195 protein-coding genes and 3 pseudogenes (2 of these 198 only partly in view) are annotated in these 230686 nt (G+C 73.1%); 91 read left to right on the top strand and 107 right to left on the bottom strand.

All coding sequences use genetic code 11. From position 1 onward, the window contains the following. Positions 1-440: the start of an ATP-binding protein gene (locus ACZ4QV_RS21480; protein WP_467763258.1), read on the bottom strand. The gene continues 1897 nt to the left of window position 1, outside the view; 440 of the gene's 2337 nt are visible here — the first part of the coding sequence; it begins with the start codon at positions 438-440; its stop codon lies beyond the left edge, outside the window. 184 nt (positions 441-624) lie between these two features. Between ACZ4QV_RS21480 and ACZ4QV_RS21475 the strand changes: the two genes are divergently transcribed. After that, positions 625-852, top strand: coding sequence for a hypothetical protein (locus tag ACZ4QV_RS21475; RefSeq protein ID WP_361638042.1), 228 nt, complete (start codon positions 625-627; stop codon positions 850-852). A gap of 132 nt (positions 853-984) precedes the next feature. Here the strand turns inward: ACZ4QV_RS21475 and ACZ4QV_RS21470 are convergent, their stop codons facing one another. From ACZ4QV_RS21470 to ACZ4QV_RS21455, 4 genes are all read right to left on the bottom strand, one after another. After that, the gene (locus ACZ4QV_RS21470) at positions 985-1893 is read right to left on the bottom strand and encodes a glycoside hydrolase family 19 protein (RefSeq protein WP_467763257.1); all 909 of its coding nucleotides are present in this window, start codon (positions 1891-1893) and stop codon (positions 985-987) included. A 232-nt stretch (positions 1894-2125) separates the two neighbouring features. Beyond that, entirely contained in the window at positions 2126-2389 is a 264-nt protein-coding gene (locus ACZ4QV_RS21465; RefSeq protein WP_361150266.1) for a hypothetical protein, read from the bottom strand. 39 nt (positions 2390-2428) lie between these two features. Continuing rightward, entirely contained in the window at positions 2429-3127 is a 699-nt protein-coding gene (locus ACZ4QV_RS21460) for a TNT domain-containing protein (protein WP_361588542.1), read from the bottom strand. A gap of 204 nt (positions 3128-3331) precedes the next feature. Beyond that, positions 3332-5818, bottom strand: a complete 2487-nt coding sequence (locus tag ACZ4QV_RS21455; RefSeq protein ID WP_467763256.1) for a PP2C family protein-serine/threonine phosphatase — start codon at positions 5816-5818, stop codon at positions 3332-3334. A gap of 511 nt (positions 5819-6329) precedes the next feature. Between ACZ4QV_RS21455 and ACZ4QV_RS21450 the strand changes: the two genes are divergently transcribed. Continuing rightward, complete coding sequence (locus ACZ4QV_RS21450; RefSeq protein WP_361150275.1) at positions 6330-7382, top strand: NAD(P)-dependent alcohol dehydrogenase; 1053 nt, start codon at positions 6330-6332, stop codon at positions 7380-7382. A gap of 31 nt (positions 7383-7413) precedes the next feature. Beyond that, entirely contained in the window at positions 7414-8229 is an 816-nt protein-coding gene (locus ACZ4QV_RS21445) for a DeoR/GlpR family DNA-binding transcription regulator (protein ID WP_361150277.1), read from the top strand. Positions 8230-8283: 54 nt separating this feature from the next. Here ACZ4QV_RS21445 and ACZ4QV_RS21440 read toward each other — a convergent pair whose 3' ends face one another. Further along, positions 8284-8622: a hypothetical protein gene (locus ACZ4QV_RS21440; protein ID WP_361150279.1), complete on the bottom strand. Its 339-nt coding sequence runs from the start codon at positions 8620-8622 to the stop codon at positions 8284-8286. A gap of 218 nt (positions 8623-8840) precedes the next feature. On the opposite strand from ACZ4QV_RS21440, the gene ACZ4QV_RS21435 reads away from it, so the two are divergent. Both ACZ4QV_RS21435 and ACZ4QV_RS21430 read left to right on the top strand, forming a co-directional pair. After that, entirely contained in the window at positions 8841-8981 is a 141-nt protein-coding gene (locus tag ACZ4QV_RS21435; RefSeq protein WP_361150282.1) for a lasso RiPP family leader peptide-containing protein, read from the top strand. A gap of 6 nt (positions 8982-8987) precedes the next feature. Continuing rightward, positions 8988-10814, top strand: a complete 1827-nt coding sequence (locus ACZ4QV_RS21430) for an asparagine synthase-related protein (RefSeq protein WP_361150285.1) — start codon at positions 8988-8990, stop codon at positions 10812-10814. 39 nt (positions 10815-10853) lie between these two features. Here the strand turns inward: ACZ4QV_RS21430 and ACZ4QV_RS21425 are convergent, their stop codons facing one another. Beyond that, positions 10854-11765 carry a trypsin-like peptidase domain-containing protein gene (locus tag ACZ4QV_RS21425; RefSeq protein WP_361588537.1) on the bottom strand — a complete coding sequence of 304 codons (912 nt, stop codon included), beginning with the start codon at positions 11763-11765 and terminating at the stop codon, positions 10854-10856. Positions 11766-12327: 562 nt separating this feature from the next. Here ACZ4QV_RS21425 and ACZ4QV_RS21420 point away from each other — a divergent pair. From ACZ4QV_RS21420 to ACZ4QV_RS21410, 3 genes are all read left to right on the top strand, one after another. Then, positions 12328-13479, top strand: coding sequence for an acyltransferase family protein (locus ACZ4QV_RS21420; RefSeq protein WP_361615666.1), 1152 nt, complete (start codon positions 12328-12330; stop codon positions 13477-13479). Positions 13480-13688: 209 nt separating this feature from the next. Beyond that, a complete protein-coding gene (locus ACZ4QV_RS21415; RefSeq protein ID WP_361150292.1) occupies positions 13689-14015 on the top strand; it encodes a YkvA family protein in 327 nt (108 codons plus the stop codon). Positions 14016-14500: 485 nt separating this feature from the next. After that, a complete protein-coding gene (locus ACZ4QV_RS21410) occupies positions 14501-15373 on the top strand; it encodes a helix-turn-helix transcriptional regulator (RefSeq protein ID WP_467763255.1) in 873 nt (290 codons plus the stop codon). An 11-nt stretch (positions 15374-15384) separates the two neighbouring features. On the opposite strand, the gene ACZ4QV_RS21405 is transcribed toward ACZ4QV_RS21410, so the two are convergent. Beyond that, positions 15385-16458, bottom strand: a complete 1074-nt coding sequence (locus ACZ4QV_RS21405; protein ID WP_467763254.1) for a LacI family DNA-binding transcriptional regulator — start codon at positions 16456-16458, stop codon at positions 15385-15387. 158 nt (positions 16459-16616) lie between these two features. Between ACZ4QV_RS21405 and ACZ4QV_RS21400 the strand changes: the two genes are divergently transcribed. The 8 genes from ACZ4QV_RS21400 (at position 16617) to uriT (ending at position 26156) form a co-directional block, all read left to right on the top strand. Beyond that, positions 16617-17645 (top strand): SIS domain-containing protein, encoded by a 1029-nt coding sequence (locus tag ACZ4QV_RS21400; protein WP_361150299.1) that lies wholly within the window; start codon positions 16617-16619, stop codon positions 17643-17645. Between the two features lie 85 nt (positions 17646-17730). After that, positions 17731-18564 (top strand): PfkB family carbohydrate kinase, encoded by an 834-nt coding sequence (locus ACZ4QV_RS21395; protein WP_467763253.1) that lies wholly within the window; start codon positions 17731-17733, stop codon positions 18562-18564. A gap of 34 nt (positions 18565-18598) precedes the next feature. Then, entirely contained in the window at positions 18599-19939 is a 1341-nt protein-coding gene (locus tag ACZ4QV_RS21390; RefSeq protein WP_467763252.1) for an ABC transporter substrate-binding protein, read from the top strand. A gap of 46 nt (positions 19940-19985) precedes the next feature. Further along, the gene (locus ACZ4QV_RS21385; RefSeq protein WP_467763251.1) at positions 19986-20867 is read left to right on the top strand and encodes a carbohydrate ABC transporter permease; all 882 of its coding nucleotides are present in this window, start codon (positions 19986-19988) and stop codon (positions 20865-20867) included. Beyond that, positions 20864-21766, top strand: a complete 903-nt coding sequence (locus tag ACZ4QV_RS21380) for a carbohydrate ABC transporter permease (RefSeq protein ID WP_361150310.1) — start codon at positions 20864-20866, stop codon at positions 21764-21766. Before ACZ4QV_RS21385 ends, ACZ4QV_RS21380 begins: the two co-directional genes overlap by 4 nt. A gap of 72 nt (positions 21767-21838) precedes the next feature. Beyond that, positions 21839-23464 carry an ATP-dependent DNA ligase gene (locus ACZ4QV_RS21375; RefSeq protein WP_467763250.1) on the top strand — a complete coding sequence of 542 codons (1626 nt, stop codon included), beginning with the start codon at positions 21839-21841 and terminating at the stop codon, positions 23462-23464. Between the two features lie 308 nt (positions 23465-23772). Beyond that, complete coding sequence (uriH, locus tag ACZ4QV_RS21370; RefSeq protein WP_361150315.1) at positions 23773-24720, top strand: uridine-preferring nucleoside hydrolase UriH; 948 nt, start codon at positions 23773-23775, stop codon at positions 24718-24720. Beyond that, positions 24717-26156: a uridine transporter UriT gene (gene uriT, locus ACZ4QV_RS21365; protein ID WP_361150317.1), complete on the top strand. Its 1440-nt coding sequence runs from the start codon at positions 24717-24719 to the stop codon at positions 26154-26156. The genes uriH and uriT overlap by 4 nt, the downstream gene beginning before the upstream one ends. A gap of 285 nt (positions 26157-26441) precedes the next feature. On the opposite strand, the gene ACZ4QV_RS21360 is transcribed toward uriT, so the two are convergent. The 3 genes from ACZ4QV_RS21360 to ACZ4QV_RS21350 all read right to left on the bottom strand — a co-directional run bounded on the left by ACZ4QV_RS21360 (position 26442) and on the right by ACZ4QV_RS21350 (position 29884). Then, positions 26442-27158, bottom strand: coding sequence for an alpha/beta hydrolase (locus tag ACZ4QV_RS21360; protein ID WP_361150319.1), 717 nt, complete (start codon positions 27156-27158; stop codon positions 26442-26444). A 254-nt stretch (positions 27159-27412) separates the two neighbouring features. After that, complete coding sequence (locus ACZ4QV_RS21355) at positions 27413-28228, bottom strand: nucleotidyltransferase domain-containing protein (protein WP_361150322.1); 816 nt, start codon at positions 28226-28228, stop codon at positions 27413-27415. Positions 28229-28393: 165 nt separating this feature from the next. Further along, entirely contained in the window at positions 28394-29884 is a 1491-nt protein-coding gene (locus tag ACZ4QV_RS21350) for a selenium-binding protein SBP56-related protein (RefSeq protein WP_467763249.1), read from the bottom strand. 371 nt (positions 29885-30255) lie between these two features. On the opposite strand from ACZ4QV_RS21350, the gene ACZ4QV_RS21345 reads away from it, so the two are divergent. After that, positions 30256-30840: an AMIN-like domain-containing (lipo)protein gene (locus ACZ4QV_RS21345; RefSeq protein WP_467763248.1), complete on the top strand. Its 585-nt coding sequence runs from the start codon at positions 30256-30258 to the stop codon at positions 30838-30840. A gap of 233 nt (positions 30841-31073) precedes the next feature. Continuing rightward, positions 31074-31658 (top strand): dihydrofolate reductase family protein, encoded by a 585-nt coding sequence (locus ACZ4QV_RS21340; protein WP_361150333.1) that lies wholly within the window; start codon positions 31074-31076, stop codon positions 31656-31658. 79 nt (positions 31659-31737) lie between these two features. Here ACZ4QV_RS21340 and ACZ4QV_RS21335 read toward each other — a convergent pair whose 3' ends face one another. The 5 genes from ACZ4QV_RS21335 to ACZ4QV_RS21315 form a co-directional block, all read right to left on the bottom strand. After that, positions 31738-31896 carry a hypothetical protein gene (locus ACZ4QV_RS21335; RefSeq protein ID WP_170251971.1) on the bottom strand — a complete coding sequence of 53 codons (159 nt, stop codon included), beginning with the start codon at positions 31894-31896 and terminating at the stop codon, positions 31738-31740. A 121-nt stretch (positions 31897-32017) separates the two neighbouring features. Then, positions 32018-32983 (bottom strand): cytochrome c oxidase assembly protein, encoded by a 966-nt coding sequence (locus ACZ4QV_RS21330; RefSeq protein ID WP_361150336.1) that lies wholly within the window; start codon positions 32981-32983, stop codon positions 32018-32020. Positions 32984-33113: 130 nt separating this feature from the next. Beyond that, positions 33114-34139, bottom strand: coding sequence for a 6-phosphofructokinase (locus ACZ4QV_RS21325; protein ID WP_361150339.1), 1026 nt, complete (start codon positions 34137-34139; stop codon positions 33114-33116). 198 nt (positions 34140-34337) lie between these two features. Then, a complete protein-coding gene (locus ACZ4QV_RS21320; RefSeq protein ID WP_030018655.1) occupies positions 34338-35066 on the bottom strand; it encodes a type 1 glutamine amidotransferase in 729 nt (242 codons plus the stop codon). A gap of 37 nt (positions 35067-35103) precedes the next feature. After that, complete coding sequence (locus ACZ4QV_RS21315; RefSeq protein WP_030018654.1) at positions 35104-36342, bottom strand: MurT ligase domain-containing protein; 1239 nt, start codon at positions 36340-36342, stop codon at positions 35104-35106. 374 nt (positions 36343-36716) lie between these two features. Here ACZ4QV_RS21315 and def point away from each other — a divergent pair, with 374 nt between their 5' ends. Next, positions 36717-37277: a peptide deformylase gene (def, locus tag ACZ4QV_RS21310; RefSeq protein ID WP_467763247.1), complete on the top strand. Its 561-nt coding sequence runs from the start codon at positions 36717-36719 to the stop codon at positions 37275-37277. 21 nt (positions 37278-37298) lie between these two features. On the opposite strand, the gene ACZ4QV_RS21305 is transcribed toward def, so the two are convergent. Then, the gene (locus ACZ4QV_RS21305) at positions 37299-38027 is read right to left on the bottom strand and encodes a TetR/AcrR family transcriptional regulator (RefSeq protein ID WP_361150345.1); all 729 of its coding nucleotides are present in this window, start codon (positions 38025-38027) and stop codon (positions 37299-37301) included. A 186-nt stretch (positions 38028-38213) separates the two neighbouring features. Here ACZ4QV_RS21305 and ACZ4QV_RS21300 point away from each other — a divergent pair, with 186 nt between their 5' ends. Further along, positions 38214-39443, top strand: coding sequence for an acyl-CoA dehydrogenase family protein (locus ACZ4QV_RS21300; RefSeq protein ID WP_361150348.1), 1230 nt, complete (start codon positions 38214-38216; stop codon positions 39441-39443). A 429-nt stretch (positions 39444-39872) separates the two neighbouring features. Here the strand turns inward: ACZ4QV_RS21300 and ACZ4QV_RS21295 are convergent, their stop codons facing one another. Next, on the bottom strand, positions 39873-40307 hold the full coding sequence (locus ACZ4QV_RS21295) for an alpha/beta fold hydrolase (protein ID WP_361150350.1): 435 nt from the start codon (positions 40305-40307) through the stop codon (positions 39873-39875). 4 nt (positions 40308-40311) lie between these two features. Between ACZ4QV_RS21295 and ACZ4QV_RS21290 the strand changes: the two genes are divergently transcribed. Continuing rightward, positions 40312-40956: a hypothetical protein gene (locus ACZ4QV_RS21290; RefSeq protein ID WP_361588507.1), complete on the top strand. Its 645-nt coding sequence runs from the start codon at positions 40312-40314 to the stop codon at positions 40954-40956. 35 nt (positions 40957-40991) lie between these two features. Here ACZ4QV_RS21290 and ACZ4QV_RS21285 read toward each other — a convergent pair whose 3' ends face one another. Then, the gene (locus ACZ4QV_RS21285) at positions 40992-41153 is read right to left on the bottom strand and encodes a hypothetical protein (RefSeq protein ID WP_238783610.1); all 162 of its coding nucleotides are present in this window, start codon (positions 41151-41153) and stop codon (positions 40992-40994) included. 1438 nt (positions 41154-42591) lie between these two features. Between ACZ4QV_RS21285 and ACZ4QV_RS21280 the strand changes: the two genes are divergently transcribed. Continuing rightward, positions 42592-43170 carry an ATP-binding protein gene (locus tag ACZ4QV_RS21280; RefSeq protein ID WP_467763246.1) on the top strand — a complete coding sequence of 193 codons (579 nt, stop codon included), beginning with the start codon at positions 42592-42594 and terminating at the stop codon, positions 43168-43170. 199 nt (positions 43171-43369) lie between these two features. Here the strand turns inward: ACZ4QV_RS21280 and ACZ4QV_RS21275 are convergent. Next, positions 43370-43912 (bottom strand): annotated as a pseudogene (locus ACZ4QV_RS21275) (type 1 glutamine amidotransferase); the annotation flags it as partial. Between the two features lie 333 nt (positions 43913-44245). Here ACZ4QV_RS21275 and gcl point away from each other — a divergent pair. Beyond that, entirely contained in the window at positions 44246-46024 is a 1779-nt protein-coding gene (gcl, locus tag ACZ4QV_RS21270) for a glyoxylate carboligase (RefSeq protein ID WP_361150358.1), read from the top strand. Between the two features lie 64 nt (positions 46025-46088). On the opposite strand, the gene ACZ4QV_RS21265 is transcribed toward gcl, so the two are convergent. From ACZ4QV_RS21265 to ACZ4QV_RS21255, 3 genes are all read right to left on the bottom strand, one after another. Continuing rightward, positions 46089-46712: a GNAT family N-acetyltransferase gene (locus ACZ4QV_RS21265; protein WP_361588501.1), complete on the bottom strand. Its 624-nt coding sequence runs from the start codon at positions 46710-46712 to the stop codon at positions 46089-46091. A gap of 108 nt (positions 46713-46820) precedes the next feature. Beyond that, positions 46821-48374 carry an MFS transporter gene (locus tag ACZ4QV_RS21260; protein ID WP_361638065.1) on the bottom strand — a complete coding sequence of 518 codons (1554 nt, stop codon included), beginning with the start codon at positions 48372-48374 and terminating at the stop codon, positions 46821-46823. Continuing rightward, positions 48371-49168, bottom strand: coding sequence for a GntR family transcriptional regulator (locus tag ACZ4QV_RS21255; RefSeq protein ID WP_361638067.1), 798 nt, complete (start codon positions 49166-49168; stop codon positions 48371-48373). The genes ACZ4QV_RS21260 and ACZ4QV_RS21255 overlap by 4 nt, the downstream gene beginning before the upstream one ends. 274 nt (positions 49169-49442) lie before the next feature. On the opposite strand from ACZ4QV_RS21255, the gene ACZ4QV_RS21250 reads away from it, so the two are divergent. Then, complete coding sequence (locus ACZ4QV_RS21250; RefSeq protein WP_467763245.1) at positions 49443-51008, top strand: amidohydrolase family protein; 1566 nt, start codon at positions 49443-49445, stop codon at positions 51006-51008. A 333-nt stretch (positions 51009-51341) separates the two neighbouring features. On the opposite strand, the gene ACZ4QV_RS21245 is transcribed toward ACZ4QV_RS21250, so the two are convergent. The 3 genes from ACZ4QV_RS21245 to ACZ4QV_RS21235 form a co-directional block, all read right to left on the bottom strand. After that, positions 51342-53153 carry an ABC-ATPase domain-containing protein gene (locus ACZ4QV_RS21245; protein WP_361150367.1) on the bottom strand — a complete coding sequence of 604 codons (1812 nt, stop codon included), beginning with the start codon at positions 53151-53153 and terminating at the stop codon, positions 51342-51344. 239 nt (positions 53154-53392) lie between these two features. Continuing rightward, positions 53393-53617 (bottom strand): hypothetical protein, encoded by a 225-nt coding sequence (locus tag ACZ4QV_RS21240; RefSeq protein ID WP_361150369.1) that lies wholly within the window; start codon positions 53615-53617, stop codon positions 53393-53395. After that, a complete protein-coding gene (locus ACZ4QV_RS21235) occupies positions 53614-53808 on the bottom strand; it encodes a hypothetical protein (RefSeq protein ID WP_361150371.1) in 195 nt (64 codons plus the stop codon). Before ACZ4QV_RS21235 ends, ACZ4QV_RS21240 begins: the two co-directional genes overlap by 4 nt. Before the next feature lie 399 nt (positions 53809-54207). Here ACZ4QV_RS21235 and ACZ4QV_RS21230 point away from each other — a divergent pair, with 399 nt between their 5' ends. Further along, positions 54208-55071: a helix-turn-helix domain-containing protein gene (locus ACZ4QV_RS21230; protein ID WP_361150374.1), complete on the top strand. Its 864-nt coding sequence runs from the start codon at positions 54208-54210 to the stop codon at positions 55069-55071. Between the two features lie 99 nt (positions 55072-55170). Here ACZ4QV_RS21230 and ACZ4QV_RS21225 read toward each other — a convergent pair whose 3' ends face one another. Continuing rightward, a complete protein-coding gene (locus tag ACZ4QV_RS21225) occupies positions 55171-56148 on the bottom strand; it encodes a hypothetical protein (protein WP_361150377.1) in 978 nt (325 codons plus the stop codon). 355 nt (positions 56149-56503) lie between these two features. On the opposite strand from ACZ4QV_RS21225, the gene ACZ4QV_RS21220 reads away from it, so the two are divergent. After that, a complete protein-coding gene (locus ACZ4QV_RS21220) occupies positions 56504-57460 on the top strand; it encodes a threonine/serine dehydratase (protein WP_361615678.1) in 957 nt (318 codons plus the stop codon). A gap of 327 nt (positions 57461-57787) precedes the next feature. Beyond that, positions 57788-61987: an amino acid adenylation domain-containing protein gene (locus ACZ4QV_RS21215; protein WP_467763244.1), complete on the top strand. Its 4200-nt coding sequence runs from the start codon at positions 57788-57790 to the stop codon at positions 61985-61987. A 63-nt stretch (positions 61988-62050) separates the two neighbouring features. Here ACZ4QV_RS21215 and ACZ4QV_RS21210 read toward each other — a convergent pair whose 3' ends face one another. Beyond that, a complete protein-coding gene (locus ACZ4QV_RS21210) occupies positions 62051-63046 on the bottom strand; it encodes a helix-turn-helix transcriptional regulator (RefSeq protein WP_467763243.1) in 996 nt (331 codons plus the stop codon). Positions 63047-63169: 123 nt separating this feature from the next. Between ACZ4QV_RS21210 and ACZ4QV_RS21205 the strand changes: the two genes are divergently transcribed. From ACZ4QV_RS21205 to ACZ4QV_RS21180, 6 genes are all read left to right on the top strand, one after another. After that, entirely contained in the window at positions 63170-63598 is a 429-nt protein-coding gene (locus tag ACZ4QV_RS21205) for a DUF3224 domain-containing protein (RefSeq protein WP_361150387.1), read from the top strand. A gap of 144 nt (positions 63599-63742) precedes the next feature. After that, positions 63743-64357, top strand: a complete 615-nt coding sequence (locus tag ACZ4QV_RS21200) for a hypothetical protein (RefSeq protein WP_361150389.1) — start codon at positions 63743-63745, stop codon at positions 64355-64357. A gap of 279 nt (positions 64358-64636) precedes the next feature. Further along, positions 64637-68401 (top strand): nSTAND1 domain-containing NTPase, encoded by a 3765-nt coding sequence (locus ACZ4QV_RS21195; protein ID WP_467763242.1) that lies wholly within the window; start codon positions 64637-64639, stop codon positions 68399-68401. 141 nt (positions 68402-68542) lie between these two features. After that, positions 68543-72193, top strand: a complete 3651-nt coding sequence (locus tag ACZ4QV_RS21190) for a hypothetical protein (protein WP_467763241.1) — start codon at positions 68543-68545, stop codon at positions 72191-72193. Between the two features lie 3 nt (positions 72194-72196). Then, positions 72197-76423, top strand: a complete 4227-nt coding sequence (locus ACZ4QV_RS21185) for a hypothetical protein (protein WP_361638750.1) — start codon at positions 72197-72199, stop codon at positions 76421-76423. A gap of 267 nt (positions 76424-76690) precedes the next feature. Then, positions 76691-77515 carry a SigB/SigF/SigG family RNA polymerase sigma factor gene (locus ACZ4QV_RS21180; RefSeq protein ID WP_361588488.1) on the top strand — a complete coding sequence of 275 codons (825 nt, stop codon included), beginning with the start codon at positions 76691-76693 and terminating at the stop codon, positions 77513-77515. 105 nt (positions 77516-77620) lie between these two features. Here ACZ4QV_RS21180 and ACZ4QV_RS21175 read toward each other — a convergent pair whose 3' ends face one another. Both ACZ4QV_RS21175 and ACZ4QV_RS21170 read right to left on the bottom strand, forming a co-directional pair. Then, positions 77621-77881, bottom strand: coding sequence for a hypothetical protein (locus ACZ4QV_RS21175; protein WP_361150402.1), 261 nt, complete (start codon positions 77879-77881; stop codon positions 77621-77623). Between the two features lie 258 nt (positions 77882-78139). Then, the gene (locus tag ACZ4QV_RS21170) at positions 78140-78484 is read right to left on the bottom strand and encodes a trypco2 family protein (RefSeq protein WP_361150404.1); all 345 of its coding nucleotides are present in this window, start codon (positions 78482-78484) and stop codon (positions 78140-78142) included. A 167-nt stretch (positions 78485-78651) separates the two neighbouring features. On the opposite strand from ACZ4QV_RS21170, the gene ACZ4QV_RS21165 reads away from it, so the two are divergent. The 4 genes from ACZ4QV_RS21165 to ACZ4QV_RS21150 all read left to right on the top strand — a co-directional run bounded on the left by ACZ4QV_RS21165 (position 78652) and on the right by ACZ4QV_RS21150 (position 85856). After that, positions 78652-82527, top strand: a complete 3876-nt coding sequence (locus ACZ4QV_RS21165; protein ID WP_361588485.1) for a tetratricopeptide repeat protein — start codon at positions 78652-78654, stop codon at positions 82525-82527. Beyond that, positions 82524-83750 (top strand): death domain-containing protein, encoded by a 1227-nt coding sequence (locus tag ACZ4QV_RS21160; protein WP_361588483.1) that lies wholly within the window; start codon positions 82524-82526, stop codon positions 83748-83750. The genes ACZ4QV_RS21165 and ACZ4QV_RS21160 overlap by 4 nt, the downstream gene beginning before the upstream one ends. Next, positions 83747-85027, top strand: coding sequence for a hypothetical protein (locus ACZ4QV_RS21155; protein WP_361588481.1), 1281 nt, complete (start codon positions 83747-83749; stop codon positions 85025-85027). The genes ACZ4QV_RS21160 and ACZ4QV_RS21155 overlap by 4 nt, the downstream gene beginning before the upstream one ends. A gap of 199 nt (positions 85028-85226) precedes the next feature. Continuing rightward, complete coding sequence (locus ACZ4QV_RS21150) at positions 85227-85856, top strand: ScbR family autoregulator-binding transcription factor (RefSeq protein WP_361588479.1); 630 nt, start codon at positions 85227-85229, stop codon at positions 85854-85856. A 32-nt stretch (positions 85857-85888) separates the two neighbouring features. On the opposite strand, the gene ACZ4QV_RS21145 is transcribed toward ACZ4QV_RS21150, so the two are convergent. The 12 genes from ACZ4QV_RS21145 to ACZ4QV_RS21090 all read right to left on the bottom strand — a co-directional run bounded on the left by ACZ4QV_RS21145 (position 85889) and on the right by ACZ4QV_RS21090 (position 99399). Then, a complete protein-coding gene (locus ACZ4QV_RS21145; RefSeq protein ID WP_361150414.1) occupies positions 85889-86761 on the bottom strand; it encodes a carbohydrate ABC transporter permease in 873 nt (290 codons plus the stop codon). Further along, the gene (locus ACZ4QV_RS21140; RefSeq protein ID WP_361588477.1) at positions 86758-87783 is read right to left on the bottom strand and encodes a carbohydrate ABC transporter permease; all 1026 of its coding nucleotides are present in this window, start codon (positions 87781-87783) and stop codon (positions 86758-86760) included. Before ACZ4QV_RS21140 ends, ACZ4QV_RS21145 begins: the two co-directional genes overlap by 4 nt. 64 nt (positions 87784-87847) lie before the next feature. Next, a complete protein-coding gene (locus tag ACZ4QV_RS21135) occupies positions 87848-89167 on the bottom strand; it encodes an extracellular solute-binding protein (RefSeq protein WP_361150420.1) in 1320 nt (439 codons plus the stop codon). Further along, positions 89164-90147 (bottom strand): GNAT family N-acetyltransferase, encoded by a 984-nt coding sequence (locus ACZ4QV_RS21130; protein WP_467763240.1) that lies wholly within the window; start codon positions 90145-90147, stop codon positions 89164-89166. Before ACZ4QV_RS21130 ends, ACZ4QV_RS21135 begins: the two co-directional genes overlap by 4 nt. A gap of 202 nt (positions 90148-90349) precedes the next feature. Then, on the bottom strand, positions 90350-91342 hold the full coding sequence (locus tag ACZ4QV_RS21125; RefSeq protein ID WP_361150425.1) for a zinc-dependent alcohol dehydrogenase family protein: 993 nt from the start codon (positions 91340-91342) through the stop codon (positions 90350-90352). After that, positions 91339-92205 carry a carbohydrate ABC transporter permease gene (locus ACZ4QV_RS21120; protein ID WP_361150427.1) on the bottom strand — a complete coding sequence of 289 codons (867 nt, stop codon included), beginning with the start codon at positions 92203-92205 and terminating at the stop codon, positions 91339-91341. The genes ACZ4QV_RS21125 and ACZ4QV_RS21120 overlap by 4 nt, the downstream gene beginning before the upstream one ends. After that, positions 92202-93062 carry a carbohydrate ABC transporter permease gene (locus ACZ4QV_RS21115; RefSeq protein WP_361151069.1) on the bottom strand — a complete coding sequence of 287 codons (861 nt, stop codon included), beginning with the start codon at positions 93060-93062 and terminating at the stop codon, positions 92202-92204. The genes ACZ4QV_RS21120 and ACZ4QV_RS21115 overlap by 4 nt, the downstream gene beginning before the upstream one ends. A gap of 115 nt (positions 93063-93177) precedes the next feature. After that, the gene (locus ACZ4QV_RS21110; RefSeq protein WP_361588559.1) at positions 93178-94515 is read right to left on the bottom strand and encodes an ABC transporter substrate-binding protein; all 1338 of its coding nucleotides are present in this window, start codon (positions 94513-94515) and stop codon (positions 93178-93180) included. Between the two features lie 268 nt (positions 94516-94783). Beyond that, a complete protein-coding gene (locus ACZ4QV_RS21105) occupies positions 94784-95545 on the bottom strand; it encodes a DeoR/GlpR family DNA-binding transcription regulator (RefSeq protein ID WP_467763239.1) in 762 nt (253 codons plus the stop codon). A 326-nt stretch (positions 95546-95871) separates the two neighbouring features. Beyond that, complete coding sequence (locus tag ACZ4QV_RS21100; protein WP_361588473.1) at positions 95872-97155, bottom strand: hypothetical protein; 1284 nt, start codon at positions 97153-97155, stop codon at positions 95872-95874. A gap of 116 nt (positions 97156-97271) precedes the next feature. Next, positions 97272-98588, bottom strand: coding sequence for an erythromycin esterase family protein (locus tag ACZ4QV_RS21095; protein WP_467763238.1), 1317 nt, complete (start codon positions 98586-98588; stop codon positions 97272-97274). Between the two features lie 31 nt (positions 98589-98619). Continuing rightward, positions 98620-99399: an SDR family NAD(P)-dependent oxidoreductase gene (locus ACZ4QV_RS21090; protein ID WP_467763237.1), complete on the bottom strand. Its 780-nt coding sequence runs from the start codon at positions 99397-99399 to the stop codon at positions 98620-98622. Between the two features lie 538 nt (positions 99400-99937). On the opposite strand from ACZ4QV_RS21090, the gene ACZ4QV_RS21085 reads away from it, so the two are divergent. After that, positions 99938-100096 (top strand): hypothetical protein, encoded by a 159-nt coding sequence (locus ACZ4QV_RS21085; RefSeq protein ID WP_167745392.1) that lies wholly within the window; start codon positions 99938-99940, stop codon positions 100094-100096. Between the two features lie 40 nt (positions 100097-100136). Here the strand turns inward: ACZ4QV_RS21085 and ACZ4QV_RS21080 are convergent, their stop codons facing one another. Then, the gene (locus ACZ4QV_RS21080; RefSeq protein WP_361150438.1) at positions 100137-100484 is read right to left on the bottom strand and encodes a hypothetical protein; all 348 of its coding nucleotides are present in this window, start codon (positions 100482-100484) and stop codon (positions 100137-100139) included. A gap of 312 nt (positions 100485-100796) precedes the next feature. Here ACZ4QV_RS21080 and ACZ4QV_RS21075 point away from each other — a divergent pair, with 312 nt between their 5' ends. Next, positions 100797-102776, top strand: a complete 1980-nt coding sequence (locus ACZ4QV_RS21075) for a sigma-54-dependent Fis family transcriptional regulator (RefSeq protein WP_361150440.1) — start codon at positions 100797-100799, stop codon at positions 102774-102776. A 70-nt stretch (positions 102777-102846) separates the two neighbouring features. On the opposite strand, the gene ACZ4QV_RS21070 is transcribed toward ACZ4QV_RS21075, so the two are convergent. The 4 genes from ACZ4QV_RS21070 to ACZ4QV_RS21055 form a co-directional block, all read right to left on the bottom strand. Next, positions 102847-104409 carry a peptide ligase PGM1-related protein gene (locus ACZ4QV_RS21070; RefSeq protein ID WP_467763236.1) on the bottom strand — a complete coding sequence of 521 codons (1563 nt, stop codon included), beginning with the start codon at positions 104407-104409 and terminating at the stop codon, positions 102847-102849. A 130-nt stretch (positions 104410-104539) separates the two neighbouring features. After that, on the bottom strand, positions 104540-106159 hold the full coding sequence (locus ACZ4QV_RS21065; protein WP_467763235.1) for a GMC family oxidoreductase: 1620 nt from the start codon (positions 106157-106159) through the stop codon (positions 104540-104542). Between the two features lie 131 nt (positions 106160-106290). Beyond that, the gene (locus tag ACZ4QV_RS21060) at positions 106291-107202 is read right to left on the bottom strand and encodes an ANTAR domain-containing protein (protein WP_467763234.1); all 912 of its coding nucleotides are present in this window, start codon (positions 107200-107202) and stop codon (positions 106291-106293) included. Positions 107203-107373: 171 nt separating this feature from the next. Further along, positions 107374-110184, bottom strand: a complete 2811-nt coding sequence (locus ACZ4QV_RS21055; RefSeq protein WP_467763233.1) for a helix-turn-helix transcriptional regulator — start codon at positions 110182-110184, stop codon at positions 107374-107376. A 196-nt stretch (positions 110185-110380) separates the two neighbouring features. On the opposite strand from ACZ4QV_RS21055, the gene ACZ4QV_RS21050 reads away from it, so the two are divergent. The 4 genes from ACZ4QV_RS21050 (at position 110381) to shc (ending at position 114698) form a co-directional block, all read left to right on the top strand. After that, a complete protein-coding gene (locus tag ACZ4QV_RS21050) occupies positions 110381-111142 on the top strand; it encodes a hypothetical protein (RefSeq protein WP_361639941.1) in 762 nt (253 codons plus the stop codon). Positions 111143-111166: 24 nt separating this feature from the next. Then, the gene (locus tag ACZ4QV_RS21045) at positions 111167-112177 is read left to right on the top strand and encodes a CD225/dispanin family protein (RefSeq protein WP_361639943.1); all 1011 of its coding nucleotides are present in this window, start codon (positions 111167-111169) and stop codon (positions 112175-112177) included. A 2-nt stretch (positions 112178-112179) separates the two neighbouring features. Beyond that, entirely contained in the window at positions 112180-112554 is a 375-nt protein-coding gene (locus ACZ4QV_RS21040) for a DUF2752 domain-containing protein (protein ID WP_361588812.1), read from the top strand. A 149-nt stretch (positions 112555-112703) separates the two neighbouring features. Continuing rightward, positions 112704-114698, top strand: a complete 1995-nt coding sequence (shc, locus tag ACZ4QV_RS21035; RefSeq protein ID WP_361150461.1) for a squalene--hopene cyclase — start codon at positions 112704-112706, stop codon at positions 114696-114698. Here the strand turns inward: shc and ACZ4QV_RS21030 are convergent. The 5 genes from ACZ4QV_RS21030 to ACZ4QV_RS21010 form a co-directional block, all read right to left on the bottom strand. Continuing rightward, a complete protein-coding gene (locus ACZ4QV_RS21030) occupies positions 114695-115543 on the bottom strand; it encodes a hypothetical protein (protein WP_361639945.1) in 849 nt (282 codons plus the stop codon). The genes shc and ACZ4QV_RS21030 overlap by 4 nt on opposite strands. Then, a complete protein-coding gene (locus ACZ4QV_RS21025; RefSeq protein WP_361150465.1) occupies positions 115540-116175 on the bottom strand; it encodes an ABC transporter ATP-binding protein in 636 nt (211 codons plus the stop codon). The genes ACZ4QV_RS21030 and ACZ4QV_RS21025 overlap by 4 nt, the downstream gene beginning before the upstream one ends. 13 nt (positions 116176-116188) lie before the next feature. Next, on the bottom strand, positions 116189-117088 hold the full coding sequence (locus ACZ4QV_RS21020) for a UbiA family prenyltransferase (RefSeq protein WP_361588806.1): 900 nt from the start codon (positions 117086-117088) through the stop codon (positions 116189-116191). A gap of 79 nt (positions 117089-117167) precedes the next feature. After that, positions 117168-118235 (bottom strand): polyprenyl synthetase family protein, encoded by a 1068-nt coding sequence (locus ACZ4QV_RS21015; protein ID WP_361150470.1) that lies wholly within the window; start codon positions 118233-118235, stop codon positions 117168-117170. Positions 118236-118543: 308 nt separating this feature from the next. Beyond that, positions 118544-119620, bottom strand: coding sequence for a type I phosphomannose isomerase catalytic subunit (locus tag ACZ4QV_RS21010; protein WP_361615705.1), 1077 nt, complete (start codon positions 119618-119620; stop codon positions 118544-118546). Positions 119621-119872: 252 nt separating this feature from the next. On the opposite strand from ACZ4QV_RS21010, the gene ACZ4QV_RS21005 reads away from it, so the two are divergent. Next, positions 119873-120046 (top strand): CsbD family protein, encoded by a 174-nt coding sequence (locus tag ACZ4QV_RS21005; protein WP_361150475.1) that lies wholly within the window; start codon positions 119873-119875, stop codon positions 120044-120046. Between the two features lie 113 nt (positions 120047-120159). Here the strand turns inward: ACZ4QV_RS21005 and ACZ4QV_RS21000 are convergent, their stop codons facing one another. The 3 genes from ACZ4QV_RS21000 to ACZ4QV_RS20990 are packed head-to-tail and all read right to left on the bottom strand — an operon-like array spanning position 120160 to position 121082. Beyond that, on the bottom strand, positions 120160-120432 hold the full coding sequence (locus ACZ4QV_RS21000) for a hypothetical protein (protein ID WP_467763232.1): 273 nt from the start codon (positions 120430-120432) through the stop codon (positions 120160-120162). Between the two features lie 45 nt (positions 120433-120477). Next, positions 120478-120690: a hypothetical protein gene (locus ACZ4QV_RS20995; RefSeq protein ID WP_361883602.1), complete on the bottom strand. Its 213-nt coding sequence runs from the start codon at positions 120688-120690 to the stop codon at positions 120478-120480. A 5-nt stretch (positions 120691-120695) separates the two neighbouring features. After that, positions 120696-121082 (bottom strand): VOC family protein, encoded by a 387-nt coding sequence (locus ACZ4QV_RS20990; protein ID WP_361150483.1) that lies wholly within the window; start codon positions 121080-121082, stop codon positions 120696-120698. A gap of 355 nt (positions 121083-121437) precedes the next feature. On the opposite strand from ACZ4QV_RS20990, the gene ACZ4QV_RS20985 reads away from it, so the two are divergent. Then, positions 121438-122112, top strand: coding sequence for a hypothetical protein (locus ACZ4QV_RS20985; RefSeq protein WP_467763231.1), 675 nt, complete (start codon positions 121438-121440; stop codon positions 122110-122112). A 106-nt stretch (positions 122113-122218) separates the two neighbouring features. Here the strand turns inward: ACZ4QV_RS20985 and ACZ4QV_RS20980 are convergent, their stop codons facing one another. Then, a complete protein-coding gene (locus ACZ4QV_RS20980; protein WP_361150489.1) occupies positions 122219-122635 on the bottom strand; it encodes an SRPBCC family protein in 417 nt (138 codons plus the stop codon). 255 nt (positions 122636-122890) lie between these two features. Here ACZ4QV_RS20980 and ACZ4QV_RS20975 point away from each other — a divergent pair, with 255 nt between their 5' ends. Continuing rightward, positions 122891-123424, top strand: a complete 534-nt coding sequence (locus tag ACZ4QV_RS20975; protein WP_361150492.1) for a 2,4'-dihydroxyacetophenone dioxygenase family protein — start codon at positions 122891-122893, stop codon at positions 123422-123424. Positions 123425-123542: 118 nt separating this feature from the next. Then, positions 123543-124553, top strand: a complete 1011-nt coding sequence (locus tag ACZ4QV_RS20970; RefSeq protein ID WP_467763230.1) for a helix-turn-helix domain-containing protein — start codon at positions 123543-123545, stop codon at positions 124551-124553. Between the two features lie 94 nt (positions 124554-124647). Here ACZ4QV_RS20970 and ACZ4QV_RS20965 read toward each other — a convergent pair whose 3' ends face one another. The 3 genes from ACZ4QV_RS20965 to ACZ4QV_RS20955 all read right to left on the bottom strand — a co-directional run bounded on the left by ACZ4QV_RS20965 (position 124648) and on the right by ACZ4QV_RS20955 (position 128334). Next, complete coding sequence (locus ACZ4QV_RS20965) at positions 124648-126024, bottom strand: hypothetical protein (RefSeq protein WP_361150497.1); 1377 nt, start codon at positions 126022-126024, stop codon at positions 124648-124650. Positions 126025-126507: 483 nt separating this feature from the next. Beyond that, the gene (locus ACZ4QV_RS20960; RefSeq protein ID WP_467763229.1) at positions 126508-127212 is read right to left on the bottom strand and encodes a ribonuclease H family protein; all 705 of its coding nucleotides are present in this window, start codon (positions 127210-127212) and stop codon (positions 126508-126510) included. A gap of 114 nt (positions 127213-127326) precedes the next feature. Next, positions 127327-128334: an esterase/lipase family protein gene (locus ACZ4QV_RS20955; RefSeq protein ID WP_361616545.1), complete on the bottom strand. Its 1008-nt coding sequence runs from the start codon at positions 128332-128334 to the stop codon at positions 127327-127329. Positions 128335-128704: 370 nt separating this feature from the next. On the opposite strand from ACZ4QV_RS20955, the gene ACZ4QV_RS20950 reads away from it, so the two are divergent. Beyond that, positions 128705-129910, top strand: a complete 1206-nt coding sequence (locus tag ACZ4QV_RS20950) for a PucR-like N-terminal domain-containing protein (RefSeq protein WP_361150504.1) — start codon at positions 128705-128707, stop codon at positions 129908-129910. Between the two features lie 71 nt (positions 129911-129981). Here the strand turns inward: ACZ4QV_RS20950 and ACZ4QV_RS20945 are convergent, their stop codons facing one another. From ACZ4QV_RS20945 to ACZ4QV_RS20925, 5 genes are all read right to left on the bottom strand, one after another. Continuing rightward, on the bottom strand, positions 129982-130311 hold the full coding sequence (locus tag ACZ4QV_RS20945; protein WP_361150507.1) for a DUF3140 domain-containing protein: 330 nt from the start codon (positions 130309-130311) through the stop codon (positions 129982-129984). A 73-nt stretch (positions 130312-130384) separates the two neighbouring features. After that, on the bottom strand, positions 130385-131350 hold the full coding sequence (locus ACZ4QV_RS20940; RefSeq protein WP_361150509.1) for an endonuclease/exonuclease/phosphatase family protein: 966 nt from the start codon (positions 131348-131350) through the stop codon (positions 130385-130387). Beyond that, positions 131347-131595 carry a hypothetical protein gene (locus ACZ4QV_RS20935; protein WP_361150511.1) on the bottom strand — a complete coding sequence of 83 codons (249 nt, stop codon included), beginning with the start codon at positions 131593-131595 and terminating at the stop codon, positions 131347-131349. The genes ACZ4QV_RS20940 and ACZ4QV_RS20935 overlap by 4 nt, the downstream gene beginning before the upstream one ends. A 95-nt stretch (positions 131596-131690) precedes the next feature. Next, entirely contained in the window at positions 131691-133001 is a 1311-nt protein-coding gene (locus ACZ4QV_RS20930) for an ABC transporter ATP-binding protein (RefSeq protein ID WP_361150513.1), read from the bottom strand. A 103-nt stretch (positions 133002-133104) separates the two neighbouring features. Then, positions 133105-134838, bottom strand: coding sequence for an ABC transporter permease (locus ACZ4QV_RS20925; protein WP_467763228.1), 1734 nt, complete (start codon positions 134836-134838; stop codon positions 133105-133107). Positions 134839-135350: 512 nt separating this feature from the next. Between ACZ4QV_RS20925 and ACZ4QV_RS20920 the strand changes: the two genes are divergently transcribed. Beyond that, complete coding sequence (locus ACZ4QV_RS20920) at positions 135351-135533, top strand: hypothetical protein (RefSeq protein WP_361150518.1); 183 nt, start codon at positions 135351-135353, stop codon at positions 135531-135533. 96 nt (positions 135534-135629) lie between these two features. On the opposite strand, the gene ACZ4QV_RS20915 is transcribed toward ACZ4QV_RS20920, so the two are convergent. The 3 genes from ACZ4QV_RS20915 to ACZ4QV_RS20905 form a co-directional block, all read right to left on the bottom strand. Continuing rightward, the gene (locus ACZ4QV_RS20915; protein ID WP_361588774.1) at positions 135630-136685 is read right to left on the bottom strand and encodes a chitinase; all 1056 of its coding nucleotides are present in this window, start codon (positions 136683-136685) and stop codon (positions 135630-135632) included. Positions 136686-136920: 235 nt separating this feature from the next. Further along, the gene (locus tag ACZ4QV_RS20910; protein ID WP_361588772.1) at positions 136921-138255 is read right to left on the bottom strand and encodes an MFS transporter; all 1335 of its coding nucleotides are present in this window, start codon (positions 138253-138255) and stop codon (positions 136921-136923) included. After that, on the bottom strand, positions 138252-138881 hold the full coding sequence (locus tag ACZ4QV_RS20905) for an ArsR/SmtB family transcription factor (protein ID WP_361588770.1): 630 nt from the start codon (positions 138879-138881) through the stop codon (positions 138252-138254). The genes ACZ4QV_RS20910 and ACZ4QV_RS20905 overlap by 4 nt, the downstream gene beginning before the upstream one ends. Before the next feature lie 261 nt (positions 138882-139142). On the opposite strand from ACZ4QV_RS20905, the gene ACZ4QV_RS20900 reads away from it, so the two are divergent. Together ACZ4QV_RS20900 and ACZ4QV_RS20895 are read left to right on the top strand one after the other, a co-directional pair. Beyond that, the gene (locus ACZ4QV_RS20900; RefSeq protein ID WP_361588826.1) at positions 139143-141509 is read left to right on the top strand and encodes a HelD family protein; all 2367 of its coding nucleotides are present in this window, start codon (positions 139143-139145) and stop codon (positions 141507-141509) included. 164 nt (positions 141510-141673) lie between these two features. Then, positions 141674-142660: an alpha/beta fold hydrolase gene (locus tag ACZ4QV_RS20895; RefSeq protein ID WP_361588768.1), complete on the top strand. Its 987-nt coding sequence runs from the start codon at positions 141674-141676 to the stop codon at positions 142658-142660. A 30-nt stretch (positions 142661-142690) separates the two neighbouring features. Here ACZ4QV_RS20895 and ACZ4QV_RS20890 read toward each other — a convergent pair whose 3' ends face one another. The 4 genes from ACZ4QV_RS20890 to ACZ4QV_RS20875 all read right to left on the bottom strand — a co-directional run bounded on the left by ACZ4QV_RS20890 (position 142691) and on the right by ACZ4QV_RS20875 (position 146755). Continuing rightward, positions 142691-143485 carry an SDR family oxidoreductase gene (locus ACZ4QV_RS20890; protein ID WP_361588766.1) on the bottom strand — a complete coding sequence of 265 codons (795 nt, stop codon included), beginning with the start codon at positions 143483-143485 and terminating at the stop codon, positions 142691-142693. 142 nt (positions 143486-143627) lie between these two features. Further along, positions 143628-144428, bottom strand: coding sequence for a carbohydrate ABC transporter permease (locus tag ACZ4QV_RS20885; RefSeq protein WP_361151076.1), 801 nt, complete (start codon positions 144426-144428; stop codon positions 143628-143630). Positions 144429-144449: 21 nt separating this feature from the next. Continuing rightward, positions 144450-145409, bottom strand: a complete 960-nt coding sequence (locus ACZ4QV_RS20880; protein ID WP_467763227.1) for a carbohydrate ABC transporter permease — start codon at positions 145407-145409, stop codon at positions 144450-144452. Continuing rightward, complete coding sequence (locus ACZ4QV_RS20875; RefSeq protein WP_361150532.1) at positions 145406-146755, bottom strand: ABC transporter substrate-binding protein; 1350 nt, start codon at positions 146753-146755, stop codon at positions 145406-145408. The genes ACZ4QV_RS20880 and ACZ4QV_RS20875 overlap by 4 nt, the downstream gene beginning before the upstream one ends. 276 nt (positions 146756-147031) lie before the next feature. Here ACZ4QV_RS20875 and ACZ4QV_RS20870 point away from each other — a divergent pair, with 276 nt between their 5' ends. The 4 genes from ACZ4QV_RS20870 to ACZ4QV_RS20855 all read left to right on the top strand — a co-directional run bounded on the left by ACZ4QV_RS20870 (position 147032) and on the right by ACZ4QV_RS20855 (position 149893). Continuing rightward, a complete protein-coding gene (locus tag ACZ4QV_RS20870) occupies positions 147032-147748 on the top strand; it encodes a class I SAM-dependent methyltransferase (RefSeq protein ID WP_467763226.1) in 717 nt (238 codons plus the stop codon). A gap of 693 nt (positions 147749-148441) precedes the next feature. Next, positions 148442-149134, top strand: a complete 693-nt coding sequence (locus ACZ4QV_RS20865) for a hypothetical protein (protein WP_467763225.1) — start codon at positions 148442-148444, stop codon at positions 149132-149134. A gap of 31 nt (positions 149135-149165) precedes the next feature. Further along, positions 149166-149663 (top strand): DUF2975 domain-containing protein, encoded by a 498-nt coding sequence (locus tag ACZ4QV_RS20860; RefSeq protein WP_467763224.1) that lies wholly within the window; start codon positions 149166-149168, stop codon positions 149661-149663. Further along, positions 149663-149893: a helix-turn-helix domain-containing protein gene (locus tag ACZ4QV_RS20855; RefSeq protein ID WP_361150540.1), complete on the top strand. Its 231-nt coding sequence runs from the start codon at positions 149663-149665 to the stop codon at positions 149891-149893. Before ACZ4QV_RS20860 ends, ACZ4QV_RS20855 begins: the two co-directional genes overlap by 1 nt. 94 nt (positions 149894-149987) lie before the next feature. Here ACZ4QV_RS20855 and ACZ4QV_RS20850 read toward each other — a convergent pair whose 3' ends face one another. Then, a complete protein-coding gene (locus ACZ4QV_RS20850; RefSeq protein ID WP_361616537.1) occupies positions 149988-151298 on the bottom strand; it encodes a phytase in 1311 nt (436 codons plus the stop codon). 362 nt (positions 151299-151660) lie between these two features. On the opposite strand from ACZ4QV_RS20850, the gene ACZ4QV_RS20845 reads away from it, so the two are divergent. Continuing rightward, positions 151661-151897 carry a hypothetical protein gene (locus ACZ4QV_RS20845; RefSeq protein ID WP_361150545.1) on the top strand — a complete coding sequence of 79 codons (237 nt, stop codon included), beginning with the start codon at positions 151661-151663 and terminating at the stop codon, positions 151895-151897. Positions 151898-152018: 121 nt separating this feature from the next. Here ACZ4QV_RS20845 and ACZ4QV_RS20840 read toward each other — a convergent pair whose 3' ends face one another. Beyond that, the gene (locus tag ACZ4QV_RS20840) at positions 152019-153200 is read right to left on the bottom strand and encodes a PP2C family protein-serine/threonine phosphatase (RefSeq protein ID WP_361150547.1); all 1182 of its coding nucleotides are present in this window, start codon (positions 153198-153200) and stop codon (positions 152019-152021) included. 81 nt (positions 153201-153281) lie between these two features. Between ACZ4QV_RS20840 and ACZ4QV_RS20835 the strand changes: the two genes are divergently transcribed. Beyond that, entirely contained in the window at positions 153282-153824 is a 543-nt protein-coding gene (locus tag ACZ4QV_RS20835; RefSeq protein WP_031000248.1) for a MarR family winged helix-turn-helix transcriptional regulator, read from the top strand. A 184-nt stretch (positions 153825-154008) separates the two neighbouring features. Then, the gene (locus tag ACZ4QV_RS20830; protein WP_467763223.1) at positions 154009-154425 is read left to right on the top strand and encodes an STAS domain-containing protein; all 417 of its coding nucleotides are present in this window, start codon (positions 154009-154011) and stop codon (positions 154423-154425) included. A 74-nt stretch (positions 154426-154499) separates the two neighbouring features. Here ACZ4QV_RS20830 and ACZ4QV_RS20825 read toward each other — a convergent pair whose 3' ends face one another. Then, complete coding sequence (locus ACZ4QV_RS20825) at positions 154500-154925, bottom strand: SRPBCC family protein (protein ID WP_361150550.1); 426 nt, start codon at positions 154923-154925, stop codon at positions 154500-154502. 322 nt (positions 154926-155247) lie between these two features. On the opposite strand from ACZ4QV_RS20825, the gene ACZ4QV_RS20820 reads away from it, so the two are divergent. Next, positions 155248-155685, top strand: a complete 438-nt coding sequence (locus ACZ4QV_RS20820; protein WP_361150552.1) for an ATP-binding protein — start codon at positions 155248-155250, stop codon at positions 155683-155685. On the opposite strand, the pseudogene ACZ4QV_RS20815 reads toward ACZ4QV_RS20820, so the two are convergent. The 5 genes and pseudogenes from ACZ4QV_RS20815 to ACZ4QV_RS20795 form a co-directional block, all read right to left on the bottom strand. Further along, a pseudogene (locus tag ACZ4QV_RS20815) lies at positions 155677-156837 on the bottom strand (PP2C family protein-serine/threonine phosphatase); the annotation flags it as partial. The gene ACZ4QV_RS20820 and the pseudogene ACZ4QV_RS20815 overlap by 9 nt on opposite strands. Positions 156838-157409: 572 nt before the next feature. Then, entirely contained in the window at positions 157410-158411 is a 1002-nt protein-coding gene (locus ACZ4QV_RS20810) for a SpoIIE family protein phosphatase (protein WP_361616534.1), read from the bottom strand. An 11-nt stretch (positions 158412-158422) separates the two neighbouring features. Beyond that, positions 158423-158911 carry an ATP-binding protein gene (locus ACZ4QV_RS20805; RefSeq protein WP_361150557.1) on the bottom strand — a complete coding sequence of 163 codons (489 nt, stop codon included), beginning with the start codon at positions 158909-158911 and terminating at the stop codon, positions 158423-158425. After that, on the bottom strand, positions 158895-159305 hold the full coding sequence (locus ACZ4QV_RS20800) for an STAS domain-containing protein (protein ID WP_361150559.1): 411 nt from the start codon (positions 159303-159305) through the stop codon (positions 158895-158897). Before ACZ4QV_RS20800 ends, ACZ4QV_RS20805 begins: the two co-directional genes overlap by 17 nt. Further along, positions 159302-160186, bottom strand: coding sequence for an STAS domain-containing protein (locus ACZ4QV_RS20795; RefSeq protein ID WP_361588749.1), 885 nt, complete (start codon positions 160184-160186; stop codon positions 159302-159304). Before ACZ4QV_RS20795 ends, ACZ4QV_RS20800 begins: the two co-directional genes overlap by 4 nt. Positions 160187-160470: 284 nt before the next feature. On the opposite strand from ACZ4QV_RS20795, the gene ACZ4QV_RS20790 reads away from it, so the two are divergent. Next, positions 160471-161346 (top strand): RNA polymerase sigma factor SigF, encoded by an 876-nt coding sequence (locus ACZ4QV_RS20790; protein ID WP_361637777.1) that lies wholly within the window; start codon positions 160471-160473, stop codon positions 161344-161346. 174 nt (positions 161347-161520) lie between these two features. On the opposite strand, the gene narI is transcribed toward ACZ4QV_RS20790, so the two are convergent. The 9 genes from narI to ACZ4QV_RS20745 form a co-directional block, all read right to left on the bottom strand. After that, positions 161521-162231: a respiratory nitrate reductase subunit gamma gene (gene narI / locus ACZ4QV_RS20785; RefSeq protein ID WP_361150564.1), complete on the bottom strand. Its 711-nt coding sequence runs from the start codon at positions 162229-162231 to the stop codon at positions 161521-161523. Then, positions 162228-162842, bottom strand: a complete 615-nt coding sequence (gene narJ / locus ACZ4QV_RS20780; protein ID WP_361150566.1) for a nitrate reductase molybdenum cofactor assembly chaperone — start codon at positions 162840-162842, stop codon at positions 162228-162230. Before narJ ends, narI begins: the two co-directional genes overlap by 4 nt. Further along, positions 162839-164440, bottom strand: coding sequence for a nitrate reductase subunit beta (narH, locus tag ACZ4QV_RS20775; RefSeq protein ID WP_467763222.1), 1602 nt, complete (start codon positions 164438-164440; stop codon positions 162839-162841). The genes narJ and narH overlap by 4 nt, the downstream gene beginning before the upstream one ends. Next, positions 164440-168183, bottom strand: coding sequence for a nitrate reductase subunit alpha (locus tag ACZ4QV_RS20770; protein ID WP_467763221.1), 3744 nt, complete (start codon positions 168181-168183; stop codon positions 164440-164442). The genes narH and ACZ4QV_RS20770 overlap by 1 nt, the downstream gene beginning before the upstream one ends. Positions 168184-168908: 725 nt before the next feature. Then, a complete protein-coding gene (locus ACZ4QV_RS20765; protein ID WP_467763220.1) occupies positions 168909-169541 on the bottom strand; it encodes an acetoacetate decarboxylase family protein in 633 nt (210 codons plus the stop codon). Between the two features lie 120 nt (positions 169542-169661). Further along, positions 169662-170762, bottom strand: coding sequence for an aminotransferase-like domain-containing protein (locus ACZ4QV_RS20760; protein ID WP_361637754.1), 1101 nt, complete (start codon positions 170760-170762; stop codon positions 169662-169664). A 173-nt stretch (positions 170763-170935) separates the two neighbouring features. After that, entirely contained in the window at positions 170936-172096 is a 1161-nt protein-coding gene (locus ACZ4QV_RS20755; protein WP_361150578.1) for an alpha-hydroxy acid oxidase, read from the bottom strand. Between the two features lie 83 nt (positions 172097-172179). Beyond that, complete coding sequence (locus tag ACZ4QV_RS20750) at positions 172180-172947, bottom strand: TSUP family transporter (RefSeq protein ID WP_361150581.1); 768 nt, start codon at positions 172945-172947, stop codon at positions 172180-172182. Between the two features lie 86 nt (positions 172948-173033). Further along, positions 173034-174023, bottom strand: coding sequence for a TauD/TfdA family dioxygenase (locus tag ACZ4QV_RS20745; RefSeq protein ID WP_361150584.1), 990 nt, complete (start codon positions 174021-174023; stop codon positions 173034-173036). Positions 174024-174719: 696 nt separating this feature from the next. Between ACZ4QV_RS20745 and ACZ4QV_RS20740 the strand changes: the two genes are divergently transcribed. Then, on the top strand, positions 174720-175109 hold the full coding sequence (locus ACZ4QV_RS20740; protein ID WP_361150587.1) for an STAS domain-containing protein: 390 nt from the start codon (positions 174720-174722) through the stop codon (positions 175107-175109). A gap of 182 nt (positions 175110-175291) precedes the next feature. Further along, entirely contained in the window at positions 175292-176263 is a 972-nt protein-coding gene (locus ACZ4QV_RS20735; RefSeq protein WP_467763219.1) for a DUF5995 family protein, read from the top strand. On the opposite strand, the gene ACZ4QV_RS20730 is transcribed toward ACZ4QV_RS20735, so the two are convergent. From ACZ4QV_RS20730 to ACZ4QV_RS20710, 5 genes are all read right to left on the bottom strand, one after another. Beyond that, positions 176218-176748, bottom strand: coding sequence for a hypothetical protein (locus tag ACZ4QV_RS20730; protein ID WP_361150593.1), 531 nt, complete (start codon positions 176746-176748; stop codon positions 176218-176220). The two genes, ACZ4QV_RS20735 and ACZ4QV_RS20730, sit on opposite strands and share 46 nt — an antisense overlap. Then, a complete protein-coding gene (locus ACZ4QV_RS20725; protein ID WP_361150596.1) occupies positions 176729-178039 on the bottom strand; it encodes a phenylacetate--CoA ligase family protein in 1311 nt (436 codons plus the stop codon). Before ACZ4QV_RS20725 ends, ACZ4QV_RS20730 begins: the two co-directional genes overlap by 20 nt. Further along, positions 178036-179430, bottom strand: coding sequence for an FAD-dependent monooxygenase (locus ACZ4QV_RS20720; protein ID WP_361588732.1), 1395 nt, complete (start codon positions 179428-179430; stop codon positions 178036-178038). The genes ACZ4QV_RS20725 and ACZ4QV_RS20720 overlap by 4 nt, the downstream gene beginning before the upstream one ends. Before the next feature lie 403 nt (positions 179431-179833). After that, a complete protein-coding gene (locus tag ACZ4QV_RS20715) occupies positions 179834-182596 on the bottom strand; it encodes an AfsR/SARP family transcriptional regulator (protein WP_361588730.1) in 2763 nt (920 codons plus the stop codon). Between the two features lie 120 nt (positions 182597-182716). Further along, positions 182717-183595 carry a LysR family transcriptional regulator gene (locus ACZ4QV_RS20710; RefSeq protein ID WP_361150603.1) on the bottom strand — a complete coding sequence of 293 codons (879 nt, stop codon included), beginning with the start codon at positions 183593-183595 and terminating at the stop codon, positions 182717-182719. Between the two features lie 178 nt (positions 183596-183773). Between ACZ4QV_RS20710 and ACZ4QV_RS20705 the strand changes: the two genes are divergently transcribed. From ACZ4QV_RS20705 to ACZ4QV_RS20695, 3 genes are all read left to right on the top strand, one after another. Then, positions 183774-184727 (top strand): MBL fold metallo-hydrolase, encoded by a 954-nt coding sequence (locus ACZ4QV_RS20705; protein ID WP_361150605.1) that lies wholly within the window; start codon positions 183774-183776, stop codon positions 184725-184727. A 235-nt stretch (positions 184728-184962) separates the two neighbouring features. Next, entirely contained in the window at positions 184963-185871 is a 909-nt protein-coding gene (locus ACZ4QV_RS20700) for an ATP-grasp domain-containing protein (protein WP_361150608.1), read from the top strand. After that, a complete protein-coding gene (locus ACZ4QV_RS20695) occupies positions 185868-186671 on the top strand; it encodes an ATP-grasp domain-containing protein (RefSeq protein WP_467763218.1) in 804 nt (267 codons plus the stop codon). The genes ACZ4QV_RS20700 and ACZ4QV_RS20695 overlap by 4 nt, the downstream gene beginning before the upstream one ends. A gap of 188 nt (positions 186672-186859) precedes the next feature. Here ACZ4QV_RS20695 and ACZ4QV_RS20690 read toward each other — a convergent pair. After that, a pseudogene (locus ACZ4QV_RS20690) lies at positions 186860-187544 on the bottom strand (phosphotransferase); the annotation flags it as partial. A gap of 78 nt (positions 187545-187622) precedes the next feature. Here ACZ4QV_RS20690 and ACZ4QV_RS20685 point away from each other — a divergent pair. The 4 genes from ACZ4QV_RS20685 (at position 187623) to ACZ4QV_RS20670 (ending at position 191039) form a co-directional block, all read left to right on the top strand. Beyond that, complete coding sequence (locus ACZ4QV_RS20685) at positions 187623-188096, top strand: MarR family winged helix-turn-helix transcriptional regulator (RefSeq protein WP_361150613.1); 474 nt, start codon at positions 187623-187625, stop codon at positions 188094-188096. 89 nt (positions 188097-188185) lie between these two features. Further along, on the top strand, positions 188186-188962 hold the full coding sequence (locus ACZ4QV_RS20680) for an alpha/beta fold hydrolase (protein WP_361616523.1): 777 nt from the start codon (positions 188186-188188) through the stop codon (positions 188960-188962). 112 nt (positions 188963-189074) lie between these two features. Beyond that, positions 189075-189788 (top strand): TetR/AcrR family transcriptional regulator, encoded by a 714-nt coding sequence (locus tag ACZ4QV_RS20675; RefSeq protein WP_361588722.1) that lies wholly within the window; start codon positions 189075-189077, stop codon positions 189786-189788. A gap of 105 nt (positions 189789-189893) precedes the next feature. Next, on the top strand, positions 189894-191039 hold the full coding sequence (locus ACZ4QV_RS20670) for an FAD-dependent oxidoreductase (protein ID WP_467763217.1): 1146 nt from the start codon (positions 189894-189896) through the stop codon (positions 191037-191039). 9 nt (positions 191040-191048) lie between these two features. Here the strand turns inward: ACZ4QV_RS20670 and ACZ4QV_RS20665 are convergent, their stop codons facing one another. Continuing rightward, positions 191049-192236, bottom strand: coding sequence for a GDSL-type esterase/lipase family protein (locus ACZ4QV_RS20665; RefSeq protein WP_361637745.1), 1188 nt, complete (start codon positions 192234-192236; stop codon positions 191049-191051). A gap of 92 nt (positions 192237-192328) precedes the next feature. Further along, positions 192329-192910 (bottom strand): TetR/AcrR family transcriptional regulator, encoded by a 582-nt coding sequence (locus ACZ4QV_RS20660; RefSeq protein WP_467763216.1) that lies wholly within the window; start codon positions 192908-192910, stop codon positions 192329-192331. 331 nt (positions 192911-193241) lie between these two features. On the opposite strand from ACZ4QV_RS20660, the gene ACZ4QV_RS20655 reads away from it, so the two are divergent. The 4 genes from ACZ4QV_RS20655 (at position 193242) to ACZ4QV_RS20640 (ending at position 198185) form a co-directional block, all read left to right on the top strand. Continuing rightward, positions 193242-194465 (top strand): TerD family protein, encoded by a 1224-nt coding sequence (locus ACZ4QV_RS20655; protein ID WP_467763215.1) that lies wholly within the window; start codon positions 193242-193244, stop codon positions 194463-194465. A 109-nt stretch (positions 194466-194574) separates the two neighbouring features. Continuing rightward, positions 194575-196119: an amidase family protein gene (locus ACZ4QV_RS20650; RefSeq protein ID WP_467763214.1), complete on the top strand. Its 1545-nt coding sequence runs from the start codon at positions 194575-194577 to the stop codon at positions 196117-196119. Positions 196120-196217: 98 nt separating this feature from the next. Next, positions 196218-197018, top strand: coding sequence for a 3-hydroxybutyrate dehydrogenase (locus tag ACZ4QV_RS20645; RefSeq protein ID WP_361150631.1), 801 nt, complete (start codon positions 196218-196220; stop codon positions 197016-197018). 264 nt (positions 197019-197282) lie between these two features. Next, complete coding sequence (locus ACZ4QV_RS20640) at positions 197283-198185, top strand: proline iminopeptidase-family hydrolase (RefSeq protein ID WP_361150633.1); 903 nt, start codon at positions 197283-197285, stop codon at positions 198183-198185. Here ACZ4QV_RS20640 and ACZ4QV_RS20635 read toward each other — a convergent pair. The 3 genes from ACZ4QV_RS20635 to ACZ4QV_RS20625 form a co-directional block, all read right to left on the bottom strand. Then, positions 198182-198694 (bottom strand): DUF3515 family protein, encoded by a 513-nt coding sequence (locus ACZ4QV_RS20635; RefSeq protein ID WP_467763213.1) that lies wholly within the window; start codon positions 198692-198694, stop codon positions 198182-198184. The two genes, ACZ4QV_RS20640 and ACZ4QV_RS20635, sit on opposite strands and share 4 nt — an antisense overlap. Positions 198695-198816: 122 nt before the next feature. Then, entirely contained in the window at positions 198817-200391 is a 1575-nt protein-coding gene (locus ACZ4QV_RS20630; protein WP_467763212.1) for an amidase family protein, read from the bottom strand. A 104-nt stretch (positions 200392-200495) separates the two neighbouring features. Beyond that, positions 200496-201011 (bottom strand): MarR family winged helix-turn-helix transcriptional regulator, encoded by a 516-nt coding sequence (locus tag ACZ4QV_RS20625; RefSeq protein ID WP_361150640.1) that lies wholly within the window; start codon positions 201009-201011, stop codon positions 200496-200498. A gap of 216 nt (positions 201012-201227) precedes the next feature. On the opposite strand from ACZ4QV_RS20625, the gene otr(B) reads away from it, so the two are divergent. Both otr(B) and ACZ4QV_RS20615 read left to right on the top strand, forming a co-directional pair. Beyond that, on the top strand, positions 201228-202880 hold the full coding sequence (otr(B), locus tag ACZ4QV_RS20620) for an oxytetracycline resistance efflux MFS transporter OtrB (protein ID WP_467763211.1): 1653 nt from the start codon (positions 201228-201230) through the stop codon (positions 202878-202880). A gap of 135 nt (positions 202881-203015) precedes the next feature. Next, positions 203016-203546, top strand: coding sequence for a DoxX family protein (locus ACZ4QV_RS20615; protein ID WP_467763210.1), 531 nt, complete (start codon positions 203016-203018; stop codon positions 203544-203546). 149 nt (positions 203547-203695) lie between these two features. Here the strand turns inward: ACZ4QV_RS20615 and ACZ4QV_RS20610 are convergent, their stop codons facing one another. Beyond that, on the bottom strand, positions 203696-205048 hold the full coding sequence (locus tag ACZ4QV_RS20610) for a DUF4334 domain-containing protein (RefSeq protein ID WP_467763209.1): 1353 nt from the start codon (positions 205046-205048) through the stop codon (positions 203696-203698). Positions 205049-205383: 335 nt separating this feature from the next. Here ACZ4QV_RS20610 and ACZ4QV_RS20605 point away from each other — a divergent pair, with 335 nt between their 5' ends. The 4 genes from ACZ4QV_RS20605 to ACZ4QV_RS20590 all read left to right on the top strand — a co-directional run bounded on the left by ACZ4QV_RS20605 (position 205384) and on the right by ACZ4QV_RS20590 (position 209695). Then, a complete protein-coding gene (locus ACZ4QV_RS20605; protein WP_467763208.1) occupies positions 205384-206952 on the top strand; it encodes a prenyltransferase/squalene oxidase repeat-containing protein in 1569 nt (522 codons plus the stop codon). Next, positions 206949-208343: a cytochrome P450 gene (locus tag ACZ4QV_RS20600; RefSeq protein ID WP_467763207.1), complete on the top strand. Its 1395-nt coding sequence runs from the start codon at positions 206949-206951 to the stop codon at positions 208341-208343. Before ACZ4QV_RS20605 ends, ACZ4QV_RS20600 begins: the two co-directional genes overlap by 4 nt. 29 nt (positions 208344-208372) lie before the next feature. Then, entirely contained in the window at positions 208373-209158 is a 786-nt protein-coding gene (locus tag ACZ4QV_RS20595; RefSeq protein WP_361150654.1) for an SDR family NAD(P)-dependent oxidoreductase, read from the top strand. Between the two features lie 132 nt (positions 209159-209290). After that, the gene (locus ACZ4QV_RS20590) at positions 209291-209695 is read left to right on the top strand and encodes a class I SAM-dependent methyltransferase (RefSeq protein WP_361588695.1); all 405 of its coding nucleotides are present in this window, start codon (positions 209291-209293) and stop codon (positions 209693-209695) included. Between the two features lie 145 nt (positions 209696-209840). On the opposite strand, the gene ACZ4QV_RS20585 is transcribed toward ACZ4QV_RS20590, so the two are convergent. From ACZ4QV_RS20585 to ACZ4QV_RS20565, 5 genes are all read right to left on the bottom strand, one after another. Continuing rightward, on the bottom strand, positions 209841-210050 hold the full coding sequence (locus ACZ4QV_RS20585) for a hypothetical protein (protein ID WP_361150659.1): 210 nt from the start codon (positions 210048-210050) through the stop codon (positions 209841-209843). Between the two features lie 183 nt (positions 210051-210233). Further along, positions 210234-210947: a GAF and ANTAR domain-containing protein gene (locus tag ACZ4QV_RS20580; protein ID WP_361150662.1), complete on the bottom strand. Its 714-nt coding sequence runs from the start codon at positions 210945-210947 to the stop codon at positions 210234-210236. Positions 210948-211027: 80 nt separating this feature from the next. Beyond that, on the bottom strand, positions 211028-211759 hold the full coding sequence (locus tag ACZ4QV_RS20575) for an ANTAR domain-containing protein (protein WP_361588692.1): 732 nt from the start codon (positions 211757-211759) through the stop codon (positions 211028-211030). Positions 211760-212113: 354 nt separating this feature from the next. After that, positions 212114-213268 (bottom strand): FecCD family ABC transporter permease, encoded by a 1155-nt coding sequence (locus tag ACZ4QV_RS20570; RefSeq protein WP_467763206.1) that lies wholly within the window; start codon positions 213266-213268, stop codon positions 212114-212116. Next, positions 213265-214353 (bottom strand): FecCD family ABC transporter permease, encoded by a 1089-nt coding sequence (locus ACZ4QV_RS20565; protein WP_361150670.1) that lies wholly within the window; start codon positions 214351-214353, stop codon positions 213265-213267. Before ACZ4QV_RS20565 ends, ACZ4QV_RS20570 begins: the two co-directional genes overlap by 4 nt. A gap of 142 nt (positions 214354-214495) precedes the next feature. On the opposite strand from ACZ4QV_RS20565, the gene ACZ4QV_RS20560 reads away from it, so the two are divergent. The 4 genes from ACZ4QV_RS20560 (at position 214496) to ACZ4QV_RS20545 (ending at position 221105) form a co-directional block, all read left to right on the top strand. After that, positions 214496-215470 carry an ABC transporter substrate-binding protein gene (locus ACZ4QV_RS20560; RefSeq protein WP_467763205.1) on the top strand — a complete coding sequence of 325 codons (975 nt, stop codon included), beginning with the start codon at positions 214496-214498 and terminating at the stop codon, positions 215468-215470. 198 nt (positions 215471-215668) lie between these two features. Next, positions 215669-215899, top strand: a complete 231-nt coding sequence (locus tag ACZ4QV_RS20555; RefSeq protein ID WP_030018483.1) for a phosphopantetheine-binding protein — start codon at positions 215669-215671, stop codon at positions 215897-215899. Then, entirely contained in the window at positions 215896-219840 is a 3945-nt protein-coding gene (locus ACZ4QV_RS20550) for an amino acid adenylation domain-containing protein (protein ID WP_361588685.1), read from the top strand. The genes ACZ4QV_RS20555 and ACZ4QV_RS20550 overlap by 4 nt, the downstream gene beginning before the upstream one ends. A 179-nt stretch (positions 219841-220019) precedes the next feature. Continuing rightward, a complete protein-coding gene (locus tag ACZ4QV_RS20545; protein ID WP_361150677.1) occupies positions 220020-221105 on the top strand; it encodes a YncE family protein in 1086 nt (361 codons plus the stop codon). A gap of 127 nt (positions 221106-221232) precedes the next feature. Here the strand turns inward: ACZ4QV_RS20545 and fes are convergent, their stop codons facing one another. Further along, positions 221233-222543, bottom strand: coding sequence for an enterochelin esterase (gene fes / locus ACZ4QV_RS20540; protein WP_361150680.1), 1311 nt, complete (start codon positions 222541-222543; stop codon positions 221233-221235). 278 nt (positions 222544-222821) lie between these two features. Between fes and ACZ4QV_RS20535 the strand changes: the two genes are divergently transcribed. Further along, positions 222822-223292: a cation:proton antiporter regulatory subunit gene (locus ACZ4QV_RS20535; RefSeq protein ID WP_361589008.1), complete on the top strand. Its 471-nt coding sequence runs from the start codon at positions 222822-222824 to the stop codon at positions 223290-223292. Between the two features lie 2 nt (positions 223293-223294). Beyond that, complete coding sequence (locus tag ACZ4QV_RS20530; RefSeq protein ID WP_361589010.1) at positions 223295-224560, top strand: cation:proton antiporter; 1266 nt, start codon at positions 223295-223297, stop codon at positions 224558-224560. 71 nt (positions 224561-224631) lie between these two features. Here ACZ4QV_RS20530 and ACZ4QV_RS20525 read toward each other — a convergent pair whose 3' ends face one another. Continuing rightward, entirely contained in the window at positions 224632-224874 is a 243-nt protein-coding gene (locus ACZ4QV_RS20525) for a hypothetical protein (protein ID WP_361150686.1), read from the bottom strand. A 370-nt stretch (positions 224875-225244) separates the two neighbouring features. Between ACZ4QV_RS20525 and ACZ4QV_RS20520 the strand changes: the two genes are divergently transcribed. The 6 genes from ACZ4QV_RS20520 to ACZ4QV_RS20495 form a co-directional block, all read left to right on the top strand. After that, positions 225245-225811 carry a DUF2690 domain-containing protein gene (locus ACZ4QV_RS20520; protein WP_361589013.1) on the top strand — a complete coding sequence of 189 codons (567 nt, stop codon included), beginning with the start codon at positions 225245-225247 and terminating at the stop codon, positions 225809-225811. A 77-nt stretch (positions 225812-225888) separates the two neighbouring features. Next, positions 225889-227181, top strand: coding sequence for an acyl-CoA thioesterase/bile acid-CoA:amino acid N-acyltransferase family protein (locus ACZ4QV_RS20515; protein WP_361589016.1), 1293 nt, complete (start codon positions 225889-225891; stop codon positions 227179-227181). A 162-nt stretch (positions 227182-227343) separates the two neighbouring features. Further along, positions 227344-228090 (top strand): ANTAR domain-containing protein, encoded by a 747-nt coding sequence (locus ACZ4QV_RS20510; RefSeq protein WP_361619643.1) that lies wholly within the window; start codon positions 227344-227346, stop codon positions 228088-228090. A gap of 91 nt (positions 228091-228181) precedes the next feature. Beyond that, positions 228182-228940, top strand: a complete 759-nt coding sequence (locus ACZ4QV_RS20505) for an ANTAR domain-containing protein (RefSeq protein ID WP_361619641.1) — start codon at positions 228182-228184, stop codon at positions 228938-228940. Between the two features lie 144 nt (positions 228941-229084). Beyond that, a complete protein-coding gene (locus ACZ4QV_RS20500) occupies positions 229085-229219 on the top strand; it encodes a hypothetical protein (RefSeq protein ID WP_361589024.1) in 135 nt (44 codons plus the stop codon). 83 nt (positions 229220-229302) lie between these two features. Then, on the top strand, positions 229303-230686 hold the 5' portion of the coding sequence (locus ACZ4QV_RS20495) for a M48 family metallopeptidase (protein ID WP_361619639.1). The gene runs 269 nt beyond the window's last position; 1384 of the gene's 1653 nt are visible here — the first part of the coding sequence; the start codon lies at positions 229303-229305; its stop codon lies off the right edge, out of view.

The raw sequence follows: 230686 nt of genomic DNA, 5'->3' as shown, positions 1-230686 counted from the left end.
TGGCCGTCGGGGAACCGGTCGAGGTGCCGGTGCGCCCAGTGCAGCGCCAGCCAGGTCTTCCCGATGCCCCCGGCGCCGCCGAGCGCCGAGATCGTGACCGTGGCGCCGGCCTCCGTCGCGTCGTCCAGCGCGGCCGTGAGCGCGGCCAGTTCCGCGGCCCGGCCGGTGAAAACCCGCGGCGCGGCGGGCAACTGGTGCGGCACCACCGGGCGCGCGCGCCCGGCGTGCAGGTGCACCCCGCCGTGCACCACCCCGGCCTGCACGACGTGGCCCTCGACCGGCGCTGACACCTCGTTGCGCACGTCCGCTCCGAGCAGCTCGCGGCCCTGGCTGTTCCGTTCCGTCGTCACCGCCTCCAACTCCCGCTCCGACCTCCGGACCCGGCGGTCCGGCTCGTCGAGTGTCCCGCGCCAGCGGAACCGGTGACGGGAGCCGGGCACAGCTCCACTCCCGCGAGTGAAGATCGGTTCGGCGGACGGTCGGGCCGGGCTGCCCGCCGGACGAAATCCGGCCGAAAGCGCCTCAGCCCCGCGTGAGCCGCGCCACCTCGGCGCCGTACTGCATCGCCTTGGCTGACAACGGTCCACCATGGCGATCTCCCGTACCCCGGGAGGACAATGCAGCATGACCGAACGGCGTGGTACGCCTTGGTACGGCGGGCTGCTGCCCGGCTCCGACAAGTCGCTGTCCCCGGTCCGCGAAGCGCGCCTCCGGGAAGAGGGCGAGGCAATGGTCCGAGAAGGCGCCCTTGCCGTCGAAGAGACGCGGGCGGTGATGGGCGATCTCCTGGTGGAGCTCGGTCGCCTGAGCCCTCTGGTCGCCTTGATGGACGTGGATGACCGGGACGGCTAGAAACGTGACGCCCGGTTGCCGGGCAGGTGCTGCTGAGGCCGGCCCCGGATCGACGTCACACCGCCGAGGTGCGCGATCCGGGGCCGGCTCCCTTGTGCGGACTCGGCCGCTCAGCCCGCCGGAGGCGGGAGGTCAGCAGGTCAGGTTGCCGCCCGTGGACGTGCCCAGGATCTGGGTGAACTTCTTGAAGCTGTCGACCCGGCTCTGGACCTGGCCGGGGTTGTTGCCGTTGCACTCCAGGCTGCCGTTGATGCTGCGGATCGTCTCGCCGAAGCCGCGGTCGTTGACGATCGCGTCGTGCGGCGTCATCGTGCCCGGGCCGCGCTGGGTGTTCCAGTACCAGAGGCCGGTCTTCCAGGCGACGGCCGAGTCCGTCTGGACCAGGTTCGGGTTGCGCAGCAGGTCGATGCCGAGCGCGTCGCCCGCCGCCTTGTAGTTGAAGTTCCAGCTGAGCTGGATCGGCCCGCGACCGTAGTAGGCCGCCTGGCCTGCCGGACAGCCGTAGGGCTGGTTGCGGTCGCAGTAGTGCGGGTAGTTGGCGGTGTTCTGCTCCACGACGTGGACCAGGCCACCCGTCTCGTGGCTGACGTTGGCGAGGAAGGCGGCGGCCTCGCGCTTCTTGATGGTGTCACTGCCCGTGTTGGCGAACCCGGGGTAGGCGCTCAGGGCGGCCTTCAGACCGTTGTACGTGTAGAACGGGTTTCTGTTCGGGAACATCTGGTTGAACTGCGCCTCGCTCACCACGAAGCCGGACGGGTTGGTGCCGCCACCGCAGTTGTACGGCTCCCAGAACCAGGTGCTGATGACCGGGTCGTAGCCCGGGTTGTCGTGGGTGGCGCGGTAGTACTGACCGTTCGTGTACTTGACGATGTCTCCGGTGCGGTACGCCTTGCCGGCGGTCCAGATGGAGAAGTTGCAGCTCGCGGCGGGTGCCGCGGGGCCGGAGGAGGGGGCTGCGGTGGCCGTGGGCGCAGCGACGGTGAGAGTCGCGGCACAGGCGGCGGCGGAGAGCACGGCGGCTATACGCTGCTTGAGCAACATGTGATCACTCCTCGGTGCGGCAGGGCCGCGTTCGGTCGGCGCCGGACGGTCCGGCGCACGACGTGGACCACGGACCGCGCTCTGATTCGCAAGCGCGATCACAGGTCGGTTGGTACTCAACTCGCTTGGTCTGTACCAGTCAAGATGGCAGAGGTCCAGATTCCGGATCGGACAGCAAGCGGTCACCGGCTCGGGCGAAACGGGCAGGACGGGCGCCCGACCGGTGGCGCGGTCAGGTGAGCAGACGGAACAATTCGGCGCAGGCCGCCGCTTCGGTCGGGTGGCGGCTGATGACGTGATGGGCTCCGCGTTCGTACGCTCCGGTCTCCCACGCGCCGTCCGGTGCCTGGCGCAGGAACAGGAAGTCCGGGGGCGTGGGCACCGGTTCGTGTACGCCTTCGATGCGGTAGTGGCCGTCGGCGACCCCTGCCGCGCGCAGCGCGGTGCGCACCGCCTGCCGGTCCGGGGGAGAGCCCTTGCCCAAGGAGTCAGTCATGCTGGGCACTTCACCACGGTGTTCCTGCCGCCCTGGCGTTCAGGTGGCGGCCCGGGTGAGGAAGCCGTGCTCGACGAGCCACTTCACGTTCAGCCGCTGCCCCTGACCGGGGTCCAGGAACACCGCGTCCAGTTTGATCTGCTGTCCGCCGCCGGGCTGCTCGAACCACGGAGCGATGCTGCCCTGCCACACCCAGAACGGCTTCGCGACCTTGTAGACGTGGTAGTCGCAAGGCGCCGCGGGCTCGCGCGTGTTGAGGTTCTGCGGCGGCAGGGAGCGCTCGGCGTACGCGTCGCCCGCCGGTGCCAGGAAACCGCCGAACTCGGAGCCGAACCGGTCCAGCCGCTGGCCCGGGCGCAGCTTCGCGGGTTCCTTGTCGACCGTGCCGTTGACCTCGCCGAAGCCGTCGTTGGGCGGGTACTTCCAGCCGCCCGTGTCCGCCGGCCCTTCCCAGTACTTCTTCAAGAAGGCCGGGGCCGGGAGCTTCCCGGTCCTCCGGTAGCCCTTGAGCAGCGGGCCCACGGGAGCCTGCTGCTTGCCGGGCAGCCACTTCGGCCCGAGCCGGGCGTCGCCGTGGTACGTCCCCGTGCAGGGCTCGGGCCGGTGCCGTGACGCCGCGACCGTTGTCGTGGCGGCCCGGTCGTCCGGCTGTGGCGCGGCGCTCGCGGCGGGCGCCGCCAGCAGACCGGCGGCGAGGCCGAGAGCGGCGCACAGGGTGCGTATGCGGTTCGGGTTCATGCGGGGGTTCCTTCACGCGCTGATGATCCACCAGGACGGTCCGCAGAGTAGACGTACCGTCTCGGCAGGTGTCATGGGCGCGTCGCCTTCCGGCCAGGGGCGGGTTCCGCCGCGGTTACCGGCCCGCTCCGTCGCCATGTCGTGTTCCGCCCCGCGGCCGTGGTCGTGGCCGTCCGCGTGGCTCTCGGCGGCGGCCATCGTCCCTCAGCTCCCCACGTGCAGCACGATGACGCAGGTGTCGTCCTCCGGATTGGTGTGCAGGACGGACAGCAGGGTTTCCAAATGCTCCTCAGGGCTGCCGGCGGCACCTCGGCGCGCGGTGGCCAGCAGCAGGTCCTCGCGGTCGCCGGCCCGGTCGGCGCGGCGCTCCACCAAGCCGTCCGTGTAGAGGATCAGGCGATCGCCGGGGGCCAGGGTGAGCGTCTTGCAGACATAGCCGGGATCGAGGCTGGCACCGAGGGTGGTTCCGTCGGCGTTGACCAGTTCGGTGGCCCGTCCGCCGCGTACGAGCACGGGCGGCGGGTGACCGGCGCGGGCCCAGGACAGCGTTCGCCGTACCGGGTCGAAGTGACCGACGGCGGCGGTCGCCGCCAGCGACTCGTCGTGGCCGTGGAAGGCGACGAGGTTGAGGCATTCGAGGACGCGCGCCGCGTCGGCACCGGTGTACGCGATCCCGAGCAGCGCGTTGCGCAACTGCGCCATCCCGGCGGCGGCCTGGAGCCCGTGCCCGAGCACGTCGCCGATGGCGATCAGCACCCGGCCGTCGGGCAGCGGCGTGGCCTCGAACCAGTCACCGCCCACGCGGGCGCAGTTCTCGGCGGGCTGGTAGCGGATGGCCGCCCGCAGGCCCGGCAGGGCGGTGTGGGCCCGCGGCAGCAGGGCCAGTTGCAGTTCCTCCGCCATCCGTAGCTGCCGGCGTTCGGCCTCCCGCCGGGAGGCGTCCAGCGCCGCCTCCACCCGCCGGACGCGGGAGACGTCCTGGACGACCCCGCGCAGCGCCACCGGGTTGCCGAGACTGTCGCGGACCAGCTCGGCGTTGACGCTCACGTGGCGCAGCCTGCCGGCCGCACGCGTACGGACCTCGAACCACACCGGGCCGTGGTCGCGGGAGAGCGACTGCACGGCCCGGACGACGGCGGGCAGGTCGTCCTCGACGACGTACCCGGAGAGCGCGCCGAGCGACAACGGGCCGCTGCCCGGGGTCAGGCCGAAGATGTCGTACATCCGCCGCGACCAGGTGGCCTCGCCGGTGGCCAGGTTCCACTCCGCCCAGCCGAGGTCGGCCAGCCGCTCGGCGTCGTCGACACGGGCCGTCAGCCGTGCCTGCTCGTCGTGGAACTGCCAGCTCACCAGCAGTCCGCCGCCCACCCGCCGGGCACGCACGCTCAGCAGGGCCGGATGCAGGACGCCCCGCCGCGGCTCCTCGTAAGGGAACGGGTCACGGTCCAGCGGCTCTCCGGTCTCCAGGACCGTCACACAGGCGTCGAAGATGCCCGAGGGGAGCATGCCGGGAAAGACGTCGAGCAGGCGGCTGCCGGTGATCTGCTCGGGGGTACGGCCCAGGAGGCCGGTGGCGTGCGCGTTGCAGCGGTCGACGGTGAACTCGACCACCCGGCCGAGCGGGCCGCGTACCGGGAAGAGCAGCGCCGCCGGTACGGGGACGGCGTCGAGGGCCGCGCCCAGCCAGGCCGCCCGCACGTCGTCGTCCGGCAGCCCCAGGGCGGCCAGTCCGCGCAGCCGCTGCCCGGCGCAGTCGGTCAGCGCCTCCAGCCGCGCCCGGGCCGCGAGGGCCGGTGGCGCGGAGCCCGGCCGGATGATGCTGACGACGCAGACCAGGGCGTTGGTATTGGCGCTGGTGCTGGTGCCCGTTCCTGTGGCGGTGGCAGTGTCGGTGTCGGATTTCCGGTCTTCGGCGGCGGGGCGGGGCGCGTCCGGCGCGTCGCTCCTGGCCGAGATCCAGGTCAGCGCCCGGCCGCCGGCTTCGTCGTCGAGCCACACCTGTTGGTCCGTCCCGGCCGAGCGGGCCAGCGCGAGGATGTGGCACAGGGGCACCTGCGACCAGTCACCGTCGGCCCGCGCGGCCGGGCCGGCGGCTCCGCTCATCCGGAGCACGCCTTCCATGTCGAGGACGGCCAGCAGTGCCGCCGTGGCGCCCGAGGGTTCGGCCCGTTCGTAGAGCCGCTGCGCCAGTTCGACCGGACTGGCGGCGGTGGTCAGTTCCACGGCGCCGTCGAGCGGGCCGGGGCCGGGGCTGCCGGGGCCGAGATCGGGATCGGAGCCGAGATCGGGGTCGGCGGCGTGCGGGACCGTTTCGGCGCGGACGTCGGCCCTGGACGGCCGCAGGGCGCGGAGCTCCTCGCCGCCGGTCAGGCTTCCGGCGCCGCGCACCGTTCCGGCGGAGGCCGGTGAGCCGGTCCCCGAGGCACCGGGAACGGCTCCGGCACCGGAGCGCTCCGGGACGGGCGCATGCAGACCGGGAACGCCCATCCCGGCGACGCCCGCCTCCGCGACCACCGGGACACGAGCGGCCCCTTCCCGCGCCCCCGCCTCGCGTACCACCTCTCCGGCCGCGGGAGCCCCCAGCAGCCCGAGCAGCCCGCTCGCGCAGGTACGGGCCTGCGTCGCGTCGCACCCGAGATGTCCGACGAGGAGTTCCGCGAGGCGCGCGGCACTCGGCGCGGCCCCGGGCACCGGCCCGCTCCCCCGTGGGGGACCGCCTTCCTCCGGCCGGGAACCGGCAACGCCGCTGTCGCACCGGACCATGGCACCTCGTCGCCTCTTCGAAGGCACCCGCGCCCGCCCCGCGGTTGCCGCGGACGACGCACGGAAGGCGCACGCACGCGACCGGCCGGAGGAGCCTGCCTCATGACGGCTGATATCTAACAGCGCCCACCCGATCACCGTGAGAAGTGGCCGGTAATGGCCCATGCCTTTGCCGTACTGCCTCCGAGAGCAAGAAGGCGATCGGTCACTGACCGATACCGACCGGTCCGCCACGACGCCGGTAGCGGCTACCGGGACGCCGGGTACCTGGGGCGGCAGCCCGGGAGCGGGGGACGAGGCACCGGGTGCGAGCCGGTTCACACGCCCCCCGCCCGCGCCTCTTCACGCATTTTGTGTTAACAATGCAGAAGACTTCTGCTAAGAATGCTGTCACCATCATCCGCGCGATGCCGTCCGCCGACCCCCGAGGAACGCGCCCATGCCCGCTCCGCTGCCCACCCACGTACCCGCGACCATGCGCGCCGCCGTACTGCACGCGCCGAAGGACCTGCGGATCGAGGAGCGGCCCGTGCCGGTCCCCGGGCCGGGGCAGGTGCTGGTCCGCGTCGAAGCCGTCGGCATCTGCGGCTCCGACGTGCACTACTACGAGCACGGACGGATCGGTGACTTCGTCGTCCGCGCCCCGATGGTGCTCGGCCACGAACCCGGCGGCACCGTCGTCGCCCTCGGCCCCGGCGCCGCCCTGCGCCGGCCGGGACAGCGGGTGTCGCTCGAACCCGGCATCCCGTGCGGCACCTGTACGCAGTGCCGCCACGGCCGCTACAACCTGTGCCCCGAGGTGTCCTTCTACGCGACGCCGCCGGTCGACGGCGCCCTGTGCGAGTACGTCGTCATCGACGAGCACTTCGCCCACCCGGTCCCGGAGACGCTGACCGCCGAGACCGCGGCCCTGCTGGAGCCGCTCTCCGTCGGCGTGTGGGCGGCGCGCAAGGGGCGGGTCGGCACCGGTTCGCGGGTGCTGGTCACCGGTGCCGGGCCGATCGGTCTGATCGCCGTGCAGACGGCCCGCGCCTTCGGTGCCACCGAGGTCGTCGTCACCGACATCGCACCCGAACGCCTCGACCTGGCCCGTGAGTTGGGTGCCACCGGCACCGTCGACGTACGGTCCGCCCGGCTCGCCGACACCGGGTACGTCCCCGACGTGCTCCTGGAGTGCTCCGGTGTCCCGGCCGTCGCCGACGAGGGGATCCGGACCGTCGGCCGGGCCGGCCGCGCGGTGCTGGTGGGGATGGGCGGGGACACCGTGCCGCTGCCCCTCGCCCATGTGCAGAACTTCGAGATCGAGGTCACCGGCACCTTCCGGTACGCCAACACCTGGCCCGCCGCCATCGCCCTGGCCGCCTCGGGCGACGTGAAGCTGGACCGGCTGGTCTCCCACCGGTACGGCCTGGAGCAGGCGGAACAGGCCCTCACCGCGGCCGCCCGTGACCGTACGACGATCAAGCCCGTGGTGTGTCCGCTGCCGAGCTGACCGCCGCGGGCGCGGAGGGAAGGAACGCCGGATGCCCGCCAAGGCACGGCTGTCGCAGGCCGCCGTCGAACAGCGGCGGCAGGACGTCCTGCGGTACGTCGCCGACCACGGCGCCCTGCGCATCGACGCGCTCGCCGACCGCTTCGGCGTCAGCCTGATGACGATGCACCGCGACCTGGACGACCTCGCCGGACGCCTGCTGCTCCGTAAGGAGCGGGGCCGGGCCGTCGCCTTCCCCGCGCTGACCATGGAGACCGCCACCCGCTTCCGGGAGAGCGTCGGCCTGGCGGCCAAGACGGCGCTGTGCGCGGCGGTGGCCGACCAAATCACGCCGGGCAGCACCCTGCTGATGGACGACTCCACCACGCTCTATCCGCTGGCCGGGATGCTGGCCCGGCGGGGCCTGGACCGGGCCGCGCGGCTCACCGTGGTCACCAACTCCGTCGGCCTGGCGCAGCGCCTGGGCGGGGAACCCGGCGTGGACGTCACGCTGCTCGGCGGCCGGTACCAGAGCGAGTTCAACTCCTGTACCGGCCCGGAGGTCACCCGTGACCTCGCCCGGCTCCACGCCGACCTGGTGCTGATGTCCGCCACCGCCGTCCTCGACGGGCGTCTGTTCCATCCGCTGCGGGAGTACGTCGAGGTCAAGGAAGCCATGCTGGCGGCCGCCGGCCGAGCCGCCCTGGTGGTGGACAGTTCCAAGATGGGCAAGCGGGCCACGTACGAGTACGGCACCGCCGCCCGCTACGGAACGGTCGTCACCGACAGCGCGGCCCCCGCCGCGGAACTCGCGGCCCTGCGGGCCACCGGTGCCGCCGTCCAGGTCGTCGAACCCGGCCCGGAGTGACACCGGGCCCGGCCGGACGCGCCGGACGCGCCGGACGCGTCGAACTCAGAGGACTCAGCTGCCGTCCGGGGGGAGAGCGGCGACCGTGTCGAGGAGGCGGTTGACGTCGGCCAGGGCCTCCCGGCCGGTGTCGGAGTCACGCTGAGCGGGGTCGTCCAGGACGTCGGCGGTACAGGCCAGGAGCTGGTACATGGCGCCGATGGGCTTCAGCCCCCAGGAAGCGCTGAGCAGGATGTGGGTGATGACGGGGGCGGTGAGCCGGCCGCCGTTGTCGTCCCGGGCGAGCACCAGGGCCAGGGCCAGGTTGCGGTCGGCGTCGTCCGGCTGCCACGGCCCGCCGAGGTCGCGGGCGAGGGTGGTGGCCTGGGACCGGATGTCGGATGCCGCGTTCATGGTCCGACGGTGCCACACCGCACCCCGCTTCCGGCGGGGGCGCCACCGGGCCCGGCGCGCGCGTTTCGCATGCGCCCCCGGCTGCGTCACTCCGCCGGGTGAAGACGGCCGCCGTCCGGCGTACGGTGCTGCGGTGTTGGGCAGTCCCTGGGCGCGCAGGGCCCGGCGGTCCCGAAGCGGTCGGGAAGCCGGAGCCGCCGCGCGGAGAGGGGAGCACTGTGGAAGCGGACACCGGGTACGAGCCGCCCGTGGTGACGGAGCTCGGCGACTTCGCCGAGCTGACGCTCGGTTCGAACGTCGGCGTGTTCTTCGAGGGCGGCTACGCGCCCTGGTACTGGCAGATTCCGCCGACGGGCTGACCGGTCTTGACCGACGACGTGTGGTTCGCGGTCCTCCCCGACGGCGAGAACGGACTGGCCGCGGCGAGCGTGCTGCGGTCCGGCGCGACCGAGGTGGTCTCCCACCACTCCGGCCGCCCGTGGCTGGTGGGCAGTTGGCCCGCCGGCCAGTTCACGGCCGCCGCGGTGGGGACGGCACGGATGGCGGTGATCGGGCGGTGCCCGGTCACCGCCGACGCGCTGACGGACCGGCTGCGCCGGGTCCGGGACATCACCGGCGCCGAGGGCGCGCTCGCCGGGCTGACGGGAAGCTTCCACGCGGTGCTCTCCGCGGGCGGCCGGGTCCGGGTACGCGGCAGCGCCTCGGCCGTCCGCCGGGTCTTCCACGCCCGGGTCGGCGGGGTGACGGTGGCGGCGAGCCGGGCCGACATCCTGGCGTCGGCATGCGGCGCGCCCGTGGACGAACGGCAGTTGGCGCTCCGCCTGCTGGCGTCTCCGCCTCCGTACCCGCTCGCCGACGGCGGCTGCCTGTGGCGCGGGGTCCGCTCCGTACCCGATGGCCACGGCCTGCTGCTGGAGGCGGACGGACGGGCCACCGCCCGGCGGTGGTGGACCCCGCCGGACCCCGAACTCCCGCTCACGCGGGGAGCGGAAGCGGTACGGCAGGCACTGACCGCCGCGGTGGACTCCTGCACCGCTGCACACAAGACCGTCAGCTCGGACCTCTCCGGCGGGATGGACTCCACGAGCCTGTGCTTCCTCGCCGCGCGCGGCCCCGCCCGGCTGGTCACCTTCCGTTGGGAGAGCGTCGATCCGGCGAATGACGACGCCGCCTGGGCCGCGCGGGCGACCGCCCGGCTCCCCGGCGCCGAGCACGTACTGCCCGGCCGCGCCGGCGCGCCCCTGTGGTTCAGCGGCATGGGCAGCCTGGACGGGGCCGGGGACGAACCGGGCGTCTGGGTCAGGGACAGCGCCAAACTCACCACACTCGCCGGGCTGATGACCGCGCGCGGGTCGGCGCTGCACCTCTCGGGCGGCGGCGGGGACGAACTGTTCGCCGCCCTTCCGCCGTACTTGCACGACGCCCTGCGCAGCCACCCGAGGACCGTACCGGGACGTGTACGCAGACAGCGGGCGGCCCGGCCCCAGCCCCTGCTGCCGCTGCTGCGCGGGCTGGCGGACCGCAGCACCTTCAGCCGATGGCTGGCCGCCTGGGCCGACCACCTCGTCCCCGACCCGGCGAAGCCGCCGCCCGCGCGCTTCACGTCCGGCACGGCCTGGGGGACGTTCTCGGCCATGCCGCCGTGGGCCACTCCGGCAGCGGTCGGCGCGGCCCGGTCCGTCCTGCGCGAAGCGGCCGCAGGCGCCCCCGAGGCGCTCGCGACGCAGCGGGGCCAGCACGCCGCGCTGGCCGGGGTGCAGATGTGCGGCCGCGCGTTCCGGCAGGTCGACCAGGCCGCGACCGGACTGGGACTCCCGTACGCCGCGCCCTTCCTGGACGACAACGTGATCGAGGCCGCGCTGTCCGTACGGACCGCCGACCGCGGCGCCCCCGACCGCTACAAGCCGGTCCTCGCCACCGCCATGCGGGGCATCGTCCCCGACGATCTGCTGGCGCGGTCCACGAAGGGCGAGTACACCGCCGACTTCTACTTCGCCCTGCGCCGCAACCGTGCCGCCCTCGCCGAGCTGTTCAACGAGTCGCGGCTGGCCCGCGCCGGGCTCCTGGACACCGCGGCCCTCGCGGCCGGCCTGGCCCGGCCGCACCTGCCGCCGGACGTGATGCGCGCCCTGGACAACACCCTGGCCTGCGAGGTCTGGCTGCGTCACGCGATCAGACCGCCCGGCGGGTGACCGCACCGGCGGGCACCCGAGGCACCCGCCGGTCCGGGGTCACGGCTTGGGCAGGACGCAGCCCGGCCGTCCGAGGTCGAGCTTGTTGCCGGTGCCGAAGCACTTGGGTATCTCGTACGTCTCCTGGGCGTAGCCGATGCCCCGGCGAACGCTCACCTGGCCGTTGGCGTCCACCTCGCACGGGTTGTTCATCGTGCAGCGCTGCCCGCTCTCATTGATCGTGTTGTTGACGGCCGCCACCTTGCCGGAGGCGACGTCGACCACCGGCGACCCGGAGGTGCCGCCGATGACCTTGCACGGGGCGGTGTAGCGGACCGAGTCCTTCCAGGTCCAGTCGCCCTCCTTCAGCCGGTACGCGAAACCGTCCACGTTGCAGTTGTAGGTCTTCTTCCAGTAACCGGAGACGACGCTGATCGCGGCGCCCTTCACGGGGTGCGTGGTGGCCATGTCCAGCGCCTTGATGCCGAAGCGCTGCTTGATCTGGGCGTAGGTGGAGGAGAGTTCGTAGATCGAGACGTCGGTGTCGGTCATCGTGCCGTATGCGATCTTGGTGGCGCGTACCGTGCCGAGGTTGCCGGCCGAGGCGCTGAGCACGGTGAAACTGCGGCTGGACGGGCGGTCGACGACGACCTCGCCCGCACCGGGCATCCCGGTCTCCAGACAGTGGCCGTTGGACATGACCAGGGCCGGGTCGTTGTCCGCAGAGGTGGGCATCCGCACGATCGACCCCGAGCAGTTGCTGAGGGCCACCGTGCCGGCGAAGGACACCGCCCGGGGAGCCGCCGCATCGGCTCCGGTGAGCGTGACGTCCGTCGTGCGCTGGAGCGAAGGCGTCGCCGTGTGCCCGGCGGCGTCCGAGGGCGTGGCAGCACCGGCGGTTCCGGCGGTGCCCACGAGGGCGGCGGTACCCAGGACGGCCGTGGCCAGGGCACCGACGAGAGGGCTTCTCATGTGGGGGTCCTCTCAGAATCCGTGGCCGAAGTTCCTTCGGCTTTGACGTGCGCATTGTTGGGGCAACGGAGGCTGCTGGCAACAACTTCGCCGTAACCGGCGGAAAGTTGTTCGGATCTGCCGGGACGGGCGGGACGGCCGGGAGCGGGGCGAGAGCCGGGGTCCGTACACCGGCGTACGCGCCGCCACTGCGACTCCCGTCGGTCCGCCCCGGGCTCCCTCGCCTGCGGACCGAAACGGGACCGAACCCCCGAACCCGATGCTTCCCGAATCCGAACGGTTGGCTCCCGACGCGCATTCTCATGCGTTTCTCACAAACGCGGGCCGCTTCGCCCTGGTACACCTAGGCGATACCCGGTTGACCTGCACCACAGCCGAAGTTCAGGAAGTCCGCCGACGTTGTGGACATGGGGCAGGTGAGGTGTCGTACGCTAAACTCCGCGATCCGTTCGCGCATTTTCCGCTGTTTACCGTAAAACTCGGACAGATTGCCGCCGCACCGTCGTTAAGGACCCGGATGCTTTACGCCGCGCCCCCTCACCCTCCCGGCCCGCAGGGAGAGGTGCGGCGGCCCAGACTGCGTGTCCTCGACGGGCTGCGACTGCTGGCCGCCCTGATGGTCCTGGCGTATCACTACATCACGCTGCGCGACGGCTGGGGCGAGGACCCGCAGGCATTCTCCCCGCTCGTCCACCACCTCTCGGAGTACGGGTGGCTGGGCGTCGAAGTCTTCTTTCTGATCAGCGGTTTCGTCATCTGCATGAGCGCATGGGGGCGTTCTCTCGGCGATTTCGTGACATCCCGCGTCTCCCGCCTCTATCCGGCCTATTGGGTCGCCGTGCTGCTGACGGCGGCGGTCCTGACGGTGTGGCCGAACGTCCGCAGCGCGGACAACTGGGAGACGGTGCTGACGAACCTCACCATGCTGCAGCAGGGGCTCGGCGTGCCCGACGTGGACGACGCGTACTGGACGCTGTTCATCGAGCTGAAGTTCTACCTGCTCTTCGCGGTGGTGGTCTTCCGCGGGGTCACCTACCGCCGTTGTGTGCTCTTCTGCGGTCTGTGGACCGTGGCCGGGGTGGTGGCGCTGAAGTCCAACAGCGACCTGCTCTCGGTGTGGGCGATCGCGCCGTACTCCCCGTACTTCATCGCGGGCATCGCCTTCTACCTCATGCACCGCTTCCGGCCCACCGTCCTGCTGTGGGCGATCGTGGCGGTCTCCTTCCTGCTGGCCCAGCACTATCTGCGCGGCCGACTGGTGATGAATCTCGGCGCGAAAGCGGACCTGGCGCAGGGGTGGCCGGTACGGCTGGCCGTCCTGGCGGCCTTCGCGCTGATGGCCGCCATCGCGCTCGGGTGGTTCGACAAACTCCAGTGGCGCTGGCTGTCCACGGCCGGATCGCTCACGTATCCGCTCTATCTCCTCCACATGTACGTGGGTTTCACCCTGATCGACCTGTTGCGCGACCGTGTCCCCGCCCCGGCCCTGCTGTCGGGCATCGTCGTCCTCATGCTGGCTCTTTCCTGGCTGGTGCACCGCTACGTGGAACGGCCGCTGGGCCGGAAACTCCGGACGTCCATGCAGAAAAGCGTGGAGGAAATGCGGTTCCACTCACGGGCGGCGAAAATGACCGGCGCCTCCGTGCCGCCGGCGGAGAAAAGCAGGGAAATCGTGCGCGAGGAACGGAAACCGGACGCGGAATTGCTGCGCTGACGGTCCGGGGTGACCGTGCCGACCCGCGCGGAACTCCCGCCTCGTCCACCCCGTACGTTCTCCCCTGCACCTTTTCGCCTATCCCGTTTCCTCTACGCCGTTTCGTTTCCTTTCCTGTCGCCGCTCGTTGAAGCGGGTGCCGACGGCGCCGGACGAAGAATGCCGGTGCCGACGGGCATTCCCCACGCGACGGAGGGAAGACGTCAGGGATGAGCGGTGAGATGTGGGCGATCGTGGTGATCCTGGCGGTTCTGCTAGCGGCGATGGTCGGCGCGGCGATCGTGCTCCTGGTCAAGGTGGTCCGCGCGCGCCACGCCCTGCGTGACGCGGGTGTCCCCCTGGAGAACAAACTCGCGTACTGGGGTGCGCTGCTCTATGTGATCTCCCCGGTCGACCTGCTGCCGGACCCGGTGCTGCTCGACGACATCGGTGTGCTGCTGCTGGCCCTCCGGTCGTTGCAGGCGGCGGCCGACGCGTCGGGTGTGGGCAAGAGGAAGCGGTCCACGGCGGCGCCTGAGGTGGAAGCGGAAGCCTGAGGCACGGCGAGCAGTCGGCGCCGCCTCGTGGACGTCCTGCGGACCCCGATGCGCCGGGTCGTCCAGCAGCTCCTGGATCATCGGGGTGGCGATCATTCCGCGGTGCACCGAGCTGCCCCGTACCCCCTGCTGCGCGTACTCGACTCCCGGCCGGCCCACGATGCCCGCGGGGTTCGCGGCGCCCGCGGGGTGCACGATGCCCGCGAGGTGCACGAGTACGTACAGGGCGCCGAACCGGCCCGTACGTCCCGGATCGCCTCGCCCGACTCCCGCGTCGAGGCGCCGCCGAGCCGGGCTACGACGACCTCGGCGCCGTCCGCCCCGAGCCGATGGGCCGGCTTCCGCAGGGGCTCCCCGGCGACATCGGTGATCATCAGCCGGGCGACGGCCCCCGGCCCCTGGACGACGGCCGCCGGCCAGGGCCTCCGCTGCCTGGGTGCGGCACACCCGGGCAGCATGCCGGACCTCCGCCTAGCCTTGCCTGCATGGACGACAACCACCTGGGAGATTTCCTGCGCGCACGCCGCGCCGGCCTGCGGCCGGAGGACGTCGGCATGGCGAGTTACGGAACCCGCAGGGTCGCCGGACTGCGCCGCGAAGAGGTCGCCGTCCTGTCCGGGATGAACGCCGATTACTACACCCGCCTGGAACAAGGGCGCGAGCGCAACTCCTCACCGCAGGTGCTCGACGCTCTCAGCCGCGCGCTGCGCCTCGAAGGCGACGCCCGGACACACTTGTACAGGCTGGCCGGGGCGGCCCCGGCCGACCGACCTTCTCCGTACCCCGACCGACACGTCACGCCTGCACTGCGCCAGTTGATGGACGGATATCCCAACACCCCCGCCTTCGTCCTCAGCCCCGCCCTGGACCTCCTCGCCGCCAACGCCCTGGCCGAGGCCCTCTTCACTCCGTTCCGGCCGGCGGACAACCTGGCCCGTATGGTCTTCGCCGACCCCGCGGGCCGGAGCTTCTACGCGGACTGGAACGGGGCGGCCGAGGCCACCGTCGCCAACCTGCGCCAGGCGACCGGCCACGACCCGGACCATCCGCGGCTGCGCGAACTCGTCCGTACCCTCACCGGCCACAGCCCGGACTTCGCCCGCCTGTGGAGCGCCCACGCCGTACGCGGCAAGACCCAGGACGCCAAGCGTCTCCTGCACCCGGACGTCGGCCCCCTCACCCTGACCTACCAGGCATTCGACGTCCGCCACGCCCCGGGCCAGCAACTCGTCATCTACCATGCCGAACCGCACACCCCGAGCGCCCAGGCACTCAGCCTCCTGGGCACCCTCCACGCCACTCGCCGGGACGCCGAGACCGGCCACCGTGCCGAGCCCGGCGGTCACACCCGCTCCTGACCTGTCGTGCTTCACGCCCTCTTCCTCGCCCGCGCCACCGACTCCCGCTCGATGAACTCCGTGGGCAGCGTGGTGTGTTCGGGGTGGTGCGTGCCGCCCTGGACGCGGGCGATCAGGGCGTGTACGGCCTGGGCGCCGAGTTCCTGGACGGGCTGGGAGACGACGCTGACGCGGGGGCGTACGGCGCGGGCCCAGTCGGCGTCGTCGAAGGTGATCACGGAGAGGTCTTCGGGGACGCGCAGGCTCAGTTCGCGTGCGGCGGACAGCACGCCGAGCGCGATCTGGCTGTCCGTGGCGAAGACCGCGGTGGGCGGTTCGGGGGAGTCCAGCAGGTCGCGGGCGAGGAGGGCCGGGTCCTGGCCGTGGAAGGCGCCGGTGCGCAGGTAGGTCCCGGTGTCGTCGATACCGGCTTCGCGGAGGGCGGCGCGGTAGCCGGCTATGCGCGCGAGGCCGGTGGAGCCGGGGTCCACCGGGTCGTCGGTGGGGTCGTTGCCGACCAGGCTGACCAGGGCGATCCGCCGGTGCCCCACGGCGAGCAGTCGGCGTACGGCGTCCTGTGCCGCGCCGTGGTTGTCGACGGTGACGGAGTCCAGGTCGAGGCGGGGTACGCGCCGGTCGAGGAGGACGACGGGGCAGCCGCCGGTGTGCGCGGCCGTGAGGTGGGCGGTGTCCGTGGTGGAGGCGGGGGAGACGATCAGGCCGTCGACGTGCCGGTCGCGCAGGGTCTTCACGGCTGCCCGTTCGGCTGCCGGGTCCTCGTCGGTGTTGGCCAGCAGGACCTGGTAGCCGGCGGCGCGGGCGGCGTCGGTGATGCCGCGGGTGACGCCGGCGAAGAACGGGTTCTGGATGTCGGCGACGACCGCGCCCAGCGTGTGCGTACGGCCGGTGATCATGGACCGGGCGAGCTGGTTGGGGCGGTAGCCGAGTTTCCGCGCGGCGGCCCGTACGCGTTCGCGCGCATCGGGGCTGACGGAGCCGTAGTCGGCGAGGGCCCGGGAGGCGGTGGACCGGGAGACGCCCGCCTCGCGGGCGACGTCGGGGATGGTGGCGGGCCGGTTCCGGCCGCTGCGTCGGTTCGTCGTCATGGCCTCGCCAGGCTATCGGCTGTGCAGGGGTATTGACGCTCCGCGAAGGACGGTGGGAAGGTTCCCGGCATTCCCGCTGGGAACGTTCCCACACCCACGCCGCGGGGCATCCCCGGTCTGTTGTGGGAACGTTCCCAACCTGCTCGGAGAGGATCCACGTGACCACCGCGACCCTGCCCCTCAAGCCCATCACCGAGGACTTCAAGGAGGCCGTGGCCTTCGCCCTGAGCCAGCACGGGACGGCCCGCGCCTTCGTGGACGAGGTCGTCGCAGCCGGTCTGCGCAACGTCTTCCTGGTCGGCTGCGGAGGCTCGCTCACCGCCTCCTACCCGGTGCACTTCCTCCTGGAGACCCGCGCCGGATTCCCCGTCTTCCACATGAACAGCGACGAGTTCAACCTGCGCAAGCCCGCGCTGCTCGGCGAGGGCTCCCTCGTCCTGGTCTCCTCGCACACCGGCACCACCAAGGAGACCGTCGCCGCCGCCCACCACGCCCGCTCCACCGGCGCCAGGGTCGCCGCACTCACCCGCGACGCCGACAGCCCCCTGGCGCAGGCCGCCGACATCGCCTTCACGTACCGCAGCGAGGACACCGTCGTCGCCCCCAAGGGCGTCCTCTTCGGCCAGCTCGCGTACGCACTGCTGGAGAAGACCGGGGTGGGAGGGGACCACGCGGCCATCCGCACGGCGTACGAGGCACTGCCCGACGCCCTCTACACCGCCCAGGAGGAGGGCGAGGCGCTCGCCCACTCCATCGCCACCGCACTGGCCGACGAGCCGGTGACGTACGTGCTCTCCGCGGGCCCCAACTATGGCGCGGGCTACGGCTTCACCATGTGCTACCTGATGGAGATGCAGTGGAAGCACGGCGGCAGCTACCACGCCGGTGAGTTCTTCCACGGCGCCTTCGAGGTCGTCACCGAGGACCAGCCGGTGATCCTCTTCCTCGGCGAGGACGCCACCCGCCCGATGGCCGAACGCACCAAGGCGTTCCTCGACAAATACACCCGCAAGGCCCACTACGTCGACTCCAGGCTCTTCTCGCTGCCCGGCGTGCCGGAGGCGGTACGCGGCGACATCACGCCCATCGCGCTGGACGTCTTCGGCACCCGGCTGGCCCGGCACTACGAGTCCGTGCGCGGCCACGACCTCGACAAGCGCCGCTACATGTTCCAGGTCGAGTACTGAGCCCGCGCCGCCGCGGCCGCCCGGCCCGGAGCGCGTCGGCGCGCCGGGCCGGGCCCCACCGGAGCCAACTGGAGGAACGAGCGGTATGCGCATCTGCGGACTCGGCGACAACGTCGTCGATCGCTACCCCCGGCGCGGACTGATGTACCCGGGCGGCAACGCACTCAACGTCGCGGTGCACGCGGCACGTTGCGGCGCGGAGGCCGCGTACCTCGGCGTCACCGGCAGCGACGCGGCCGGCCGGCACGTACGGGCGGCGCTGGCGGCCGAGGGCGTATCGACGGAACGGTCCCGTATCGCCGAAGGACCCAACGCCTACGCCACCGTCCACCTCGACCGCGACGGCAACCGCACCTTCGGCGACTGCGACGAGACGGTCTCCCTCTTCACCCCGGACGACGCCGACCTGCGCTGGCTGCGCGGCTTCGACCTGGTGCACACCGGTGACTGCAGCGGCATGGAGGAGCAGTTGCCGCGGCTGGCCGCCGCCTGCCCGGTCAGCTTCGACTTCTCGGACCGGCCGTGGAGTTATGCCGAACCGCTGCTGCCCTTTGTGCACAGCGCCGTCCTCTCGCGGCCCGACGCGGACGACGCGGAGGCCGTCGGGCTGCCGGCCGCCGCGCACCGCCTCGGTGCGAAGCTGGCCGTGGTGACGCGCGGTGCCCGAGGCGCGTACCTGTCGTACGAGGGCACCACGCACCACCAGCCCGTGGTGCCCGTCCGCGCCACCGACACCCTCGGCGCCGGCGACTCCTTCATCGCCGCCCTGCACCTCGCCCTCCACCGGGTCCGCCCCCTCGCCGACGCGGCCGGGTACGCCGCCACGTACGCGGCGGCCGTGTGCACGTTGCCCGGCGCCTTCGGCCGGCCCCTCGCCCTCGACGGCGCGGGCCCCCGCGACCCCTCCCGATGTCCCTGACCGATCGTCCGAACTCCCCGCCAGGAGAGAGCCGATGCGCCGCACTCCCGCCACCGTCGCCGGCCGCCTGCTCGTCGCCCTGCTGACCCTGCTGGTCAGCGGGTGCGGGCAGGCCCCCGTCCGCGTCACCCCGAACGATTTCGCCCTCGACGGGCCGCCGCGCGGGCATCTCACCGTCCTGGAGAAGTGGGCCGATCCGGAGTACGCCCCGTACTTCGAGGCGGCGGCCCGCGCGTACGAGCGCCGGAACCCGGGCGTCAGCATCGACCTCCAGGCCGTCGGCGACCAGCCGTACAAGGACCGCATCGCGGTGCTGGCCGCGTCCCGGGAGATGCCCGACATCTACTTCGCCTGGCCCGGCCGGTACGCGCGCAAGTTCGCCGACGGCAAGCTCGCCGCCGACCTGTCGGAGCCCCTCAAGGACACCGCGTGGGGGCGGTCGTTCGAGGCGGACGCGCTGGACGCGTTCACCTTCGGCGGACGCCCGTACGGGGTGCCGCTGGACATGGACGCCAAGGTTTTCGCGTACAGCAAAAAGATCTTCGCGCAGGCCGGCGTCGCCCGGGAGCCGCGCACCTTTCCCGAACTGCTGACGGCCTGCGACCGCATCTCCGCGGCCGGCCGCACCCCGCTCGCCTTCGGCAACCAGTACGGCTGGCCCGCCGGGCACCTGCTCACCCAGTTCAACGCGATGGAGGTACCGCCCGCCGTCCTGGCCAGGGACTACGACGGCGCCGGAGGTACGGAAGCCTTCAGCCACCCCGGCTACGAGCGTGCCTTCGACGACCTCGCCCAGCTCAAGAAGCACTGCATGGAGCCGTCCGGTACGAGCATGAGCCACGAGTCCGCGCAGACCCGGCTGCTGTACGGCAAGGCGGCGATGCAGTACCTGGAGACCCTGGAATTCTCCTACCTGAGCGCCGAGGGCGGCGCCCCGGAGAAGTTCGCGGCGGGCTGGGACTTCTTCACCATGCCCGCCGTGCCGGGCGCGGCGGGCTCGGCCGGTGCCGTCGCCGGAGGAGCGGACGGACTGCTCGTCGCCAACTCCTCCCCGAACAAGGCGCTCGCCGTCGACTTCCTGAAATTCCTCACCGGCCCGGACCAGGCCCGCGCGATGGTGCGCGACCTGGGCTGGCTCAGCGCGGTCAAGGGCACGGCGGACGCCGCCCGCCTGAAGGGGCTGCCCGAGGCGCAGCGCACCCTCACCACCAAGGACATGGCGCTCTGGCTCGACACCCGCGCCGACGACAAGATCGTCAACCCGTACCTTTCGGCGGCCGAAGCCGTCCTCGGGGGCCGCAGCAGTGCCGCGCAGGCGGTGCGTCAGGTACGCGAGGGCGCGCGGCAGGCCCACCGGTTCCGCGTCCGCGACTGACCCCCGACTCCGTACGCCCCGACGTCCCGAAGGAGGTGCCACCGTCATGCAGCGACGCCGATTCCGCCACGCCCTGTACGCCGCTCCCGCCCTCGCCCTGATCGCCCTGTTCGTCTACTACCCGATCGTCGAGAACATCCGGCTCAGCCTCTTCAAGTTCAGCGTCTTCCAGCCCGGCATGCGCTACGTCGGCCTGGAGAACTACCGGCAGGCCCTCCAGGACCCCGTCTTCTGGAAAGCACTCGCCAACAACCTCGGTTACGCCGTCACGTCGGTGATTTTCCAGGTGGGGGCGGCGCTGGTGCTGGCCGCGATCCTGGAAGGGCTGATCGGGCGGCGGCTGCGCGGGCTGCTGCGCACCGTCTACTTCATCCCCGCCGCCGTCTCCATGACAGTCGCCGGCCTGCTCTTCCAATTCCTCTACCAGCCGGACGCGGGCCTGATCAACAGCGCGCTGGAGAGCCTGGGACTCGGCCGGTTCGCGCACGACTGGCTGGGCGACCCGGCCACCTCCATCTGGGGCGTCGTCGCCATGAGCCAATGGCAGTCCTTCGGCTACACCACGATGCTGCTGACCGTCGCCGTCCAGCGGATTCCGCGGGAGCTGTACGAGGCGGCGACCGTGGACGGCGCGGGCCGCGTCCGCACCTTCTTCGCCGTCACCGTCCCGATGGTCCGCGAGATGACGACCCTCCTCGTCATCCTCACCGTCTCCGGCGCGTTCCTCGTGTTCAACGAGGTGATGGTGATGACCGGCGGCGGCCCCTCCAACTCCAGCCAGACACTGGGCACCTGGCTGTACGCCGGCGCCTTCACCGGGGACGACATGGGGTACGCCGCGGCCATCGGCACCGTCATGTTCGCCCTCACCTTCGCGGCCGGTGCCGTCCAGCTCCTCCACTCGCGCCGGAAGGCGGTAGCGGCATGACCCTGACCCTGCACGAGCCCGCACCACCGGCACCGGCCCCGCCGGCCGTGCCCGGCGAACGCCGCGGCAGGTCCGCCCGTTCCGGCTCGGTCGTGCTGCGGGTCCTCACGTACTGCGGACTCGCCGCGCTCGCCGTCGCGGTCGTCTACCCGCTGTGCTGGATGGCCCTGTCCGGCCTCAAGACGAACGGGGAGATCTTCTCCGACCCGTGGGGGCTGCCCGCGCACCCCGACTGGGGGACGTACGCCGACGCGTGGCACCAGGGGGTGCTGGGCTATCTGCTCAACAGCGCGCTGGTCACCGCCGCAAGCGTCCTGGCCGTCGTCCTGATCAGCGCCTGGGCGGCGTACGGGCTGACCCGGCTCGCCATGCCCTGCTCCCAGCCGGCGCTGCTGCTCGTCCTCGGCGCCATGATGCTCTCGCCGACCGTGGCGCTGGTCCCGCTGACGCAGCTCCTCCAGGCGCTGCACATCTACGACACGTACGGGGCGCTGATCGTCCTGTACACCGCGTTCAAGGTGCCCTTCACCACCTTCCTGATCCGCGCCTACCTGCTGGGCCAGCCGGTGGAGGTGGAGGAGGCCGCGCTGATCGACGGGGCGAGCCGCCGGCAGACCTTCTGGCGGGTCGTCGTCCCGATGGCCCGGCCGATCCTGGTCTCCGCGGCGCTCCTCCAGGCGCTCTTCTCCTGGAACGAGTACGCCTTCGCGCTCGTCTTCATCACCGACGACCACCTCAAGACGCTGCCCGTGGGCCTCGCCGACATGGCCGGGCGCCTCAACTCCGACTGGCCGATGCTCTTCGCGGGCCTGACCATCGCCGCGCTGCCGATGATCGTGATCTTCCTGGTCGCCCAGCGGCACTTCGTACGCGGGCTGTCCGAGGGAATCGGCAAGTGAACGGGGGAGGCGCGGCGGGCCGCCGGCGCCGGTGATCGTGCGGGGGAGGCGGTGCCGTTGCAGGATGGCTGCATGCTGCTGGCTCGTCTCGCCCATGTGTCCGGGGAGGTCGCCGCCACCTCGGCGCGGTCCCAGAAGATCAAACTGCTGGCCGAACTGTTCCGCCAGGCCGCGCCCGACGACGCGCCGGTGGCCATCGCCTACCTGGCCGGCCGGTTGCCGCAAGGCCGTATCGGAGTCGGCTGGAGCGTCCTGCGGGACCCCGTGCCGGCCGCGGACACCCCCACGCTGACCGTGCTCGGCACCGACGCGGCCCTGACCGCGCTGGCCGCCGTCGCGGGGCCCGGTTCCCAGGCCGAGCGGCGCCGCCTCGTACAGGAGCTGCTGGGGGCGGCGACCGCGGAGGAGCAACGTTTCCTCACGGGGCTGCTGACCGGCGAGGTACGGCAGGGCGCGCTGGACGCCGTCGCCGCCGAGGCGATCGCCGCGGCGGCCGAGGTGCCCGTCGCGGACGTACGGCGGGCCGTGATGCTGGCCGGATCACTGGAGGAGGTCGCCCGCGGCCTGCTCGCCGAGGGGGCCTCGGCGCTGGGCGCGTTCCGGCTGACCGTGGGCCGTCCCGTCGGGCCCATGCTGGCGCACGGCGCGAAGTCCCTGGCCGAGGCGGTCGACAAGGCCGGACGGTGCGCCGTCGAGGAAAAACTGGACGGCATCCGGGTGCAGGTGCACCGCGACGGCACGGACGTACGGATCTACACCCGCACCCTCGACGATGTCACCGAGCGGCTGCCCGAGATCACCGAGGCCGCGCTCGCCCTGGAAGCACCCTGCTTCGTCCTGGACGGTGAGGTGATCGCGCTCGGCGACGACGGGCGCCCGCTGCCGTTCCAGCAGATCGCCGGCCGCTTCGGCTCGCGGGTGGACGTGGCCGCCGCACGGGCCGCGCTGCCGCTGTCCCCGGTCTTCTTCGACGTCCTCGCCGTGGACGGCCACGACCTCCTGGACCTGCCCGGCGACCGGCGGCACGCGGAACTGGTCCGGCTGGTCCCCGAGGAGCGCCGGGTGCGCCGGACGGTGGTCGAGGACCCGGCCGACACCGCGGCGCGCCGGGCCGCCGAGGACTTCTGGGCCGAGACGCTGCGCCGCGGCCACGAAGGGGTCATGGTCAAGGCCCTCGACGCGCCCTACAGCGCGGGCCGCCGGGGTGCCGCCTGGCTGAAGGTCAAGCCGGTGCACACGCTCGACCTGGTGGTGCTGGCCGCCGAATGGGGCCACGGCCGCCGTACCGGCAAGCTCTCCAACCTCCATCTCGGCGCGCGCGGCCCGGACGGCACGTTCGTCATGCTCGGCAAGACCTTCAAGGGCCTCACCGACGCCATGCTGGCCTGGCAGACGGAGCGCCTGCGCGAGCTGGCAGTGGACGAGAGCGGATATGTCGTGACCGTACGCCCCGAGCTGGTCGTCGAGATCGCGTACGACGGGCTGCAGACCTCGACCCGCTACCCGGCGGGCGTGACGCTGCGGTTCGCCCGGGTGCTGCGCTATCGCGAGGACAAGACGGCCGCCGAGGCGGACACGGTCGAGACGGTACTCGCCGCGCACGAGCGGCCGGGGCCGGACCACGAGCGGCCGGGGCCGGCCGCGGCCGGCGGGCCGGACGGGCCGGACGCCTCCGGGGAGCCGGGGCGCGACGACTGACCCCTGCGTCCCGCGAGCCCGTCCGACCCCGTGACGCCCCGGATGCCCGTCCCGCCCGAATGCTCTGGCACTATGACGGGACAGGGCCCCGATCGCTGGTCAGGGCTCTGGATGGCGGCAGCGCCGTCGTGAAATCGATTACCCGCACCGTGTCGAAGGGGAGGTGCCCGGCAGCACCAGCCGTGGTCGGCCCCGTCCGCCGGGCCCGGTGCGCCGCCGTCCGTCCGCGCTCTTCCGGTACCAGCCCTCACAGCTGTGCACCAAGAGATCCACTTCAACACCTTCAGCTGAGCAAAGGGGCTCTTCCGTTGGCCAGAAAGATCATTCTCGACTGCGACCCCGGGCACGACGACGCCATCGCCATGCTCCTGGCGTACGGCAATCCCGACATCGACCTGGTCGCCGTGACCACCGTGGTCGGCAACCAGACCCTGGAGAAGGTCACCCGCAACGCGCTGTCCGTGGCCCGCATCGCCGGTATCACCGGCGTGCCCTTCGCGGCCGGCAGCCCGCGGCCCCTCGTCCGGACCATCGAGAACGCGCCCGAGATCCACGGCGACACCGGACTGGACGGCCCGGACCTGCCCGAGCCGAACGTCGAGCTCGACCGCCGGCACGCCGTCGACCTCATCATCGACACGGTGATGTCGCACGAACCGGGCGAAATCACCATCGTTCCCACCGCCGGCCTGACCAACATCGCGCTCGCCGTGCGCAAGGAGCCCCGGATCGCCGAGCGCGTCCGTGAGGTCGTCCTGATGGGCGGCGGCTTCCACGAGGGCAACTGGAGCGCGGTCGCCGAGTTCAACATCGTCATCGACCCGCACGCCGCGCACATCGTCTTCAACGAGCGCTGGCCGGTGACCATGGTCGGCCTGGACCTCACCCACCAGGCGCTGGCGACCCCCGAGGTCACCAAGAAGATCACCGACGTCGGCACCAAGCCCGCCAAGTTCGTCCTGGAACTGCTGGACTTCTTCCGCGACGCCTACCGGGAGAACCAGGGCTTCGAGTACCCGCCGGTGCACGACCCGTGCGCCGTCGCGTACGTCATCGACCCGGACGTGATGACCGTGCGCAAGGCGCCGGTGGACATCGAGCTGACCGGCGGCCTCACCATGGGCATGACCGTCACCGACTTCCGCTGGCCGATCCCCGAGGACTGCCGCACCCAGGTCGCCGTCAAGCTCGACCACGAGCGGTTCTGGAACCTCGTGGTGGACGCCCTGGAGCGCATCGGCGACGTCGAGGCATGAGCGCGCCGCACACCGCCCGGCCCGCCGAAACGACGGGCCCAGGGCGCTCCGTACGGGTCGGCGTGCTGGTCACGGCGCTGCTGACGGCCTGTGTCGCCTTCCAGCTCAACGCCAGCATGCTCAGCCCCGCGCTGAAGAGCATCGAGGACAGCCTCGGCGCCACCTCGGCCGAGATCGGGCTCACCCAGACCGCGTTCTTCACCTCGGCGGCGCTGTTCTCGCTGTTCCTGCCGCGGCTCGGCGACATCGTCGGCCGTCGCAAGGTGCTCGCCGGGATGATGGCCCTGATGGTCGTCGGCTGCATCGTGGCGGCGCTGGCGCAGAGCGTGCCGATGCTGTTCGTCGGCCGCGTCATCCAGGGCGTGTCCGGGCCGACCGTCCCGCTGTGTCTGATCATGCTGCGGGTCGAGGTCACCGAGCCCAAGCGGTACGGCACGCTGCTCGGCGTGATCACCGCGGTCAACGGCGGCATCGCGGGCATCGACTCGCTCGCCGGCGGCTACCTCGCCGACCGGCACGGCTTCGCCGCGGTCTTCTGGGCCATGGCCGTCGTCGCCGCGATCGCCGCCGCCCTCGTCGCGGTCATGGCGCCGGAGTCGAAGGCTCCCGACAGCCACCGGATGGACTGGCCGGGCGTCCTGCTGCTCGTCGTGTCGGTCGGCTCGCTGCTCGTCGCGCTCAACGAGGCGGGCAAGCTGGCCGCCGCGAACTGGCCGCTCATCGCGGTCCTGGTGGTCGTGGCGGCGGTCGCGTTCTGGCTGTTCTGGCGCACCGAGGACCGCTCAGGACACCCCCTGGTCGCCACCCGGCACCTGCGGCAGCGCTCGACCTGGGCGACGCTGCTGACCACGATGCTGACGATGACGGGCGTCTTCGCCGTCATGAACGGGCTCATCCCCGCCTTCGCGCAGGATGCGCAGGCCGGGCTCGGCATGTCGGCCGAACAGTCCGCCTGGTGGACGCTCACGCCGTACGCCATCGCGGGCCTGGCCATGGGCCCGATCGCCGGCCGGCTCGCGGCGACGTACGGGTACGGGCGCATCCTGCGACTGGGCCTCGTCGGCGCGGCGGCGACCGTCGTCCTGATGATCGTCACGCTCTCCGCCCACTCCAAGGGGCTGCTGCTGGCCGCCTCCATCCTGGTGGGCATCACCTACGCGGGCGTGGCGAACATCGTGCTCAACGGGCTCGGCATCGTGCTTTCGCCCAAGGAGAATCCGGGCTTCCTGCCCGGCCTGAACGCCGGCGCCTTCAACCTCGGCTCCGGCCTCAGCTTCGCGGCCCTGTACGCGGTCAAGACCGCCGTACCGGCCGACGACCCGTCGTCCGCCTCCGGCTACACGGCCGGAATGATCGCGGGAGTCGTCATCATGGCCGTCGCCCTCGTGGCGTCGTTCCTGATCCCGAAGCCGGTGGAAGCCGAAGCACATGAGTGAACGCCGCTGAGCGGCACCGGACGGCCCGGGCTCTCCACGCAGGGGAGGCCGGGCCGTCGTACATGGCCGGAGACCCGCAGCGCGCGGACCGGCGGCGGACGCTCGTGATGGGGAGTTCGGCCGGCGCGGTCGCAAGGCGTTGACGGCCCCGAGGATTTCCTCCGACCGCTCACGGCGCTCCTCCCTGGTCAGCTTCGCGCTGCGCCGCAGATCTCGTAGCCGGTGCCTCGTGAGCCGGAGCGCGGCATCCGTGCCCCGGACCCGTTGAGCACCGTGCCACGGACCTCAGGCGCGCTGCCCTGGAACGGTGGCGGCGATCCGCCCGAGCAGGGCGGCCAGCTCGGCCGGCGCCGCCAGGAAGGGGGAGTGGCCGGTGCCGAGACGTTCGACGCGGGTGGCGTTCGCGGACATCTTCGTCTGCATCGCGGGCTGGAGCGCCCGGTCGCCCTCGCAGATCACGTAGGTGGACGGCACGGTCCGCCACGCCGCGCGGGTCACCGGCTCCTGGAAGGACCGCCGGCTCTGCTCGACGAGCCGTCCGACGGCCTGCGCGGCCACGTCGTCCGGCACGTCCCCGTACAGCGACGCACGCGGGTCCTCGAAGATGGAGGGCTGGACGCCGTCGAGGTCAACGCCCTTGGCGGCGTCCCGGCCGTGCAGGCTGCCGAGCGACTCGCCCTCCGACGGCATGTACGCCGTGAGGTAGACGAGGTGGGTGATGTGCGCATGGCCGACGGCGGCCTCGGTGACGGGGATGCCGCCGTAGGAGTGGCCGACGACGACCACCGGGCCTTCGATCCCGCGCAGCCGCGCCGATATCGCTTCGGCGTCGTCGTACACACCGGCGGTGGGCGTGCCCTGCGGGCCCGAGCTGGGCAGGTCGACGGTGTGGGACTCGAAGCCGTCGGCGGTGAGGGCGTCCTGCAGGGCGGACCAGCACGTGGACCGGTGCCAGGCGCCGTGGACGAGGAGGAAGGACGGGCGGGTTGCGGTGGTGGACATGGGGCGGGGCTCCTGGTGGTCGGACGGAAGAGGACGGCCGAAGGCCGGAGGGTGCGGGGGCGGCCGACGCGGCGGACGTACGGCGTGCGCGGTCGTGGGCCGGCCGGCCGGTGCAGGAACTCCCGTCCCGGCGCAGCCCTTCGCACGATCATGGAACACGACGGGCGACGCTCCGCGCCAGCGCCTTTCGGCTGCTCGGATCCGACATCGGGCCCGTCCCGACCACCCTTTTCGACACACCGGCCGACATCGGTTCAGCGTTCCGCCGTCGCGTCCTCGACCACCATGGCGACGAAGTCCGTGGCGGCTCTGCGGCGGGCGAAGGGGCTGCGCAGGGGGCGGGAGGGAGTGGCCGGGGGCGCGGTGACGGAGCCGTGCAGGCGCAGGGCCTCCTCGATCACTGGGTGCCACTCCGGGGCGAACGTCTCCAGGGCGTAGCGGCCTGCGGCACTCTTCGAAACGATCTCCCCGGTGGCCGCCGTGTGATGGAGACGGCTGACTCCGAGCACTCCCCAGGCCGTCGCCCAACCGCCCAGTGCGGCCAGCCCCGTCAGGGACAGCGGTGCGCGGTGCGCGGTGTGCCAGCGCCGCCAGTAGCCGCCGAGGTTGCCCAGCGTCCAGTCGTACAGGGCGGCCCGGTCCGCACCGACCTCGAAACCGCCGGGCACCGGACCGCGTACCGGTACGGCGTGCTTCGTGAGGACGGCCCAGGTCACCGGGTTGACCTCGAAGGCGTCGTCCGTACGGAACTTCCCCCGCAGCGTGTACGGAACGGCGGGGCAGGAGGCGTACCCGGCGGCGAGATCCTGCCAGGTGACGTGGACACCGTCGAAGTACGGGCGCGGGTGCTGGGCGCGCGTCTCGGCGTGCGCCTGCCGCAGGGCCACGACGTCCTCCGCCGTGAGACGCCGGGCGGTGACGGCGACGAAGTCGACGTCGCTGCGCCCCGGCCGGAAGTCGCCCAGGGCGATCGACCCGGTCAGATACAGCCCTTCGACCAGGCCGGGACGCGACCGGTCCGCGCTCGCGAGGAAGGCGCGCACCACGGCCTCCACCGAAGGATGCGCCACACGTCTCCGTGCGCTGCCCGATTCACCGTGCATGGTCCGTGTCCTCCCGTCCGCCGGCCGACGCGGCGGTGGTTCCGGTCGAGTACCCCGTGTCCCGTGTCACGCGTGTGACGGGCGAACGGTTCCGGTACGGAATCCGTCCGCCCGCCCACCGGCCGGCCGCGGTCAGCGGTAGCAGTACGAGTCGGACGACGCGTCACCGCCCTGCAAGCGCGTCTGGTGGACGCGCAGCCCGCGGAAGTCCTCGCCGTGCGGGAAGAAACGGGGGTCGGGGGCGAGGCCGCCGTGTTCCGGGTCGGCGTCGAGTTTGGCGAGCCAGGGGTGGAAGCCGTCGGGGTAGAACTGGTCGTCCCAGGCGCCGTAGAGGCTGTTGGTGAGGTACACCCGGCGCCCGTCGCGGCTGAGTTCGACCATCTGCGGGCCGCCGGTCAGCGGCAGGCCCGGCGCGGCCGGGTGCGGCTGCCGGGCGGTGATGCCGCCGAGCCGTACGGACGCGGTCCTGCGCGGACGGGCGGGGTCGCTCACGTCGTACTGGTGGAGTTCGCCGGTGCCCCACGCCGACACGTACAGCCAGCGGTCGTCCACCGACAGGTTGATGTCGGTGACCAGCGGCGGCACCGCGCCGAACGGCTTGAGGACCGGCGGCAGCGCGTCCTTCTCGGCGGGCTCCGCCGGGATGGTGATGACCTTTCGCGCCGTGAACCGGCCGTCGTCCTCGCGGTGCCACAGCCACACGGACGCCGACAGGTCCGCCACGCTCACCACCACGCCCGCGAAGCCCCACGTCGCCGCCGGGTCGTGCGCGGGCCGCAGTTCCAGCACCATCTGGTGTTCGTCGCCCAGGTCGACGCGTTGCAGGTGGCGGCCGGAGTCCAGCTCCCAGAAGTGCAGCGCGTGGCCGTACGCGCGGCCGAGCAGCAGCTCGGGATCGACACCGTTCTCGACCATCGACGGGGTGCCCCACTCGCTGGTCACCGCGATGTTGTGCTGGAGGTGCCACCACACGTCGTAGGCCAGGCGCTGCGGGCCGCGGTCCGTCTCCCAGGCGCGCAGGACGTCGAAGGTCTCGTGGTCGAGCAGCGCGACGCCGCCGGGACCGTCGTCGCCGTGCGCGCCGCCGAGGCAGGAGAGCAGGACGCCGCCGGGCCCGCAGTGGAGGGTGTGCGGCCGTGAATAACCCGCGGCGTCGGCCAGTTCGGCGGGTTCGATCACCTTCACGAGGCGGGGGCGGGCCGGGTCTGGACGGGTGTCGAACACGTGCAGCCGGGAGGAGCGGAGTCCCGGCACCAGTAAGTAGCGCCGCTCGGGCTGGTGGTGTCCCTCGTGGGCGAGGGCGCTGGAGCACGCGTTCCAACCGAAGTGGTGGAGTTCGTCGCCGAGCCCGGGTACGTCGGCATGGTGCAGCACCCGTCCGTACGAACTCGACGCGGGGTCGGTGTCCACGACGATCAGCGCGTCCGGGCGCCGGGCGGAGCGGTCGAAGCCGACGAGGTAGGCGAGCTTCTCCGGGGGAGCGGCGACGGCCTCGGAGGGTGTGCGGTAGAGGGTGGGGTCGGGGTGGCCCGAGGGGTGCGCGCCGGTCGTGCGGCGGGTGTGGTCGGTGCCTTCGGGGTGAGCGGTGCGGGAGGTCCGACCGGCATGGTCAGAAGTAGTCATCTTGGGGCTCTCCTCGGCTCCGTGGCCGGTTCCCCGGCCCTGCCTGGCCGATCGGGCCGGAAACCGCGCCGGACTGTCCGTAACAGGCGGCCGTATCGGCATGCGTGCGCACCGGCGCCGGCGGGACGGCACGCCCGGGTCCGGCTCCGCGATGGCAGCGAGCCTCGCACAGGGCCTGCGTGCCGCCAAGGGCACACCGGCCGCGGACGGGCGGGCGGTGGCCGGAAGTCGCCGACCGGATGTCCGATTGTCAGACCCGTACGCGATGATCGCCTGTACGGACCGGCCGGATCCGACCGGCCGGACCGCGCAGTGAACGGGCCGCCGAAGTCCGGCGGTTGCCGTCCGAGCAACGAGATACGGGGTAATTGATGCGACGTTTGGGCACTGTGCTGACCGCGGTGGTGCTGGCGGGCGCGGCGGTGTCGGCGACGGCTGTGTCGGCGACGGCCGCCCCGGTGACGGGGGCCGCACCGGCCGCCGCGCCGTCGGCCACGTGCGACACCGGCGGCTGGGGGAGCGCCCTGAAGTCCGCCGACGCGCACGACCACAAGCCGCTGAAGCAGATCAGGGCCGGGCAGCACGCCTGCTACGACCGGCTGGTCTTCGAGGTGCCGACCGCGGGCGGCAAGCCGGTCGGCCACCGGGTCGGTTACGTGAAGGAGCTGCACCAGGACGGTTCCGGCGACCTCATCGAGGTCGGCGGCGGAGCCGTCCTGGAGATCCGGGTGGCGGCGCCGAGCTACGACCCGGAGACGGGCAGGTCGACGTACCCGGGCGAGGCCGGCAAGCCGCTCCCGGGAGTTGACGTCAAGGGCTACCGCACCTTCAAGGACACCCGGTTCGGGGCCAGCTTCGAGGGGGACACGCAGATAGGTCTGGGGGTCGCCAAGCGGCTCCCGTTCCGCGTGATCCAGCAGAAGAACCAGCTCATCGTGGATGTCGCCCACTCCTGAGCGGCGGTCGGCGCGGGATCGCCCCGCCGGTGGTCCGCGCCTGAAGGCCGGCCGGTCGACCGTACGACCGGTTGGCCGGCGGTCCGCTTGCCCACGAGAAAGGGGTTGCGTAACCACTACGCTTGGAGCACTCTATGTGAAGTGGTTATGGCGTGTCGGCATGTCCGTGCGTCCCCACGGCCGACCCTGACCGCGACGCGCCCACCGCGTCGCCGGCGGAAAAGAGGACCACCTTGCGCAAGCTCACCTACTTCGTCGCCTGCTCGATCGACGGCTTCATCGGCGATCCGCACGGCGACGCGTCGTCGATGATGCGGTACGTGGACGCGGAGTTCCTGGAGTTCCTCAAGACGGAATACCCGGAGACCGTCTCCGCCGAGGGCCGCGCCGCCCTGGGCTTCCACGGCGCCGAGAACCAGAAGTTCGACACGGTGATCCAGGGCCGCGGCAGCTATCAGGTGGGCCTGGACGCCGGCGTCACCAGCCCGTACGGCCACCTCCGCGAGTATGTGGCCTCCCGCAGCCTCGGCGCGTCGCCCGACCCGAACGTGCACCTGATCACCGACGACCTCGTCGGCGCCGTCCGGGCCCTCAAGGCCGAGGAGGGCGGCCTGGGCATCTGGCTCTGCGGCGGCTCGCAGCTCGCGGGTGACCTGCTCGACGAGGTCGACGAGCTGGTGATCAAGACCTATCCGCAGGTGTACGGCTCCGGCATGCCGATGTTCGGCACGGACTTCACGGTCACCGACTTCACCCTGGACGCCGTGCGCACCTTCGACAACGGCGTGCTCGTGCGGAAATACAGCCGCAAGCGCTGAGCCCCGGCATACGGGCCACGGGCCCACGCGCCCCGGCGTGGCGCATACCCGGCCCGGCGCCGCACGCGTCCGCCGGGCCTCAGGACGGCCGTGCCGTCACGATCCCGATCGTGACCAGGGCCAGCACCACCCAGGAGAACCAGAGCCAGCCACTGCCGCCCAGCGCCACGGTGTAGGCCGTCGCCACGACCAGCCCGCCCACCGTGATCGCCGCCATCGCCTTAGCAGATCCGGGCATCCCCGCAACCTCCTCACGGCGGCCCGGCGGCCCAACGCCACGGGCCGCGGCCTCAAGGACATCGTCCCCGGCCGCGGCCCGTACCGCCACCTGTCGTGCCTGACCTCCGGTCAGTAATCGGTCACCCCGCGCCGCCCCCTTGGCCACGGGCCTGGAGGGAGGCCAGATACGCGTTGTAGGCCGCCAGCTCCTGGTCGCCGTCCCGGGCCGCCGCGCGGTCCTTGCGCTGGTTCTGCCGCTCCTCGGACTTGTACCACTGGTAGAGGAGCGCGACGAGCACCAGCACGGACGGGATCTCGCTGAAGGCCCAGGCGATGCCGCCCGCCGCGCTCTGGTCGCCGAGGGCGTCGATCCCCAGCGAGGCCGGCGGGTTCTCGAACGTCTTGATCATCGTCTCGGTGCCCATCATCAGGGCGATGCCGAAGAACGCGTGGAAGGGCATCCCCGCGAACAGCTCCAGCATCCGCATGACGTAGCCCGGCCGGTGCGGCCCGGGGTCCACGCCCATGATCGGCCAGAAGAAGACCAGGCCCACCACCAGGAAGTGCACCATCATCGCGATGTGCCCGACCCGGTACTGCATCAGGAAGTCGAACAGCGGCGTGAAGTACAGCGCGTACAGGCTCGCGATGAACATCGGGATGGTGAACGCCGCATGGGTGATCACCCGCATGTACCGGCTGTGCAGCAGCGCCACCAGCAGCTCACGCGGCCCCTTGCGGCCCCGCCCGGCCGCCGGCAGCGCGCGCAGCGTCAGCGTCACCGGCGCGCCGAGCAGCAGCAGGATCGGCGACAGCATGCTGATCACCATGTGCTGCACCATGTGCACGCTGAACATGGCCATGCCGTAGTCGTTGAGCTTGGTGCACATCACCAGCGCCACGGTCAGCACACCGATGACCCAGGCGACCGTCCGGCCCACCGGCCAGTGATCGCCGCGCCGCCGCAGCCGCAGCACCGCCCAGCCGTACAGAATCAGCCCCACCAGGCAACCGACCAGGAAGAACGGGTCTCCGCCGAACTCCATGCCGCGCCCCAGCGTGAACGGCGGCAGATCCATGTCCATGCCGTGCCCGCCGTGATCCATCCGCTCGCTCCTGATTCGTACCGATACTCCGCGACCAGACTAGAACCGCCCCCGGCCGGAGCGTCGGCCGGGGGCGGCTGCACGGCCGCTTCGCACCCGTACGCGCCATCGCAGGCGCCGGCGGCACCGGCTACAGGACGCACTCCGTCTCGGCGTACCGGTCCCCGGGCACCGTCTTCAGCGTCTCCACCGCCTCGGCCAGCGGCACCAGCGTGATGTCCGTACCGCGCAGCGCCGTCATCATCCCGAACGCGCCGCGGTGCGCCGCCTCCACCGCGTGCCAGCCGAAGCGGGTCGCCAGCACCCGGTCGTACGCGGTCGGCGTGCCGCCCCGCTGCACATGGCCCAGGATCACCGCGCGGGCCTCCTTGCCGAGCCGCCGCTCCAGCTCCAGCGACAACTGCCGGGCGACCCCGGCGAACCGCTCGTGCCCGTACACGTCGGTGCCGCCCACGTCGAAGGCCATCGTCCCCTCGCGCGGCTTGGCGCCCTCGGCGACCACCACGATCGCGAACTTCTTGCCCGCCTCGAACCGCTCACCGACCTTGCGGGTCAGCTCCGCCACGTCGAAGGGGCGCTCCGGGACGACGACGGCGTGCGCGCCCGCCGCCATCCCGGAGTGCAGGGCGATCCAGCCCGTGTGCCGGCCCATGACCTCGACGATCAGGACCCGCTGGTGCGACTCGGCAGTGGTCTTCAGCCGGTCCAGGGCCTCGGTGGCCACCCCCACCGCCGTGTCGAAGCCGAAGGTGACATCGGTCGCGGCGATGTCGTTGTCGATGGTCTTGGGCACGCCGACGATCGGCAGCCCGGCGTCGGACAGCAGCCGGGCCGCCTTCAGCGTCCCCTCGCCGCCGATCGGGATGATCGCGTCCAGCCCCAGCTCGGCCACGTGGCCGCGGGCCCGTTCCACGCCGTCCCGCAGGTGCGCGGGCTGCACCCGGGACGAGCCCAGGATGGTGCCGCCGCGCGCCAGGATGCCGCCGACGGCGTCCAGGTCCAGCTTGCGGTAGTCGCACTCCAGAAGGCCCTTCCAGCCGTCCCGGAAACCGATCACCTCGTCTCCGTGATCGGCGGTGGCGCGGTGGACGACGGAGCGGATGACGGCGTTCAGACCGGGGCAGTCGCCGCCGGAGGTGAGCACACCAATACGCATGTTTCGCAGACCCTCTGCACATCGGAGCCCGCCCTCCGGACCACGGCCGGGCGCGGGCGCGGGCTCTCGACCGGACGCCCGGACCCCGTCGTCCGGCTGGATGGCGCTCACCCTACAAGCGCGAGGACCCTGGGGTACACGTACGCCCGCAGTGCGGACACTGCGGGCGTACCCGGTCGTACGGCGTGCGGCGAATCGTTACGCGGGCTGCGTGGCCGCGGCGATGCGCTCCTGCCGCAGCGCCTCGTACCAGCGGTCGTCGGCCGGCGGCAGCGCGTTGACGTCCAGCGCCAGCTTGATCAGCAGGTCGGCGATGTGCGGGTTGCGCGCCATGACCGGGCCGTGCATGTACGTACCGAAGACGGTGTCGTTGTACGCGCCCTCGTAGCCGTCGCCGACACCGTTGCCCTTGCCGAAGCGGACCCGGGCGAACGGGCGGGCCGTCTGCCCCAGGTGGGTCACGCCCTGGTGGTTCTCGAAGCCGGTCAGGGGCGGCAGGTTGAGCTGCGGGTCGATGTCGGCCAGGACGTCGCCGACGCACCGCTCGCCCTCGCCGCGGGTGCTCACCACGTCCAGCAGGCCCAGGCCCTGCTCCCGCTCCCCGAGGTCGTTGATGAACTCGTGGCCCAGGATCTGGTAGCCGGCGCACACCGAGAAGACGATCGCGCCGTTGGAGACCGCGCGGTTCAGACCGCCGTCGCGGCGCAGCCGCTCGGCCGCCAGCCGCTGCGGCCGGTCCTCGCCGCCGCCGATCAGGTAGATGTCGCCGGAGGTGGGGATCTGCTGGTCGGAGCGGACGTCGAGGCGCTGGACGTCCAGGCCGCGCTGGCGGGCCCGGCGCTCCACCACCAGGGCGTTGCCCTGGTCCCCGTACGTGCTCAGCAGGTCCGGGTAGATCCAGACCAACCGCAGGCTGTTGTCACTCATGCTCGCTCGTCCTTGTCGGGAAGGTCGCTGGTTCACGTCAGTTCCCCACTCGCCGGCGGAGGTCCTGGAAGGCGGTGTAGTTGGCGATGACCTCGATACGGCCCGGAGGAGCCGACTGCACCGCCTCGTCCACCGTGTCACACACCCGGAAGTCCAGGCCCGCGACCTCCAGGCGGACCGCCAGGTCCAGCTTGCGGTCGCCGATCACGAAGATCGGGTGACCGGCCAGCCGGGTGTAGTCGACGTCCCACAGCCAGGAGGTGTCCGTGCCGTCCGCGCCGCGTGCGTTCACCGACAGGATCACCGGTGTCGGCGGCGGGTCGATCAGCGAGAACGTCTCCAGCCAGCCCGCCGGGTTCTTCGCCAGCAGCAGACGCAGGTCGCGCTGCAGGAACGAGACCACGTCGTAGCGGCCCGCGACGGCCTGGACCGAGTACATCCGCTCCAGGGCGACCTGCGGCGGCACGCCGAACGCCGCGGCGACCGCCGCCGACGTCGTGGCGTTGGCCTTGTTCGCCCGGCCCGGCAACTGGAGCCGGATCGGCCAGGCGCTGCCGTGCGGGTCGAGTACGTGGTCACCGGAGAGCGCCCAGCTCGGCGTCGGCCGGCGGAAGCCGCACTCGCCGCAGAACCAGTCGTCGCCGGGGCGCTGCATCACACCGCCGCAGGACGGGCAGGACCAGGCGTCGTCCTTCCACTCCTGGCCCGCCGCGACCCACACCACGTTCGCCGACGACGAGGCGGCCCACACGATCAGCGGGTCGTCGCAGTTGGCGATGATCAGCGCCTTGGAGCCGGCCAGCCCCTCCCGCCAGTGCTCGGCGAGCATCCGGGTCTCCGCGGCGCGGTCGAGCTGGTCGCGCGAGAGGTTCAGCAGCGCTATGGCCTTGGGCGTCACGTCCCGCGCCACGCCCGCCAGGTACTTCTCGTCCACCTCGATGACGCCGAAGCGGGCGTCGGAGCCGCCGGCCAGCGCGGAGGTGATGCCCGCCGGCATGTTGGCGCCGAGCGCGTTCGAGACGACCGGGCCGCTGGCCCGCAGCGCCTCCGCGATCAGCCGCGTCGTGGTCGTCTTTCCGTTGGTCGCCGACACCAGCACCACGTCCAGGTGCCGGGCGAGCCGGGCCAGCAGGTCGGGGTCGAGCCGGAGCGCCACCTTGCCGCCGATCACCGATCCGCTGCCGCGGCCCGCCGCGCGCGACACCGCCGCCGCGGCCTTGCCCGCCGTCACGGCCAGCTTGGCCCGCGGCGACAGCGGCTCCGTGTTGCCTGCCATCGTCCTTGATCCTCCTTGCATCCGGCGCCCTCCCGCCTTAGGGCGTTTCTGATGGATCTCCGCGGCGTCGCGACTCCCGGCACGCACCCTCGCCGCACGGTGCGAAGGGACAGGTGGCTCCGCCACATGACCCTTCGCGCCGCACGCCGAGCGCACGCACCGGACGCCGCTCCTTCCCCACGGAGATCCATCAGAAACGCCCTAGGGCTGCCGGTGGAACGCCTCCTCCGGAGCCGATGACCGGCCGGAGGCTTCGGTCGGGGATCAGCCTATCGAGATCCGGCGGCGGCCCCGAATCCCGCTACCCGTGCCGCGACCTCCGCGGCCCGCGACGACCTGCGTCGTCACACGTGGCAGAACGTACGCTTACCCCCATGCGTTCCCGCTCGATCCCCGGCAGCTCCGGCCGCCCGCGCCCCCTGCGCCTGCTCGGCGACCCGGCCCTGACCGCGGTCTGCCGGGACGTCACCGACTTCGACGCCGGGCTCGCCACGCTCGTCGAGGACATGTTCGCGACGATGTACGCGGCCCAGGGCGTCGGCCTGGCGGCCAACCAGGTCGGCGTGCCGCTGCGGGTGTTCGTCTACGACTGCCCGGACGACGACGACCGGCGCCACCTCGGACACCTCGTCAATCCGCGCCTGGTGGAGGCCGACGGCGTCCTGGTGCGCGGCCCCGAGGGCTGTCTGTCCGTGCCCGGCATCGAGGCCGGCACCCCGCGGTACGACCACGCGGTGGTGGAGGGGTTCAGCGTGACGGGCGAGCCGCGCATTGTGTCCGGCACCGGCTTCTTCGCCCGCTGCCTCCAGCACGAGTGCGACCACCTTCAGGGCGGCCTCTACCTCGACCACCTCACCGGCCTGCGCCGCCGCCGGGCCCTGCGGGCCGCGTCCCGCGCGCCGTGGGCGGGGCGGGAGCGGGCCACGGGCTCCTGACCGATCCCGGACCCCGGTGTCTCAGAACCCGGGCCCGCCCAGCCGATCCCCGGCCGCCGCCAGCCGCCCCCACAGCAGGTCCGCCAGGTGCTGCACCAATTGCGCTCGCGAACAGGGGCGTTCGCGCAGCCACCAGTCGCCGGCCGCGTGCATCATGCCGACGATCCCGTGGCCCCACACCCGTGCCAGCTCCTCGCCGCCCGGGCCCAGGTCCAGCCGCTCGCCTATCACCTGTGCCAGTTCCTCGCCGAGCCGGCGCAGCAGCGGCGCGGAGTGCCGGCCGACGTCGAAGCCGGTGTCCTTGTCGGCGCCCGGTCCCTCGTCAGAGGGGTGCATCAGGAACCGGTAGACCTGCGGGCGGGCCTCGATCGCGGTCAGGTAGGTGTCGAGCGTCGCCTCGACGCGGTCCCGGCGCGGTACGGGTGAGTCCAGCGCCGCCCGCAGTCCGTCCAGCAGGGCGTCGGTGTGCCGTACGGCCAGGGCCCGGTAGAGGCCGCCCTTGTCGCCGAAGTGCCGGTACAGGATCGGCTTGGTGATGCCGGCCTCCGCCGCGATGGCGTTCATCGAGGCGTCCGGACCGTCGCGCAGTACCACCCGGTCCGCGGCCTCCAGCAGTTCGCGGCGCCGCCGCTCGGTGGCGGTCTGCTGCCGCCGTACCGTGTGCGGCGGGTCCGCCGCGGCGCCGTGCCGTGCCGCGGGCGGCTCCACCGCGGTGGCCTGCTGCCGGCCGTCGTGCTGGGTGTTTTCCATGTCCCACTCCCCGCCCTCGTGAATCCGTGACGCTCGCGCAACGTAACACCCGCACTGCGGGGTGATTGGGGGGCTGGGGGAGTTGACATCCCTTACTCGCGGGTAACACACTCGGGTTACCGCAAGTAATGTGAGGTAGGCGACACTGCTCGGGGTCCGCCCCGGGAGCGCACCGCTGGAGGGGTCATGGCCGAGTTCACCATGGAGCTGAGCGACGAGCAGAAGGAGGTCAGGGACTGGATCCACGGCTTCGCCGCCGACGTGATGCGCCCCGCGGCCGCCGAGTGGGACGAGCGCGAGGAGACCCCCTGGCCGGTGATCCAGGAAGCCGCCAAGATCGGCCTGTACTCGCTCGACTTCTACGCCCAGCAGTTCTTCGACCCGACCGGCCTGGGCATCCCCATGGCCATGGAGGAGCTGTTCTGGGGCGACGCCGGCATCGGCCTGTCGATCGTCGGCACCGGCCTGGCCGCCGTCGGCGTGCTGGCCAACGGCACCGAGGAGCAGATCGGCACCTGGATACCGCAGATGTACGGCGACGCCGCCGACGTGAAGGTGGCCGCCTTCTGCTCCTCCGAGCCCGACGCGGGCTCCGACGTCTCCGCGATGCGCACCCGCGCCGTCTACGACCAGGCCAAGGACGAGTGGGTGCTCAACGGCACCAAGACCTGGGCGACCAACGGCGGCATCGCCAACGTCCATGTCGTCGTCGCGGTCGTCGACCCGGACCTCGGCCCCAAGGGGCACGCCTCCTTCATCGTCCCGCCGCGGACTCCCGGCCTGTCCCAGGGCCAGAAGTTCAAGAAGCACGGCATCCGCGCCTCGCACACCGCCGAGGTCGTCCTGGAGGACGTACGCGTCCCCGGCCACTGCCTGCTCGGCGGCAAGGAGAAGCTGGACGAGCGCCTGGCCAGGGCCCGCGAGCGGGCCGGGAAACCGGGCGGCGAACGCGTGAAGAACGCCGCCATGGCCACCTTCGAGGCGTCCCGCCCGGCCGTCGGCGCCCAGGCCGTCGGCATCGCCCGCGCCGCGTACGAGGTCGCCCTCGACTACGCCAAGGAACGCGTCCAGTTCGGCCGCCCGATCATCGACAACCAGGGCATCGCCTTCCAGCTCGCCGACATGCGCACCCAGATCGACGCCGCCCGCCTCCTGGTCTGGCGCGCCTCCTGGATGGCCACCGCCGGCAAGCCGTTCACCTCGGCCGAGGGCTCCATGTCGAAACTGTTCGCCGGCGAGACCGCCAAGAAGGTGACGGCCCAGGCCATGCAGATCCTCGGCGGCAACGGCTACACGCGGGAGTACCCGGTCGAGCGGATGCACCGCGACAGTTCCATCTATACGATCTTTGAAGGGACGAGCGAGATCCAGCGCCTGGTCATCGCCCGGACGGTGGCGGGGGTGCCGATCCGCTAGCGGACGCCGCCCGCTGCTCCGTGACGCGGCCGAGGAAGGCGCGGACCCGGCCGCGCCGGTCCGCCCGGTGGGCGGCGCTCATGAGGTGCCCCGGGCCGGCCAGTTCGGAGAACGCGGCGCCGGGGATGCCGTCCGCCGGGCGGCGGGTGGTGGCAGGCAGCGCCGTACGATCCCCCGTAGAGACACCACGAGCGTGGGTACAGTGATCCGCGCCGGATCGCCGCGTACGTCCACTCGGCCCGCCAGGTCGAAATGGCCCAGCGCGGGCCCCCGGATCCGCCTGGATCTCCGCCACCTGAGCGTCGATCTCCGCCGCAGTCGGCTCGGCCAGCTCGGCCAGCTTCCTCTGCGATCAGCACGACAGACCGGCCAGCCGGGCCGCGGTGGTCAGCTCTCCGCTCCGGCCCAGGGTCCGGATGAGCTGGGTGGTCAGTCGCAGCACGGGATCGGTGGCGGCGAATCCGGCGGTGAGCGCGAGTGCCGTGATCCGGCGGGGTGCCGGGGCGCGGCCCGTACGGCCACCGCGCAGCCCAGTGACTCGCCGACGACGGGAAATGTGTCGTGCCCGGCGGTTGTCGCGGCGGAGACCGACTGGCCGGTCAGGCAGCCGAGTTGGAGCGGCCGGTCGGCTTCGGGGGTGCCGCCCGCGCCGGGGTGGTGCGGGCCGATGACCGCACGGTCCCGTGCCAGGTCGTCCAGTGCGAGGCCGTAATGGCCGAACACCCCCGCGCCCGCACCGTGCGCCAGCGCCGGCGCCGGGCCGTCGCCCTGGATGATGACCTCGCGGGAAGGCGCCGGGGCGACGGCAGTCGAGGAGGGCGGCAGGAGGCCCGTTTTCATGGGCCGGGATCGATCAGTGGCCATGCCCGTGACGCTAAGCTTTGACATCAGTGTCAGGGGCAACTGGCAACTGGCGTCGGGGCGCTCCGCGTCCGGGGAGGCGCCGTGGACGAGCAGCTCGCTGTCCTTCTGGCCGGTGGCCGGTGCGGTCCTGGGCGCCGCGGTCGGCGGTCTCGCCAGTTACCGGGCGGCAAAACACAGTGCGGACGTCGCGGCGCGGGCTCTCGCCGAGCAAGTCGTCGGCCAGGCCAGGCACGAGCAGGCGCAGTGGGTCCGCCAGGAACGCCGTCAGCTCTACGGCGAGATCAGCCGGACCTATGCCGATCTGGCCGCCGCGCTCGCCGCGCTGCACGGCGCGTTGGCCGACCGCAGACCCGTACAGGATGTGGTCGAGCGCGTGGAGGAGCGTCGGCTCCACCTGTCCGTCGCGGTGAGCCCCACCGCCATGCTGGGGCCCGAGCGGGTTCATGATGCCGCTCGGGCACTGGTCGGCGCGACCGACGCCTTCGTCGCGGCGTACCGCGAACTCGCGGAGCGCCGGCAGCCCTCCGGGCCGGTGGCACCCGACGCGGTACGGGAGCGCCTCGCCGACAGCAGGGCGGACGTGCACGCCCGCCTCAGCGACTTCTCCGCCGCCTGCCGCACCGTCCTGCTGCGCGACGGCGACGGTTGAACCGGCGACGGCTGAACCGCGGCGCTCCCGCCCGCTCAGGCAGCGGCGTCCTGCCGCGGCACCACCTTGAACACGTCGCCGTGCGCGGAGTACACCACGTGCACGTCCTCACCGGCGGCGCGCAGCACCTCCACCACCGCGTCCAGCATCGGCAGCGACCGGGCGCTGCCCGCGGGCAACTGGCGCGGTAACGACACGGCGGGCACGCGAAGCGGTTCCTGAACGACGTTCATGACATCAGCCCCATCTCGGCACGGAACATCCCCCGTCGGCACCACCGCGCCGTCGGCTCAGCCAGCTTGCGGCACGGCGATGAACAGAAGCTCAACGGCTCGTCCGGCGGCGTCAATCCGGCCCGGCCCGGCCGCACATGAGCCCGTCAGCAGCGGCGCTCCCACCAGGGCAGGTCCTCCGGCAGGTGCGGGTCGGGAAGCGTACGGGCGAGGAAGGTGTCGTCCAGGGGGTCGATGAGAGAGTGGAGTTGGCGCGCGCTGCGGCGGGGGGCGCAGCGCGAGTTCCAGCTCCGTGCGCCCGTGCCCGGCGTCGCAGCAGCAGGGGCAGCCGCACGGCGTCATGTCAGTCACATAACGGCGCGACAGTCGGACTTGCTGCCGCCGGCTCCGCAGGGCCTTGGCCACGGCTCCGGGCGTCAGTCGTGCCTGTTCGAACGCGCGGACATCGAGCCGGGCGACGGCGTCGAGACCGTCGACCACCGTGAAAGCGGCGGGCCGCCGTGGTGCCAGGCCGCCCCGGATCGGGGCGGGGCACCTACGCGGCATGGGCCTTCCACGCCGGGCGCAGACGGCGGCCTGCGGATACGTGGGGGGTGCATGGCGGGATCTTCGCACGGAGGCGGCGGCCGGGCACCCGAACTCCCGCCTGCCGCGTTCCCGGCCGCCGGCCGGCCCGGTCACGCGGTGGGGGCCACGTCCGGCTCCGGCGTCAGGGCCGCCGCGACTACGCTTCCGTACGCCTCCGAGGTGTCCAGCATGATGTCGTGCCCGCAGTCCGGCACCGCCGCCCCCCCGTATACCGGCCGCCACGAGCGCCTCCGCGCCTGGCAGCGGGCCGTCGTCCGCGGGCAGCAGGAACGTACGCGGCATCGGCAGCCTCACCAGCAGCTCCCGCACGACCGGCTCGCTGCCCCGGGCGAGGTGGACCGCGCTGCGGTGCAGCGCCTCCGGGCCGGCCAGCCGCACGGTCGACCACCAGTGCGCGCCCGCGGCGTCGTGTACGGGAAGCCGGTGGGCCGGTCGCTGCTGCTGATCCGAGCAGGTCCGGGAGCAGGGACCGGCGGCCCGCCAGGAGCGGGTGCGCGGCGGTCCCGGCGAAGTAGGCGGGCGAGGCGGCGCCGAGGCCGTGCAGGTGGACGCGGGCGGTCCGGCGCCCGGCAGTTCGGCCCAGCGGATGCGGTCGCCCTCGGGCGTCACCACGGCGTCGCGCATGGTCGTCCCTCCGACTCGTCGGACCCGGGCGGCGGGCCCGGGGCTGTTGCGGACCCGGGCGCGGGCCGGGGACGGTTGCGAACGCGAACCCGCCCAGGACGTGTCGCGGCGCGTCCAGGGCTCGGGCGCACCTTCTCAGGCCCGCAAATTCGCTGGCGGGGCGGGTTCCGTCGGCCCACCATGGGCGACGATGCAGCCCACGACGGAAATCCTGGTCCTGTGCGGCGCAGCCGGGGTCGGCAAGTCCACGACGGCGTACGAGGTGTCCCACCAGCTCGGCCGCGCCGACATCCCGCACGCCCTGCTCGACACCGACCAACTGGACCAGGTGCACCCCTGGCCGCCGCCCGGTCTCGGGCCGAACGAGCTGTCCCGCCGTAATCTCGCCGCGGTCTGGGCCAACCTGGCCGGGGTCGGCCACACCCGGCTGATCGTGACGGGTGTATTCGTCGCGCTGGAACGCGAGTTGGTGTGGATCGCCGATGCCGTACCGGACGCCGGCATCACGTCCGTACGGCTGACCGCGGATGTGCCCACTCTGGAACGCCGGGTCCGCCGCCGGGAGATCGGCTCCGGGACGGCGGACCAGCTCGCCCGTACGGTCCGCCAGCACGCGGCCCTCACGCGCCCGGAACCACCGGGCACGACGGTGATCGACACCACCGGGCGGTCCGTGGTCTCGGTGGCGTCCGAGGTGATCGGGGTGTGGCTCGGCGGGGGAGCGGGCCAGGGCGGGGCCGATGAGTGGCCCGGGGGCGCCGCCCCGTAAGGCCGTGGGGATCAGAGTCCCGCGCGCTCCATGAAGAGGGCCCGCAGGTGCGCCAGGCTCCGCTCGGCCAGGGGCGCAGGGCGGGGGCCGCGGCCAGGGCGTCGGCCCGCAGCCGGGCCGTGGCGTCGGGTCCGAGGGCGTCCGTGGCCTCGGTGGTGAAGGACGGTTCGGCGAGCCACTCCTCCAGGAGGCCGGGCGTGACCTCCAGGTGGAACTGGACGCCCCAGGCGGCCGGGCCGGCGCGGAACGCCTGGCACTCCGTGGTGCCGGTGCGGGCCAGGACGCGGGTGCCGGGGGCGGGCACGATGCGGTCGCCGTGCCAGTGGAGTACGGCCGGGGCGTCGGCCAGCGGGCCGACGAACGGGTCGGCGCGGTCCACGTCGTCCAGCGCGGACCAGCCGATCTCGCTGTCCCGGCCGAGCTCGGCGCCGGTCCGTACGGCCAGGCCGTGGGCGCGGGCGAGGAGCTGGGCACCGAGGCACACGCCCAGAGTCGGGGCGCCGGCCCGCAGCGCGTCGGCCAGGAGGTCCCGCTCCACCTTCAGTGCCGGGTGCTCCGTCGTGTCGTCGGCGTTCATGGGACCGCCCATGACGACCAGCCCGGCCAGGTCGGACAGCGGCGGCAGGCCGTCCGCCGAGGCGTCCGGCGTGTCGATCAGGTTGCGGATGTCGACGTACAGGCCGCTGCCGTCCAGGGCGTCCAGGATCAGGCCGGGCTTCTCGGCCTCTATGTGCTGGAGCATCAGGACGGCGCGCGGGGGCATGGTGCGGTCTCCTGGGCGGGCGGCAGTGCGGCAAGGGCGGTGTGCAGCTTGACGTGCCTGGTCACGGCCGTGCCGCGGCGCGATGGCCGTGCCCTTCGGGCCTGCCCGGGCTGGGCCTCCGCGTCCTCCGATGCGCCGGCCTGCCGGGCTCCTCTCTGTACGGCGGTCCCTTGACGGCGGGAACGGCGCGCTCTACTTTCATTCGTACTTCCGCAGAGTAAAACAAGTATTCCGTAATGCGGAAGAAGTGCAGCTCGCGCTTCCGCCCTCGGGCCGGAGCGCGATCCCGACAGCCCGACGCAGGAGTACTCGATGCCTCGAATGACCGCCGCCCGTGCGGCTGTGGAGATCCTCAAGCGCGAGGGCGTGACCAACGCGTTCGGTGTGCCGGGCGCGGCGATCAACCCGTTCTACGCGGCGCTGCGGGCCGGCGGCGGCATTCACCACACGCTCGCCCGCCACGTCGAGGGCGCCTCCCACATGGCCGAGGGCTACACCCGCGCCCGCCCCGGCAACATCGGCGTCTGCATCGGCACGTCCGGGCCCGCCGGCACCGACATGATCACCGGGCTGTACTCCGCGACCGGTGACTCGATCCCGATCCTGTGCATCACCGGTCAGGCACCCACCGCGGTGATCCACAAGGAGGACTTCCAGGCCGTCGACATCGCCTCGATCGCCGCCCCCGTCACCAAGGCCGCGACCACCGTCCTGGAGGCCGCCCAGGTCCCCGGCGTCTTCCAGCAGGCGTTCCACCTGATGCGCTCGGGCCGCCCCGGGCCGGTCCTGGTCGACCTGCCGATCGACGTCCAGCTCACGGAGATCGAGTTCGACCCGGAGACGTACGAGCCGCTGCCGGTGCACCGGCCGAAGGCGACGCGCAAGCAGGTCGAGAAGGCCCTCGCCATGCTGAACGCCGCCGAGCGCCCGCTGCTCGTCGCGGGCGGCGGCATCATCAACGCCGACGCCTCGGACCTGCTCGTCGAGTTCGCCGAACTGACCGGCGTCCCTGTGATCCCCACCCTGATGGGCTGGGGCACCCTCCCCGACGACCACCGGCTCCACGCCGGAATGGTGGGCCTGCAGACCTCGCACCGCTACGGCAACGCGACCTTCCTGGAGTCCGACTTCGTCCTCGGCATCGGCAATCGCTGGGCCAACCGGCACACCGGCACACTGGACGTCTACACCCGGGGCCGCACCTTCGTGCACGTCGACATCGAGCCCACCCAGATCGGCAAGATCTTCGCCCCGGACTACGGCATCGCCTCCGACGCCAAGGCCGCGCTGGAACTGTTCGTCGAGGTCGCCGAGGAGCTGAAGGCCGCGGGCGCACTGCCCGACCGCGGTGAGTGGGCCGCCTCGGCCCAGCAGCGCAAGGCCACGCTCCAGCGCCGTACGCACTTCGACAACGTGCCGCTCAAGCCGCAGCGCGTGTACGAGGAGATGAACCGTGCCTTCGGGCCCGAGACCCGGTACGTCACCACCATCGGCCTCTCGCAGATCGCCGGCGCCCAGATGCTGCACGTCTACAAGCCGCGCCACTGGATCAACTGCGGCCAGGCCGGGCCGCTGGGCTGGACCATCCCGGCCGCACTGGGTGTCGCCACCGCCGACCCCGACGGCAGCGTCGTCGCGCTCTCCGGCGACTACGACTTCCAGTTCATGCTGGAGGAACTGGCGGTCGGCGCCCAGCACCGCATCCCGTACGTGCACGTGCTGGTGAACAACTCCTACCTGGGCCTGATCCGCCAGGCCCAGCGCAACTTCGCCATGGACTACCAGGTCACCCTGGAGTTCGAGAACATCAACACCCCCGAACTCGGCGTCTACGGCGTGGACCACGTCAAGGTCGCCGAAGGGCTGGGCTGCAAGGCGATCCGCGTCACCGAGCCGGACCACCTGTTGCCCGCCTTCGAGGAGGCCAAGAAGCTGGCCGCCGAACACCGGGTGCCGGTGGTCGTCGAGGCGATCCTGGAGCGGGTCACCAACATCGCGATGAGCGGCACCGACATCGGCAGCGTCAACGAGTTCGAGGACCTGGCCACCGAGCCCGGCCACGCGCCGACCGCCGTCGTACCGATGAGCTGAGCCGCGCCGGGCGGGGGCCGGAGTCCCCGCCCGTTCCGCCTCCGTACCCCGGGGCGGCGGTGGTTCAGGCGTCCGCGGGCCAGGCGTCGGCCGCTACACGGGCGTGCAGATGCTCGTCGTGCCAGCCGTCGGCGTGCAGCAGCGCGCTGCGCATGGTGCCTTCCAGCCGGAAGCCCGCCCTGACCGCCACCCGGCAGGACGCCGGATTGGCGACGGAGTGGGTGAGCCGCAGCCGGTGCAGGCCGAGATCCTCCAGGGCCCATCGGCTGATCCGTAGGGTCGCCGACACCGCGAGCCCCCGCCCGCGCCCGGCCGGGAGCAGCCAGTAGAGGAACTCCGCGCCGCCGCCCCCGAGGTCGAGGTCCGCGAGTCCGGCCAGCCCCACCGCCGCACCGTCTTCCCTGCCCGCGACGGCCCAGATGGCGGCCTGCTCGTCGTGCCACCGCTGGTGCCAGCGTGCGATCTTGGTCCGCGCGCCCTCCGTCGAGACCTGCGTGGGCCGGTTCCACTGCTGGATGTCCGGGTCCTGGCAGGCGGCGACCAGCACGTCGGCGTCGGTGGGGCGCCACGGGCGCAACTCGGCGTCCGTGGTGAGGGTGAGGGTGGGCTGCTCGCTGTCCCGCATGCTGCCGGTGGGTACGACGGGGGGTATCGGGGAGGGGGCGGCGGGTGGCGTTGCGGAAGTCATGGGTGGATCTTGCCAGTGGGCCGTGGGCCGTGGGCCGTGGGCCGTGGGCCGTGGGCCGTGCGGGGCGGCGGTCCGGTGGACGTGCCTGGTCGTACGGCCGGGTGGTGATCAGGGGCGGGTACGGCGTCCCGGGTACCACGCGACCACCAGCGCCCCGCCCGCCACGACCACCGCGGCCAGGACGAGCATCGCGACGTCGAGCGAGCCGGTGAAGGCACCGAGCACCGCGTCCCGTAGGTCGCCGCCCGCCGGGCCGGGCGCGCCGCTCAGTCCCCGTTCCGCCGCCGCCACGGTCGTCGGCGGGTGCGGACCGCGCAGTACGGCGGGCAGGTGGGCGGTGAAGAAGGCGGTGACGATGCTGCCGCTGACCGCGATGCCCAGCGCGCTGCCCAACTCGCGGGCCAGGCTCTGCAATCCGGAGCCGGTTCCCGCCCGGTCCGGAGGGAGCGCCGACATCATGTCGTGCGAGAGCAGGGGGGTGGCCAGGCCGCAGCCGGCCGCGGTCAGTGTGGCACCGGCGGCGTAGAGGACGTACGGGGTGTGCGCGCTCACGGTCGACACGGTGGCCAGGCCCGCCGCCAGTACCAGCAGCCCCGCACCCACAGTGGCCCGGCCGCCCAGCCGCCGCTCCAGTGCCGCCGCGCAACGTGGGGCCACCAGCAGTGCGGCAGCCATCGGCAGCAGACGTATGCCGGCCCCCAGCGGCGAATGGCCTTGCGCGTACTGGAGGTACTGCCCGTTGATGTAGAACAGGCCGAACATGCCGACGAAGGCCAGCGCCAGACCGAGCGCTCCCGCCCGCACGGCCGGCAGGGCGAAGAGCCGCGGGTCCAGCATCGGGTGCGGGCGCCGGAGTTCGTACCGTACCCAGCAGGTCAGCAGTACGGCGGCGAGGAGGAAACCGCCCACGGTCCGTACGCTCAGCCAGCCCGACTCCGGCCCGGAGACGAGGCCCGCGAGCAGGGCCAGGAACCCGGCGGTCAGCAGACCCGCCGAGAGCGGGGAGACCGGGCGGTCGTGGCGTACGGCGGCCGGGGTGCAGACGGCGATCAGGACGAGGGCCAGGAGGGCCGGCGGGACGACACACAGGAACAGGGCCCGCCAGGAACCGGTCTGAAGGGCCGCGCCGCCCCCGACGTTGCCCAGGACCGCCGCCAGGCCCGTCATCGACGCCCACACCGCCACCAGCCGGGGCCGGCGCTCCGGCGCCGCGTCCGCGACCAGCAGGGCCAGCGTCGTCGGCAGTACGGCGGCGGCCCCGACCCCGCTGAGCATCCGGCCGGCGATCACCACCGCGATGCCGGGTGCGGCGGCACACAGCGCGGAACCCGCCGTGAACAGTGCCATCCCGCCCAGCAGGGTGCCCTTGCGGCCCAGTCGGTCCGCGAGTGCGCCCGCCGGGACGAGCAGGCAGGCGAAGAACACCACGTACCCGTCCACGACCCACACCACCGCCTCGGCGGAGGGGTGCAGCGCGCTGCGGGACAGCGACGGGATGGCGAGGTTGACGGCGGAGACCATGCCGACGACGAGGGTGACGCACAGACACAGCACGGCGACGGTGAGGCGGTTCGGGCCGGTGGGGGCGGGGTTCGGGAGGCGGGGAGGAGCGGTTTTGGCGGGGGTGGGGGTGGTGGGAGAGGTGGGTGTGGTGCGGGTCATCGGTCGTCACCTGTCGGGCTGTCGGATACGCCGGCGCTCCGGCCCAGTTCCGCGCGGAATGCCAGCCGGTCACCCCGGATGCGCAGGAATCCCAGGTCCACGGGGCGTCCGTCCGGCAGCCGGGTCAGCCGCTCGACCGTGAACACGACCTGCCCTGGCGGGGTTCCGAGCAGGGCCGAGGTGCCGGGATCCGCGTTGACCGCGTGCACGGTCACACTTGCCGAGCCCAGCGGGCCGCCGACCGACTCCTCGATCAGGCGGAACAGGTCCCGGCCGGCCAGGTCCGCGTCCAGCAGCGGCCGTCCGATGTCGGTGGTCAGGTAGGTCAGGTCCAGGGACAGCGGGTCGTCGCCGAGGCGGCGCAGCCGCTCGATGTAGACGACCTGTCCGTCGTCGGGGACGCACAGCTTGCGTGCCACTTCCCGGGGCGGCCGGATCACGTCGGCGACCCGCACCTCGTTGCTGACCCGCCCGTACGCCGACAGGGTCTCGGCCAGCCCGGTCAGCCGCTCCAGCGTGTGCTCGTACGTACGGCGCCGGATCACCGTGCCCACGCCCTGCCGCCGTTCCACCACGCCCTCGTCGCGCAGGACACCCAGCGCCTCGCGGACGGTGTTCCGTGAGGCGCCGTGGTCGGCGATCAGACTCCGCTCGTCCGGCAGGACACCGGAGGGAAAGGCGCCGGAAGCGATCTGCCGGCGCAGCACCTCCGCGACCTGCCGGGCCCGGTCCGCGCGGGAGCGGGTGCGCGGGCCTTGCGGGGTGGTGGTCGGGTCGGACGGCGACGCGGTCATGGGATCTCCGCAACTCGGCTCGGGGCACGCCGGGCGACTCGGTGCCGGGCGCCTGCCCAACCTAGGGTCCGTACGTTTCCCCGAAGTTACGCCACCCGTTCTGACCTGCGGCAACGCTGGGACGTGGGAGGTTGTGCGGCGTGTCGGACGGTTCCGCCACCCCGGGCGGCGTGTTGCGCTGCGATGAGGCATCTCCCGTATGCCGAAAGGGTTGTTCCGCGTTACGGGCTCCTTTATCGTCGGCCCGCCCGGCCGGGGCGGCGGGAAACCGACCATGGAGGAGAGCGCGTTGGCGAACCAGGCAAGGCGGGAGCGGTCCGGGGGCGAAGGCGCGGGGGAGAGCGAGCGGGAGGACGTGCGGGCGGCGGGCGAGGGGCCGCGCCGGGAGGAACGGGAGGCGGGGACGGGCCGCAGGTCTTTCCTGATGCATGCCGGACTGACCGGGGCGGGCGGTCTGCTGGCGGCGACCGCGGCGGCGGGCCCCGCGTCGGCGGCGGCCCCCGCGCTGCGCCCCGAGCAGTTCGAAGGCGATGAGCTCCTGCTCGTGCCGGAAGTGCTCCTGCTGCCCGGAGGGCCGGTGCGGGACCATGCCGTACGTGTGGCCGGCGGAGTCTTCCGGGAGGCCGGGCCGGCGCGCAAGCTGATCGGTGCCCATGGCCGCCTGACGCCGGTACACCTCGGACGCACGCTGCTGATGCCGGGTTTCGTGGACGCGCACCATCACCTGACGCAGAGTTTCGGCAAGGCGCAGGCGTTCGGGCAGCCGTCGGAGATCTTCAAAACGGTCTGGGAGCCCCTGGAACGCGCGCTCGACGAGGAGACTGCCTACCTGACGGCGAAACTGGCCGCGCTGGAAGCCCTGCGGGGCGGATTCACCACCGTCGCCGACGCCGGGACCCGCGCACCTGTCGACGTCGCGGTCCTGGCCCAGGCCACCCAGGAAGCCGGTGTCCGCTGCGTGCTGGGACAGGTGTGCTCGGACGGCAAGGGCGGCGAACGGCACCTCGCCCGCTGGGACGGCTCCCGGCTGGTCCACCCGTCCCTGGCGATCCCCGTGCCGGAGGACGCCGCCGACGCCGGGGTGCTGCGGCGCACGGCACGGCTGTGCGCCGAAGCGGGCGCCGTCTTCCAGGTGCACGTCAACGAGCACATCGCCTCCGTCGAACGCTCCCTCAAGAGCGTCGGCCGGCGCCCGGTGGAACACCTCCACCACGTCGGCGCCCTAGGACCGCACACACTCGGCGCCCACGCCACCCTGCTCACGCCCGGCGAACTCCGTCTGCTGGCCGACACGGGCACCGCCGTCAGCTACAACCCCGTCGCCAGCGCGTGGAAGGGCAACGGCGTCGCGCAGGCCGGGACGATGGCCGCCATGGGCGTGCGCTTCGGCACCGGCACGGACGGCACCCGCGGCGACGGATTCCGCCTGGTGGACGCCGCGGAGACCGCGCAGCGGCTGGCGTTCGGCCTGCAGAGCGGCGACTCGGTGTGCGGCGCCGGACGGCGGTGGCTGGAGCACGCGACCTCGCGCAGCGCCGACGCGCTCGGCCTCGGCCGGGTCACCGGCGAGATCGCGCCCGGCAAGGCGGCGGACTTCCTCGTCGTGGACCTCGACGTACCGGAGCTGACGCCGTCGTGGGACCTGAGCTGGGAACTGGTACGGCTCGCGAACCGCGACCAGATCCGCGCGGTCGTGGTCGGCGGCCGCCTGCGGCTGTGGGACGGCCGGCCGCTCCACTGGGACGGCCCCGCGCTGGTACGACGGGCCGCGGAGGCGGGGCGCGAGGTCGTGCGCCGGGCGGGCATCCGCCGCGTCGAACCGGTGCCTTCCGGTCCGTGACGCGAGCCACTGGAGCGTGTCGGGGCTGGTCCGCGTACGGACGGACGTACGCGTACGGACGGACGTACGCGTACGGACGTACGGGTGGGGACGCGTCGAAGCGGTGGCGTTTCGTCGTGTCGGCAACGTCTCGTCGAACCGGTCGCGTTTCGACGGGCCGTTACCGTCTCGTCGAACCGGTCGTGTCTCGTCGTGCCGGCTGCGTTTCGTCGGACCGACCGGGACCCGACGTACCGGTGGTGACTCGTCCGCGTACGTGCCAGTGGCATCTCGCGACGCACCTGACGCATCGAACGCATCTGACGCATCCCGTACGCGGACGAGTCCCGGCTCTCAGCCCTGCGCCGCCCCCGTCGGCCGGCCCAGGACCCGCAGGCCGCGCAGGCGGTTCAGGGCCGCGGCGACCTCGTGGCGACGCGGCAGCGCGAAGTCCTCGTCGCGGACGGCGAGGAGGCGGTGCGCGCCGTCCTCCAGGTCGCCGTCGAGCAGGTCGAGCGCCTCGGCCAGGGTGCGCTTCCCGTCCACGTACCCGCGCCGCACCATCAGTTCGAGGGCCAGGCCGATGCCCGCCACCTGGCGCGCGTCCGCGATCTGTTCGACGGCCCGCAGGTCGATGTCGTGCTCGCCGAAGGTCAGCCCGTCGTCGCCGCGCGCCCGGATGCGGGAGCGGCCGCGTACGGACGTGTCGAGCGAGCCGGGGTCCGGGCGGCGATGGGCGACACCGGGGAAGGCGTCCGCCTCGGCGGTCCGGCCGGTCGGTACCGCCGCCAGCCGGCGCGCCCGCTCGGTGACATCGGACGGCCGGTACGCGTCCATCATCACCACCTGGTCGGCGACCTCCATGTAGTCGCCGGAGCCGCCCATCACCAGCACGGTCGAGACCCCGTGGTCCCGGTGCAGGGACCGGACGAGGTCCACGAACGGCGTCAGTGGCTCCCGCTCCTTGGCGACCAGCGCCTGCATCCGCGCATCCCGGATCATCAGGTTGGTGGCCGCGGTGTCCTCGTCGATGAGCAGGGCCCGCGCGCCCGCCTCGACGGCCTCGCACAGGGAGGCGGCCTGCGACGTGGAGCCGGAGGCGTTGTCCGTACAGAAGTCGGTGGTGTCCGCGCCGCTCGGCAGGTGGTCCACAAAGGCGTGCACGTCCACCCGCTCGACCCGGCGGCCGTCCTCGGAGCGGATCTTGACGGTGTCGGGCCGGGCCGCCACCCGCTCGCGTCCGTCCCCCGGAACGTGGTCCCACACACCCGTCTCCAGGGCCCGCAGCAGCGTCGACTTGCCGTGGAAGCCGCCACCGACGATCAGGGTGACGCCTTCGCGTACGCCCATGCCGGTGACCGTCCCCGCGTGCGGCAGGTCGACCGAGACCCGCAGCTCCTCCGGAGAGGCGAACGGGACGACTCCGTCACCGGTCGCCGGGCGGTCGTCCACGCCGCTGCGCCGCGGCAGTACCGCGCCGTCGGCCACGAACGCGACCAGGCCGAGGCCGGGCAGCGCGGCGCGCAGCGCGGCCGAGTCCTCGACGGTGTCCGCGAAAGCCCGTACGTCGTCGGCGTCCAGCGCCGCGTACCGCAGCGCGCGCTCGGCGACCCTCGGCAGCAGACCGCACAGCACGTGCTCCGCCGCGTGCCCGTCGATGCGGCGGCCGTGCCCCGGCAGATCGACGCCCAGCCGCAGTGTCACCGAGCCGTCGCGCGCGTCCACCAGGCAGGAACTGCGCTCCAGCACCTCCTGGCCGCCGGCGTCCACCCGCAGCGCCCGGTGGTCCGCCGCCTCGGCGGCCCGCCGCGCCAGGTAGCTCGCCAGCGCCCGCCGCCGGACCGGCGACTCCCACAGATCGGCGGGGAACCCGGCCTCCTCGGCCGGCACGCGCAGCGCGACCCGTGCGGGCGGCGCGTACGGGTCGGACTGCCCGCGGATCACCTCCAGGGTGAAGCCGGGCATGGACCAGCCGCCGAGGAGCGCCTTGTACCTGCCGTACGAGGCGCCGTCCATCCGGCGCAGCTCCCCGGCCAGTCCGTCCCGGACCCCTTGCGGGCGGTCGGCCCGCGGCCGGTCCTGTGGCCGGCCGTGGCCACGGGGCTGCCCGCGGTCCCGGCCGTGTGCGCGTCCGCGGTCGTGGTCCCGGCCTTGAGGGCGTGGCACAGCGCCTGCACCTTTCTCGTCGTGTCGTACGGTCACCGGCGGTCCGCCGGCCCGACGGCCGACGATACCCAGACCGGCCCCGCACCGTCGCACGCGGACGCGTGACCGGTCACGGCGGGGCGCACCCCTCCGCAGCCGGTCACGGTCACCGGTCCCGCCTGCCCGTACCCGGGAAACCTGTCCGTATCCGGGGCAACCCGTCCGTATCCGGGGCGGCCCGTCAGTACCCGGCGGCCCCGTCAGTAGACGGTGAAGGGGAAGGGCTGCCGGGGCGCGTCCGCCCGCGCGTCCTGGCCGTCAGCCGTACGGACGGGCCGCAGACCGACCAGGGTGGTGCTGCCGCACGCGCAGATCACGGACGTGGCGACGAGCAGCCGGCCGGAGCAGTCGACGACCGGGGTGGTGAAGGTGCGCGGCTCCGCGGCCCCGCACCGGCGGCACGCCGCCGTCGGCGTCGCGCTCACCGTCCCCGCCCCGTTCCGCTCCGCACGGCGGCGGCCGGCGCGAGCGCCGATGCCAGGAGCAGGAGCCACAGGGAGTCCTGCGGGACGGGGAACGCGAGGTGGGAGGGCGTCACCAGGGTGACGCCGACGATGAGCACCGCCACGAAGGCGATGCCCGTACAGCGAAGGGCTATCCTGCAGTCGACGGACATGAGGTCTCCTTGTGGGTGAAGAACACGAGGTTTTCCGAGTTCGGCAGAAGGCCGTTCCCTGCTTCCCGCCAGAAGCACCAGGGAGCGGCCTCTTCGTGTGCCGGTGGCGGTACGGGCGCTGCCCGCCCGCCGGTTCGTCCTGGCCGGTCGTGATCGGCTGTCAGGTCACATGGCGTCCTCCTCCCGCTCTCCGGCCGCGTGGAGCCGCGCAGCCCGTACACCGGAAGTGTCGGCCCCGCGTCCACCTGCGCCTATGGCTGAGCGACGGGCGCAGGCATTTCCGAGCACCGCGACAGCGCGGCGGAACACTGGCGAACACCGGTGGCACAGGCGGACAATGACGGACAGGCGCGGAACTTCCGTGACGCTGCCGCCGAGCACCCGGGGGATGATGATCCATTGACCGAACGGCCGGCGTCCCCACCCGTACCGGAGCCCGTCGAGGCGTTCGCGGAGCAACTGCGCGAACTGCGGCTGCGCTGCTTCGAACCGACCGAGGCCCGTCTCGCCCTGCAGATGAAGTGCGGCCGCAGCTCGGTGTCCGCGATGCTCAACGGGCGCCGTTTCCCCAGTTGGGAACTGACCTCGGCCTTCGTCACCGCGTGCGGCGCGGAACCGGCGGACTGGCTGGACCGCTGGCGGGACGCGAAGCGCCGCCTCGACGCGCTGCGCCGGGGGCCGGCCGGCCAGGACGGGGCCGCGCGTCCGGCGGCGCTGCCGGACGTCGGCGGTGCCGCGCTCCTCGCCGCGACCTGGTACCGCAGCAACCCGGAGTTCTACACCGCGGCGGCCCGGTGCGTCCGGGCGGCCCGGACGGAGATCAGGGTGACGTACACCCGCCGCTACCCGCCCGACCAGTACACGACGAAGGCCTCGGCGGACTACTTCGCGGACATCCTGGCCTGGGCGCGCGAGGACACCGAGGACCAGCGCAGCGTCCGCCGCATCATCGGCATCCCCGAGACCGACGGCGTGCCCGACCGGGACGTCCTCGCCTGGGCCCGGCGGCATCGGGAAGAGACCGTGCACCTGCTCAATTACGAGGCGAACGTCCTGCGGTGGACGGCGGCGGCCGACGGCCTGAACATGGCGCTGATCGACGACAGCACCGTCTTCCTGGCCTTCTCCGGGGGCGCCCGCCAGAAGCTGAACGGCTTCAGCGTCCAGGACCCGACGTACATGTCCTACTTCGCCGCCTACTTCGAACAACTGTGGACGCCGCTGCAACCGCTGGGCGCCTACCTGGACGCCACGGGAGACTGACGACAGGGCCCTCGGGGCGGCCGTACCGCCGCCCCGAGTGGCCCGTGAGGGACCGGCTCCCGGCACCGGCCGGTGCCGGGCCGGGAGCGTGCGTGGTGTCTACCGTGCGCCGACCGGTGCGAGCGTGTCGTCGGCGAAGCGCGGCACCTCCGCGTTCTCGTCGTGGCCGCCGTTCTTCTCACGGATCCACTTGCCGGCCAGGGCGGGGATCCAGGCCGAGAACTCGCTCTGTGTCAGGTCGCCGGGGACCTTGCCGCCCAGCTTGTTGATGTCCGCAGCGGGGTAGCCGCCGGGCGCGTCGATGCGTTCGGCGGGGGTGTCCTTCATCGTCGCGTCCCAGACCTGGAGGGCGAACGTGGTGCAGTTCCTGGCGGACGTGCCCGCCCAGCCGCCGGTCAGGAGGAAGTTCCAGCTGGGCAGGAGCGTGTACTTCTCATCGAGTTCGGCACGCCGCTGGATCTCCTGCTCGAAAGCGCTCTGCTGGGCGCCGGTCAGCGCCGTGCAGCGCGCGGCGCGCGGGGAGTGCGCCTGGCCCTGGTCCTGCTTGCGGCTCGGCCGGTCCCACTCGACCAGCGGCTTGCCGGGGACGTTGATGTCGTAACCGGTGTAGTTGACGGACATGCCGTCGACCGGGGAACCGTCGCCGTTGGTGCCGTCCGGGTCGTTCGGCTGGAAGGAATACGTGTCGTATCGGGCTTCTTCGCCGCTGTCCAGCTTCCGGTGCAGCTTTCCGCCGGTGTTGAAGTGCACGAGCCAGCTGTGGCCGAACACGTGCTGGCTCACGTTCAGTTCGTAGAGCAGCTTGTTCGTCTGATCGGCGTAGGACAGCTCGCCGTACTTCTTCTTGAAGTCGTCGCTCTTCCACAGCGCGTGGGCCCGCTTGCCGATGTCCCAGACGTAACCGCCGGTGGTGCGGTCGGTGATCTCGGTGCTGTAGATGCAGAGCACGTTGTCCAGCGATCGGGCGCCGGACGGTTGCGGCCGGTCGGCGGCGTGCGCGGCGGGTGCCTGGAGCAGGCCCAGGAGGAGGGCCGCCGCGGCGCTCGACGTGATCACGGCCGGCGTACGTAATGTCATGACGTGCGGGTACTTTCCTTCGGTCGGCCGGCGGCTCGGACGCGCCGCCGGCTCGGCGTATCAAGATCATTTCGGTCGGTGGTCCCGTGCGCCAAGGGCGGAAAGTCCTGGCCGGGCGGGACTTTCGCCCTTAAGGGGCCGGGGTGGCGCCAGGGCCGGGGTGGCCGAGGCCGGAGCGGCCGGGCCGGGGCCGGGACGGCCGGGGACGGGGCCGAGACCGGGGCGGCCGGGCGCCCCGGACGCGGCGCGTGATCAACTGGACCGGTCCGGTCCGGCCGGTAGGGCGGCTCCGCCCGCCGCGCCGACGGCACCGTGACACGACGTCCGACGTTCCGACCCGGGAGAGTGGTCCGCGATGAGCAGCATCGGCTACGACGACGTGCGGGCGGCGGCCGGCCGGATCGCCGGGGACGTGCGCCCGGTCACCGTCGCACCGGTCGACCCGGGCGGGTTCGGCCCCGGTGAGGGCTGGCTCGCCTACGAGTTCACCCAGCACACCGGGTCCTTCAAGGCCCGTGGCGCGGCCAACTTCATCGCCGCGCACCGGGAGGCCGGCACCCTGCCCGAGGCCGGGGTGGTCATCGCCTCCGGAGGCAACGCCGGGCTGGCCTGCGCCTGGGCGGCGGGCCGCCACGGCGTCCGGGCGACGGTGTTCCTGCCGGAGACCGCGCCGCCGGTCAAGGTCGCCCGGCTGCGCCTGCTCGGTGCCGACGTGCGCCAGGTGGGTACCGAGTACGCCGCCGCGCTGGAGGCGTCCGAGGAACACGCCGCGCGGGCCGGGGCGTTGGCGGCGCACGCGTACGACCACCCGCTGATCGCGGCCGGGGCCGGCACCCTGCTGGAGGAGATCCGGGCCGCGCTGCCCGGCCTGGACACGGTCGTCGTCGCGGTCGGCGGCGGTGGACTGTTCAGCGGGGTCGCCGCGGCCGCGCACCACCACGGCGTACGGGTCGTGGCCGTCGAGCCGGAGAACTGCCGGGCGCTGAACGCCGCGATCGAGGCGGGCCGGGTCGTCGACGTCCCGGTGGACTCCGTAGCCGCGGACTCGCTGGGCGCCCGCCGCGCCAGCCGGATGGCGCTGGACTGGGCGCGGCGGGCCGGGGCGGTCTCGCTGCTGGTCCCGGACGAGGCGATCGTGGCCGCGCGCCGGAGCCTGTGGGACGACCGCAGGCTGGCGGTCGAGCACGGCACGGCGGCCGCCCTCGCCGCCCTCCGGTCCGGGGCGTACCGGCCCGCGCCGGGGGAGCGGGTGTGCGTGGTCGTGTGCGGCGCCAACACCGACCCGTCGGACCTGGTACGCCCCGGTGAGTGACCCCGGCGGTCCGTTCTGGCGCACGCATTCGACGTACGCCTGACTGCCGGCCCGGTCGGCGGGAAGCCGTCCGGGCCCCGGAACCGCCCGGCCCCGCCCTCGTTGTTCCGCCTGTGAGCTGCGCGTCAGCGGTTCCCCGGGCGGCCCGCGGCGCGTGCGCCGCCCCCGTCTCCGTACACCTGTCCAAAGAGATTTGCCGACGAACCGATACACCCGTCGTGTGGTGCTCGTTGGCCCTTTACGGCGCGTGAGCCGCGACCGGTCGCCCGGCCCCGCCACGGCCCGGTCGCCGTTGTACACCAGCACCTTCGTCAGGAGACGGCAAGCATGAACAGGAAGCCAGGCCACCGCGGTCGCCGATTGCCGCTGACCGTCGCGCAGACGGGGATGTGGTTCTCCCAGCAGCTGGACGCGGAGAACCCGATCTACCGTGCCGCGGAGTACGTGGACATCCACGGCCCGGTCGACCTGGCCGTGCTGGACACCGCGGTGCGCCGCGCCGTGGCCGGCATCGACGCCGTGCGGGTCCGGTTCGAGACCGACGAGGACGGCGGCGTCTGGCAGGTACCCGACCTCGCGGACGACTGGCCGCTGCCCGTCGTCGACCTGCGGGAGGCGGCGGGCCGCCCCGCAGGCCCGCGGCCCGGCCCGGCCCGGGTGGTCGCGCCGGCCGACCCGTGGACCCGCGCGAAGGAGTGGATGTGGGCCGACCTGCGCAAGCCCGCCGACCTGCGCCGCGCCCCGCTGTTCAGCTTCGCCGTGCTGCTGCTGCCCGACGACCACTGCGTGCTGTACATGGCGCTGCACCACATCGTCCTGGACGGCTACGGCTTCTCGCTCCTGATCCGGCGCGTCGCCGAGATCTACAGCGCCCTGGAGGCGGGCGAGGAGTGCCCGCCCAGCGACCTGGGCACCCTGGAACAACTGCTGGCCGACGAGGCCGACTACCACGCCTCCGAACGGTGCGCCCGGGACCGCGCGTTCTGGGCCGAGCGCTTCGCCGGACAGACCGCCGGGACCGGACTCGCCAGCCGGCTGGCCACCGTCCCGCACCGCTTCGTACGCGAGACCGGCCACCTCCCCGCACCCGCTGCCGACGGGTTGCGCGCGCTGGCCCGGCAGACCCGGACGGGGCTGCCCGTGGTGGCGATGGCCGCGCTCGCGCTGTACGTGCACCGGATGAGCGGGTCCACCGACGTGACGCTGGACCTGACCGTGACCGGCCGCGTCGGCGCCGTACCGCGCAGCACGCCGTGCATGGTCGCCAACGTGCTGCCGCTCCAGGTCGGGCTGGAGCCGTACACGACCGTGCGCGAACTGCTGCGGCACACCTCCGAGCGGGCCCGCGGCCTGCTGCGTCACCAGCGCTACCCCTCGCCGTACCTCGTCCAGGAGCTGGGCGCCGCGCACACCGGCGGCCCGCTCGGCGACTGGGGCATCAACATCATGAGCTACGACCCGGAGCTGGCCTTCGGGCGGCACCCGGCCACCCTGCACAACCTCTCCAACGGCCCGGTCACCGGCCTCGGCGTCAACGTCTACGAGCGGACCGACGACGGCTGCCTGCGCATCGACTTCCAGGCCGACCCGGACCTGTACGACGCCGAGGTCACCGCCGCCCACCAGCGCCGCTTCCTGGCCCTGCTGGACACCCTGGCCGGCGTCGACCCCGAACAGCCCGTCGGCGGCATCGACCTGCTGCCCGCTGCCGAGCGCCGCCGGGTGACCACCGGATGGAACGACACCGCCCGTACGGTGCCGGTCACCACGCTGCCCGCGCTCTTCGAGGAGCAGGCCCGCCGCACGCCCGACGCCACCGCTCTCGTGTGCGGCGCCACCACCCTCTCGTACGCCGCACTGAACGTCCGCGCCAACCGGCTGGCGCACGCGCTGATCGAACGCGGCGCCGGGCCCGAGACGTTCGTGGCGCTGGCCCTGCCGCGCACCGCCGACCACCTCGCCGGCCTGCTGGCCGTCCTCAAGACGGGCGCCGCGTACGTACCGGTCGACCCGGAGCTGCCCGCCGAACGCATCCGCTTCCTGCTCGCCGACACCCGCCCGGTCTGCGTCCTCACCACGACGGCGGCCGCCGGGCACCTGCCCGGCACCGCCACCACGCTGTGCCTCGACACCCCGGCCGCCGCCCGGGAGCTGGACCTCCGTCCCGACACCGACCCCACGGACGCCGACCGGCGGGCCCCGCTGGCACCGGGCCACCCGGCGTACGTCAGCTACACCTCCGGCTCCACCGGGCAGCCCAAGGGCGTCGTCGTGGAACACCGCCAGCTGACGAACCTGTTCTTCGACCACCGGGCCGAGCTGATCGACCCGGAGACGGCCGCGGCCCGGCGCCGCCTGCGGACCGCGCTGACCGCCGCGTTCTCCTTCGACACCGCCTGGGAAGGCCCGCTGTTCCTGGCCGCCGGCCACGAACTCCACCTCGTCGAGGACGCCGTACGCCTCGACCCGCCCGCCCTCGTCGACTACATCGCCGACCGGCGCATCGACTTCCTCGACCTCACCCCCACCTACCTGCACCAGTTGATCGCCGCCGGACTGTTCACCGGCGCACGGCACCGGCCCCGCATCCTCATGGTGGGCGGCGAAGCCGTCGACGCCGCCCTCTGGGAGACGCTGCGCGCCCTGCCCGGCACCACCGCGTACAACTACTACGGCCCGACCGAGTGCACCGTCGACGCCGTGTACTGCCGCATCGCCGACCAAGGGGAACAGCCCGTCATCGGACGGCCGGGACGCAACGTGCAGGCGTACGTGCTCGACGCCGCGCTCAACCCCGTGCCGGCCGGGGTACCGGGGGAGCTGTACCTGGCCGGTGACCAGATCGCCCGTGGCTACCTCCGCCGTCCCGCGCTGACCGCGGAGCGGTTCGTCGCCAACCCGTTCGCCCACGCGGGCAGCGGCTCGGCCGCCGGCACCTGCGGCGACCCCGGGGTGCCCTGCACCTGCGGCGCGCCGGGGTCGCGCATGTACCGGACCGGCGACCGGGCGCGCTGGACGCCCGACGGCATCCTCGAATACCTCGGCCGCGCCGACGGACAGGTCAAGGTACGCGGCTTCCGCATCGAGCCCGGCGAGGTCGAGACGGCACTGGCCCGCCACCCGGGCGTCGCCCACGCGGTGGTCACCGTACGGGAGGACACCCCCGGCGACCGGCGCCTGGCCGCGTACGTCGTACCGGTCGCCCCCCAGCGCCCGGCCGGCCGCACCGCGCCCGGCCGGGTCCCCGCCTCACGCCGCTCCGGCTCCGGCACCGCCGCGCCCGCACCGGTCGACGCGGACATCCTGCGCGCCTGGGCGACCGCCCGCCTGCCCGAGTACATGGTCCCCGGTGCCTTCGTCCTCCTGGAGCACCTGCCGCTGACCGCCAACGGCAAGCTGGACCGCGCCGCCCTGCCCGCGCCGGAGGCCCCCGCTGTCTGCAACGGGCGGCAGCCGCGCAGCCCTCAGGAGAAGGTGCTGTGCACGCTGTTCGCCGAGGTGCTCGGTGTACGGCAGGTCGACGTCGACGACGACTTCTTCGCCCTGGGCGGGCACTCCCTGCTGGCGGCCAAGCTCATCAGCCGTATCCGCTCCGCCCTGGGCACCGAGCTGTCCATCCGCGCGCTGTTCGACGCCCCCACCGTCGCCGAACTCGTCAAGGTGCTGCGCACCGGCGGCGGATCGGACGGCTTCGAGGCCCTGCTGCCGCTGCGCACCCGGGGAAGCCGCCCCCCGCTGTTCTGTGTCCACCCCTCCGGCGGCCTCAGCTGGTGCTACGCCGGGCTGCTGCGCCACCTGGACCCGGACGTCCCGGTGTACGGGCTCCAGGCCGGCGGGCTGGCGCGGCGCGCGGCACTGCCCGCCACCTTCGAGGAGATGGTCGGGGACTACGTCGGGCAGCTCCGCGCCGTACAGCCGGCCGGGCCGTACCACCTGCTGGGCTGGTCGCTCGGCGGCGCGCTCGCCCACGCCATCGCGGTCCGGCTCCAGGCCAGGGGCGAGCGGGTGGCGCTGCTGGCCATGCTCGACTCACACCCCATCGACCCGCACGGAACGACGGACTCCGCCGTCACGGAGCACGACATCCTGGCCCTGCTCCTGGAGGCGGCCGGGCACGATCCGGACCGGTTCGCGCGGCCGCTGACCGTCCCGGGCGTGGCGGCGGTGCTGCGCGGACAGGGCGGCGGTGAGCTGCTCGACTCCCTCAAGCAGCACCCGGCGCTCGGCGAGGACCGGCTCACCGCCGTCACAGAGGTGTTCACCAACTCGGTGAAGCTGCTGCCGACGTTCTCCGAGGGCATCTTCGACGGCGACCTGCTGTACTTCCATGCCACCGAAGGCAAGCCCGCCCACGCACCGGCCGCCGAGACCTGGCGCCACCTGGTCACCGGACACATCGAGAACCACGACATCGCGTGCACCCACCACGCCATGACCCAGGCGGAGCCACTGACCCGGATCGGGCGGGAGGTGGCCGCGCATCTGGACGCGGCGGTGGCGGTGCCCGGACCGGGGGCGCGGGGCTGAGCGGGGCGGCCCCTGCCGCGGCGTGCGACTGCCGGGCCGAGGGGCCGTGCCCCGGTGGCGGGCTCAGGCCGCCGCGTACCGTGCCGCCAGTTCGGACGCTGTGCGGGCGACGGCGGCACGGAGGTTGGGCGGGCCCAGCACCTCGGCCTCCGCACCCAGCCGGAGGAGGTCACCGACCGCGACGGCCGGGGCCTCGACCGGGAGGTCCACCAGCACCCAGCCCTCGTGGTCCGGCGGCCCGGCGCCTTCCAGAGCCTGGCTGCCGGCTGCGCCGAACTGCATGGGCAACAGCCGTTGCGCGCGCGGGGAGATCCGTAGCCGTGCCGTCGTATGGTGCAGTCCGGCCTCCAAGCGCTGGGAGGACTCCTCCCAGCAGGCGGCCAGGTCGAAGCCGGCCGGCCGCTCGAAGAGCGTGTCCGTCGCCTCGGCGTGCACCAGGCGGGAGATCCGGTAGGTCCTGGTCCGCAGGGTGCCGTCGCCCGGTGGCGGGCCGTCCGTCCAGGCCACCACGTACCAGGTGCCGCTCTTCAGGACGAGGCCGAGCGGGCGCAGCTCCCGGTGCGTCGCACGGCCGTTCCACGCCTGGTAGTGGACGTGCAGCACCCGCTGTTCCCAGACGGCGCGGGCCACGGACGCCAAGTGGGGTACCGGGTCCGCCTGCCGGAACCAGGCGGCGGCGTCCAGGTGGAAGCAGTCCTGGAGGCGGCGGGCCCGCGCCGCCAGGCCGGACGGTAGCGCGGCCTGGAGCTTCAGTTGAGCCGTCGCCAGGACCGCGTCCAGGCCCAGTTCCCGCGCGGCCCCCGGCACGCCCGCCAGGAACAGTGCTTCCGCCTCGGCATCGTTCAGCCCGGTCAGCCGGGTGCGGTAGCCGTCCATGAGCGAGTAGCCGCCTTCCGGGCCGCGTTCGGAGCGGACCGGGACGCCCGCGGCGCCCAGTGCCTCGACGTCCCGGTAGACCGTACGCGGGGACACCTCCAGCCGGGCGGCCAGTTCGGCCGCGGTCATCCGGCCGTGGTTCTGGAGCAGCAGGAGGAGGGAGAGCAGACGGTCGGCGCGCATGGGGTCATTGTCGCGCCGTACCTGACAGAAGGTGTCAGGTACGGCGGCCAGACTTCGATCGCACCAAGAGAACCGCACCGCGCGGACCGCACCGCGCGGCCGGACGAAAGGACCACCGTCGCCATGTCTGCACAAACCAGCGCCGAACGCACCCGCACCACCGGCCACTTCACCTACGCCGACTGGCAGGAGCGCGCCCTCGGCGAGGAGGACACCTTTCCGCGGCTCGCCCACGCCGCCGTCACCAACACCTTCGCCGGGGGCATCGAGGCAGCCCGCACGACCTGCGAGTACACCGTCCTCTACCTGACGGAGCAGACCGGTGGGTTCACGGGGATGGAGCTGCTGGCGGGCACCGTCGACGGGCGGCGGGGGACCTTCGCCGTGGAGGAGCGCGGCTCGTTCGACGAAGGAGGAAGCGTGCGCTGCGCGTTCGAGGTCGTACCGGGCTCGGCCACCGGGGAGCTGGCCGGGCTGCGCGGCACCGGGGAGTTCACGGCCGAGCAGGGCAGTCCGTCCGTTCCGTACACCTTCGACTACGACTTCGGCTGAGGCGGACCGGGACACGGCCCGCACCCCCTGCGGACCCCCTTCCTCCGCCACGCCGCGCGCGTCCTAAGATCGGGCGGTCATGGAACAAGGTGCGCAGGCCGCGTCGGGCGGTCCGCGCGCGACGGGGAAAACGGGGAAGCAGCAGTGCAGCACAACAAATGGATACGTACGGCGGCGACGGTGGCCCTGGTGGTCTCGGCGGCCAGCGCCTGCGGAGCGTCCGGGGAACCGGCGTCCGCCAAGGGCACCCCGGTGCCGAGCCCGACGGCCGCGCCGCCCGAGAAGGCCGCTCCCCAGCACCCGGCGCCCGGCAAGGAGGCGCCGGTGCTGGAGCAGATCAAGTACGACCTGGAGACCCGGGTGCTCTCCATGGGCGGCGCGGTTTCCAAGCCGACCAGCAGTACCTGCGACACCAAAGAGGTCGGCGACCAGCCCCAGACCTTCACCTGCACCGTGAAGTACATGGGAGTCGACGTGCCCTTCCGCGTCGAGACCAAGGGCGGCTTCATCCTCATGCAGTACACGGCCACGCCGACCAAGGGCGGCGTGCTGACCGCCGAGGGGATGCGGGCCCGGGCGTGGAAGCAGTACGGGATCTACGGGGGCAAGGCGGCCCGCTCGTTGCGCTGCGACGAGGCTCCCGCGGTGCAGTTGGTGCCGATCGACAAGCCCAGCGGATACCGCTGCTACGTGGGCGAGGGCGGCCTCAAGGGCGACTACGACGCGATCGTCACCGCCACCGGTATGCGGCTGACGTGATCCGGGTGCCGGGCATCCCACCCCCGTGAGGATGCCCGCCCACCCACCGGCCGCACCACGGTGCGGTGCCGCGCCGGCCCGGCCCCGTCGACGCCGGAGGGCGCGGACGCGGGCACCGTGGACCGGCGCGGGTACGGCCCACTTCACCGCACCGGCCATTGATTGGCAGCCCGTTTCCGTGCGTCCAATCAATGGCCCGCACGGCCGGAAACCGGCCTTGTGACGTCCCACCGGTCTCCGTACCGTGGCGTTGCCCGGTCAGCTCGGCGCGGAGGCCGCATGGGGCGTCGCGAAAAGCCCGTGGACCCCGGGGCGGGTCCGGTACAGCGGTTCGCGTACGAACTGCGCAAGCTGCGCCTGGAGGCGGGCAGTCCGACCTACCGGGCCATGGCGGAACGGGCGGACTACTCGGCCGCCGTGCTCTCCCAGGCGGCGGCGGGGGAGAAGCTGCCGTCCCTCCCGGTGGCGCTGGCGTACGTGACGGCGTGCGGCGGGGACACCGGGCACTGGCAACGGCGCTGGCACGAAGCCGTACGGGAGGACGCGGCCCGGGTCCTCGAAGCGGAGGAGGACGGTGCCGTCGCGCCCTACCGCGGCCTGGCCCGTTTCGAACCGGACGACCACACGCGCTACTTCGGCCGCCGACGGCTCACCGAGGAACTGCTGCGGCGGGTGCGCGAACACCGGGTCGTCGCGGTGTTCGGGCCGTCCGGCAGTGGAAAGTCGTCCCTGCTGCGTGCCGGGCTCATCGCCCGCCTGCGGCAGCCCGCCGCCGACCCGCCGCTCGGCCTGTCCCCGCCCGCCGCGATCCGGGTGCTCACCCCCGGCGCCCGCCCCGAGCGCGACGCCGGCCGGCTGTTCTCCCCGGCCGGGACGCCGGGGGACACCTGGCTCGTGGTGGACCAGTTCGAGGAGGTCTTCACCCTCTGCGCCGACCCCGACGAACGGAACGCGTTCCTCCGACGCGTTGTGACGGCCGGCGACCCCGCGAGCCGCCTGCGTGTGGTGCTGGGCGTACGGGCGGACTTCTACGGCAGGTGCCTGGCGCACCGGGAACTGGCCGACGTGATCCACGAGGCGAGCCTGCCCATCGGCCCGATGTCACCGCAGGAACTGCGGGAGGCCATCGTCAAGCCGGCGGCCGCCGAGGGCCTGATCGTGGAACGGTCCCTGACCGCCCGCCTCGTCGAGGAGATGGCCGAGGAGCCCGGCAGCCTGCCCCTGCTCTCGCACGTCCTGCTGGAGACCTGGCGGCGGCGCCGCGGCCGTACCCTGACGCTCCAGGCGTACGAGGCGGCGGGCGGCGTCCACGGCGCGGTCGCCCAGACCGCCGAACAGCTCTACGGCCGCCTCTCGCCGCGGCAGGCCGGGACGGCCCGCCGGATGCTGCTGCGCCTGATCACCCCGGGCGAAGGGGCGGCGGACACCCGCCGGCCCGCGGCCAGGGCCGAGCTGGACGCCGGTGACCCGGCCGCCGCGCAGGTCGTCGAACAACTGGCCAGGGCCCGTCTGATCACGGTGGACCAGGACACCGTGGACCTGGCCCACGAAGCGCTGATCACCTCCTGGCCCCGGCTGCGCGGCTGGATCGAGGAGGACCGCGGGCGCCTGATCGTGCACCGCCGGCTGACGGAGGCGGCCGGACTGTGGGACGAACTCGACCGCGATCCGGGGGCGTTGTACCGCGGTACCCGGCTGGACGCCGCCGAGGAGGCGTTCGCCCCCGAGGAGGGGAGCCTTCCGGAGAAGACGGGCGGCTCCGTGCCGTCGCCCGGCGGCACCTCCGACGAACTCACCCCGCTGGAACGCGCTTTCCTCACCGCCAGCGTCGCGGCGCGCGACCGCGAGCGGCGCGCCGCCGCCCGGACCACCCGCCGGCTGCGCCAGTCCGCCGCCACCCTGTCCGTCCTCCTCGCCCTCGCCCTCGCCGCCGGGCTGGTCGCCTGGGACCAGTTCCGTACGAGTGAACGGCAGCGCGACGCGGCAGTGGCCGCCCAGCGGATCTCCCTGTCGCGGCAGCTCGCCGCCCAGTCCTCCGCCCTCATGGGGGACTGGCCGGACCTGTCCTCCCTCCTGGCGGTCCACGCCTACCGGACCGCCCCCACCAAGGAAGCCGTCGCGGGGCTGTTCAGCGCTGTGGACGTGCCGCTGCGGCGCCGGCTCGACGCGCACTCCGGCGGGGTGCGGGCGGTCGCGTTCAGCCCCGACGGGCGCACCCTCGCGACCGGCGGCGGGCACGACGTCACCGTACGCCTGTGGAACATGCCCGCCGGAACGGTCCGCGCCGTCCTCCCCGCGCCCGCGGAGAACCTCGCCGCCCTGTCCTTCAGCGCCGACGGGCGCACGCTGGCGGGCAGCACCGGTGGGGGAGCCTGGCGGCTGTGGGACGTGGCCACCGGCCGTACCCGCGCGACGTTCGGCGGGCACGGCGGCCCGGTGGCGGCCACGGCCTTCAGCCGGGACGGCCGCACCCTGGCCGCCGGCGGCACCGACGGCACCGTGCGCCTGTGGAACACGGCCACCGGCGCGCTCACCGCGACGCTGCGCGGTCACACCGGGAAGGTCGTCTCGGTGGCCTTCGCCCCCGACGGACGCTCGGTGGCCACCGGCAGTCTGGACGGGACCGTACGCCTGTGGGACGCGGCCACCGGCGCCGCCGGCGCCCGGCTCGAAACGCCCGCGGGCAGCAACAGGGCGGTGGCGTTCGGACCGGACGGGCGCACGCTGGCCATCTACGGCAGCGACGAGGCCGCCATCAAGCTGTGGGACGTGGCCACCGGCAAAGCCCGTACCACCCTCGCCGGACCCGCCGGATACGTGATCGCGATGGCCTTCGGCCCCTCCGGCCGCATCCTGGGCGGCGGCAGCGACGACGGCACCGTACGGCTGTGGGACGTGGCCACCGGCGCGAACCTCGGCACCCTCCCCGGCCACGCGCGCCGCGTCAGCTCGGTGGCGTTCAGCCCGGACGGGCACACGATGGCCAGCGGCAGCGACGACGGCACGGTCCGGCTGTGGAACACCGCCCTCGGCGATACCCTCACCACCCTGACCGGCCACTCCGGGCCGGTGGGCGCCGTGGCGTACGGCCGGGGCGGCCGTACGCTGGCCAGCGGCAGCGACGACGGCACCGTACGCGTCTGGGATCTCGGCACGCGCGGGAGCCGGATTCTCGGGCGCCGGTCCGGCAGCGGCACGGGCGACCGCGTCCGCGCGGTGGCGTTCAGCCCCGACGGCCGCACCCTCGCCACCACCGGCAGACGCACCGGCCTGCGCGTCTGGGACGTGGCCACCGGCCGTCTCCGCGCCACACTGGCGCGCTTCACGGGGGAAGCGGTGGCCTTCGGTCCGGACGGCCGGACCCTGGCCGGTACCGACGGGTCCGGAGCGCTGCTGCTGTGGGACACCCGCAGCCACCGCACCCGGGCCCTGCCCGTCTCCGGTACCACGCCGGCCCTTTCGGTCGCCTTCAGCCCGGACGGCCGGACCCTGGCGAGCGGCAGCCGGCACGGCCCCGTACGGCTGTGGGACGTGGCCACCGGCCGGGCCCGGACCGTCCTGACCGGCCCCCGCGGCGACGCCGGGGCGGTGGCGTTCAGCCCGGACGGCCGGACCCTGGCCGGTGGCGGCGCCGACGGGTCGGTACGCCTGTGGGATGTGGTCACCGGCAAGCCCCGTACCACCATCACCGGCCACTCCATCGGCGCGCTGGGCGCGGTGGCCTTCACCCCCGACGGCCGGACCCTGGCCGCCAGCGGACGTGACACCGGCAGCGTACGGCTGTGGGACGTGGCCACCGGCCGGACCCGCGCCACCTACGCGGGCCAGACCGGCCTCGTACGGTCGGTGACGTTCAGCCCCGACGGCCGTTCGCTGGCCACCGGCAGCAGCGACGGAGTGGTACGCCTGCGGGAAGTGGCCCTGCCCGGCCCCGCCGAGTCCGTCAAGCGGATCTGCCGCGCCGTCAACCGCGAGCTGACGCCTGCGGAACACGCCGAATATCTGCCGGACGAGGCGCCGCGCAAGGCGTGCGGAACATCCTGAGACCCCCCGAACACATTTAGCCCTGGTGGAGCGCCGCGCACCGTCTGGTGCGGGGGCGCTGTTGGAGATAGGAGGTAGGCGGGGCTGCGCGCGAGGGACGGGGGATCAGACCCCGCTCGGCGCGCAGGGCTAGGGGGCGTCATGAGTACTCCGGCAGCACTGCGTCTGCTGCGCGGCACCGACCTGCTCGACCTGTCGTTCGGCTTCGCCGGGCTGACGGTGGAAGGCACCGGCGGGGACCGGCGGCTGGTCCGGGCGGACGCGCAGGCGGACGGCTGGATCGCGGTCACCTTCGGACCGCAGCACACGGTGGAACAGGCCTTCAGCGACGAAGTGCCGGGGGAGTCCCGCGACTTGCCGGTGGGCTCCCTGATCAGCGGCCGGAGTGTCCTGGTCTTCGAGGTGGGCCCGCGGGACGCGGTGCCGTTCACCGAGGACGGACTGCTCGACGCCATGCGCAGGCTCCCGCTGCGCGTCGTGGACGCGGCACGCGAACCGGACACGCCCGCCCCCGCGGCACCGGCGTTCCGGCCGCCGCCCGCGGCACCGGGCGGGCAGGACGCCGCGGCCCGCGCCATGGCGCTGGTGCGGCTGCTGCGGACGACGACCGAACTCACCGCCCGCTTCGGCCCCGAGACCGCGCGCGCCCTCGCGGCAGCGGCGGGCGCGGCGGCGGAGGAGACGGAAGCCGGAGCACCGGCCGTGGCGGCCGGGCCGCAGGACCCGCTCGCCGACCCGGCCCGCCCCCGTACCGGCATCGAACTTCCCTACCGGCTGTACCTGTCTCCCTCGCAGAAGGGCAGGTGGATCCACCGGGGCAGGATTCCGGAGCCCGAGCCCGGCGCCCGCGTCCCGCTCTGGCACACCCGGCTCGACACCGGGACGGTCCGCGCGGTGTGGAACCGCGAACGCGGCGGCGACCCGGGCGCGCCGTACGCCTTCCGGCAGGCGCTGGAGCCGGACGACCGGCGGGACATCGTCGACCTCACCACCGGCGCCGGCCTGATCGAGCCGGACGGCAGCCCGTACGTCCCGCAGCCCGTGGCCGTACGGCTGCTGATGCTCTCCACGGCCGGCGGCTGGCTGGACGGCCTCGGCTCCTGGCCGCGACGGCCGCGCGGCGTCTCGCTGTCCGAATGGCGCCATCGGGCCGCCATGGGACGCGACCACTACGTCCGCGTGATGCGCGAGGGATTCCTGTGCCCCTTCGGACACAAGGCGGTGTACGTCCGCGTCACCGAGCGGAAGTTCGACGCTTCCCGGGCCGCCTACCTGATCCAGCGGGAGTTCGTCGTGGTACGGCAGCCGCTGCGCACGTACGATCCGAAGACCGCGCTGCCCACCGGGCCCGACCCCGCGAGCGACCTGGCGAACGTGCTGTTCCCCTTCACCAGCGTGCGCCTGGACACCGTGGAGACACCGAACCTCGTACCGCCCGCCGACCGGCGCAAGTTCTTCCCCGCGACCCCCGCGGAGCGGCCGTTCCACTTCAAGGTCACCGCGGTCGACCACGGCGGGAACACCGTCGAGTTCCGTACACCGCTGCTCTTCCTCGACGAGACGCTGGCCACCGGCGCCGGACTCGCCGCGGCCGTCGCCGAGTACAACGCCCTGGACCGCAACCCGCCGACCGCCGCGGCCGCACCCGGCGCCGCGGCGCCGGAGCACCCGGTCGAGGCCAGCGCCGACCTCCTCGGCCAGTCGGTGGCGCTCGCGCCCACCCTCCGGCCCGACGACACCCGGCTCGACGTGACCCGGATGGTGTGGGGCATGGCGGCGCCGCCCGCGCTGGCCGACCCGGCGCCGGGCGACCCGGCCCTGTCGAAGAACGCCCAGTTCCTGCCGCAACTGCGCTGGGCACAGGCCGCCGTGCCCGCCGTCGGACGGATCGGCGGCACGGACGCCACGGTGCCCGTCGCCTATGCGCGGCGGTACGCCCTGTCCGGCTTCGACACCGTCGGCGGCCCGGTACGCAAGGCCAACGCGGGGCAGGTCTTCCTCAGCCTGCTCACTCCCGGGAGTCAGCCGCTGCGGATGGACTTCGGCCGGCAGAGCGACCGGTCCGGCGGCCTCACCGCCCCCAGCATGATCGTGTCCGGTCTGTCCCGCCTGACCGGACCGGTCTCGGGCGTCCCGGCCGTCGGCGGCGAGGACCCGCTCCAGCTCATCGCCGACGGAACCTTCCGCCCGGAGGAGTTCTTCCGCCCGCTGGACGTCCTCGACGCGGTCGGCCCGAGCCTGCTGGGCGTGGTACCGCTCGCCGAAGTGATCAAGGGCGTGGACGGGCTCGGCAAGGCCCTGAAGGTGCCCAACTTCTTCACCGAGACCGTCAGCACGGTCACCGGCTTCCTCTCCGACCTCGGCCGCGTCCGGCAACTGCTCAGCCACGAACTCGACCGCTACCCGGCCGCTGCCCGCCAGGTCGCCGACACGGCGGAGAAGTTCGTGACCGTCGTCGGGGACTTCGTGGCCCAGGGACTCGCCGGCCGTACCGGACCGATCACGATGCAGCAGGTCGACGCCGCCTTCGCCGCCTTCGCCGCCGCACTGACGAACCTGCTGGACACCCTGCCCGCCGGCACCGACCCGGGCGTACGGACCCTGCTCACCCGCGTCCAGCAGCAGATCGCGACCTGGACCCGGGCCGCCGGAGAGGTCGTCGCGCTGCGCGACGCCGTACAACAGGCCGCCAACGGCTTCCGGCTCCCGGAGACCGTCAACGCGCGCCTGGAGTGGAACCCGGACATCCAGCCCGTCCTCCTGGACGGCTCGCCGGTCTTCCTGCCGGACGCCGACGGACGGCTGTCCCTCGTCGTCGACCTGCGCGGCTCCCTGCGCCCGGACCTGAGCGTCGGCGCCGACGTCAGTTGCAGCCTGGAGAACTTCGCCCTGATCCTCGTGCCGAAGTTCAACGCGCTGCGGCTGAGCTTCGAACACGTCCGCTTCGTCGCCCGGGCCGGCCGCAAACCCGACATCGACGTCGTCCTCAAGAGCGTCGACTTCATCGGCCCGCTCTCCTTCGTCCAGACGCTGCGCAAGCTCATCCCGGTGGACGGCTTCAGCGACCCGCCGGGCATCCAGGTCACGCCCTCCGGCATCGTCGCCCGGTACGGGCTGCCGCTGCCGAACCTGGCCATCGGCGTGTTCAGCCTGGAGAACCTGCGCCTGGACGCCTACCTCGACCTGCCCTTCCTCGGCCGGGCACTGGAGATCGGCTTCTCCTTCTGCAGCCGGCAGGCCCCCTTCCGGCTCACCGTCTCGCTGCTCGGCGGCGGCGGGTTCTTCGGCATCGTCCTCACGCCCCAGCGGGTGGCCGTCCTGGAGGCGGGCCTCGAATTCGGCGCCGCCGTCTCGCTCAACTTCGGCGTGGCCAGCGGCAGCCTGTCCGTCATGGCCGGCATCTACTTCCGTCTGGAACTGCAGACCGGGGAGTCCCGGCTGACCGGCTACTTCCGGGCCCGGGGCGAGGTCGACGTCCTCGGCATCGTCTCCGCCTCCATCGAGATCCACCTCGACCTCACCTTCGACACCGCGACCGGAACGGTCCACGGGCGCGCCAGGATCTCCGTCAGTGTGCACATCGGCTTCTGGTCGCAGTCGGTCACGATCGAGTGTGAGAAACGCTTCGTGGGAGGCGGGCCCGCCCCCGCCCCGCTCGGCGGCGCGGCGGCGGAGGAGCCGCCACGGCCGCCCACGTTCGCCGAGATGATGGCGCCCTACACCGACCCGGCCACCGGCGCCCGGCGCGACCCCGTCACCGAGTACTGCACCGCCTTCGCGGAAGTGAGCTGAGCCATGCCCGAGACGATCCGGTGGACCGTACTGCCCGACGGCCCGGCCGCCGACGGCACCCTGCGGCTGACGGTGCTGGTCAGCCCCCGCCTCACCGGCGGCACCCGCCTCGACGCGTTCCCAGGCTTCCGTGACTGGCCGGACACCCTGCGGACGTACGCGCCCGCGCTCCAGGTCGCCTTCCGCGCGCCCGGCACCACCGGGCCGGGCGTCCTCGTCCCCACCACGGTTCAGGCCGGGCGCTTCCCCCCGGCCGACAGCGCGCTGTGGACCGAGCTGTTCAAGCCCGACACGGTGGTCCACGCGCCCACCGGGGCCTTCGCCGCCACCGCGGCACCGCTTCCGGTGCTGCGCTCGTTCCCCGCCGGAGCGGTGCACGACCAGGTCACGGCACTGTACGAGGCGGCGGTGAGCGCGACGGCCGGCCGCCGCGCGAACCCGCCGGCCGGCGGCGACGAACTGAATCTCGCGGCGCCCGTGGAGACGCAGGGGCCCGCCGCCGACTGGGACCACCCCCAGGGCAGCGACCTCACCGACGTACTGACCCGCACCATCCGGGCCTTCTCCGGCCACGTCGGTACCACCTACCCCCGGCTCGACGACCTCATCGGCGCCCCGCCCGCCGGACGGCAGGACGCCACCGCCGACCCGAACCCGTACCGCCCCCGGCACATGGACCGCACCGCGCGTGACTACACGCGGGACGGCGCGCTGCTCGGACTCGCCGAGATGTACCGCTTCTACGACCGGGCCGCGCGCCCGGCGGCCTCCGCCGCCGTACCGCCCCCGGCCGCACCCGAAGCCGAACCTCCCCCGCAAGCACCGGACTTCGACTTCCACACCGCGTGCGCCCTCCTCGCCGACTACCCCGAACTCCTGCGGCGTTTCGGCCTCGCCCTCGATCTGCTCGTCACACCCCCGGCCGGTCTCGCCGACCACTGGCAGGCCCGGGTCACCTTCACGGCCGCCCAGGAACACCTCAACACCGACGAGACGCTGCGCCCCTGGACGGCACTGCGCCACGTCCCCGGCCGGCGCTTCGAACCGTACGCCGCCGACGACGGCTTCCACGGTCACCGGATGCTCAAGCTGGGCGCCGACACCGTGCGCACCACCGACCTGGACCTCGACGGCGCCGCGATGAAGTTCGTCGAGTTCTCCCGCGTCCTCGACCAGTACCTGAGCGGTACGGGCGAACCGGGCACGGCCGTCGCCGCCGACCCCACCGCCGTACCGGCCCTGCACGGCGCGGGCCTGACCGTCGTCCACGACGACCGCGACCGGGCCCTCGCCGACCAGATGGAGGCCGACGCCCGGCACACGGCGGGCGTCGGCCCCGACGGGCGGCCCGTCGCCGCCGCGGTCCTGGACGCCGCCCACCTCGTCCGCGGCCTGCGCGTCGACGTCGGCGTGGCGGACGAGCGGACCGGGCGCGTCACCGCCTGGTACCCGCTGTGCGCGCGGACGGGGGAGTACGCGATCAGGCGGCCCGGCGCACCGGCCGTACCGCTCACCGCCGCACCTGACGAAGGGCACGTCAAGGCGTCCGCCGTCACCCGCGACCGCGCCGCCGACCACCAGCTCTACGTCCACCAGGCACTGTTCGGCTGGCACGGCTGGAGCCTGGCCGCCGCACCGCCCGGCCGGACGCTCGGCGCCGACAACCGGCCGCAGGTGCCCGCACCCGAGGTTTCCGACCGCTTCCCGCTCGCCGTCGCGTTCCGGCCCACCCCCGGCACGCTGCCCGCCCTGCGCTACGGCCGTACGTACCGGCTGCGCGCCCGCCTGGTCGACCTCGCGGGCAACAGCCTCGCCCCCGGGGCGCCCGCCGTGGAGGGCACCGCCACCGAGCCCGTCACGTACGGCCGCTGGGAGCCCGTACCACCGCCCGTGATCGTGCCGAGGTGGCCGTTCCTGGAAGGCGAGTCGGAACCGCACCTCGTCATCCGCAGCACCGTCGACGAGGACGGCCGGCCGCTTACGCCCGGCGAATGGGCCGACCTCCGCAACCCGCAGGTCCCCGACCACGGGAGGAACTCGCCCGCCGACGGCCTCGACCGCCGCTACCGCGCCTTCGACGAACGGCACATCAGCCCGCCCAAGAGCGCACTCCAGACGGCCGAGCAGCACGGCGTGTACGACGCCGCCTTCGGCCCCGGCGCACCGGAAGCCGTACGCCGCCAGTACTTCGCCGCGGCGTCCCGCGAGGCGGGCAGCTACCTGGACACGGTGGTCAGTCTCCCCGAGGACCCCCGCGTCACCCGTGACCTGAAGGCCGCGGGAGAGATCCACGTCGCGAAGCACAGCCCGCACGACACCTCGCCCCTGACCGAACTGCCGGTGGCCCGCGGCGACGGCCTGCACACCGGCGAGTACGTCGTCCACGACGCCGGCCGGCTCCTGCTCCCGTACCTGCCCGACGTCCCCGCCCGCGGCGTCGCCCTGCGCGGACTGCCGGGCACGGGCGCCGAACCCCACCGCACCTACGACTTCACCGGCACCTGGCCCCAGGCACGGCCGCTGCGGCTGCGGATCGTGGAGGGGGACCGCCCGCCGGACCCGCCGGTGGGCGGCGTCCTGACCGTGTACGTGCCGAAGGCGGAGGTGGTGACCGTCCGCATGAGCTGCCGTGTCGCAGAGGCGGACCTCCCGCTGTTCCGTGTCTGGCGGCTGCTGACCGCGTCGCCCCTGTGGAACGACCCGCTGCGCCTGACCTCGGAGAAGCAGCGGGAGCTCACGGCCGCGTCGGCGGCCGGCGAGAACTGGATGATCACCCCGTGGACGGAACTCACGCTCGTGCACGCCGTCGAGAAGCCGCTGGCCCCGCCGTCCCTGGCCGAGCTGCGCTTCCGCCGTACGGCCGGAGAGACCTTCGCACTGGTCTCCGGCGACCTGACCCTGCACGCCAGGAGCACCGGCCGGATCGACCTGGACGCGACCTGGGAGGAGTGGCTCGACGACGTCAAGGAGTCCGCGCCCCGCCGGGTGACCGGCCGCGACCACGTGGGCGACCTGACCACGGACCGCTTCCGGGACACCCGCACCTTCTCCGACGTACGGCACGAGTTCCGCGACACCCGGCACCGCAACGTCACCTACACGCCGACCGCGACCACCCGCTTCCGCGAGTACTTCCACCCGGCGATCACCGACCGGCCCGAACTGATCACCAGCCGGGGCCCGGCCGCCGCCGGGCCCACCGGCCGGGGCTGGCCGGTGCCGGCCACCCGCCGTCCCGAGCCGCCCGAAGTGAGCCACACCGTCCCCACCTTCACCTGGGAACGCACGGTAGACACCGCGGCGCACCGGGTGACCCGGACCCGCCGGAGCGCGGGCGTACGCGTCCACCTCCGCCGCCCCTGGTTCAGTTCCGGGGACGACGAACTCCTCGCCGTCGTCCTCGACCCCGGCAGCAGGCTCCCGGCCGAACTCGTCACCCGCTGCGGCACCGACCCCGTCTGGGCGGACGACTCCGTCCTGCCGCGCCTGCGCCCCGCCAACTTCCCGAACGCCGCGGTGACCGCCACGGACCGGCTCCTCGCGGAGACCGTCGGCGGCACGCCCGCGGCCGTCACGGTCGCCGCGTTCGCGCCGCAGTACGACGAGCAACTGGGCCTCTGGACGTGCGACATCGACGTGAACCTCGGCGACCTCGCCGACAGCCCCGCCTACTTCCCCTACCTGCGGCCCGTCTTCGCCCGCTACCAGCCGTACGCCGTCGATCCCCTGCACCTGTCCAAAGTGGTCACCGGGGAGTTCGTCCAGCTGCTGCCCGACCGTACGGTCACCGCCGCGATGACGGCCGACGGCCGGATCCGCGTCGGACTGAGCGGCCCGGCCGCCGCCAACGACACGGGCGAGTTCACCGGTCCCGGACGCGACGGCATGGCGGCGAGCCGCCGGGTCACCGTCACCGTGCAGCAGCGGGCCCGCTCCGGCGGCGACCTGGACTGGACGGCGACCGACGCCACCGCCGAACTGGTCTGCACCCCGCACGGCACGGGCTTCACCTGGACCGGCGAACTGACCCCGCCACCCGCCCGGTTCCCGTCGCCCAGCCTGTACCGGCTCCTCGTCGAGGAGTCCGAGACCTACTTCACCGACCGCACGACGGCCACCGGCACCCTCACCGCGAACGGCGTCACCCGCCCGGTGTCCCGTCGCCTCGTCCACGCGGACTTCTTCGGGCTGACGACGACGGTGTTCGGGCGGGTGGTGCTGGAGGAGTAAGGGCCCGCCGCCCGCCCGTCGCCCCCGCTGCCCCCGGTACCCGAGCCGGGGGCAACGGGGGCGTCCGTCTGCGCTCTTGCCCCCAGGGCAAGAAGCGGTGCGAAAAAATTCCGGCCCCGGAGTGTGAGGCACCGACGCCGGGACACAAGAGCGTCAGTGCTTCGGAACCGCAGGCACCCCGTCCCAGAGGGGCCAGTCTGCCGTTTTCCGGTGAGTGGCCACTCATCTGCCTGCGAACCGCCCACCAGCGTCTAAGGAGAGCCGGCGATGGCCACCACCATGATCGCGCGCCGCCACGGGCGCCGTCACGACGACCCCGACACCAACGAGGAACTCCGGCTGCTCGTCACGCTGCCGGACGGGCCCAAGAAGGAGCGGCTGCGCCAGCGCGTGATCACCGCCTGGCTGCCGCTGGCCCACCGGCAGGCCGTGCGGCTGCGCGAGCGCGGCGAACAGCTCGACGACCTCAAGCAGGTCGCCGCCCTCGGCCTGGTCAAGGCGGTCGACCGCTTCGACCCCGAGCGTGCCGACGCCTTCGAGCAGTTCGCCATACCCACCATCACGGGGGAGCTCAAGCGGCACTTCCGTGACCACACCTGGGACCTGCACGTGCCCCGGCGCACCCAGGAACTGCGCAACAAGGTCCGCAAGGCCGTACGGGAACTGAGCACCACCCTGGACGGCCGGTCGCCGACCGTGGCGCAGCTCGCCGAGCACGCCCAGCTCCCGGAGGACGACGTGGTGCTCGGCCTGGAGGCGCTGGAGACCTACCGGTCCCTGTCGCTGGACGTCGCCCTGGACCGCAGTGGCGACAACGACGACTACACCCTCATGGACACCCTCGGCACGGCCGACGGCCGCTTCGGCCTCATAGAGGACCGCGAAACGGTCAAGCCCGCCCTGGCCCGGCTGCCCGAACGCGAACGCCACATCCTCTACCTGCGGTTCTTCAAGGACATGACGCAGAGCGCCATCGCCGCCGAACTGGGCCTGTCCCAGATGCACGTCTCCCGGCTGATCAGCCGGGCGCTGGCCCGCGTACGGGCGGAGATCGAACGGAACACGGAGCAGGAGCTCCGGGCCGCCGCCTGAGTGCGGGGGTTGTGCGCACGGCGCAGCCCTTCGCGCCAGGCGGGCGACGAAGGGCTGCGGGCCGGTGCGGCGGGGGAACGTGGTGGGGCCGGGCGGCGCGAGTGGTCAGCGCACCCAGTGGTGGTAGAAGTGCTTGTGCTTCTTCAGGTCGCTGACCTTCTTGTGCGAGGTGGCTCCGGCCTCGCCGATGGTCACGCCGTCCGGCCCGCCGGCATTCACGGCCTCCACATAGGCGGCCTGGTAGTGGCTGGCGGTGCGGTGGTGCAGGTGCTTGCCCCCGCCACCGGCGGTGGCGGCTGCCGCGGGAGTGGCGGCGAGGAATCCGGCAGCGATGATGCCGACGGCGGTTATCGCAGTGCGACGCATGGTCTCTCCTCAGGGAGGGGGTGTTTGAGTCGACTCTCACCCGGCCCGGGGCGCGCCGCACGTGGGGGCTGGCGAACGGGTTGCCCGGACGGGACTACCGCCGCGTACGGTGACGGCCGGCTCCGCGGCCCGGCCGGCGGTCGGCAGGTGCCACCGGACGGCGACGGCCGCCACCTGCCGTCCGGCCGACTGCGCCGGTGTCCGCTCCCCATGTCCGCTCGCGGTGCCCGCTCCCGGGGACGCTCCGGCGGGGCGGCGCTACGAAGGCCCGCCCACGCTGATGCCCGGGCCCTCGGGAGGGGCGTCCCGGTCGTGCGGCGTGAGTTCGATCGCGATGCGGTGGGTGCTCTCGCGGGACAGCGATCCGCCGGCCTCGGCGGTGACCACGCCGATCCGCAGACCGCCCCGGCCGGAACCCTCGCGGCGGACCTGCACGGCGAACTCCACGGTGACACGGTCCACCAGGAACCGGAGCCTGCTGCGCTCACCCTCGCGCTGTGCCGTTTCCAGCTCCTCACGGATGCGGCCGATGACGTCGGCCAGACCGGCTGCCTCCGCGCCCTCGTCGCCGCTCCGTCCGCCCGGCCCGCCGTTCGCGCCCATCACGGCCCTTTCGTCACACGGCGGGGAGCGATTGTCACTGCCCGCGGCTATCGTTTCGGAGTATGAGGGAGCTCGGGGGAACTTCCAACTACTACTCAGGCGACGGATGTTGGCGGGCCCGGTTGTTCCAGGGGGGACGCCGGGACGCCCCGCCGCTCGGTGCGGGTGTGCTCCTGCCCGGCGGGCTGGTGCTCACCTGCGCGCACGTCGTGCTGGCCGCTCGCCGGACCGCCGCGGCCGACGGCCGGTGGCCGGGCCGTCCGGCGCCCCTGCCCGATGTCCACGCCGAATTCCCCGGTGCCCTGCCGACGGGGCACCGGCCGGTGGCCGCAGAGGTGCTCACCCGCCATCTGCGGCCGCCCACCGCGCAGTTCAGCGCCGACATCGCGCTGCTGCAACTGGCCGAGGAGCCGCCGGTGGAACCCGCCGTGCTGCACCGGCAGATCCCGGCGCCGGGTGAGCAGGTGTACACCGTCGGATACCCGAAGGACCTGCCGGGCGGCGAGCACATCACCGCCCGGCTCATGGGGCGCGGCGGGCCGGGCCGCTGCCCCGAGTGGGTGCAGCTCGACCCGGAGACGGCGCCCTACGTGGTCCGGCACGGCTTCAGCGGCAGCGGGGTGGTGCACGCCCGTACCGGCGCCGTCATCGGCATCCTGGTGCACCAGCACGGCACGGTGCAGTTCCCGGTGCCCTCCAGCCACGCGTACATGATCCCGACCGAGACGGTCCTGGGGCACCTGGCCGACGAGAAGATCAAGCTGTACGCCACCGGAGCCCGCGCCGTGTCGGGCTCCATCCGGCTCGTCCCCGGCGCGGCCGGCCGGGACCAGGCGCTCGGGCTGCGCCGCTGGATCGCCCGCTGGCTCGGCGACGGCGGACCGGCCGGGGGCCCGGCCACCGGCGTCGGCACGGTCAGGGGCACGTACCGGGCGACCGGCGCGGGACGGGCCGCGGGCACCGGCCCCGGCACACCGGCCGGCCCGGGTACGGAGCCGTACACCGGAGCGCGGTGGGGGACGTCGGTGCATCCGGAAGGGAGCCGGGGCGCGCCCGCCCCGGGGCGGGGCTGTCAGGACGGGGCCGCGGAGCCCGTGGAACTGGCCTTCGTCGCCGACGGCGACACGGAGGCCCGGTCCGTCCTGCACTCGGCGCTCGTCCTGGCCGACCGGGAGCGCGGCCCGTGGTCGCTGCGGCGCGGCCGTGCGGCGGAGCCGCGGGCGGGCTCGATCGACCTGGCCCTGGACGCGACGGGCTGGACGGCCGAGAAGCTGGTCCGCCGTACCGCGGCGCGGGCGGGGGTGCCCGAGAGGACGGCGCCGGCCGACACCACCGACGCCATGACCGCGCGGATCGCCGAGCAGGCCCCGCCCCTGTCCGCCGCCCTCCTCTCCGTCGACCGGGTCCGGTCGTCCGACGGCGAGGTCATGGCGCTGCTGCAGGCGCTGCTGGCGCGCGGCCACAGCCGGCTGCTGCTCGTCTTCCGCGATCCGCGCTCGTCGCTGCTGGCCCGCGTCGTCGGCGAACTCCTCGACGAGGGGTGGGCCGACCGCCACGAGAAGGCCGTCGCCGCGCGGCTGCACGTCCTGGCCGGCCTGGAGAGCCGGAGCCGGAGCCGGCGGCTGCGGAACGGGCCGCCGACGGCCGACGACGGACACGAACCGGTCCAGCCCCGGCTCGCCCGCCGGCTGGCGGCGCTGCGCCAGGGCGGCACCCTGCGCAACAGCGCGGACGCCGCGTACCACCTGTTCCGTATCGGCATCGACGTCGAGGAGGCCCTGCAGCGCCTGGACCGGCCCCGCACGCCACGCGGGTACGTCGTCCTCCCGCCCGGTGACGGGCTGACCGACCTGCCGCACGTCACCGTCGGCGATCCGGACGCCCTCGTCGAACCGGAACCTCCGCCGGACCCGCCCCCGCCGGTGGCGCCCGGCGCGGACCGTCCGCCGGATGCCGCACCGGATGCCGCTCCCGCCCCGGTGGCCGCCCGCGCGCGGCGGAACGCTCTCGTCCGCGGCCAACTGCTGCACCAGCAGTACCAGGTCGTCGGCCGCCTCGGCCAGGGCAGCTACGGGCAGGTCCACCTCGCCCGTGACCGGATGCTGGCCGGCCGGCCCGTCGCGCTCAAAGGGGTGCGAGACCCCGACGACGAGCAGGCGGTGAAGAACGCCGTGCAGGAGCGCCTGCGCCTGGTCGGCCTCAACCACCCGTCGATCGTCAAGGTCTTCAACTACGCCAAGGGCTCGGGGGCCTCGGAGGACAAGCTCAGCTTCATCGTGATGGAGTTCGCCGACGGCGCGCCGCTGCAATGGGTGGCCGAACAGATCGAGAAGCGCGTCGAGCCCTTCCACGACCACCGGGTGTACGAGTTCATCGCGGCCTACGGGCTGCTCGTCCTGGACGCGCTCACCTACCTCCACGAGGAGCGCGGGCTCGTCTACGGCGACCTCTCGCTCACCAACGTGATCCACTGCGGCGCCGGCATCAAGCTCGTCGACGTGGCCGGCGTCCGGCCGATCGGGACCTCGGGCCCCGTCACGTACCCGGCGCCCGAGGTGCACGGGTCCGCCGGAATGACCGTCGCGGGCGATCTGTACGCGGCCGGCGCCGTGCTGGAGGAGCTGGTCGCCAGGGTGCCCGAGGCGCCCCCGGGGCTCGGCACCCAGTCGCTGCGCAGGGTGCTGAGCCGCGCCACGGCCGACCTCCCGGAGGAGCGCTTCGCCACTGCCCGGGAGATGTCCGTCCAGCTCCGCGGCGTCCTGCGGGAGCTGCGGTCGCTGCGGCTCGGCGAGGAGGCGGCCTTCGAGCCGTCGACGCTCTTCGCCCCGGTGCCCGCGGCCCTCGACGGTGAACTGGGCAAGGCCCCGCCGCTCGGCCAGTGGCGGACGGGCGGCAACGTCAAACGGATGCTGACGGCGCGGCCGCCGTTCCCCGCCGAGGTCGCCCTCGGCCTGCCGGTACCCAAACCGAGTCCGGCCGACGGCAACTGGACGCAACTGCACCGCACCTCCTACGACGACCCGGTCGGCCTGCTCCAGCTCAGCGACGCCTGGAAGGAGTCCCCGGAGAAGGCGCTGCTGCACTGCCGGCTCCACCTGGAGATCGCCCGCGACCACCCGGAGGAGGCCGCCGCGGAGCGGGCCGCCGCCGAGGCGGAGCTGGCCCGGGCCCGCACCGCCGTCGGCGAACTGGCCGACTTCGACTGGCGGCTGTACTGGCACGAGGGGCTGCTGCACCTCGTGCACGACCGGGTGGACGCCGCGCGGACCTGCTTCGACCTGGTCAACGAGGCGATCCCGGGGGAGTACGCGCCGAAGCTGGCGCTCGGCTACTGCCACGAGTTCCGGGGGAACCGGAAGGAGGCCGTGGCCCTGTACGGAGCGGTGTGGCACCGCAACCACGCCCTCGGCGTCGCCGCCTTCGGCCTGGCCCGCATCCACCTCGCCACCGGAAAGCCCCAACTGGCCCTCGACTGCCTGGAAGCCGTGCCCGCCGACTCGCGGCACCGCACCGCCGCCCGTACGGCCATGGTCCGCATCCTCGCCGCCCCGCCCGCCGACGGCGGTCCGCCGACCGTCGCCGCGGCCCGGCAGGCATGGGTGGCCCTGCACCGGCTCACGCGGAAGGAGGGCCTGACCGACCGGCACGCCCAGGACCGGCTCCGCGCCGACCTCCAGGAACTGCTGCTCCTGCTCGTGACGTCCGCGCCCGCCGGTGCCCGGCCCGGCCCGTTGGAAGAGTTCTGCGCGGAACCCGACATCCAGGCCGAGAAGATCCCCGTCCCGCCGACGGAGGACGCGCTGCGGGATCAGCTCGCCGCCTGCTACCGGCGGCTCTTCGAGCAGATGCCGCCCGCCGAACGGGCCCGTGACCGGGACCTGGCCAAGGCGCTGCTCGACAACTCCTACCACACCCGCCCCATCGGTACGTGGCATCGGCGTGGTTACCCAGCCCCCCGCTGGCGGGCCCGCTGGAAGCGTTCCCGGGCCGACGGCGGGGGCCTTCAGACGTACGAGGACACCGCGACCGAGGGGGGAGGATGAACCACGACGACCGCTCCCGCCCGGGCCCGGCCCGGCCCGGTCCGGGCGATCCGGGAGCCGCGGGCTCCGGGCGCGCCGACGCCCGGTCCGCCGGGCACCGCGGAAACGCCTCCGCCAAGGCGCCCGGGGCCCGCGGGAAGTGGCGGAGACCGGTCCGTGCGCTGTGGCACCGGTCGGCCGGCCGCGACGCGCGAGGCGGGCTGCGGCCCACCGGGAAATTCCTGTTCAGCCGCATGGTGATGCTGCCTGCCCTGATGTTCACGGTGCTCGCACTCGCGGGGACGGCGTACTTCGACGTCCACCGCCGTACCGAGGAGCTGCGCGACCGCTACGCCCCCGCGCTGGTCGACCTGGCGCACGCCAGGGTGTCGCTGGTCCTCGCGCAGCAGGAGGCCGAACAGCGGCTCGGCACCGGCGACGACGGCCCGCCGCCCCAGACCGCCCTGGTCGGGCTCGGCGAGCGGTACCCGTCCCTGGTGACCAAGGCCTCCCAGAGCCTCAACAACGTCGTGCAGACCGGAGCGCTGAGCAGGGCCCAGGAGCAGGTGGTCCGCGTGGTGTCGGGCCTGGTCAGCGCCTATGACGGCTGGATCGACTGGGCAGGCGGCCACCACGACAGCGCGCCGCTGCGCCGGGCGGGCATGGACTACGCGGCGGATCTCCTGCGCACCGGCCCGACCGCCGTCCTCCAGCGCATCGACGTCCTGGAGACGCAGCTGCGCGCCGCCGTGGCCGACCGGGCGGACCGCCACACCGTGCCGGCCGTCGCGGCATGGATCGCGCTGCCGGCCGTGTTGGTCCTCGCCTTCGTCTTCGTCGGCCTGCTCGACTTCGTACGGGCCGGCCTGCGGGTCCGCAGCCCGCTGCTGGTGCTGTACGCCCTGCCCGTCCTGCTGGTGCTCGGGGTGCTGTCGTTCGGTGTCGCCGCGCAGCAGCGGGCCCAGCGGGACGTGGAACGTTCCGTGTCCTTGATCGGGGGGATCACCGTGCCCCGCCCGTCCGGCGACGGCACGCAGCGGGCCGGCTCGTCGCGCGGACCCGACGCCGCGATCGAGCGGGCGGACGCCGCACTCGCCGAGCGGCTGCGGGGCACCCACCCGGACGGGTGGGCGCGGGCGTCCGTACTGGCTCTGTCCGTCGGCGCGGCGGGCGCCGTGGGCTGCGGCCTCACGCTCCGCCGGTACGGCAGGGAACACTGGAAGATCGACTGGGGGAAGGCATGAGAAGCGCGCACCGGCTGCTGCGCCCGGCCCTGGCCTGCTGCCTGCTCGTCACGACGGCCCTGGTGGCGGCGGGCTGCTCCACCGGGCAGGACCGGACGGTGGTGGTCCTGGGCCCCTGGACGGACGGCGAGGAGACCCCGTTCGTCGGGATGCTGAAGGAGATCGGCAGGCGTACCGGACAGTCGTTCGAGTACGAGGGCACCCGCTCCCTGCGGGAGACCCTCTCGGCCCAGCTGCGCACGAAGACACCGCCCGACGTGGCGATCCTCAACGGTCTGGGCGAGCTGGCCGAGTACGCGCGCGACGGGGACGCCGAGGTGCTGGCGGACGACGTGGCAGGATCGGCGCTGGGGCCGTGGGCGCAGCAGATCACGCTGGAGGACGCGACGGGGGAGCGGCGGCGGCACTCGTACTGGGTGCCGGTGCGGGTGGACCTCAAGAGCATCGTCTGGAGCCGCCCCGGCGACCTCAAGGCGGCCGAGAACCCCCGCTGGTGCCTGGGCATGGCGTCGGGTGCCACGTCCGGCTGGCCGGGTACGGACTGGGTCGAGGACCTGCTGCTGCAGAGGTACGGCGCGAACGTGTACGAGGACTGGGCCACCGGCAAGCTGCCCTGGACCAGTCCGCAGGTGAGGTCGGCGTGGCAGGCGTGGCGGGACGTGCTCGCACAGGACGGTCCCAAAGCGGCTGAAAAGGCAATATCTACCGAATTCGAGAACCTGGGTGACGGCCGGTACGGACTCCTGAACAGCGGCAGGTGCACCCTGGAGCACCAGGGTTCCTTCATCCGACGGCACTACGGCGACGACGTGCTGCCCGCCCCCACCCGCACGTTCGTCCCCGGGCTGCCGGCCGGGCCCCGGGCGTTCGAGGTCTCCGGCGACATGGCGGCCGTCTTCCGGCCGAGCGACGCCGCCTGGGACCTGCTGCGGGAACTGACCTCGCAGCCGGCCCGTGCCGTGTGGGCCCGGATGGCGAAACCGGAGGAGCGCCCGCTGTTCCCCGACCGGAGCACGGGCGGGGGCCGCCTCTCGGCCAGCACCGCCGCGGTGCAGAAACTCTTCGACACGGCGGACGAGATCTGTTTCGACGCGTCCGACGCCATGCCGTCGACCTTGCGGGGCGCGTTCCAGCGGGCCGTGCTGGAATTCTTGCAGGACCCGCGGGACCCCGGCCTCCTGGAGAAGCTGCTGGAGCAGTTGGAGGCCGAACGGCTGATGCAGGACCGGGCCGGAGCGTTCGCATTGGATCACCTCTGCGGCGACCCCGGCGACTGACGGTGACGGTGACAGCGGCGGTGGTGGCGGTGCTGGTGGTCGCTGTGGCGGTGGCCGTCTGCGCGCCGTGCACAGTTGGACCGCGGTACTTTTCCCTCCGGCCGCGATCCCCCGTAATGATCACTTCCCCGGGCGGGGCCGGTACCGATGCGGCAGGGCTCGCGTTTTCTTCGTACCATTCACGTGTTTGCCGAGGGAAATGGTGCGGTCAGTGCAGGAACGGGCGGTCAAGACCCGAGAGGCTATTCTCCGGGCGGCTTCCGAGGTGTTCGACGAGTTCGGATTCAGCGGCGCGAGTGTCAGCAAGATCATGAAGCGGGCGGGGGTCACCCAGGGCGGCATGTACTTCCACTTCCCGTCCAAGGTGGCCCTCGCGCACGCCGTGATGGTCGAGCAGGGTGACGGACTGGAGCTGCCGTCCGGGGAGGACGGCCTGCAACGGCTGATCGACACCACGCTGTACCTCGCCGGGCAGCTCCAGACCAATCCGGCGCTGCGGGCCGGAGTGCGGCTGGCGATCGAACAGGGCGAGTTCGGTGTCCAGGACGACGCTCCGTACCAGTACTGGGTGCAGGAGTTCGCCGGTCAGTTGCGTGCCGCCCGGGACAAGGGCGAGCTGCTGCCGGAGGTGGACGTGGACGAGCTGGCCTGGGTGCTGGTCAGCTCCTACTCCGGCACCCAGCTCCTGTCGCAGATCTCGACCGGCCGGGCCGACCTGCACCAGCGGATCACCACCCTGTGGCGGTACCTGCTGCCGGGGATCGCCGTCCCCGCTCTCCAGCCGCTGCTCACCTTCGAGGAGCCGCAGCAGGACGGCACGGTCGCCTGACCGCCTGACACCGCGGCTGTGCGGCCGCTGTCCTATTTGAGGCCGCTGAGCATGACACCCCTGATGTAGTACTTCTGCAGCAGGAGGAACAGGAGCAGCACGGGCAGCACACTCAGCATGAGCCCGGCCATCATGACGGGCACCATGCGGTTGGGGTCCAAGTAGCTCTGCAAGGTCTGGATCCCCACGGGCAGCGTCAGCAGACGGGGATTCGCGGTCGACACCAGCAACGCCCAGATGTACTCGTTCCAGGCGCTCACGAAGGTGAGCAGCGCGAGGGTCACGGCCACCGGCTTGGTCTGCGGTACGACGATGCGCCACCACACCGTGAACTCCCCGGCGCCGTCGATCCGGGCCGCCTCCAGCATCTCGTCCGGCACGGAGACGATGAACTGCCGCATCAGGAAGATCCCGAACCCGGACACCAGGAACGGCATGACCAGCGCGGCGAGGCTGACCGTCAGCCCCGCGCCGCCGTCGCCGAGCAGCCCGTTGCCGCCCGCCAGCGGCCAGTGCACGAGGATCAGGAAGTGCGGGATGAAGAAGACGAACGGCGGGAACATCATCGTCGCGAGCACCAGCCGGAAGATCAGGTCGCGGCCGGGGAAGCGCAGCTTGGCCAGGGCGTACCCCGCCAGGGAGGACGTCAGCAGCACCGAACCGGTGATCACGGCGGTGGCGACGACGCTGTTGCGGAACAGCAGCGGCAGGTCGAGCCGGACGAACGCCTCCCGGTAGTTGGACAGCTCGAAGGCCTCCGGCAGGAAGCGGTACGGGAGCCTGCCGTACTCGCCCGCCCCCTTGAACGAGGTCAGCAGCATGTCCAGGAACGGTACGACCGTCACCACCGCGCCCGCCCCCACCAGCAGGTACGACAGCCACGGGAAGCGCCTGCGCCGTCTCACGCGTCCTCTCCCTTCCGCCGGAACAGCCACAACTGCACCAGAGTGATCACCAGAATCAGGACGAACAGCACGAGGGCCGCCGCGCTCGCCGAACCCCAGTCCCCGTACTTGAACGCCCGCTGGTACATCTCCAGGGCGGCGACATTGGTCGCGTCGCCCGGCCCGCCCTCGCCGGTCATCACGATGATCAGCGCGAACGACTGGAGGCCGGTGATGAACTGGGTCACGCACACGAACAGCAGCGACGGCCGCAGCAGCGGCAGCGTGATGCGGGTGAAGACGGTGAACTGTCCGGCCCCGTCCAGCTCCGCCGCCTCGTAGTAGGAGCGGGGGATCGCCTTCAGGCCCGCGGTGAGGACGAGGATGGCGGAACCGAGGGAGGCCCACGCCTGCACCACCACGATCGAGGGCAGTGCCGTCGCCGGGTCCTGGAGGAAGGCGACGGAACGCAGGCCGAGCGCGTTGAGCACCCCGTTGACCAGGCCGCCCGGCTCGTACATGTACTTCCACACATTGCCGACCGCGACCACGGTGGTGACGATCGGCAGGAAGTACAGCGTGCGCCACAGGCCCTGGAAGCGCAGGTTGGTGATGCAGTGGGCGACCAGCACGGCGCCGCTCAGCGCCAGGACCACGGTGCCCAGCGCGTACAGCAGCGTGTTGCTCAGGACCGGTGTCAGGAAGGACGAGCCGCGGGCGAAGAGATCGGCGAAGTTGTCCGTGCCCACCGGCCGTATGTCGGCGAGGTCGAAGCCCGCCCAGCGGGACAGCGACAGCAGCACCGCGAACAGCAGCGGCAGAACGAGGAAGATCGCGAAGAAGAGCAGGCTGGGGGTGAGGAAGAGGTAGGCGACGACGGTCTGCCGACGGCGGCGCCGGTGCGCGGCGGCGCGGGCCCGGTTGCCGGCCGCCGGTGCGTCCTCCCGTCCGTCGTCCTCGTCGCCGCGGCGCACGGCGTCCGCGCCGCCTCTCCCGCGGCCCCCGCCCCCGTCCTCGTCCGCGCTTCCGACCGTTGTCGCCATGCAGCACCAGCCTTTCGGGACGGGCGGACCGACGGGAGAGGGTCCGAGGGGGCGGGGCGTGCGGTCAGCGGGAGAGTTCCTGGTCGACCTGGTGTACGGCGGTGCGGACAGCGCCGTCCGGTGACAGGCGGCCGGTCCACATCTCCTCGATGTTCTTGCGCAGCAGCGCTTTCGCCTTCTGCGCGCGCGGTCCGTTCGGCTCCGGCGTGGCGTGGTCCAGCGCGTCGACGAACGGGCCCAGATTCGGATCGCCGCCGGCGGCCAGCAGACCCCGCATGTCGCGGGTGCGGCCGGTCATCGTGCCGACCGACATCTGCAGCACGCTCATCCGGGTGGCGCGCACCGCGGCGGCCGGGCCCGCCTGCGGACCGGCCGGCACCACCTCGTCGTTCAGCCAGCGCAGGAACTCCCACGCCTCCCGCGGATGCCGGCTCCTGGCGTTGACGCCCAGCAGGAAGCCGGTGGTGATCGTGCCCCGGTTGCCGGGCGCGGGCCCCGGGACCGGCGCCACCGCGACATCGCGGTAGTCCCGGCCCATCGACTGCTTCAGGCTGCCCGTCCACCAGGCGCCGCTGATCGCCATCGCCACCCGGCCCGCCGAAAAGGCTTTCATCAGGTCGATGCCGGGGTCGCTCGCGCCCCGGTCGATCAGCCGGTGCTCCAGTGCGAAGACGGCCCGGCCGGCGGGGGAGTCGAGGGCGCTGCGGGCGCCGTCCGCCCGGAGAAACGATCCGCCGCGGGAGGCCAGCAGCGCCAGCGTCTGGTTCACCACCGTCGCGTCGTCGGTCCGTGACAGCCCGAAGCCCTGCACGAGCGTGTTGCCGTGCCGGTCGCGCCGCGCGGTCCGGTACGCGGTCTCCTCCAGCTCCCGCCAGGTGCGCGGCGGCCCGTCCACCCCGGCCGCGCGCAGCAGCCGCTTGTTGTAGTACAGCGCGTAGGACTGCACCTCCGTGGGATAGCCGATGATCCGGCCGTGCACCGAAGCCGCCCGGACCGCGGCGCCCGCGAAGCCGCGCGCGATCCGGGCGGCGTCCTCGGGCGGGGCCGGCCGCACCACCCCGGCCTGCGCCAGTTGACCGGCCCACAGGCTGTACGGGTGGATGATGTCCGCGCCCTGCCCCGCGGCCTGCCGGACCATCAAGGTGGTCAGCAGATCCTGGAAACGGACCGCCGTGGTCCGCACGTGCACCCGGTCGTGCCCGGCGTTCCAGGCGTCCACCGCCCGTTGCAGTGCCGATTTCAGCGGCTCCGTCGCATAGTGCGACAGCAGCGTCAGCACGACCGGGTCGCCGGGGCGGCCGCTCCCGCTCCGGCCCGGGGCACCGCAGCCCGCCGCGGTCACCGCCGCTCCCGCCAGCCCCGCCAGCACCCGGCGCCGCCTCATGGCCGTACCTCCCGCCGAAGGATCTCGAACGTACGGGTCGTGACGAACCCCGCCGATCTGTAGAGCTGACCGGCCGGACTCCGCTCGCCCGTCCACAGGAACCACGCGCCGTGCGCGCCCGCCGCCCGCATCCGCTCCAGCGTCAGGTGCAGCAGCACCTTGCCCAGACCGGTGCCGCGCTGGTCCGCCCGCACCCCGAACGGCCCGAACCGTTCCACCAGCCCCTCGTACGCCCCGTGCATCGCCCACCCCACGACCCGGCCCGACGGACCGTGAGCCGTCACGATGCGGTCCAGCGGCGCTCCGCCGTCAAGCGCCCGGCGGATCGCCCACGGCCAGTCGGGGCCGAACTCCTCCCCGGCCAGTCGCAGCAGCCCCACCAGGTCGCCGTCCCGCGGCGTGCCGAAGCGGTAGCCCTCGGCGGCCAGGGCGGCGGCCCGCTCGCGCACCGCGTCGGGCATCCGGTGACCGGCCAGCCCCAGATCCATCGCGACGGCTTCGCCCCGGGGCCGGAAGTCCAGCTTCGCCAGCAGCCGGGCGGCGTCCGGGTAGGCGGCACGGTCCAGACCGGGCAGGAAGTAATGGGGTGTGTACGCGGCGAAGTCCACCCGGGTGCGGCCGTGCCCGGCGAGCCAGTCGAGCACCTCGGTGAGCAGCCGGCGCCCGAGCCCGGCGCGGCGGGCGGCCGGGTCGACGAAGAAGAACGGGATCCAGCCCTGCTCCGGCTCCAGGCCGCCGCCGGCCACCGGGACGGTCCGGCGCACTCCGTACGCGGCCCCGACCAGCTCTCCGTCCCGCACGGCCACGCGCAGCCCCGCCGGATCGAAGTTCGGGTCGAGCAGCACCTGAAGGCGGAAACGTTCCCGCGTCACGGGGTCGTACGGAGCGCCGCGGGCCCACGCCGCGACGAGCGGGGCGACGTCCCCGGGGGCGAACGCGCGGACCCGCCCCGGGGCCGCGTGCGGCGTCGCGTGGTCCATCGGCGTCCTCTCGTCCGCGTCCCGTACGGGTCGGCAGGGCCATGGTCCCGGCCTCGTGCCCAGGCTCCAACACCTTCCGCACCCCGGGCTTCAGGACGTGCGCGCCGACGGCGATCGACCTCCGTCAATCCCCCGGTTGGCCCGCTCCGGGGCCCCGGCGAGGGGCCCCGGCGAGGGGCCCCGCGCGCCGACCGGGCCCGGGTCAGGGCGTGACCAGGATCTTCCGGCCCTGGCCCGCCTTGAAGCGGTCCAGCGCCTCCGCGTACCGGTCCAGGGGCAGCCGGTCGCTGATGAAGACGTCCGGGTCCAGGACGCCCGCGGCGAAGAGCTCGGCGGCCCGCTCGTAGCTGTGCAGGACCGCCATCGAACCGGTGATGGTGATCTCCTGGTTGTAGATCCGGTACGGCTCGATCACGGCGCGCGCCGCGTAGTCGGAGACACCGAACTGCAGGAACGTGCCGCCCTTGCCGACGCGGCCCAGCGCGTCCTGGATGGCGCGCTCGTTGCCGGTGGCGTCGATGACCACGTCCCAGCCGCGCGGCCGGTCCAGCTCGTCGGCGGAGGCCGCCGCGTTGCCGCACCCGAGCTGCCGCGCGGTGGCCAGCCGCTGCGGGTTGACGTCGACGATGTCGACGCCCGCGGCCCCGGTGCGCTTGGCGAGTTCGAGCATCATCAGCCCCATCGTGCCGGACCCGTAGATCAGCACATGGGTGCCGAGCTGCTGGGAGCGGAGGATGTCGTAGCCCCGTACGGCGCAGGACAGCGGCTCGATGAGCGCCGCGTCCTCGGTCCGTACGTGCTCGGGCAGCTTGACGCAGTTGGCGGCCGGTGCGACGGCGAACTCGGCGGCGCCGCCCGCCGTGGTCACCCCGATGGCGGCCCACCGTTCGCACAGGTTGTTGCGGCCGATGCGGCAGTAGTGGCACGCGTAGCAGTACAGGGAGGGGTCGACGGCGACCCGGTCGCCCTCGGCCAGCCCGGTGACCTCGCCACCGGTGGCGACGACGGTGCCCGCGAACTCGTGGCCGGGCACGACGGGCAGCGTCGGCGCGAACTCGCCCTGGAGGATGTGCAGATCGGTACCGCACAGCCCGCAGCCCGCGACGTCCACGACGACTTCCCGCGGCCCGGGCGCCGGATCACCGACGGTGGTGACCTCGACACGGCCCGGGGCGCTGATGACGGCGGCCTTCATTTCACGGCTCCTAGGGAGAGGCCCTGGACGAGCTTGTCCTGGGCGGCGAACCCGGCGGCGAGCACCGGCAGGGAGATCACGGTGGCGGCGGCGCACACCTTCGCCAGGAACAGGCCCTGGCTGGTCACGAACCCGGTCAGGAAGACCGGTGAGGTCCCGGCGACGATGCCGGTGAGCACCCGGGCGAACAGCAGCTCGTTCCAGCTGAAGATGAACGAGATCAGCGCGGTGGCCGCGATGCCGGGCAGCGCGACCGGCGCGACGATGCGCACCAGCGTCGTCGGCAGCCCGGCACCGTCGATGGAGGCCGCCTCCAGCATCTCCACCGGCACCTCGGCCAGGAAGGACCGCATCATCCACACCGCGATCGGCAGGTTCATCGAGGTGTAGAGGATGACGAGCAGCCAGACGTTGTCCAGCATCCGGGTGTTCTGCGCGATCAGATAGACCGGCAGCAGCCCGGCCACCAGCGGCAGCATCTTGGTGGACAGGAAGAAGAACAGCACGTCGCTCCACTTGCGCACCGGCTTGATGGAGAGCGCGTACGCCGCCGGGACGGCGAGCACCAGCACCAGCAGGGTGGAGACCACCGACGCCGTCAGCGAGTTGATCAGCGGTGGCCAGGGGCTGATGCCGGTGCCCGCGCCGAAGAACTCGCGGTAGCCGTGCAGCGTCAGACCGGCGCCGACGCTCGGCGGATTGGTGGCCGCGTCCGTCTCGCTGTGGAAGGAGGTGAGCACCATCCACGCCACCGGCAGGAAGAAGGCGATGCCGCAGAGCCAGGCCGCCAGGCCCAGCAGACTTCCGGTGCGCCGCCGGCGCCGTTCGGCGGGCGCGATGCCCCGTACCGTACTCGCGCTCATCGGGTGACCTCCTCACGGAGCAGGGACGAGACGCTGCGCAGCGCGAAGGTCGCCACCAGCAGGGAGCAGACGACGACCACGACGCCCTGCGCGGAGGCCCGTCCGTAGTCGTGGGCCTGGTAGAAGGTCTGGTAGATGGTGTACGGGAGGTTGGCGGTGCCCAGGCCGCCCGAGGTGATGGTGAACACCGCGTCGAAGTTCTGCACCACGTGGACGGTGCCGAGGAGGGCGGCCAGCTCCAGGTAGCGGCGCAGGTGGGGGAGGGTGAGGTAGCGGAACACGTCGAAGGCGGAGGCGCCGTCGACCCGGGCCGCCTCGACCGCGTCGGCGGGCCGGCTCTGCAGCCCGGCCAGCAGGATCAGCATCATGAACGGCGTCCACTGCCAGATCAGCGCCATCTCGACCGCCGCCAGCGGCGAGGCGGTCATCCAGTCCGGCTGCGGCGGGTCCGCGCTGCCGAACAGTTTCCATATCCAGGTCAGCGTGCCGTTGATCAGCCCGTACGAGGCGTTGTAGAGCGCGTGCTTCCACAGCAGCGCGGCAGCGACCGGTACGACCAGGAACGGGGTGATCAGCATCGTACGGACGACGCCGCGCCCCCAGAACTTGCGGTCCAGCAGCAGCGCGAGGCCGAGGCCCAGGAGGAGGCTGACCAGGACGACGGTCACGGTCAGCAGGACCGTGGTCCAGATGGCCGAGCGCATCGCGGGGTCGGTGAAGACGGCCTTGTAGTTGTCGAGGGCCGCGAAGCCCTTGTTGTCGGGGGCCAGCGCGTTCCACCGGGTGAAGGAGATGACGACGGTGGCCACGAAGGGGAGCTGGGTCACCACGACCAGGAAGACCAGGGCGGGCAGCAGCGGGGCGCGGCGGGCCCAGCCCGCGGCGCGCCGGGCGGTTCCCGCGCCCCCGCGGGGGCGTGCCGCGCCGTCGGGCCGCCGGGTGCCGCCCCGGCCGCCCTGCTCGTCGCGCGTCTCAACGCTCCGCGTAGGCACGGGCCACCTCCTCTGCCAGCCGCTGGCTCTTGTCGAGCGCCTCGGAGACGCTCTGCCGCCCCGCGATCGCAGAACTGACCTCGTGCGAGACCTTGGTGCCCAGGTCGGAGAACTCGGGGATGCCGACGAACTGGATGCCGGGCGCGGGCCGCGGCTGCACCCCGGGGGTATCGGGCCGCGCCGAGGTGATCGCGTTCTTCGTCGCCGCGGCGAACGCCCCGGAGTGCCGCAGGTAGTCGGGGTCGCGGTAGGTGGAGGCACGCTTGCCGGCCGGTACCTTCGACCAGCCCAGCCGCTCGCCCACCAGCCGTTCGTAGTCCGTGCCGGAGGCCCAGGAGATGAACTTCCAGGCCGCGTCCTGGTGGGTGCTCGCCTTCTGCACGCCCCACGCCCAGGTGTAGAGCCAGCCCGAACTCGCCGTCCGCTCGACCGGCGCGGGAGCGTAGCCGACCTTCCCGGCGACCTTGGAGTCGCCGCTCTCCAGCGATCCGGCGCCGGCGGTCGCGTCGTACCACATGGCGACCTTGCCCTGCTGCATGTCGTTCAGGCACTCGGCGTACCCGGCCTGCGGGGCGCCCGCCTGCCCGTGAGCCCGCAGCAGGCCGACGTAGAAGCGGGTGGCGGCGGTGAACTCCGGACTGTTCACCCGGGCCTGCCAGTCCTTGGTGAACCAGGTGCCGCCGAAGGTGTTCACCACCGAGGTCAGCGGTGCCGCGAGCTGCCCCCAGCCGGGCTGGCCGCGCAGGCAGATGCCCTTCATGCCCGGGCGCGCGCCGTCGAGCTTCGCGGCGAGCGCCGCGACCTGCTTCCAGGTGGGTTGCGCCGGCATCGTCAGGCCCAGGTGCCGCAACACGTCCTTGCGGTACATCAGGAACGACGACTCCCCGTAGAACGGCTGCGCGTAGACCTTTCCGTCGGCGGCGGTCAGCGACTTCCGTACGGGGGCGAGCAGGTCCGCCTGGTCGTACCCGGTGTCCCGCGCGGCCCGGTCGCCGAGCGGGGTCAGCCAGCCGTTGCGGGCGTAGATGGGCGTCTCGTAGTTGCTGAGGCTGGCCACGTCGTACTGGCCGGCCTGGCTGGAGAAGTCCTGGCTCATCTTGTCGCGCAGGTCGTCCTCGGGCAGCACGGTGTAGTTCACCTTGATGCCGGTGTTCTTGGTGAAGTGCTCGGCGGTCAGCCGTTGCAGGTCCGCCATCTGCGGGTTGTTCACCATCAGGACGTTGATCGTGTCGCGGCCCTCGTTGCCGAGGGCGCCGGCGCCCCGGTAACAGCCCCCGAGAGCCAGGGAGACGGCCACCACGACGGCCGCCAGGCCCAGCGGACCACGCCGTCCGGTCGGTGGGACGGACCGCCGTGGCCGGCCGGTCCTTCCGGGAGATCGTGCTCGCACGGCTCGACACCTCTCTGCTGGGGGCTGTGGGGAAAAGGCCGGGGACGCACCGAACGGTGCGGCCCGGGACGCGTGATGTGCGGGTCCGCGCGCACGACGGACCGCGCGTCCGGAGCGCACGCCTGTACGGGACGGCGTGTGCTCCTCGCGCGTGGTGTGCGTGGTGCGTGGGGTGTGCGTGTGGTGCGTGCCGGTGTCAGACCCGCAGGACCTGCGGGCCCAGCAGGGTGTACCGATGGGCCTCAGGGGCGGACAGCCCGGTGTCCGTGACGATGGTGTCCAGATCCCGTACGGCCGCGAACCGGCAGAAACTGCTCGCCCCGAACTTGCTGTGCACCCCGATCAGCACCCGCCGCCGCGACGACCGCACGGCCTGCGCCTTCACATCGGCGACGGCCGGGTCGGGGGTGGTCAGGCCGTGTTCCCGCGACACCCCGTTCGCGCCGAGGAACGCCAGGTCGATGACGAACCCGGCGAGCATGTCCCGGGCCCAGGAACCCACCGCCGCCTGCGTGCCGGACCGTACCCGGCCGCCGAGCAGCAGCACGGTGGTCGTGTCGGACGCGGAGACCAGCGACGCGGTGCGCAGCGAGGACGTCACCACCGTCAGCGGCCGGTCGGTGGGCAGCAGCATGGCCAGCAGCTCCGGCGTGTACCCCTCGTCGACGAACACGGTCTCGGCCTCGCCGACGAGCTGCGCGGCGGCCGCCGCGATCCGCCGCTTCTCCGCCACCTGCTGGGTCTCCCGCCGGGTCAGCGTGGTCTCGAAACCCGCGCTCTCCACCGGGTACGCGGCCCCGTGGGTACGCCGGACCAGGCCGCGCCGCTCCAGTTCGCTCAGGTCCCGCCGGACGGTCTCGCGGGCCACCCCGAACTCCCCGGCGACGTCCGTGACGTCCACCCGGCCGGCCTGGCGGGCCAGCACGAGGATGCGGTGCTGGCGTTCCTCGGCTCTCACGGCGCACTCCTGCTCGGTTCCCTCGGTTCCACGGCGTTCCGTTCGGTCATCGTCCTGCCCGTTTCTGCCCGGCACCAGGTTTATAGCAAGCAGAAGGGCGCGTTCCGATGCCCGTCATGGCGCAAAACCCGCCCGCTTCGGCCCGCTTGAGCCCCGCCGTCACGGGTCATGACGCCCTGTCCCGGCCCGTTCGCCTCCTGTGCGCGCCCGTTCCCCGGTACGCGGACTCCGGCCCCGGTACGCGGACGCACCCGTTCCGGTCCACGGCCTACCGCCCCCGGGGCCGCCCAGGACCCTCCAGGGCCGCCCAGGACGGCCCGAAGGCATCAGCTCAGGATCAACCGCTCCGTGTCGAAATCCGCGACGACCTCCAGCCGGCCGCTCAGGGCCGCCACGTAGGCCGCGAGGGTGGGCAGCTCGACGGAGCCCGGTGCGGCCTCCTCCACCGCCGCCACCCGGGCGGCCGGAACACCCATCCGCACGGCGAGCTGCTCCTGCGTCAGCCCCCGGTGGCGGCGCACCGACGCCAGCCGCTGCCCCCGGTTCCGCGCCATGAGCAACGCCGCGCCGCGGTGCCGGTCCTCGTCCCGCCCGGGGTACCAGGCGCGGAGGAAGTCCCGGCTGCCGCAGAAGGTCTCGTCCTCCGCGCCGGGCTCCCGGCCCGCGGATTCCCGCCTGGCCAGGCGCTCGCGGGCCAGCGGCAGGGCGTACTCGTACCACTCCCACCACTGAGCGCGGTCCGCGGCCACGGCGAGCAGCACCACGGCCTCGGCGGCTCCGGTGCGCCCCGCGGCCTCCCCGGCCTCCCCGGCCTCGACGGTGCACAGCACCCGCAGGTCCCGGCCCGTCAGCGCGCCGAGCCGCAGCTCGTACAGCTCCGTCTCCCGCGGCCGGTCACCCAGCGGCTCCCGGACCGCACGCTCCAGCCGCTCGGCCTCGGCGACCATGTCGCCGGCCGCGGCCCGGGCCATGGCGACCGCGCCGTCCGCGGCGGCACACGACGCCGCGTCCGTCCCGGCCGCCCCGTCCGCCGCGCCGCACGCCTCGTGGACGCCCTGCTGGGCGCGCCCGGCCCGCTGGACCGCCTCCACCCCCGCCCGGCGGGACCGGAAGAGGTCGGCCTGGTTCTGCACCCGTCGGCTGATCGCGAGGAGAGCGGTCTCCCGCTCACCGACGTCGGCGCGCGACTGACGGAGCAGCACCTGCTGGTGGCGCACCGCCGACCAGCGGTCCGCCGCCTCCCGTGCGAGATTCTCCCGGCCCGACGCGGCGGCCTGTGCCCCCAGATCGGCCATCCGCCGGGCCTGCCTCGTCAACTCGGTGATGCGGTGGTAGAGTTGACGGCGGTACGCCGCCACCTCGGCCACCGCCTGCCGCGCCTTCCGCAGCAGGGTGAGCTGGCGCTGGTACCAGTAGTCCAGGGCCTCCCGGGGCTCGCCCGCCCGCAGAGCGGCCCCGACCGGGACCACCAGCGGAGGCCCCAGCCGCGGGCCCTGCTCCAGGAACGCGGTGACCGCCTCCCCGGCAAGCCGGGCCGCCGGGGCGTCGTCACGGCGCAGGGCATTCAGCCGGCTCCGCGCCTCCCGTGCCACCACCAGCCGGTACGTCATGACGGCCTCACTCCCCGGCGGGCCCCGCACGGGCCACCGGCTTCCACTGTGCCGCCCGCGTCCGGCCGCTGTCCCGCCTTCGGGACAGGGCGGGGCGGTCGGGCCGCGGGTGTCGCTCAGAGGCCGAGGTCGTCGACCACCGTGGAGGCCGGGACACTCAGGATGCCGTCGAAGGCCTCGGTCACGGGGGTGTGCAGATACCCGCTCTGCATACGGATGCGGTCGGGCCCGTCGGCGTCGTCCGTGCCCCGCAGCCCCCGCAGCCCGGCGAGGCTGATGCCGGACCCGAGCCCTGCCTCCTCGAAGGCGGCTTCGACGCTGCCGGGTTCCGGTGTGCCGAGGGCGGTGTCCTCGACGCGGAAGCCGAAGGTGGTGTTCTCGTCCAGGTGCATCTCGGCGGTCCGGCCGCGCACGCTGGTCATGCCGAGGGCGAAGTAGTCCTCGCCCAGCGCGTGGCTCAGGTGCAGGCCCATCGGCAGCCCTGTGAGGCGGCCGTCGAACGAGACGGAGGTCCGCTGGATGTGGGCGTTGTGCGCGGGCAGCACGACACGTGTCCCGGGCGCGGCGCGGTCCAGGAGCCACCGGACCGAGTCGGCCATGAACACCTCACGGGACGAGGTGTCGGCCGGTGAGCCGCCACCCGCGTACAGCGCGGCCATGGCGCGGAACTGGTGGTCGGTGTGGCACGCCGCCTCGGCGCGGCGCAGCGCGATGTCGTACTCGCGCCGGCCGCCGCGCTCGACGTACAGCGGTTCCATGGCGCGCAGCCGGATACGCAGGCGGACCAGCATCGCGCTCAGGGTGTCCTGCTCGTCGGTGCCCAGCCGGGACCAGGCGGGTGCGGCGAGCGCCATGGAGGCGGCACCGAACCGCTCGGCGGTCTTCATGGCGTCCTGCACGAGCGGCAGGCCGTCCGGATCGACCTCGCGGAGGTATGCGGCGAGCGGCGTCAGGGCCGGGAGCAGGGAGCCCCCGGCCGCGGGCACGTCGACACCGGTGAACCGTACGGGCAGGGTCGCGGTCCGGTTGTAGCGGCGCAGCCAGTGCAGCGGGCCCGACAGCCCGATGGGAACGGTCGCCGCGGTCTGCCGCGCGAAGTCCTCCTCGGCGCCCTCCCCCTGCACCCACGTGTCCAGCGCGAAGCCTTCGCTGAAGCCGAACTCGAAGGCCAGGGCGGTGAATCCGCAGCGCTGGACGAGGAAGCGCAGCACGCGTTCGCGGGCCAGGCCGAACTCCTCGACGAAATGGGAGTTCTCGCCGAGCGCGACGACCCGGGCGTCACCGATGAGCGCCCGCAGCGGCTCCAGATCGTCCAGCGGCTCCTCGGGGTCGAGGGTGCGGAGCGCGGTCGCCCGCTCGCGGAGCCGGCCGGCGAACCGGCTCCCGCCGTCGCCGTCGGCCGTCTGGTGACGGCCGTGGTGGGTGTCGGGCATATCGGCGCTCATTCCTCTGCGGTCGGCGGTCTCAGGGCAGGATCGAGTCCACGTAACCACCGTCGACGCGCAGCGCGCCGCCCGTGGTCGCCGACGCTTGCGGCGAGCTGAGGTACACGACCATGTTGGCGATCTCCTCGGGCTCGATGAGCCGCTGCAGCAGCGACTGCGGGCGGTGCGTCCGCATGAACTCGCGCTGCGCAGCGTCCCACGGGAGATCGCGGTCGACCAACTGATATACGAAGTCCTCGACGCCGCCGGTGTGCGTCGGCCCGGCGATCACGGAGTTGACGGTGACGCCCGTCCCGGCGGCCTCCTTGGCGAAGCCCCGGGCGACGGCCAGCAGGGACGTCTTGGACATCCCGTAATGAATCATCTCGGCGGGCACCACGACCGCGGAGTCACTGGCGATGTTCTGCACGCGTCCCCAGCCGCGTTCCTTCATGCCCGGCAGATACAGCCGGATCAGCCGGACGGCGCTGAGCACATTGGTCTCGAAGTAGGTGCGCCACTCGTCGTCCGTGATCTCCAGGGCCGGGCGCGCGCCGAAGATGCCGAGGTTGTTCACGAGGATGTCGGTGTGCGGTACGGCCGACCGGAGTTCCCGCGCGCCGGTCTCGGTGGCGAGGTCGGCCGGGACACCGGGCACCGTGTCGCGCAGCCGCCCGGCGGCCTCGTCGAGCCGTCCGGAGTGGCGCCCCGTCAGCACCACGTCGGCGCCTGCCCGGGCGAGGCCGGTCGCGATGGCGTGGCCGATGCCCTGGGACGAACCCGTCACCACGGCCGTCCGGCCGGAGAGGTCGATGTGCATGTCCGGGCTCCCTTCGCTGGTGCGTCGCTGTCGTGTACGTCCGCTGCCAGCATCGCGGGTGCGGCGCGTCCGGTGTGCGGGGCGCGCGGGGCACGGGGGTGGTGTGCGGCGTGTGATGTATCTCCCCCCTCCGTGCGGCATGGAGTCCCGTAGGGCGGGTAACTGCGGCGATGCGTCAAGGCGATCATGTGAGGGAAGAGGAAAAGGATGTTGTTGGCGCACCCGGTGGTGTTGGGTAACCTGCGTCGAGCAGTACTGGACATCGCGGGTGCTGCGTGCTGAGGACGGCAGTCCTGAGCTGCGCAGACGACGGGCGTTCGCGTCCGCTCGCGGTGCCTTCCCACCGGAACGAAGGATGTTGATGCGGCACTGGTCGCGGCCGGGCACCGGTTGCCCGGCCCAGGCGTACGGGAGGATTTCCTCCTCGCCGCCTGACACGCGCTCCGCCCGCGGTTCCGGCGTCGTTGTAGTTTCCGCACGCGCACTCCCGCCACGGGCGGGGGACGGTGCGGCTGAATGGTTCGAGGACTGACCCCACATGACCGCTGCCCGCCTGCCCGCCGGCCCACCGATCTACGAGAGCCTCATCGAGGAGCACGGCGACGTGCTGGCCCAGGTGCGCCAGCTGGCCAAGGAGACGGAGCGCGAGGCCAACGAACTGCTGGACTGGAGCGAGCTCCGCGCGGGCCGGGACTGACCGCCGCCCGGTGGACGGCCCGCCTCCGGGGCGGCTGCGCTCAGGCCCTGCCGCCCTCGCGCGGCGGTGCCGGCCGGGGCGGCAGGCGGCGGGTCAGCTGGTCGAGCGCTTCCACGGTCGCCAGGCTGGTCTGCACCTGGTGCAGGGACTGGGCGAGACAGGTGTGGGCGCCCGCCACGGTGTCGTGCGCGTGGTCCCGGATCTGGCCGATCAGGTTCTCCAGCATGTCCAGCGACGCGAAGAGGTCGGCGAGCGCGGACCGGTTCGCCTCGGTCAGCCGCAGCACGTACGGGTCCGGGCACCGGCTCGCGTCGGAGGAGACGTCGGCGGGATGAGGGCGTCCGTTCCAGCGCGGCGTCACGGTCGGCTCCTGCGGCAAGCTCGGCATGGGCGGTCCTCGGGTGTCCGTCGGGGTACGTGCGGCCCGCCGCGGCCGCCCCGGCCGTTCGTGCCGGGCCGGTGCCGGGTCCCTGCGCCGGGCGCCGCGGCACGCCTCGTACGGCGCCCGAAGTCGTCCGGCCGCACTCGGAATTACAGCACGCCGCCAGTGGGGCGTGCTGTCTCAGTGTGAGACGGTGCGGCGGCAACGCCCCTGCTCCCGGCGGGTGTTCGGGCCGGGCAAGGGAAGTGCCGTACACGGTGGTGCGATTGAGCCCGCTCGCGGGGATCGCGGTTCGGCCCCCGGGGCATGTCTGCAACCATGGATTTCCGGCAGTTCCCCGAAGAGGCGGCCATGCGGGCACGCGAGCGGATGCTGAGCGGTGCCTTGGAGGCGGCGGCGCGCGGACCGGACGGGCGTGGCACGGCCGGCCCCGCCGGTTCCCCCGCTCCCGCGGCCCCTGCCGCCCCCGGCGCCGCGGCCCCCGGTGCGCCGTGCCCCCGGATCCGGGAAGCGGTCCTCGCCTCCTGGAGACGCTGCCGTCTGCACGCGGTGGACGCCGACCGGCTGCACGTCCCGCACGTGGAGCAGCACATCGACTGGGACAGCCGCTTCCTGTCCGCGGCGGCGCCGGTCCTCGACCGCGTCGAGCAACTCCTCACCGACTGCACCGCCGGCGTGGTCCTCGCCGACTCCGCGGCCCGGGTCCTGTCCCGCCGGGGTGGTGACGCGGCGGTCGTGCGCCTGATGGACCGGGTGCACCTCCTCCCGGGATTCAGTTACGCGGAGGAGGCCGTCGGCACCAACGGGATCGGTACCGCGCTCACCGAACGGCGCCTGAGCACCGTCTTCGGCGCCGAACACTTCGCCGAGCCGCTGCGGCGCGCCGCGTGCGCCGGCATCCCCGTACGCAATCCGCTCACCGGACGGCAGGAAGGCGTCGTCAACCTGACGTGCCTGCGGCAGGACGCCTCCCCGCTGATGGCAGCGGTGGTACGGCAGGCCGCCGCCGACATCGAGGAACGGCTGCTGGACCGGTACTCCGGCAAGGAGCGCGCGGCCCTGGACGCGTTCCTCGCCGCGGGCCGCCGCACCAGCGGCCCGGTGCTCCTGGTGACCCCCACCCTGCGGACGGCCAACACCGAGGCGGTACGCCTCCTGGAGCCGCAGGACCTGTGCCAGGCGGGCGCGCTCGCCGCCGACCTGCTGGCCGCACCGGCGGGGAGCCGCAGGCAGCGCGTCGACGTGTCGCTGCGACTGGCTTCCGGCGCCGACGTACGGGTGCGCTGCACCCTGGTCGGCCCGCCCGACCGGCCGATCGGCTGCGTCGTCGGCATGACGACGGCGGAGGGCCAGGAGGTTCCCACCCCGGCGGACCGGACATCCGGTACGCGGACCGGTCCGCAGCCGCCCCCGGCGCCGCTCCCGGCGCAACTGCCGGGCCTGGCCGGCCGCTCGCCGTCCTGGCGTTCGGCGAGCCGGGACGTCGCGTCCGCCTGCCGCCAGCGGCTGCCGACCCGTGTGGTGGGTGAGGCCGGGGTGGGCAAGCTGGCCCTGGTGCGCGCCGCCCACCACTGGGTACGGCCCCGGAAACGGCTGCACGTGCTGGATCTGACGGCCCATCAGGACACCACGGACCTCCTGTCCCGCACCGAAGAGGCGTTACGGGACGAGGACGGTACGGTGGTGCTCCAGCATCTGGAAGTGGCGGACCGGGAGCTGATGTCCCGGCTGGAGACGCTGCTCACCGGGGCGCGGCGCAACCGTGGCACCGGACCGTGGGTCGTCGGCCTGTACACGGCCCCCGGGCAGGGGCCCGTCCCGGCGGTCGCCCCGACAGGCGCCGAGCCCCCGGCGCTGGACAGTGCCGTCTTCCCGTGCACGGTCGCGGTGGCACCGCTGCGCTACCGGCCCGAGGACATCCGCGACCTGGTCCCCGCCCTGCTGGCCCGGCACGGCCGCGGTGGCACGGTGTCCTGCACCCCGGCGGCGATGCAGGTCCTCACCCGCTGCGACTGGCCGGGCAACGTACGGCACTTGAGCCGGGTGCTCCAGCAGGCGGCACGCGGGCGACGGCAGGCCGACCTGCAACCGCACGACCTCGCGCCGGAGTGCCACAGTTCCTGCCGCCGCACTCTCACCCCCTGGGAGGCCGCCGAACGCGACGCGATCGTACGGGCGTTGCACGACGCCGCGGGCAACCGCGACGCGGCGGCCCGGCAACTGGGCATCTCCCGGGCCACCATCTACCGCAAGATCCGCCTCTACGGTGTCACCGTGGCACCCGCGCGAGCCCGGTGAGGAGCGCGGCGGCGGGCTCCGCGCCGCCTGCCTCCGGACGGCCGGCCCGCACGGCTGACGGGCGTACGGCTCACCAGGTGCCCGGGGCGGCGGCGCCCGGCGCGCCCAGGGCGTCCAGCAGAGCGACGAACCGGCGGAAGCGCCCGTGCGCCGCCTCGGCCGAACGGTCGACGGCGACGGCACCGAGCTTCCCGAAGCCGGGCAGCGCGCCCAGCATGTGGAGGACGACCCCCCGGTGGTCCTCGTGCCGGTAGAGCAGTCCTTCGCGGGAGGCGGCGTCGAGGACCCGCTCCGGGGTGAGCGAGCGGTAGGAGTCCCGGTGCAGGCGGTCGGAGGCGACGTAACAGCACGGTTCCCCCTCCGGGGTCAGGAACTCCCCGGTCCGGGGGGCGTGGCTGCCGCCGGTCGCGCCGTGCAGGAACATGAGGGGCGCCGTGCCGCCGCCCATCCGCAGATTGATCTCCACGGCATGGTGCCGGAAACCGGACGTCCCGCGCACCGAGACGAAGTCGACGCTGGCGATACCGACCATCCCCGCGGCGGCGAGGGCACGGCCCGCCCGGTGGGCCAGTTCCCGCAGCGCCGGACGGTACTCCGCCCGGGCGGGGGAGGAGCAGCCGGTGTACGTCTGGCGCAGGGCGGCGTCGAAGAGCTGGTCCTGGGTGGAGATCACCTGCACGTCGCCCGACGGGGACGCGTGCACCTGGGCGGACGGGGAGGCGACCGCGGCCCCGTCCAGGAACTCCTCCACGACACCGCCCATGACGTCCAGTTTCCCGGCGTAGTGCGCCCAGTCGTCGGGCGGAGCGGCGAACTCGATGCGGTCCGGAAGAACGCGCCGGATCCAGCGCCCGGCATCGCTGCCCCGGGGCGCCCCGCGAAAGGCGAACATCGCGTTGCCGCCGGCGCCGAAGCCGTCATTCAGTTTGATCATGGCGCGGTCCACGTCGGGATGCGCCGCCCGCAGCTCGGTGAGCGCGGCGACCAGGTCGTCCCGGTCCCGTACCCCCTCGACACCGCGGGGTACGGGCACACCGGCGGACTTGAACAAGGCGCGCGCACCGCTCTTGGTCCCCAGGTGCGACAGGTCCGGGTCGCACGCGTACAGCGGCACGCCGAGCCGTACGGCCAGCGACCGCTCGTGCCGCGAACCGTTGAAGGCGAGCAGGCAGGCGTCCTCCGGCGCGCGCACCAGGCCGCTGATGCGCGCCAGCAGGTCGGGGCGCCGGAGAACCTTCTGGGTGAGCGGGACGGGGCGGTCGTCCCCGCAGTCCAGGAGGACGAGCCTGCGCCGGGCGTCCGGGACGGACAGCGAACGGACCAGCCCGAGAGCGTAGGCGACCAGCGGCTCGGGCAGCGGCAGGCTGGTGACGTAGACGAGACGACGGCGCGGGTCGCGGAGCAGGTGCAGGAAGGCGAGCAGGCGTTCCTCGTAGTGGACGATCCCGGGGATCTTGTCCATCCCGGCCTGGTCGAGTGTGAAGCTCGGCACGACCACGACGACCCCGGGCGGCCCGTTCCCCGCACGTACCCCGTCACTCCCGAACGGGCTGCGCAGCCGCTCCCGCAGTACCCGGAAAGCGGCCGCCTCGCCCGTCGGCCCCACGCCGTCGTCCGCCGCGCCCAGTGCCACGATGGCACCCCTCCAGCCGTCTCGACGCCCTGACCTTCAGCGCCAGCATGACAAACAGCCGACGGCGCGGGGCGGACGCGGACGGCGGCGGCATCGGCCGGACCCGGCCGGCCGATGCCGCCTGCCGCGGTCAGCCCTGGTCGGCTGTGATCAGTTCCGCGGCCCGCTCGCCGACCACCATGGAGGGGGCCATCGTGTTGGCGACCGTCACATGGGGCAGCACCGAGGCGTCGGCGACGCGGAGGCCGTCGACGCCGTGCACCTTGAGCCGGGCGTCCACGACGGCGTCCTGGTCCCGGCCCATCCGGGCCGTGCCGCTCTGGTGCCAGTACGTCTCGACGGCGTTGCGCAGGAACAGATCGAGGGTGTCCGCCGCGGAGGACGCGGGGGACACCTCCCGCTCGGCGAACGGGCGGAGCGCGGCGGAGTTGCCGACCTCGCGGGCCATGGTCACCGCGGACAGGGCCGAGCGTACGTCGTCGGGGTCGGCGAAGAAGTTCGTCTCGACGCGCGGCCCGACCAGCGGGTCCAGGCTCGCCAGGCGGACCCGGCCGCGGCTGCCGGGGCGCAGGCGCATGGCGGGCATCAGGGTGAAACACCGTTCCGGCGGCGGGTACTGGGCCGCGCTCTCGGCGGAGACGGACGGGGCGGGCGAGAGGTACATGACGAACTCCGGCGCGCCCGGCCGCGTGTCGTCGCCCCAGAAGCAGACGGCCTGGCTGCGCGTGGGCACCGGCATCGGCACGTCCTCGGCCTCCCACATGCAGGGCAGGCGTATGTGGTCGTCGAGGTTGCGGCCGACGCCGGACAGGTGCTGGACCACCGGTACGCCGGCGGAGCGCAGTTCGGCCTCGTCCCCGATCCCGGACCGCATGAGGACGGCCGGGGTGCCGATCGCGCCCAGCGACAGCACCACCTCCCGTGCCGCGTGCGCGCGCACCGGCTTGCCGTCGTGGACGAACTCCACGCCGGAGGCCCGGCCCCCGGAGAGCAGCACGCGGGAGACCGTCGCGTGCGGCAGGACCGTGAGGTTGGGCTGCCCCAGGAGGGGGGCGACATAGCGGCTGAAGGGGGTCTGCCGTACGCCAGCGTGGTAGTTCTCGTCCCGTACGGAGCAGCCGGCGTCCTTCTCCATCAGGGCGCCGTTGGAACTGTCGAAACGGGAGACGCCGGTGGCCTCGGCGCCGTCGAGGAAGGCGGTGAAGAGCGGGTGCACGTCCTGCGCCGGCTGAATCCGCATGGGCCCACCGTTGCCCCGGCGTTCGGGGTCGGGCGCGCCCTGCCAGTCCTCGATCTTCCGGTAGAGCTCCAGTACGTGTGCGTAGCCCCACGCGGGATCGCCGGTCAGCTCGGCGTAGGAATCCCAGTCGCTGCGGTGCCCGCGGGCCCACACACCGGCGTTGACGGCGCCGCCCCCGCCCAGGCCGCGGCCCGTCGCGTAGGCGAGCCGGCGCCCGTTCAGGTGCGGGTTCGGCTCCGTGACGTGGTCCCAGGTCCGCTCGGTGCCGAGATTGGCGGGCCACAGGTCGGGGTTGCGCACGCGCTCGTCATCGTCGTCGCCGCCGCTCTCGACGAGCAGCACCGTGACGGCGGGGTCGGCCGCGAGCCGGCCGGCCAGGACGGAACCGGCCGAACCGGCCCCGCACACGATGTAGTCGAAGGCGGCGCCGTCGTCGACGCGGTCGGCGAGTCCGGTCCGGTGCGGCAGTGCGGTGGCCGTGGCGGCGTCCTGTCCGGGCGCGTTGCTCATGCTCATCATCTCCTTGCAGCCGGGTACTGAGCGACTGGCGGTCCCCCGTACCCGTTCCGCGGCCGGCGCGTCGAAACGGCCGGACGGTCGGGCTGTTCGCCATCGCCACCCCAACCGGCCGGAACAATCTTCTATTCCGTGCGCCGCCGGGCCGCGTCCGCCCGCAGGTCCCTGCCGCGTCGGTGCAGGTCCTCCAGGGCGTCCATCAGGACCGTGCGGTGGTGCCACTCCAGCCACCGGCCCGCCTGTGCGGCCACCCCGTCCAGGGCGGTGGCCTGCACTCGCGTGAGGTCCTGTCCCGGCTTGGGGAGGTGGAGGGAGAACACCCCGACGGCACGGCCGGCGGACGAGAGCATCGGCAGGCTGTGCGCGGTGCGGCTGCCGACCGCGAGGATCATTGCGCGGGCCGGTTCGCTGATCGCCGGATCGGTGGCGACGTCCGCGACGACGCGTACCCGGCGCCGGGCGGCGACGGCGCAGGACGTGCCCTCCTCGACCACGGCGAAGAAGTCGAGGAACTCCTCGCTGAGCCCGCGATGGTGCTGCATCTGGAGACCGACAGCGGGCTCCAGCGTCTGCAGGTCACCCATGGGCGCCTCGGTGAACGCCAGCGCCTGGTGCAGCACCTGCTTCAGAACGGTGCTGCGGTTGACCTTGTCCGGGCGGTGGCCGGGCAGGAACCTCAGCGGCGGAGGCGTCCGGCCGGACCGGCCGGGAAACCACAGGCCCCGCTCGTCGTCGGGGCGGGGGACGGAGACCACGGCGGACGCGAGGTTGCGCAGTTTCAGGTTGTGCTGCTGCGAGCAGCGCTTCATCAGCTCGAACGCGGTCTCCGCGTCGGGCAGCCGGTAGCGTTCCTGGAGCAGGCCCTGCGCGTGGGAGATCAGCGGATGCGCGCGCAGTTTGCCCCGCAGGTCCCGTACCTCCCGGCGGAGCCGGTCCAGCTCCCGCGACTCGTCGTTCGGCGTGCCGTCGGCGTCCGGTGATACGGCGGCCGGGTCGGGACGGCGGGCCGCTGACGGCGGGTCCACTGGCTCTGGCATGGCATTCCCTCCCTTGTTAGGGCCGTTCCCAGGGCGCCGCGAGCAGTCAGCGGCCGGCTGCTCGGGCGGCATCTCGGCCTCTGCGAACCTAACCCATCCATCGATGACGGCCCGCCGGAGGCGGACAATTCGGGCGCCTTGTGGTAGGGGTCACTCGTCGCCCGACGGACGTCAGTCGACCAGTTCGCCCGACGCCATCAGCCGCGTCAGCTCGGTCCGGGAGCGGACGCCCAGTTTCCGGTAGACGCGCGTGAGGTGCGCCTCGACCGTCTTGCGGGAGACGAAGAGGGAGACCGCCGCCTCGGTGTTGTTCAGGCCGCGGGCCACCGCACGGGCCACCTGGAACTCCTGCGGCGTCAGTTGCTCCCAGACACCGTCCGGCGCGGCCGGAGCCGTCGGCGGGGCGCCGGTGGCCGCCAGCTCACCGGCGGCCCGCCGCGCCCACGGCACCGCGCCCAGGCTCTCGAAGCGCGCCAGCGCCGAGGCGAGCGGGGCCCGGGCGGCGGCGGGGTGGCGGTAGCGGCGCAGCAGTTCCGCCTCGCACAGCAGCGTACGGGCCTGCTCGAACGGCTCCCGGATGCGCTCGTGCGCCGCGAGCGCCGCGGCGAACGCGGCCCGCGCGGCCTCGTACGACGCGGCGAGCAGGCCCCGGCAGCGGGCGGCGGCGGCCTCCGCGGCCGCCAGCCCGGTGGCCCGCGCCCGTTCCTCCAGCCAGTCCGCGACCTCCCCGGCGCGGGCGGTGTCGCCCGTCCGCAGCTTCGCCTCGACGAGATCGGCCGCGCACGGCACGACCAGCGGGTTGCCCACCCCCTGCGCGGTGACCAGTGCGAAGCTCTGCTCCAACTGGTCGGCGGCGGCGCAGTGGTCACCGTGGGCGAGCGCGGCCAGCCCCAGCGCGGCGGTCAGGTGCCTCTCCAGGCAGCCGATGCCGTATCCGCCGACCTCCCGCCGGGCCCGGCCGACCTGCTCCTCGCACCGCACCCGGTCGCCGCGCAGCGCGTCCAGCCGGGCCAGGCAGGCCAGGCTGTAGCCGACGCAGGAGATCTGGCCCAGCTCCTCCGACCAGTGCAGGGCCTCGGTGGCGTCGCCGTACCCGGCGGTCCAGTGGCCGACCCGGGCCTCCAGATCGCTGCGTACGGCCAGGGTGAACGGCAGGACGCCGGGCGCGCTGTGCCGGCGGGCCGACTCCACGGCGGAGTTGAGCAGCCGGCGGCTGCGGTCGCGGTCCTCGACCCAGTTCCACGCCTGCCCGGCCAGCGCGTACAACTGCTGGTTGCGTACGGGATCGCCGGTGCAGTGTCCGTCGGCGGCGCCCAGCATGGCCACACCCCGGCCGATCTGCCCGGAGACCGCCAGCGCGGACCCGAGCAGGGCCATGCTCAGCCAGCGGTCCGGCCCCGACTCGGAGGCCAGGCGGAACGAATCCTCGGCGGTCCGCACGGCGGCGATCACCCGGCCGTCCATGCCGGCGGGCACCACCGCCTCGGCGAGCAGGACGCACGCCCGTACGGCATCGGTGCGGCGGACGGTGCGCGCGGCCTCCGCGAGGAGTTCGTAGGCGCGCGCGGGCTCGCCGTTCCAGGTGTGGATGCGCCCCAGCAGCAGCTCGATGTCGGCGCGTACGGAGGGTTCCGTCGTCGTACGCAGCGCTTCCTCGCACCACTGGGAACTGGATGCCGAGCCGCCCAGGAAGGCGTCGGACGCGGCGCGGTGCAGCAGGTCCGCGCGCGCCACCCGGTCCTCGGTCAGCTCCGCGGCCCGCCGCCAGGCCAGCGCGGACTCCTCGAACGCGCTGCGTCGGCGGGCCTCTTCCGCCGCTTCCGACAGGGCGGCGGCGGCCTGCGCGTCGGGGCCGGTGGCGGCCGCCGCCCGGTACCACGCGTGCAGCGGGCCGCGGGTGACCTGCGCCAGGGCACCGAACGCGGCGAGCCGGTGGGCCAGCGGCGCCCGCCCGAGCACCAGCGGCCGCAGCACGGGATGCCGGAAGTCCAGCCCGTCGCCGGTGGACGTCACGAGGCCGTCCTCCTCGGCCGGGCACAGGGCCGACAGCGACAGGCCGAGCACTCCCAGCGCCTCGCACAGCCCGGCCAGCGCGGTCGACCGGTGCGCGGCGAGTACGGTCAGGGCCTGCCGGGTGGCCTCGGGAAGCGCGTTGATCCGGGCCGACCAGGCACGTTCCAGGTGCCGCCCCAGCGACGGCGGGTTGTGCATCGGCTCCTCGCCGCGCGCCTGCGCCGGGGTGAGGGAGCGGGCGGCCTCCAGCAGAGCCAGCGGATTGCCGCCACTGATCTTCACCAGGTCCGCCTCCACCGCCGGCGCCGTCACGACGCCCGACCGCCGCAGCAACTGCCCGCACTCGCTCCGGGACAGCCCGGTGACCTCGACGGACGGCAGATTGTGCGGCGCGCCCGGCTCGCCGGGCTCCTCGCGCGAGGTGAACGCGAGCGCCACCCGCTCGCCCGCCACCCGCCGCGCGACGAACAGCAGCACCCGCTGGGAGGACGGGTCGACCCACTGCAGATCGTCCACGAGCACCACCACCGGCTTCTTCTCGCCGAGCGCGGCCAGCACGTTCAACGCGCCCATGCAGGCCGCGTACGGATTGGTCAGCGGCTCCCCGGACAGGGCCAGACACGACTCCAGCGCCGCGCGCTGCACCCCGGGGAGTTCCCTGAATTCTGAACCGAACGGGAGCAACAGGTCGGCCAGCGCCGCGAACGGCAGGACCGTCTCCGACTCGATGCCCCGCGCCCACAGCGCGGCGTCCCCGGCCTGCTCGGCGGCATACTCCAGCAGCGCCGTCTTGCCCACCCCGGGCTCACCCCACAGCAGCAGCGCCGCACCCCCGTCGGCCCCGGCGGCCAGCAGACCGTCGATCAGGCGGCGTTCGCGCCCGCGGCCCACCAGGCCAGGGCCCACCAGGCCAGGGCCCGCCGGGCGGGGGAGCCGGGACCAGCCGGAAGTCCGTCGCCTGCCGTCCATGTCGCACCCCCGGGGGCTCGCATGTGCCGTGTGCGGCCCGTACTCCGGCGCCGGGACCATCATGCTCCCCCGGGGGGCGCCCCTGAAGGGCCTCGCGCCTTCTGCGGGCACATGTGGGGACCTCCCCGAAGCGCGGCCTCCGCACGGGGAGTTGACTGGCGGCACGCGCGGACACGGAGAACACGGGGGGCGCGTCATGACAGGCTCCGCAGGGCCCGTTCCTCGGCTGGACGCGGTCGAGATCAAGGCCACGTTCTCCGGCGCGCGGGCGGAGGTGGCCGCCAAGGCTCTGGCACCGGACGACGGGGGCGTCTGGTGCCAGGTCTTCTTCTGTGAAGGGTTCCGCCACCGCCACCCGGGCGAACTGCCGCTGCTGGAGGCCGGCGTGATCCTCCGCCTGCGGTCCCGCCAGGGGAAGAAGGGCGACACCACGGCCAGACTCCGCCCCTGCCGCCGCGCCCGCGTCCCCGCCCACTGGCTGGACTTCCACCGGCACGGCGACGACGAACTCCGTATGGAGAGCGACTGGGCGGGCGAGCGTCAGGTCCTCGCGGCCTCCCTCACCCGTACCCGGGACCGCCAGGACATCGACGCGGTGGCCTCCGGGCACCGCCCGCTGCACACCGCCTTCTCCGCCGCCCAGGAACGCTTCCTCGCCGACTGCGCGGACCTCGCCGTCGACTTCCGGGAGCTGACCGTCTACGGGCCGGTGCGCGCCCAGCGCTGGCGCGACGTCCGCCGCCGGCACCACGAACTGTCCGTCGAACGCTGGACGGTGACCCCGCGCACCGGACCGCCGCTGGACTGGCTGGAAGTCTCCGAGCGGGTGGAACCGGAGGGCTCCGAGGTCGTCCGGGCATCTCTGCTGGCCCTGCTCCGGCGGCTGGAGCTGGAGCCGGACCTCGCACAGGAGAGCAAGACCCGGCGCGTCCTGGAGGCGCTGACCAGAGACGCGTGACGGGACGCGGGGGAGGTGGGCAGCATGGGGGGACCGCCGTTCCACCTGGACGTGTTCGAGGTCCGGGGCGAGTGGGTGAGCATGCCGGTCGCGGTCCGCGCCCGCGCCCCGCACGTCGCGCACTTCTTCGGCCACGGCGGCTTCGACGGCCCCCAGACCGGGTCCGGGCACCTGGGACTGTCCGCCGAGGACGGGGCCGCGACGCACGTCCGCGGTCCGGACCTGGGCCGCCTGATGCACGACGGCCCGCAGGTGCGGCTGGTCGTCCTGGACGCCTGCGAGTCGGCAGCCGGGGGCGCCGAGGGCGTCTTCTGCGGCACCGCCGCGAAGATCATGCGGGAGGGCGTGCCCGCCGGCCGACCGGGCGACGACACCGGCACGCGAGGGCGTGAAGATGACGCGGGAGGGGGCGGGGGTACGGCCCCGGCCCCGGACCGGTTACTCCGCCGCCTGCCACTCCTGCCGCAGCCGTCACTCCCCGCACCATGGCTCCCTCGGAGCCGGACACCGGAGAGGCCCACGACGCAGGCCGACATCTTCACCACCGGAACCACCGTCACGACCGACACCACCGTCACGACCGACAGCCCCCACGGGCCGACGTACCGACTGGACAAGGAGGCCGTCATGGCCTATCCGCAAGGCCCGCCCGGCGAGGACCGGGGCGGCAACACCCCCTGGGCCGGACCGTCCCAGCCACCGCCCGCCGGGCCCCCGCCACCGCCGCAGTACCAGCCCCAGTACCAGCAGCCGTATCAGTCACCGCAGTACGGCCCCGGGTACCAGCAGTACGCCAGGCCGCCCCAGAACTACCTGGTCCCGGCGATCCTGGTGACGCTCTTCTGTTTCCTGCCCACCGGCATCGCGGCCATCGTCTTCGCCACCCAGGTCAACGCCAAGGCCGGCGTGGGTGACCGGGCCGGTGCCGAGGCGGCGTCGAAGAAGGCGAAGCTGTGGACGTTCATCAGCCTCGGGGCCGGCCTCTTCGCCGGCCTCCTCGTCCTCCTCTCCAGCGCCGCGGGCGGCGGCTACTGACCGTGCCCGCGCCGCACCGCGCCCGGCGCCGGACGCTCGAAGCCTGGTCCGGCGCCCTGCTGTTCGCCGCCCTGACCGTACTGGTGGCCCTCCGCGACCCCGAAGTGTCCGGGCACTACCCCGGCTGTCCGTTCCGCTCCCTGACCGGCCTTTCCTGCCCCGGCTGCGGCACCTTACGGGCGCTGCGCGACCTCACCCGGGGCGACGTGGCCGCCGCCCTGGCCCACAACGCGCTCTTCGTCGCCGCCCTGCCCCTGGCCCTGTTCTCCTGGCTGCGCGCGGTCCGGGGCCGGCCGCCCGTGCTGACGTCGGTGTGGGCGGGGGTGACCGGCGGGGCCGTCCTGCTCCTCTGGGGCGTTCTGCGCAACTGTGCATGACCGGGTGAGCGGGGGCCGGGGGAGCGCGGGGTACCCCTTCGTGGGGCGGACAGCGGCAGACAGGTGATATCCCGCGCGTCGGGTGCGCCCGTGCGGGAGATGCGGGCAGCTTCCTGGTGTCCGTGCCACCAGCGAGGTGCAGGAGTTCCATGACGACGACAGCCGACGACGCGCCACGGGAGAAGGGCCCGCTCCCGGCGGAGGGGGCGGGCCTCCGTTTCGCCTGCCCCCCGTCCGACGGGACGGAGGAAGCGGCTCGGCGCGCGGTGCTGCGGGCCACCGACCACCTGCTGGCCCGGCAGCACGCCGAGGGCTGGTGGAAGGAGGACTTCAGCACGGACGTGAGCTATGACGCCCACGACCTGTTCCTACGGCACGTGCTGGGCATCCTCGACGAGCGGGTGGCCGCCGCGAGCGGCCGGTGGATCCGCTCGCAGCAGAGCGCGGACGGCTCCTGGCCCCTCGTCTTCGACGGCGCGGGCCACCTCGGGACCACCGTCCAGGCGTATGTGGCGCTCCGGCTCGCCGGGCACCCCCCGGACGCGGAGCACATGTCCCGGTGCGCGGCGTGGGTCCGCGAGCAGGGCGGCGCCGCGGCCGCTCCGCTGGAACCACGCATCTGGCTCGCCATGCTCGGCCTGTGGAGCTGGGACGACCTGCCCGAGATCCCGCCGGAGATCATCGCGCTGCCCAAGTGGGCGCCCATGAACATCTATTCCTTCGGCTACGCGATGCGCCAGGCGCTGGTGTCCCTCGGCGTCATCAGCGCGTACCGGCCCGTGCGGCCTGCTTCCTTCGCCATCGACGAACTCTTCGTCGTGTCCGACGGCTCCGACGCTTCCGCCCACGGACCGGCGCCGATCACGAGCTGGGCGGGCGTCTTCCAGCGCGTGAACACCGCGTTGCGCGCGTATCGCAGCGTCGCGCCCGGCCCGGTGCGCCGGACCGCGACGAACGCCTGTGCCCGCTGGCTCATCGACCGGCAGGAGGCGGACGGGAGCTGGGGGGCGTGCACCCCCATCACCACGTGGGTGGTTCTCGCCGTGCACCTGCACGGCTACCGGCCGGACCACCCGGTCCTCAAGGCCGCCCTCGGCTTTCTGGAGGACTGCGCCTGCTGGCCCGAGGACGGCGTACGGAGACTGGAGACCGTGCAGAGCCCGGTCTGGGACACCTGCCTGTCGGCCAACGCGCTCCTCGACGCCGGCCTGGCCGCCGACCACCCCGCGCTGACCGGGGCCGCCGACTGGCTGCTCACCCGGCAGACCGACCGGCCCGGCGACTGGGCCGTACGGCGGCCCCGCCTCGCTCCCGGGGGCTGGGCCTTCGAGTTCGAGAACCAGAACTATCCGGACACCGACGACACCTCCGAGGCGGTCCTCGCGCTGCGCCGTATCCGCCATCCGGACCCGGCGCGTGTCGACGCCGCGGTGCGCAGGGCGGTGCGCTGGAGTCTCGGTCTGCAGAGCGCGAACGGCGGGTGGGGCGCCTTCGACGCCGACAACACCAGCACCCTGCCCGGCAAACTCCCCTTCTTCGACTACGGCGCGTACTGCGCGGACGCGCCCGTGGCCGACGTCACCGCCCACATGGTCGAGATGCTGGCGGCCCTCGGCATGCGGCGCGACCCCCGCACCCGGCGGGCCGTGCGCTGGCTGCTCGCGCAGCAGGAGGACCACGGCGCGTGGTTCGGGCGCTTCGGGGTGAACCACGTCTACGGCACCGGCTGCGTCCTGCCGGCTCTCGTGGCCGCCGGGGTTCCCGAGGGCCACCCGGCCGTGCGGCGTGCGGTCGCCTGGCTGTCGTCCGTGCAGAACGAGGACGGCGGCTGGGGCGAGGACTGGGAGTCGTACACCGATCCGGCGTGCGTCGGCCGTGGCGTGTCCACCGCCTCGCAGACCGCCTGGGCGCTGCTCGGACTGCTCGCCGCCGGAGAACGCGACAGCGCCGCTGTACGGTCCGGGGTGTGCTGGCTGACCGAGCGGCAGACGGACGCCGGAACCTGGGAGGAACCGCAGTTCACCGGCACCCTCATGCCCGGGGGAGTGGCCTGCCGGTACGAAGGCTACCGGCTTGTCTTCCCCCTCATGGCCCTGGGCCGCTACGCCCGGCGGCACAGTACGGGCCCCGGGGACTCCCGCTAGCGGGGCCGCCGGCAGGCGGCCCGTACGACGGCCTCCGGCGGGCCGGCCGCGGTCACCGGTGCGGGAACCCCGGTGGCCGCGGCGCCCACCGAACAGTGGGAGCGGGTGCGGACGTGGAAGACGAGCAGGGCCGAAGCGCTGGTCGCGGCGGCCCAGGCGAGCGAGAGGAGGCTGTGGAGCCAAGGGGTGCCGGAGGTGAACGCGGCGGCCAGCGTGAGCTGGTTCGCGCCGTACAGGGGCAGCACTTCGAGACCGGACAGGTCGACCACGGTGAAGACCGGGTTCTGCAGGCCGGTGTCGACCAGGCTGAGCATGATGACGAGGAAGAAGCCTTCCAGCTCACCACGGACCAGCGACCCCAGCAGCAGACCGATGCCGCCGTACGCGAGGCCGGCGCCGAAGAGGCCGAGAGCCAGCGGGCCCCACTGCCGTACGGGCACCGAGGCCCCCAGCACGGCCACGGTGTACAGGGCCAGGAGAGCGGCGATGAGGGCGACGGCGGTGACCTTCGCCAGCAGCATCGGGACGCGGGGGTAGCCGGCCAGCAGCAGCCGGCGGTCCATCTCCCCGGCCTTGAACGTCTCCATGAACGTCACGAAACCGGTGACCAGGGTGACGGCGGCGAGCGCGTTGACGACCTGACTGACGTGGCTCGCCTGCGAGACGGCTCGGATGCCGAGGGAGTCCAGGGGGAAACGCACCTCCCGGTCCGAAGCGCACAGGCGGGCCACGGCGATCCACGCGGGAATGAAGGCGACCGCCAGGAGCAGTGCCATACGGTTGCGCAACTGGCCGAGGAGCGTGCAGTGCAGCATCTCGGCGAACGCCGCCGGGTACGGCCTCATCGGACGGTCTCCTCGGTCTCCAGGCGGCCGTCGCGCAGGTGGCCGACCGCGTCGAAGTGGTGCAGGTCGTGCAGCAGGTGCGAGACCACGACGATCGAGCGGCCCGCGTCGCGCAAGCGGGCCGCCAGCGCCCAGAAGCGCTGGTGGGTGTCCCAGTCGAAGCCCTGGTACGGCTCGTCCAGCACCAGCAGTTGCGGGTCGTGCATCAGGGCGATCAGCAGGTTCAGCTTCTGCCGGGTCCCTCCGCTGAGCTCCCCGGTCCGCCGGCGCCCGCAGTCGGCGAACCCCAGTACGTCCATCAGCTCGTGGGCCCGCGCCAGGGAGGACAGCCGGTAGGCCACCTGGAACAGCCGCAGATGCTGCAGGACGGTGAACGACTCGTTCAGCACGGCCTGCTGCGGGCAGTACCCCACCGCCCCGGCGCGTACCACCGTGCCCCGGTCGGGCGTCAGCTCTCCCACCGCGATGCGCAGCAGCGTGCTCTTGCCCGTGCCGTTCTCGCCGACCACACCGACCAGCGCCCCGGGCGGTACGTCGAGGTCGGCGCCGCGCAGCACCTGCCTGCGGCCGTACGCCTTCCAGACGCCCTCGATACGCAGCCGTGACTGCCGTTGCGTGACCTCTGACGGCACATGGGCCCTTTCGTCAGCGAAGTGTGTAGATGGATGCGGCGAGGGCGAAGGTGTACCACTGCTCCACCAGGCGGTAGCTGCGCTGGTCGTGCTCCGGGCCCCGCAGGAACAGCACCCGGACCGCCAGCAGCAGGCTCAGGCCGCACAGGAACACGTCGGTGGCGACGGTCCACCAGTGCGGCCCGGCGGGCGCCATCAGGAAGTGGTGGATGAACACGGGGCCGACGGCGAAACCGGCGCACAGGAAGATCCGGGTGGGCAGTTCGCCGAAGACCAGCGGCATGGTGGAGCGGCGGACCGCGCGGTCGCCGTGCAGGTCCCGCAGGTCCTGGACGGACATCAGGAAGGTCACCGTGATCGTCAGCGTCACGATCCAGCGCCACGCGTCCGGTGTGAGCGTGGTGACGATCTCCCACGCGGCCATCAGCTGGGCGATGACCCCGATCCCGGCGTACAGGTTCCTGCCCAGCCAGTGGCGGCCCCAACCGTACTCGTGCTGGAGCAGGGAGAGGATCTGCCACATCAGCGCCCACTTCAGCACGCCCAGGCAGTAGCCGTACACGGGGAAGGTGATCCGGACGGCGATCAGGCGCAGCCGGGCGCCCCGGACGGTGCTCTCCCCGGTGATCAGCGGCCGGAAGGGTTTGTTGAGGCGGTCCTCCTCGACGCCGACCAGTTGGTTGGCCAGGGTGTGCTCGTAGATGAACAGCCAGAAGTACACCGCTCCCAGGGCCGTGACGGCCGCGGCCTCGCCCAGGGGCAGCCGCGCGTGGACGGTGGCGGCCACGACGAAGCAGGTACCGGGGAAGACCGTGGTCCAGCGGTCGACGCGGATGAACAGCCAGCTCAGGCGGATCTCCCGCCAGACGGTCTGCACCACCGTCGTGGACGCGCTCGTCGTCGGGGTCGTCATGGGGCGGCTCCGTACTGGTCGGGCGGCGGTTCCCGGTCCGCTCGGCGCGCGGTGCCGTCGGCGGACGCGGCCGCCGCACTCATGCCGTGCGGTGGACGGCCGCCTCCGCGACGGCCCTGAGCGTGCGCACCGCGCTGTGCGTGAAGGGCGCCACGTCCAGGACGTCCAGCGCCTGCCGGTATCGTTCCTCGATCATCCGCTCGACGTCGGCCCGGGCCCCGGTGCTCGTGAGGATGTCGCGGACCTCCGCGGCGCCCGGCTCGTCCAGCTCCGGGTCGCCGATCAGCGCGCGCAGCCGGTCGGCCTGCGCGGGAGCGGCGGCCCGCAGCGCGCGGACGACGAGGCTGGTGCACTTGCCCTCACGCAGGTCGTCCAGGTGCGACTTGCCCATCCGGTCCGGGTCGCCGAACACCCCGAGCACGTCGTCCCGGAGCTGGAACGCCTCGCCGAGGGGCACACCGTAGGCGCTGCAGGCGTCCAGGACCTGCTCGTCCGCGCCGGCCAGGGCAGCGCCGACCTGCAAGGGCCGTTCGATGGTGTACTTGGCCGTCTTGTAGCGGACGACGGTCAGCGCCGTCTCCATGCTCACGTCGAGATCGCCGGTGGTCAGCAGGTCCAGGTGCTGACCGGCGATCAGTTCGGCGCGCGCGAGGTCGACGACGCGCAGTACGGCGACGCGGTGGGCGTCGGGCATGGGCGTGGTGTGCAGCAGTTCGTCGGACCAGACGAGGGCGAGGTCGCCCACCAGAATGGCGCCGCTGGTGCCGAAACGGTCCGCCATCTCCGGCAGGGGATGCCGGTCGGCCAGCAGCCGGTGGACCGAGGGGCGTCCGCGCCGGCTCTCGGCCGCGTCCATGATGTCGTCGTGCACGAGGGCGCAGGCGTGTGCCAACTCGATGGAGGCGGCCAGTCTGACGGCCTGCGCGGGGTCTCCCTCGCCGCCCGCGGCGCGCCATCCGGCCACGCACAGCAGCGGGCGGACCCGCTTGCCTCCGTCGATGAAGTCGCGCAGCAGGAGGACGAGCGCCGACTGACCGGGTACCGCGGAGGTCTGCGCCCTCTCCGTCAGGAACGAGGACAGCAGGTCGTCGATGGCGGCGCGGGGGGCGAAGAACTCGGACTCGACCGGAAGCGTCTCAGTACGCATCGGAAGGGCGCGTCTCCGCTCCGAGGGCCGACTCGGGTGTGTGCCCGGCGAGGCGCGGACCGCTGCCGGCCGGGCCGGGCCGCCGGGTCCCCGGATCTCCGGAGCTGCGGTGAGCACGGCCCGACAGGTCCGGAGCCGGCGGGGTCTGGGCCGGCTGAAGCTTTTTGTTCATTCATCCAATCCTTCGGTCAACTGCTGCCCGTGCTCCCGAACGAAGGGTGGGCCTAGTTGATGTACACCGAAGTCCTAGAAAAACATGCATATACGGGCGTTTTTTACCTATTTGTAGTAAGCGCTGACGGGACGGTTCACCCGGTCGCGCCGAGCCCCTCGCCCAGGGTGGCGATCACCTCGGGGGCGTGGCCCGCGGCGCGGAGCGGGGCCCGGACGTCGCGTTCCAGGTCGGGGAGGTAGCCGAGGAGCACGTCGGCGGGGCCGTGGACACGGACGCCGGAGACCGTCGCGGCGGGCAGCAGCAGCGTCTCGGCCGGGCCGAGGGTCTCCCGTACCGCACCGCACGTCACCTCCGTCGCGGCGCCGATGTTGCTGAGCACCACGCACGAGTCGAACGCCGGCACGGCGTCCCCCGGCGCCCGTACCCGCCAGTTCTCCAGCGCGAAATACGGCCCGGCACACAGCATCCGGCGCTCCACCCCGCCCTCCGTCGGCAGCCGCAGCCCGCCGTGGAAGTCCGGACGGTGCTCCGGCTTCCACTCGCACAGCAGCGCCTCGACGTTGGCCCGCCACTGCGCGTCGTCGATCGGCGCGCCGTCCTCCATCCGGTGGCGCATCGCATGCTGTTGCAGGTCGGAGGTCTGCTCGATCTCGTAGACGAGGGTGTCGGGGCCGAAGCTGTGCGGCGTGCCGCCCGGGACGTACAAGGTCTGGCCCGCGCGTACGGGCAGGCGCCGCAGGACGGCGTCGAAGTCCTGGTCGAGCAGCGCCCGACGCAGCCGCTCGTGGTCCACGCCCGGCCGTACGCCGGCCAGCGCCGTACTGCCGGGCGGCGCGTACAGGATGTGCCAGGCCTCCGTCTTGCCGTTGGGTTCGCCCTCCCGCTCACGGGCCGCCGTGTCGTCGGGGTGCAGATGGACCGGCAGGGGCCGGCGCGCGTCGATGAACTTCGTCAGCAGCGGGAACCGGGGGCCGCGCCAGCCAGGCCCGACCAGTTCGTCGGGGTGGCTCAGGGCCAGCTCCCGCAGGGTGTGACCGGCCAGCGTCCCGTTCAGGACGTGGGAGTGCTCCCCCTCGACATCACTGACCTCCCACGTCTCCGCCACCGGCCCGTCGGGCAGCCCGGTCCGGCCGAGCCGTTCGGGAACGGCCCGGCCGCCGAAGACATGCTGCTTGACCGGTGTGGTCAGCCGCATCGGATACCAGTTCATCGTTCGAGTACACCCCTGCTTTCCGCGCGTCCGGACTCATTACGCCGACCGCTGGCGCGCCCCGGGCCGGCCGTACGGCGGACGTGGCGGTGCCGGCGTGGCGCGGGTGCCCGGGCGCGGACCGGCCGAATCCCGCCCCCCTTTGTCGGCACGGGGATTTCCGCCCGTACGAAATCGCTCTGTTTACCGGCCGGGTCCACGGGCACGCGACTGACTGTCAAGGAAACGGCTCGACCGAAAAGGAGCGCGACCATGACCGCCGACAAGAAGGCTTCCACGAAGGCCGAGCGCGCCAAGGGCGCGGTGAAGGAGAACGTCGGCCGTGCGGTCGGCAACGAACGCATGACGGCGGAGGGCCGCGCGGAACGCGCCAAGGGCGACGTACGCGAGGCGGGCGAGAAGGCCAAGGACGCCTTCAAGCGGTGACATTCCCGGTGTGACCTGCCTCTTGGGCGCAGCGCCCTGATGTGACCCTTGGTGCCCCCGCGCAGTCTTCTGCGCGACCCTCTGAAAGACGCACGCGGATATGCGCGTACAGATCAGAGTTCCGGGCGGTGGCTCGGCGGAATTCCCGCCGGACCACCGCCCGGCCCATTTTCCCGGAACATGTCCGGGACGTTTCGGCGGAACTCAGCGGCCGCGGACGACCAGTCCCGCATGGCCGCGGGGAGCATGGTCAGCGTGTAGAACCACCACACGGGGTCGGCCCGCAGCGCGGCACACAGCAGGAGGTCGGCCGCCAGGCACCCGCCGAACACCAGCAGGGCCCGGCCCGTACGGTCCGACCGGACTCCGAGCAGGTACGCCGTCACGGCCAGCGCCGGCAGACAGCCGTTCCCCGGGGTGACGGAAACTGGTCAGGCCCAGCGCGCACAGCCCGTCGGCGACGACCACGGCTGCCCCTGGCCACCTGCGGCCGCCCGCCACCACCGCGGCCAGGACGAGCGGCGGCAGCACCAGTCCCACGGCGACCGGGCCCGCGGGTGGTCCCGGTGGTCCAGCACGGCGGCCACCGACAGCACGGCCCACCACGCCGCGTCGCGGACGGCCGGGCCCGTCTTGACCGCCATCGCCGTTACGCCTCGGCGTCCTGCGGGTACCAGCGCAGCTCGACCGTGTTGCCGTCCGGGTCCAGGACGTACACGGACTGCGCGTCGCCCCGGGCGCCGTACCGCCGGCCGGGGCCGTCCACGACCGTGAAGACGCCCGAGTCGATGACCTGCTGCCAGTCCAGCGGCTCGACGACCAGGCAGATGTGGTCGACGTTGGACTCGCCGCGATCCCCTTCGACGAGGTCGATGATGGTCGTCGGGCTCACGCGGGCGGAGGGGAACGGGACCTCGCCCGCGCGCCACTCCTCGACGCGTACCGGTTCCAGGCCCAGCGGGCCGCAGTAGAAGCCGAGGGCGCGCTCGGCGTCCGCGACGTTGAGGACGAGGTGGTCGAAGGCGATGACGCGCATGGGAATCGTCCGTCTCCTGGAGAATGAAGGGGTTCTTGCGGTGCGGTCCGCCGCTGGTCGGCGGCCCGTGGTGGACGATAGCGGGCGCGCCCGGCCGTGTGATCGGCCGTCGGGACTGCGTCCGAGGTCCCGGTCGGAGGCGACGGAGGTCCCGGTCGGTGACGGACCGGCCGGTGACGCCATTGATCCAGACCAATAGGGACGTTTCTGGATCAACTATAACTTTACTGTCACTTGGTGTTATGGGGACTCTGTTTACACCAGCCTCTCAGGCAACAGGCGGCGGCCGTTGGCCTGTTGACGGGTCAACGGCCGACCGCGTTCACGAGGCAGGGCGAGAAGCAGGGGCAGAGACATGGCGAGGAACCGCACCGTGCGGTACGGAGGGCGTGCGCTGGTGCTCGCGGCGACGGCCGCGGGCCTGGTCGCGGCGGTGACCGTGCCCGCAGCGGCGGCCGACGGCCCGGACCGCAGGCAACTGATAGCCGACTGCGCTTCCGGCGAAGGCAAGTGCACCTTCAACGAGCCGGTACTCGGCACGGCGTACCTGGGCGACTTCCGGCAGGTCTCCAGCTCGCTCCACAACTGCACCACGTCCCCCGCCACCCAGTCGATGGGCTGGTCGGACACGGTGGGCTCCAGCGACTCGGCCGGTGTCTCCGTCACCGCGGGCGGCAAGCTCGCGGGCATCATCGACCTCGGCGTCACCGCGACGTACAGCCACACCTGGTCCAGCTCGCACACCGAGAACAGCTCGCTGAACATGACGGTGCAGCCCGGCGAGGTGGGCTGGATCTCGCGCGCCCAGGTGATGCAGACCGTCTCGGGCACCTGGCAGACCCACTACGACAGCCCCAAGTGGGGGCACTACTACTGGTTCGTCCCCGACACCGTCACCGGCCCGGCCGCCAACGGTACGGACGGCGTCAGCAACGCGGTGGTGGTCAAGACCCGCAAGATGACGGCGTCCGGGAAGGCGTCCTGCGCCACCGGCGCGCACCGGGGGGAGACCTTCCGGCTGAAGCGCTGAGGACGGGCCGCGTACGGGGGCGCGGCCACGGCCGCCGCGGGCGGTCGTCCGTACGGCACCGTGTCCGCCCGTGGACGCGGAGTCCCCGCCCGTACGCCCACCTCCGTCAGCCGGCGGCGCCACCGTCCATGCGCAGCCGTACCAGCTCGTCCAGGCGCTCCAGACTGCGGTCCAGCTCGTCGGTCACCGCGTCGGCGCCGGGGTCGTGCTGCTCGTCGAAGAAAGACAGGTGGACCGTCACCTCGCTGGCGCCGCTGCCGATGCCGGCGACCTGGAGCCAGCCGGCGTAGCTGCCGCTGTCCCTGGTGCCCCACTCCAGCCGCATCTGCTCCCGCTCGGCGCGGAAGAGACCGGCCTCGTCCTCGCCCGTACGGTCCTCGTGCACCGTCACGGCCGGCAGGTCCGCCGCCTCCACGTGCAGTCCCTGCGGCAGCCAGCTGTCGAGTTGTCCCACGACACTCGCCTGATCGAACACATGCTCAGGCAGCGCGGGCATCGTACGGGAACGCTCGTATTCGCTCATGCCAAACCCATCGTCGTCGCAAGCCTTCCGTGCCCCCTCCGTAAGCGTCTGCCCGCAGAAGGCGTGTGAAGGCCCCACAACCACCCGTTCGCTGTGACAGGTCCGCCCTTCAGCCTCACCGCCACCGGCCACGACGGCGGGCGGCGGCGACGGCGGCAACAGGCAAGCGCGGTGTCCGTCCCGGGGAAGACAGGGCGGCCGTGGCCGGGTTGACTTCCGGCCACCCACCCGACCGGACGGAATGCGGAGCACGCCATGCCCGAGCAGCCAGGCGACGAGTTATGGAAGAACCTCCAGCCGATCAAGGACTCCTTCAAGCCGGACGCCCTGCCCGAGGTGTACATCCAGGGCGCCGCCACCGACGACGACCGGTACTACGCCCCCTTCACCGAGACCGTCGGCTCCCGCCCGCTGTGGATCAACGTCAAGGACAACACCTGGTCCGACATCCTGTACGCCAGGGAAGCGGGGCTGGTCAACCGGCACTACCACCCGCACGAGGTGTTCGCCTACACCCTCTCCGGCACGTGGGGTTACCTGGAGCGGCCCTGGACCGCGACGGCCGGGGACTTCGTGTACGAGGCGCCGGGCGAGGGCCACACCCTGGTCGCGTACGCGAGCGACGCGCCCATGAAGACCCTGTTCATCGTCAAGGGGCCGCTCATCTGGCTCGACGAGGACGGCGGGCCCACCGGCTACTTCGACGTGCACGACTACATCGCCATGTGCCGCGCCCACTACGAGCGGGTGGGCCTCGGCGCCGACTACGTCGACGGCCTGTTCCGCTGAGCGGGCGCCGCCCTTCCCGGCCCGTGTCCGGGCGCGGCGTCCCGGAGTAGGCTGCGCCTCCCGGCCCGGCCCCCCGGGGTCGCGCCACCGGACGCTCGCTCACGGCAAGGAGGCGGAGTTGCCCGGACATCCCGCCCCCGGCTACTCCCGTATGTCCACCCGGTCCGTCGCCCCGGCGGACCGGGTGGACCTGTGGGAGGACTACAACCGTCAGGCCCTGGTCGGCCTGCGCTGCTCCCCGCACTCCGAGGACGGCCTGCCGGCCACCCAGACCGACACCGGGCTCGGCAGTCTGCGGCTCGCCGACATCGCCGACATCGCCGGCAACGAGCACGTCGTCGAACGCAGCCCCCAGACCTGCCGGACGTCCCCCAAGGACTCGGTCTTCGCCTCGCTGCTCGTCTCCGGCCAGGCGGTCTTCCTGCACAGCGGCGGCTGCTTCACCCTCGGCACGGGCGACCTGGTCCTCTACGACACCCGCCGCTCGTACCTGCTCGGATTTCCCACCGCGATGCGCCAACTGCTGGTGGACGTCCCCCGCGAGGTGTTCACCGAGCGGTGCCTGCCCGGCGGGGTGCCCACGCCGCTGGTCTTCAGCAGCGGTACGGCGGCCGAGGCGCCGCTCCTGCGCCGCCTCGAAACCGTCCTGTCCGCCCGCTTCGGCCGCCCGGACCCCGGCGACACGGCGGCGGCCGAGCGCCGCGTGCTGGAGCTGGTGCACTGCCTGGCCGTACGCGGCGGCCCGGACGGCACGGACCGGGGCGCCCGGCTGCTGCTGGCCCGGGACCACATCGACCGGCACCTCGCCGACCCCCGGCTGTGCGCCGCCCACGTGGCGGCCGCGCTCGGCATCTCCACGCGGCAACTGAGCCGGGACTTCCGGCGGGCCGGCCTGAGCCCGTCCCGCCACATCCTCGAACGCCGCCTGGAACGGGCCCGGCAGCAACTCTCCGACCCGGCGTCGGCCCGGCTGACGGTCGCGGACATCGCCCACCGCTGGGGATTCGCCAGCCAGCCGCACTTCACCCGCGTCTTCCGTGAGCACTTCGGCCGGACACCGGGCGAACTCCGCCCGCCCCGCCCTGCCCGGGGCGGCGGGCAGGAGAATGCCCTCCGCGCGGAGAACTGAGCGCGCGGAGGGCAGCGGGCCCGTACCGGCCGCCGTGCACGTCGGCCGGTACGGGCCCGTCCGGGATCAGACGTCCGAAATCAGCCTTACGGGATCAGTCGTCCGACAGCGGGACGTTGTAGACGACACGGCCGTTCAGCTCGGGGCGGGGGCGCACGTACTTGCGGTACGGGGACTCGTTGGAGACCCAGAGCTGTTCGGTGGCGGGCCAGTACGACAGGTTCTCGGCGGCCGCCGGGGTACGGCTCCACACGCGCACGGCACCGCCCGAGTCGCCCCGGTACAGGCAGTACGGCTCACCGAACACCCGGCGGGCGTCCGGGCACATCGCGGTGAAGTAGAACCGTTCGTCGTGCTGGACGACGCCCTGCGGTCCGGCCAGCGGAACACGGTACCCGGCACTGGCCCGTACCAGCCCGCGCTCGTCGGAGCGCAGCAGGTGGGACGACGGGCTCAGCGGCCAGCGCACCACACGGGAGGTCGGCGAACTGGTCTCGACGGTCACCAGCGACGGCGCGAACGACGCACCGTGGTCGATGGAGGCGCCGCTGAAGCACGGCGTCTCGTCCGTCCTGCTCCCGCACCCGTTACGGCCGACGAAGGAGTACTGCGCGACCTGCGGCAGCGCCGCCGCCTGCCAGTTGGCGCTCACCGAGCCGCGGCGCACTCCCACGCGCCCGGAGGACGTGGTGGTGGCCCACAGGTGGCGTACGTCGAAGACGCGCAGCCGCTCGCTGCTGTACAGGAAGAGGTAGGGGCCGTACCAGGAGAGGGTGTCGCCGTGGCCCTTCAGAGCGGTGAACCCGCCCTGGCCCCGCGGGGTCACGAGCAGGGCACTGCGGTACCGGGGCCGTCCCCGGTCGGTGACGTCCGTGAAGGACACCTTCATGAAGTGGTCGATCTGCTTGGCGCCGCGCCAGGGCCGGTTCGCGGGGTTGCGCGGGGCGCTGGGGTGGTCGTAGCTGGACGCCCAGCTCGCGGCGACGATGCTGCGCCCCTGCCAGCGGCCCGAGCGCGGCTCGGCCTCACCGGACCCGGTGAGCCCCTGCGGAACGTACGCCCAGCCCAGGTCGTCCGCCGACCCGCGCTGCCAGCAGAAGCCGTCCGCGCCGGACAGCGGCACCCTGGTCGGACAGCGCGACAGGTGCACCGCCGCCTGCGGACGGGAGTTCAGCCAGGACGTGAGGGAAGCCGGACGCAGCTCACGGTGGCGTCGTTCGAGCGCCAGCACGCGTCCGCGGTCCGACCCGTCGTACCGGAGCTGGAAGCCCTGGTGGCCGATGGGGGTGATGACCCCCCTGGACCTGCCGCCGGGCATGGCCCGCTGCGGGAGCTGTTCGTGCTGGAAGGCCCGCTGCTCGCCCGCGTGGGCGTAGCGGGACGAGTCCGCGGCGGCCGGCGGCGGCTCCTGGGACGTCGCCGCCGGGGCGCCGACCGTGAGGGCGGCCGCCAACGACCCTACAGCGGCCACCAGGGCTGTACACCGAGAAAACTTCAATTCTACCAGCCACTCTTTCCGCAATTCCGTCCCCGGGCCGCGCGCACGGCGCCGCCGGGATGCGGCGCGGTGCAGACGCGGGGCGGGGGGAGGTGGTTGCAGCGTCATGGGGCTCCCCGAATGGCAGCTCCCTGATCACGGCAGAAAGGATTCCACCGATGGGCCGCCTTGGTGGAGTACGTCGGCGTCAACAGGCACGTACTTCACCCGTACGAGGTATGCGTGGCAAGGACGATGCTGGTACTGAATCGTTTTCGTCAGTAAATAGGATGAGCTTTTGAGAAAGCAATACGAGTGTCGGAGCGGGTCGTCACGCTCATATTTCCGAGGAATTGCCCGCGGCGGGGGCGGTGGCCATGCGATCCGCCGAGCGGCACCACATTCTCCCGTACGTATGCGAGAGTCACGGATGCGCAGCCGCCCCGCGGGTGGCCCGCGGGGCGGCTGCGTACGGTGCTATCCGGCCGCTCCGGCGCACGCGGGGTGACCCCACCCGTCCGGGTTCTTCGCGATCGTCTCGCCCTTGCCGTACGACTGTCCGCACCGGCACTGGCCGGGGAACCGCGCCGTGACGGAACCGCCCCGCGGCCGCGCGCCCTTGCCGGCCCGCGCGGACGGGACGCGGGCGGCCGACGACTGCCGGGGCCGCCCGCCGGACGCCGCGCCGGCCGGTTCCGGCGCGGGGAGCGCGGAGCCCAGGGCGCTGCCGATGGCCTGCTGGGTGCGCGCGGTCTCGCTGGCGGCGCCGTCCGCCGCCGCGTTCAGCGGGTCGCCGTCGACCTGGTGGGCCGGTACGTAGACGAACTCCACCGTCCGCCCGGTGAGCAGCTCGTCGATGCCGACGATCAGGTCACGGTTGGCCACCGGCTTGCCCGCCGCGGTCTTCCAGCCCTTCTTGCGCCAGCCCGGCAGCCAGGTGGTGACCGCCTTCATCGCGTACTGCGAGTCCATCCGCACCTGGAGCGGCACGGCGGGGTCGGTGGCCGCCAACAGCTCCCGCAGCGCGGTCAGTTCCGCCACGTTGTTGGTCGCGGTGCCCAGCGGGCCGGCCGCCCAGCGCTCCACCGTCCCCGCGCCGTCCCCGACGACCCATGCCCAGGCCGCGGGCCCGGGGTTCCCTTTCGACGCCCCGTCGCACGCGGCTGTGATCTGTTCTGCCATCCCTCGATACTGCCAGCCTTCGCGGCCCGCGTTGACCACCGGCCCGCCCGGCCCCAGGAGCCCCGGCGGCCGGGCGGGGCCGGTGGCCCGCCCGGCCACCGGGGCCGTACCGGCTCAGCAGGTGGGGCGCTGGGCGTGGGCCGGGTCGAGGGCGTTCTGGACGAGGCGGGTCGCCGTCCGGTCGTAGGTGATGTTGATGTGGGCGGTGGTGTTGAGAAGGCAGTGGCTCTGGATCGTCTGGTTGCTGACGTTGCGGGCCGGTGCCAGGAACGCCGAGGTGTACGGGGTCACGACCTCGTCGTACCAGGTGGCGATCACGGTGTAGTCGACGTCCGGATCGGTCTCGCCGCCCGCGTTCAGCTCCTTCAGGAAGCGCGAGCCGACGATCTGCTGCTCGCAGGCGGGACAGGCCGCGCCGACGACGACGTCCGCGCCGGGTATCAGCCGGGCCAGCAGGCCCAGGCCGAGGAGCGAGGTGCCGTGGTTGGACGGGACGAGGGCCACCAGGCGGCCGACCTTCGCCGCCCCGCCCAGGTTCTTGATGTAGTGCCGCGGCAGCATGCCGCCCTGCGAGTGCCCGACGATGTCGACCTTGTCCGCGCCGGTCGCCGCCCGCACCCGGTCGACGAACGCGGCGAGCTGTCGGGCCGAGGCGGCGATGTCGCCGGTGCCCAGGACCGGGCCCTCGGTCCCGCCGTAGTTGAGGGCGAAGACGCAGTACCCGTCGTCCTTGAGCTTGGGGGAGAGAGCGGCCCAATTGGCGTACCGGTTCTCGAAGGTGCCGTGGACGAGGACGACCGGACGGGGGTGCGCGCGGCCCGGCTCGCACGTCCAGTCGTTGGCGCCGGTGGGGAGGGCGGTGGGCCGGGTCGTGGAGTAGAGGAAGGCGGACAGGAAGTTGCCCTGCGGCGGGCCGACGGGGTCGGCGGCGGTGGACGTGCCCGAGGTGGTCGTAGCGGGCGCGGAGGCCGTCGTGGGTGCCGAGGCCGTCGTGCGTGCCGCGGCTGTCGCGGGTGCCGCGGTGGCTCCGGCCAGTACCAGGCCGACCGCCACCGCGAGCCCGGTCAGCGGGGCGATCGGACGTCTCCGGTGTCTTGCGCGCATGGTCCCGTTGCTGCGCATCAGTTGTTCTCCTCATGCCGTGGTTCGGTACGGGCGCCACAAGGGCGGACACCACGGCGCCGGACCGGCGTACCGGGGCCGCGTGGTGCGTGCGGCGTCCGGGAAGCTACCGGCGCGTCATGTCGGGACCACGTTCGCGCCGTACGGCCCGTGGCACCAGGGAAAGCGGTGAGGAGAGGGGAAAGGTGTCATCCGCGTGACACTTCCGTACACCACCGGGTCAGCCGCCGCAGCCTCCGTACAGCGGCCCGGAGGCGGGACGGCTCGTGCGACCGCCCGCACAAGGCTGGACCGGCGGGGCCGGGAGAGGGCACGATCCCGGCCCGGGGACATGCGCGTCCCGCCGTCCACGGTCCGGAGGAGACCCGCGATGCACACAACGCCGGGTGACACGTTCGCGCGCGGCCCCTGGCACGAACTGCCCACGGTGTTCGGCGCGTTGCTGCGCCCCCGGATCGACGCCATCGCCTCCGGGATGGTCGAGGCCATCCGCCGGGAAGTGCCCGCCTACCGGCGCCCGCTCGACTCCTCCGTGGGCCGGGACCTGGTCGCTTCGGTGTGCCGCGCGATGCGCCAGTTCGCGGAACTGACGGAGGCCCCGGAGAGTCCACAGGGCCACCACGTACGGCACTTCCGCCACCTGGGCCGCGTGGAGTTCCTCAACGGGCGCACCACGGACGGGCTCCAGGCCGCCTTCCGGGTCGGCGCGCGGGTCGGCGGACGCCGTTACGCCGAGATCGCCCGTACGGCCTCGCTGCCCACCGAGATCGTCCTGCCGCTGCACGAAGCCGTACTGACCCACATCAACGCCCTGTCCAACGAGGCGGTCAGGGGCTTCGTCGCCGCCCAGGCCCACGCGGAGGACGAGGTGCAGCGCAGTCGGCGGTCCTTGGCGCAGGCGCTGCTGGAACAGCCGCACGGCGCGGCCCGCGAACCGCTCGAACCCCTCGCGGCGCGGGCCCGCTGGCCACTGCCCGCCGAGGTCGCCTGCCTCGTCGTACGCGGTGCGGCGGGCAGCCGCCGCACCGTGCCGTGGCCGGACGCGCTGGTGCTGCCGCGCGGCGCCGATCTCGTCGCGGTCCTTCCGGAGCCGACCGGCGGCGGCCCCGCCGGGACCGCGGACGTACGCGCCGCGGTCCGCGGCCGTACCGCGGCGCTCGGACCGGCCGTCGCGCCGCGCGACGCCTGGCTGTCCCTCGTCTGCGTACGGCTCGCGCTCAACCACCACCGGGACACGGGCGCGCCGGACGGCGCGTTCCTGACCGTCGGCGACCGGCTGGCCGACGTCCATCTGCTCGGCGGCGCGCACATCGGGCGCCTGCTGGGGGACCGCGCACTGGGCGTCCTCGACGGGCTGCCCGCGGGCCGGGCGGCACGGCTGGCGGAGACGCTCGAAGCGCTCCTGATGTCCTGGGGCCGTACCGCCCCCGAGGTCGCCCGGGCCCTCGGCATCCACCCGCAGACGGCCCGCAAACGCCTGCGGCACCTGGACGCGCTCTTCGACGGCCGGCTCGCCGACCCAGGGTTCCGCTTCGAGGCGCTGCTGGCGCTGCGCACCAGGGCGCTACGGGGCTGAGCCGTACGGGCCGCCCGGTACGGGACAAGCGCCCGGTACGGGGCCGCCGTGCAGCCGGGGCGGCCCGGTGCTCACTCCTTCAGCGGGTCGTGGCCGATGTCCATCAGGCCATGACGCCAGTCCGCGCCGCCGGCCTTCGGGTCCGTGCCCTCCGGGTGCTGGCTGCCGACGATCTCCACGACGCGGCGCATCGCCTCGGCGTCGCTGCCGGTGAGGTCGGTGCGGCGCTTGCCCAGGATCTCCAGCACCTGCCGTCCCAGGGGTCGCCCGGCCCGGTCGGGAACCTCCTCGCTGTTCTCGCCCGCGGACTCGACGCTCAGCCATTCCCGCAGCTCACGTGAGGTCATGTTGACGGCCTTGTGGAACTCGTCCCACAGCCCGTCGTCGATCTGCGCTGTCATGGACGCCTCCTGGAGATCGCTTCGAACGTACGCACACTGGGTGTCCGGTGGCCCGCCCGGACAAACCCGGCGCTCACCCGCGCAGCCCCACCAGCACCGGCCGGTGGTCGCTGCCGAGGCGGTCGGGGAGCACGGTGGCCCCGGTGGTGCGCAGCCCGCGGACCAGTACGTGGTCGATGCGGACGAGCGGGAACGCCGCGGGCCAGGTGAAGCCCGGGCCCCGCCCGGCGGCGCGCTGGGCGGAGGCGAGCTGCCGGGCCAGCGGCGCCAGGCCCCGGTCGCGCAGACTGCCGTTCAGATCGCCCAGCAGCACCACGCGCGCGGCCCGGTCCGCGCCGATCCGGGACGCCAGCTCGGCCGCGCTGCGATCGCGTGCCCCTGTGGTGAAGCCCGCGTCGGCGCGGACGCGTACGGACGGCAGGCGCACGGCGTAGAAGGCGGTGTCGCCTCCGGGGGTACGGACCAGGGCCCGTATCGCGTGCGGCCAGGCGCCGCCCAGGTCCAGGGCCGTCACCTCACGCACCGGGTGACGCGACCACAGGCCCAGGGTGTTCGCGGTGGTGTGGTGGGGGTAGGCCGCGCCGAGCGCCTTCTCGTACGCGGGCAGGGCGGCTGCCGGGACCTTCTCCAGCGCGACCACGTCGGCGCCCGTGCCGGTCACCTGCCGGGCGACGTCGGCGGGGGAGGTGCGGTCGCCGCCGACGTTGTACGTCAGGACGTGGAAGTCGGCCCGCGCGCCGTCCCCTCCCGGAAGGTAACCCGGCAGGAACTGACAGGCCCACACGACCGCGGGCACCAGCGCCGCGGCCACCCCCACCACGGAGCGGCGCAGCGCCGCCCACCCGAGCAGGACCGGGACCGCGGCGCCGAACCAGGGCAGCGCGGTCTCGACCAGGCTGCCCAGATGGCCCGGCGTGTTGGGCAGCAGGCCGGGGAAGGCCAGCAGGGCGGCGAGGAGCAGGGCCGGTACGGCCGTCCGGAGTCCGGGCCGCCGCCGGGCACCGGCAGCGCCCCGGGCCGGCCCCCGCCGCCGGTTCACCGACGCCGCCCGTCCGTACGGCGTGAGAGGCAGCGCCAGCCCGCGACGGCGAACCCGACCGCGGTGCAGCCGGCCCCCAGGAGCCCCGCGCAGATGAGCCGGGTGGCGGCCGGCGGCGACAGGGCGACGGCGGCCACCACCACCGCCGGGAGGACGGCCACGGCGAGCAGGACGCGGATGCCCTCCGCCACGCCGGTGCGGTTCGCGGACGAGCCGGGTGCGGTCTTGCGCTGGCGCTGGTGCATGGTGCTTCTCCTCGGGTACGGGCCGGAGCCACTCGCGGATGACGGCTCCCGTCGGCCCGGGATGCCACCGCCTGGCGTCCTGGGCGTCCGTGGGGCTAGGCGGCGTTCGCGGGGCGGTGCTCGGCGGGCAGCAGCAGGACGCGGTCGTCGGCGTCGTACTCGTACAGCTCGGCGTAGCGGCCCCAGGTGACCGCCGTGGCGAGCTGCCGGCGCGCGGCGTGCTCGGGGACGTGGCCGCAGAGCCGGCCGACCAGGTACGGCTCGCGCAGCCGACCGCTCGCCGAGGCCAGCAGGAGCGTGCGGATGGTGGCGACGAGCGGGACGTTGGCGAGTGCGGCGGCCGCGAACAGGTGCTTGCGCGGGAGGATGTCGGCGCGCGCGAAGCCGCGGCCGGTCACCGTGAGGTGCAGCCGGTTGGCGGTGACCTTGGCGTAGCCGAGCAACTGGGCCGCTTCGACCAGCGGCATCAGGTCGTCGACCTCGTACGACAGCGCGTCGGCCAGCGCCGCCAGGTCCATCGAACCGCCGCGGGTGTCCAGGAACTCCAGCAGACCGGTCAGGGCCTCCACGGAGGCGTCCGGCAGCGGCCCGGCGGCCCGCAGCGGGTCCTGGGCGACCGCGTCGTCGGGCGCGGCCGCGGTGCGCCGGCCGGTCAGCGCTTCGTACGCGTCCTCGACCAGGGCCTCGAAGCCCGGGTCGCGGCGGTCGCGCGGGCGCGGCAGGGCGACGCGCAGCTCGGCCTTGACGCGGCCCGGGGCGGTGTCGAGCACCAGGATCCGGTCGGCGAGCTGGACGGCCTCCTCGATGGAGTGGGTGACCAGCAGGGCGGTGCGGGTGGGGGAGTCGGGGTGGGCGAGCAGGTCCAGCAGCTCGTTGCGCAGGGTCTGCGCGGTCAGCACGTCCAGGGCCGAGAACGGCTCGTCCATCAGCAGCACGTCCGGCTCGACGACCAGGGCACGGGCGAAGCCGACCCGCTGCCGCATCCCGCCGGACAGCTCCTTGGGGTAGGCGTTCTCGAAACCGTCCAGGCCGACCATGTCGATGGCGCGCAGCGCCCGGCCCCGCCGTTCGACGGCGTGCACGCCCCGGGCCTGGAGGCCGAGTTCGACGTTCTGCTGCACCGTCAGCCACGGCATCAGGGCGAAGGACTGGAACAGCATCGCCGTGCCGGGGTTCGGGCCGGTGACCGGCTTCTCGCGGTAGTGGACGGTGCCGCCGGAGGGCGCGAGCAGTCCGGCGACGTGGCGCAGCAGCGTCGACTTGCCCGAGCCGGACTTGCCGAGCAGGGCGATGACCTCGCCCTCGTACAGGTCGAAGGTCACGTCGTCGAGGACCGGCAGGACACCGCCGGAGGGGCCGGGGAAGGTCTTGCGGAGGTTGCGGACGCTGATGACGGAGGTGTTCATGGTGAGGCTCCGAGGTGGTGAAGTGGTGAAGTGGGGAGGTGGCCGACGGCGGGGCGGGGCCGGGCGGGGCCGTTGGCCGGGTGCGGCCGGGCCGCGCGCACCGCTACAGCGCGCAGCGCTTCATCGCGAAGCGGTACAGCCGCCGCCAGAACAGCCGGTTGATGACGACGACGTAGACGCTCATCAGGACGGCGCCGAGGAAGTTGCGGGCGAAGTCGCCGTCGGTGGTGGCCTGCTGGATGTACGCGCCGATGCCGAACGCGGTGAGCGTGGTGGTGCCGTAACTGACGGTCTCCGCCTGGATCGAGGCGTTCCAGGCACCGCCCGACGCGGTCAGCGCCCCGGTGACGTAGGAGGGGAAGACGGCCGGCAGGATCAGCTTCCGCCAGCGCAGCCACCCGCGCAGCCCCAGGTCGGCGGCGGCCTCGCGCAGGTCGCCGGGGATGGCGCCGGCCCCCGCGATGACGTTGAACAGCACGTACCACTGGGCGCCCAGCGCCATCAGCACGATGCAGCCCCAGTTCAGCGAGATGCCGGAGGCGCCGAGCACCACCACCGCGAGCGGGAAGACGAAGTTGGTCGGGAAGGAGGCCAGGACCTGCACGACCGGCTGGGCGATCCGGTTGACCTTGGGATTCATCCCGATCCAGGCACCGACGGGCACCCACACCACGGTCGAGAAGGCGACCAGCAGCAGCACCCGGCCGTAGGTGACCAGCGCCAGCAGCGCGTCGTGGCCGATCTCCGGCAGCGGCACGTGCGCCAGGACGTAGGAGAAGGCCTTCCAGACGATGGCCGCGACGGCCGCGGTGTAGAGCACGGTGAAGGCGATGTCGGCCGCCCTGCGGCGCGCGGCGTCGTGCCGCAGCCGTCCGCGGCCGGTGCCCAGCACCCGCATGGCACGGTCCAGCCGCTCACCGGCCGGGCGCAGGGCACGCGCCAGGTGACCGGGCAGGGTGGAGCGGCGCAGCAGTTCCAGGAACCAACTGCGCGGCTGCTCGGCGATCTCGCACTCCTCGGTGCGGAACCGCTCGGCCCAGGCCGTCAGCGGCCGCCAGAAGAAGAAGTTGACCGACACCACCGTCACGATCATCACGACGACGGCCAGCGCGACCCGGGTGCCTTCGCCGTCGTCCAGGGCCTGGGCCACGTACGAGCCGATGCCCGGCAGGGCGTTGTCACGGTGGTTGACGCTGATCGTCTCGGAGGCGCTGAGCGCGAACCAGGCGGCACCGAAACTGATCATGCCGTTCCAGACCTGGGAGATCATGCCGCTGGGCACGTCCAGCTTCCAGAACCGCTGCCAGCGGATGAGCCCCATCAGCCGGGCCGCCTCGTCCAGCTCCCGGGGCTGGGTGGCGAGCGACTGGTAGAAGGCCAGTGCCATGTTCCACACCAGCGCGGTGAAGACGGCGAAGACCGAGGCGCACTCCAGGCCCAGTGTGGAGTGCGGGAACAGGGCGACGAAGCCGGTGACGGTGATGCTGAGGAAGGTCAGGACCGGTACGGACTGCAGGATGTCGATCGCCGGGACGATCACCTTGGCGGCCCGCCGGGACCGCGCGGCCCAGGTGCCGAACACGAAGGTGAAGAGCACCGCGGGCACCAGTCCGGCGAACATCCGCAGGACGGAACGCGCCGCGTAGTACGGCAGATTTCCGGGGTCGGTGGAGACGGCCGGCGGATTTCCGGGGCGGAAAGGCTGGTCGGTGGTGGCCCCGACCCGGGCCACGAGGTAAAAGAGCGCGACGACGCCGCAGATGATGAAGAGATCCACGGGGCGCATTCGGGCAGCGCGCATCGCGCCGCCGGACGGGAACTGGCGGAGTTTCGTCATGGAGGTACCCGAGAGAATTCGTGCGGGCAGGCCGGCGCGGCGGCGAAGCGGGTCGCCGCGGGGCGGGCGCGCTGCCCGGCAGACGGACGCCGCGGGCCGTACGGCCCGGTCAGCGGGGAGGGCGGCCAGCGGGACTGGGAGGATCGCCGTACTGCACAACGACCACCTCCTCGAATTCTTGGGCACGGGGCGTCACGGCCTCGAACGGTCGGCGCCGAAAAGAATGATGGCACGCAATGCGCGGCATGGTCAAAAACTTGCGCGAGATTTCCGGAAAGCTGAAAGCCTCTTCAGGAAATCGGTGACCGACGGCCCTGGGGAAGGTTCGGGGAAAGGAATCCGTAATTTCTGAGGAGGCGTTCAGGATTCGCCTGGCGGCGGGTTCGGGAAATTCTGAAGACGCGTTCAGAATTCGCCTGCGCGGGTCCTGGTCCTCCGCGCGGGGGCCGGGCCGGACCCGGACCGGCCCCCGGGGCGCCGGCGACCTCGCGGGTGATGGGACAATGGCGGGGATGATTAAGGAAGACCACCGCAGCGAGAACCAGACCGACCCGGCCGCCTCCGAGGACGCCGAGGCGGACACCGTACGGCGGCAGGCCCGGCTGACCCTGGCGGGTCAGGCCCGTGACGCCGACGAGCTGAAGATGCTCCTGGAGATGCTGGGCCTGCACCCCTCCCAGGAGGGCGAGAGCTGAGCGTCCCAGGGGAGCGGGAGCTGAGCGGGTACGCGGGCGGGCCCGGTCCGGTGACCGGGCCCGCCCGCGTACCGTCCGCCCGGCGCGCTGCGGGGATCAGCGTCCCTGTAGCGCCTTGACGTTGTTGCCGAACGACCACGCCTTCGAGCCGTCCCAGTTCAGCGACCAGGTCATCAGGCCCTTGAGCCCGCCCCGATAGGTGTTCCACGCCTGGCTGACCAGCCCCGGCGACATGTAGCCGCCGCCCGCGCCCGGCTGCGCCGGCAGGCCGGGGACCTGCTTGTCGTAGGGGACCTTGATGGTCGTGCCCTGGATGACGAGCCCCTTGTTCAGGCAGTCCGTCTGCTTCGTGAAGCCCTGGACGGTGCCGGCGGAGTACGCGTCGCCGGAGCAGCCGTACATGCTCCCGTTGTAGTACTGCATGTTGAGCCACCAGAGGCGGCCGTTGTCCGCGTACTTCTTCACGATGGGCAGGTACGCGCCCCAGATCGAGCCGTAGGTCACGCTGCCGCCGGTGACGTACGCGGTCTCCGGGGCCATCGTCAGGCCGAAGTTCGCGGGCATCCTGGCGAGTACGCCGTCGATGATGCGGATCAGGTTGGCCTGCGAGGCCGAGAGGGTGTTGATGGTGCCGCTGCCGGTGAGGCCGGTCTCGATGTCGATGTCGATGCCGTCGAAGTTGTACTTCTTCAGGATCGGCACCACCGTCTCCACGAACCGGTCGGCGACCTTGGCGGAGCTGAGGTCGATGCCGGCCGCGGCGCCGCCGATGGACATCAGGATCGTCTGGCCCGCCGCCTTGGCCTCGCACATCTCGGCGGGCGTCGCGACCTTCACGGTCGCGTCCATGCCGTCCTCCCACAGGACCGTGCCGTCCGAGCGGATGACGGGGAAGGCGGCGTTGAGCACGTTGTAGCCGTGCGCGCCGATACGGGAGTCGGTGATCGGGGTCCAGCCGAACGGCGGGTGGACGCCGTTGGCCGCGCCGTCCCAGTTCTCCCAGTAGCCCTGGAGCACCTTGCCCGCGGGCTTGGACTTGATCGGACAGGTGGTCTCCCGTGGTGCGGCGCTCGGCGCCGCGGCGGTCAGCAGTGGGACGGCGCAGGCCGTCGCCAGGCCGATGCCGAGCAGGCGGGACGCCCGACCGAACATGGGGTGCTCCTTTCCGGCCGTGGCCGGGGGGACTGAGGAGGGGGAGCGGTGGAGCGCGGGGGAGGAACGCGTGGTGCCGGTGGTGCGCGGGGGGTGATGGAGGCACTGCACGGTGCGTTGCCCGAACCGTAGGGTGACCCAGGGAGGCCGTCAATAGGTCTGGACCAACTCGGTACGGGGCGCACGCGATACGGAGGCGTGGGTGATACGGGGGCGGGCGCGCCGCCCCCGTACGTCACGACCGGGGCAGCGCCGGCTCTCCCTCACCCTCGGCCGGAGACCCGTCGCCCCCGTCGTCCTCGGCCTGCGGCTCCTGACGGGACGTCGGCAGGTCACGGGCCCGCCGGAGCGGCGAGCAGAGCAGGAACACGGCGGCCAGCGGAATCCCCGCGGTGGTGATCCAGATGGCCGCGCGCAGCCCGAGCGCGGAGCCGAGCGCACCGCCGAGCAGCGCGCCGAGCGGAATCGTGCCGTAACCGAGGAAGGTCGAACCGGCGGTGACCCGGCCGAGCAACTGCGGCGGGCAGTACCGCTGTTGGAAGCCAGCCTTGATCACGTTCCCGGCCACCACCCCGGCCGAGACGCAGCAGCCGCCCGCGATGAAGAACACCACCCCGGCGCCGTCCGTGGTCAGCGGGATCAGCAGCGCGAACAGCGCCAGGCCGAACTCGAACAGCAGCGTCGCGCGGGCCGTCCCGACCCGTACGGCGGCCCGGCGGGCGAGGAAGGCGCCCACCACGCCCCCGGCCCCGGTCGCCGCGACCAGACCGCCGACCACCGCGGGGGACAGGCCGACGGTCTGGACGAGGAAGATCACCAGGACGGCCTGGTACCCCATCAGGGCCAGGTTGGAGGCGGCGCCGAACAGGGTCAGCGTACGGAGCCAGGGATCGCCCGCGATCAGCCGCAGCCCTTCGCCGACCTCGCCGACGAGTGCGCCGGGGCGCCGTTCCGTCCGCTCGGCGCGGGGCTCGCGGTGCCGGATGCCCGACAGGCACAGCAGCGCGACGAGGAAGGTCGCGGCCTGGGCGAACATCCCGTTGACCGCCCCCGCCGCCTGCGTGATCAGACCGCCGGAGCCCTGCCCGGCGACCTGCGCGGCGGACGCGCTGCCGTGCAGCTTGGCGTTGCCCTCGGCCTGGTCGTCGGGGGCCAGGATGCTGGGCAGGTAGGCGGTGTAGGCGGTCTGGAAGAAGACCGTCGCCGTACCCGTCAGCAGGGCGACGGCCAGCAGCAGGCCCGTACTCAGCCACCCGCACCACGCGGCCACCGGCACACTGGCGAACAGGACGCACGAGACCGCGGCGGCGGTCAGCATGACCGGCCGGCGCCGCAGCCGGTCCACCCAGGCGCCCACCGGCAGACCGATGACCAGCCAGGGCAGCCAGGCGGCGGCGCTCAGCATCCCCACCTCGAAGGCCCCGGCGTGCAGGGTGGACACGGCGACCAGCGGCATCGCCACTCCGGTCACCGAGGCGCCGAACTTGCCGGCGGTCTCGCCGCACCACAGCAGCCGGAAGTCGCGGTGGCGCCGCAGCAGGCTGCCGCGCCGCTCGGTGTTCCGCTTCACGCGTCGCCCCGCTCTCTGCGCGGGAAGGACTGGAGCTGTACGACGACGGGGAGCGCGTCCGGCGCGGCCTCGGCGTCCGGCGCGGGGGTGTGGCGCGCGACGACCTCGAACAGTTCGGCGTTCAGTGCCTTGAGCTGCGCGGGGGACAGCCGCAGGTCGTGCCAGTCCGCGACGGTGCCCGCCTGCCGCCAGGTCTGGTCCCATTCCTCGGCGACGTAGTCCGTGACGCGGTTGAAGTACTGCTGCACCAGTTCATGCAGATAGACGGAGAGAGCGCCCCGGGAATCGGGATCGTCGTGGAAGTCGGCGGTATGGAGATCGTTGGTGACATCGACCCGTTTCCACCAGCGCTCGCGTTTGGTGCCGCGTCCGGTCTCCTCCTCGATGAAGCCGTGTTCGGCGAGATGGCGCAGGTGCCAGCTGATGGTGCCGGTGTTCTCCCCGAGGCGTTCGGAGAGCCGGGCGGAGGTGGCCGGGCCGTCGAGGGTGAGCAGTTCGAAGATGCGCATCCGCAGCGGGTGGGCGAGCCCGCGCAGACTGCGGGCGTCCAGGCGGCGGGCGGGGCGGGCGTGCGCGGGGCCGGTGGCGGCGCTGTGCTCCGGGGCGGGTCGGGGCTGGTCGGACATGGCAGCAGCATAGGTTGCAGAGGTTTCTCTGCACAGAGGTTGCAGAGAAACCTCTGCAAGTTTCGGATGGGCGCTCAGGGTGCTGTGTGCCGTGGGGGCTGAACGTGGGCCTTCGCGCCCATAAAAAAACCCGGTCCGCATTGGCGGCCGGGGTGAATCTCTGGGTATATTGGGCGTTTGCATGTCTGGGTAATTCTTCAATACATGACTAGCCACTAGAGAACACGGTATCGGAGCGGAGCTGAATTGTCAAACGAGGAATTGCGGCAGGAGCAGGAATTCACCGATCTGCTCTACGGGCGCCTCGCCGAACTGCGGGCCGGGGCCGAGTCCGCCGTCCAGCGCGCGCTGCCGCTGGAGGGGAACAACTTCCAGGCACGGCTGGAACGCGATGTGACGGTCGCCGAACAGTCCGGGCTGCTGGCCGCCCTCGACGCGGGGGAGAACGGCCTGTGCTTCGGCCGCCTCGCGTTCCGTGACGGCGCCGACCACCACATCGGCCGTATCGGCATCCGCCGCGACGACGCCGACCGCACGCCGATGGTCGTCGACTGGCGGGCCGACGTCGCCCGCCCCTTCTACCTCGCCACCGGCCACACCCCCATGGGCCTGCGCCGCCGGCGCCACATCACCACCCAGGGGCGGCAGGTCACCGCCCTGCACGACGAGATCCTGGACCTCACCGACGCCGAACGCACCGGCCACGAGGGCTCCGACGCGGACGCCGTGCTGCTGGCCGCGCTCGACGCCGCCCGCACCGGCCGGATGCACGACATCGTGCAGACCATCCAGGCCGAACAGGACCGGATCATCCGCGCCCCGCACCACGGCGTCATGGTCGTGGAAGGCGGCCCCGGCACCGGCAAGACCGCCGTCGCCCTGCACCGCGCCGCGTACCTGCTGTACGCGCACCGCGAGCAGCTCGCCCGCCGCGCCGTGCTGATCGTCGGCCCCAACCCGGCCTTCCTCGGCTACATCGAGGAGGTGCTGCCCTCGCTCGGCGAGACGGGCGTCCTGCTCGCCACCCCCGCCGAACTGTTCCCCGGCGTCACCGCGACCGGCACCGACACCGCACGCGCCGCCGAGGTCAAGGGCAGTGCGGCGATGGCGGACGCGCTGGCGCGGTTCGTACGCGACCGGCAGGCCCTGCCCGACCCCGCCCTCGTCATCGACCACGAGGACGGCGAACTGCTGCTGGACGCGGACATCGCGGCCGCCGCCCGGGAACACGCGCGCACCACCCGGCTGCCGCACAACCTCGCCCGCCCCTACTTCGCCTTCCACGTCATCGACGCGCTCACCGCTCAGCTTGCCGACCGGATCGGCGCCGACCCGTACGGCGGGCCCAACCTCCTCGGCCCGGACGACGTCGCCCAGCTCGGCAAGGCGGTCGCGGCCAGCCCCGACGTGCACGCCGCGATCCAGGAGCTGTGGCCCGAACTCACCCCGCAGCAACTGGTCGCCGACTTCCTCGCCGCCCCCGTCCACCTCCCGGACGCCGACGCGGACGCCATCCGGCGGTCCAACGGCCACCACGGCCCCTGGCCGGAGGAGGACGTCTGGACGCCCGCGGACGTCCCGCTGCTGGACGAGGCCGCCGAACTCCTCGGCGAGGACGACTCCGCGGCCCGCGCCGCCCAGGAGGCGGAACGCCAGGAGCGCATCAAGTACGCGCAGGGCGTGCTCGACCTCTCCTACGGCTCCCGCACCCAGGAGTTCGAGGACAAGGACGACGAGGACTCCGAGGTGCTGGCCGCGCACGACCTCATCGACGCGGACCGGCTCGCGGACCGGCAGGAGGAGGCCGACCACCGCAGCGCCGCGGAACGGGCCGCGGCCGACCGCACCTGGGCCTTCGGCCACATCATCGTGGACGAGGCGCAGGAACTGTCCGCGATGATGTGGCGGCTGCTGATGCGCCGCTGCCCGACCCGCTCCATGACGCTGGTCGGCGACCCGGCCCAGACCGCGGAACCGGGCGGCTGCGGCGCCTGGGAGTCGATCCTCGCCCCGTACGTGGACGACCGCTGGGAACTGGTCCGGCTGGGCGTCAACTACCGCACCCCCAGCGAGATCATGGACATCGCGGCCGAGGTGCCCCGCGCCGCGGACGCCTCCTTCGAGCCGCCGCGTTCCATCCGCTCCACCGGCGTACGGCCCTGGGCCCTCGCCACCACCGCCGACGACCTGCCGCGGGCGGTCGCCGACGCGGTCGTACGGGAGACGGCCGACGGCTCCCGGTCCCGTCCGGCGGAAGCGGGGGAGGGCGGCGACGGGGGTACGGCGGAAGGCGGCCCCGGGGAGGGCCGGCTCGCGGTCATCGCCCCGCGGGCCCACCACCCGGCCCTGGCCGCCGCGCTCTCCGCCGCCCTGCCGGACGTGTCCACCGGCGCGGACCTCGACCTGACCCGCCCGGTCGTCCTGCTCGACCCCCGGCAGGCCAAGGGCCTGGAGTTCGACACCGTGCTCGTGGTCGAACCGGCCGGGTTCGGGACCAGTGACCTGTACGTCGCCCTCACCAGGGCGACACAGCGGCTGGGCGTGGTGCACACCGGGACGCTGCCGGCGGCGCTGCGGTCCCTGGCGGGGGCGGCCACGGAGTCCGAGGCGGCCGCCTCGGACCGCTGACCGCGCGGTACGGGGGGCGCCGCACACCCGGTGCGGCGCCCCCCGCACCCGCCCTCTTTGCCGAACCGGCAAAAAGCCTGGGGGGAAGGGCCGCCCGTCACGGATGATCGCGGAAGCGGCGCAGCGGAACCGGCGCCGTCCGCCGACCGAGCGAGGAGCCCGTGATGCACCAGCGCACCGACACACTGCCCCCTGTCCAGCACCGGACGGTGGAAGTCCCCGGCGGGCGCATCCATGCGGTCGAGCAGGGCACCGGCCCCCTGGTGCTGCTGCTCCACGGCTTCCCCGAGACCTGCCGCTCCTGGTGCCACCAGCTCCCGGCGCTGGCCGCTGCGGGCTTCCGCGCGGTCGCCGTCGACGTGCGCGGTTACGGGCGCTCCTCGAAGCCCGCCGATGTCGCGGCGTACCGGATGACGGCGCACGTCGCCGACAACGTCGCGGTCGTGCACGCCCTGGGGGAGCGGACCGCGACCGTCGTCGGCCACGACTGGGGCGCCACCATCGCCGCGAACACCGCACTGACCGAGCCCGAAACGTTCACCGCCGTCGGACTCCTCGGCGTGCCCTACGCGCCCCGCAACGGCGTCCGGCCGTCGGACGTCTTCGCCATGATGGGCGGCGACGAAGAGGTCTACGTCAGCTACTTCCAGAAGCCGGGCCGCGCGGAAGCGGAGATCGAGCCCGACGTACGCGGCTGGCTGGCGGGCTGCTACGCCAGCCTGTCCGCCGACACCATGGGCCCCGGAGCCGTCCCGAGCTGCTTCTTCGTCCCGCCGGGCAAGAAGATGTCCGACCGGTTCGTCCGCGGTGTCCGCCCGGCCTGGCTCAGTGAGGACGAATTCGACGCGATGGTGGAGGAGTTCGAGCGTACGGGCCTCACCGGCGGGCTCAACCGCTACCGCAACGCCGACCGGGACTGGGAGGACCTCGCCGCCTGGGACGGCGCGCCGATCACCCAGCCCTCGCTGTACATCGGCGGCGACCGCGACGCTTCCACGACCTGGCTGGCCGACGCCATCGAGGCGTTCCCGAGCACGCTCCCCGGCCTGTCGGCCAACCACCTGCTGAAGAACTGCGGGCACTGGATCCAGCAGGAGCGACCCGAGGAGGTCAACCGGATCCTCGTCGAGTGGCTCCGCTCACTGGCCTGACGTTCCGGCGGTGCCCGCGCCGCCGGAACGTCACCGGGCGCTCGCCGTCGGCCGTACGACCAGTTCGTTCACGTCGACGTCCGCGGGCCGGCCGACCGCGAAGGCGATGGCGTCCGCCACCGCGGCGGCCGGCAGTGCCACCGCGCGGTAGGCCCGCATCGCCTGCCGGGCCAGGGGATCGCCGATGCCGTCCGCGAGTTCGGACTCGGTGACGCCGGGGGAGACGACGGTGACGCGGATGTCTCCCCCGGATTCCTGGCGCAGCCCCTCGGACAGGGCGCGCACCGCGAACTTCGTGGCGCAGTAGACCGCGGCGGTCGGCGACACCTCGTACGCGCCGACCGAGGCGATGTTCACGAAGTGCCCGCCGCCCTGCGCCCGCATCACGGGCAGGGCGGCGGCGATCCCGTGCAGCACGCCGCGGACGTTCACGTCGAGCATCCGGTCCCACTCCTCGGTCCGCAGCGCCTCCAGGGGCGACAGCGGCATCACACCGGCGTTGCTGACCAGGACGTCCACCCGTCCGTACGTGGCGTGCGTCGCGTCGACGAAGGACCGCACGTCGGCGGCGTCGGTGACGTCCAGACGCCGGTACGCCGCCGAGCCGCCCGCGTCGCCGATCCGGCCGGCCAGCTCCGCCAGCCGGTCGGTGCGGCGGGCGCCGAGGAAGACGCGGTGCCCGTCGGCGGCCAGCCGTCGCGCGGTGGCCGCGCCGATGCCGCTGCTCGCGCCGGTGATCAGGACGGCCTTGCCGTCCGCGCCCCCTCGGGTGCCGGCGCCGGGAGCCGGGCCGGTGCGCGTGGGCACGGAGGTGTTCGCGTTCATGTCGTGTACTGCCTCTCGAAGCTGCTGTTCCGGGGCTCGATTGCCTGCTCTCCGAGGCTGGTCCACGGCGTACACCGCCACCAGGACGGACCGTGCCCGGGTGCCCCGTGCCCACCCTCGGCGCCGGTCCCGGTACGGCCCCTCAGCCCGCGGTCGCGGCGACGCCGCGCAGGAACAGACGCCGGAACATCACGAACAGCAGCAACGTGGGCAGCGACACGACGAGCGCACCGGCCAGCGCGACGGGCGGCCCCGCGGCGCTGTAGACGTCGTTGAGCGTGGTCAGGGTCGCCATCACGGGCTGGACACCCCGGCTGCGGCTGAGCGTGATGCCGAGGAGCAGGTCGTTCCACACGGCGGTGAACTGGAAGAGGAAGGCGGCACCCAACGCGGGCCGCACCAGCGGGACATGGATGCGCCAGAAGATCCGCCGGTGGGACGCGCCGTCCAGCATGGCCGACTCGGTCACCTCAGGAGGCATGGCGGCCAGTTGGTTGCGGACGAGGAAGAACGCGAAGGGCACGGCCCAGGCCGCGTACACGAGCAGCAGCCCCAGCCGGGTGTCGTACAGGCCGGTGTCGGCGTAGAGCCCGAAGAGCGGCGCGAGGAACATCTGGAGCGGGAAGAGCGTCCCGGAGTAGACCAGCCAGAACCAGAACGCCGGCACCGGTACGGGCAGGATCACGACGGCGAACGCGGCCATGGCCGCGACCAGCACCGCGGCCGCGCCGCACACCGTCGCGTACAGCAGCGAGGTGGCGAAGCTGTCCCCGATCCCCGCCGTGCTCCATGCGGTCCCCAGGTTCTCCAGCACGGCGAAGCCCTGCGGCGTCCACTCCGGCCGTCCCGCGTAACGCCCGGCCGGAGTCGCGAGGTTGACCACCAGCAGCCAGAGCGGAACCGTCCAGAGCACGACACACCCGACGACGAACCCCACCCGCATCGCCCGTACCGCCACGGTGGTTCACCGCCTCCCGCCGGGTACGTCCGGCATCCGGCGCCGCAGATACGCCCACGAGGCGGCCACCACGACCACCGAGAGCACCACGGCGATCGCGGAGCCGTACCCGACGTGGAAGAGCCGGAACGCCTCGCGGTACATGGTCAGCGCCAGGGTCTCGGAGGACCGGGAGGGACCGCCCTTGGTCAGGATGTAGACCAGGTCGAACGCCTTCAGCCCGTTGACGATCGCCATGCCGACCGCCACGACCGTCACGGCCCGTAGCTGGGGGAGAGTGATGTGCCGGAACATCCGCCACCCGCGGGCGCCGTCCAGCTCGGCGGCCTCCACGATCTCCCGGGGCACGGCCCGCAGCCCCAGCGAGAACAGCACCACGTCGAGTCCGGCGGCCTGCCAGGTCGCGGCGACGATCATCGACAGGGTGTTGTACGGCCACTCCAGCAGCCACGGCCTGGCCAGCCCGTCCAGGCCGAGGCCGCGCAGCACCTGGTTGACGGCGCCGTCCGAGGTCAGCAGGAAGCTCCACAGGACCGCGGTGGCGGGTCCGGAGACCACGAACGGCAGCACGATCACCAGCCGGGCCGCGCCGCCGAACCGCATCCGGTGGGTGGCGACCGCGATCAGCAGTCCCGCCAGAACGGGCAGCAGCAGCGTTCCGGCCACCCACAGCAGGGTGTTGACCAGCGCTCTGCCGAAGATCGGGTCGTCCGCCAGCCGTACGTAGTTGGCGAGTCCGGTGAAGCTCCGGGTGAATCCGTTGTCCTCGAAGAAGCTGCCGTAGACGCTGCGGGCGAACGGATACACCAGCAGCACACCGACGAGCGCGGCAGCCGGCAGGACCCACGGAATCCCCGGTGGCGGCCCGCCGCACCGGACCGCCACGGCACCCGCCCGGCCGGGCCTACGGCGCGGAAGCCGACGTGGCACCCGTCGCGGCGCGACCGCCGCACGACCCCGGCTCATGCGCGCTCGTCCTCCCGCCACACCCGCCACGCCTCGTCCGCCCGCTCCTGCACGGTCCGCAGCACCGTCCGGTACGAGGACGGATCGAGCAGGAACCCGGCCAGATCGTCGACGACCGCCTCCACCAGCTCCGGCGGGCCCTGCTCCCAGAACCGGTTCAGCTTCCGCAGCCGCCCGTGGCGCACCGTACGCCCGATGTCCGCGATCAGCGGATCGGCGGGCGCGACGCGCGGGTTGGGACAGCCGTCCTTGAGCGTGTGGGCGAAGGCCCGCATGACCTCGGGGTGCAGCCAGTACGCCGTCGCCCGGTGGGCCTCCGTACGGTCCGGCCCGCTGACCGTACGGACGAGGGCGGCCGACTCGAAGATCACACAGCGGCGGGCCCCCGGATCGGCCATCGGCAGGACGAAGGCGCCGATGCCCCGGCCGGGCCGCCCGCCCGCCGCGGCGAAGACCGGGCCGAAGAAGGTGCCGCCCGGCATCATGCCCAGCCTGCCGCGTACGACGTCGGCGGCCGCGTCGTTGTGGCTGGTGTCCAGGGGCGAGCACCAGCCGCGCTCGAAGAAGGACGCGATGGTCCGCAGGGCCCGCTCGGCACGCGGGTCGGTGTACCGCGCCCGCCCGTTCAGCACGTCCTCGTAGTACCGCGGATCCTGCCGGCTGAGCACCTCCATGAACCAGATGAACGCAGGCCAGCGCTGGTCCGTGGTGACGTGCAGGGGCGTCACGCCGGCCCGTCCGAGCCGCGCGCACGCGGCGAGGAAACCGTCCCAGGTCGTGGGCGCGGCGAGCCCGAGGTCCCGGAAGACCTCGGTGTTGTAGTAGAGGACCCAGTAGGCGAGGTTCATCGGCAGGCCGTAGACCCGGCGCCGGTGGGTGAAGGCGCCGCGGAGCGAGGGGTCCACCCAGCCCCGCGCGACCGCGCTGTCCCAGTGGGCGGTCAGATCGACGATGCCACCCGTACGGGCCAGATCCCGCAGCCGGTACCCGGACCAGTACTTGAGCAGGTCGGGCGCCTGGTCCGTCCGCAGCGACGACGTGACGACCTGCTCGAACGACTCCAGCGACGGAATGGCCTCCGGCACCAGCTCGACGCCCGCCACCTGCTTCATCCGGCGCCCGGCGGCGGCCATCGGCTTCAGCCACACCGCGCTGTCGCCGTGCACCGCCACCTGGCCGCGCGGCAGCCCCGCAGGGCCCCCGCAGGCGGTGACCGCCGCACCGGCCGCCGCCCCGAGAAGCAGCGCGCGCCGCCCGATCCCGCCGCCGGACGCCCGTGGCCCGTACGTCCCCGTCGGCCGGTCCGGCCCTTGCGCTCCATGCCGCGTGTGACCCCAGGTCGACACGGCTGCCCGCCTCCTCAGGCCGACACGCGCCCCTCGGCAGGGACGACACCGGTCGGCGTCGACATCCGCGGGTGGAGTGTCGTCACGCGGGCGCGAGGAGTCAATGGGCGACGGCACGGCGGGGGAAAGCGGCGCACACGGCCCCGGCGCGGGAGGAGACGACAGCACAGCACCGAAGACCCCAGGGACGTACGGTGGGGCAGGGCAAGCACGGAAGCGCGGTGCCGGCCGTACCGGAGCGCCGGAGGCAGGAACGCAGCGGACCCGGGAGGACGCATGGACGTGTCGGAGCGGTACCGCGAAGCGTGGGAGAGCTACTGGCGCGACACGTCGGACGCGCCGGGCGCCGCCATCTTCGACTGCGCCGCCGAACTGGCCGCCGGCCACCACCTGCCGCTGTTCGCCCCCTTCGCCGACGCCACACTGCCCGTCGTCGACCTGGGCTGCGGCACCGGTACCCAGACCCGCTACCTGGCCCGGCACTTCCCGCTGGCCGTCGGCGTGGACCTCGCCGAGGCCGCAGTCGCCCACGCGCGGCGGGCCGACACCGGCGGCATCGCCCGATTCGAGCAGTTGGACGCCACCGACCAGGACCCCGTCCGGCGGCTGCACCAGCGCCTCGGCGACGCCAACGTCTACCTGCGCGCGGTGATCCACCAGAGCGAACCCGACGCCCGCCCCGCGATCGCCGCCGCGGTCGCCACCCTGATCGGCGACCGCGGACGCGCCTTCGTCGTCGAACCGCTGGCCGGTGCCAAGGACGTCCTGTCCCACGCGGCCCAGGGTGCGGACGGCCCGCCCCCCAAGCTGCCCGACGTCTTCGCGCACGGCCTGACCCCCGCCGCCGCGGACGACGACGCCGTCCCCGGTTTCTTCCACGCCCTGGGCCTGCCGGTGCTGGACCGCGGCGAGATCGACCTGGTGATGACCGAACACCGCGCGGACGGCGTACGGATCGACCTGCCGGCCCAGTGGATGGTCCTCGGCCGCTGAACGCTCCCACCGGCCCGGCATCCGGCCGAGCGCCCGCGCCCTGACACGTGAACGACCACCGCGCCCACCACGAACTCCCCTACCGGCGGGCCGGATCGCCTCTCCACGCGGCTAGGATGCAGCCATGCACCTAGTCACTCCAGGCGCATAAAGGGAAGCCGGGCCCCGCGGCGCAAGGGGGCGTTGCGGGGCCCGGCGTCCCTTCGCCGGGCAGGGCGAGCTCCCTTTCTCGCCCTGGCAGTGGAGGCACGTCCGCTTCACTGCGACGTCTGGAGTGAAGGAAGGTGCAAGATGGCCGCGAAGGAGAAGAGGTCGTGGACCAAGGAGCTGGCCTCACGATTCGCCGTCGCAGTCGCCGTTAAGGCGCTGTGGACGGTGATTTCGAGGATCGCTCTGCGCGACGACGCCTGAGTGCCGCCGTCCGGCTGACCCCCGTCGGGTCCCCTTCCCGCTCGGGGGTCAGCCGTTCCGAACGCCCCGCGATCTCGTCCGCGTGTGCGCCGATCGCTCATAAGCGCAGTCACATGGCGCGTAGTTGACGCCGCGAGAGTGCCTTTTCGGCCGGGTGTGCGGCGGGCGCGTACCGGCTGCGTCCGGGATGCGTCGATGCTCGGCCCAGCCGGGCAGACTTCCGGCCTACACCGTCTGAACACGTGCTGTAGGGGGGTGCCGGTGGGGCGCAACAAGGATTTCATGACGGCTCTGCTCATGGCGCGCAAGGCGCTCTCCCATGAGGTCGCGGGGCTGAGCCGGCGTCTGGACGACGTCCGGAGCGAGGTGGCGCTGCTGCGCCGGGAAGTCGCCGACGTACGGCAGTTGATCACCGAGACCACGGAGCCGGCCGAGGTGACGGAGACCGAGTGGGCCGACCCGGACCTGGCCGACACCGGGCAGGAGCCCCCCTTCCCTCCCCTCGCGGACGACGACGATGACGAGGGCGATGAGGAATCGGACGCGGGCGCGGTCGCGGACGAGGAGGGCGTCTTCGTCGACGCGGCCGACACCGCCCCCGGCCGCCATGAGACGCAGGAGGACGTCGATCACGGCGTGCTGCTCCTGAAGGCGGCTCAGACCGGGCCGCTCGCCCTGATCTGCCATCGGGAGGCGTGGGAGTTCCTCGCCGCCCGCGCCGCCGACGAGGAGCACTTCCGCTCCGCGTACGAGCTGACGGACGAGGGCGACGGGCGGGTACGGGCCATGCTGTCCGGCCGCTCCGTCCTCGGCGCGCTGATCGCCCTGCGCCGTACCCGTGACGCCAGTCATCTGGACGGCACTTGGGCTCTGGCGAGTGTCTTCTACTCCCGTATCGCCGAGAGTCTGCGGGCCGCGGCCCGGGACGGGAAGCAACCACCGACCGTCCTCCTGGACGATGGCGCCATCGATTGATTTTCGATAGGCGCCCATCGATAATCGATAGATGCACCGTTACTTCATCGCCATACTCCGTGCGGGCATCGCCGCCGCCATCCTGTTCGGCCTCTTCGGGCAGGCCGTGGTCATTCCGACGACGGCAGCCGAGGAGGTCGACCGTTTCCCGCCGTACGCCGCGTTCGCCACGCCCTACGTGATGGTGGCGATCGCCGGGGTCGCCTGTGTGCAGGTCGCGCTCGTCGCCGTCTGGATGCTGCTGACCATGGTCGAACGCGACGCCATCTTCACGACGCGTGCCTTCCGTTGGGTCGACACCATCATCGGCGCCGCGGTCGTGGCGACGCTGCTGGCGGCGGGCGTCACCGTGCACCTCGGCCTGGCCGAGATCCCCGCGCCCGACGACGGCATGGACGTCGTCGGCGCCCTGGCCGCCGCGACCGTGGCCGTCGGCGTGGGAGCGGCGTTCGCCATGCTCGTCGTCGTCATGCGGAGCCTGCTGCGCAAGGCGACCGATCTGCAGAGCGAGATGGCCGAGGTGGTCTGATGGCGATCATCGTCGAACTCGACGGCCAGCTCGCCCGGCGCAACCTGTCCGTCGGCGAATTCGCCGACGCCGTGGGCATCACACCCGCCAACATCGCCGTACTGAAGAACGGCCGCGCCAAGGCCGTACGGTTCACGACGCTGGACGCGATCTGCCGCACCCTGGGCTGTCAGCCCGGCGACGTACTGCGGTGGGTGCCGGACGAGGAGGCGGCGGACGAGCGGGGCTGACGGCGGGGGCCGCTGTGTCCGCCGGGGGTGAAGGCCGTTGCCGGAGCCCGGTCCGGGGCCCGCCCCGGAGGCCGTCGCCCCGCCCGGTCACGGGTCAGTCGTCCACGGCCTTCAGGACATCCCGGAGGTCGACGAACTTGAAGCCGGTCGAGGGGCGTTCGGCGTCCCCGGGAGTGTCGTGGCCGTCCTGGACGACGAGCAGGCCCTTCGGGTACTTCGCGCCGAGCGGCGCCGCCAGTGCGGCGGCGCCGTCGCACTCCTCCGAGCCGTCGAGGGCCGCCGAGGCCGCGGTGACGCGGAAGCCGCCCTCGTACTCGTTGTGGTCGGACAGCTCGCGGTCGTAGGCCACGAAGGTGTTGTCGCCCTGACTGGACGCCAGCAGGTAGCCGTCGCCGCCGGACTGGGTGACCAGCGTCAGGCCCTCCACGTCGGCCGTCAGCCGCTTGCCGCCGTAGCCCGGGTCGGCGCCCGCGACGCACTCCTCGGTCGCCTCGTCGTACGTGGCCGGGACACCGTACTCGCGGACCTTGTCGACGAGCTCCGGCGTGCCGGTCAGGTCGGCGCGCAGCCGCCAGATGCCGACGTCCTCCTGGCCCGCGTACAGCGTGCCGTTGTCCGGATCGACCACCATGCCCTCGACCTGCGGCAGTTCACCGGGCTCGGCGCAGGGGGACCACGACTTCCCGTTCGGGAGGCGGAAGGCGGCGGGCAGGTCCAGGGTGCGGACCTTGCGGTAGCCGACCGTGCCGCCGGAGCCGGGGACGAGTTCCACCAGCGCGACGGTCGTCCGCTCGCGGCAGCTGACCAGCGCGTACGAGCGGCCGCTGGCCCTGTCGGTCCAGGTGGCGAGGCCGTACGCGGTCCGCTGCCCGTCGATCTCCTGCTGCGAGGTGGAGAAGACGGGCGGGGCCGCGGGGTCCGTCACGTCGGTGAGCGGGCCGCCGGCCCGGTCGCGGTCGATCCGGTAGAAGCGCAGCCGGTCGCTGCCGCGGTCGCTGGTCACCGCGAGGTCGGCGCGGCCCGTGGACAGCCGCAGGCCGGATATCAGGTCGACGTTGTTGAAGCGGCCCGGCGCGTGGCCCGGGCCGGGGGCGGCGGGCGCGGGCAGGGACTGCACCTGGCGCGCGTCGAGGTCGTAGACCCGCAGGCCGCCCTGTTTCGCCGTGGCGATCACCAGACTGCGGCCCGGGTCGGCCGAGTTGCGCCAGATCGCCGGGTCGTCCGCGTCGGCGTTGCCCCCGGCCGCGTCGTCGTGCAGGGACACGGTCTCGGCCCGCGGGGTGACGGCGGGCAGCGCGGCGGACGCGGCGGCCCCGGCGGGGGAGGGCACGGCCGTGACGGCGAGCGCCGCAAGTGCCGTGGCGAGCGCGAGCCTTGCCGTTCGGGCGCTGCGGGAGGTGGCCACGTGGAAGCTCCTTGGTGTCGGGAGGACGGGGAAGCACGGGGAGTCTGGAGCCCGTGGGTGACCAATTACCAGTGGGTAATGTGTCCGTCGTCCCTCCGGGACGTGAACGGCCGGAGCCGCACCGCTGCGCAGGGCCCACCGCAGGCCGCGGTGCGTCCGAGCGCGTGGCGCATCCGCAAGTGCACCCGTACGGACTCCGTGTCCGTGGCAAACGGTGCGACCACGGGCCGGACGGCGTTTCCCGCGGCGGGCCGGCTCGTTGGCGGGGGCGAGTCCTTTCGCGCGCTGGTCACCGACGAGCTGCCGGAAGGCTCACGCGCGTCCGGGGCGCTGGGTCCCGGCGCGAGGAGACCCGAGGAGGGATGACGACCATGCGACGGATCAGCTTGGTTCTGGCCGCGGCGGTTGCGACGGGCGGTGTGCTGTTCACCGGGGCGGCCGTCGAGGCGGCCGCGACGGTGCACCCCCAGGCGCAGAAGAGCGGTCCTCCGTTCCCGTACGCCGACTGCCTCAAGGAAGTGAAGAAGCAGTACAAGGGGAAGAAGGACCCGGTGGCCACGTGTGACGCCCTGGTGAAGAAGGGCTGGATCAAGAAGTAGGGCCGGTTCGGGGAGCAGGGCCCCGGGCCCGCCCCGGTGGTCCGCGGCACCGGGCCGCGCGCCGCGTGCGGCGCGGCCCGGTGCGCCGCCGGGAAACCGGCCCTCGGGAACCGGCCCCGTCTCACCGGCCCCGGTGCCCCGCCTTGCCGAACCAGTCGAGGCAGAGCACCAGCGCGTCGTCCATCGACTCGGCGTCGCGGTGTTCGGCCAGGTCGCGCAGGACGGCCCGGGGGACGCTGGCCGCGGGGAGCAGGCTGGTGGCGTGGATCGCGCGGGCGAGGGCGTGCTCGCCGTACTCCTCGCCGGGCGGCGAGACCGCCGCGTACACGCCGTCGCTGACGAAGAGGAGCCGGTCGCCGGGGAGCACCTGGAACTCCTGGGCCACGTACTGCGTCTCCTCGAACATACCGAGCGGAAGCTGCGGTTCGAGGGGGACGCGGTCGATGGTCCGGCCCCGGCGCCGCCAAAGCTGCGGCGAACCGGCGTCCACGACCTCCACCCGGCCGGTCGCGAGCCGGAAGCGGAGCAGCAGCGTCGAGACGTAGGCGGAGCCGCGGTACTGCCCGTAGAGGGCCTGGTCGGCGAGGGCCGCCTGGTCCGCGATGCCGATGCCCGCGCGGCGGGCGTTGCGCAGCGCGTTCACCGCGAGGTGGGAGAGCAGGGACGCTTCGATGCCGGTGCCCATGCCGTTGGTGACGGCGAGCGTCAGCTCGTCCGCGTCGGCGGCCCAGTCGTAGTTGTCGCCGTGGATCGCGTAGGCCGGCTCCAGTTGGGCGCCGATGGCGTACTCCTCGGCCACGCAGGCGCGCGCGGGCAGTAGCTGCCACTGCATCTCGGCGGCCAGGGTGAGCCGGGTCGTACGGCGGGCCCGCTGGTAGACGTCGGTGTCGCGCTCGGCGACGAAGATCTCGTGGCCGAGCAGATCCGCCGCGTGGGCCAGGTCGTCGGCGGCCCCGGGCAGGTTGCGGTCGCCGGGCAGCCGGACGGTCAGGATGCCGAGGCGTTCGCCGCGGACCGTCACCGGCAGGTGGTGGTCGACGGCGCCGTCCGGTCCGGCCTGCCGTTCGTGCCGTTCCTGGCTGCCGAAGGCGCGCCCCTCCGGTGTGTTGGAGATGGACAGCGCGGCTGTGGGGTCCTCGCCGAGCGAGGAGAACGGCCTGAGCACCGTACCGCCGTAGTCCGCGAGGAACAGATGCACGGCCGTGGCTCCGTAGGCCGCGGCGAGCGCTGCGCGCAGCGCGTCCACCAAGGCGTGCGGCGCCGCCGCGCGAACCGCTCTTTCGACATCACAGCTCAGGGTCACGGTCTCTCAAACATTCTTATTTCGGTGGATTCCGACATGGCCGGGCTGACGCGGGCGGCCGGAGGGTGACAGAGTGGTCGTGTGTCCCGTTTCCCCGGTCAGTCGTACCCACGCGAGCAGGTGACCGAGGCCACCCTTGCCGCCTCCGAGTTGCTGGAGGTCCTGTGGGGCCGCGGTCAGGAGACGGCACGCTCGGCGCAGGTCTCGCCGTCCCAGTTGCGGGCGCTGCTGGTGATCGAGGAACACGAGGGTACTAACCTGCGGGCCCTCGCCGACGAACTTGGCTCGCGGCCGCCCGCGGTGAGTCGCCTCTGTGACCGCCTGGAGGCCATGGGGCTGGCCGAGCGATGTCAGAGCGCGACGAGCCGGCGGGAGGTGGAGCTGCGGCTGAGTCTGCGCGGGCGGGCCTTCCTGGAGGAGTACCGGGCGGCGCGTACCGGCGAGGTCGCGGCCATCGTGGCGCGGATGGATCCGGCGCAGGTCGCCGATCTGGCGTCGGGACTGGCCGCGTTCCGCAGGGCGGCGGCCCTGCACCGTACGGCCAAGGAGGCGAAGGACGCCAAGGACGGCCGCCCGGTCACCGGGCGCCGCACGTTCGGCGCGGACAGCGCGGACACCGCGTGAAGTCATTCAGGCCCCGCTTCTCGATCCGAAGTCACTCCGGGCAGAGCCGTGTTGCTCAGTGACGGGGACAAGATTGTTGCCTTTCTGGAATATTGTCAAACGGCAACAATCCCTTCTATTGTTGATCATCCGATCCGGCCGGACAGCAGTCCGGATCCGGCCACCGATCCCGTAACCGCCGAGGATGACCGTGCAGTCACAGTCCAGCCCAGACCGGCCGACACAGGTCGTGGTGCGGGAGGGCCACCGTGCCGGGGACGCGGTGGTCGTCACCGTCACCGGGCCGCTCGACATCGACACCGTGGCACCACTGGAAGACGCCCTCCGCGCGGCGGGCGTCGACGCGGACGGGGCCGGGCCGGCCGGAGGCGATCCGCGTCCGGTCGTCGTCGACCTGTCCCAGGTGGACTTCGCGGACTCCACGACCGTCAACGTGCTGTTGCAGCAGCACGCCGCCCTGGGCACCCGGCTGCGCCTGGCCGCCCCGTCGCCCGGACTGCGCCGCCTCTTCGAGCTGACCGGTCTCGACGGGGTGCTGCCGCTGTACGAGACGGTGCGGGAGGCGGCGGCCGCCGACGGCGTGGCCGGCGCGGGGGCGTAACCGGCGCGGGGACGTGGCCGGCGCGGGGGAGCGGAGCCGTACGCGCCGCCGGGCGGCTGCCGGGCCCGCCCGGTTCAGCCTGCCGCCGCGGTCTCCGCGAGTTTCCGGAATTCCCCGAGGTCGTAGTTGGCGAGGGTGGAATCCAGGTTGGTCAGGGCACCCAGTTGCTCCACAAAACCTTCCGGTGAGTACTCTATTTGCAGCGTGACACGGCTTGAGGTGTCACTGAGCCGGTGGAAGGTGACGACGCCCGCGTGATGGACGCCCGCTGTCGTTTTCCAGGCGATGCGGTCCTGTGGTTTCACTTCTGTGAGTTCCGCCACGAAATCCTTGTCCGCGCCCGGCAGCGAGAGCTGCCAGACGAAATGCGTGGCGTCCAGGCGCTCGACCCGCCGCACATGGCTCAGGAACTTCGGCCAGTGCGTGACGTCCGACCACAGCGCCCAGCTCACCGCGACGGGAGCCTTGATGTCCACACTCTCCAGCAGCGAGGACGACATGGCGTATTCCTCCTTGATCTCATGAGCGGTCAGGTACGGAAGGGGCGGACACCTCGCCCCACGGCCGCGCACGGCCGTGTCCGCGGGTGTCCGGTGCTCCCGGCCGGTCCTGTCGTGAGCCGGTCCGAGATTGCCCTGGTACCCCGGGCCGGACGGGGTACGCGGTCTGTGGGGCAGCGCTTACGAGTAGCCCGCCGGGGTCGGTGAAACACCCACGGGGAACGTACGGTTCCCTGGACATGGGGGTGGATTGCGTCGTTCTCCGGCGGGAAAGCTGCCTACTTGTACGCCTTACGGACCAACGGGAAACGAGGTGAGCCCGATGAGCAGCGCCACGGCCCCGCACAGGGTTTCCGCTGCGCCCCCTCTGGTGGTGACGCTGGAGAACACCCCCGAAGCGGCAGCCGTCGCACGGGACGTGGCAGTCGACTTCCTGAAAGGTCTGGGACCGCCGCCGGGCCGGGACGCGTCCGACGCCGTCGTGCTGATCGTCTCCGAGCTGGTCACCAACGCCGTCCGGCACACCCTCACCCACACCTGCACGCTGCGTCTGACGGCCGCCCCCGGCACCGTCACGGTGGCCGTGGCCGACGCCAGCCCCCACCCGCCGTGTGAGCGCAACCCGGACGTACGCGGCGAGGGCGGCGGTTTCGGATGGCCGATGGTCCGCCGCCTCGCCGTCTCCACCTCGGTGGAGACCTCTCCCCAGGGCAAGACCGTCAGCGCCGTCGTCGCCCGGGAGGGCAAGCGCTCAGCGTGAGCGCGGTGACAGCCGGACGGCCAGGGCGAGCGTGTCGTCGGAGTGCAGGATGACGGTGTGCATGTCCTCGGCGATGGCGCCGGGGATCTCCTGGACGGGCCGGTCGCGGTGCCGCCGCGCGCTCTCGGCCAGCCGCTGTTCGCCCTCCCTGGGGTCCCGGCGGCTCTCGGTCAGTCCGTCGGTGTACAGGACGAGCAGGTCTCCCTCGTCCAGCTTCGCGTGCAGCAGCCGCTCGCTGCCGGGGAACGGGTAGCCCACCCCCCGCCCCCGGACCTCCAGATACTCTTCCCCGCCGGTGGCCCGCACGACCAGAGCCGGCGGATGACTTCCGTTGGCGAGCAGCAGATCCCCGCCGGCCGGGTCGATCCGGGCCAGCAGCACCGTGGCCATCAGCTCCGGGTCGAACGGAGCGAGGATCTCGTCCGTCCGGGCCACGATGGACTTCAGCGGGTGGCCTTCCAGAGCGAGGGTCCGTACGGCGTGCGTGACGTTCAGCGCACTGCGCGTACTGCGTACGCCGTGTCCGAGCGCGTCGACGACGGTGATGTGCACCGTCCCGTCCGGCAGCGTGAACCAGTCGTAGAAGTCCCCGCCGGTGGGGGCGTCGGTACCGGCCGGCGCGTAGTGGACGGCGACCTCCAGCCCGTCCACCGCGATCGGCGGCGGGCGCAGCGCGTCCTCCAGCTCGCGCAGGATGTGGCCGTGGGCCGTGCGCAGTTGTTCGTCGCGCTCCTCCAGCTGTACGTAGAGCGCCAGTACCCCGCTGTTCGTCTCGGCCAGCTCGTGCGTCAGCCGGCGCTGGTCGGCGGCGAGGGAGTCCACCCGGGCCAGCGCGACCCGCAGTTCCTCCTCCAGGAGGCGGTTCTCGGTGGCCGGATCGGTCGCCGTGCCGTCCCCGTTGCCGTCGGAGGCGCCCGTCGGCAGGGGCGCGGGGCCGCTGTCGCGCCGCCGGCCGCTGCCGCCCGTCGTCGCGTCGTCCGGCCCGCGTCCCGAGGGGATGCGGACTTCCGGTGTCCCGGCCGGGAGCGGTACGTGCCAGGTGGCCGCGTCGGGTGACACCTCGGCGGGGAGCAGCAGGGTGGCGTCGGCGGGCGGGGCGAGCACGGGGGCGGGAGTGCGCAGGGTGACGGCGAGGAAACCGGATGCGGCAGCGGCGGAGGGGCCGGCCGGGGCGTTCGCGGCGGGTGGGACGGCGGCACCCTCGGCGACGCCCGAGGTGTCCGAGGCACCTGAGACGCCCGAGACATCCCGGGCAGCAGCCGACGTGGCGCCCTCGTCGCCCGAGCGGGCCCGGGGAACCCTGGCAGCGGGCCCGGCTCCGGTCCCGCCTCCGGCCTCGGCGCCGGCCTTGTTCCCGGTCCCGGCCCCGCGTCCCTCCCGGGAACCCCCGTCGCCGGAAGCGCGGCCGCGGGAAGCACCGCAGCGGGAACCGTCACCCGGCCCCTCGGCGTCTTGAGGACCGACCGCACCACCGGCGGCGCTCCCCGGCGCCCCACCGGGACCACGGGAGTCCGCGTCTGAGGGACCGCCCGAGGAGGAACGATCCGTCGCACACGTACGGGACGACTCCAGCGTGACCCCGTACCCGGCCTGTATCACCGAGTCCGCCAACGCGCTCACGGACAGTACGAGGCGCGCCCGGGTCTCGACGGGCAGGGCGTTGGCCGCGCCCAGCCGGCGTACGGCGTGGCGCAGCGGCGGCAGCGCATGGAAAGTGTGGCGTCTCACGAGAGTCTCTGGTGAAGGTTGGCGGTCAGTACGGTCGCGTCGTCCCGGCTGCGGCGGTGGCCGTGCACGAGGGCCGTGGCCAGCAGTGGCGCGGGCAGACGCAGGAGGAAGGGGTCCGGGTCGTACGCCCAGCGGTGGTCGATGCCGTCGGTGTGCAGGAGGGCGGTCAGGCGCGGCTCCCACGGGATCTCGCGGACCAGCGGCTGCGGCATCTCCAGCCCCGCCACGCCGGGCTGTCCGGTGAGGCGGTTCCGGATGTCCTGCTGCGAGAGCGTCAGACACCGGACGTTGCCGACGCCGCAGTACTGGGCGCGTCCGGCGTGCAGCCGCAGCAGTCCGACGGCCGCGCCCCGGCTGCGCCGCAGCGCGCGGTGGACGGTGGTCAGCAGACCGGGCAGCGGCTGGTCCGGCACCCTGGCGAAGGTGCGCAGCGCGAGCTGCGCCGCCTCGGCGGCCTCGGGGCCGTGCCCGAGGCCGTCGACCACGATCGAGGTCAGCCCCTGCTCGGTCTCGGCGACCGCGCACGCGTCGCCGCTGGCCTCCTCGCCTTCGGCGGGCAGGCAGACGGCGCCGATCGCCCGGCGCCCGGCGTCCACGTCCTCGGGCGGCGTCAGCCGGGCACAGGCCACGGTGCCGCCGGGCTCGCGGGTACGGACGGTGAAGCTGGTCGCTATGCGGTTGACGCCGCCCATGCCGGCGCCGAGCGTCTCGGTCGTCGTGTATCCGTCGGCCAGGCAGCGCTGGAACTCTCCCATTCCCGGCCCCCGGTCCGCGGCGATGATCTCCACGCCGACGCCCAGCGGCAGGGCCTGGACGTACAGTGCCCCGTCGACCGCGTGCTTGGCGAGGTTGCTGCCCAGTTCGGACGCGATCACCGCGGCCTGGTCGGGCAGCGCCCCCTGGAGCCCGCAGCGCTGGGCGACCGACCGCGCGGTCTGCGCGGCCAGGTGCACGGCGCTGTAGTGGTCGACGGGGATGTACGCCGTCGGGTGAACCACGAGGGGCAGGGTCAACGGTCGGCCCACCGCGTCGCGGTCACGGTCGTACCGCCACCCTCCCGGGTGCGGATCTCGAACTCGTCCATCAGGCGCTGCGCACCGCCCAGCCCGTGTCCGAGACCCGCGCCGGTGGTGTAGCCGTCGGTGAGCGCCGCGTCGATGTCGGCGATGCCGGGGCCGGCGTCGCCGACGGTCAGCCGCAGGCCCACCGCCCCGGGGCGGGTCGGGTACTCGATCCTGATCGTGCCGCCACCTCCGTGGACGTAGGCGTTACGGGCCAGCTCGCTGGCGGCCGTGACCACCCGTGTCTGGTCGACGATGCTGAAACCCACCGTGAGGGTGGCGTCACGCACCGCGTGCCGGATCGCGAGCAGGTCCTGCTCGCTGCGCACGTGCAGCACCGTGGGCTCGGTCGGCAGACCGGCCTGCTCCGTACTGTCACCGCTCAGCGTGGTGGTACCGGTGAAGCCGGTACCACTGTATTCACCGGGTCCCGTCATGTGGTGCCTCTCCTGAGGGACGGGGACTCCGATGCCAGCCCAGGGCCGCCATGCCGTGTTCCGTATTCAGGGCGGTCTCTACTCCGGCAAGGCGCAGTCCCAGTTCGGCCAGGGTCATGGCCACCGGCGGACGCATACCCGCGACGATCACCCGGGCACCCAGCAGCCGCGCCATGGTGGTGAGTTCCATCAGCGTGCGCGCCACGAACGAGTCGATGATCTCCAGGCGGGAGATGTCGATGAGCACGCCGCGGGCCCGGTCGGCCGTGATGCGGGTGGTCAGCTCCTCCGTGAAGGCCACCACCGTGGCGTCGTCCAGCTCGTTGAGCAACCCGGTGACCAGGACGTCACCGAGCCTGAGGATGGGCACTCCGGCCGTGGGCCGGGCGTTCATCGCTTCTCCTGCACGCCCGTGGACGTATGGGCGGACGCCTCGTCGGTGAGTTTGACGGCGGCGGCCAGCGCGTCGGCGAGGGTGGTGCGGGTCAGGATGGTCGACAGGTCGATGCCGAGCTGGGCTATGGTCTGCGCGATGGACGGCCGGATGCCGCTGATCACACAGTCCGCGCCCATCAGCCGTACCGCGTTGACGGTCTGCATCAGGTGCTGGGCGACCGCGGTGTCCACGGTCGGCACGCCGGTGATGTCGATGATGGCGACCAGTGCCTCGTGCTGCTGGATGGCCTCCAGGAGGTTCTCCATCACCACTTGGGTACGGGTGGTGTCGAGCGTGCCGATCAGCGGTACGGCCAGCACCTGGCGCCACAGCCGGACGACCGGTGTGGACACCTCCAGGAGCTGGCGGCTCTGCCGTCGGATGATCTCCTCGCGGCCTTCCACGTACGTCTCGAAGGAGAGCGTGCCGGCGCGGTCCAACAGCCGGTTTATCAGTACGGCGGTGACGAACAGCTCCTCCGAGTCCCGGGTCTGGCGCTGCACCGCCTCCAGGAGGGCTTCCTTGAGCGAGAGGACGGCCAGCGAGGTGACGGTCGGCATGGCGCCGTTCCGTGCCCTGCGCATGGAGAGATCGATCACGGCCTGGCGCAGCGGCCGGTCGGTGGCCACCACCCGATTCGCCGGGACGTCGCTCTCCAGCCCCCGCAGGAGGGCGCCCAGCAAGGCGTCCGCCTCCTCCCGCAGTTCGCTCTCGTTGACGATGTCGCGCATCTCGTCCTGCGCCAGCTGCAACTGCACCCAGCGGTCGGAGACGGTGTCGGACTCTGCGCGCAGCGTGCCGATGACACGCTCGCGTGCCGCGGCCTCGGTGAAACTCAACCCATGGTCCTTTCTCGGTGGTTGGTGGGAGCACAAGCGCGCATGGTGTGCTGCCCGTGCGGTGCGTATTCAACCGCACGCGATCTTCGATTGCCGTACGGCAAATGTTACCGAGAGCGGACAACGGCACAGCGGCCGGACCACCCCTGCCGCTTCCCCCGGCCCTGTCCGGTCGGCCGTCCGTCACCCCCATGAGCAACTGTTTCCCACTGGCAAGGGTTGAACACCTAAGACTAGGGCAGGTGCACCTGACCGTACGTACTGTGAAGGGTGAAGACGTGACCATGCTTGCCGTGCAGGACAGCGCAGCGAAGACGGTGAAGGCGGAGCGGGCGCCGCAGGCGCCCGAACTGCCCCGCGTCACGGACGCGACCAAGGTGGCTCCCCGGGACGCCCGGGCACTGTCGAAGCTGTTCCTCACCCGGCTGGCCGAGCTGGAGGAGGGGACGGCCGAGTACCAGTACGCGCGCAACACCCTCATCGAGATGAATCTCTCACTGGTGCGGTTCGCCGCCTCCCGCTTCCGCGGCCGGGGGCAGGACCTCGGGCACGCGGAAGACATCATCCAGGTCGGGACCATCGGACTGATCAAGGCGATCGACCGGTTCGACCTCTCGCGCGAGGTCGAGTTCTCCACCTTCGCCGTCCCGTACATCGTGGGTGAGATCAAGCGCTTCTTCCGTGATTCCACCTGGGCCGTGCACGTCCCCCGTCGGGTCCAGGAACTGCGGGTCGAGCTGTCCAGGGCGGGTGAGAAGCTCGCCGCCGACCTGGGCCGCGAACCCACCGTCGCCGAACTGGCCGCCCACCTGAAGATCGCCGAGGACGAGGTCGTCGACGCGATCGCCGCCAGCAACGGCTACACGGCGGGCTCGCTGGACGGCACCGGCGACGGTTCCGGCGCGGCCGGTGAGAGCCGCGCCATCGCCGACGTCATGGGCGACGACGACCCGGCGATGGAGCTGGTCGAGAACCTGAACGCGCTCGCCCCGCTCCTGCACGAGCTGGACGACCGGCGGCGCCGCATCATCGAGATGCGCTTCGTCCAGGAGATGACGCAGGCTCAGATCGGCGCCGAGCTGGGCATCTCGCAGATGCACGTCTCGCGGCTGCTCGCCCGGACCCTGGACCAGTTGCGGAAGGGGCTACTGGACCAGTAGCCGTACGCCGGCGGGCCGGTGACGCCGCCCGGCGCCCTGCGTCCGGCGCGGGGTACCGGCAGGCGGGTCGTGCCGCAATGGGGGTGAAAAGCCTCATTGTGAACGGTGTACCCACTGCGTCCCCACCGAACCGATGTATCCGCCCCGGTGCGCTTCGGACAACTGTCCACCCCCTCACCGGCGGACGCGCCCGGCGCCGTTCCCCCGCGCACCGCGCGACCGGTAGACGACGTACGGGCGGAACAGATGACCGACGGGCGCGGTGAAGGCGTGGACGAGACGGCTGAAGGGCCACAGCGCGAACAGCGCCAGGCCCAGCAGGGCGTGCAGTTGGTAGACCAGCGGCGCGTGCGCCATGACCGGCACGTCGGGGCTGAAGGTGAACAGCGAGCGGAACCAGACGGAGACGCCCTGCCGGTAGTCGTACGGATGGTCGCTCGTGGTCGTGGCGGTGGCGGCCAGCCCGGCGACCAGGGTTGCGACGAGCAGCGGGTGCAGAACGCGGTCGGTACGCAGGGTGGCGGCACGCACCGCGGGGACACGGAGCCGCCGGTAGATCAGCACGGCCAGGCCGGCCGTGGTGACCAGCCCGGCCACACCACCGACCGCGAGGGCGTTGGCGTGGTAGAGCCACTCGTGGATGTGGACGCGTTCGGTGAACGTCTCGGGGATCAGCAGGCCGGTGAGATGACCCGCGACGACGAACAGCAGTCCGTAGTGGAACAGCGGCGAGCCGATGCGCAGCAGCGTGCTCTCGTGCAACTGGCTGGAGCGGCTGGTGAAGCCGAAACGGTCGTAGCGGTATCGCCAGGCGGTGCCCGCGACGAGCAGGGTCGTGACGAGGTAGGGCAGCACGCCCCACAGCGCGGTGTGCAGGGGGTTCACCGGCGGGCTCCTCGGGGTTCGGAGCCGGGGAACGGGTCCAGGCCCACGGTCTCCACGGGTGGGGGCCCGGTACGGGCCAGGCGGCGGGCGGCGGCCCGGTCGGCGGGGCGCGGGCCGGGCAGCGTGCGGCAGACGGCGTCGAGGACGTCGCCGTACGGGCTGCGGTGGTTCTCCAGGGCGAGGCGCAGCAGTTCCAGCGCGGCCCGGTGCTCGTGCAGCAGGGCGCGGCCGGCCGCCGGGACGCGGGCGGCGAATTCCAGCATCAGGGGAAGGTGGTCGGGCAGTTCGTCCGGGGCCGGCTGCCAGCCCTCGGCGTGGTAACGCGCCTTGATCCGGGCGAGGGTGGCGCCGCGCCGCCGGGTGTCGCCGTCGGTGTAGTACGTCAGATGCAGGGTCCGGCGGGGGCTGCGGTCGAAGGTGGTGACGTACTGCGCGGCGAGGGCCAGCGTCGGCACGTCCTGGACGCGGGCGCAGAACCGCAGCAGGAGAGTGGCCGCTCCGCCCGTCTCCGGCCGCAGGGCGGCGCGGACGATCCGGTGCCGGGCGGGCCAGTCGGGCCCGGGGTAGGACAGGAGCAGGGACGCGGCCTGGTGGACGAGTGGGGCGTTCACGACTCTCCTCGCCGGCGGGGGAAGAGGCCGGCGGGGCGGCCGCGGCCGTTCCAGTTCAGGAGGTTCACCCGGTCCCGCAGCGAGGTGCCCGCGTGTTCCGCCCGGGGCGGCGCGGCGGGCGGGGCGTGGAAGCCTTCCGGGTCGTACATGCCGGGCGCTCCCGCGCCCTCCAGGCTGCAGCCGGTGTCCGCGGCGTCGGGGCCGGTGACGGCGTAGCCGGTGGGGATGACGTAGCGCTCCTCGTACTTGGCCACGGCCAGCAGCCGGTACATGGCTTCCAGCGACGCGGCGGTCATGCCCGCCGAGGCGGCGATCGCCGGGTCCTGCTCCTCGCCGAGGTTCGCGCGCCGCATGTGCGCACGCATCGCGGCCAGCCGGCACAGGGCCGCCTCCACCGGTGCCGTGTCTCCCGCCGTGAACAGGTGGGCCAGGTACTCCTGCGGAATCCGCAGCGCGTCGATGGCGGCGAACAGTTTGGCCGGATCCTCACCGTCGTGCCCGGTGGCGGTCAGCGACTCCACCACCGGGGACAGCGGGGGCACGTACCAGACCATGGGCAGGGTGCGGTACTCCGGGTGCAGCGGCAACGCCACCCGGTAGGTACTGATCAGCGCGTACACCGGTGAGTTGCGGGCCGCGGCGACCCAGGCGTGCGGGATGCCGGCGGCTTCGGCGGCGCGGGCGACCTCGGGGTCGGACGGGTCGAGGAAGCAGGAGAGCTGGGCCTCGTACAGATCCCGCTCGTCGGGGGTGGCGGCGGCCTCGCCGACCCGGTCGGCGTCGTAGAGGATGACGCCGAGGTAGCGCAGCCGCCCCACGCACGTCTCGGAGCACACGGTGGGCTCGCCCGCTTCCAGACGCGGATAGCACAGGGTGCACTTCTCGGCCTTGCCGGTGCGGTGGTTGAAGTAGACCTTCTTGTACGGACAGCCGGTCACACACATCCGCCAGCCGCGGCAGCGGTCCTGGTCGACCAGGACGATGCCGTCCTCGATGCGCTTGTAGAGGGCGCCGGACGGGCACACGGCCACGCACGACGGATTGAGGCAGTGCTCGCAGATCCGCGGCAGGTAGAACATGAACGCCTGCTCGTACTCCAGGCGCACCTGTTCGCTCATCTTCTTCAGCACGGGGTCACCGGCGAGGTGCGCGGGCCCACCCCCGAGGTCGTCGTCCCAGTTGGGGCCGCCGGTGACGGCGGTGGGCCGGCCGTCGGTCAGGGAGCGGGGCGGCGCGGTGGGCACGTGGTCGCCGAGCGGCGCGTCGGTCAGGATGCCGTAGTCGTACGTCCACGGCTGGTAGTACGCGTCCAGTGTGGGCAGCCGGGGGTTGGCGAACAGCCGGGCCAGGCGGCGGGCCCGGCCGCCGCTGCGCGGCACCAGCCGGCCGTGCTTGCGCTGCCAGCCGCCCTGCCAGACGTCCTGGTCCTCGTAGGCGCGCGGGTAGCCCTGGCCGGGCCGGGTCTCGACGTTGTTGAACCACACGTACTCGGTGCCGGAACGATTGGTCCAGGTCTGCTTGCAAGTGACCGAGCAGGTGTGGCAGCCGATGCACTTGTCGAGGTTCATGACCATCGCGATCTGCGCCATGACGCGCATCAGTAGCTGACCTCCTGGGAGCGGCGGCGGATGGTGGTGACCGCGTCGCGCTGATTGCCGGTGGGACCGTAGTAGTTGGGGGCGAAGGAGAGCTGGGCGTGGCCGCCGATGAGGTGGGTGGGCTTGATCAGCAGCCGGGTCAGTGCGTTGTGGACCCCGCCGCGCCGCCCGGTGGTCTGCGACAGCGGCACGTTCACCAGGCGCTCCTGCACGTGGTACATGAACACCGTGCCGGGCGGCATCCGGTGCGAGACGACTGCCCGGGCGACGACCACGCCGTTGGCGTTGACCGCCTCGATCCAGTCGTTGTCCGCCACGCCGACGGCCTCGGCGTCCGCCACGCTCATCCAGATCACCGGGCCGCCGCGGGCGAGGGTCTGCATGAGCAGGTTCTCCTGGTACTCGGAGTGGATGGACCACTTGGAGTGCGGCGTCACGTAGCGCACCGTCACCGAACGCTCCGCCGAGGCGCCGGGAAGCGGCTGTTCACCGAGCGCGGCCAGGTCCAACGGCGGCCGGTAGACGGGAAGTTGCTCGCCGAACTCGGCGATCCACGGGTGGTCGAGGTAGAAATGCTGACGGCCGGTGAGGGTGTGCCAGGGCTTGCGGTGCTCGGTGTTGATCGTGAACGGCGCGTACCGGCGCTCCGGGCCCTCCTTGCCCGACCACTCGAAACTCGCCGACACCTGCACCGGACGGGCCTGGGTGTCGGCGAAGACGACGCGCCGCTCGGCGACCGAGGCGGCCAGTTCCTCCAGGCCGCGACCGGAGCCGCAGCGCCCGGCGAGCGCGCGGAATCCCTCGGCGGCCAGCTGGCCGTTGGTGGTGCCGGACAGGGCGAGGATCGCCTCGCACAGCTTCACGTCGGTGTCGAGCAGCGGCCGGCCGCGCGCCGTGCCGTCGGCCGCCGTACCGCAGCGCTTGGCGAGCCAGTCCGTCTCCGGACCGGCCTGTACGGTGACGCCCTTGACGGTCATGCCCTGTTCCCGTGGCAGCGGGCCGAGGGCCGCCAGCCGGTCGGCGATCGCGGTGTAGTCCCGCTCCACGAGCGTGTAGCGCGGCGCCGTCGGCCCCGGGGGCGGCGCCTCACCGGCCGCCGTGTCGTGCTGGAGGGCCGTGGCCACCAGGTCGCAGGCCGTGTCCAGGTGCCCGGCGGCCAGCCGGCCGACTTCCCGGGCGAGCCCGTGGAAGATCTCGAAGTCGGTACGGGCCTGCCAGGGCGGGCTGATCGCGGGCGAGAAGGCGTGCACGTACGGGTGCATGTCCGTGCTCGACAGGTCGTGCTTCTCGTACCAGGTCGCGGCCGGCAGTACGAGATCGGCGAACAAGGTCGTGGACGTCATACGGAAGTCCAGCGCCAGCAGCAGGTCGAGCTTGCCGCGCGGCGCCTCCTCGCGCCAGGTGACATCCCGCGGGCGGGCCTCCGGCGGTACCTCCTGCGCGCTCGCGTCGTCGTCGGCGCCCAGCAGGTGTCCCAGGAAGTACTCGTTGCCCTTCGCCGAGGACCCGATCAGGTTGGCCCGCCACACCGTCAGCACCCGCGGCCAGTTGGCCGGCGCGTCCGGGTCCTCGCAGGCGAAGGAGAGCCGGCCGGCGTCCAGCTCGTCCGCGGCCCACCGGCCGGGGTCGGCGCCGGACTCGCGGACCCGCCGCCCGAGGTCCAGCGGATTGGCATCGAAGGTGGGGTACGACGGCATCCACCCCCGGCGGGCCGAGCGGGCCACCAGGTCGGCGGTGTGCTGCCCGGCGAACAGGCCCCGGCCGGCCGGGGAGGCGAGCGCGTCGGCCGGGGCCCGGTCGTACCGCCACTGGCCGGTGTGCAGGTACCAGTACGGCGTACCGGCCATCTGCCGGGACGGGCGCACCCAGTCGGCGGCCGTGGACAACTGCTGCCAGCCCGCGTAAGGCCGCACCTTCTCCTGGCCCACGTAGTGGGCCCAGCCGCCGCCGTTGACGCCCTGACACCCCGTGAGCAGCAGCAGGGACAGGAACGACCGGTAGATGGTGTCCGAGTGGAACCAGTGGTTGGTGCCCGCCCCCATCACGATCATGCAGCGGCCCCGGGTCTGCTCCGCCGTCCGCGCGAACTCCCGCGCCGCCCGCACCGCGGCCCGCGCCGGCACCGACGTGAGGGTCTCCTGCCATGCCGGAGTGCACGGCACGTCCGCGTCCTCGTACGAGCCGGGCCACTGCCCGCCCAGACCGGCGCGCCCCACCCCGTACTGCGCCAGCAGCAGGTCGAAGACCGTGGTCACCAGCCGCCCGCCCACACGCAGGGCCGGAACCTCCCGCTCCAGCGTGCCCCGCTCCTGATCGAAGCGCGGCAGCACCACCCGCGCCACGGTCGCGTCCGGCCGCCCGTACAGGCTCAGCCGCGGATCGACCTCGCCCAGGTCCAGGTTCCAGCGCCCTTCGCCGCCCGCGCGCCAGCGGTCGCCCAGCGTCCCGGCCGGTACGACGGGGGCGCCCGTGACCGCGTCGACGAGGACGGGCATCCAGCGCCTGGCCTCCGCGTCGGCGTCCGGGGCCAGCCCGGCGTCCCGCGCCGTGAGGAACGGGCCCGGCACCACCCGGGCCGCTGCGCACGTCACCCCTTCCGCACCCGACCCGCCTGCCGCTCCCTTCCTTCCCTCCCCATCCGTCTCTCCCGCCCCGTGCTCCTCCAACTCCTCCAGCCCGACGAGGAACGGCAGGTCCGTGAACCGCTTCACGTAGTCGGTGAAGTACGGCACCTGCCGGTCCACGAAGCACTCGCGCAGGATCACATGGCCCATCGCCATCGCCAGCGCCCCGTCCGTGCCCGGATGCGGGTGCAGCCACTCGTCGGCGAACTTCGTCGCGTCCGCGTAGTCGGGGGAGACAACCACGACCTTCTGGCCGCGGTAGCGGGCCTCGGCCATCCAGTGGGCGTCCGGCGTCCGGGTCACCGGCACGTTGGAGCCCCACAGCATCAGGTACGCCGCGTCCCACCAGTCACCCGACTCCGGAACGTCGGTCTGGTCACCGAAGACCTGCGGCGAGGCGATCGGCAGGTCCGCGTACCAGTCGTAGAACGAGAGCATCGGCGCGCCGATCAGCGACATGAACCGGGCACCGACCGCGTGCGAGGCCATCGACATCGCCGGGATCGGGGAAAATCCCGCGATGCGGTCGGGGCCGTGCGCCCGCAGGGTGTGCACATGGGCGGCGGCCGCGATCTCCAGCGCCTCGTCCCAGCCGATCCGCACCAGCCCGCCCTTGCCGCGCGCCCGCTGGTAGCGCCGTCGCCGCTCCGGGTCGCCGGTGATCTCCGCCCAGGCCGCCACCGGGTCGCCGAGCCGGTCCCGCGCCTCCCGGTACATCTCCACCAGCACGCCGCGCGCGTACGGGTGGCGCACCCGGGTGGGGGAGTACGTGTACCAGGAGAAGGACGCGCCGCGCGGGCAGCCCCGGGGCTCGTACTCCGGGCGGTCCGGACCCGTCGTCGGATAGTCCGTCGCCTGTGTCTCCCAGGTGATGAGCCCGTCCTTGACAAACACCTGCCAGGAACAGGAGCCCGTGCAATTCACCCCGTGAGTGGAACGCACCACCTTGTCGTGGGCCCACCGTTCCCGGTAAGGCGCGTCATTCACTCCCTGATCCGTACGGAAAACCGCCCGTCCGTCCGCCGAAACCGGCGCCCGGCTCAGCAGCCGGCCGGCCGCCATGAGCCGTTCGGCCGCGTCCGCCGCGGCACGTTCGGCCTTTGCCCTGCCACGCCACATACGAGGGCTCCTCCCGGGGCCGTGTGGCGGACTCGCTCGGCACGCCACTCCACGAAACGCCCCCAGATTCCTCCCGCGCCGGGCGGAAACAGGGGCACTTTTTCGCCAGTTGGCCAGGTCTGGAAGTTATTTTCCCCGTGCTTTGCCGTGGTTGCCGCAGGGATACCTGAATGACACGTTCTCGCGTTCGAAAAATGAGGCGAAGGGTGCGCGAGGGCCGGTTACGGCTGCTGATCCCCGGCCGCTCCGGGAGCGCCCGCCCGACGGAGCCGTACGCACCATGCCGCCGTTGTCCAGGGGCGTCACGTGACGGTCCTGCCGTCGGCCGTCGGCCGTCGGTCCGCCGGTGCCGCGCGGGCGACCTTTCCGCGTGTCCATTCACCGGTACGCAGCAGCGTTTCGGCGGGGTGCCGGGGTCGGACGGGGTGTCTGGGCTGTGCATGGCGTCGTGCGCCGTCCCGGGCCGGGGAAACGGCTTCGCCGACGTCGTGAACAAGACTCCGACCGGAGTCGGAGGCGGGGCGGAGATGGTCGTACTCCTGAGTTCCGGTCTCCATTACGCATAGGGCGGCCCGCGCGGTGCCGCCTTTCCTTCTGCGCCGCCGGCCGCTTTCTCTCCATTCCTCGAACGGCTGTCCGAGGTTGATTGCCGGTAGCTGTAAACCTTTGCCGTGTCGCGCCGGAGCCGTCCTTCCGCCGCCGGACCAGCGGGTGAATTCGGTGTTTCAGGCGGCCGGCGGAACGGGGTGGAGTGCGGGGGCGGGCATGAGCATGGTGAAGGACGCGGCGCGGAAACCGGGGCGGGCGCCGCGGTGACGAAGTGCGGGCAGCCTCGCCGGCCACTCCTCCACGCGTACCGAAGCGGCCCCCGGGCGAGCCGTGAACCGTGCGGTGAGGACCGTCCGCGCCCCGTCGAGGGTCCCGAAGCCGGTCATCGGCAAGGGGACTCGGGGGAGCGACGGACCTCTGGCCGACAGGCGCAGCCCGGCGACGAGCCCCTGCCCGTCGGTCACCCGGACCCGCGACCCCTCCCAGCGGAACTCCGCCAGTTGCTTGGGCACTCCCCAGATGCGGCGCCCGCCCCGCAGCGACTGCTCGTCGTCGACCCAGATCCAGTGCACGGACAGACCGGCCCGCCGGCCGCGCCGAGCGGGCGTCCCCACGATCAGCTCGTCGTAGCGGAGGGTCCCCGAGCGGTACCGGATCACGAACACGGCCAGCGAACGGGCCGTCAGGGCAGAGAGGTCCGGGGGGAGGGGCGGGGCCGCGCCCGTGGCGAAGAGACCACCCCACAGGTGGCCTCTCATGCGCCAGGGCGGCGGCGGGTACGGACCCGGCGCGGCGCCGGTACCGGTCACGTCAGCTCTCGTCTCCTCCCGGGCCGGGGCGGTCGGTTCCCAGGGTACGAGACCACCTTCGAGGAGACGGTGTCCTTGCCGGAGGTGGGGGCGCCGGTGTCGTTGACCGGTATCCGCGGGTCAGCCCTTGGACGCCACCGCGGCCAGCCGCTCGATGCCGGCGGCGAACTCGTCCGGCTCGAAGGACTGGAACGGCAGCCGCAGGAAGACCGTGCCCTCCGGCGGCGCGGCGTCGCCCGGGTAGAAGCCCGAACCCCGGGTCAGCTTCAGACTTTCGGCGGCCGCGGCCTTGAGGAACGTGGCCTCGTCCGTGGCGACGGGCAGGTGCACACTCACGTAGTAGCCGCCGTACGGTACGGCGAGGAGCGCGTCCTCGCCCAGCAGTTCGCGGACGGCCTTGACCGCACCGTCGTGCCGGGGCCCGAGCAGTTCCCGGGTGCCCGCCACGTTCTCCTGGGCCAGGCCCGCTTCCAGGGCCCGCGCGGCGACCGCCTGGAGCAGCGGGGCGGGCGAGAGGTACGTGCCCTCGGCGAGCGCGGCCAGGGCACCGAGCGTCTCGGGCGCGCCGATGACGTACCCCACGCGCAGGCCGGGGCTGAGGATCTTGCTCAGCGACCCCATCGTGAGTACCCGCCCGGCCGGCGCGAGCTCGAAGAAGCCGGCCGGAGCCTGGCCGCCGTACCGCAGCTCCCGGTAGGGGATGTCCTCCAGGATGAGGAAGTCGTGGGTCTCGGCGAGCTGCACCAGGCGGCGGCGCTTGTCCTCGCTCATGGTGACGCCGCTCGGGTTCTGGAAGTCCGGGATGACGTAGACGAGCGCCGGGACGCGCGTCGCCAGCCGGGCTTCGAGGGCGTCCAGGTCGAGGCCGTCGTGCCGGAGGGTGATGCCGGAGACCCGGCCGCCGTGCCGCTCGAAGATCTGCACCGCGCGGTCGTAGGTGGGAGCCTCCACGTACACGTCCTTGCGGTCGCCCGCCAGGAGGTGCGCGGCGAGCAGGTCCAGTGCCTGGAGGGAACCGTTGGTGACGAAGATCTGGTCGGCACCGACCGAGTGGAAGGCCGCGAGCTGCTCGCGCAGGGCCGCGTCCCCCGTGTGGTTGCCGATCGGCGCGTACTGGAACACCCGGTCCTCGCTGTCCCGCAGGACGGCGGCGGTGTGCTCGGCGAGCTGCCGCGAGGGGATCGCTTCCTGCGGGGGGATGCCGCGCGAGAAGTGGAACATGCGTGGGTCTCCGTTCTCGGAAAGTCGTCGTGCGGATACGTCGTGCGGGTACGGCGTGCAGGCACGTCATACGGGTACGGCGTGCGGTACGGACGGGGCCCTTCGTACGGGTGGGGCTCTCCGTACGGGTGGGGCTCTGGGTACGGGGCGGAGCGGGCGGTGGTGCGGGGCCGTCAGGCCGCTCCGGCCGCCGCCCCGGTGCCGGCCTTGGCCACGAAGTGCGGCCCCAGCTCGGCGACCTCGGCCGCGCCGAGCTGCCGGAGGGTGTCCTCGATCTCCCGGCGCAGCAGCCGCAGCACCGCTTCGACCCCTTCGCGCCCGGCGACGCTCAGGCCCCACAGGTACGGCCGCCCCAGGCAGACCGCGTCGGCGCCCAGCGCGAGGGCCTTGACGACATGCACGCCGGAGCGGATACCGCTGTCCATCAGGACGGCGCACCGGCCGTCGACCTCGGCCGCGACCTCGCTCAGTGCGACCACAGCGGGCACCGCCCCGTCCAACTGCCGTCCGCCGTGGTTGGAGACGATGACGCCGTCCGCGCCGCTGTCCAGGCAGCGGCGGGCGTCGTCGGCCCGCAGTACGCCCTTGACCAGGAGGGGGAGCCGGGTCCTGGCCCGGATCCACAGCAGGTCCTCCCAGCTCAGTGACAACCGGTCGATGCGGGCGCCGGCCGGTACCTCGCCCTCCAGGATGCCGAGCGCGCGCAGCGTCCCGAAGTCCACGTGTCCGGGCGTGGCGAAGCCGGCGCGCTGGGCGTGCACCCGCAGTGCGGCGTGACTGGCGTCCACGGTGACCACCAGGGCGGACGCGCCGGCGGTCTCGGCCATGTCGATCGTCGCGGCGATGTCGTCGCGCGACCGGTAGGCGTACAGCTGGAACCAGCCGGCCCGGCCGGATGCCTTGGCGATCTCCGGGAACGGGACGTGGCTGTCCGTGCTGACGACGGGGACGACGCCGGCCGCCTCGGCGGCGAGCGAGGTGGCGATCTCCGCGTCCTCGTGCAGCAGCCGCTGCGGGCTGGTCGGTGCGAGCAGGACGGGCATGGACATGTGGTGCCCGAGGACCGTCACGTCCGTGCGCGGTTCGGTCGTCGTACTGGCCAGGACGCGTGGTCGGAGCCAGATGTCGTCGAACGCCGCGATGTTGGCGCGTACGGTGCGATCGGTTCCGGCGCCGCCGGCGACATAGGCCCGGCAGCCCTGGTCGAGTACCGCGTCACTGGCGGCCTCGAAGTCCGGCAGGGTCAGTAGGTCAGCGAGATTCCGTACGGGGTCCATGGTGGCCTCCGGGCTCTCGTAGTGTGGGGTGTGGATGCGTTCTCGCGTGGTTCCCATCAGGTGCTGACGTGCAGGCGGTGCTGACGTGCTGACGTGCTGACGTGCTGATGTGCAGGCGGTACTGATGTGCTGGCGGTGCCTCAGGCGAACTGGTCGAACGCCATCTTCGTCACCATGCCGATCACCACGAGCACCAGCACGGTACGGACGAAGCCGGAGCCCTTCTTCAGGGCCATGCGCGAACCGATCAGCGCGCCGGTCACATTGCCCACGGCCATCCCGAGCCCCAGCGCCCAGAGCACGTTCCCCTGGAGCGCGAAGACCAGCAGGGCGCCGAGGTTGGACGAGGCGTTGATGACCTTCGACATCGCCGCGCTCTCCAGGAACTGGGTGGCGAGCAGCGTGGTGAAGGAGATGATGAGGAAGGTGCCCACGCCGGGCCCGAAGAGCCCGTCGTAGAAACCGACCACACAGCCGCCGAGGAGCACCGCCACGACGCGTCGCCGCCGGGTCACCTCACGGGCCAGCGGCTGGGTGCCGAAGCTCGGCTTGAACGCCACGAACAGGGCGACCGAGATCAGCAGGACCATGATGACCGGGCGGAAGTACGCCGTGGGGACGGTGGCCGCCGACAGCGCGCCGAGCGCGCCGGCCGGTACCGCGCAGGCGGCGGCCGGTACGAGGATTTTCCGGTCCAGGGCCGTACGCCGCGCGTACATGTAAGCGGCCGTCGCGGTGCCGGTGATCGCGGCGATCTTGTTGGTGCCCAGGGCGGTGGCCGGCGGCAACTGCGGGAAACTGAGCAGCAGGACGGGGATGAGCAGCACCCCGCCCCCGCCGACCACCGCGTCCACCCACCCGGCGGCCACCGCGGCGGTGAGCAGCCCTATGACGTCTATGAAATCCAAGGTATTCCGGTCCTCAGTGCAAGGGTGCGCAGCCCTGGGCGATGACTGCACGGGCAGGACGAATCAAGCGCATCCCGGAGCGCGGCTCAGAGCACGCCCTGGATGTCCTCCATCGTCGGGATGACGCGCTGACGGGGCATCATGTGCTGCGTCCAGCCGAGGATGGAGCGTACGGAGTAGAAGCGGCGCAGCCAGCGGTCCCGGCCGTCGTACCGCGGGACGAACGCGCTGCGGCCGTGCGCCGCCACGTGGTTGTCGACCACGACGAGGTCGCCGGGCTCCAGCACGACGTTGTGGCAGACCGCTTCCAGAGCCTCGGCCAGCGCCTTCAGCGCCGCGGTCGCCTCGGCGCCGGCGGCGTGCGTGGTGTGCGAGTTGAAGCGCATGAACGGCCGGTCGTACGGCCCGAAGACGGCGGGGTGCGGGCCGGAACGGGGCACCGGGCCGGTCCTGCCCCGGGTGAAGGACGCCGGGTAGGAGCTGTAGAACTGCGGGGTGCGCAGGATCGCCACCTGCTCCTCGGTCAGGTGCCGGACGGCCTCGCGCACCGAGGCGACGCGGGTGGCGGCGACGCCCTCGTGGTCCTGGCGCAGGCACAGCAGGCCCAAATAGTCGGGGCGCAGCGGGTGGTGGACGTTCTCGGTGTGGAAGTCGAAGGCCACCGATCCGCTGTTCTCGATGCGCTTCTCCTCCCCGGGCACGGCGTGCACGTCGTGGATGAGCGCGCCGTCCTTCTCGTCCAGGTAGCCGACGAGCGAGCCGAGAAGGTCCGCCACGAGGGTCAGGGTGCCGTCGGTGGGGTGCCCCTGGAGGGCGCCGGAGTGATGGACGGTGGGGGTGTCGGGAAGGTCCCCGACGGTGACTCCGCGCAGCAGGAGGAATCCCGAGTCGGCACCGGCCTCGGCGAATTCGAGCAGGGCGGTGCGCACGGATTTCGGCAGATCGAGAAGTAGACCGGAAAGCGCCAGCGCAGATGCCTCCGAGGCGCCGGCGGCGAGCTGGGAGAGCCGCCAGAGCTTGTGTGTTTCGGCCTCGGACAGGCGGTAGGTCTGCTGTTCGGCGAGTGCGGGGGTCACCGTGTCTCCTTGTACTTGATTGCTGCGTTCGAGCTGCCTCTTCACGCCGCGAAAGGCGCGAACCTGGTCGGCAAACAACAGAAAACATGCGCACGTGCAAATGGTGAACGGGTGGTGTCCGCTCACTATGAGCTGAAAGGAGGGATTGGGCCGGAATTTGCACGTAACAGTAGAGACCGCATTTCCGGACTGTCAACGAAAGATTCCGGTCACCGGGATATGCGGCCGCACCGGCGTCGGCCGACCACGCTTGCCCGTACATGGCATGGTTGGGAAGGTACGCCGGATTTGTTCGATGCAGAGGTTGTAGAGGACGTGTGATGATCCTGTGATGGCGTCGGAACTGCGGTGAGGGCGTCCGGCGGGACGCCGGGGGGCGCCGTCTCACCCACTGGACACCGTCGGTGCGGCCGAGTTGCGACCCTCGGATCACGCCACCGACAGCACGCCACTTTTGGTCATCGCGTACAGAACCAGCCATTCAGGATGACCAAAATCCGGCTCTGACCGCGTCTTCGGACGGACCGGCCCGCCACGGCCGGCACCGCGAACGGCGTTATGCTCGGCGGCGAGGGGCTGATCGGCTTCCTCGCCGCCCGCGCCCGCCGGCCCGCTCCCGCGGCCGGTGCCGCCATGGACGGCGCCCCTGTCCCGCCCCCCGTCTCGCCCCTCCGGGCGGAAGCCGGAGAACCGACCGTGAACGACACCTTCCGCCTGACCACCCGGCGCGCCGAAGGCGACCTCGCCCTGGCCGCCCTCGCGGGCGATCTCGACCTGACCACCGCGCCCGCCCTGCGCGCCGAGGCCCTGGACCTCATCGGACGGGGCCACCGACACCTGGTCCTGGATCTGGAAGCCGTCTCCTTCTGCGACTCCTCCGGCTTCAACGCCCTGGTGGCGATCTGGCGCTGCGCCCAGGAGGCCGGCGGCACCCTCGGCCTGGCCGCCGTCTCCGGGCGGCTCGCCCGCCTGCTGAACATCACCGGCCTCGACACCCTGCTGCCGGCCTACCCCACCGCCGACGCGGCCCTCGCCGCGCACCACCGCGGAGGCGAAGCCGGCCCCTCGCGAGCTGCCGGTTCCTGACCGCCCGGGCCCCGGGCCGCCCGGCCCCGGACCGCCTGGGCCCCGGACCGCCCTGGCCCCCGGGCCGTCCCGCCCGCACCGCCCGCTTCGTCCCCGGTGGCGCCCTGGTGTGACCTTCGTCGCGCCGGGTCGTTCGGTAGACGGGGGAGACGCATCGGGCGGGCGACAAGGAGGCGGGGAGCATGGCCGGTACGCGTGGCGCATTCTTCAAGCTGTCCACCACGGTCGTGGCGGCGGCGGCTCTTCTGGCCGGTGGTCCGGCCCTCGCCGCGCCACCACTGCCGCGCGACGACGTCCGACGCCTCTCCTGCGAAGGGCCGGTGGTGGGATGCGTCCAGGAAGCACGCCGGACCCTGACCCGGCTCCGTGACGCCCTGGGATGTGACCACCGGGCCCCCTTCCCCGTGATCTACGTCCAGCTCGAACGCGTTCTGGAAGCGGCCGCGGCCAGACCAGGTTCCTTCGACGACCCGGACTGGCTGGCCGGAGACCTCAACACCGGCTTCGTCAACCTGTATCTGGACGCCTACCACGCGGACCGAGCAGGGCGGCCGGTCCCGCGGGCATGGCAGACGGCCTTCGAGGCCGCGCGCACCGGTGATGTGAACGCGGGCCAGGACGTCCTGCTCGGCGCCAACGCGCACATCCAGCGGGACATGCCCTATGTGCTGGCCTCCGTCGGGCTCACCCGGCCCGGAGGTGCGTCACGCAAGGCCGACTACCACCGTTTCCAAGCAGTCCTGGACCGCGCGTACGCGCCCGCGGTCCGAGAAATCGCCCGTCATCACGACCCGGTGGTGGCCCTGGCCGACGCACGGTGGAACCCCATCGCCGGACACACCGCCGGCCGGCTCTTCCGCATCTGGCGGGAGCAGGCGTGGGTTCACGCGCAGCAGCTCGCCGCGGCCACCACGCCCGCCGCCCGGCGCGACGTCGAACGGCGGATCGAGGCGAACGCGGCCCGCTGGGCGCTGCTGCTGAACACCGTGCACGTACCCGGATATCGCGCCGTGCGCGACACGTACTGCCGCACCCACCACCGTGGCGCTCCGGGAACGCGCGCCGAGGTGCCCCGTCCCGAAGGGCTCCGTCCCGAGGCAGTCGGGGGTCAGGTCACGGCCACCACGGCCGGATTGAACCGCTCCGCGACATAGACCGGATACCGGTCCGGGCTTCTGATCACGTACTCCTTGAAGGCGCACCAGCCGAACTGCGGCGCCTCGGGCGCGTGCCCGACACCGCACCGCAGCAATTCCCGGTGCTGTGCGCGGCGTTCCTCCCGCAGCCGTACGCCGAGGGGCGTGGGGTCCGTCGGCGGCGGTAGCTGGCCGGTCGCCGCCACCGCGGAGACGACCCGGTTGCGGCTGACCGGCCGTCCAGCGGGGTCGACCAGTTCGGACAGCCGCTCCAGGAGCCGGGGCATCCGCTCGGCCGCGAGGGCCCGGCGGACGGCGGGCGGCACCGCCGCCGTGTCCACCACCCGCTGGACGACGACCCGCACCCGCAGCGGCACATCGAGCAATGCTTCCAGCATGACCGTCGTCGCGCCGTCCCCGGTGAGCAGGATGCGGGTGGAGGAAGGGAGCGTGGCCAGGCCGTACGCCGGGGCAGGGGCGGGATCAGTAGTAGAGGAGACCACGGGACCAGTCCTCGTCGGGGCCGAACAGGCTGCGGGGCTTGAGCACGTCGCCGGGCGCGGACAGCACCTCGTCGGGCATCAGCGTGCCCGGCGGCACGGGAGCCACCTCGCAGTCCACGCCCAGCCGGGCCCGTACGGCGCCGGTCAGCTCGGCGCAGGCGTCCGCGGCGTACACGTCCGCCACCTCCACCTCGGCGACGAGTCGTCGCGCTTCGGCCCGCGCCCGCCAGAACAGCACGCCGTACGCGGCAGGCAGGCGGAAGACCAGCTCCTCCAGTTGCAACTGGGAGACCCGCCGCCCCGCGACGTCGAACGCCTGCGTCGCGCGGCCCGCGAGCCGGATGACGGGAAGCCAGCTGCCGCAGGGACACGGCTCGTGGCTCAACTGGACGGTGTCCTCCAGGTTGTACCGGAGCAGCGGCATGGCCTCGCGGTACAGGGGGGTGATGACCAGCTCACCGGTGCCGTCCGGGGTGATCTCCCCGGTGGCGGGGTCGAGGACCTCGGGCACCACGCGGTCGGCGTAGAAGTGCCGCCGGCCGTGGCGGCAGGCGGAGGCGAGCGGTCCGACCTCGGTGGCGCCGTAGTCCTCGATCACGGACGCGTTCCACAGCTCGCCCAACCGCTCGCGGCGCGCTTCGCTCAGCGGCTCGCCGCAGACCAGGAGCGCGCGCAGGCACGGGAAGTCGGTGCGGGGGTCCAGCCCGGCGGCGCGGGCAGCCGCGGCCCAGATGAGCGGTTCGGTGGGGTTGGACCAGGTCAGGGTGGCACCGAGGTCGTGCAGCAGCCGGACGACGCGTCCGTACGGGGTGGCGAAGCTGCGGCTGTCGGCGGGCACCACGGTCGCGCCCTTCGCCCGGGCGCCGAAGTGACCGATGTGCCCGGCCAGCACCATGGCGTACGGAATCCGCACCAGCAGGGTGTCGGCGGGGCCGATGCCGGCCGGCATCCGGTTGAAGCGCTCGGCGATGTCCACCCAGTCGTCCTCGGTGCAGAACGAGGACGTCGCCCGGCCCGAACTCCCGCTGGACTCGTGGTAGGTGGCGACCCGCTCCCGGGGCACCGCCAGCATGCCGAACGGGTAGGCGGCGCGCAGATCGTCCTTGGTGGTCACCGGGACGTCGGCGAGGCTGCCGGGCATCGTCCCGCCCTGGCGCAGGCGGAACCGGTCCCGGTAGAAGGGGGAGTGTGCGGACCGGCACAGGGCCGTGCCGATACGTTCCCGCTGGAGCGCGTGGAGCTCCTCGAAGCCGCTCCACCTCCGGGATGCGACCGGTCGCGTCGGTGTCATGGTGCTGTCTGCCTCTCCTGGGGTCCGAAGTGGTGGCCCGCGTGTCCCTGCGGCCCTCGATCCGCATGTCCCTGCGGTCCTTGGGCCGTGTGTCCCTCCGGCCCCTGGTCCGCATTCCCCTGCGGCCCTTGAGGGGAGCCCGCGGCTGCCGCGCCGAGGTAGGGGCGGAGACGGCCGGCGGCTCGCCCGTCGTCCAGCAGCGAGAGCGGCAGGGCCGAGCGGAGCGCGGCGGTCCGGGAGCGCCGCAGCTCCTCGTCGGCCGCCAGCCGGCGGAGCGGGACGAGGGCCTCGGCGAGCCGCGCGGGGTCACGGGTGTCGAAGACGAGGCGCTTCAGGTCGGTCGCGAGCGGCGAGAACCGGGTCAGGAACGCGGCCCGGCCCGCCTCCGCGTAACGGTCCAGCACACCCTCGCCGCACCGCCCGAGAAGGACGGCGGCCAGCGCCTCGCCCAGCGGGAAGGCGTCGTGCAGCCCGGCCGTCAGCCCCATGCCGCCGGTCGGGTTGGTGACGTGCGCCGCGTCGCCCGCCAGCAGGACCCGGCCCACACGGAACCGTTCGGCGGTCCGCTGGTGCGCGCGGTACGGGGCATGTGCGACCAGTTCGTAATTCCGAGGCCGGGGCCCGGGAAGGTTACGCGCAAAGAATTCCGCCAGCCGGCGCGGGAGGGTTTCTTCCGGGAGGGAGGCGCGCTCCGTCCAGGCCACCCGCCACAGATTTCCGGAATCGATCCGCACGACGATTGCCCCGTCGTCCGGATCGATGACGAAATTCGCGTCGGCATAACCGTGCGCCGCGAAGTCGTAGCGGATGTCCGTGGCGACGAAGCGCTCCGGCCAGGTGAATCCCTCGAATCCCACACCGAGGGCTTTCCGTACGGTGCTGCGGGCGCCGTCCGCGCCGACGGCCCAGCGTGTTTCGAGCAGCCCGCGGCCCTCCTGGTGCGTGTAGCCGACGCGCACCGATTCGCCGTTCTGGCGCACCGTGTCCACCGCACAGCCGAACTTCACCTCGGCGGCCGGGAAGCGGAGCAACTGCCGGAGGAGGATGCGGCTGAGCGCGTCCTGCCGCAGAATCAGGTTGTGTGCCGGAGCGGAGCCCGTACGGGGACCCGGCGTGGGATGACGGATACGCTCGCCCGTGCGGCGTACGAGGAAATCCCGGGCGCGCAACGGTGTTCCCGCACGCAGGACGGCGTCGAGCACCCGGAGGCGCGCGAACCCCTCCAGCGTGTGGCTCTGGTGGACCAGCGCGCGGGAGGACACGGCGATGTCCGCAGCGCTCTCCAGCACGGTGACGCCGACACCCGCGACCGCCAGGCCCAGCGCGACGGTGAGGCCGACCGGCCCCGCTCCCACGACACAGACGTCCGGACGTCTCGATCCGGAAGACATGAGCATTCCCCCTGCCGCGCCGTGGCACGGAACCATCGACTTGAAGCGGAACCTGAACCCTGAACCTGAATCCGGCCGCCCCGCATCGGTGACGCGCCACCTCGGCGCAAGCGCGGGGAGGGCGGAATTCCGGTCCGTCCGCAGGCGGCCAAGAAAAGGCCGAGGTGCGGTCGTTCCGTCAACTCCCCGCGGAACACGGCAGCAAGAGGATCGGAACGCACAAGAAACTTACGGTGCGTCCCCTGGTAATCCAAGGTTCCGTTTTGACGGTTGGACAGTTGAGCGGGGAGAGACGGCCGGTGCTCACCGGGCTACGCCGTCCCGGCCCCGACGGGCCGCCGGGTACGTCACATCGTGCGTCACTGCTCAAGGGCCGCGCGCGAAGGCACCTCGTGGCAGGTGGTCAGCCCGCGACGACGCGCAGGTTACCGCCGGGGGTGCCCCCGCCGCCCAGGGGAACGCTGCCCTGCCCGGTGGCCGCCCCTTCCACCGGCGGGGGCGGTCCGGTGAGGGCCGCGGCCTCGCTGAAACAGCGCCGGGCCTCGCTGTCCCGGCCGAGGGCTTGCAGCGCCTTGCCGCAGGTGTCGAGGAGCAGTGCCCGGCGCTCGTCCGACTGCTCGTCAGGGGCCAGCGCGAGGCCCTGACGGCAGTGGGCCAGGGCCTCGTCGGGCCGGCCGACGGTGAGGCAGTGGGCCGCCAGGTGGTAGAGGGACAGGGACTCGGTGTGCGGGTGGTCGAGGGCGTGCGCCATCCGCGCCGCCATTTCCCGCCGGGTTCCGGCCCCCGAGAGGTCGCCGACGTGCTCCAGCGCGGCCGCCCAGTTGATCAGCGCGATCACCTGGCCGCGCGGGTCCCCGGCCCGTACGGCCAGGTCAGGGGCGCGGCACAGGTGTTCCAGCGCCGCGGTGTGCTGCCCGTTCTCGGTGAGGACCCAGCCGAGCAGCGAGCACAGCCGGGACTCGGCGTCCGGGTCGTCGAGCGCGGTGGCGGCGGCCAGGGCGCGTTCGAGGGCCGGTTCCCAGCCGTCGTGCACCTGGCGCACGACCAGGGGCCACAGCTGGACGGCGATCCGCCAGGCCAGTTCCGGGTGCCCGGCGTCGGCCGCGGCGACCACCGCGGAGGTGAGGTTGGCGCGCTCGGTCACGTACCAGGCCATCGCGTCGGCGCGGCCGGCGAAGACCGGCGGCGCGGCGGGCGGCGTCACGCCCGGGGGCAGTGTGCAGCAGGGCTGGCTGCCGGGTTCGGCGGCGGCGGCCGCGGCCTGGGCGGCGGACAGGTAGTGCACCAGCAGCCGGTGCAGCCCCGCCGTGTCGGCCCGGGCCACGGCGGACCGCGCGTACAGCCTGGTCAGATCGTGCATCAGATACCGGTCGCCGGTCCACTCCTCGACGAGGTGGGCGGCGGCCAGCTCGTCCAGGGCGGCGCGTGCCTCGGCGGGCGGCAGGCCGCTGAGTGCCGCCGCGGCGCCGCTGTCGAGTTCGGACCCGACGTGCAGGGCCAGCTGACGGAAGAGCAGCGCGCCGGCCGGTGGCAGTTGCTGCACGCTCAGGCGCAGCGTCGCCTCGACCCCGAGGTCCTCGTTGGACAGCAGGGACAGCCGCCGGTGCTCGTCGACCAGGTCGTCCGCCATCGCGCGCAGGGACAGCCGGGGCCGTGCGGCGAGCCGGGCCGCGGCGAGCCGCAGCGCCAGCGGCAGGCCGTCGCACAGGGCGGACAGTTGGGCCGCGGCGACCGGCTCGGCGGCCACCCGGGCCTCACCGATCACGGTGCGCAGGACCCGGACACCGTCCGGCGTCGCCAGCCGTTCCAGGGGCAGCAGCCGGGCGCAGTCGGTGGCGGCCAGCCCTTCCAGCCGGTTGCGGCTGGTGACCAGCACGGTGGAGCCCGGCGTGCCGGGCAGCAGGGGACGCACCTGCGCCGAGTCGCGCGCGTTGTCGAGCAGGACGAGGACGCGGCGGCCGGTGAGCAGCGAGCGGTACAGGTGTTCCGCGGCACGGGCGTCCGCGGGCAGCCGTTCCTCGGGAGTGCCGAGCGCCTGGAGGAAGTCGTGGAGGACGCCCTCCGGCTGCGGGCCGGTGCCGTCCGGTTCCAGGCCGTGCAGGTCGGCGTAGAGGATGCCGTCGGGGAAGTCACCGGCGTACGTGTACGCCCAGTGGACCGCCAGCGAGGTCTTGCCGACTCCGGCCGGGCCGGTGACCACACACAGGGCCGGGGTGCCCGACTGCGCGGCTTCGGAGAGACGCGCCAGGTCATCGGCACGGCCCACGAAGCCGGCCGGGGCGCGGGGGAGGAGGGAGAGGGGCGGGGGAGCGTCTGCGGGGACGGGCGCGGTGGGCCGGTGGGGCGGGGCCTGGGGGCTTGAGGGGGCGGGTGCGGGCGCCGGAGACAGCGTCGGCACGCGCGCCGACGCGTCCCGCTTCGGCTGTCGGCCGACGACCGGCCGGGACCGCAGGATGGCGAGGTACGCCTGGGACAGCGCGGCGCCGGGGTCGACGCCCAGCTCCTGGGCGAGCAGGCGCTGCGTACGGTGGTAGAGGTCGATGGCGTCGGCCTGACGGTCCGCGTCGTGCAGGGAGCGGACGGTGGCGGCGACCAACGACTCGCGCAGCGGGTGGCGTTCGAGAGCGGACTGGAGCGGTGCGAGGGCTTCCGCGCCTCGGCCGCAGGCGTGCAGGGCCCCGGCGAAGTGTTCCAGCGCGGCGAGCTGTTCCTCCACCAGCCGCTCGGCCGCCGCCGCCATCAGCGGCGTGTCACCGATTCCGCCGAGCACCCGGCCCCGCCACAGCCCGAGGGCCTCCCGCAGCAGGACGGCCGCCTCCTCGCCGGGCGAACCGGCCGTGGCCCGGCGCACCAGTTCGCGGAAACGCCACACGTCCACCGCCTCCGGCGCGGCATGCAGCGCGTACCCGCCGCCCTCGGTGGCGACACAGGCTGCGGGATCCGCGTGCAGGAGCCCCCGCAGGGCCGACACATGGCCGTAGACGATGGTCCGCGCGTGGGTCGGCGGGCGGGTGTCCCACAACGCCTCGATGATGCGCTCGGCACCCACGGACGCGCCCTCGGCCAGCACCAGCAGCGCCAGTACGGCCCGGCGCTTGGGAGGCCCGATCGGCACCGGCACGTCCCCCGAGAAGGCCGACACCGGCCCGAGCAGCCGGAAGTCCATCAGCGTTCTCTCCCCTTGGCCGAGTCGTTACGGCGGGAATCTTACGAGGTCAACGAGGCGAGGGCGCACCAGAAGGGGCACCGGGGCCGGAAATGGACCCTGGGGCGGCGGACCCGGCCGTCAGGCCGCGGCGGCACCGCCGCGGCTCCACGCCGCCGTCGCGATGCGCACGAAGGAGCGGACGAGCGGTCCGGGGTCGGCGCCGTTCCAGGCGATGACCAGGCGGCTGGGCGGCATGTCGGCCAGCGGAACGGCGGTGAGCCCTTCGGGAAGGGGGTGGCCCAGCGGTATCAGTCCCACGGTCCCGCTCCACAGGACGGACTGGAGGCATTCCTGGGCGGTCCGTACGACGGGCCCGCTCCGGCGGGCGGTGTGCCGGCCGCCGCCCCAGAACGCGGCCCACACGGGATCGGTGCCGTCCGGGAAGCGGAACCACGGACGGTCGGCGAGGTCGTCGAGCCGCAGGCTGCCGCGTCCGGCGAACGGGTCGTCGGCGCGCAGGACCGCGCCGACCGCGTCCGAACGCAGTACATGGGTGGTGAGACCGGTGGTGTCGAACGGCGTGCGGGTCAGGGCCACATCGACCAGGCCGGCACGCAGCCCGGTGGCCGGATCGGTCAGATCGGCCTCACGGATGCGGACCTCCACGTGGGGGTGCCGGGCCCGGTAGGCGGCGGCGAGCCGGGTCCCGGCCTGCCCGGCGCTGTCCGCCAGGGTGCCGACGGTCAGGGTGGCCGTGCCCGCGGCGGCGGCCACTCTGACGCGTGCCTGGTCGGCCCGCGCCAGCAGCGTACGGGCCTCGTCGAGGAGCACGGCTCCGGCGGGCGTCAGGGCGGCCCCGGCGGGGGAGCGCTCCAGCAGGACACAGCCCAGATCGGCCTCCAACTGCCGGATCGCCCGGCTCAGCGGCGGCTGGGTCATCCGCAGCCGTACCGCGGCCCTGCCGAAGTGGAGTTCCTCGGCGACGGCGACGAAGTAGCGCAGCACGCGTAGCTCCATCCGGCAACGATACCCGCGCGGTATCGGGCAGACGCGATCGGTGTTGGACGCCGCGGGGCGCCGGGCGGTGGACTCGACGGCGTACCGGATCCATGCGGCGTACATCCGTACGTACGGACATGCCGCACACCCACGCAGGCCCTTTTTGCCCATATGCCGTACTTGTCGAGGAGTTGACATGACCGAGATGACCGAGGTGGCCGACATGGTCGAGCAGGCGCTCCCGGACCCCGCCGTACGCGTCACGGCAGCCGAGGAGATCGCCCGGGACGTGGTGGTCGTCCCCGACCAAGGAGTGCCGCTCGTACCGAACATCGGCATCATCGGCGGCCGGGACGCGGTCCTGGTCGTCGACACCGGGATGGGGCTGCGGAACGCCGAAGCGGTACGGGAGTTCGCGACCGACTACGCACAGGGACGCAGGCTGTACCTGACGACGACACACTTCCATCCTGAGCACGCCTTCGGGGCGCAGGCCTTCGCCGACGCGGCGACCTACCTGGTCAACCGGGACCAGGCCGAGGATCTGCGGGAGCGGGGCCCCGGCTATCTGGAGATGTTCCGGCAACTGGGCGAGCCGGTCGCGCACAGGCTCGCAGGCGTGGTCCCGGCGCGGCCCGACCACGTCTACGACCGCACCCACGACCTCGACCTGGGCGGCCGGGTGGTGCGCCTTCGGGCCACCGGCCGGGCCCACAGCCGGGGTGACCAGGTGATCGACGTGCCCGATGCGGGGGTGCTGTTCACCGGAGACCTGGTGGAAGCGGGACAGTTCGCCATCTTCCCGTGGTTTCCGCCGCACGACACCGACGTCTCGGGTACCCGTTGGCTCGCGGTCGTGCGGCGGCTGGCGGCCCGCGCGCCGCGGATCGTGGTGCCCGGCCACGGCGCGGTCGGCGGCCCGCAGTTGCTCACCGACGTGCGTGACTACCTCGAACTGCTCCAGCGCGAGACGTGGACACGCCGCGACGCGGCGGCCGACGAGCAGACGATCACCGACGAGGTGACGGAGCTGATGGTCCGGCAGTACCCGCGGTGGGCCGGGCGGGAGTGGATCGGGAAGGGGGTGGGCTGCCTGTGCTCCGAGTACGCCGCCGGTGAGCGCGAGCGAGGCACCGACGCCGGGCACTGACCCCGGCTGCTCTCGTCGCCCCGGCTTCCTCCCTGTGGTCCACGCAGTCGCCGACTTGCCAGGGTCGGCGGCAGGAGCCGTCTCTTCCCGTGACGCGGCCCCTACGGCCGCCCACCGTCGCGAAGTCCGCGCGGCGGGCCGGTCCGGCGCCGGGGACGGCGCCGCCGATCGGCCATGACATCCTGTGATCTCGCTACGCGCGCCGGGCCGGCTCGGCGGATTACAAGGAAGATCGATGAGGCTCTGCTTCCTGGTGGAGGAACACTACCGGCACGACGGCATGCCGAACGAGGTGATCCGTCAGCTGCAATCCTGGGGGCACCAGGTGGACGTACTGCGGCCCGGCGGCTCCTTGCTGCGCATGACCGAGGCGGTACGGGCGGGCTCGCACGACGCCTGGGTGCTCAAGACGGTCTCCGGCGGCCCGGGGCTCACCCTGCTCGAAGCGGCGGCCTCGGCCGGGCTGACGACGGTCAACGACGCCCGGTCGATACGGCGCGTACGGGACAAGGCGCTGGCCGCGGCGATCGGCCGCAGCCGTGGGCTCCCCATACCGCCGACCTACGCCGCGGCCCGCCCCGAACTGCTGGCGGAGCTGCCGGCGTCGGAGTACCCGCTGGTGGTCAAGCCCGCCGACGGCAGTTCGGGGCGGGCCGTGCACCTGGTGGCGTCACCGGACCGACTGGCCGCCATGGCCCCCGAACTGGCGCGGGAGGGGCTGCTCATCGCCCAGCCGTACGTGGCCAACTCCGGCATCGACCTGAAGGTGTACTGCGTCGGCGGCGAGCTCTACGCCACCGAGCGCTGCTCTCCGCTGCACCCGGAACTCGGCGTACGCGAACGCCGCGTACCGCTGCCCGCGGGGGTGGCCGCGATCGCCGGGCAGGTCGGCGCGGTCTACGGCCTCGACCTGTACGGCGTGGACGTCCTGCTGGGCCCCGACGGCCCGGTGGTGGTCGACGTGAACGACTTCCCCAGCTTCCGGCAGGTCCCGGACGCGGTGGCGCGGGTGGCGCGCGCCGTACTCGGGCTGGCCGGTGCGGGCCGAGGGCCGGTCCCGGCCCCTGCGTCAGCTCCGGTGCCGGCCCCGTCTTCGGCCCCGGTCCCGTTGCACGTGCCCGCGGCGGCGGGGGAGAGCGCATGAGAATCGGCCTTGTCACAGGCGATCCAGGCCATCCTCTCCTGGCCGCCACCACCGCCCTGCTCGCCCCCGGGCACCGGGTGGAGACGCTGGACCCGGACGCGGTGGAGAGGGCTCCCGAGCGGCCCGCGGACATCTACCTGCTGAAGTCCCGTACGCCACGGGCGCTCGCCCTCGCCCGCGCTCTGGAGGGACGCGGCGTCCCCGTGGTGAACCCGGCCGCGGCGACCACGCTGTGCCAGGACCGTACGGCGATGGCGGAACGCGCCCGGCGAGCCGGTCTCCCGTTCGTACCCACCCGTACCTTCGCCACCCTCGCGGAGCTGACCGACGGGCCGGGCCTGCCCGGCCCGGTCGTGGTCAAGAGCCGACACAGCCGTAAGCAGGACCTGGTGGCCCGCCTGGACGACGCCACGCAACTGCGCCAACTCGCCGCGACCCGGCCGCAGGAGCCGGTCGTGGTCCAGAAGTTCGTGCCGAACAGCGGATGGGACCACAAACTCTGGGCGGTCGACGGCCGGCTCTTCGCCGCCCTGCGCCGCTCCGAACTCTCGCCCGAAGGCCGGGGCCCCGACCGGCCGCTCGCCCTCGACGCCCTGCCGGCCGGCTGGCCGGACCTGGTGCGCCGGGTCGGTGCGGTCTTCGCGCTGGACGTCTACGGCGTGGACGTCATCGACGCGGGCGACGGCGCACCACTCATCGTGGACATCAACGCCTTTCCCGGCATCCGGGGCCAGGCCGGTGCCCCGGAGGCCCTGGCAGCGCTGGCGCTGCGCCGGGCCGCCAAGTCACCGGTTGCCTGACGGTGCGGGGCACTTGACGGTGCGGGGCACGGTGCCGGGCCGCCCGACGGCGCACATCGCCCACCGCCCACCGCCGGAGCCGACACCGGCCTTGCGACGGCGTACGGCGCCGGCTGCGCCGCTCCCGCGGCCCTGACCACGCCGCCCACCAGGGCGATCGTCGTGTGCGCCAGGGTGGGGCGCCCCTCACCCCAGGTGAGGGGGTCGAGACGCAGGTAGAAGCGCTCCCCGGCGCGGTCGCGTACCGCACGGCGAACGCCTCCTCCGCCACGGCCGCCTGCGCGTCGTCGTCCCACGTCTCCCGGGCGGTGGCGAAGAGGAGCGCGAGATCGGCGTACGGATCGGCCCGGCCGAGACGGCCGAGGTCGATGAAGCCCGACACCTCAGGGTGTCCGGATCGAGCACGATGTCAGGCAGACACAGGTCCCGTGGCAGACGACGGTCTCCGCGGCCTCCTGCGCCAGGCGCTGCGCGAGCTGCGGAGTCAGATGCGTGAGCAGCTCGACGGGAGCCGTCCGCTGCTGTTCGACGGGGAGGAACTCCGGGTTGACCGCTCCCCGGGCCACGACATCGCGGGCCGTCGCGAACATCAGGGTGAGATCACGCGACGGCGCTGGTCACCAGGGCGGCGCCTTCGGCGTTCACGCGCCAGCCGAGGACGCTCGGGCCGGGCACGTCCTGTGTGCCGAGCCGGTCGGCGCGGTCCCGCTCCGCCTCCAACGAGGCCATGTGACCGGCGGGGACGCACTCGGCGTACCGCTGCCCGTCGGCGGAACGGAAGAGGGAGGCCGCGGACTCCCCGTCCGTGACGGGTTCCCACCCGCCGGCGTCGGCGGGCAGCAGCGTACGGAAGCCGGGCGGCGCGTCGCTCACACCCGTCAACCTGTCCGGTGGAGCCGATCAGCCGCACCGCGCTTCGGGGCATGGCAACCACGGTGTCATGATGGGGGAGTGAGCGAGGAGAACGGCACCCAGACGTCCGAGGATCCGGGCGACCGGTTCGTGGAGATCTTCAACCTGGTGGGGCCGCTGTACCGGCGTGCTCAGCGCAAGGTGGAGCAGGACGCGCCCCTCGAAGGGCTGTCGGTGGGGGTGCGGGCGGTCCTCAACATGCTCCGCGAGCACGGGCCGATGACCGTGCCGCAGATGGGCCGGGCCCAGGCGCTCAGCCGGCAGTTCGTGCAGCGGATGACCAATGACGCCGCGGGACTCGGACTGGTCGGGTTCCGCCCCAACCCGGCGCACAAGAAGTCTTCGCTCATCGCCCTCACCGCGAAGGGGCGGGCCGCCATCACCGCCGTGATCGACCGGGAACGGGCGGCGCTGCGCCAGGCCGGCGCCGACCTCACGGATGACGAGATCACCGCCTGCATCCGGGTCCTCTCCCGCCTTCTGCACTCCCTGGACGACGTGGAGGTGAACTGAGAGGGCCGCCCGACTGTCCCTCCGCTCAACCGCACAGAGATGTGACAACCTGGTTGTCATGAGGCCCGGGCTGTGACACCTTGGTTGTCATGGATGACCTGTTCTGGCTCGACACCGGCAGTGGCCGCCCGCTCGTCCTCCTCCACGGAGGCTTCCTCGATCACCGCATGTGGGACCGTCAGGTCCCCGCCCTCGCCTCGCGGTACCGCGTCATCGCCCCGGACGCCCGCGGCCACGGCCGCTCCGCCAACGCGACCGGGCCGTTCCGGCCCGCCGACGACGTCGCCGGACTGCTGCGCCGGCTGGGCACCGGCCCTGTGGTCCTGGTGGGTCTCTCCATGGGGGCGGCCACCGCCGTCGACACCGCGCTGGAGTACCCGGAACTGGTGAGCGGCCTGGTCGTCAGCGGCGCGGGCACCAGCGAGCCGTACTACTCCGACCCCTGGACCGTGCGGACCATGGGTGCCTGGCACGCGGCGATGGCGTCGGGTGACCTGGACGCGTCCGTGGAAGCGTTCATGCTCCTCGCCGCGGGCCCGCACCGCGGTCTCGATGATGTCGACCCCAAGGTCGCGGACGAGCTCCGCGGCATGAACAGGGGCACCCTCGCCAAGCACAGCAGTGGCGAGTCCAGTCAGATTCTTCCGGTCCACGCCACGTGGGAACGGGCCGCCGGTATCGAGGTCCCCGTGCTCGCCGTCAACGGCGGCATCGACTCACCCGACAACATCGGCATGGCCGAGCGCCTCGTCGCTACCGTCAAGAACGGCCGCGCGGTCTCCGTCGAAGGGACGGCCCACTACCCCAACATGGAGCGGCCGGACGAGTTCAACGAGATCGTCGGCAGCTTTTTGGAGACTCTCTGACCGTTCGGTCCGGCCGGAGCGCGCCGGTCGCACCGTGACGCACGACCTCACCGTGACACGCGGCCCCCGTGACGAACTTGTTCGTAACGAACATGTTCGTTACGGTGGCGGGGTGACTACGCGACGCCCTGCTCGGCCCCCGGCCTCCGCCCCTGCCTCCCGCAGCCGCCGGGAGCGCCCCGCGAAACCTGCCCTCACCTACGAGGGCATCGTCGGGACCGCCGTCGCCCTGATGCGGTCCGAAGGGCTGCGGCGGGTGACGATGCGCCGCCTGGCCCAGGAGCTCGACACCGGCCCCGCCTCGCTGTACGTGTACGTGGCCGACACGGCCGAGCTGCACGCCGCGATCCTGGACGATCTCCTCGGCGAGGTCGACCTCTCGCCGGTCCGTACGTCCGGCGACTGGCGGGAACGGCTGGTGACCCTCCTCGGCTCCTGCACGCGCACCCTCTTCCAGTACCCCGGCCTGGCGCACTCCGCGCTGGTGACCCGCCCTTCCGGGCCGAACTACCTGGCCCTGGTCGAGTCGGTCCTCGCCCTGCTGCACGAGGGCGGGGTCCCCGACGCGCAGGCCGCCTGGGGCGTGGACGTCCTGCTCCAGGTGGCGACGGCCACCGCGGCCGAACAGTCCACCCGCGACCGCGACGCCGCCGCCGACGAGGAGCACGAGGCGCTCGTGCGAGCACTGCGGCAGGCCACCTCCGCCACCCACCCGCGGATCGCCGCCCTCGGCGACGACCTGTTCTCCGGCAGCCCCGAACAGCGGCTGGCCTGGATCTTCCGCGCCGTCATCAACGGTACGGAGAGCACTCCCCGCAAGCACTGAGCCGCCCTGCCCGAGCACGGAGACCGAACCGCCCCGCGTTCGGCCCTGAGCCGCCTCGCGTACGCCGCCGTACCGGCGGCTCCGCCATGGAACGGAGAGACCACCATGACCAGCACCGCCATCCACCACCCCGTCGTGATCGTCGGAGCGGGCCTCGGCGGCCTGACGCTCGCCCGCGTCCTGCACGTGCACGGCATCGAGGCGGTGATCTACGAGCTCGAAGCCGGCCGGGACGCCCGAACCCAGGGCGGCATGCTGGACATCCACGAGGACAGTGGCCAGGAGGCCCTGCGCGCCGCGGGCCTGCACGATCGTTTCCGTACCCTCGTTCACCCGGGCGGCGAGGCCACGCGCGTCGTCGACCCCCAGGGCACCGTGCGACTGCGGGAAGCGGACGAGGGCGACGGCACCCGCCCCGAGGTGGACCGCGGGCGCCTGCGCGACCTGCTGCTGGACTCGCTTCCCGAAGGCACCGTCCGCTGGGGGAGCAAGGTCACCGGCGCCCGGCCGCTGGGCGGCGGACGCCACGAGGTGACCTTCGCCGACGGCAGCACCGTCACCACCGGCCTGCTCGTCGGCGGCGACGGTGCCTGGTCGCGGATCCGGCCGCTGGTCTCGCCGGCCACCCCCGCCTACACCGGCATCTCCTTCGTCGAATCCGACCTGCTGGACGCCGACACCCGCCACCCGGACAGCGCCGCGCTCATCGGCGGCGGCTCCTTCTTCTGCCTCGGGGACGGCAACGGCATCCTCGCCCACCGCGAACCCGACGGCAGCCTGCACCTGTACACGGCACTCAAGATCGGCCCGGACTGGCTCGCCACCATCGACTTCACCGACACCGACGCCGCCAAGAAGGCCGTCCTCGCCCACTTCGACGGCTGGGCCGACAGCCTGCGGGCGCTGCTGGCCGACGCCGACGGTCCGCTGGTCCCGCGGCACATCCACGCCCTGCCCGTCGGCCACCGCTGGGACCGCGTCCCCGGCGTCACCCTGCTCGGCGACGCCGCCCACCTCATGTCACCGTTCGCCGGTGAGGGCGCCAACCTGGCCATGCTCGACGGTGCCGAACTCGGCCGGGCGATCGCCGCGCACCCCGGTGACACCGAGGCCGCTCTCGCCGCGTACGAGGCGGCCCTGTTCCCCCGCAGCGAGGCGTCGGCCGTGGAATCCGCAGGCAGCCTGGACCTGATGTTCGGCGACCGGGGCCTGGAGCGCCTGCTCGACCTGTTCGCCGCCCACGGGCAGTAGGTCCGGGCGTCAGGCGCCGTTCCGGCCCGCGAAGGCGCCGTTGCCGCTGAAGACCAGCTTGGCGAAGCGTTCGCCGATCCGGCGGTGGGTGGCGGCGTCCGGGTGCAGGGCGTCGGGCAGCGGCAGCTCGGCGAAGTCCGCCTCGCCGTACAGCTCGCGGCCGTCGAGGTGGTGCAGATGCGGATCCTGGGCCGCCCGCTGCGCCACGATCCGTGCCAGTTCCGCCCGGATGACGTTCAAGGTCAGCTTTCCGGCCGCGCGTTCCGCCGGGTCGCCCATGGCCCGGAAGCGCAGTTGCCCGGTGCTCGCCGTGGAGAAGTCCGGGGCGCTGGGCCCCGGGGTGTCCTCGTGGATCGGGCACAGGATGGGGGAGACGACCAGCAGTGGTGTGGTCGGGTGGCCCTCGCGGATGGTGTCGAGGAATCCGTGGACGGCGGGCCCGAAGGCACGCAGCCGCATCAGGTCGGCGTTGACCACGTTGATGCCGATCTTGACGCTGATCAGGTCGGCGGGGGCGTCCCGCAGCGTACGGGCGGTGAACGGGTCGAGCAGCGCGGCGCCGGCCAGCCCCAGGTTGACGAGTTCCACGCCGCCCAGGGAGGCGGCCAGCGCGGGCCAGGTCGTGGTCGGGCCGGCGGCGTCGGAACCGTGGCTGATCGAACTGCCGTGGTGCAGCCACACCTTGCGGCCCCGGTCCGGCGCGGGCTCGACGGGGGCGTCGGTGCGCAGGACGAGGAGTTCGGTCGTCTCGTTGTGCGGCAGCCAGATCTCGATGTCCTTGAACTCGCCGGACAGGCCGTCGAAGCGCAGGGTGCCGGCCGGGCCGGGCCGGTGTTCGGCGGTTCCGGCGGCCATGTCGATGGTCAGCGTGTTGCCGCCCGTGACGCTCGCCCGCCCGGCCGGACGGCCGTCGACGACCAGCTCGTACACGCCGTCCGGACGGGGCGGGGCGCCCGTGTAGACCCGCTTGGTGGGCCGGGTGTCCAGTTCGAGGACGGTCGCCCGAGTGCGGAAGGCCAGCCGCACGCCGGAGGTCTGGGACTCGGCCATGGCCAGTTGCCCGTCGGTGTTCTGGGCGCGGGCCCAGGCGGGCAGCCGGTGCGGCAGCACACCCTGCTCGGTGCGCTCCACGTCCAGGGCGCCGCGGAGGAGGCCCGCGGTGACGGGGGTAAGGGTCCAGTTGCTGTCGGTGCGCATGGTCTCAACCTGTTGATCGAAGTGTTCGGGTACCGCGAGCGTCGCGGGTGTTCCGGGCGGCCCGTACGGCCCGGGGGTTTCGCCGGGTTCCGTCAGGGCCGCTGTGGCGCCGGCCAGTTCCGCAGCAGGGCGTCGAGGGCGTCCAGGACCCGGGACCAGGTCTCGTCGGAGTCGGGGGCGCTGTGGCTGAACCCGCCGCCCAGCTCCAGGCTGACGTAGCCGTGGAAGACGCTGCCCAGCAGCCGGACGGCGTGCGTCTGGTCCGGCTCCGTCAGGTCGTATCCGCGCAGGATCGCCCGGGTCATCCGGGCGTGCCGGACACCGGCGCTGGCGGCGGCCGTCGCCGGGTCGAGTCTCAACTGCGCCGCGGCATACCGGCCGGGGTGCTCCCGTGCGTAGTCGCGGTAGACGTTGGCCAGCGCGGCCAGGGCGTCCTTGCCCGCCCGCCCGGCCAGTGCGGCGGCGCCCCGGTCGGCGAGTTCTTCCAGGGCGAGCAGGGCGATCCGGGTCTTGAGGTCGTGCGAGTTCTTCACGTGCGAGTACAGGCTCGCGACCTTGACACCGAAACGCCGGGCGAGCGCCGAGACGGTCACCTCCTCGAACCCGGCCTCGTCGGCCAGCTCCGCACCCGCCCGGGTCAGCCGGTCCGGGGTGAGCCCTACGCGCGGCGTCATGGTCTTCCTTCCGTACAGCTAATGCGGATGAGATTCTTCCTAACCGAGTATGCACTTACCTAAATGCTTTAGGCAAGTGGTCATGTGGGATAGGTAGCGGGCCTGGAAGGGGACGCGGGTGTCGAAGGCACCACCCGATCCGGCCACGGCCCGATCCGGCCGCTTCCGATCCGGTCACCGTCCGCACCGGTTCACCGTCCCTCCCCGCTCCTCGGCCCCCCCGGAAAACCGATAGGACCTCGGCCTGACCGCCGACACTCCGTCCGCCGACGCCCTGCCGGACAACGGCACCGGCGCCGTCCTCGCCGCGCTGGAGAAGGCCGTACGGCGGGTGTCCCCGGCCGTACTGCTCTCGGCCCTCGCTGAGGCCCGGACCCGGGCGACGCCGGGGCACGACCGGGTGTTCTTCCCCAAGGGCGGCAACGCCAAGGCGCACATCGTCCAGGACGAGCGCGCCCCGCTGCCGGCGGACGCCGTCGACCGTACGGTGTCCGTCCTGACCGGAGAGGTGCTGCGCCGCGCGGCCGCCCGGCCGGCGGTCGAGCTGGCCGTGGTCGACGCCGACCTGAACGGTGTCATGGCGCCGTTCGCGGAACGGACTGCTTCCCGCGCCCTCGTGACCCTGCCGCGCGGCAGTGAACTGCCCCTGCCCGAGGGCCGTACGCTCCGCCTGTTCCTGCACTGGATGGAGAGCGCCGCCTCCGGCCGTACCGACCTGGACCTGTCCGCCGCGATGTACACCGCGGACTGGCAGCACGCCGGCACCTGCGACTACACCAGCCTGCGCTACGCCGAAACCGCCGCCGTGCACTCCGGCGACCTGACCAGCGCCCCGGCGCCCCGCGGCGCGGCCGAGTTCGTCGACCTCGACCTGGAGCAACTGGGCGCGGCGGGTGTCCGCTACATCGTGGCCGTGGTCTTCGCCTTCAGCGACGTGCCCTTCGAGGACCTCGCCGAGGCGTTCGCCGGGCTGATGGTCCGTGACCGACCCGGCACGGCGGGCCCGGTGTTCGACCCGCGTCAGGTCGAGCAGCGCTTCGACCTCACGGGCGGCGCCCGCGTCGCGGTCCCGGTGGTGATCGACGTGACGGGCCGTACGATGCGCTGGCTCGACGTCGCCCAGGGCGTCACCGGGACCCACCACGCCGTACACCGCCACGTGGACGCCCTGGCCACCCTCGGCCGGGGCCCGACCGGCCTGTTCACCTCCGGGGCGCGGGTCGGCCTGGGCGAGCTGGCCACCTGGCAGGCCGCCGCCCGCGCGAGCACCGTGGTCGTACGCCACCACGACGGTTCGCGGAGCACCTACCGGCGCCGCGACGGCGAGGACACCGAGGCGTTCGCCGGCCGGATCGGCACCCCGGCGACCGACGACGGTTCCGGCCCGGCCCCGGACCTCGGCCGGGCGCGGCTGGCGTACCTGCTGCGCGGGGACGTTCCACTGGCCGCGCAGGCAGAGGTGTACGCGCTGCACCCGGCGGGCCTGGAGGCCGGTACGGCCGTGCTGCCGGCCGCCTCCGACCTCGTCACGTCGCTGGCCCCGGCGAGCGGGTGAGCCGTCGGACGGCCTGACCTCCGTGCCGGCCGGCCCAGGGGAGTCGCACCCGAATCGGGCCCCTCCGCGCTGTCATACTGGCCGGCACACCTCGGAAGGGGACGGGACGATGATCGCTACCGCCGACGATGGCCCCGCCCCGCGGACGGTGTACGAGGTGGCCGCCGAGGTGGCGGCGGGACGGCTGACGGCGCGCGGACACGCGGCCAGGGCGCTCCAGCCCCGTCGCCTGTCCCACGCCCGTGACCTGCGCGCCTTCATCAGCGTGGAGCCGGCGACCGTCCTCGCCGATGCCGAGCGCGCCGACCGGGCGGCCAGGACGGACGAAACTCCGCAAGCCCCGAATGCCCCGCAAGCCCGGCACGGCACCTCCGGCCGCACCCGTACCGACACTCAACTCCCTTTGCAGGGCGTGCTCCTGGCGGTCAAGGACAACATCGACGTGGCGGGGCTGCCCACCACCGGCGGGACACCGGCGCTGCGTCAGCACCGCCCGGCGCACGACGCCGCCGCGGTGCGGGCACTGCGCGACGCGGGAGCGATCGTCCTGGGCAAAGCCAATATGCACGAACTCGCCTTCGGCGCGACCAGCGACAATCACGCGTACGGCCGGGTGCGCAACCCCTGGCGGCCCGACGGTCTGGCGGGCGGCAGCAGCGGCGGTACCGCCGCAGCCGTGGCGGCCGGTCTGGTCACGGCCGGGCTCGGCACCGAGACCGGGTGTTCCGTACGCCTCCCGGCCGCCCTGTGCGGGGTGGTGGGTTTCCGTCCGACGACCGGCCGTTATCCCGCGCGGGGCGTGCTGCCCCTGTCGTGGACCCGGGACACCATCGGCGTCCTGGCGCACACCGTCGAGGACGTCTGCCTCCTGGACGCCGTCATCACCGGCACGCGCCCCGCCCGCCCCGCGCGCTCGGCGGCGCCGCCCGATCCCCGTACCGTGCTGCGCGGCCTGCGGTTCGGCGCTCCACGGCACCCCTTCCGGGACGGCATCGCCCCGCCGCTGCTCGCGGCACTGGACGCCCGGCTCGCCCAACTCGCCGCCGCCGGAGCCACCATCGTCGAGGACGATCTGCCCGCCGGGACACCGACCCACGTGGCGGCCGCCGGGCTGCCCATCGCCTTGTACGAGGTGTCCCGCGCCCTCGACGGGTATCTCCGCGAGCACGGGCTGCCCCTGTGCTTCCCCGATGTCGCGGCCCTGATCGCGAGCCCGGACGTCGCCCGGCTCCTGCGCCCGCTGCCCGGTCACGGACCGACCGGAGACGCGTACGAGCAGGCACTGACGGTCCACCGGCCCGCGCTGAACGCCCTGTTGCACACCCACCTCGCGGACCGCCGGCTCGACGCACTCCTGCTGCCCACCGCCCCCGTGACCGCGCCACGCCTGCTCCCCGGCGAACACATCCTGCTCGCAGGCCGCCCGGTACCGGCGTTCCCCGCCCTCCTGCGCAACACCGACCCGTCGAGCATCGTCGGCTGGCCCGCCATCACCCTGCCCGCCGTGCGCGACGCCCACGGGCTCCCCTTCGGCATCGACCTCCAGGCCCCTGCGAACCGGGACTTGGCACTTCTGGAGATCGCGCGCGCCTGCGCGGCGCTGTGGGGCCTGCCACATCGCGGCAGGGTGGCACCCCTCCGGTACGACGGATAAGTCCCCTCGCCCTCCCCGCTCACCGCATCGGGCCGGCCACTCCCGCAATTCGCGTACCCATATCCGCGAAGTACCGGCACCCCTTACCGTTGCCACCCATGACGAACGTCTTTCCCGCTTCCGCCTCCGCCCCCGCATCCCTGCCCTCCGCCGACGTGCACCTCGGCGGACGTACCGCTCTGGTGACCGGCGGCGGCAGTGGCATCGGCAAGGCGTGCGCGGTGGCGCTGGCGGCGGCGCACGCCACGGTGCACGTGGTCGACAAGGACGGCGAGTCGGCCAAGGCCGTTGCCGCGGAGACCGGCGGCCGGGCGCACGTCGTCGACCTGGCCGATCCGGCGGCGATCGAGTCCTTGCCCGCCGAGGTCGACATCCTCGTCAACAACGCCGGATTCCAGCATGTGGCTCCGCTCACCGAGTTCCCTCCGGAGCGGTTCGCGCTCATGCAGCAGGTGATGGTCACCGCGCCGTTCCTGCTGCTGCGCCGCACACTGCCGCACATGTACGCGAACGGCTGGGGCCGCGTCGTCAACATCTCCAGCGTCCACGGACTGCGGGCGAGCGCCTACAAGAGCGCCTATGTCGCCGCGAAGCACGCTCTGGAAGGGCTGAGCAAGGTCACCGCCATCGAAGGGGCGGAGCACGGCGTGACGAGCAACTGCGTCAACCCCGGTTACGTGCGGACGCCCCTGGTCGAAAAACAGGTCGGCGACCAGGCCGCGGCTCATGGGATCGACGCCTCGAAGGTGCTCGCCGACGTCCTGCTGGCCCGGTCGCCGATCAAGCGGCTCCTGGAGCCCGAGGAGGTCGCCGCGGCCGTGCTGTGGCTGTGCTCCCCGCACACCGCGTACCTCAACGGCGCTTCCGTCCCGCTGGACGGCGGCTGGGGAGCCGGCTGACCTCGCCTGCCGCAGAGAGCGGATCCACAGCGATCCCCACGGGCCCGACCACCGATTTTCCGCCCGGAAATGACCTCGCGAATGTGTCGCCACCTCTCTGACGTGCGGGTTTTCCGTCCTCGTTGTCGGACTGCCCGCAGTGCGGCATGAAGTCAAGCCTTATCTCTTCGGGTCTTCTTTCCTATGTTTGGGGTCACCGAACCGGTTCGACGGATATCTCGTCGACGGCCGGACGGAAGAGGGTTCCCATGAAGTGGAGGCGGTATGAGGGAAGGCAGAATTTCCGTACCGGGAGGAAAGGTGTGGTACCGCAGAACGGGCAGCGGTGGCGCGCCGCTGCTGCTCGTCCATGGCGGCCCGGGTTACCCGAGTGATCTGCTGTTCGACGCTTTCACCCCGCTCGCCCAGGAGCGTGAGGTCGTCTGGTACGACCAGTTGGGGGTAGGGCGTTCGGACCCGGTCGACGACATCTCGCTGCTGACGGTGGACCGCTTCCTCGACGAACTGGGCGCGGTTTCCGAAGGGCTCGGCCTGGAACGCCCGCACGTCTACGGCCACTCCTGGGGAGCGATGCTCGGCCTTCAGTACGCCGCCGAGCGGGCGCCGGAATGGACCAGCCTGATCTGCGCCAACGGCCTGGCGAGCGTGCCACGGTTCGAGCGGGAGGTCCGCGACCTGATGGCGGAACTGCCGGGCGATGTACTCGACCGCACCTACGGCCGGGAGCTGAGAGGTGAGACCGGCGACCCCGATTACCGGGTGGCCCAAGAGGAGTACCTGCGCGCGTGCGTACTGCGTACCTCTGCCATGAGCCTGGACCCGGGACTCATGAGTGTGACGACGTTCCGGACCATGATCGGGCATGCGGACTACCACGTCACCGGCGCTCTCAAGGACTGGGACATCTTCGACGCGCTGGAGCGGATCCGGGTACCGACACTCGTTCTCGGCGGCGAGTTCGACGAATGTGTTCCCGCGCATCTCGCCGATATCGCCGACAGGATTCCTGACTCCGAGCATGTGACGCAGCCCGGCGCGGCCCATATGGGATACCTGGAGGAGAAGCCCCTTCGCGACGCGTACGTCTCCCTCGTCCGAGACTACATGGCGCGCGTCGAAGCGCGCGTGTGCCAGAACGAGACTTCCCCCACGAAAGGTCGAGGTTAAATGCATTTCGACTTCTGCGGGATCGCCCGCACCGCGTCGCCGAGGTCGACCAGAGTGTCCCCGGCCGCGGTGGTCGAGTCCGCCGTCACCGTCACTTCGACGGCGGGATCGCGTCCGTAGGTGATGAGGGTTTTCTTGCTCTCCTTCTCGCTTTTACTCTCCTCCCTGCTCTCGCTCGACGAATCGCTCCGCAGTACCCAGTCCACTCCGTTCACGTTGAGGCACAAGTCGGTGGTCGGCTTGGGGGGTTTCATACCGCAGCGGAGAATGACGGTCGAATCTCCCCAGACTGCAACACCGGTGCCCCGCACTTCGATTCGGTCCTCTCCCAGGAGGCGGCGCGGGTAGTGCCGGGCGATGTCGTTGCAGAGCGGGTGGCTCGCGTTGGGCGCGCTTTCGACGTGCGGTGGGGAGGGGAGGAGCGAAAAGGCGAGCACCCCGGCCGTGGCGAGGGCGGTTCCGCCCACGGCCCCGGCCGTGACGAGGGCCTTCTTCGACGGTGCAGCCACTTCTCGCCACGCCTCCTTCGGTCGAACAAGTCAAACGGCAACTCTTGCCGTGGCGGGCAACATTAGTGCCTGTTCAGGGTGAAATTTCCATAAGGCCGGGAGCCCTGGGAGGCTGAACCGGCTCACGCCGTCCGGGCGGGCGGCCGACCGGGGCCGGGCAGATGCCGCGCGAGTTGCTTCGCCATGGCGACGAGTGTGCGGTCCGCCAGGTAGGGGCCGATGATCTGCACGGCCAGCGGCAGCCCGTCGGCGGTCCGGTCGGCCGGGACGACCACGGACGGCAGGCCCACCAGGCTCGCCAGGTTGACCCAGCTCGTCTGGTCGAAGAACGGGCGCTGCACGCCGTCCACCGTGATGAACCGCTGTGGCGCCGGGGTGCCGGTCTGGTCGGGCACGGCCGCCGTCGGCGCTGCCGGGGTGATCAGGACGTCATGGTCGGCGAAGTAGCGGGCCCACGCGGCCCGCAGTTGCTGCCGCGCCTCGTCGGCGACGCACCAGTCCCGGTGCCGCATCGTCCGGGAGCGCAGGAACAGTCCGGCCGGGTCGTCGGCGGGGGTCCTTTCCGCCGCCGCCACGTCGGCGGCGAACGCGCTGTCCGTGGCGGTGGCGGAGCCGGTGGCGAACAGCAGACGCTGGAACAGGGTGTTGCTCCCGGCGAAGTCGACGGGCCGGGTGGCGTCGTCGACGCTCGCGCCGACGGAGCGCAGCAGCGTGCTGACCCGGTCGAGGAGTGCGCGGGTCGCGGCGTCGACGCGGCAGTGGGCGTCGTCCGCCCAGACACCGACGCGGTACTGGGCGAGTTCGCTCTTGGCCGGGGCCGGCAGAGTGATCGTCCACCCGCTCCGGTCGGCGGGTGCGGGCGCGACGAGCACATCCAGGAGGAGGTCGAGGTCGTCGGCCGTACGGGCCATCGGGCCGAGGGTGACCATGTCGCTGCTGGTGGCCCAGCCGGGCAGGCGGGGGATGTGGCCGCGGGTGGGCACGACGGGCACGGCGCCGCGGGAGGTCCGCAGCGCGTGGACACCGCGGTACGCGGCCGGCAGGCGCAGCGAACCGGCGAGGTCGGAGCCGACTTCGAGACGGGTGAGACCCGTGGCGACGGCGGCGGCCGCGCCACCGGAGGAGCCGCCCGCGGTCCTGGTGACGTCGTACGGGTTGTCCGTCTTGCCGAAGAGGGGGTTCGACGTCTGGATGTCCTGGCACATGACCGGCACGTTCGTCTTGCCGACGAGGACGGCACCGGCGGCGCGCAGGAGGGCGACGGCGTCGGCGTCCCGGTCCGGTACGTGGCCGGAGAGGTCGGGGGAGCCGCTGGTGGTGCGCATGCCCTTCGTCTCCAGGGCGTCCTTGACCGTCATCGGGAGTCCGTGCAGCGGGCCGAGGGGCTGACCGGTTTCGGCGAGGTGCCGGTCCGCCCGGTCCGCGGCGGCGCGTGCGGCGTCGGCGTCGAGGGTCACGATGGCGTTGACGTGCGGATTGACCTGTGCGATGTGCCGGAGGTACTGCTCCAGGAGGTCGCGGCTGCTGATCTCGCGTCGGCACAGTGCGGCGACCTGGTCGCGGGCGGGCGCCAGGTGGAGAGCCTCGACGTCGGGCGTCCGGGCGCCGGGCCGGGGCCGAGGGGAGGAGGGGGCGGTCGCGGCAGCCGGTGTGGCGATGCCGGTGGAGGCGGTGAGCAGGGTGCGGCGGGGGATCACGTAGAGGCTCCTGATGCGGTGCTCGGTGCTGACTGCGCGGGGACAGGGGCGGGGGCGTCGGTCGGGGTAGGGGGCGTCCCGAACGGCAGGGAACGCTTCGGGGATCAGGAGGTCCGCTGCTCCGCGCCGGGCTCCGCCGTCGGACGGGCGTCCGGTACCGGCCGGTCATCCAGCCCCGGCCGGACGTCCAAGTTCTCCCGCAGCCGGCGCAGCACCGAGAGGGCGACATGCAGGTCCTCGGGTGGGATGTCCCCGGCCAGGTGCTCCAGCCAGCGCTGTTCCAAGGGGCGCAGAGCGTCCAGGGCCTGCCGCCCGCCCGGAGTGAGTTCGACCAGCGGGCTGCGCTGGTCCTGCGGGTTGGGGCGGGTCGTCACGACGCCTTCGGCCCGTAGGCGGTCGACGGTCTGCTGGACCGCCTGGCGCCGCAGTCCGCGTTCCCGGGCCAGGCGGGCCACCGTCGACGGCCCGTCCAGCAGCAGCCCCGCCACCTGCCAGCGCGCCGAGGTCAGCCCCGCGTGGGCGGAGAGCCAGTCCCCTTCGCGCAGCAGGCGGCCGTTGACCGCGAAGACCTCGGCGGTCACCTCGACCAGGGCGTCCACGTCCGGGGGTGAGGAATCCATGGAAACAGCGTAGGTCCCCGGCCCCCCGCGGATTTCCGCGGCTCCGGAAACGGCCTGCTGAAGGGCGCTCCCTCCGGAGAATGACAAGGGCTTGTCGAAATGCGTTCCGGTGATTACGCTCGGCGTCCGGCCGGGGCGCCGACCGCGGGCAGACAGCGGGCAGCGGGCAAGCTGCGCGGACGGTGCCGTGACCCCCGGCCTGGAGAGTGAGGCACCGTGTCATCCGCGCATCCGGGCACCGCCGGCGAGGCCGCCCAGACAGGCGGGGCGTTCACCCACCGGCAGATCCTGACGGCCATGTCGGGACTGCTGCTGGCCGTCTTCCTCGCGGCCCTGGACCAGACGGTCGTCGCCACCGCGATGCGCACCGTCGCGGACGATCTGCACGGCCAGACCGAGCAGGCCTGGGCGACGACCGCGTACCTCATCGCCTCCGTGCTGGCGATGCCCTTCTACGGCAAGCTCTCCGACATCCACGGGCGCAAGCCGATGTACCTGATCTCGATCGCCGTGTTCGTCGCCGGGTCGGTCCTGTGCGGTACGGCCGGGTCGATGACCGAACTCGCCCTCTACCGGGCGGTCCAGGGGCTGGGCGGCGGCGGACTGATGTCCCTGCCCACCGCGGTGGTCGCCGATCTCGCGCCGGTGCGGGAGCGCGGGCGCTACTTCGCCTTCCTGCAACTGGCCTGGGTGGCGGCCAGTGTCGTCGGCCCGCTGGCGGGCGGCACCTTCGCGGAGGCCGGCGAGGTGTTCGGCGTGGCCGGCTGGCGGTGGGTGTTCCTGCTGAACGTGCCACTGGGGTTGCTGGCCCTGGTCACCGTACGCAGGGCCCTCGACCTGCCGCACGAGCGCCGCGAACACCGGATGGACGTACTGGGCACCGCGGCGCTGGCACTGTTCCTGGTGCCGCTGCTGATCGTGGCCGAACAGGGCCGGTCCTGGGGCTGGACCGCGCCGGCCTCCCTCGTCCTCTTCGTGCTGGGCGCGGCCGGACTGGCGCTGTTCGTCCCCGTCGAGCTGCGGCGCGGCGACGAGGCCGTACTGCCGCTCCGGCTGTTCCGGCGGGGCGGCATCGCCCTGTGCTCGGCGGTCAACTTCACGATCGGCGTCGGCATCTTCGGTACGGTGACCACCCTGCCGCTCTTCCTCCAGTTGGTGCAGGGGCGGGCCCCGACCGAGGCGGGGCTGGTGGTCATCCCGTTCATGGTGGGCACCATCGCCTCCCAGGTGGTGTCCAGCAAACTGATCGCGGCCTCGGGCCGGTTCAAGAAGCTCGCCGTCGTGGGCCTGGGCTCCATGGCCGGAGCGCTGCTGACGCTCGCCGCGGCCGGCGCCGCGACCCCGATGTGGGGCATGACCCTGACCGTCGGCTGGCTGGGCATCGGCATCGGACTGTCCCAGACCGTCATCACCCTGGCCATGCAGAACGCGGCGCCCAAGAGCCAACTCGGGGTGGCGAACGGCGCGTCCGGCCTGTGCCGGCAGATCGGCGGCTCCACCGGCATCGCGGTCCTGTTCTCCGTCCTGTTCGCGGTGGCGCTCGGCCGCCTGGCCGACCTGCTGCACTCCCGCCGCTTCGAAAGCCTGCTCACGGACCCGTCGGTGACCGGGGACCCTGCCAACCACCGCTTCCTGGCCATGGTCGAGTCGGGACGCGGTACGGGCATCGACCTCGACGACACGTCCTTGCTCCACGGCATCGACGCCAGGCTGGCGCAGTCGGTCACCGAGTCCTTCGCGCACGGCTTCCACGTCGTGTTTCTCGCCGCCGGAGCCGTGCTGCTGGCCGGCTTTGTCCTGACCTGGTTCCTGCGCGAACTCGACGACGGCACTCGTACGTCGGAGCGCGCGCCGCGGGAAGCGAAGTAGGTCCTACGGAGGGGCGAGGTCCCCTCCGCGACCGTCACCTGAACGGCCGAGTGGGCGAGCCCGAGGCGTGCCGGGGGAGGGACGATGGGCAGGCGGGAGGGGACCGTCCCTGTCCGGCTGCCCCGGGAGCCCATCGTGACCTGTTTCGACCGACGTGACCTCGGCCTGCTGCTCCTGCGTGTGGGTACCGGCGGTGTGCTGGCCGCGCACGGCGCGCAGAAGCTCTTCGGCTGGTTCGGCGGGGGCGGCATCGAGGGCACCGGCCAGTTCATGGAGTCCGTCGGCTACGCGCCCGGCAAGGCCAACGCCACGGTCGCCGGACTCACCGAGGCCGGCAGCGGCGTACTGCTGGCGCTGGGGCTGGCCACCCCCGCCGCCGGCGCGGCCGCGGCGGGCGCGATGGCGGGCGCCGCCGCCGTACACACCCCCAACGGGTTCTTCGCGCAGAGCGGCGGTTACGAGCACCCGGCCTTCCTCGGGCTGACGACGACCGGGCTGAGCATCACCGGGCCCGGCCGGATTTCCCTCGACCACGCGCTCGGCCACTCCGTCAACCGCAACTGGATGGTCCCGACAGCGCTCGCGGTGACCGGAGCGGCCACGGCGCTGGTCGTGGGCGCGCGCAACAAGCGGGCCCGGCAGCCGGCGGAGGACGGTCAGGAGTGACGGCTCCCCGCTCCCGTAGTGACGGCTCCCCGCTCCCGCGACGACTGCCAAGAGCCCGAAGCGGTACGCCGGCTCGCGGCCGCCTGGCGCGAGCACGGCGGCGGGTGTGGTGCGGGTGTCCCGCCGCCCCGGTCACCGGTGGTCCGACGTCAGGTCCGTAGCTCGGGTTCCGGTACGCGGGTGAGGTGGAAGTAGAAGTCCTCCGGCTCGCCCTTCTTGTCCATCACGCACAGCAGGACGTCGTCGGTGAGACGGCGGAAGTGGTCGATGACCGGCAACTGGTCGTAGACCATCGCCGTGGACTGCTTGCCGCGGTGGACGACCTCACGCAGCGAGGCCAGGCCCCTTTCCGTGTACGAGTGGACCGTCCCGTCCTCGTCGCGGCAGAGCAGCGGCTCCACGTGGTCGGCGTCGACGAACCGTTTGCCGTACCACCGCATCTTCGCCAGCAGCGCGGCGTTCTCGCTGGTGTGCTCGAAAGCGCCGCCCCGCCACGTACCGATCAGGAAAGCGGTGTCGACGGGTTCCAACCGGTCGAAGAGGTCGGCGAGTTCCGCGGTGTCGTACGTGCCTCCGGACGCGACGGCGTCCAGGACTTCCTGCTCGGTACCCATGGGCGGGGCCTCCTTCGGCCGGGGGACGGGCGGTGCGGGCGCGGTACTGCCCGGCAGGGGAGGGGCGGCGGTCCGGCCGGGCCGTACCGGGTCGAAGCGGTGGTACATCCGGGCGTGCCAGATCACCACCCGCTCCAGTGCCACCGCGGAACCGTACCCGGCCGCGGTGAGCGGAGCCAGGGCCCGCAGGCAGCTTTCCAGCCCCGCGTCGGCACGCTCGTACGCCTCCCGCTCGGTCAGGCCCAGGGCCAGCGCGTCGGGCTTGCTCTCGGCCTGCTCCCGGTGGTGGCCACGGAGGTCGTTGAGCAGGCGGATCGCGATCGCGGCCTCGTGCAGCGCGGTGCGCAGCACCGGCAGGCGGCCGGCCGGGCCGGGTTCGTCCAGGAGTGCCCACAGGGCGGTGACCTGCTGTTCGACGCCGATGCTCCAGGCGCCGTGCCGCAGGTAGTCGGCCAACCGGGGCGCCGTGCCGCCGGTGGCCGCCGTCCGGGCCGTCTCGTGTTCGAACCGCATGCCGGTCAGTGTCTGATGCATGCTTTCCCGCCACGCGGCGACGAGTTCGGGCCGTCCGCTGCCGCCCACGTCCCGCATGATCTCGGCCAGAGCGCGCGCCACGGGGTCGTCGCTGCCGTCGTCGTGCCCGTCGAGGATCCGGTGCCAGGCGTCGACGCGGGCCGTGGGCCAGTCCGGGCCCGGTGAACCGGGCGCTTCGGGCGCGTCCAGGACGTTGTCGATCGCCATCAGCCAGACCGTGAGCCGGGACATCCGCAGACAGGTGTCGGGCGGCAGCCACGGGGTGAAGAACGTGGTTTGCAGACACATCAGGGGGACCAGCGCGGTGTCCACGGGTAAACCGAGCTTTTTGAGCCAGTTTTCGAGCCTGGGCATGTTTCGCAGGGCGGCCGAGCATGTGTCCGCCATGGAGACGATCTCTGAGGGAAGGTGGCCGGCCGGCTGTGAGGTGTTCACGCCGTCAGGCTACGTTCCGGGCGTTCGGGCGGGGTCCGCCGCCCCGTACCCCGGAGTGCCCCGGAGCCGCCGCGCGCGGCCGGGCCGCCCGGTCGTCCCCCGGCCGCCCGGCAGAACGCGGGACCGGTCGGCGCGCTGACGGCGCGTACGCACGGAGCACGAGCGGGACGAGCAGAAATCGAGGCAAGATGTCAGCAGGACGCGCGTTACCGCACCCACCGGTCGCCCGCTTGTCACCCACGCTCGCAGCACGGGTGAATCGTTCCCTCACCCTCGCCACCCGGCATGCCCTCACCACTCAGCGGGACAACGGCTCGTGGCTCGCCGACCCCGACCCTCGGATCACCGAGACCGCGCTGTGCACCCTGGCCCTGGCGCGTGCACCGCAACCCGGCGCCGGCCACGCCGCCGCACGGGGCCGGGTCTGGCTCGCATCCGGAGCCGCCCCGCAGGACCACCACCCGGTGGCCCGTGCCGTGGAAAGCGCGCTGCTGTCCCTGGCCTTGGGCGCCGACGGACCCGTCGACGTGAGCCACCCCGCTTTCGAGGATCCGGCGCTGTCGGCCCGGGCCCGGCTCCTCCAGGCCCTCGCCCTGCACACCGGCCGGACGGTACGCGGTGGCGCCGCACCCGACGCGCTGCGTACGCAGTTGGCCACCGCGGTCGCCACTCCGGGACGGCTCAAGCGCTGGTCGCGCGTGGAACTCTGGTCCGCACACGCCCTCGTGGCGGTCCACCACGGGGACCGGCAGGCCGCCCTGCAAGCCGCCCGTACGGTCGCCGACCAGCAGTCCCCGGCGGGCGACTTCTTCGCCAACCCGGTCACCACGGCTCTCGCGGCGCTCGCCCTCCAGGCCGCCGCGCCCGGCACCGCCGCCACCCGCCGCTGCGCGGAGTACCTGCTCGCCAGCCAACACGCCGACGGCACCTGGCGCTTCACCACCAGTGACGTCTGGGACACCGCGCTGGCCGTGCGCGCCTTCCGGGGTGCGCCGGACTTCGACCGCCACGCGCTGCCCGCCGCCGTCGCCTACCTGGTCGCGGCACAGAACCCGGACGGCGGCTGGCCGTTCCGCCTGGGCGTCGAGTCCGACAACGACACCACCGGAGCCGCCCTGATCGCCCTGGACGGCGCGAGCGGCGCTTCCGGCGGGGTGATCCGCGCCGGCGTGCGGCACCTGGCCCGGCAGCAGCGGGACGACGGGCTCTGGCGGACCTGGCAGTCCGCCGGCGACCCCCCGGTGGACGACGTGATCGCCCATGTCGTCACCGCGCTCGCCCGTCACTCCGGCCGCCACCGCGTGGACCTGGCCGCGGCGCGCGCCTGGCTCACCGAACGCCTCGACGGCCAGGGACGCTGGCATGCCGGCTGGTACCGGGGCCTCCCGTACGCCACGGCCGAAGTCCTCCCCGCCCTCGACGCCCCCGCGCCACCGGACGGCCACCCCGCCGCCCGCGAGCTGGCCGGAACCCGTAACCCCGACGGCGGCTGGCCCGTCGAGGCAGGCGGCCCGAGCACCCCGGCCGCCACCGGCCTGGCGCTGACAGCCCTGGAACGGGGCGGTCTCCGCGACGAAGACCTCTGGGCGCCGGGGCTGACCTACCTCGTGGAGACCCAGCGCGACGACGGCACCTGGCCGGGCGTACCGCTCATGTACGGCCCGCGACCGCTCCTCACGCACTTCCCCACCCACACCCACGCGTTCGCCGTGGAGGGCCTCTTCGCCGGGCAGCGCAGGCTTCGCGCCGCCGCGCGGGGCGGCTGCCTCCAGCCGCACGGGGAGGAGCTGTCCTGCGGTCGGACAGCAGGAGGACCGGCGTGAACAGCAGTGGTGCACGGCCGACCGCGCGCCCCGGGCACACCTCCGCCGACGCCCTCACCGAAGCGCCCGTCGCCCCCGGCCGCGTACCGCTGGCCGGGCACGCCCCGCGCTTCCGGCGGGACGCCCTGCGCTTCGTCCGCGAGCAGCGGCACCACGGACCGGTGACCAAGGTCTACATCGGCCCGCGGCCGGTCCACGTCGTCAACTCCGGCGAGCTGGTACGGGAACTGCTGACCGCCCAGGCCCGTTCCTTCGACAAGGGCGCGATGTTCGACGCCCTGCGCGTCCCGCTGGGCGACGGGCTGATCACCGCTGCCGGGGACCGCCACCTCCGCCACCGCCGCACGATGCAGCCCGCCTTCCACCACGACCGGATCGCCGGTTACGCCCGCGTCATGTCCGAACGCTCCCTGGCACGCTCCGCCGCCTGGGAACCCGGCACCACACGCGACCTGGTGCCGGAAATCCACCGCCTCACCCTCGACATCCTGCTCCGCACCCTCTTCGCGGACCCCCAGGACCCCGAGCTGCGCACCGCCGTCAAGGACTGGCTGACCATCAAGTACCACTCGATGCGCCTCGCCCTGTCCCCCCTGCACGCCTGGGCGGAACGCCTTCCGCTGCTGCCGGGCTGGCGGCCGCCGGACGCCGGTCCGCTGCGCAGGCTGGTGGCCGTCCAGCAGCGGATCGTCGACAGCTACCGCGCCGACGGCCGGGACCGCGGCGACCTGCTCTCGATGCTCCTGCTCGCGGGCGGCCCGGAAGGCGCCCTGACCGACACCGAGGTGACCGACGAGCTGATCACCCTCTTCCTGGCCGGCACCGGCACCGTCAGCGCCGCGCTGGCCTGGGCGCTGTACGAGATCTCCCGCCGCCCCGACGTCCAGCGGCGCCTGCACGACGAGTTCGACACCGTCCTCGAAGCGGGACGGCCACCCCGCTCCGAGGACGTACCTGCCCTGGTCTTCACCCGGCAGGTCCTGACCGAGACACTGCGGCTGCACCCGCCGTCGTGGCTGCTGATGCGCCGTGCCGTACGGCCGGTCACACTCGGCGGCGTACGGCTCGTCCCGGGTGCCGAGGTGTTCTTCAGCCCGTACGCACTGCACCACGACCCGCACCTGTACGAGGAACCCGAGCATTTCCGCCCCGACCGCTGGCCGCCGGACGCCGGCGCGAAGCCGCCGCGGCACGCCTACCTGCCGTTCGGCGCGGGCAGTCGGCTGTGCATCGGCGAGGACTTCGCCTGGACGGAACTGACGCTGGCGGTAGCCGCGTTCACCGCGCGCCGGCGCCTGGAGCCGGTCGCCGGCGCGCCCGTACGGCCGCTGGTCGGCACGGTCCTGCGCCCGGACCGGTTGCCGCTCACGGCGCATGCCCGTCCCTCCTGACCACTTCCGCCCTTCCCCGGGAGCCGCACATGTCCACGCACATCCACACGCCCGGCGACGGAACCCGGCCCGGCCGACTGCGGGACCGCGTCGCCCTGGTGACCGGCGCCGCCTCCGGAATCGGCGCGGTGTGTGCGGAGCGGCTGGCCGCGGAGGGCGCCGTGGTGGTGGCCGCCGACCTCGACGAGGACGGTGCCGCCCGAGTGGCCGGGCAGATCACCGCGGCCGGCGGCACCGCCCTCGCCCGCCGGGTGGACGTCACCGACCTGGACAGCGTCACCGGCGTCGTCAAGGAGGCCGCCACCATGGGCGACGGCCTGCGGATCGCGGTCAACAACGCCGGGATCAGCGGCCCCCTCACCCCGCTGGCGGAGCTGTCGCCCGCCGACTTCGACACGATCACCAAGGTGAACCTCTACGGCGTCTTCCACGCGATGCGCTGCCAGCTCCCCGCGATGGCCGCGACGGGCGGCGTCATCGTCAACCTCTCCTCCATCGCCGCCCATTCGGCCTTTCGCGGTCACGCCGCCTACGCGGCGGCCAAGCAGGGCGTCCTCGCCCTGACCCGGACCGCGGCCCGCGAGTACGCGCACCACGGCATCCGGGTCCTGTCGGTGTCACCGGGCGTCGTCGGCACCCCGATGGTCACCTCGCTGCCGCCCGGGAGCACCGACAACCTCATCGCTTCGGTGCCGTTGCAGCGCACCGCGCAGCCGGCCGAGGTCGCCGCGCTCATCGCGTTCCTGGTGTCCGACGACGCCTCGTACATGACCGGCAGCGACCATGTGGTGGACGGCGGGTACCTGGCGAAGTAGCACGAAAACCGCTGGTGACGCCGATCTCGGGGCACCTGCCCTGCGTCGGCGGCCGCTGCTCTCGGCACCCGGCAGCGGCCCCCGGCTTCGATCCGCGAAGCCGGTCTCCCACCGGACGGAACGCGAACGTCCGTGGACCCGGCCGACTTCTGCACCGGCCTCGTCTCCGAGTCCTTCGCCCCGCTGCGGTCCTTCTCCCCGGACCCCGAGGCCTATACGGCTTTACTCCGCGAAGTGGGCGGCCCGGCCCTGGAACGGGGCTGCGGAGACGGTGACCCGCTGCTCGCACCGCGTCGCCGCGGACTGGACGTGGAAGGCGTCGACTCCTCCGCCGACATGCTGGAACGCTGCCGCCACCTGGCCGACGGCGGTTCCGCGCTGATCCCACTGCACGTGCCGGCGCCGACCCCCGCCGACCGGTTCGGTCGGGTCCGCACCGCGCCCGCCGACGACGGCGCCGAGCTGCGGTTCTCCGTGGTGTCGGCGGAGCGCGACGAGCGCGCCGCCGAGGCCGCGGGCTGCGTACGGTGTCGGTGACGGACGCGGACGGCGACGTTGCGGAGGGGGACGCCCCGGAGACGGTCTTCCGGCTCCGGGCCGGCTGATGCTTCCGGACCGGCTGATGGCTCCGGCGCGGCCGGCACCTCCGCGTGGCGGTCCGCGTCGGAACGGCGGGGCAGGCTCAGGCCAGGCCGGTCATGATGCGGCCGACGAGTTCGCGGTTGGCCTGGGGGACCGCGCCGAACTCGGTGCTGTCCGGGCCTGCGCCGGGGCCGACGCCGGTCTTCGAGGCGGCGCCTGCCGGGCTGTCGTCGGCCACGGCGGCGGACGCCGCGGGCACCACGGTGGCCGCGGCGAGCACCGCGCCGGCGAGGACGAGACGTACACGCATGCAGATCACTCCTGAGGACGGGGCGGCTGGGAGCCGGGTCTCCAGCACACCCCTTCTTCCCGTGACGCGCATTCTCTCCGGGGCACCTGGGTGGTCGGCGGGCCGGCGCCACCCGGGACGGCCCGGGGCGCGGTGATCGCCGTATCCGGCCGTATCCGGTCGCGCCTGGTGGTGCGGGAACCGTCACGGCGAGCCGTTGTCGAGGCGGAGACGGTGCGCGATGACATCGCGGGCCACGTCGAGGAGAGCGCGGTCCTGGGAGTACGCGTGGGCCCGCAACCGCAGGAGGGCCTGGTCGACGGCGACGCGGAGCTGGACGGCGAGGACACCGGTGGCCTGGTGGACCTCGGCACGGTGCAGGACCGGCCCGGCGCCGTGCTCACCGGTGAGCAGCCGGGCGGGGGAGGTGCACAGCAGCAGATGCAGCGCGGCCCGCGCGAAACGGTCGGTCGCCGCCACCTGCTGGGCGCTCGGGGCACCGGGACGGGTGCGGTAGGCGGTCAGGACGCCGACGGGTACGACACCCAGGAGCAGCGGGACGGCCACCACCGTACGGACGTCGGTACGGGCGGCGGTGGGCAGGAACTGGGGCCGGCGGCCGACGGGCGCGTTCCGCAGATCGGGCTCGGTGACGGTACGGCCGGTGCGGAGCGCCTCCAGGGTGGGGCCTTCACCGAGGGTGTACTGCACATCGTCCATGGCCGGGCCGAGCCGGTCGGCGGCATCGTCGGACCACAGGAGCTCCAGGTGGCCGCGGGGAGTGGCCAGGCACAGGGTCATGGCGTCGTGGCCGAGCAGTCGTGCGGCGGTTCCGGGGCTCACGCCGTTCAGGCCCTGGCCGGTGCGCGCGGCACGGCGCAACCGGTCGAGGAGCATCTCCCACTCGGCGCCTGGCATGGTCCACCTCTCGTGACGGGCGTGGCCGACGCGACGGGTGTCGGCGGTGCGCGCGGGGCGCGGTCCGTCCGGCCGCGATGTCATGGCTCGGACAGTTCGGAGGGCACCGAGCCCTGGGCGACGCTCGCCGCCAGCACGGTGAGTTTGAGCTGCCGCGCGCGGGCGTGCGCGCGCAACTGTGCGAAGGCGTCGTCCAGACTCACCCGCAGCCGTTCGGACAGCACCCCCTTGGCCTGTTCGATCACCAGACGGCTCTCCAGCGCGGTGGACAACTGCTGGATGAGGACGGCTTGGTCGTGCAGATCGTGCTGGTGGCCGAAGCAGGCGGCGGTGGCGTCGGCCAGCGCCTGGGCGATGCGCAGGTCGTTGGCGGTGGGCAGCTCCGGTCCCGGCCCGCTCATCAGGTTGAGGGCGCCGGCGGTGGCGCCGGAGGTGCGCAGTGGGACCGCGGCGACCGCGGTGACGCCGACCCGGCGCGCGCGGCGGGCGAAGCGGGGCCAGCGCAGCGCAGCCGGACCGGTCAGCGAAGCCGGAGCCACGACGGTACCGCCGCGGGTGGCGTCGAGGCAGGGCCCCTCGTCCAGTTCGATCTGGACCTCTTCCAGCCGGCGGCAGCGTTCGTCGGAGGCGGTGGCGTACTCCACCCGCCCCAGGTCGTCGAGGACGGTGACCCCGGCCCCGGCCACCGGCAGCAGGGCCATGGCGTGTTCGGTCAGGTCGTGCAGCAGCTCCAGCGGATCGAAGTCCGCGCTGCGGTGTACCAGGCCGCGCACCGCTTCGGCGATGCGCGCCTCACGTTCGGTCGCAGGCATGAATGGCCGCCGATCGGCAGGCTCCCGCCTCCACGACGTGAGCGCGGGGTCCGGGCGCACCCCCGCGGCGGTGGGAGAAGGAAGTCCGGTCTCCGGAACCGCTGATGCCCGCTGACAGGAATTGCCGGCGCCTCGTCTCTCACCTGACCCGTCCGGGGCCGCCACGGCGGCCGGTTCCACCCGGCTCTGGACGGCCTCACGGTGCGCCTTTCACGGTAGCGCTCCGGCAAGAGCGCGGACAGGGAGAGCCGGTGCTTCCGCGGGCCGTTGGTGACACGAGGAGCCACCTCCCGCCCCGCACCGGCCGCCGTACGTGCCCGGCACCGCGCCGCGCGCACGGCGCGCCCCGCTCCTCTACGGCCGGCCCGCGCCCCGGTCCGGGCGGAAGAGGACCCACAGCAGGAAGGGGCCGCCGAGCACGCTGGTGACCACGCCCACCGGAATCTCGACGGGGGCGATCACCCGGCCCAGCGCGTCGGCGCCGGCGATCAGCGCGCCGCCCACCAGGCCGGAGGCCAGTACCGGTACGCGTGCCCGGCCGCCGAGGCGGTCGGCCAGTACGGGCGCCGCGAGGGCGACGAAGGCGATGGGACCGCCGATGCCCGCGGCGAGGCCGGAGAGGACCACCGCGAGTGCCAGGGCGAGCGCGCGGATCCGCCGTACGGGTACACCGAGCCCGGCGGCGGTGTCGTCGTCGAAGCGCAGCAACTGGAGCCGGTTCCCGGCGGCGAGGGCGAACGGGAGCAGCCCGAGGAGGATCAGCAGCAGCGGCGTACCCACCGACCAGTCGCGCCCGCTGAGGCTGCCGACCGTCCACAGGAAGACGCCACCGGCCGTGTTGTCGTTCTGGCGGGACATGACGAGGTCGGTGACGGCCCCGACGACGGTCGAGACGCCGATGCCGACGACGAGGACGCGGTGGCCCCGATGGCCCGCGCCGCCCGCGCACAGCACCACCAGCGCGGCGGCCAGCATCGCGCCGACCGGCCCGAGCCACCACTCGCCGATCATGCCGGTGGACGAGCCGACGACGGAGGCGACGACGGCCGCGGTGGCGCCCTCGTTCACGCCGATGAGGTCGGGGGTGGCCAGCCGGTTGCCGGCGAGGGTCTGGGTGAGGCAGCCGGCGATGCCCAGTGCCGCGCCGACCAGGACGCCGACGGCGATCCGGGGCAGCCGGAAGTCCTGGACCAGCATCACCGTCGCGGAGTCGCCCGTGCCGAGCAGGCCGGAGAGCGTCTCGGACAGGCTCATACCGGTGGAGCTGGCGAACGTACCCAGCGCGACCAGGACCAGGATCAGCGCGCCGAGCGCGACGGCGACCAGCGAGCCGCGGCGGGGGAAGAGCCAGGAGAAGGCGCCGGTCCGCAGGACGAGGCTGTCGGGCGGTGTGACGTCGGCGGTGGGGGGCGTGGGAGAGGGGGCGGGGGCCGGGGCCTGTCGCCCGCCCGCTGCCGGTTCCGCCGCTTCATGAACCGGCTTCGCCGCTTCGTGTGCGGGCTCCGTCATGCCGTCCCTCCCGCCGTGGACATCCGCCGGGAGCGGGCGATCCAGATCAGCAACGGCCCGCCGACGAAGGCGAGGAGCACACTCACAGGGGTCTCCCAGGGGCGGATGGCGACTCGGGCGAAGATGTCCGCCGCGATCATCACGTCGGCGGCGATCAGTGCCGACAGGGCGAGCTGGGCGGCGATCCGCGGACCGGTGACGGCGCGGGCGGCGTGCGGGGCCAGCAGGCCGAGGAAGGCGATGGGGCCGGCGATCGCCACCGCCGACCCGGCCAGCAGGGTCACCGCCCCGGCGACGACGACGCGGACCAGCCCGGGGCGGTGCCCCAGGGACCGCGCGCTGTCGTCGCCGAGCGCGAGTGCGGCCAGCGGGCGGGCGGCGCCGAAGGCGATCAGCAGGCCGGCCGCGACGAGCGGGATCAGCGGGTAGGTGTCCGAGGTCTTGATGCCCGCCAGGGAGCCGATGGTCCAGTAGCGGAACGTGTCGAAGGTGGACTGGGTGCTGAGCAGGACGTACGAGGTCATGCCGTGGAAGGTGGCGCCGAGCGCGGAACCGGCGAGCACCAGCCGCAGCGGTGACGCCGCGGCCCGGCCCGAGGCGGCCAGCAGCAGGACCACCGCGCTGGCGGCCGTGCCGCCGACGAGGGCCCAGCCGAGCAGGGCGTAGGAGGAGTCCACCCCGAAGTAGGTGAGGCCGATGACGACGCCGAGCGCGGCGCCGGAGTTCACGCCGAGCAGTCCGGTTTCGGCCAAAGGGTTGCGGGTGACGGCCTGGAGGAGACAGCCCGCGGCGCCGAGGGAGACACCGACGAGGACGGCGGCCAGGGTACGCGGCAGCCGTACGTCGAGGACGGCGAGCCGGAGTTGGGCATCGGCGCGGGCTGCCGGATCGCCCGTGAGGAAGTCCCACGCGCGCGCGACGGGGCTGGATCCGGTGCCGATGAGCAGGGACAGCAGCACCAGGACGGCCAGCAGTACGGTCAGGGCGACCGCGGTGGTCAGGATGCGCCGGTGGTGACCGGACGCCCGTGAGGGAGGGGGCTGGGTGTCGCCCACGGGGGGCCCGGCCTCTTGCGCAACCAACATAAGGTTAGCCTAACCTAAGGCTTGACCGGGGCTTTCGTCGCCCGACAGGCCCGGACACCGGGGTTTCCCCGGCATGCCCGGCACCAGCTGTTCCGTCAAACGCCGTCCCGGCGCCGGACTTCACCACTCGGAGAGCACAGACATGTCCATCCACACCCTGCCGCGCGTCCGCCGGACCGCGGCGGCCGCCGTCACCACCGCCCTGGCGCTGGCCCTCACCGCCTGCGGAGGGGACGAGTCCGGTTCCGGGCAGGCGAAGACCGGCGGCGCCGGAAAGGTCACCGTCACCGACGCCACCGGCACCGAGGTCGAAGTCCCCGCCAAGCTTGCCAAGGTGGTCGCGCTCAGCGAGATGGACCTCGACTCCGCGCTGGCCCTCGGGGTGAAGCCGATCGGTCTGACCGCCGGCCGCGGCCAGAAGGGCGCCCCCGGATACCTCGCCGGCCGGGCCGGGGACATACCGGTCGTCGGCGCCGTCACCGGCCCCGACATCGAGAAGGTGCTGCGCGCCAAGCCCGACGTCATCCTCGCCGGACAGCTCGCCGACCCGAAGGTGCTCCAGCAGCTGAAGGCCGTCGCACCGACCGTCGTCACCATCGGCAAGGACAAGGACTGGAAGAAGGCGCTCGACCTCACCGGCCGGGTCCTCGGCAAGCAGAACGAGGCCAAGACCTTCCTCACCGGCTACGAGAACAAGGTTGCCGCCCTGAAGAAGAAGCTCGGCCCGCGCGCCGGCGCCACCGTCTCGGTGGCTCGCTACTCCGCCAAGGGCACCGCCGTGATGCAGCAGGGCGTGTTCATCAGCGACATCCTGAAGGACCTCGGCTTCAAGCGGCCCGGCGTCCAGAACGAGCGTGGCCAGGGCCACTCCACCCCGATCAGTGACGAGGACATCCAGCAGATCGACGGCGACTGGCTGTTCATCGGTACTCTCGCCGCCAAGGGCAAGGACGCCGACCTGTTCGCCGAGCTGAAGACCAAGCCCGCCTACCGTCAGCTCGGCGCGGTCCGCGAGGGCCACGCCACCGAGATCGACGGCTCCAAGTGGACCAGCCTCGGCGGCGGCCTGGCGGCCCTGTCCGTCCTGGACGACATCGAGAAGGCCATGGCCAAGTGACCCATGGCGCCCGGCCGGACGGGCACCCTCCGCCCGGCCCGGCGCCCGCCCGCGGCCGTACGTGCGGGCAGCGACCCGTCCGTACCCGTACGTACGAGCAGCGCCCCGCCCGTACCCGCACGTCCCGGCCACCCGCCGGCACTCCGGCAGCACGCCCTCAGTTACCACCGGCCCCACCCCCAAGGAGAACCACCTGTCATGGCTCTGACCATCGACCACCTGCGCGCGGACGTCGCCGACGTGCTGGGCGAGGACCCGGCCGACATCCCCGTCGACGAGAACCTCGTCGACTACGGCATGGACTCGGTCCGCATCATGGCGCTCCTGGAACGATGGCGGCGCGATCACGGCACCCGGGCCGGGTTCGTGGACCTCGCCGAGCAGCCCGCCATCGAGGCGTGGGCCCGCATCCTGGGCGCCGACTCATGACGGCACTGCTCGACGCCGCAGCGGACACCCGGCGCGGCACCGCCGAGGGCCTGCCGCTGACGGCCGCCCAGACCGGCTTGTGGTACGCGCAGGCCCTGGACCCGGCGAGCCCCGCGCAGAACACCGCCGAGTACCTGGAGATCCACGGCCCGGTGGACCCGGCGCTGTTCTCCGACGCGCTGCACCGGGTGGTCGCCGAGGCCGACGCGCTGCGGGTCCGGATCGTCGAGAGCGCCGAAGGGCCCCGCCAGCTCCCGCTGTCCACCGTCCCGGCACCGCTGCCCCTGCACCTGGCGGACCTGCGCGCCGAGGCCGACCCGGACGGCGCGGCGCGCGCCTGGATGCGCGCCGACCTGGCCGAACCGTTCGATCTGGCCGCCGGACCGCTGTTCGCGCACGCGCTGTTCCGGGTCGGTGACACCCGCTGGCTGTGGTACCAGCGCGTCCACCACGTCGTCATGGACGGCTTCGGCTACTCGCTGCTGGCCCGCCGCACCGCCGAGGTCTACACGGCGCTCGCGACCGGCGAACCCGTGGGCCCCGCCCCCTTCGGACGGCTCACCGACCTGGTCGACGACGACGCCGCGTACCGCGCCTCGGACGCGTACGAGGCCGACCGGCAGCACTGGAACGAGGCGTTCGCGGACCGGCCCGAGGCCGTCAACCTGGCCGGGCGCACCGCCCTGCCCTCCCGTACGCATCTGCGCCGCACCGCGTACCTGGGGCCCGAGGCCACCGAACGGCTCAAGGAACTGGCCTCCTCGGTCCGCGCCACCTGGCCCGACGTGCTGATCGCCGCCCAGGCGCTGTACCTGTCCCGGGCCACCGGCGCCGAAGAGGTCGTCCTCGGGCTGCCGATGATGGGCCGGATGGGCTCGGTGGCGCTGCGCGTCCCCGGCATGGTCATGAACGTCCTGCCGCTGCGGCTGACCGCCGGCCCGCGCGCCACCTTCGCCGAACTGACCCGCCAGGTCGTCCTCGGCATCCGCGCGGCCCGCCGCCACCAGCGCTACCGCTACGAGGACATCCGCCGCGACCTGGGCCTGCTCGGCGCCGACCGGGCGCTGGTCGGGCCACTGGTCAACGTCATGCCCTTCGACTACGGCCTGGACTTCGCCGGTGCCCCGGCCACCGCGCACAACCTCTCCACCGGCCCGGTCGACGAGCTGACCGTCAACGTCTACGACCGCGCCGACGGCCGCGGCCTCCGCCTCGACTACGACGCCAACCCCGCGCTGTACGAGGAGACGGACCTCGGCCACCACCTGGAACGGTTCCTGGACCTGCTGTCCCGCCTCGCGCACGCCGACCCGCACGCCCCCCAGGGCGAGCACGGCATCGCCACGGCGGCCGAACGGTCCCTGGTGCTGGACCAGTTCAACGCCACGGCCCGCGCCCTGCCGCCCACCACGCTCATCGGCCCCATCGAGGCCCAGGCCGCCCGCACCCCCGGCGCCACCGCGCTGGTCTTCGGAGACACCTCCTGGACGTACGCCGAACTCGACGCCCGCGCCAACCGGCTGGCCCGGCATCTGGCGTCCCTGGGCGTGCGGCCCGGCACCCTGGCCGCCGTCGCCGTACCGCGCTCCGCCGACCTGGTCCTCACCCTGCTGGCCGTCCTCAAGGCGGGCGGCGCCTACCTGCCGCTGGACCCCGACTACCCCGCCGACCGGCTCGCGTACATGCTCGACGACGCGCGGCCCGTGTGCGTGGTCACCGACCGGGACGGCCGCGTACCCGGCGGCGGGCAGCCGCCCGTGGTCGTTCTGGAGGGGCTCGACCTGGACGCGTACTCCGGCACCGTTCCGCCGCGTCCGCTCACCCCGGACCACCCCGCGTACGTCATCTACACCTCCGGTTCCACCGGCCGCCCCAAGGGCGTCGTGGTCAGCCACCGGGCCATCGACAACCGGCTGCGCTGGATGCAGGGGCAGTACGGCCTGGAACCGGGCGACCGGGTGCTCCAGAAGACGCCCTCCGGCTTCGACGTGTCCGTGTGGGAGTTCTTCTGGCCGCTGCGCCAGGGCGCCACGCTGGTGGTCGCCGAGGCCGGCGGCCACCGGGACCCCGCGTACCTGGCCCGCGTCATCCGCGAACAGGCCGTCACCACCTGCCACTTCGTGCCCTCCATGCTCCAGATGTTCCTGGCCGAGCCGGACACGGTGAACTGCACCGGGCTGCGCCGGGTGTTCTGCAGCGGCGAGGCGCTGCCGCGCGAGACGGCACGGGAGTTCGCGCGGGCCCTGCCGGACGTGGAACTGCACAACCTGTACGGCCCCACCGAGGCAGCCGTCGACGTCACGTACCACGCCTGCGCATCCGACGGCGAGGGACCGGTGCCCATCGGGGCGCCGGTCTGGAACACCCGCCTGTACGTCCTGGACGCGGCCCTCCAGCCCTGCCCGCCCGGCGTGCCCGGCGAGCTGTACCTCGCGGGCACCCAGCTCGCCGACGGGTACCTGGGACGGCCCGGCCTGACGGCGACCCGCTTCGTCGACGATCCGTTCGGGCCCGACGGCGGCCGGATGTACCGCACCGGCGACCTCGCCCGCTGGACCGACCGCGGCGAACTGCTCTACCTCGGCCGCACCGACCACCAGGTCAAACTGCGCGGCCAGCGCGTCGAACTCGGCGAGATCGAGGAGGCCATGGCCGCCCTTCCCGCCGTGGCCGCCGCCTGCGCGGTGGTACGTGAGGACCGCCCGGGCGACCAGCGGCTGACCGGGTACGTCACGTACGAGCACCGCGACGGCGAGATCCCGCCCGACCCGGAGGACCTGCGCGCCGCGCTCGCCCGCACCCTGCCGGAGCACATGGTGCCCACCAGTGTGGTCGCCCTGGACGCGTTCCCGCTCAGCCCCAACGGCAAGCTGGACCGCAAACAGCTCCCGGCCCCCTCCTTCGAGGCCGGACCCGGCCGGGCCCCGCGCACCCACCGGGAGGAGACCCTCACCCGGCTGTTCGCCGAAGTGCTGGGCCTGCCCAGGGTCGGCGTGGACGACGCGTTCTTCGACCTGGGCGGCACCTCCCTGCTGGCCGCCCGCCTGATGGCACGGGTACGGGACACGCTCGGCACCAGCCTGGCCATCGGCGCCCTCTTCCAGGACCGCACCCCGGCCGCGCTCGCTGCCCGCCTGGACGGCGACGGGGCGGGCGGCGACGCGCTGGACGTCCTGCTGCCGCTGCGCCCGGCAGGCGACCGAGTGCCGCTGTTCGTCCTGCACCCGGCGGGCGGCATCGGCTGGTGCTACTCGGGCCTGCTCTCCCGGCTCGACCCGGCGCAACCGGTGTACGGCCTCCAGGCGCGCGGCCTGGCCCGGGACGAGCCGCTTCCGGCGACGATGGAGGAGATGGCCGCGGACTACGTACGGCAGGTGCGTACCGTGCGGCCGCACGGCCCGTACCGGCTGCTCGGCTGGTCCGTGGGCGGCGTCCTCGCCCACACCGTGGCCGTGCAGCTCCAAGAGGCGGGAGAGCGCGTCGACTTCCTCGCCCTGCTGGACGCCTACCCCTCCGACCAGTGGCGCGACCAGGCCGTTCCCAAGGAGACCGACGCGCTGACCGCTCTGCTGCGGATGGCGGGGTTCGAGCGGACGGACGAGCTGACCCGCGAGGACGTCCTGGAGACGCTGCGCCGTGAGGGCAGCGCGCTGGCCGGGCTGTCCGACCGTACGCTGTCCGCCGTCGTCGACATCGTCGTCAACAACGCCCGTCTCATGCGGGAACACCAGCACCGGGTGTTCACCGGCGACGCGCTGTTCTTCACCGCCGCCGCCCCGCGCGCCGAGGACTGGCTGACGCGGGACGCCTGGACGCCGTACATCCGGGGCGGACTGGACAACCACGACGTGGACTGTCTGCACCCGCAGATGACGCAGCCGCGCTGGATGGACGGGATCGCTGCGGTGGTCGCGGCACGTCTGGCCGCGCTGGACGCCTGAACGGGCCGCCCGGCCGGGCGAGTCGGGTGCGCCGTCGCGGTGTACCCGGCTCGCTCCGGTCCCGGGCGGTCCCGCCGATGGAGTGCAACTTAGGTAAGGCTAAGCTAACCTTTGACCGTGTCGGGTGGATCACTCCCGACTTCCCTGCCCCGCCCGCCTCTTCAGGAGGAGTCCAGACCATGAGCGCCCCCAAGACGCAGCCCCGCACCGCCGCCCGCCGCCTCGTCCGCAACGCCACCGCCCTCGCCGTCGCCGCGGGCAGTGTCCTGGCGGTGAGCGGCACCGCCGTCGCGCACGACCGGCCCGCGCACCGGGCGTCGTACCGGGTGGACACCGCGCAACTGGCCACCGGGCTCTACCAGTCCGCCTACTCCGAGCGCCACCACGTCCTGTGGACCACCACGGCCGTCGGCCGGCCGCCGGTCACCCAGTCCAGACTGCTGAAGGTCGACCCGAAGACGCTCAAGACCAAGGACGCGTACACCCCGCCGGTCACCGACCAGGCGACCGGCGCGGTCGAGGCGGTCTACGGCGTCGCCGTGGACGACGAGCACGACACCGTGTGGACCACCAACACCCGTAACAACTCGGTGGCCGTCTACAACCAGCGCACCGGCAAGCACCTCGCCACCTTGCCCGGCGTCGCCCACGCCCGCGAGGTCGTCGTCGACAAGCGCCACGACCTCGCCTGGGCCAGCGGCTTCGGCGACGGCTCGGTCGTCGCCTTCGACACCCGCACCTTCAAGGAGAAGAAGCGCGTCAAGGTGGAGGGCGCGGGCCCCGCCGGACTCGCCGTGGACACCCGCACCGGCACCGCCTACGCCACCGACCTGACCAACGACCGGATCATCGCGGTCAGCCCGTACAAGGCCGAGCCGCGCTTCATCCCCACCGGCGACGCCCCCGTCGGCATCGAGCTGTCCGCCGACGGCCGCACCGCCTACACGGCCAACCAGGCCGCGGGCACGCTCTCGGTCGTCGACCTGCGCAAGGGTGCCGTCACCCGGACGGTCACCACCGGCGCGGGCGCGATCTCCGTGGCCGCCGACCACCGCTCCGGCCGGGTCTTCGTCGCCAACCGGGGCAGTGGCACCACCACCGTCGTGGACCCGAAGAAGGGCACCGTCCTGGCCGACCTGGCCACCGGCCCCAACCCGAACCACGTCACGGTCCGCCGCGGCACGGCCTACGTCGTCGACAAGTCCGCCGCCGGTGCCGACCGGATCGACTCGGTTCACCGCATCAGCCTCACGCGCTCCCACTGAGGCCGGACCCGCCGCACTCACTCCCGGTGCGGCGGGACCGTCCTCGACGGCGCCGTCGCGCCCCGGGCCCGGCCGCACTCCAGCGGCCGGGCCCGGGGCGTCGGTCGGCTGCGGGCCCGGTGGCGCGTCAGCTGGTCGCGGGCCCGGCCGACCCTGGGCCGAGGAGGTCGCACAGCCCGTCGGCCAGTTCGGTCCGCCAGCACAGGTAGTCGTGGCCGCCGTTGAACTCGCGGTAGACCGCGTCGTCGTACCCCTTCGCCGTCAGGGTGTCGCGCAGCCGGCGGTTCGCGGGCAGCGCGACCCACTCCTGCTCGCCCGCCGACAACCGGAACCGCACCGGCAGCCGCGGGGATTCCGCGATCCGTTCGGTCAGCCACTGCGCGCCCGGACCGTTCGGCCACCAGAAGGAGCCGGACTGCGCCAGCACGCAGCCGAACCGGCCGGGCGCGGACACCGCGGCGTACGCGGCGGTCAGGCCGCCCAGGCTCTGGCCCGCCACGACGGTACGGGCGGGATCGGCGGTGAGCGGCAGGTCCGCGCTCGCCCAGGGCAGCAGCTCGTCCGCGAGGAAGCCGGTGAACCGCGGGTCGCACGTCATCTCGGCCCAACGGGTGTCCGCGCCCAGCGACTCCGGCATCAGCGCGGCCAGCGGGGGGATGCGGCCATCCGCGATGAGGTTGTCCAGCAGCGTGGCCACACCCAGTCCCGGCTGCCACATCTCCCCGTCCAGGAGGACGAGGACGGGGAGCCCCGCACCAGGTTCCGTGCCGCCCGCTCCGCCCGCGCGGCCCGTGGCGCTTGGGGGCGCGTACCGCCAGACCCGGCGCTCGTTGCCGAGCAGCGCGCTGCGTACGGTGTGGACGGAGACGGTGCCGCGGGGCACGCCGGGCCGCTCCCGCCACACTTCATCCTGCGGCGCACCGGACAGCGCGACGCAGGAGACCGGGGTGTCGCCCCACCGGCTCGCGATGGCGCGCTGGTTGAACGGGTCGGTGCGCTGCTGTGTACGCAGCCACGGCCAGTACGCGGCGTCGTCGGCCGGGCCGTCGCCCTCGTCCACACACAGCGTGTACGTGGCGTGCCAGTCCCGGCGCATCCGGACCGACCAGTGCCACACGTCCGTACCGGGGACGCGTTCCATGAGGTTGCCGGCCGGGTCGCGCGGATCGGCGAGCTTGTTGGGCGACACCAGGACCGCGCGGGTGGCGGGGGAGCCGCGCCACAGGAACGTCACCAGCGCGTGGTCCGCCGCGCCGTACGGGTCCGGACCGGTCAGCGGCGTACCCTCGCGCTCCACCGTCCGCCAGAACTCCGCCCCGGACAACTCGGCCGCCCGGCGGACGACGCGCTCGTCGGTGACGCGCGGTACGGGGGAGGGACGCGGTATCCGGGGCGGGTGCCGGGGGGTGTCGGAGGGCGGCGGGGCGGTGACGGTCATCGAAGCGGTCTCCGTGTCGGTGGCGCGGGGGAGGGGCGGGCGGAGCGGGATCGGAGCGGGAGAGGAGCGGACTCGGAGCGGGAAGGGAGCCGGCCTGTGGGTAAGGGCACCCTTACCTTACGACTCGTGCGGCTCGCCGTCGTGGCGCGGGCGCCCGACCGGGCGCGACCAGGCCCGACGGCGCCCCTGGCCGTGCTGCCGCCTCTGTAATGATGGTGTGAAGGAGATCCCGTGCGGTGCGGGCACCGGCCGCCGGGGCACGCACGCGGGAGGCAGCCATGAGCACCCGACGCACCGCACTGCCGGGAGTCGGCACCCGGTACGACCTCACCACGCGCGGCGGACGGCGCCTGTCCGTCGTCGTCCACCAGGACGGGCGCCGCTTCCTGGGGTTCTACTCGGCGGACGACCCGGACGCCTGCCAGGAATCCGTCCCGCTCGAACCGGACGAAGCCACCGAACTGGCCCGCCTCGTCGCCCCCTCCCCGCTGGACGCGGTGCCCACCGACGGGCTCGACCTGGTCACCGGACACCTCCCGCTCGACGCCCGCTCGCCGTACGGCGGACGCCCGCTGGGGCACACCCGGGCCCGCACCCGCACCGGAGCCTCGATCGTCGCCGTCCTGCGCCGCACCAGCGCCCACCCCGCCCCCGGCCCCGACTTCCGGCTCGCCATCGGCGACACCCTCATCGCGGTCGGTACCCGCGAAGGCGTCGACACCCTGGCCGCGATCATCGCCGGAGGCTGACCGTGCACGACACCAGCGCGCTGCTGATCGAACTGGGCGCCCTCATCCTCGCCCTCGGCCTCATCGGGCGCTTCGCGGGCCGCATCGGACTGTCCCCCATACCCCTGTACCTGCTGGCCGGACTCGCCTTCGGGCAGGGCGGAGTGCTGCCGCTGGACGCCAGCGAGAGCTTCACCGCGGTCGGCGCCGAGATCGGCGTCATCCTCCTCCTGCTCCTCCTCGGCCTGGAATACAGCGCCTCCGAACTCGTCACCAGCCTCAAGACCCAGTACCCCTCAGGCGCCGTCGACTTCGCCCTGAACGCACTGCCCGGCGCGGGGGCGGCGATCCTGCTGGGCTGGGGCCCGGTGGCCGCCGTCGCCCTCGCGGGCATCACCTGGATCTCCTCCTCCGGCGTCGTCGCCAAGGTCCTCACCGACCTGGGCCGCCTCGGCAACCGCGAAACCCCGGTCATCCTCGGCCTGCTGGTCCTCGAAGACCTCTCCATGGCCGTCTATCTGCCGCTGCTCACCGTCCTGCTCGCCGGGGCGTCACTCGCCGGCGGCAGCATCACCCTGCTCGTCGCCCTCGCCACCGCGGCCACCGTCCTCTACCTCGCCCTGCACCACGGCCGGCTGATCAGCCGCGCGGTCTCCTCCCGCAACCCCGAGATGCTTCTGCTGGTCGTCCTGGGCCTGACCGTGCTCGTCGCCGGAGTCGCCCAGCGGCTGCAGGTCTCCGCCGCCGTCGGCGCCTTCCTCGTCGGCATCGCCCTGTCCGGCGAGGTCGCCGAAGGCGCCCGACCCCTCCTCACCCCGCTGCGCGATCTGTTCGCCGCGGTCTTCTTCGTCTTCTTCGGCCTGTCCACCGACCCCGCCGCCATCCCTCCCGTGCTGCTCCCCGCCCTGCTGCTCGCCGCCGTCACCACCACCACGAAGATCCGCACCGGCTGGTACGCGGCCCGCCGCGCCGGCATCGCACCCCGCGGCCGTCTCCGCGCGGGCGGCACGCTGGTGGCGCGCGGTGAGTTCTCCATCGTCATCGCCGGACTCGCCACCGCGACGGAACCCCGCATCGGGCCCATCGCCACGGCCTACGTATTGCTCACGGTCGTCTTCGGCACACTCGCCGCCCGCTGGGCCGACCCCGCCGTCCACCGCCTACGGGCCGCGCTGCGCCGCTCCCGCCGGACACCGGCCGGCCCACCGCCCACGGCGCCGCCGGAGGACGAACGGGTCATCAGGCGCCTTCCGTCGGACGACCCGCGGCCGACCCGGGGCGCCATGTGACCGTACGGCCGGTCACCGACCGGCGGGCCGACGGGCCGACAGGAGGGACACCGGCTCGCGCCCGCCGCGTCCTATGCCTTCGCGCGGCCCGGTATCTCCGTCGCACCCGACGCCTCTGCCGCATCCGTCGCCCCCGACGCCTCCGCGGCGTCCGGCCCGTCCGCCGGGGTCGGAAGCTGCCGGTCGGCCGCGGAAGGCTCTCCCGTGGCGCGGTCGCCCGCGTCCTCCCGAGCGCCGGAGCGCCTCCCGGCGAGTTCCCGGGCCAGCTTCTCCGAGAACAGGCGCATTTCCGCCTCGGCCTTGAGGTCGAACATGATTTCTCCCCCTCGCCTCTGTTTCCCGGCCCACCGGCCGAACACCACCGATGCCACCCGTGCGCCGTTCGGCAAGCCCTATCTGACCTGCTGCTATACCTGATCTTTACCTTCCTCTCGCAGGTCGCAAACGACGCGAGTGAGCCGTGCCGCCGCCACTTGGCGCACATCGGAAACAGCGCGCCCCCGGCGCGCGCCGTCGGTGAACATCCCCGCGCGGCCTCGACGCCGCGCGAGGCGGCTCTTCAACCGTCCGAACCCTGGCCCCGCCGGTACCGAGTCGCAGCTCGCACGAGGGCGTGAATCGTTCTTACGGCCTGCCGCAGGGCCGCCGATGCTGGTGGGGCAGCGGAGGGCTCCGGGAGGCAGGGTGAGTGATTCCGAGGTCGAGGCCGAGGGCGACGGCACGGAGAGCCGGTCGCCGTGGCGCCGGACGTGGCGCTGGCTGCGTGAACACAGTACGCACGCGCTCCTGGTGGCGATCGCGGCGGCCGTGGTGGGCGGGGTGGTACCGGTCCTGCTGACCGGGGCGTTGCAGGACTGGCTCTCCCCGCCGCCACCGGCACCGGCCCCCTGCCCGGGAGCCGGGTGCGACGGGAAGGACCCGCAGAAGGAGGGGTGCTCCGCCGACGCGGTCACCTGGCTGCCGCCGAAGGACAACCCGGTCTCGCTGCACGTGCGGCACAGCAAGCGCTGCGGTGCCGTGTGGGGGCGGATCACCCGTGCGGAAGTGGGGGACGTGGTGACCGTCAGGGTGGAAGGCGGCTCGGCCCGCAGTGCCGTCGTCGAATACGGCAAGGACCAGTACACGCCGATGGCGTCGGTGGGTGAAACGTTTCGGGCCACGGCCTGCGCGGAGCCGACCATCTCCGCGAAGCGCGCCGGGAGTTGGCGCAAGTACTGCATCGTCGTGACGGACACCACCGCCTGGAAGTGAGCCGGTCCACGGACGGCGGCACCTGCTGTCCGTTCTTGCTCTTCCACTCGCCGGTGCCCGCCGCTCACACTGCTGGGATGCCGGAACCGAACAGAAGGGGCAGCGGGGGCGGTCGGTACGTGCTGCGCGCCGTGTCGGCGGGGCTGGCTCTGCTGATCGCCGCGGGCTGCACGGAAGACAGCGGACCGGACGACCGTCGGCGCGACCGGGCGGCCACCGTCGAGCTGGACAAGCCGGCCGCCCTGGCGGACGAACCGGTGCACATCCGGATCAGCGGACTCGCCGCCGGGACGGAGACGACGGTCACGACGCACGCCACCGATTACCGGGGCATGGCCTGGTCGGGGCGCGCGGTCTTCGCCGCCGACGCGGACGGGACCGTGGACCTGAGCCGCGACAGGCCCCGGACCGGGACCTACCGGGGAGCTGACGGCATGGGCCTGCTGTGGTCCATGAAGCCCGCCGAGGGCGACCCGGACGCGACATGGTTCATACCGCGGACGGCAGCCTCCTACCGGGTGCGTCTCACCGTGGCGTCGGGCGGCCGGACCCTGGCCGAGCGGGACCTCACCCGCATCTGGACCGCGACCGGAGTACGGCACCACGACCTGACCGTCTCCAAGGACGAGGTGCGCGGCAACCTCTTCCTGCCTCCCGCGCACGGGCCGCGACAGGCACCGGTCCTGCTCCTGGGCGGCTCGGAGGGCGGCCTCGCCGACGAGCGGGCGGCCGCGCTGCTGGCCTCCCGCGGCCACCCCGCCCTGGCCATGTGCTACTTCGGCTGCCAAGGGCGCCCCGAGAACCTGGCCGGCATCCCGCTGGAGTACTTCGCCACCGCCGCCCGGTTGCTGCGCGACCAGCCGCAGGCCGATCCGCGGCGGCTTGCGGTGATCGGTGTCTCCCGGGGGTCCGAGGCCGCGCAGATGATGGCGCAGTACTACCCCGGCCTCGTCCACGACGCCGTGGCGTACCTGCCCAGCCGTGACACCTGGGACGCCTACCACCCCGGCTGCCTCAGCTGCGGGCAGGGGCACGCCGCATGGACACACCATGGCAAGGACCTGCGCCTCGCCCCCATCCCGCTCGACCGCGTCCGGGGCACCGTGCTGGCCGTCGGCGGCGGTGACGACCGCCTGTGGCCCTCGCTGGCCGCCGCCCGGGCCATCGCGCAGGAGCGCAATGCCGCCGGCCGCAGGCACCGGGCTCTGCTTTATCCGAAGGCCGGGCACGCTGCCGCGTCCTACCCCTACCTGCCCAGCGCGGTGGAGGGCGGCGGGCGGCCCCTGGGCGGGACCCCGGCGGCCGACGCCCACGCGAAGAGTGACAGTTGGCCGCAGGTGCTCCGGCTCCTCAAACGGACGGCGCGCTGACCGAACGCGGCACCGGACGGCCGTGGCTCCGACACCGGACGAGCCGCGACCGGCCCGGCCGCGCCGCGGGCACGTACGCCGGACGCTGCCGAACGGTGCCCGGACGGAGAACATCGCTTTTCCCGTACCGGCTCCGGAGGGGCCACGAAGAGTAGTCTTCAGATGCGGAATGTGGCCGTCTTCGGTACCGGTCCGCTCTTCGGCGTGGAAGGCTCAGCGATGGAGCACCAGGTTTCTGTGCAGGATCTGCTGGTCGGCCTGGAGCGAGCCGTCGACTCCGGGGAACACCGGGTGTGGGCGGTGCGGTGCGCGCACGCGCTGGGGCTGGAAGGCATCGCGGTCTCCTTGCGGTGGGGTGCGGAACTGGTCTGGTTCAGCGACGACATCAGTGCCCGGCTGGAGGACGCGCAGTTCACCCTGGGGCAGGGGCCCGGGATGGCGACGGACTTCAGTGAGGTGCCCTATCAGGTGGCGGATCTGGGCACGGGCGCGGGCGAACGGTGGCCGCAGTTCGTCGTCGAGGCCCAGTCACTGGGCGTGCGAGCGGTGTTCGTGTGGCCGGTGCGGACCGGAGGCATCCGGTTCGGCGCGCTGACCGCATACCGCGGGATGCCGGGGTCGCTGTCCGCACGGCAGGCTGCGGACGGGCTGCGTGTGGCCGACGCGCTGGCCGGCCGGCTGCTGGCCTGGCGGCCGGACACCGGGGAAGGTGACCCGCACGACGGGCCGGGCGCCGCGGGCGCTGTCGACCTGCACCGGGTCGAGGTGCACCAGGCCACCGGTGTGCTCAGTTGCCGGCTCGGCGTACCGCTGGAGGAGGCGCTGGTCCGGCTGCGGGCCCGGGCGTTCGCCTCCGGCCGGCCCCTCACCGAGACCGCCCGCGACATCCTGTCGGATCTGCCGCCGTGACCGCCCGCGACATCCTTCGGAAATCGCCGCGGCGACCGCCGCCCGGCACGGACCTGCTGTGGCCCGCGCCCGCTCATCGAGAAGGAGGGACATGAGCAGGGAAGGCAAGATCGCCCAGACCTTCGTCGAACTCGCCGACACCCTTGTCGCGGACTTCGACGTCATCGACTTCCTGCAGCAACTGACCGTCCGCTGCCGCGACATCTTCGCCGTCACCGATGCCGCGGTCGTACTGGCCTACCCGGGGCCGCAGATGTACAGCCCCGCGCCCTGCGACCCCAGCCCGGCCCTGTCCAGGGTGCTGGACCTGGCGCTGCGCGAAGGTCCAGCAGCGGACGCCTACCGCACCGCCGAGACCGTCGCCCCCGGTGATCTCTCCCGAGCTCCCGCCGCGTGGGCCGACTTCACCACGCAGGCCCGGGGCGCCGGTTACACCCATGCCTGCGCCGTACCGCTGCGGCTGCGCCGGGAGACCCTCGGCAGCCTGCTGCTCCTGCGGACCACCGACAGCCCGGTGCCGCTGGACGACCTCGCCATGGCCCAGGCGTTCGCCGACGCGGCCACCATCGGTCTGGTCCACGCCCGCACCCTCCGGCACGCCGACACCGACACCATCAACGAACAGATGCACGGCGCCCTGCACGGCCGCATCCTCATCGAACAGGCCAAGGGCTACCTCGCCGCGCACCATGACGTCTCTCTCGGAAGCGCCTTCGACCTCCTGCGCGATCACGCCCGCCGGCACGGTCTGCTGCTGTCCGCCGTCGCGCAGAGCGCCATCGACGCCGGAGACCTGCCCAGGCCGTCGACCGCTCCCCACCAGCCGGCCGAGGACGCGTCGGCGGAGTGAGACCGCCCGCCATCGGTGGCCGCGTCACCTGACCGCGGCCGGCCGCCTCCTTCGGCACCCGTGTGGAGGTCGTCAACGGCGACACGGCGGAACCGGGCATCGCGGCCGCCACCCGGACTCGCCGCCCTGACGCAGGCACCCCAGATGTGGCGGTACCTCGACGGTTACCTCGTCGGCCGCTCCGGCGTCGCGAAGATCACGCACACACCGCCGGCCCGCCTCGCGGTCGGCACCCGGCTGCCGGTCCGTCCGGCGAGCGGCCGGGCGCCCGTCCGGTGACCGCGAAAATGGTCCAGGTCATGACCATGTCGCACTTATGATCCTCTCGCTCTGTTTTTCTGTTTGTGGGGGGACTCTGCCCTGTGGGTACATCTCTGCGCGCCCTGCGCGCACTGTTCCTGCTGGCCGGCTTCTACGTCCTCGCCCTCGCCGTGCTCTGCGTGCTCGCCGGCGCAGCCCTGGCGGCCTGGGCGTGGGCGCCGACCGGAGGCGCGGTCACGGCGACCGTGCTCGCCGTCCTGGTGGGGCTGCCGGTCCTGCGGGGCGTCTGCACGCTCGGTACGGGCGACGGGGACGGCAAACACGGGCTCGCGGTCACCGAGGCCGAACAGCCCGAGCTGTGGCACGCCGTCCGCTCGCTGGCCGAGCGCACCGGCACCCGGGCGCCCGACACACTGTTCCTCACCGAAGAGGTGAACGCGGCCGTCCAGGAACGCACTCGGCTGCTGGGCCTGCTGCCCGGCCGGCGCAGCCTGTACCTGGGGGTACCGTTGCTGATCGGCCTCAGCGAACCACAGCTCCACTCGGTCATCGCCCACGAACTCGGCCATTACGGCAACGCGGACACCCGGCTCGCCGGCATCACCCTGCGTGGCCGCGACAGCGTGCTGCGGACGGTGGCGGGTTTCCAGGCACCCGGACGCGCGCGGAGCGACCGGAAGAAGACCCGCCGGAGCGGGGACAGGACAGCCTCCACCGGGGCTGGAGCCGAGCGGCGCAGGAGCGCGGTCACGGACACCGTCCGTGCGGTCCGGTCCGGACTCGGGAGGATCGCCAGGCCGTTGCTGTACGGGGTGGTGGCCAGGCCGTTTCAGGCGTACGCGCGGTTCTATCTGCGGGCCACGCAGAGCGTGGGCCGGCAGCAGGAACTCGCCGCCGACCGCGTGGCGGCCCGGGTCGCGGGCCGTGACGCCACGGTCTCGGCGCTGCGGGAGATCGCCGTCCTGGACGCCGTCCACGACGTCTACGTGGGCCGGTACATCGGCCTGGGCGCCCGGGCGGGCCTGCTCCCGCCGCGCGGCGAGGTCGTCGGCGGCGTACGGCAGTTGCTCGACGACCCCGAGCTGCGCGCCGACTTGGCGGAGTTGCGCGGTGAACTGCCGTCCGGCGAGCCCACCCCGTACGACTCGCACCCGCCGGTGGCCGAACGGGTCCGGCTGATCGAGGCGCTGCCCGACGACGGCCCGGCCGCGTCCCCGGCGCGGCCCGCGCTGACCCTGTTGCGCGATGCGGAGCGGGTGCTGGTCGAGGTGGAGGGCACCGTCCTCACACCCGAGGCGCTGGCCATGGAACGTACCGACTGGCCGGACCTGACGCACCGGGCCGTGCACACGCTGACGGAAGCGGACGCGCGGCCGCTGCGGACGGCGATGGCGGCCTTCGGCATCACGCCGGGCAGCGCGGCGGAGGATCTGGCGGCCCTGCTGGACGCCGTCGACGCGGGACGGCTGTGGTGGGTCGCCCGGC

It is taken from the genome of Streptomyces sp. NPDC026394, assembly GCF_055567735.1.
The sequence above is the reverse complement of the archived record's forward strand: the minus strand, read 5'-3'. Positions and strand labels throughout refer to the sequence as shown.

Bases quoted from the DNA above. Each gene is read 5' to 3' on its own strand.
- ACZ4QV_RS21475 (WP_361638042.1), top strand. From the start codon at position 625: ATGACCGAACGGCGTGGTACGCCTTGGTACGGCGGGCTGCTGCCCGGC.
- ACZ4QV_RS21470 (WP_467763257.1), bottom strand. From the start codon at position 1,893: ATGTTGCTCAAGCAGCGTATAGCCGCCGTGCTCTCCGCCGCCGCCTGT.
- ACZ4QV_RS21465 (WP_361150266.1), bottom strand. From the start codon at position 2,389: ATGACTGACTCCTTGGGCAAGGGCTCTCCCCCGGACCGGCAGGCGGTG.
- ACZ4QV_RS21460 (WP_361588542.1), bottom strand. From the start codon at position 3,127: ATGAACCCGAACCGCATACGCACCCTGTGCGCCGCTCTCGGCCTCGCC.
- ACZ4QV_RS21450 (WP_361150275.1), top strand. From the start codon at position 6,330: ATGCCCGCTCCGCTGCCCACCCACGTACCCGCGACCATGCGCGCCGCC.
- ACZ4QV_RS21445 (WP_361150277.1), top strand. From the start codon at position 7,414: ATGCCCGCCAAGGCACGGCTGTCGCAGGCCGCCGTCGAACAGCGGCGG.
- ACZ4QV_RS21440 (WP_361150279.1), bottom strand. From the start codon at position 8,622: ATGAACGCGGCATCCGACATCCGGTCCCAGGCCACCACCCTCGCCCGC.
- ACZ4QV_RS21425 (WP_361588537.1), bottom strand. From the start codon at position 11,765: ATGAGAAGCCCTCTCGTCGGTGCCCTGGCCACGGCCGTCCTGGGTACC.
- ACZ4QV_RS21415 (WP_361150292.1), top strand. From the start codon at position 13,689: ATGAGCGGTGAGATGTGGGCGATCGTGGTGATCCTGGCGGTTCTGCTA.
- ACZ4QV_RS21410 (WP_467763255.1), top strand. From the start codon at position 14,501: ATGGACGACAACCACCTGGGAGATTTCCTGCGCGCACGCCGCGCCGGC.
- ACZ4QV_RS21405 (WP_467763254.1), bottom strand. From the start codon at position 16,458: ATGACGACGAACCGACGCAGCGGCCGGAACCGGCCCGCCACCATCCCC.
- ACZ4QV_RS21395 (WP_467763253.1), top strand. From the start codon at position 17,731: ATGCGCATCTGCGGACTCGGCGACAACGTCGTCGATCGCTACCCCCGG.
- ACZ4QV_RS21390 (WP_467763252.1), top strand. From the start codon at position 18,599: ATGCGCCGCACTCCCGCCACCGTCGCCGGCCGCCTGCTCGTCGCCCTG.
- ACZ4QV_RS21385 (WP_467763251.1), top strand. From the start codon at position 19,986: ATGCAGCGACGCCGATTCCGCCACGCCCTGTACGCCGCTCCCGCCCTC.
- ACZ4QV_RS21380 (WP_361150310.1), top strand. From the start codon at position 20,864: ATGACCCTGACCCTGCACGAGCCCGCACCACCGGCACCGGCCCCGCCG.
- ACZ4QV_RS21375 (WP_467763250.1), top strand. From the start codon at position 21,839: ATGCTGCTGGCTCGTCTCGCCCATGTGTCCGGGGAGGTCGCCGCCACC.
- uriT (WP_361150317.1), top strand. From the start codon at position 24,717: ATGAGCGCGCCGCACACCGCCCGGCCCGCCGAAACGACGGGCCCAGGG.
- ACZ4QV_RS21360 (WP_361150319.1), bottom strand. From the start codon at position 27,158: ATGTCCACCACCGCAACCCGCCCGTCCTTCCTCCTCGTCCACGGCGCC.
- ACZ4QV_RS21350 (WP_467763249.1), bottom strand. From the start codon at position 29,884: ATGACTACTTCTGACCATGCCGGTCGGACCTCCCGCACCGCTCACCCC.
- ACZ4QV_RS21345 (WP_467763248.1), top strand. From the start codon at position 30,256: ATGCGACGTTTGGGCACTGTGCTGACCGCGGTGGTGCTGGCGGGCGCG.
- ACZ4QV_RS21335 (WP_170251971.1), bottom strand. From the start codon at position 31,896: ATGCCCGGATCTGCTAAGGCGATGGCGGCGATCACGGTGGGCGGGCTG.
- ACZ4QV_RS21330 (WP_361150336.1), bottom strand. From the start codon at position 32,983: ATGGATCACGGCGGGCACGGCATGGACATGGATCTGCCGCCGTTCACG.
- ACZ4QV_RS21325 (WP_361150339.1), bottom strand. From the start codon at position 34,139: ATGCGTATTGGTGTGCTCACCTCCGGCGGCGACTGCCCCGGTCTGAAC.
- ACZ4QV_RS21320 (WP_030018655.1), bottom strand. From the start codon at position 35,066: ATGAGTGACAACAGCCTGCGGTTGGTCTGGATCTACCCGGACCTGCTG.
- ACZ4QV_RS21315 (WP_030018654.1), bottom strand. From the start codon at position 36,342: ATGGCAGGCAACACGGAGCCGCTGTCGCCGCGGGCCAAGCTGGCCGTG.
- def (WP_467763247.1), top strand. From the start codon at position 36,717: ATGCGTTCCCGCTCGATCCCCGGCAGCTCCGGCCGCCCGCGCCCCCTG.
- ACZ4QV_RS21305 (WP_361150345.1), bottom strand. From the start codon at position 38,027: ATGGAAAACACCCAGCACGACGGCCGGCAGCAGGCCACCGCGGTGGAG.
- ACZ4QV_RS21300 (WP_361150348.1), top strand. From the start codon at position 38,214: ATGGCCGAGTTCACCATGGAGCTGAGCGACGAGCAGAAGGAGGTCAGG.
- ACZ4QV_RS21295 (WP_361150350.1), bottom strand. From the start codon at position 40,307: ATGGCCACTGATCGATCCCGGCCCATGAAAACGGGCCTCCTGCCGCCC.
- ACZ4QV_RS21280 (WP_467763246.1), top strand. From the start codon at position 42,592: ATGCAGCCCACGACGGAAATCCTGGTCCTGTGCGGCGCAGCCGGGGTC.
- gcl (WP_361150358.1), top strand. From the start codon at position 44,246: ATGCCTCGAATGACCGCCGCCCGTGCGGCTGTGGAGATCCTCAAGCGC.
- ACZ4QV_RS21265 (WP_361588501.1), bottom strand. From the start codon at position 46,712: ATGACTTCCGCAACGCCACCCGCCGCCCCCTCCCCGATACCCCCCGTC.
- ACZ4QV_RS21260 (WP_361638065.1), bottom strand. From the start codon at position 48,374: ATGACCCGCACCACACCCACCTCTCCCACCACCCCCACCCCCGCCAAA.
- ACZ4QV_RS21255 (WP_361638067.1), bottom strand. From the start codon at position 49,168: ATGACCGCGTCGCCGTCCGACCCGACCACCACCCCGCAAGGCCCGCGC.
- ACZ4QV_RS21250 (WP_467763245.1), top strand. From the start codon at position 49,443: ATGGAGGAGAGCGCGTTGGCGAACCAGGCAAGGCGGGAGCGGTCCGGG.
- ACZ4QV_RS21235 (WP_361150371.1), bottom strand. From the start codon at position 53,808: ATGTCCGTCGACTGCAGGATAGCCCTTCGCTGTACGGGCATCGCCTTC.
- ACZ4QV_RS21225 (WP_361150377.1), bottom strand. From the start codon at position 56,148: ATGACATTACGTACGCCGGCCGTGATCACGTCGAGCGCCGCGGCGGCC.
- ACZ4QV_RS21220 (WP_361615678.1), top strand. From the start codon at position 56,504: ATGAGCAGCATCGGCTACGACGACGTGCGGGCGGCGGCCGGCCGGATC.
- ACZ4QV_RS21215 (WP_467763244.1), top strand. From the start codon at position 57,788: ATGAACAGGAAGCCAGGCCACCGCGGTCGCCGATTGCCGCTGACCGTC.
- ACZ4QV_RS21210 (WP_467763243.1), bottom strand. From the start codon at position 63,046: ATGCGCGCCGACCGTCTGCTCTCCCTCCTCCTGCTGCTCCAGAACCAC.
- ACZ4QV_RS21205 (WP_361150387.1), top strand. From the start codon at position 63,170: ATGTCTGCACAAACCAGCGCCGAACGCACCCGCACCACCGGCCACTTC.
- ACZ4QV_RS21195 (WP_467763242.1), top strand. From the start codon at position 64,637: ATGGGGCGTCGCGAAAAGCCCGTGGACCCCGGGGCGGGTCCGGTACAG.
- ACZ4QV_RS21190 (WP_467763241.1), top strand. From the start codon at position 68,543: ATGAGTACTCCGGCAGCACTGCGTCTGCTGCGCGGCACCGACCTGCTC.
- ACZ4QV_RS21185 (WP_361638750.1), top strand. From the start codon at position 72,197: ATGCCCGAGACGATCCGGTGGACCGTACTGCCCGACGGCCCGGCCGCC.
- ACZ4QV_RS21180 (WP_361588488.1), top strand. From the start codon at position 76,691: ATGGCCACCACCATGATCGCGCGCCGCCACGGGCGCCGTCACGACGAC.
- ACZ4QV_RS21175 (WP_361150402.1), bottom strand. From the start codon at position 77,881: ATGCGTCGCACTGCGATAACCGCCGTCGGCATCATCGCTGCCGGATTC.
- ACZ4QV_RS21170 (WP_361150404.1), bottom strand. From the start codon at position 78,484: ATGGGCGCGAACGGCGGGCCGGGCGGACGGAGCGGCGACGAGGGCGCG.
- ACZ4QV_RS21160 (WP_361588483.1), top strand. From the start codon at position 82,524: ATGAACCACGACGACCGCTCCCGCCCGGGCCCGGCCCGGCCCGGTCCG.
- ACZ4QV_RS21155 (WP_361588481.1), top strand. From the start codon at position 83,747: ATGAGAAGCGCGCACCGGCTGCTGCGCCCGGCCCTGGCCTGCTGCCTG.
- ACZ4QV_RS21150 (WP_361588479.1), top strand. From the start codon at position 85,227: ATGGTGCGGTCAGTGCAGGAACGGGCGGTCAAGACCCGAGAGGCTATT.
- ACZ4QV_RS21140 (WP_361588477.1), bottom strand. From the start codon at position 87,783: ATGGCGACAACGGTCGGAAGCGCGGACGAGGACGGGGGCGGGGGCCGC.
- ACZ4QV_RS21135 (WP_361150420.1), bottom strand. From the start codon at position 89,167: ATGAGGCGGCGCCGGGTGCTGGCGGGGCTGGCGGGAGCGGCGGTGACC.
- ACZ4QV_RS21130 (WP_467763240.1), bottom strand. From the start codon at position 90,147: ATGGACCACGCGACGCCGCACGCGGCCCCGGGGCGGGTCCGCGCGTTC.
- ACZ4QV_RS21125 (WP_361150425.1), bottom strand. From the start codon at position 91,342: ATGAAGGCCGCCGTCATCAGCGCCCCGGGCCGTGTCGAGGTCACCACC.
- ACZ4QV_RS21120 (WP_361150427.1), bottom strand. From the start codon at position 92,205: ATGAGCGCGAGTACGGTACGGGGCATCGCGCCCGCCGAACGGCGCCGG.
- ACZ4QV_RS21100 (WP_361588473.1), bottom strand. From the start codon at position 97,155: ATGACGTACCGGCTGGTGGTGGCACGGGAGGCGCGGAGCCGGCTGAAT.
- ACZ4QV_RS21095 (WP_467763238.1), bottom strand. From the start codon at position 98,588: ATGCCCGACACCCACCACGGCCGTCACCAGACGGCCGACGGCGACGGC.
- ACZ4QV_RS21090 (WP_467763237.1), bottom strand. From the start codon at position 99,399: ATGCACATCGACCTCTCCGGCCGGACGGCCGTGGTGACGGGTTCGTCC.
- ACZ4QV_RS21085 (WP_167745392.1), top strand. From the start codon at position 99,938: ATGACCGCTGCCCGCCTGCCCGCCGGCCCACCGATCTACGAGAGCCTC.
- ACZ4QV_RS21080 (WP_361150438.1), bottom strand. From the start codon at position 100,484: ATGCCGAGCTTGCCGCAGGAGCCGACCGTGACGCCGCGCTGGAACGGA.
- ACZ4QV_RS21075 (WP_361150440.1), top strand. From the start codon at position 100,797: ATGGATTTCCGGCAGTTCCCCGAAGAGGCGGCCATGCGGGCACGCGAG.
- ACZ4QV_RS21065 (WP_467763235.1), bottom strand. From the start codon at position 106,159: ATGAGCAACGCGCCCGGACAGGACGCCGCCACGGCCACCGCACTGCCG.
- ACZ4QV_RS21060 (WP_467763234.1), bottom strand. From the start codon at position 107,202: ATGCCAGAGCCAGTGGACCCGCCGTCAGCGGCCCGCCGTCCCGACCCG.
- ACZ4QV_RS21055 (WP_467763233.1), bottom strand. From the start codon at position 110,184: ATGGACGGCAGGCGACGGACTTCCGGCTGGTCCCGGCTCCCCCGCCCG.
- ACZ4QV_RS21050 (WP_361639941.1), top strand. From the start codon at position 110,381: ATGACAGGCTCCGCAGGGCCCGTTCCTCGGCTGGACGCGGTCGAGATC.
- ACZ4QV_RS21045 (WP_361639943.1), top strand. From the start codon at position 111,167: ATGGGGGGACCGCCGTTCCACCTGGACGTGTTCGAGGTCCGGGGCGAG.
- shc (WP_361150461.1), top strand. From the start codon at position 112,704: ATGACGACGACAGCCGACGACGCGCCACGGGAGAAGGGCCCGCTCCCG.
- ACZ4QV_RS21030 (WP_361639945.1), bottom strand. From the start codon at position 115,543: ATGAGGCCGTACCCGGCGGCGTTCGCCGAGATGCTGCACTGCACGCTC.
- ACZ4QV_RS21020 (WP_361588806.1), bottom strand. From the start codon at position 117,088: ATGACGACCCCGACGACGAGCGCGTCCACGACGGTGGTGCAGACCGTC.
- ACZ4QV_RS21015 (WP_361150470.1), bottom strand. From the start codon at position 118,235: ATGCGTACTGAGACGCTTCCGGTCGAGTCCGAGTTCTTCGCCCCCCGC.
- ACZ4QV_RS21010 (WP_361615705.1), bottom strand. From the start codon at position 119,620: ATGAACTGGTATCCGATGCGGCTGACCACACCGGTCAAGCAGCATGTC.
- ACZ4QV_RS21005 (WP_361150475.1), top strand. From the start codon at position 119,873: ATGACCGCCGACAAGAAGGCTTCCACGAAGGCCGAGCGCGCCAAGGGC.
- ACZ4QV_RS20995 (WP_361883602.1), bottom strand. From the start codon at position 120,690: ATGGCGGTCAAGACGGGCCCGGCCGTCCGCGACGCGGCGTGGTGGGCC.
- ACZ4QV_RS20990 (WP_361150483.1), bottom strand. From the start codon at position 121,082: ATGCGCGTCATCGCCTTCGACCACCTCGTCCTCAACGTCGCGGACGCC.
- ACZ4QV_RS20985 (WP_467763231.1), top strand. From the start codon at position 121,438: ATGGCGAGGAACCGCACCGTGCGGTACGGAGGGCGTGCGCTGGTGCTC.
- ACZ4QV_RS20980 (WP_361150489.1), bottom strand. From the start codon at position 122,635: ATGAGCGAATACGAGCGTTCCCGTACGATGCCCGCGCTGCCTGAGCAT.
- ACZ4QV_RS20975 (WP_361150492.1), top strand. From the start codon at position 122,891: ATGCCCGAGCAGCCAGGCGACGAGTTATGGAAGAACCTCCAGCCGATC.
- ACZ4QV_RS20960 (WP_467763229.1), bottom strand. From the start codon at position 127,212: ATGGCAGAACAGATCACAGCCGCGTGCGACGGGGCGTCGAAAGGGAAC.
- ACZ4QV_RS20955 (WP_361616545.1), bottom strand. From the start codon at position 128,334: ATGCGCAGCAACGGGACCATGCGCGCAAGACACCGGAGACGTCCGATC.
- ACZ4QV_RS20950 (WP_361150504.1), top strand. From the start codon at position 128,705: ATGCACACAACGCCGGGTGACACGTTCGCGCGCGGCCCCTGGCACGAA.
- ACZ4QV_RS20945 (WP_361150507.1), bottom strand. From the start codon at position 130,311: ATGACAGCGCAGATCGACGACGGGCTGTGGGACGAGTTCCACAAGGCC.
- ACZ4QV_RS20935 (WP_361150511.1), bottom strand. From the start codon at position 131,595: ATGCACCAGCGCCAGCGCAAGACCGCACCCGGCTCGTCCGCGAACCGC.
- ACZ4QV_RS20930 (WP_361150513.1), bottom strand. From the start codon at position 133,001: ATGAACACCTCCGTCATCAGCGTCCGCAACCTCCGCAAGACCTTCCCC.
- ACZ4QV_RS20925 (WP_467763228.1), bottom strand. From the start codon at position 134,838: ATGACGAAACTCCGCCAGTTCCCGTCCGGCGGCGCGATGCGCGCTGCC.
- ACZ4QV_RS20920 (WP_361150518.1), top strand. From the start codon at position 135,351: ATGATTAAGGAAGACCACCGCAGCGAGAACCAGACCGACCCGGCCGCC.
- ACZ4QV_RS20915 (WP_361588774.1), bottom strand. From the start codon at position 136,685: ATGTTCGGTCGGGCGTCCCGCCTGCTCGGCATCGGCCTGGCGACGGCC.
- ACZ4QV_RS20905 (WP_361588770.1), bottom strand. From the start codon at position 138,881: ATGTCCGACCAGCCCCGACCCGCCCCGGAGCACAGCGCCGCCACCGGC.
- ACZ4QV_RS20895 (WP_361588768.1), top strand. From the start codon at position 141,674: ATGCACCAGCGCACCGACACACTGCCCCCTGTCCAGCACCGGACGGTG.
- ACZ4QV_RS20890 (WP_361588766.1), bottom strand. From the start codon at position 143,485: ATGAACGCGAACACCTCCGTGCCCACGCGCACCGGCCCGGCTCCCGGC.
- ACZ4QV_RS20885 (WP_361151076.1), bottom strand. From the start codon at position 144,428: ATGCGGGTGGGGTTCGTCGTCGGGTGTGTCGTGCTCTGGACGGTTCCG.
- ACZ4QV_RS20880 (WP_467763227.1), bottom strand. From the start codon at position 145,409: ATGAGCCGGGGTCGTGCGGCGGTCGCGCCGCGACGGGTGCCACGTCGG.
- ACZ4QV_RS20870 (WP_467763226.1), top strand. From the start codon at position 147,032: ATGGACGTGTCGGAGCGGTACCGCGAAGCGTGGGAGAGCTACTGGCGC.
- ACZ4QV_RS20865 (WP_467763225.1), top strand. From the start codon at position 148,442: ATGACGGCTCTGCTCATGGCGCGCAAGGCGCTCTCCCATGAGGTCGCG.
- ACZ4QV_RS20860 (WP_467763224.1), top strand. From the start codon at position 149,166: ATGCACCGTTACTTCATCGCCATACTCCGTGCGGGCATCGCCGCCGCC.
- ACZ4QV_RS20855 (WP_361150540.1), top strand. From the start codon at position 149,663: ATGGCGATCATCGTCGAACTCGACGGCCAGCTCGCCCGGCGCAACCTG.
- ACZ4QV_RS20845 (WP_361150545.1), top strand. From the start codon at position 151,661: ATGACGACCATGCGACGGATCAGCTTGGTTCTGGCCGCGGCGGTTGCG.
- ACZ4QV_RS20830 (WP_467763223.1), top strand. From the start codon at position 154,009: ATGACCGTGCAGTCACAGTCCAGCCCAGACCGGCCGACACAGGTCGTG.
- ACZ4QV_RS20825 (WP_361150550.1), bottom strand. From the start codon at position 154,925: ATGTCGTCCTCGCTGCTGGAGAGTGTGGACATCAAGGCTCCCGTCGCG.
- ACZ4QV_RS20820 (WP_361150552.1), top strand. From the start codon at position 155,248: ATGAGCAGCGCCACGGCCCCGCACAGGGTTTCCGCTGCGCCCCCTCTG.
- ACZ4QV_RS20805 (WP_361150557.1), bottom strand. From the start codon at position 158,911: ATGACGGGACCCGGTGAATACAGTGGTACCGGCTTCACCGGTACCACC.
- ACZ4QV_RS20800 (WP_361150559.1), bottom strand. From the start codon at position 159,305: ATGAACGCCCGGCCCACGGCCGGAGTGCCCATCCTCAGGCTCGGTGAC.
- ACZ4QV_RS20790 (WP_361637777.1), top strand. From the start codon at position 160,471: ATGCTTGCCGTGCAGGACAGCGCAGCGAAGACGGTGAAGGCGGAGCGG.
- narH (WP_467763222.1), bottom strand. From the start codon at position 164,440: ATGCGCGTCATGGCGCAGATCGCGATGGTCATGAACCTCGACAAGTGC.
- ACZ4QV_RS20770 (WP_467763221.1), bottom strand. From the start codon at position 168,183: ATGTGGCGTGGCAGGGCAAAGGCCGAACGTGCCGCGGCGGACGCGGCC.
- ACZ4QV_RS20760 (WP_361637754.1), bottom strand. From the start codon at position 170,762: ATGTTCCACTTCTCGCGCGGCATCCCCCCGCAGGAAGCGATCCCCTCG.
- ACZ4QV_RS20755 (WP_361150578.1), bottom strand. From the start codon at position 172,096: ATGGGAACCACGCGAGAACGCATCCACACCCCACACTACGAGAGCCCG.
- ACZ4QV_RS20735 (WP_467763219.1), top strand. From the start codon at position 175,292: ATGGCCGGTACGCGTGGCGCATTCTTCAAGCTGTCCACCACGGTCGTG.
- ACZ4QV_RS20725 (WP_361150596.1), bottom strand. From the start codon at position 178,039: ATGACACCGACGCGACCGGTCGCATCCCGGAGGTGGAGCGGCTTCGAG.
- ACZ4QV_RS20720 (WP_361588732.1), bottom strand. From the start codon at position 179,430: ATGTCTTCCGGATCGAGACGTCCGGACGTCTGTGTCGTGGGAGCGGGG.
- ACZ4QV_RS20715 (WP_361588730.1), bottom strand. From the start codon at position 182,596: ATGGACTTCCGGCTGCTCGGGCCGGTGTCGGCCTTCTCGGGGGACGTG.
- ACZ4QV_RS20710 (WP_361150603.1), bottom strand. From the start codon at position 183,595: ATGGAGCTACGCGTGCTGCGCTACTTCGTCGCCGTCGCCGAGGAACTC.
- ACZ4QV_RS20705 (WP_361150605.1), top strand. From the start codon at position 183,774: ATGACCGAGATGACCGAGGTGGCCGACATGGTCGAGCAGGCGCTCCCG.
- ACZ4QV_RS20700 (WP_361150608.1), top strand. From the start codon at position 184,963: ATGAGGCTCTGCTTCCTGGTGGAGGAACACTACCGGCACGACGGCATG.
- ACZ4QV_RS20695 (WP_467763218.1), top strand. From the start codon at position 185,868: ATGAGAATCGGCCTTGTCACAGGCGATCCAGGCCATCCTCTCCTGGCC.
- ACZ4QV_RS20680 (WP_361616523.1), top strand. From the start codon at position 188,186: ATGGATGACCTGTTCTGGCTCGACACCGGCAGTGGCCGCCCGCTCGTC.
- ACZ4QV_RS20670 (WP_467763217.1), top strand. From the start codon at position 189,894: ATGACCAGCACCGCCATCCACCACCCCGTCGTGATCGTCGGAGCGGGC.
- ACZ4QV_RS20665 (WP_361637745.1), bottom strand. From the start codon at position 192,236: ATGCGCACCGACAGCAACTGGACCCTTACCCCCGTCACCGCGGGCCTC.
- ACZ4QV_RS20660 (WP_467763216.1), bottom strand. From the start codon at position 192,910: ATGACGCCGCGCGTAGGGCTCACCCCGGACCGGCTGACCCGGGCGGGT.
- ACZ4QV_RS20650 (WP_467763214.1), top strand. From the start codon at position 194,575: ATGATCGCTACCGCCGACGATGGCCCCGCCCCGCGGACGGTGTACGAG.
- ACZ4QV_RS20645 (WP_361150631.1), top strand. From the start codon at position 196,218: ATGACGAACGTCTTTCCCGCTTCCGCCTCCGCCCCCGCATCCCTGCCC.
- ACZ4QV_RS20640 (WP_361150633.1), top strand. From the start codon at position 197,283: ATGAGGGAAGGCAGAATTTCCGTACCGGGAGGAAAGGTGTGGTACCGC.
- ACZ4QV_RS20625 (WP_361150640.1), bottom strand. From the start codon at position 201,011: ATGGATTCCTCACCCCCGGACGTGGACGCCCTGGTCGAGGTGACCGCC.
- ACZ4QV_RS20610 (WP_467763209.1), bottom strand. From the start codon at position 205,048: ATGCCCAGGCTCGAAAACTGGCTCAAAAAGCTCGGTTTACCCGTGGAC.
- ACZ4QV_RS20595 (WP_361150654.1), top strand. From the start codon at position 208,373: ATGTCCACGCACATCCACACGCCCGGCGACGGAACCCGGCCCGGCCGA.
- ACZ4QV_RS20585 (WP_361150659.1), bottom strand. From the start codon at position 210,050: ATGCGTGTACGTCTCGTCCTCGCCGGCGCGGTGCTCGCCGCGGCCACC.
- ACZ4QV_RS20580 (WP_361150662.1), bottom strand. From the start codon at position 210,947: ATGCCAGGCGCCGAGTGGGAGATGCTCCTCGACCGGTTGCGCCGTGCC.
- ACZ4QV_RS20575 (WP_361588692.1), bottom strand. From the start codon at position 211,759: ATGCCTGCGACCGAACGTGAGGCGCGCATCGCCGAAGCGGTGCGCGGC.
- ACZ4QV_RS20570 (WP_467763206.1), bottom strand. From the start codon at position 213,268: ATGACGGAGCCCGCACACGAAGCGGCGAAGCCGGTTCATGAAGCGGCG.
- ACZ4QV_RS20565 (WP_361150670.1), bottom strand. From the start codon at position 214,353: ATGTTGGTTGCGCAAGAGGCCGGGCCCCCCGTGGGCGACACCCAGCCC.
- ACZ4QV_RS20560 (WP_467763205.1), top strand. From the start codon at position 214,496: ATGTCCATCCACACCCTGCCGCGCGTCCGCCGGACCGCGGCGGCCGCC.
- ACZ4QV_RS20555 (WP_030018483.1), top strand. From the start codon at position 215,669: ATGGCTCTGACCATCGACCACCTGCGCGCGGACGTCGCCGACGTGCTG.
- ACZ4QV_RS20550 (WP_361588685.1), top strand. From the start codon at position 215,896: ATGACGGCACTGCTCGACGCCGCAGCGGACACCCGGCGCGGCACCGCC.
- ACZ4QV_RS20545 (WP_361150677.1), top strand. From the start codon at position 220,020: ATGAGCGCCCCCAAGACGCAGCCCCGCACCGCCGCCCGCCGCCTCGTC.
- fes (WP_361150680.1), bottom strand. From the start codon at position 222,543: ATGACCGTCACCGCCCCGCCGCCCTCCGACACCCCCCGGCACCCGCCC.
- ACZ4QV_RS20535 (WP_361589008.1), top strand. From the start codon at position 222,822: ATGAGCACCCGACGCACCGCACTGCCGGGAGTCGGCACCCGGTACGAC.
- ACZ4QV_RS20525 (WP_361150686.1), bottom strand. From the start codon at position 224,874: ATGTTCGACCTCAAGGCCGAGGCGGAAATGCGCCTGTTCTCGGAGAAG.
- ACZ4QV_RS20515 (WP_361589016.1), top strand. From the start codon at position 225,889: ATGCCGGAACCGAACAGAAGGGGCAGCGGGGGCGGTCGGTACGTGCTG.
- ACZ4QV_RS20510 (WP_361619643.1), top strand. From the start codon at position 227,344: ATGCGGAATGTGGCCGTCTTCGGTACCGGTCCGCTCTTCGGCGTGGAA.
- ACZ4QV_RS20505 (WP_361619641.1), top strand. From the start codon at position 228,182: ATGAGCAGGGAAGGCAAGATCGCCCAGACCTTCGTCGAACTCGCCGAC.
- ACZ4QV_RS20500 (WP_361589024.1), top strand. From the start codon at position 229,085: ATGTGGCGGTACCTCGACGGTTACCTCGTCGGCCGCTCCGGCGTCGCG.